The 190,389-nt window shown below is 68.1% G+C and carries 202 protein-coding genes, 2 tRNA genes, 1 pseudogene and 1 riboswitch (1 of these 206 running past the window's edge); of the genes and pseudogenes, 132 read left to right on the top strand and 73 right to left on the bottom strand.

All coding sequences use genetic code 11. From position 1 onward, the window contains the following. Positions 1-243 precede the first annotated feature (243 nt). A complete protein-coding gene (locus HSX43_RS06445; RefSeq protein ID WP_179379257.1) occupies positions 244-2,568 on the top strand; it encodes a YecA family protein in 2,325 nt (774 codons plus the stop codon). Positions 2,569-2,906: 338 nt separating this feature from the next. Further along, on the top strand, positions 2,907-4,004 hold the full coding sequence (locus HSX43_RS06440) for a DUF4123 domain-containing protein (RefSeq protein ID WP_179379256.1): 1,098 nt from the start codon (positions 2,907-2,909) through the stop codon (positions 4,002-4,004). Here the strand turns inward: HSX43_RS06440 and HSX43_RS06435 are convergent. The 5 genes from HSX43_RS06435 to HSX43_RS06415 all read right to left on the bottom strand — a co-directional run bounded on the left by HSX43_RS06435 (position 4,001) and on the right by HSX43_RS06415 (position 8,245). After that, positions 4,001-5,392, bottom strand: a complete 1,392-nt coding sequence (locus HSX43_RS06435; RefSeq protein WP_179379255.1) for a T6SS phospholipase effector Tle1-like catalytic domain-containing protein — start codon at positions 5,390-5,392, stop codon at positions 4,001-4,003. The two genes, HSX43_RS06440 and HSX43_RS06435, sit on opposite strands and share 4 nt — an antisense overlap. A gap of 1 nt (position 5,393) precedes the next feature. Then, positions 5,394-5,975 carry a hypothetical protein gene (locus HSX43_RS06430; RefSeq protein WP_179379254.1) on the bottom strand — a complete coding sequence of 194 codons (582 nt, stop codon included), beginning with the start codon at positions 5,973-5,975 and terminating at the stop codon, positions 5,394-5,396. After that, entirely contained in the window at positions 5,972-6,676 is a 705-nt protein-coding gene (locus HSX43_RS06425) for a GAD-like domain-containing protein (protein ID WP_179379253.1), read from the bottom strand. Before HSX43_RS06425 ends, HSX43_RS06430 begins: the two co-directional genes overlap by 4 nt. A 172-nt stretch (positions 6,677-6,848) precedes the next feature. Next, positions 6,849-7,616, bottom strand: a complete 768-nt coding sequence (locus tag HSX43_RS06420) for an N-acyl homoserine lactonase family protein (RefSeq protein WP_179379252.1) — start codon at positions 7,614-7,616, stop codon at positions 6,849-6,851. 176 nt (positions 7,617-7,792) lie between these two features. Beyond that, the gene (locus HSX43_RS06415) at positions 7,793-8,245 is read right to left on the bottom strand and encodes an SRPBCC family protein (protein ID WP_179379251.1); all 453 of its coding nucleotides are present in this window, start codon (positions 8,243-8,245) and stop codon (positions 7,793-7,795) included. 83 nt (positions 8,246-8,328) lie between these two features. On the opposite strand from HSX43_RS06415, the gene HSX43_RS06410 reads away from it, so the two are divergent. Then, positions 8,329-8,976 carry a TetR/AcrR family transcriptional regulator gene (locus HSX43_RS06410; RefSeq protein ID WP_179379250.1) on the top strand — a complete coding sequence of 216 codons (648 nt, stop codon included), beginning with the start codon at positions 8,329-8,331 and terminating at the stop codon, positions 8,974-8,976. A 501-nt stretch (positions 8,977-9,477) separates the two neighbouring features. Here the strand turns inward: HSX43_RS06410 and HSX43_RS06405 are convergent. After that, positions 9,478-9,554, bottom strand: a tRNA-Arg gene (locus HSX43_RS06405). A 219-nt stretch (positions 9,555-9,773) separates the two neighbouring features. On the opposite strand from HSX43_RS06405, the gene HSX43_RS06400 reads away from it, so the two are divergent. The 4 genes from HSX43_RS06400 (at position 9,774) to HSX43_RS06385 (ending at position 13,104) form a co-directional block, all read left to right on the top strand. Continuing rightward, on the top strand, positions 9,774-10,676 hold the full coding sequence (locus HSX43_RS06400; protein ID WP_179379249.1) for a DUF4123 domain-containing protein: 903 nt from the start codon (positions 9,774-9,776) through the stop codon (positions 10,674-10,676). A gap of 59 nt (positions 10,677-10,735) precedes the next feature. Continuing rightward, on the top strand, positions 10,736-11,443 hold the full coding sequence (locus tag HSX43_RS06395; RefSeq protein ID WP_179379248.1) for a Tox-REase-5 domain-containing protein: 708 nt from the start codon (positions 10,736-10,738) through the stop codon (positions 11,441-11,443). Positions 11,444-11,953: 510 nt separating this feature from the next. Beyond that, positions 11,954-12,247 carry an Imm52 family immunity protein gene (locus HSX43_RS06390; RefSeq protein ID WP_179379247.1) on the top strand — a complete coding sequence of 98 codons (294 nt, stop codon included), beginning with the start codon at positions 11,954-11,956 and terminating at the stop codon, positions 12,245-12,247. A 182-nt stretch (positions 12,248-12,429) separates the two neighbouring features. Beyond that, positions 12,430-13,104 carry an Imm52 family immunity protein gene (locus tag HSX43_RS06385; RefSeq protein WP_179379246.1) on the top strand — a complete coding sequence of 225 codons (675 nt, stop codon included), beginning with the start codon at positions 12,430-12,432 and terminating at the stop codon, positions 13,102-13,104. A gap of 9 nt (positions 13,105-13,113) precedes the next feature. Here HSX43_RS06385 and HSX43_RS06380 read toward each other — a convergent pair whose 3' ends face one another. The 5 genes from HSX43_RS06380 to HSX43_RS06360 form a co-directional block, all read right to left on the bottom strand. Beyond that, complete coding sequence (locus HSX43_RS06380; RefSeq protein ID WP_179379245.1) at positions 13,114-14,502, bottom strand: sensor histidine kinase; 1,389 nt, start codon at positions 14,500-14,502, stop codon at positions 13,114-13,116. 69 nt (positions 14,503-14,571) lie between these two features. Further along, positions 14,572-15,984: a dihydrolipoyl dehydrogenase family protein gene (locus tag HSX43_RS06375; RefSeq protein WP_179379297.1), complete on the bottom strand. Its 1,413-nt coding sequence runs from the start codon at positions 15,982-15,984 to the stop codon at positions 14,572-14,574. Positions 15,985-16,038: 54 nt separating this feature from the next. After that, positions 16,039-16,767 (bottom strand): TVP38/TMEM64 family protein, encoded by a 729-nt coding sequence (locus tag HSX43_RS06370; protein WP_179379244.1) that lies wholly within the window; start codon positions 16,765-16,767, stop codon positions 16,039-16,041. Positions 16,768-17,057: 290 nt separating this feature from the next. Then, positions 17,058-17,771, bottom strand: coding sequence for a DNA helicase (locus tag HSX43_RS06365; RefSeq protein ID WP_179379243.1), 714 nt, complete (start codon positions 17,769-17,771; stop codon positions 17,058-17,060). 226 nt (positions 17,772-17,997) lie between these two features. Beyond that, positions 17,998-18,642, bottom strand: a complete 645-nt coding sequence (locus HSX43_RS06360) for a DUF2268 domain-containing putative Zn-dependent protease (protein ID WP_179379242.1) — start codon at positions 18,640-18,642, stop codon at positions 17,998-18,000. A 189-nt stretch (positions 18,643-18,831) separates the two neighbouring features. Between HSX43_RS06360 and rpmH the strand changes: the two genes are divergently transcribed. The 10 genes from rpmH to argB all read left to right on the top strand — a co-directional run bounded on the left by rpmH (position 18,832) and on the right by argB (position 27,491). Next, positions 18,832-18,966: a 50S ribosomal protein L34 gene (gene rpmH / locus HSX43_RS06355; RefSeq protein ID WP_012177012.1), complete on the top strand. Its 135-nt coding sequence runs from the start codon at positions 18,832-18,834 to the stop codon at positions 18,964-18,966. 5 nt (positions 18,967-18,971) lie between these two features. After that, positions 18,972-19,400: a ribonuclease P protein component gene (rnpA, locus tag HSX43_RS06350; RefSeq protein WP_407929363.1), complete on the top strand. Its 429-nt coding sequence runs from the start codon at positions 18,972-18,974 to the stop codon at positions 19,398-19,400. Beyond that, on the top strand, positions 19,397-19,618 hold the full coding sequence (yidD, locus tag HSX43_RS06345) for a membrane protein insertion efficiency factor YidD (RefSeq protein ID WP_179379240.1): 222 nt from the start codon (positions 19,397-19,399) through the stop codon (positions 19,616-19,618). The genes rnpA and yidD overlap by 4 nt, the downstream gene beginning before the upstream one ends. Positions 19,619-19,928: 310 nt before the next feature. Further along, complete coding sequence (locus tag HSX43_RS06340) at positions 19,929-20,144, top strand: hypothetical protein (RefSeq protein WP_179379239.1); 216 nt, start codon at positions 19,929-19,931, stop codon at positions 20,142-20,144. A 60-nt stretch (positions 20,145-20,204) separates the two neighbouring features. Continuing rightward, complete coding sequence (gene ttcA / locus HSX43_RS06335; protein WP_179379238.1) at positions 20,205-21,095, top strand: tRNA 2-thiocytidine(32) synthetase TtcA; 891 nt, start codon at positions 20,205-20,207, stop codon at positions 21,093-21,095. A gap of 53 nt (positions 21,096-21,148) precedes the next feature. After that, on the top strand, positions 21,149-22,699 hold the full coding sequence (locus tag HSX43_RS06330) for a putative bifunctional diguanylate cyclase/phosphodiesterase (RefSeq protein ID WP_179379237.1): 1,551 nt from the start codon (positions 21,149-21,151) through the stop codon (positions 22,697-22,699). A 614-nt stretch (positions 22,700-23,313) separates the two neighbouring features. Further along, entirely contained in the window at positions 23,314-25,221 is a 1,908-nt protein-coding gene (gene yidC / locus HSX43_RS06325; RefSeq protein WP_179379236.1) for a membrane protein insertase YidC, read from the top strand. Continuing rightward, positions 25,218-25,958, top strand: a complete 741-nt coding sequence (locus tag HSX43_RS06320) for an MOSC domain-containing protein (RefSeq protein ID WP_179379235.1) — start codon at positions 25,218-25,220, stop codon at positions 25,956-25,958. Before yidC ends, HSX43_RS06320 begins: the two co-directional genes overlap by 4 nt. Then, positions 25,955-26,605, top strand: a complete 651-nt coding sequence (yihA, locus tag HSX43_RS06315; RefSeq protein WP_179379234.1) for a ribosome biogenesis GTP-binding protein YihA/YsxC — start codon at positions 25,955-25,957, stop codon at positions 26,603-26,605. The genes HSX43_RS06320 and yihA overlap by 4 nt, the downstream gene beginning before the upstream one ends. A 16-nt stretch (positions 26,606-26,621) precedes the next feature. Then, positions 26,622-27,491: an acetylglutamate kinase gene (gene argB, locus HSX43_RS06310; protein ID WP_179379233.1), complete on the top strand. Its 870-nt coding sequence runs from the start codon at positions 26,622-26,624 to the stop codon at positions 27,489-27,491. Here argB and HSX43_RS06305 read toward each other — a convergent pair. Both HSX43_RS06305 and HSX43_RS06300 read right to left on the bottom strand, forming a co-directional pair. After that, positions 27,488-28,765 carry a DUF3422 family protein gene (locus tag HSX43_RS06305; protein ID WP_179379232.1) on the bottom strand — a complete coding sequence of 426 codons (1,278 nt, stop codon included), beginning with the start codon at positions 28,763-28,765 and terminating at the stop codon, positions 27,488-27,490. The genes argB and HSX43_RS06305 overlap by 4 nt on opposite strands. Positions 28,766-28,879: 114 nt before the next feature. Further along, positions 28,880-29,641: an SDR family NAD(P)-dependent oxidoreductase gene (locus tag HSX43_RS06300; protein ID WP_407929362.1), complete on the bottom strand. Its 762-nt coding sequence runs from the start codon at positions 29,639-29,641 to the stop codon at positions 28,880-28,882. Positions 29,642-29,743: 102 nt separating this feature from the next. Between HSX43_RS06300 and HSX43_RS06295 the strand changes: the two genes are divergently transcribed. From HSX43_RS06295 to HSX43_RS06270, 6 genes are all read left to right on the top strand, one after another. Beyond that, positions 29,744-31,318, top strand: coding sequence for a Re/Si-specific NAD(P)(+) transhydrogenase subunit alpha (locus tag HSX43_RS06295; protein ID WP_179379230.1), 1,575 nt, complete (start codon positions 29,744-29,746; stop codon positions 31,316-31,318). Positions 31,319-31,330: 12 nt separating this feature from the next. Then, positions 31,331-32,848, top strand: a complete 1,518-nt coding sequence (locus HSX43_RS06290; protein ID WP_179379229.1) for an NAD(P)(+) transhydrogenase (Re/Si-specific) subunit beta — start codon at positions 31,331-31,333, stop codon at positions 32,846-32,848. A gap of 115 nt (positions 32,849-32,963) precedes the next feature. Then, the gene (locus HSX43_RS06285) at positions 32,964-33,845 is read left to right on the top strand and encodes a metal ABC transporter substrate-binding protein (protein ID WP_179379228.1); all 882 of its coding nucleotides are present in this window, start codon (positions 32,964-32,966) and stop codon (positions 33,843-33,845) included. Next, positions 33,842-34,726 (top strand): manganese/iron ABC transporter ATP-binding protein, encoded by an 885-nt coding sequence (locus HSX43_RS06280; RefSeq protein WP_179379227.1) that lies wholly within the window; start codon positions 33,842-33,844, stop codon positions 34,724-34,726. Before HSX43_RS06285 ends, HSX43_RS06280 begins: the two co-directional genes overlap by 4 nt. Further along, the gene (locus HSX43_RS06275; RefSeq protein WP_179379226.1) at positions 34,719-35,564 is read left to right on the top strand and encodes a metal ABC transporter permease; all 846 of its coding nucleotides are present in this window, start codon (positions 34,719-34,721) and stop codon (positions 35,562-35,564) included. Before HSX43_RS06280 ends, HSX43_RS06275 begins: the two co-directional genes overlap by 8 nt. Beyond that, positions 35,561-36,388 (top strand): metal ABC transporter permease, encoded by an 828-nt coding sequence (locus HSX43_RS06270; RefSeq protein WP_328795102.1) that lies wholly within the window; start codon positions 35,561-35,563, stop codon positions 36,386-36,388. Before HSX43_RS06275 ends, HSX43_RS06270 begins: the two co-directional genes overlap by 4 nt. Before the next feature lie 47 nt (positions 36,389-36,435). Here the strand turns inward: HSX43_RS06270 and HSX43_RS06265 are convergent, their stop codons facing one another. Beyond that, entirely contained in the window at positions 36,436-36,918 is a 483-nt protein-coding gene (locus HSX43_RS06265; protein ID WP_179379225.1) for a hypothetical protein, read from the bottom strand. A 356-nt stretch (positions 36,919-37,274) separates the two neighbouring features. After that, positions 37,275-38,369, bottom strand: a complete 1,095-nt coding sequence (hppD, locus tag HSX43_RS06260) for a 4-hydroxyphenylpyruvate dioxygenase (RefSeq protein WP_179379224.1) — start codon at positions 38,367-38,369, stop codon at positions 37,275-37,277. 142 nt (positions 38,370-38,511) lie between these two features. On the opposite strand from hppD, the gene HSX43_RS06255 reads away from it, so the two are divergent. Further along, the gene (locus tag HSX43_RS06255) at positions 38,512-38,964 is read left to right on the top strand and encodes an Lrp/AsnC family transcriptional regulator (RefSeq protein WP_179379223.1); all 453 of its coding nucleotides are present in this window, start codon (positions 38,512-38,514) and stop codon (positions 38,962-38,964) included. Positions 38,965-39,014: 50 nt separating this feature from the next. Beyond that, positions 39,015-40,979, top strand: coding sequence for a cation:proton antiporter domain-containing protein (locus HSX43_RS06250; RefSeq protein WP_179379222.1), 1,965 nt, complete (start codon positions 39,015-39,017; stop codon positions 40,977-40,979). Between the two features lie 24 nt (positions 40,980-41,003). Here the strand turns inward: HSX43_RS06250 and HSX43_RS06245 are convergent, their stop codons facing one another. After that, positions 41,004-42,431, bottom strand: coding sequence for a Glu/Leu/Phe/Val family dehydrogenase (locus tag HSX43_RS06245; RefSeq protein ID WP_179379221.1), 1,428 nt, complete (start codon positions 42,429-42,431; stop codon positions 41,004-41,006). 229 nt (positions 42,432-42,660) lie between these two features. On the opposite strand from HSX43_RS06245, the gene HSX43_RS06240 reads away from it, so the two are divergent. The 6 genes from HSX43_RS06240 (at position 42,661) to HSX43_RS06215 (ending at position 50,532) form a co-directional block, all read left to right on the top strand. After that, positions 42,661-44,736: a TadE/TadG family type IV pilus assembly protein gene (locus HSX43_RS06240; protein ID WP_179379220.1), complete on the top strand. Its 2,076-nt coding sequence runs from the start codon at positions 42,661-42,663 to the stop codon at positions 44,734-44,736. Then, complete coding sequence (locus HSX43_RS06235; RefSeq protein ID WP_179379219.1) at positions 44,733-45,350, top strand: TadE/TadG family type IV pilus assembly protein; 618 nt, start codon at positions 44,733-44,735, stop codon at positions 45,348-45,350. The genes HSX43_RS06240 and HSX43_RS06235 overlap by 4 nt, the downstream gene beginning before the upstream one ends. 10 nt (positions 45,351-45,360) lie before the next feature. After that, the gene (locus HSX43_RS06230; RefSeq protein ID WP_179379218.1) at positions 45,361-46,047 is read left to right on the top strand and encodes a TadE/TadG family type IV pilus assembly protein; all 687 of its coding nucleotides are present in this window, start codon (positions 45,361-45,363) and stop codon (positions 46,045-46,047) included. An 87-nt stretch (positions 46,048-46,134) separates the two neighbouring features. Continuing rightward, the gene (gene dnaG, locus HSX43_RS06225) at positions 46,135-48,129 is read left to right on the top strand and encodes a DNA primase (protein ID WP_179379217.1); all 1,995 of its coding nucleotides are present in this window, start codon (positions 46,135-46,137) and stop codon (positions 48,127-48,129) included. Positions 48,130-48,209: 80 nt separating this feature from the next. After that, positions 48,210-50,198 (top strand): RNA polymerase sigma factor RpoD, encoded by a 1,989-nt coding sequence (gene rpoD / locus HSX43_RS06220; protein WP_179379216.1) that lies wholly within the window; start codon positions 48,210-48,212, stop codon positions 50,196-50,198. Between the two features lie 49 nt (positions 50,199-50,247). After that, entirely contained in the window at positions 50,248-50,532 is a 285-nt protein-coding gene (locus tag HSX43_RS06215) for an HlyU family transcriptional regulator (RefSeq protein WP_179379215.1), read from the top strand. A gap of 54 nt (positions 50,533-50,586) precedes the next feature. Here the strand turns inward: HSX43_RS06215 and HSX43_RS06210 are convergent, their stop codons facing one another. Further along, the gene (locus tag HSX43_RS06210; protein ID WP_179379214.1) at positions 50,587-50,742 is read right to left on the bottom strand and encodes a hypothetical protein; all 156 of its coding nucleotides are present in this window, start codon (positions 50,740-50,742) and stop codon (positions 50,587-50,589) included. A 119-nt stretch (positions 50,743-50,861) separates the two neighbouring features. Here HSX43_RS06210 and HSX43_RS06205 point away from each other — a divergent pair, with 119 nt between their 5' ends. The 4 genes from HSX43_RS06205 to ribD all read left to right on the top strand — a co-directional run bounded on the left by HSX43_RS06205 (position 50,862) and on the right by ribD (position 53,396). Further along, on the top strand, positions 50,862-51,314 hold the full coding sequence (locus HSX43_RS06205) for a thiol-disulfide oxidoreductase DCC family protein (RefSeq protein WP_179379213.1): 453 nt from the start codon (positions 50,862-50,864) through the stop codon (positions 51,312-51,314). Further along, positions 51,314-51,727 (top strand): secondary thiamine-phosphate synthase enzyme YjbQ, encoded by a 414-nt coding sequence (locus tag HSX43_RS06200; protein WP_179379212.1) that lies wholly within the window; start codon positions 51,314-51,316, stop codon positions 51,725-51,727. Before HSX43_RS06205 ends, HSX43_RS06200 begins: the two co-directional genes overlap by 1 nt. Positions 51,728-51,852: 125 nt before the next feature. Continuing rightward, positions 51,853-52,317, top strand: coding sequence for a transcriptional regulator NrdR (gene nrdR / locus HSX43_RS06195; RefSeq protein WP_179379211.1), 465 nt, complete (start codon positions 51,853-51,855; stop codon positions 52,315-52,317). Further along, complete coding sequence (ribD, locus tag HSX43_RS06190) at positions 52,314-53,396, top strand: bifunctional diaminohydroxyphosphoribosylaminopyrimidine deaminase/5-amino-6-(5-phosphoribosylamino)uracil reductase RibD (protein ID WP_328795097.1); 1,083 nt, start codon at positions 52,314-52,316, stop codon at positions 53,394-53,396. The genes nrdR and ribD overlap by 4 nt, the downstream gene beginning before the upstream one ends. 64 nt (positions 53,397-53,460) lie before the next feature. Here ribD and metK read toward each other — a convergent pair whose 3' ends face one another. The 10 genes and pseudogenes from metK to miaB all read right to left on the bottom strand — a co-directional run bounded on the left by metK (position 53,461) and on the right by miaB (position 61,807). Further along, positions 53,461-54,645: a methionine adenosyltransferase gene (gene metK / locus HSX43_RS06185; RefSeq protein WP_179379210.1), complete on the bottom strand. Its 1,185-nt coding sequence runs from the start codon at positions 54,643-54,645 to the stop codon at positions 53,461-53,463. A 4-nt stretch (positions 54,646-54,649) separates the two neighbouring features. Next, a riboswitch (SAM-SAH riboswitch) is annotated at positions 54,650-54,698 on the bottom strand. Positions 54,699-54,706: 8 nt separating this feature from the next. Further along, a complete protein-coding gene (gene lnt, locus HSX43_RS06180; protein ID WP_179379209.1) occupies positions 54,707-56,185 on the bottom strand; it encodes an apolipoprotein N-acyltransferase in 1,479 nt (492 codons plus the stop codon). A gap of 8 nt (positions 56,186-56,193) precedes the next feature. Beyond that, the gene (locus HSX43_RS06175) at positions 56,194-57,081 is read right to left on the bottom strand and encodes a hemolysin family protein (RefSeq protein ID WP_407929361.1); all 888 of its coding nucleotides are present in this window, start codon (positions 57,079-57,081) and stop codon (positions 56,194-56,196) included. 48 nt (positions 57,082-57,129) lie between these two features. After that, positions 57,130-57,597, bottom strand: coding sequence for an rRNA maturation RNase YbeY (gene ybeY, locus HSX43_RS06170; protein WP_179379207.1), 468 nt, complete (start codon positions 57,595-57,597; stop codon positions 57,130-57,132). Beyond that, the gene (locus HSX43_RS06165; protein WP_179379206.1) at positions 57,594-57,944 is read right to left on the bottom strand and encodes a ribonuclease E inhibitor RraB; all 351 of its coding nucleotides are present in this window, start codon (positions 57,942-57,944) and stop codon (positions 57,594-57,596) included. The genes ybeY and HSX43_RS06165 overlap by 4 nt, the downstream gene beginning before the upstream one ends. Further along, a complete protein-coding gene (locus tag HSX43_RS06160) occupies positions 57,941-58,891 on the bottom strand; it encodes a PhoH family protein (RefSeq protein ID WP_179379294.1) in 951 nt (316 codons plus the stop codon). The genes HSX43_RS06165 and HSX43_RS06160 overlap by 4 nt, the downstream gene beginning before the upstream one ends. Before the next feature lie 224 nt (positions 58,892-59,115). Further along, complete coding sequence (locus tag HSX43_RS06155; RefSeq protein WP_235962515.1) at positions 59,116-59,427, bottom strand: hypothetical protein; 312 nt, start codon at positions 59,425-59,427, stop codon at positions 59,116-59,118. A gap of 16 nt (positions 59,428-59,443) precedes the next feature. After that, positions 59,444-59,605, bottom strand: a pseudogene (locus HSX43_RS06150) (OmpA family protein); the annotation flags it as partial. A 339-nt stretch (positions 59,606-59,944) separates the two neighbouring features. Continuing rightward, on the bottom strand, positions 59,945-60,277 hold the full coding sequence (locus HSX43_RS06145) for a hypothetical protein (protein ID WP_179379205.1): 333 nt from the start codon (positions 60,275-60,277) through the stop codon (positions 59,945-59,947). A 207-nt stretch (positions 60,278-60,484) separates the two neighbouring features. Continuing rightward, complete coding sequence (gene miaB / locus HSX43_RS06140) at positions 60,485-61,807, bottom strand: tRNA (N6-isopentenyl adenosine(37)-C2)-methylthiotransferase MiaB (RefSeq protein WP_179379204.1); 1,323 nt, start codon at positions 61,805-61,807, stop codon at positions 60,485-60,487. A gap of 123 nt (positions 61,808-61,930) precedes the next feature. Between miaB and HSX43_RS06135 the strand changes: the two genes are divergently transcribed. Further along, positions 61,931-62,791, top strand: coding sequence for a hypothetical protein (locus HSX43_RS06135; protein ID WP_179379203.1), 861 nt, complete (start codon positions 61,931-61,933; stop codon positions 62,789-62,791). 7 nt (positions 62,792-62,798) lie between these two features. On the opposite strand, the gene HSX43_RS06130 is transcribed toward HSX43_RS06135, so the two are convergent. The 4 genes from HSX43_RS06130 to HSX43_RS06115 form a co-directional block, all read right to left on the bottom strand. Next, positions 62,799-63,245: a nuclear transport factor 2 family protein gene (locus tag HSX43_RS06130; RefSeq protein WP_179379202.1), complete on the bottom strand. Its 447-nt coding sequence runs from the start codon at positions 63,243-63,245 to the stop codon at positions 62,799-62,801. Positions 63,246-63,343: 98 nt separating this feature from the next. Then, the gene (locus HSX43_RS06125; RefSeq protein WP_179379201.1) at positions 63,344-63,805 is read right to left on the bottom strand and encodes an Hsp20 family protein; all 462 of its coding nucleotides are present in this window, start codon (positions 63,803-63,805) and stop codon (positions 63,344-63,346) included. 194 nt (positions 63,806-63,999) lie between these two features. Then, on the bottom strand, positions 64,000-65,709 hold the full coding sequence (gene metG / locus HSX43_RS06120; protein ID WP_179379200.1) for a methionine--tRNA ligase: 1,710 nt from the start codon (positions 65,707-65,709) through the stop codon (positions 64,000-64,002). 123 nt (positions 65,710-65,832) lie between these two features. Then, entirely contained in the window at positions 65,833-66,600 is a 768-nt protein-coding gene (locus HSX43_RS06115) for an NAD kinase (RefSeq protein WP_179379199.1), read from the bottom strand. Between the two features lie 148 nt (positions 66,601-66,748). On the opposite strand from HSX43_RS06115, the gene glyA reads away from it, so the two are divergent. The 6 genes from glyA (at position 66,749) to HSX43_RS06085 (ending at position 72,147) form a co-directional block, all read left to right on the top strand. Next, entirely contained in the window at positions 66,749-68,044 is a 1,296-nt protein-coding gene (glyA, locus tag HSX43_RS06110; RefSeq protein WP_179379198.1) for a serine hydroxymethyltransferase, read from the top strand. 97 nt (positions 68,045-68,141) lie between these two features. Beyond that, the gene (locus HSX43_RS06105; protein ID WP_179379197.1) at positions 68,142-69,116 is read left to right on the top strand and encodes a hypothetical protein; all 975 of its coding nucleotides are present in this window, start codon (positions 68,142-68,144) and stop codon (positions 69,114-69,116) included. 56 nt (positions 69,117-69,172) lie between these two features. Further along, a complete protein-coding gene (locus tag HSX43_RS06100; protein ID WP_179379196.1) occupies positions 69,173-69,886 on the top strand; it encodes a CoA transferase subunit A in 714 nt (237 codons plus the stop codon). 160 nt (positions 69,887-70,046) lie between these two features. Further along, on the top strand, positions 70,047-71,153 hold the full coding sequence (locus HSX43_RS06095) for a PAS domain-containing protein (RefSeq protein WP_235962514.1): 1,107 nt from the start codon (positions 70,047-70,049) through the stop codon (positions 71,151-71,153). Positions 71,154-71,216: 63 nt separating this feature from the next. Continuing rightward, positions 71,217-71,846, top strand: coding sequence for a 3-oxoacid CoA-transferase subunit B (locus tag HSX43_RS06090; RefSeq protein WP_179379195.1), 630 nt, complete (start codon positions 71,217-71,219; stop codon positions 71,844-71,846). A gap of 7 nt (positions 71,847-71,853) precedes the next feature. Continuing rightward, positions 71,854-72,147: a GNAT family N-acetyltransferase gene (locus HSX43_RS06085; protein ID WP_179379194.1), complete on the top strand. Its 294-nt coding sequence runs from the start codon at positions 71,854-71,856 to the stop codon at positions 72,145-72,147. A gap of 75 nt (positions 72,148-72,222) precedes the next feature. On the opposite strand, the gene HSX43_RS06080 is transcribed toward HSX43_RS06085, so the two are convergent. After that, a complete protein-coding gene (locus HSX43_RS06080) occupies positions 72,223-73,077 on the bottom strand; it encodes a lytic transglycosylase domain-containing protein (RefSeq protein ID WP_179379193.1) in 855 nt (284 codons plus the stop codon). 748 nt (positions 73,078-73,825) lie between these two features. On the opposite strand from HSX43_RS06080, the gene HSX43_RS06075 reads away from it, so the two are divergent. The 23 genes from HSX43_RS06075 (at position 73,826) to HSX43_RS05965 (ending at position 95,413) form a co-directional block, all read left to right on the top strand. Then, positions 73,826-74,092: a Flp family type IVb pilin gene (locus HSX43_RS06075; protein WP_179378759.1), complete on the top strand. Its 267-nt coding sequence runs from the start codon at positions 73,826-73,828 to the stop codon at positions 74,090-74,092. A gap of 95 nt (positions 74,093-74,187) precedes the next feature. Beyond that, positions 74,188-74,457: a hypothetical protein gene (locus tag HSX43_RS06070; RefSeq protein ID WP_179378758.1), complete on the top strand. Its 270-nt coding sequence runs from the start codon at positions 74,188-74,190 to the stop codon at positions 74,455-74,457. 120 nt (positions 74,458-74,577) lie between these two features. After that, positions 74,578-74,841: a Flp family type IVb pilin gene (locus HSX43_RS06065; RefSeq protein ID WP_179378757.1), complete on the top strand. Its 264-nt coding sequence runs from the start codon at positions 74,578-74,580 to the stop codon at positions 74,839-74,841. A gap of 192 nt (positions 74,842-75,033) precedes the next feature. Then, positions 75,034-75,864 carry a Flp pilus assembly protein CpaB gene (gene cpaB / locus HSX43_RS06060; protein WP_179379192.1) on the top strand — a complete coding sequence of 277 codons (831 nt, stop codon included), beginning with the start codon at positions 75,034-75,036 and terminating at the stop codon, positions 75,862-75,864. A gap of 630 nt (positions 75,865-76,494) precedes the next feature. Then, positions 76,495-77,859 (top strand): type II and III secretion system protein family protein, encoded by a 1,365-nt coding sequence (locus HSX43_RS06055; RefSeq protein ID WP_179379191.1) that lies wholly within the window; start codon positions 76,495-76,497, stop codon positions 77,857-77,859. Position 77,860: 1 nt separating this feature from the next. Further along, complete coding sequence (locus tag HSX43_RS06050) at positions 77,861-78,511, top strand: OmpA family protein (RefSeq protein WP_179379190.1); 651 nt, start codon at positions 77,861-77,863, stop codon at positions 78,509-78,511. 287 nt (positions 78,512-78,798) lie between these two features. Next, on the top strand, positions 78,799-80,169 hold the full coding sequence (locus tag HSX43_RS06045; protein ID WP_179379189.1) for an AAA family ATPase: 1,371 nt from the start codon (positions 78,799-78,801) through the stop codon (positions 80,167-80,169). A 22-nt stretch (positions 80,170-80,191) separates the two neighbouring features. Then, on the top strand, positions 80,192-81,643 hold the full coding sequence (locus HSX43_RS06040; RefSeq protein ID WP_179379188.1) for a CpaF family protein: 1,452 nt from the start codon (positions 80,192-80,194) through the stop codon (positions 81,641-81,643). A gap of 3 nt (positions 81,644-81,646) precedes the next feature. Then, positions 81,647-82,615: a type II secretion system F family protein gene (locus HSX43_RS06035; protein ID WP_179379187.1), complete on the top strand. Its 969-nt coding sequence runs from the start codon at positions 81,647-81,649 to the stop codon at positions 82,613-82,615. An 8-nt stretch (positions 82,616-82,623) separates the two neighbouring features. After that, entirely contained in the window at positions 82,624-83,607 is a 984-nt protein-coding gene (locus HSX43_RS06030; protein WP_179379186.1) for a type II secretion system F family protein, read from the top strand. After that, on the top strand, positions 83,607-84,182 hold the full coding sequence (locus HSX43_RS06025; protein WP_179379185.1) for a tetratricopeptide repeat protein: 576 nt from the start codon (positions 83,607-83,609) through the stop codon (positions 84,180-84,182). Before HSX43_RS06030 ends, HSX43_RS06025 begins: the two co-directional genes overlap by 1 nt. A gap of 33 nt (positions 84,183-84,215) precedes the next feature. Next, positions 84,216-85,058, top strand: a complete 843-nt coding sequence (locus HSX43_RS06020) for a tetratricopeptide repeat protein (protein WP_179379184.1) — start codon at positions 84,216-84,218, stop codon at positions 85,056-85,058. Between the two features lie 10 nt (positions 85,059-85,068). Continuing rightward, positions 85,069-85,587, top strand: coding sequence for an A24 family peptidase (locus HSX43_RS06015; RefSeq protein ID WP_235962512.1), 519 nt, complete (start codon positions 85,069-85,071; stop codon positions 85,585-85,587). A gap of 59 nt (positions 85,588-85,646) precedes the next feature. Continuing rightward, complete coding sequence (locus HSX43_RS06010; protein WP_179379183.1) at positions 85,647-86,966, top strand: ATPase; 1,320 nt, start codon at positions 85,647-85,649, stop codon at positions 86,964-86,966. A 167-nt stretch (positions 86,967-87,133) separates the two neighbouring features. Next, complete coding sequence (locus HSX43_RS06005) at positions 87,134-87,613, top strand: hypothetical protein (protein WP_179379182.1); 480 nt, start codon at positions 87,134-87,136, stop codon at positions 87,611-87,613. A 189-nt stretch (positions 87,614-87,802) separates the two neighbouring features. Beyond that, complete coding sequence (locus HSX43_RS06000) at positions 87,803-88,276, top strand: hypothetical protein (protein WP_179379181.1); 474 nt, start codon at positions 87,803-87,805, stop codon at positions 88,274-88,276. 147 nt (positions 88,277-88,423) lie between these two features. After that, complete coding sequence (locus HSX43_RS05995; RefSeq protein ID WP_179379180.1) at positions 88,424-90,829, top strand: ligase-associated DNA damage response DEXH box helicase; 2,406 nt, start codon at positions 88,424-88,426, stop codon at positions 90,827-90,829. Between the two features lie 47 nt (positions 90,830-90,876). After that, positions 90,877-91,542, top strand: a complete 666-nt coding sequence (pdeM, locus tag HSX43_RS05990; protein ID WP_179379179.1) for a ligase-associated DNA damage response endonuclease PdeM — start codon at positions 90,877-90,879, stop codon at positions 91,540-91,542. Further along, a complete protein-coding gene (locus HSX43_RS05985) occupies positions 91,539-92,066 on the top strand; it encodes a lipocalin family protein (RefSeq protein WP_179379178.1) in 528 nt (175 codons plus the stop codon). Before pdeM ends, HSX43_RS05985 begins: the two co-directional genes overlap by 4 nt. A 122-nt stretch (positions 92,067-92,188) precedes the next feature. Next, positions 92,189-93,238: a Hint domain-containing protein gene (locus HSX43_RS05980; protein WP_179379177.1), complete on the top strand. Its 1,050-nt coding sequence runs from the start codon at positions 92,189-92,191 to the stop codon at positions 93,236-93,238. Between the two features lie 158 nt (positions 93,239-93,396). Beyond that, the gene (gene rpsD, locus HSX43_RS05975; RefSeq protein WP_179379176.1) at positions 93,397-94,017 is read left to right on the top strand and encodes a 30S ribosomal protein S4; all 621 of its coding nucleotides are present in this window, start codon (positions 93,397-93,399) and stop codon (positions 94,015-94,017) included. 166 nt (positions 94,018-94,183) lie between these two features. Next, positions 94,184-94,921: a helix-turn-helix transcriptional regulator gene (locus HSX43_RS05970; protein WP_179379175.1), complete on the top strand. Its 738-nt coding sequence runs from the start codon at positions 94,184-94,186 to the stop codon at positions 94,919-94,921. A 96-nt stretch (positions 94,922-95,017) separates the two neighbouring features. Then, positions 95,018-95,413 carry a hypothetical protein gene (locus HSX43_RS05965; RefSeq protein ID WP_179379174.1) on the top strand — a complete coding sequence of 132 codons (396 nt, stop codon included), beginning with the start codon at positions 95,018-95,020 and terminating at the stop codon, positions 95,411-95,413. 93 nt (positions 95,414-95,506) lie between these two features. Here the strand turns inward: HSX43_RS05965 and HSX43_RS05960 are convergent, their stop codons facing one another. Beyond that, on the bottom strand, positions 95,507-95,950 hold the full coding sequence (locus tag HSX43_RS05960; protein WP_179379173.1) for a DUF4399 domain-containing protein: 444 nt from the start codon (positions 95,948-95,950) through the stop codon (positions 95,507-95,509). Between the two features lie 219 nt (positions 95,951-96,169). Here HSX43_RS05960 and HSX43_RS05955 point away from each other — a divergent pair, with 219 nt between their 5' ends. Genes HSX43_RS05955 through msrA form a run of 5 tightly spaced genes read left to right on the top strand, consistent with a single transcriptional unit; the run spans position 96,170 to position 100,220 of the window. After that, positions 96,170-97,075, top strand: coding sequence for a DUF4123 domain-containing protein (locus HSX43_RS05955; RefSeq protein ID WP_179379172.1), 906 nt, complete (start codon positions 96,170-96,172; stop codon positions 97,073-97,075). After that, a complete protein-coding gene (locus HSX43_RS05950) occupies positions 97,072-97,758 on the top strand; it encodes a hypothetical protein (RefSeq protein WP_179379171.1) in 687 nt (228 codons plus the stop codon). Before HSX43_RS05955 ends, HSX43_RS05950 begins: the two co-directional genes overlap by 4 nt. Further along, the gene (locus HSX43_RS05945) at positions 97,727-98,266 is read left to right on the top strand and encodes a hypothetical protein (RefSeq protein WP_179379170.1); all 540 of its coding nucleotides are present in this window, start codon (positions 97,727-97,729) and stop codon (positions 98,264-98,266) included. Before HSX43_RS05950 ends, HSX43_RS05945 begins: the two co-directional genes overlap by 32 nt. Positions 98,267-98,310: 44 nt before the next feature. Then, entirely contained in the window at positions 98,311-99,537 is a 1,227-nt protein-coding gene (locus tag HSX43_RS05940) for an MFS transporter (RefSeq protein WP_179379169.1), read from the top strand. Between the two features lie 32 nt (positions 99,538-99,569). Next, entirely contained in the window at positions 99,570-100,220 is a 651-nt protein-coding gene (msrA, locus tag HSX43_RS05935; RefSeq protein ID WP_179379168.1) for a peptide-methionine (S)-S-oxide reductase MsrA, read from the top strand. 66 nt (positions 100,221-100,286) lie between these two features. Here the strand turns inward: msrA and HSX43_RS05930 are convergent, their stop codons facing one another. Both HSX43_RS05930 and hemB read right to left on the bottom strand, forming a co-directional pair. Then, positions 100,287-100,493 (bottom strand): cold-shock protein, encoded by a 207-nt coding sequence (locus tag HSX43_RS05930; RefSeq protein ID WP_179379167.1) that lies wholly within the window; start codon positions 100,491-100,493, stop codon positions 100,287-100,289. Positions 100,494-100,630: 137 nt separating this feature from the next. Continuing rightward, the gene (hemB, locus tag HSX43_RS05925) at positions 100,631-101,635 is read right to left on the bottom strand and encodes a porphobilinogen synthase (RefSeq protein WP_179379166.1); all 1,005 of its coding nucleotides are present in this window, start codon (positions 101,633-101,635) and stop codon (positions 100,631-100,633) included. Positions 101,636-101,762: 127 nt separating this feature from the next. Here hemB and HSX43_RS05920 point away from each other — a divergent pair, with 127 nt between their 5' ends. Both HSX43_RS05920 and mfd read left to right on the top strand, forming a co-directional pair. Next, positions 101,763-102,290 carry a component of SufBCD complex gene (locus tag HSX43_RS05920; protein ID WP_179379165.1) on the top strand — a complete coding sequence of 176 codons (528 nt, stop codon included), beginning with the start codon at positions 101,763-101,765 and terminating at the stop codon, positions 102,288-102,290. 97 nt (positions 102,291-102,387) lie between these two features. Next, on the top strand, positions 102,388-105,891 hold the full coding sequence (mfd, locus tag HSX43_RS05915; protein WP_179379164.1) for a transcription-repair coupling factor: 3,504 nt from the start codon (positions 102,388-102,390) through the stop codon (positions 105,889-105,891). 256 nt (positions 105,892-106,147) lie between these two features. Here mfd and HSX43_RS05910 read toward each other — a convergent pair whose 3' ends face one another. The 6 genes from HSX43_RS05910 to ruvC form a co-directional block, all read right to left on the bottom strand. Then, positions 106,148-107,305 (bottom strand): multidrug effflux MFS transporter, encoded by a 1,158-nt coding sequence (locus HSX43_RS05910; RefSeq protein WP_179379290.1) that lies wholly within the window; start codon positions 107,303-107,305, stop codon positions 106,148-106,150. Positions 107,306-107,421: 116 nt separating this feature from the next. Further along, positions 107,422-108,093, bottom strand: a complete 672-nt coding sequence (locus tag HSX43_RS05905) for a DsbA family oxidoreductase (RefSeq protein WP_179379163.1) — start codon at positions 108,091-108,093, stop codon at positions 107,422-107,424. 301 nt (positions 108,094-108,394) lie between these two features. Then, positions 108,395-109,414, bottom strand: a complete 1,020-nt coding sequence (gene ruvB / locus HSX43_RS05900) for a Holliday junction branch migration DNA helicase RuvB (protein ID WP_179379162.1) — start codon at positions 109,412-109,414, stop codon at positions 108,395-108,397. Then, on the bottom strand, positions 109,411-110,325 hold the full coding sequence (locus HSX43_RS05895) for a GIY-YIG nuclease family protein (RefSeq protein ID WP_179379161.1): 915 nt from the start codon (positions 110,323-110,325) through the stop codon (positions 109,411-109,413). The genes ruvB and HSX43_RS05895 overlap by 4 nt, the downstream gene beginning before the upstream one ends. Before the next feature lie 2 nt (positions 110,326-110,327). Beyond that, positions 110,328-110,963, bottom strand: coding sequence for a Holliday junction branch migration protein RuvA (gene ruvA, locus HSX43_RS05890; protein ID WP_179379160.1), 636 nt, complete (start codon positions 110,961-110,963; stop codon positions 110,328-110,330). Between the two features lie 9 nt (positions 110,964-110,972). Then, a complete protein-coding gene (gene ruvC / locus HSX43_RS05885) occupies positions 110,973-111,473 on the bottom strand; it encodes a crossover junction endodeoxyribonuclease RuvC (RefSeq protein ID WP_179379159.1) in 501 nt (166 codons plus the stop codon). 169 nt (positions 111,474-111,642) lie between these two features. Here ruvC and HSX43_RS05880 point away from each other — a divergent pair, with 169 nt between their 5' ends. From HSX43_RS05880 to HSX43_RS05870, 3 genes are all read left to right on the top strand, one after another. After that, the gene (locus HSX43_RS05880; protein ID WP_179379158.1) at positions 111,643-111,852 is read left to right on the top strand and encodes a hypothetical protein; all 210 of its coding nucleotides are present in this window, start codon (positions 111,643-111,645) and stop codon (positions 111,850-111,852) included. A 150-nt stretch (positions 111,853-112,002) separates the two neighbouring features. After that, positions 112,003-112,194, top strand: a complete 192-nt coding sequence (locus tag HSX43_RS05875) for a DUF1127 domain-containing protein (RefSeq protein WP_179379157.1) — start codon at positions 112,003-112,005, stop codon at positions 112,192-112,194. A 358-nt stretch (positions 112,195-112,552) separates the two neighbouring features. Then, complete coding sequence (locus tag HSX43_RS05870) at positions 112,553-113,842, top strand: Hint domain-containing protein (protein WP_179379156.1); 1,290 nt, start codon at positions 112,553-112,555, stop codon at positions 113,840-113,842. 16 nt (positions 113,843-113,858) lie between these two features. On the opposite strand, the gene HSX43_RS05865 is transcribed toward HSX43_RS05870, so the two are convergent. Further along, on the bottom strand, positions 113,859-114,743 hold the full coding sequence (locus HSX43_RS05865) for a 50S ribosomal protein L11 methyltransferase (protein WP_179379155.1): 885 nt from the start codon (positions 114,741-114,743) through the stop codon (positions 113,859-113,861). Positions 114,744-114,916: 173 nt separating this feature from the next. Between HSX43_RS05865 and HSX43_RS05860 the strand changes: the two genes are divergently transcribed. The 16 genes from HSX43_RS05860 to folD all read left to right on the top strand — a co-directional run bounded on the left by HSX43_RS05860 (position 114,917) and on the right by folD (position 130,212). Then, complete coding sequence (locus HSX43_RS05860) at positions 114,917-115,558, top strand: hypothetical protein (protein WP_179379154.1); 642 nt, start codon at positions 114,917-114,919, stop codon at positions 115,556-115,558. Further along, positions 115,555-115,938 (top strand): tol-pal system-associated acyl-CoA thioesterase, encoded by a 384-nt coding sequence (gene ybgC, locus HSX43_RS05855; RefSeq protein WP_179379153.1) that lies wholly within the window; start codon positions 115,555-115,557, stop codon positions 115,936-115,938. The genes HSX43_RS05860 and ybgC overlap by 4 nt, the downstream gene beginning before the upstream one ends. A 53-nt stretch (positions 115,939-115,991) precedes the next feature. Further along, positions 115,992-116,750, top strand: coding sequence for a type VI secretion system-associated protein TagO (locus HSX43_RS05850; RefSeq protein WP_179379152.1), 759 nt, complete (start codon positions 115,992-115,994; stop codon positions 116,748-116,750). A 350-nt stretch (positions 116,751-117,100) separates the two neighbouring features. Continuing rightward, a complete protein-coding gene (gene tolQ, locus HSX43_RS05845; protein ID WP_179379151.1) occupies positions 117,101-117,799 on the top strand; it encodes a protein TolQ in 699 nt (232 codons plus the stop codon). 1 nt (position 117,800) lies between these two features. Continuing rightward, positions 117,801-118,292: a protein TolR gene (gene tolR, locus HSX43_RS05840; protein WP_179379150.1), complete on the top strand. Its 492-nt coding sequence runs from the start codon at positions 117,801-117,803 to the stop codon at positions 118,290-118,292. Next, the gene (locus tag HSX43_RS05835) at positions 118,293-119,486 is read left to right on the top strand and encodes a hypothetical protein (protein ID WP_179379149.1); all 1,194 of its coding nucleotides are present in this window, start codon (positions 118,293-118,295) and stop codon (positions 119,484-119,486) included. Positions 119,487-119,638: 152 nt separating this feature from the next. Continuing rightward, positions 119,639-120,964, top strand: a complete 1,326-nt coding sequence (gene tolB / locus HSX43_RS05830) for a Tol-Pal system beta propeller repeat protein TolB (protein ID WP_179379148.1) — start codon at positions 119,639-119,641, stop codon at positions 120,962-120,964. Between the two features lie 10 nt (positions 120,965-120,974). Beyond that, a complete protein-coding gene (gene pal / locus HSX43_RS05825; protein ID WP_179379147.1) occupies positions 120,975-121,487 on the top strand; it encodes a peptidoglycan-associated lipoprotein Pal in 513 nt (170 codons plus the stop codon). Continuing rightward, positions 121,487-122,347: a tol-pal system protein YbgF gene (ybgF, locus tag HSX43_RS05820; RefSeq protein ID WP_179379146.1), complete on the top strand. Its 861-nt coding sequence runs from the start codon at positions 121,487-121,489 to the stop codon at positions 122,345-122,347. Before pal ends, ybgF begins: the two co-directional genes overlap by 1 nt. Then, positions 122,331-123,578 carry a tRNA lysidine(34) synthetase TilS gene (gene tilS, locus HSX43_RS05815; protein WP_179379145.1) on the top strand — a complete coding sequence of 416 codons (1,248 nt, stop codon included), beginning with the start codon at positions 122,331-122,333 and terminating at the stop codon, positions 123,576-123,578. Before ybgF ends, tilS begins: the two co-directional genes overlap by 17 nt. A 78-nt stretch (positions 123,579-123,656) precedes the next feature. Continuing rightward, positions 123,657-125,573 (top strand): ATP-dependent zinc metalloprotease FtsH, encoded by a 1,917-nt coding sequence (ftsH, locus tag HSX43_RS05810; RefSeq protein ID WP_179379144.1) that lies wholly within the window; start codon positions 123,657-123,659, stop codon positions 125,571-125,573. Positions 125,574-125,653: 80 nt separating this feature from the next. Beyond that, positions 125,654-125,776 (top strand): hypothetical protein, encoded by a 123-nt coding sequence (locus HSX43_RS19780; protein WP_268884024.1) that lies wholly within the window; start codon positions 125,654-125,656, stop codon positions 125,774-125,776. 79 nt (positions 125,777-125,855) lie between these two features. Continuing rightward, positions 125,856-126,485: a hypothetical protein gene (locus HSX43_RS05805; RefSeq protein ID WP_179379143.1), complete on the top strand. Its 630-nt coding sequence runs from the start codon at positions 125,856-125,858 to the stop codon at positions 126,483-126,485. An 11-nt stretch (positions 126,486-126,496) separates the two neighbouring features. Then, complete coding sequence (locus tag HSX43_RS05800; protein ID WP_179379142.1) at positions 126,497-127,078, top strand: MOSC domain-containing protein; 582 nt, start codon at positions 126,497-126,499, stop codon at positions 127,076-127,078. A 436-nt stretch (positions 127,079-127,514) separates the two neighbouring features. Beyond that, complete coding sequence (locus tag HSX43_RS05795; protein WP_179379141.1) at positions 127,515-129,191, top strand: formate--tetrahydrofolate ligase; 1,677 nt, start codon at positions 127,515-127,517, stop codon at positions 129,189-129,191. 115 nt (positions 129,192-129,306) lie between these two features. Then, positions 129,307-130,212: a bifunctional methylenetetrahydrofolate dehydrogenase/methenyltetrahydrofolate cyclohydrolase FolD gene (folD, locus tag HSX43_RS05790; RefSeq protein WP_179379140.1), complete on the top strand. Its 906-nt coding sequence runs from the start codon at positions 129,307-129,309 to the stop codon at positions 130,210-130,212. Here the strand turns inward: folD and HSX43_RS05785 are convergent. Further along, positions 130,209-130,958: an alpha/beta fold hydrolase gene (locus HSX43_RS05785; RefSeq protein ID WP_179379139.1), complete on the bottom strand. Its 750-nt coding sequence runs from the start codon at positions 130,956-130,958 to the stop codon at positions 130,209-130,211. The two genes, folD and HSX43_RS05785, sit on opposite strands and share 4 nt — an antisense overlap. Positions 130,959-131,023: 65 nt before the next feature. On the opposite strand from HSX43_RS05785, the gene HSX43_RS05780 reads away from it, so the two are divergent. Both HSX43_RS05780 and rsgA read left to right on the top strand, forming a co-directional pair. Further along, a complete protein-coding gene (locus tag HSX43_RS05780) occupies positions 131,024-131,392 on the top strand; it encodes a hypothetical protein (protein WP_179379138.1) in 369 nt (122 codons plus the stop codon). 59 nt (positions 131,393-131,451) lie between these two features. Beyond that, a complete protein-coding gene (gene rsgA, locus HSX43_RS05775) occupies positions 131,452-132,465 on the top strand; it encodes a ribosome small subunit-dependent GTPase A (RefSeq protein ID WP_179379137.1) in 1,014 nt (337 codons plus the stop codon). 80 nt (positions 132,466-132,545) lie between these two features. Here rsgA and HSX43_RS05770 read toward each other — a convergent pair whose 3' ends face one another. Beyond that, the gene (locus HSX43_RS05770; protein WP_179379136.1) at positions 132,546-133,457 is read right to left on the bottom strand and encodes a pirin family protein; all 912 of its coding nucleotides are present in this window, start codon (positions 133,455-133,457) and stop codon (positions 132,546-132,548) included. 116 nt (positions 133,458-133,573) lie between these two features. On the opposite strand from HSX43_RS05770, the gene HSX43_RS05765 reads away from it, so the two are divergent. After that, positions 133,574-134,056, top strand: coding sequence for a hypothetical protein (locus HSX43_RS05765; RefSeq protein WP_179379135.1), 483 nt, complete (start codon positions 133,574-133,576; stop codon positions 134,054-134,056). An 8-nt stretch (positions 134,057-134,064) separates the two neighbouring features. Here HSX43_RS05765 and cobT read toward each other — a convergent pair whose 3' ends face one another. Beyond that, complete coding sequence (gene cobT / locus HSX43_RS05760) at positions 134,065-135,075, bottom strand: nicotinate-nucleotide--dimethylbenzimidazole phosphoribosyltransferase (protein ID WP_179379134.1); 1,011 nt, start codon at positions 135,073-135,075, stop codon at positions 134,065-134,067. A gap of 80 nt (positions 135,076-135,155) precedes the next feature. Here cobT and cobS point away from each other — a divergent pair, with 80 nt between their 5' ends. From cobS to HSX43_RS05740, 4 genes are read left to right on the top strand one after another with little or no spacing between them, the layout of a single operon-like run. Next, a complete protein-coding gene (cobS, locus tag HSX43_RS05755) occupies positions 135,156-135,896 on the top strand; it encodes an adenosylcobinamide-GDP ribazoletransferase (RefSeq protein WP_179379133.1) in 741 nt (246 codons plus the stop codon). A gap of 10 nt (positions 135,897-135,906) precedes the next feature. Further along, positions 135,907-136,587 carry a molecular chaperone DjiA gene (locus HSX43_RS05750; RefSeq protein WP_179379132.1) on the top strand — a complete coding sequence of 227 codons (681 nt, stop codon included), beginning with the start codon at positions 135,907-135,909 and terminating at the stop codon, positions 136,585-136,587. Between the two features lie 7 nt (positions 136,588-136,594). Continuing rightward, positions 136,595-137,614: an endonuclease/exonuclease/phosphatase family protein gene (locus HSX43_RS05745; protein ID WP_179379131.1), complete on the top strand. Its 1,020-nt coding sequence runs from the start codon at positions 136,595-136,597 to the stop codon at positions 137,612-137,614. A 3-nt stretch (positions 137,615-137,617) separates the two neighbouring features. Beyond that, positions 137,618-137,962, top strand: a complete 345-nt coding sequence (locus HSX43_RS05740; RefSeq protein ID WP_179379130.1) for a hypothetical protein — start codon at positions 137,618-137,620, stop codon at positions 137,960-137,962. Between the two features lie 2 nt (positions 137,963-137,964). Here the strand turns inward: HSX43_RS05740 and HSX43_RS05735 are convergent, their stop codons facing one another. Together HSX43_RS05735 and HSX43_RS05730 are read right to left on the bottom strand one after the other, a co-directional pair. Continuing rightward, positions 137,965-138,663, bottom strand: coding sequence for a CDP-alcohol phosphatidyltransferase family protein (locus HSX43_RS05735; RefSeq protein WP_179379129.1), 699 nt, complete (start codon positions 138,661-138,663; stop codon positions 137,965-137,967). A gap of 136 nt (positions 138,664-138,799) precedes the next feature. Beyond that, positions 138,800-139,378 (bottom strand): cytochrome P460 family protein, encoded by a 579-nt coding sequence (locus HSX43_RS05730; protein ID WP_179379128.1) that lies wholly within the window; start codon positions 139,376-139,378, stop codon positions 138,800-138,802. A gap of 170 nt (positions 139,379-139,548) precedes the next feature. On the opposite strand from HSX43_RS05730, the gene HSX43_RS05725 reads away from it, so the two are divergent. The 3 genes from HSX43_RS05725 to HSX43_RS05715 all read left to right on the top strand — a co-directional run bounded on the left by HSX43_RS05725 (position 139,549) and on the right by HSX43_RS05715 (position 142,691). Next, a complete protein-coding gene (locus HSX43_RS05725) occupies positions 139,549-140,727 on the top strand; it encodes an aspartate aminotransferase family protein (RefSeq protein ID WP_179379127.1) in 1,179 nt (392 codons plus the stop codon). A gap of 76 nt (positions 140,728-140,803) precedes the next feature. Continuing rightward, positions 140,804-141,730 (top strand): ornithine carbamoyltransferase, encoded by a 927-nt coding sequence (argF, locus tag HSX43_RS05720; protein ID WP_179379126.1) that lies wholly within the window; start codon positions 140,804-140,806, stop codon positions 141,728-141,730. A gap of 82 nt (positions 141,731-141,812) precedes the next feature. After that, positions 141,813-142,691 carry a DMT family transporter gene (locus HSX43_RS05715; protein WP_235962511.1) on the top strand — a complete coding sequence of 293 codons (879 nt, stop codon included), beginning with the start codon at positions 141,813-141,815 and terminating at the stop codon, positions 142,689-142,691. Here HSX43_RS05715 and HSX43_RS05710 read toward each other — a convergent pair. Both HSX43_RS05710 and HSX43_RS05705 read right to left on the bottom strand, forming a co-directional pair. Then, positions 142,600-143,562 carry a serine hydrolase domain-containing protein gene (locus HSX43_RS05710; protein WP_179379124.1) on the bottom strand — a complete coding sequence of 321 codons (963 nt, stop codon included), beginning with the start codon at positions 143,560-143,562 and terminating at the stop codon, positions 142,600-142,602. The two genes, HSX43_RS05715 and HSX43_RS05710, sit on opposite strands and share 92 nt — an antisense overlap. Beyond that, positions 143,559-144,380, bottom strand: a complete 822-nt coding sequence (locus HSX43_RS05705; protein WP_179379123.1) for an ABC transporter permease — start codon at positions 144,378-144,380, stop codon at positions 143,559-143,561. The genes HSX43_RS05710 and HSX43_RS05705 overlap by 4 nt, the downstream gene beginning before the upstream one ends. A 142-nt stretch (positions 144,381-144,522) precedes the next feature. On the opposite strand from HSX43_RS05705, the gene HSX43_RS05700 reads away from it, so the two are divergent. After that, positions 144,523-145,137, top strand: a complete 615-nt coding sequence (locus HSX43_RS05700) for a GcrA family cell cycle regulator (RefSeq protein ID WP_179379122.1) — start codon at positions 144,523-144,525, stop codon at positions 145,135-145,137. Positions 145,138-145,156: 19 nt separating this feature from the next. On the opposite strand, the gene pssA is transcribed toward HSX43_RS05700, so the two are convergent. From pssA to HSX43_RS05685, 3 genes are all read right to left on the bottom strand, one after another. Next, positions 145,157-145,894, bottom strand: coding sequence for a CDP-diacylglycerol--serine O-phosphatidyltransferase (gene pssA, locus HSX43_RS05695; RefSeq protein WP_179379121.1), 738 nt, complete (start codon positions 145,892-145,894; stop codon positions 145,157-145,159). Further along, complete coding sequence (locus HSX43_RS05690) at positions 145,894-146,589, bottom strand: phosphatidylserine decarboxylase (protein WP_179379120.1); 696 nt, start codon at positions 146,587-146,589, stop codon at positions 145,894-145,896. The genes pssA and HSX43_RS05690 overlap by 1 nt, the downstream gene beginning before the upstream one ends. Positions 146,590-146,650: 61 nt before the next feature. Then, on the bottom strand, positions 146,651-148,642 hold the full coding sequence (locus HSX43_RS05685) for an AsmA family protein (protein ID WP_179379119.1): 1,992 nt from the start codon (positions 148,640-148,642) through the stop codon (positions 146,651-146,653). A 90-nt stretch (positions 148,643-148,732) separates the two neighbouring features. On the opposite strand from HSX43_RS05685, the gene rimO reads away from it, so the two are divergent. Both rimO and HSX43_RS05675 read left to right on the top strand, forming a co-directional pair. After that, positions 148,733-150,100, top strand: coding sequence for a 30S ribosomal protein S12 methylthiotransferase RimO (rimO, locus tag HSX43_RS05680; protein ID WP_179379118.1), 1,368 nt, complete (start codon positions 148,733-148,735; stop codon positions 150,098-150,100). Positions 150,101-150,169: 69 nt separating this feature from the next. After that, a complete protein-coding gene (locus HSX43_RS05675) occupies positions 150,170-150,388 on the top strand; it encodes a YrhK family protein (protein ID WP_179379117.1) in 219 nt (72 codons plus the stop codon). Here HSX43_RS05675 and HSX43_RS05670 read toward each other — a convergent pair. From HSX43_RS05670 to HSX43_RS05660, 3 genes are all read right to left on the bottom strand, one after another. Further along, positions 150,385-150,666, bottom strand: a complete 282-nt coding sequence (locus tag HSX43_RS05670; RefSeq protein ID WP_179379116.1) for a DUF6455 family protein — start codon at positions 150,664-150,666, stop codon at positions 150,385-150,387. The genes HSX43_RS05675 and HSX43_RS05670 overlap by 4 nt on opposite strands. Before the next feature lie 74 nt (positions 150,667-150,740). Next, positions 150,741-151,520: an alpha/beta hydrolase family esterase gene (locus tag HSX43_RS05665; RefSeq protein ID WP_179379115.1), complete on the bottom strand. Its 780-nt coding sequence runs from the start codon at positions 151,518-151,520 to the stop codon at positions 150,741-150,743. 48 nt (positions 151,521-151,568) lie between these two features. Beyond that, complete coding sequence (locus tag HSX43_RS05660; protein WP_179379114.1) at positions 151,569-152,279, bottom strand: M48 family metallopeptidase; 711 nt, start codon at positions 152,277-152,279, stop codon at positions 151,569-151,571. Between the two features lie 94 nt (positions 152,280-152,373). On the opposite strand from HSX43_RS05660, the gene HSX43_RS05655 reads away from it, so the two are divergent. Further along, positions 152,374-152,604 (top strand): hypothetical protein, encoded by a 231-nt coding sequence (locus HSX43_RS05655; RefSeq protein ID WP_179379113.1) that lies wholly within the window; start codon positions 152,374-152,376, stop codon positions 152,602-152,604. Next, positions 152,601-153,524: a hypothetical protein gene (locus tag HSX43_RS05650; protein ID WP_179379112.1), complete on the top strand. Its 924-nt coding sequence runs from the start codon at positions 152,601-152,603 to the stop codon at positions 153,522-153,524. The genes HSX43_RS05655 and HSX43_RS05650 overlap by 4 nt, the downstream gene beginning before the upstream one ends. Here the strand turns inward: HSX43_RS05650 and HSX43_RS05645 are convergent. After that, entirely contained in the window at positions 153,504-154,466 is a 963-nt protein-coding gene (locus HSX43_RS05645; protein ID WP_179379111.1) for an acetyl-CoA carboxylase carboxyltransferase subunit alpha, read from the bottom strand. The two genes, HSX43_RS05650 and HSX43_RS05645, sit on opposite strands and share 21 nt — an antisense overlap. A gap of 142 nt (positions 154,467-154,608) precedes the next feature. Here HSX43_RS05645 and HSX43_RS05640 point away from each other — a divergent pair, with 142 nt between their 5' ends. Next, positions 154,609-155,130: a hypothetical protein gene (locus HSX43_RS05640; RefSeq protein WP_179379110.1), complete on the top strand. Its 522-nt coding sequence runs from the start codon at positions 154,609-154,611 to the stop codon at positions 155,128-155,130. 170 nt (positions 155,131-155,300) lie between these two features. Here the strand turns inward: HSX43_RS05640 and HSX43_RS05635 are convergent, their stop codons facing one another. The 4 genes from HSX43_RS05635 to HSX43_RS05620 form a co-directional block, all read right to left on the bottom strand. After that, entirely contained in the window at positions 155,301-156,542 is a 1,242-nt protein-coding gene (locus HSX43_RS05635) for a LytS/YhcK type 5TM receptor domain-containing protein (RefSeq protein ID WP_179379109.1), read from the bottom strand. A gap of 65 nt (positions 156,543-156,607) precedes the next feature. Next, on the bottom strand, positions 156,608-157,570 hold the full coding sequence (locus HSX43_RS05630; RefSeq protein ID WP_179379108.1) for an L-malyl-CoA/beta-methylmalyl-CoA lyase: 963 nt from the start codon (positions 157,568-157,570) through the stop codon (positions 156,608-156,610). 102 nt (positions 157,571-157,672) lie between these two features. After that, positions 157,673-158,581: a calcium/sodium antiporter gene (locus HSX43_RS05625; protein ID WP_179379107.1), complete on the bottom strand. Its 909-nt coding sequence runs from the start codon at positions 158,579-158,581 to the stop codon at positions 157,673-157,675. Positions 158,582-158,748: 167 nt separating this feature from the next. Beyond that, on the bottom strand, positions 158,749-159,294 hold the full coding sequence (locus HSX43_RS05620) for a TlpA family protein disulfide reductase (RefSeq protein WP_328795077.1): 546 nt from the start codon (positions 159,292-159,294) through the stop codon (positions 158,749-158,751). Positions 159,295-159,304: 10 nt separating this feature from the next. Between HSX43_RS05620 and argH the strand changes: the two genes are divergently transcribed. From argH to HSX43_RS05585, 7 genes are all read left to right on the top strand, one after another. Beyond that, the gene (argH, locus tag HSX43_RS05615; RefSeq protein ID WP_179379105.1) at positions 159,305-160,702 is read left to right on the top strand and encodes an argininosuccinate lyase; all 1,398 of its coding nucleotides are present in this window, start codon (positions 159,305-159,307) and stop codon (positions 160,700-160,702) included. Next, complete coding sequence (locus HSX43_RS05610; RefSeq protein WP_179379104.1) at positions 160,699-160,860, top strand: argininosuccinate lyase; 162 nt, start codon at positions 160,699-160,701, stop codon at positions 160,858-160,860. The genes argH and HSX43_RS05610 overlap by 4 nt, the downstream gene beginning before the upstream one ends. A 95-nt stretch (positions 160,861-160,955) precedes the next feature. After that, positions 160,956-161,618 carry an HAD-IA family hydrolase gene (locus tag HSX43_RS05605; protein ID WP_208454489.1) on the top strand — a complete coding sequence of 221 codons (663 nt, stop codon included), beginning with the start codon at positions 160,956-160,958 and terminating at the stop codon, positions 161,616-161,618. Continuing rightward, positions 161,615-162,343: a TauD/TfdA dioxygenase family protein gene (locus HSX43_RS05600; protein ID WP_179379103.1), complete on the top strand. Its 729-nt coding sequence runs from the start codon at positions 161,615-161,617 to the stop codon at positions 162,341-162,343. Before HSX43_RS05605 ends, HSX43_RS05600 begins: the two co-directional genes overlap by 4 nt. Positions 162,344-162,397: 54 nt before the next feature. Beyond that, the gene (locus HSX43_RS05595) at positions 162,398-162,790 is read left to right on the top strand and encodes a DUF1761 domain-containing protein (RefSeq protein ID WP_179379102.1); all 393 of its coding nucleotides are present in this window, start codon (positions 162,398-162,400) and stop codon (positions 162,788-162,790) included. Positions 162,791-162,892: 102 nt separating this feature from the next. Continuing rightward, entirely contained in the window at positions 162,893-163,363 is a 471-nt protein-coding gene (gene greA, locus HSX43_RS05590; protein WP_179379101.1) for a transcription elongation factor GreA, read from the top strand. A gap of 84 nt (positions 163,364-163,447) precedes the next feature. Further along, positions 163,448-164,431, top strand: a complete 984-nt coding sequence (locus HSX43_RS05585) for a hypothetical protein (RefSeq protein ID WP_328795074.1) — start codon at positions 163,448-163,450, stop codon at positions 164,429-164,431. Here the strand turns inward: HSX43_RS05585 and HSX43_RS05580 are convergent. Beyond that, on the bottom strand, positions 164,428-164,709 hold the full coding sequence (locus tag HSX43_RS05580) for a peptidase (protein ID WP_179379100.1): 282 nt from the start codon (positions 164,707-164,709) through the stop codon (positions 164,428-164,430). The genes HSX43_RS05585 and HSX43_RS05580 overlap by 4 nt on opposite strands. Positions 164,710-164,914: 205 nt before the next feature. Between HSX43_RS05580 and HSX43_RS05575 the strand changes: the two genes are divergently transcribed. Further along, entirely contained in the window at positions 164,915-165,904 is a 990-nt protein-coding gene (locus tag HSX43_RS05575; protein WP_179379099.1) for a glutathione S-transferase family protein, read from the top strand. A gap of 10 nt (positions 165,905-165,914) precedes the next feature. On the opposite strand, the gene HSX43_RS05570 is transcribed toward HSX43_RS05575, so the two are convergent. Next, on the bottom strand, positions 165,915-166,208 hold the full coding sequence (locus HSX43_RS05570; RefSeq protein ID WP_179379098.1) for a hypothetical protein: 294 nt from the start codon (positions 166,206-166,208) through the stop codon (positions 165,915-165,917). A 292-nt stretch (positions 166,209-166,500) separates the two neighbouring features. Here HSX43_RS05570 and HSX43_RS05565 point away from each other — a divergent pair, with 292 nt between their 5' ends. From HSX43_RS05565 to HSX43_RS05535, 7 genes are all read left to right on the top strand, one after another. After that, complete coding sequence (locus HSX43_RS05565) at positions 166,501-166,872, top strand: DUF1636 family protein (protein WP_179379097.1); 372 nt, start codon at positions 166,501-166,503, stop codon at positions 166,870-166,872. Next, positions 166,869-167,798, top strand: a complete 930-nt coding sequence (locus HSX43_RS05560; protein WP_179379096.1) for a threonine-phosphate decarboxylase — start codon at positions 166,869-166,871, stop codon at positions 167,796-167,798. Before HSX43_RS05565 ends, HSX43_RS05560 begins: the two co-directional genes overlap by 4 nt. Then, the gene (gene cbiB / locus HSX43_RS05555; RefSeq protein WP_179379095.1) at positions 167,795-168,736 is read left to right on the top strand and encodes an adenosylcobinamide-phosphate synthase CbiB; all 942 of its coding nucleotides are present in this window, start codon (positions 167,795-167,797) and stop codon (positions 168,734-168,736) included. Before HSX43_RS05560 ends, cbiB begins: the two co-directional genes overlap by 4 nt. A gap of 102 nt (positions 168,737-168,838) precedes the next feature. Beyond that, positions 168,839-169,147, top strand: coding sequence for a DUF2834 domain-containing protein (locus HSX43_RS05550; protein ID WP_179379094.1), 309 nt, complete (start codon positions 168,839-168,841; stop codon positions 169,145-169,147). Between the two features lies 1 nt (position 169,148). Beyond that, positions 169,149-170,417: a diaminopimelate decarboxylase gene (gene lysA, locus HSX43_RS05545; protein ID WP_179379093.1), complete on the top strand. Its 1,269-nt coding sequence runs from the start codon at positions 169,149-169,151 to the stop codon at positions 170,415-170,417. A gap of 36 nt (positions 170,418-170,453) precedes the next feature. Further along, positions 170,454-173,078, top strand: a complete 2,625-nt coding sequence (locus HSX43_RS05540; RefSeq protein ID WP_235962509.1) for a DUF4175 domain-containing protein — start codon at positions 170,454-170,456, stop codon at positions 173,076-173,078. Positions 173,079-173,125: 47 nt separating this feature from the next. Next, positions 173,126-174,043 carry a DMT family transporter gene (locus tag HSX43_RS05535; protein ID WP_179379092.1) on the top strand — a complete coding sequence of 306 codons (918 nt, stop codon included), beginning with the start codon at positions 173,126-173,128 and terminating at the stop codon, positions 174,041-174,043. A gap of 4 nt (positions 174,044-174,047) precedes the next feature. Here HSX43_RS05535 and HSX43_RS05530 read toward each other — a convergent pair whose 3' ends face one another. Then, positions 174,048-175,040 carry a zinc-ribbon domain-containing protein gene (locus HSX43_RS05530; protein ID WP_179379091.1) on the bottom strand — a complete coding sequence of 331 codons (993 nt, stop codon included), beginning with the start codon at positions 175,038-175,040 and terminating at the stop codon, positions 174,048-174,050. Between the two features lie 173 nt (positions 175,041-175,213). On the opposite strand from HSX43_RS05530, the gene HSX43_RS05525 reads away from it, so the two are divergent. The 4 genes from HSX43_RS05525 to HSX43_RS05510 all read left to right on the top strand — a co-directional run bounded on the left by HSX43_RS05525 (position 175,214) and on the right by HSX43_RS05510 (position 178,215). Further along, positions 175,214-175,888 (top strand): cell division ATP-binding protein FtsE, encoded by a 675-nt coding sequence (locus HSX43_RS05525; RefSeq protein ID WP_179379286.1) that lies wholly within the window; start codon positions 175,214-175,216, stop codon positions 175,886-175,888. Next, positions 175,885-176,784, top strand: a complete 900-nt coding sequence (locus tag HSX43_RS05520) for a cell division protein FtsX (RefSeq protein WP_179379090.1) — start codon at positions 175,885-175,887, stop codon at positions 176,782-176,784. The genes HSX43_RS05525 and HSX43_RS05520 overlap by 4 nt, the downstream gene beginning before the upstream one ends. A gap of 9 nt (positions 176,785-176,793) precedes the next feature. Beyond that, entirely contained in the window at positions 176,794-177,576 is a 783-nt protein-coding gene (locus HSX43_RS05515; protein WP_179379089.1) for a lysophospholipid acyltransferase family protein, read from the top strand. 303 nt (positions 177,577-177,879) lie between these two features. Then, positions 177,880-178,215 carry a hypothetical protein gene (locus HSX43_RS05510; RefSeq protein WP_179379088.1) on the top strand — a complete coding sequence of 112 codons (336 nt, stop codon included), beginning with the start codon at positions 177,880-177,882 and terminating at the stop codon, positions 178,213-178,215. 57 nt (positions 178,216-178,272) lie between these two features. Here HSX43_RS05510 and HSX43_RS05505 read toward each other — a convergent pair whose 3' ends face one another. Further along, positions 178,273-178,698 (bottom strand): cobalamin biosynthesis protein CobQ, encoded by a 426-nt coding sequence (locus HSX43_RS05505; protein ID WP_328795073.1) that lies wholly within the window; start codon positions 178,696-178,698, stop codon positions 178,273-178,275. Between the two features lie 8 nt (positions 178,699-178,706). Beyond that, positions 178,707-178,841, bottom strand: a complete 135-nt coding sequence (locus HSX43_RS19915) for a hypothetical protein (protein ID WP_328795072.1) — start codon at positions 178,839-178,841, stop codon at positions 178,707-178,709. Positions 178,842-178,868: 27 nt separating this feature from the next. Here HSX43_RS19915 and HSX43_RS05500 point away from each other — a divergent pair, with 27 nt between their 5' ends. Next, on the top strand, positions 178,869-180,323 hold the full coding sequence (locus HSX43_RS05500) for a cobyric acid synthase (RefSeq protein ID WP_179379087.1): 1,455 nt from the start codon (positions 178,869-178,871) through the stop codon (positions 180,321-180,323). A 127-nt stretch (positions 180,324-180,450) separates the two neighbouring features. Beyond that, complete coding sequence (locus HSX43_RS05495; protein WP_179379086.1) at positions 180,451-181,272, top strand: lytic murein transglycosylase; 822 nt, start codon at positions 180,451-180,453, stop codon at positions 181,270-181,272. Between the two features lie 89 nt (positions 181,273-181,361). On the opposite strand, the gene HSX43_RS05490 is transcribed toward HSX43_RS05495, so the two are convergent. From HSX43_RS05490 to HSX43_RS05460, 7 genes are all read right to left on the bottom strand, one after another. Continuing rightward, a tRNA-Leu gene (locus HSX43_RS05490) sits at positions 181,362-181,443 on the bottom strand. A 42-nt stretch (positions 181,444-181,485) separates the two neighbouring features. Continuing rightward, entirely contained in the window at positions 181,486-182,028 is a 543-nt protein-coding gene (locus tag HSX43_RS05485; RefSeq protein WP_179379085.1) for a tetratricopeptide repeat protein, read from the bottom strand. Between the two features lie 49 nt (positions 182,029-182,077). Continuing rightward, positions 182,078-182,878 carry a trypsin-like serine peptidase gene (locus HSX43_RS05480; protein WP_179379084.1) on the bottom strand — a complete coding sequence of 267 codons (801 nt, stop codon included), beginning with the start codon at positions 182,876-182,878 and terminating at the stop codon, positions 182,078-182,080. A 229-nt stretch (positions 182,879-183,107) separates the two neighbouring features. Then, the gene (gene glcF / locus HSX43_RS05475) at positions 183,108-184,508 is read right to left on the bottom strand and encodes a glycolate oxidase subunit GlcF (RefSeq protein ID WP_179379083.1); all 1,401 of its coding nucleotides are present in this window, start codon (positions 184,506-184,508) and stop codon (positions 183,108-183,110) included. Positions 184,509-184,514: 6 nt separating this feature from the next. After that, positions 184,515-184,868, bottom strand: a complete 354-nt coding sequence (locus tag HSX43_RS05470; RefSeq protein WP_179379082.1) for a hypothetical protein — start codon at positions 184,866-184,868, stop codon at positions 184,515-184,517. 31 nt (positions 184,869-184,899) lie between these two features. Then, positions 184,900-185,988 carry an FAD-binding protein gene (locus tag HSX43_RS05465; RefSeq protein WP_179379285.1) on the bottom strand — a complete coding sequence of 363 codons (1,089 nt, stop codon included), beginning with the start codon at positions 185,986-185,988 and terminating at the stop codon, positions 184,900-184,902. A 57-nt stretch (positions 185,989-186,045) separates the two neighbouring features. Next, positions 186,046-187,476 carry an FAD-linked oxidase C-terminal domain-containing protein gene (locus HSX43_RS05460; protein ID WP_179379081.1) on the bottom strand — a complete coding sequence of 477 codons (1,431 nt, stop codon included), beginning with the start codon at positions 187,474-187,476 and terminating at the stop codon, positions 186,046-186,048. Between the two features lie 86 nt (positions 187,477-187,562). Here HSX43_RS05460 and HSX43_RS05455 point away from each other — a divergent pair, with 86 nt between their 5' ends. The 3 genes from HSX43_RS05455 to HSX43_RS19575 all read left to right on the top strand — a co-directional run bounded on the left by HSX43_RS05455 (position 187,563) and on the right by HSX43_RS19575 (position 189,154). Beyond that, positions 187,563-188,252, top strand: coding sequence for a DUF599 domain-containing protein (locus HSX43_RS05455; protein WP_179379080.1), 690 nt, complete (start codon positions 187,563-187,565; stop codon positions 188,250-188,252). Between the two features lie 3 nt (positions 188,253-188,255). Next, positions 188,256-188,603 carry a hypothetical protein gene (locus HSX43_RS05450; RefSeq protein WP_179379079.1) on the top strand — a complete coding sequence of 116 codons (348 nt, stop codon included), beginning with the start codon at positions 188,256-188,258 and terminating at the stop codon, positions 188,601-188,603. A gap of 122 nt (positions 188,604-188,725) precedes the next feature. Continuing rightward, positions 188,726-189,154: a hypothetical protein gene (locus HSX43_RS19575; RefSeq protein WP_235962542.1), complete on the top strand. Its 429-nt coding sequence runs from the start codon at positions 188,726-188,728 to the stop codon at positions 189,152-189,154. A 19-nt stretch (positions 189,155-189,173) separates the two neighbouring features. Here HSX43_RS19575 and trpA read toward each other — a convergent pair whose 3' ends face one another. Beyond that, a complete protein-coding gene (gene trpA, locus HSX43_RS05440) occupies positions 189,174-189,965 on the bottom strand; it encodes a tryptophan synthase subunit alpha (protein ID WP_179379078.1) in 792 nt (263 codons plus the stop codon). A 130-nt stretch (positions 189,966-190,095) separates the two neighbouring features. Here trpA and HSX43_RS05435 point away from each other — a divergent pair, with 130 nt between their 5' ends. After that, positions 190,096-190,389: the beginning of a DUF4336 domain-containing protein gene (locus tag HSX43_RS05435; RefSeq protein WP_179379077.1), read on the top strand. 399 nt of this gene lie beyond the right edge of the window; 294 of the gene's 693 nt are visible here — the first part of the coding sequence; the start codon lies at positions 190,096-190,098; the stop codon falls past the right edge of the window.

Raw genomic sequence — 190,389 nt, 5'->3', positions numbered from 1 at the left:
TTCGCCTTGAACGCGGCCGCGTGCCGCTTCCTCTTCGCCATCTCGTCCGTCTCCTTCTCGAAGACCAAGATGACCTCAGATCGTAGCTCCCGTCAGCGTCCAATTTCCAGGGAGCACCTCAGTCACCTTCGATTAAAGTCGTCGAGCGCGACGTCCCGTGGCGCTCGACGACGTTTCAGACGGGTCTAGCCGAACGTGAAGCTCGGTCCGAAGGGGCGGATGGCAAGGCACAAGAAGACCAGTATGGCGGATAGTGAAGCGGACCAGTTCGGCATGACGCCAGAAGCGCATGCCAAGGCACTTCAGGAGATAGAGGAGCAGTTGACAGCTTTGGGTCTTCGACTGCGTGATCTGATCGTAACCCAACCGCCGCTTGATCTCTTAGGCTGGATCGCTGCGCAGCCACTTCTAACTACTTCCGACGTCCCCGACGAGAAGGGGGACGCACATGCGCAGAAGATCGTAGAACGAAGCCAGTTCCTACTCGAATACGTTCACGCCACTCTCGCCTCCGCGCCGTCAGTGGAGACGGGCTCCTTGGACGAAGCGACCTGCGCCGAGATCACGGAGACTGCCGAGACTCTCCGGATGCAGGCGGCGGTCTACGGGATGATCAAAGCCCGAAGTGCGCCGGACGAGACGTTCGGAGATGCAACAGCCGAAATAATGATGCGAGCGATGACCACGTGGGTCATCATCCGTGGCAATCGTTATCAGCAGTTGGAAGGCGAGTTCTACGGCCACGTCCTAGCGCCACACGACGAGCTGCTACGCGAGACCTACGGGATGGGCGCGGCGGATATTGCTGATGCTATCCAGCGGTTCGCCGACAGCCAAAGAACCGGTCAGATGCGGGCGGCGGAACAACTGCGAGCCGCTTACGAAGCATTCAACGATATTGCAGACGAGAATGGGATAATACAGCCGGACGTGGCTGAAGAATGGCGGCTAAAGCATGCCACGAGTTTCGAAGAAACATTCGTTGATCTGTTTCGAGCCGGATCGCACAACGCATCGCAAAAATCTGGACTGCCGGAAGCGCTTCTAGAAGACCTTTCTTACGGTCGTGGAGAAGACAACGAATTCTTCGCCGACGGATCGTTGCAAGCGACACCGCTTCGGACCCTTCCTGTTCGCAAAAAACCTCTGATTGAGATTGAGGGGCAGCGCTATGCTCTAGACGCTTGTCAGATGCGCGACGCAGGCTACCGCGCCATCCTCTACAATATTCAGGTTCGTAGGCCCGATGCGGCTAAGGCCATCCGTGAGGCTCAGAGCGCAATGTGCGAAAAGGCTTTCCCGGAAGTATTCGGCGATCACCTGAGGGGTGCACGTATTCATCAGTCGGTTTACTATCGCGATCCTGCAACGCGGCAGTGGGTCGAGAACGACTTGCTGATTCTTCTCGATGATGTGCTGATTCAGATCGAGGCCAAATCCGGCGCAGCGGCGACTATCGCGTCTCCTGCCTCCGATTTTGGGCGTCATGCGAGTGCCCTCACCCGCCTGGTACTCGATGCGTATCACCAGTGCTCACGCTTTCTCGCATATCTCTACTCCGCTGAAGAGGTGCCGATCTACGCACGGCAAGGAAAGCGTTATGTCGAGGTCGTCCGCATCCGCCATGCAGATTATCGAATCAAAGTTCCGATTGGCCTCACCGTCGAGACGTTCTCGCCCTTCTCTGCCATGAGCAAGACGCTTCCCGAGATCGTCCCAATCGAGGGACGTCATGCGTTTCTTTCGCTCTCAATCGACGAACTCTTTGTTCTGCGGCGGTTCCTGCCCACCGCGGGAGCGCTCGCGCACTACCTACTCGTTCGCCAAGCCGCGGCGGCAAAACCTGAACTCCATCTTTTCGATGAGCTCGACAACCTCGGCGCCTACATAACGCGTAATCGCTACGACACAGCTTATCATGACGAGCACAGTGCGCAGGATGCTCAAATGATCGTCGTTGATGGAGCGAGCGAGGTGATTGACCTATACTTCAGTGCGCCTGATGCACCTGTCGATCCACCGCAAGGGCAGGCGATGCCCGGCACGTTGATCGATCTACTTGCGTTGATCGACCGTGATCGTCCTGTCGGTTGGCTCGAGCTTGATGCCCATATTCGAGACTATGATGCGGAAACCCGGGATCGTTTGGGCAAGGAACTGGAGACAACATACGAGACGCTGCGGACCCAACAACGTCGACGGATGGTCCTTGGTGGGGAGCGGCCTTTGTTTCTTTGGGCCGAACGGATCGAGGCGACGACTGACGATGCAGAGGTGGGCAGGCGAGCAGCGGCCGCTGCAATCGCGACGCGATCAAACGACCTAATTGCTGCCCGCCTATACGTGGATGCACGAGCTAAGCTTGCGGCCGTCGCGATGGTGCCGGTAGTAGTGCCGCCGCCCGGGACGCGGGATCGCCGTTTGGTCGAAGAGGATGCCCAGGGCCTAATGAATCGATCTCGATCGATGGCCCAGGCCCAGGCTGTACCAAAAGCCCCAACAAAGATTGGTCGGAACCAGCCGTGTTGGTGCGGCAGTGGAAAGAAGTTCAAGAAGTGCCACGGTTAACCCTACGACGATGCCGCCGCAGGGAGCATGTTCCAACGTGCACATCCGGAACGCGCTCGCAGCCTTTCTGGACGGGTCTCATCGGGTGACGCGGCCTGAACCGACCCTTGCGAAACAAATCTCGGCCGTCACGCGAGCATACTTGCGTTACTGTCTCGGTCCGGCACCCGTGCCCGGTCCATCAAGCCGTCCGCTCAGGCCCGCTGCGGTTCAGCCGCCGTTCGCCTAGCGCGTTGCCCTGTTCCGGTAAGTTGCCGTCAGACTGGAGAGCGAAGCCTTGCCGTTCCTCAAGTGAACTTCCAGACTGCCGGGTATTGCTATAGACAAGGATATCCCGCGTGGCCGAAGCCAGGGACGAAGACTTTTGGACAAACCTTACCGGTGACGCGAATGGGTCGGCGGCCGCCTCTGCCCCCGAGCTGACGATCGAGACGCTGGATGGCATCGAGCCCTTGGAGGATCAATTCGGCGCGGCGGAACCTCTCAGCGTGCCGGTTTCGCTACGTGCGGTCCTATTCGGCCAGACCGAACAGGGTGAGATGGATCGAAGCCTTCCGCCGCTGCATACCTATGCCGTTCTCGATTCCGCCAAGGTCCCCGGCCTGCCCGAGATCCTGGAGACATCCGACCTAGACCATGCCTGTCTGTTCCAGGGAGAGGCGGCCCGGGAGCTGCGCGATGTGGCCCCCTGGATCGTGCGACTGCAGGAAGGCCACCGCCTCACGCGCATGCTCTTCTCGGGGGGCATGGGTCCGGGGCGACTTTGGGAGACCGGGCCGGGCATCTATCTGAGATCACGGAAAGGGCTGCGCGACGTCCACGGGCATCTGCGGCACCTTTCGAAGGTGCGGGTAGAAGACGGCGGCTGGCTGTTCTTCCGGTACTGGGACGCCGACGCCATGCAGGCATACCTTGCAGGGCTGACGAACCGGCCGGAGACGTCCCGTCGATGGTTCGGAAGTCGGGACGGTATCGTGATCGAGTCGCTGATCTTGTCCGCGCGGCGCCGGACCTGCACCGTCCAGGTGCAATCGCCGCAAGTTCCCCGCACCTGGCCGACGGGTCCCGTCGTATTCACCGCAACGGATCGGGATGCCGTTGCACGCGCCCGCCGCGACCGGCGCCTGACTGACCTGTCCGACCTCTTGGCACAAAGTTTTCCCGATATCTCCGAGTCGCATACCGAAGCGGACCGCGACCGATTGGTGCGCCGGACCGTCGGCCGAATGCAGGAGTTTGGGCTGCTTCAGATCGATGCGCTGTTTGTTTGCTGCGCGTGGGAGCTCGCCTACGGACCGTCCTTCGAGCGACGCGACGTGACGGGAACGCTGACGGAGATCCTCCTCCGTCCCACGGACGAGACGACGAAGATCCGGGCCCTGCGCGCACGGATGGACGAGCTTGCGGCGAGCGAAATGCGGGAGTCCTCCGCTTAGATCGCTCTGCCGGGCCGGTTCGGGTAGACGCGGCGCGTTCGGTCGTCCTGACCCGACATACCGATCGAGTCCGGATTGGCGGAGACGTGGGTGAAGTTGTTGACGACGAAGCGCGCATCGGCCCCGGTGACATGCTCGCCCGCGATGATGCGCTGAGCGACCGGCTGCAAGGCAGGCGGGATGGCGTACTCGCCCCCGGTCGGCAGATCGAGGAACGGCACGTCCGTCGCGACGGCCTGCCGGTGCATCGCCGCCATTGCGACGCGCGATAGACCGAGCTGGACCCACGGGCGATGCAGGACGCGCGTGATCTCGAAGGAATGCACCTGCGTCGGCATGCCCATGGGGCCGGGCATGCTCCGCGAGATGATCGGTCCCATGCGTCGCTGGAGTGCGTCGGTCTGGTCGGCGCGGATGAAGCCCTCCGCGATCCAGGGCGCGGCCTCGGCGGCGGTCGGCTCGTCACGGCCCACCAGCATGTCGCGATGGGCCTCCGCGTCGGCGCGAAAGAAATGCTCGTAGGTCTGCGATCCGGCCACGGGTACCGTATCGCCCGGATCGCGATAGCCGCCGCCCACGTCACCATGCGCGCCCGGCATCGGCAGACGATCGCCCCCGCCCGGCAGGTTGTCATTCAGACGGAAGTTGATCCGGTACTCGTTGTCGGCCGTGATGTGGAAGATGCGGTCGGCCTGCCGCGTGGCGAGGTGGATGTTCGCGCCATAATTGTATTCGACCATCCCAAGGCCGATCGAGGCGACGGTGTCGAAGATACCGACGAAGCGGATGCGGATGTTGCGATCCTCGGGAACGTAGCCGCGCTGCCGCGTGCCGAAGACCGGATTGTAGTCGATCCATCCCTGGCGGAAGGCGTTCACGAAGTAGCGCGCCGCCGCCGCGCCGCGGCTGAAGCCGAAGACATCCAGGATGATTTCTTCTGGTTCGATTCCAGGGGAAAGCGTGGCAATGATTCGGCCGAGGCGTAGTGCTTCGGTAGCGACGATTGCCTCGACGCCCGTCGCGCCCATCCCAAGGGCGCCACCGATGATGCTGTCATCTCCCCCGTCTGTCGTCCCTATCCCCGGCACGTAACTCGCGAAGAACTTGCGGCAGACGCCCGTGCCGTTCTCGTTGACGATGTCGTGTTCGGCTCCGCTGCGATAGCGATCAGAAAGGAGCGCGACATTACTCTTCGCGTTCGCATAGGAGCCCTCATCGCCGCCGATCCCCGCATTTACAGCATTGTTGAATGTGCCGTCGAAAAACACGCCGATCTCGAGCGCGGTCTTAGGGCATGTCGCCGCCACCGACATGACGTCGCCAGACAAACCGCTTTCTGCAATCGCGGCGTCCGCCCGGGCTGTGATCGGGTCGCGGGCCTCTGCCATGTCAGTTTCCTTCGCCGCAAGGAGGAACTTCGATCGGGTCGGTGGCGAAGGCCAAGGCTTCCCTGAGATTCGCAATCGCATTCACCTCGCCCGTGATGTCACGGTCGAGGTCGGGGCGACGGGTTCCGCAGGTCTCGGCTATGTCGCGGGTCACGACCTCGCGGGATTTGGGGACGGGATCCGATCCGATAACCATCCGTCCTCCAGGCATCAACAGCGCAACGACATCGGCTCCGAGTTGGTCGACTGCTAGCTCAGTGGCGTCCACTGTGATCCGTGCCTCGTAGGCTCGACCGGAGAGTATTTCTATCCAGACGGCCCGCACCTCAAACTGCGCGTCTTGGGTCTTTCTTTGTACCCAGACCGGGCGCGACATCCGCGGGAAGGCGTCGACGCCGCCCTGTTGCACGTTTGGCGTGAGAGGGTACCGGGCGTCGTCAGCGACAAGTTCCAAGAGATAGACGGGCCCGTTCGTGGGAGTTCCCACCCCAAGCTGGATATCCCCCAGGTTCGGCGTCCCCTCGCAGCCATCTCCCACCGAGACCATCGCCGCAATCGCCAGCGCGCGCAGGATCATCATCATCGTCCGCCCTCCCCGATCTCGCGGATATTGAGGCTTTGCCCCTCGTAGTCGTGCAGTATGAGGACCTTCCCCGTCGCGACCGCCCCGAGATAATCCGCGATCTCATCCACTGCGACGTTCTCGACGCCGTAAGAGGTTCCCAGCAACCCCTGCACCGGGTAGAGGGCGTAGACCTGACCGGCGCGCAGTGCACTTAATCTGCCGCGGACACGCTCGAGCATCTGCTCGTTCTCCGAATCGACCTGATCGAAGAAGAACGGGTGCAACTCGCGCAGGTAGCGCAGCAATTCGGCATCGTCGGGAAGGCGCTCTGAGGGCCGGAACAGTCCGGGCACCTGAACCGCGCCGCCCACGGGAACGACCAGCACCGGGCCGTGCCGCATGTTCCAGGCGAGCAGGTTGCCCATCGCGCCATAAGCGACGATCGTCGTGTCGCCACCGAGGTCGGGGTCGCCGTCGAACATCCGCGCCTCGACCCCGTCCAGCGTTCCGGGCATGGCGAACCACAGCCCGCGATCGCGGATCGCTCCGACCCCGTGGGCACGCCACAGGTCGATAAGGAGGTTGGGGACGCGTCCGATCTGGGCCGCGATCCGCTCCTCGGGCACGGATCGCCGCTCCTCCATGGGGCCGTATTCCGCAAGAAGCGTCGCTAGGGCAACCTCACCGGATACGCCGTCGATCTCCGAAAGAAACTCCATACGGAACAGCTAAGGCGCAAACCTCGGGAACGCCAGACGACCGCGGCCTTCACTTCGAAACCAGGCAACTTGCCAAGGCATCATTGCTCGAGGGTGAGGGAACCGACCCTTCCGGAATGTGTACCCATCATCACCGACTATAGACGGTGAGACGTTCCGTCGATCATCCGCCTTAGATGCGGCCGAGAGCCGCATCGTCGTGCGTCGGCAGTATGACGGTTCCGTGCTCGGTCCTCTGGCGACCGAGAGCCGTGAGCGTGTCTCGCGCCGCCGCGCGGTCTGCCACGATCCCCGCCTGCGTGCCGGCTTCGATCTGCGCGAGGTCGAAGGCGGCGTCCCCCGCGATCAGCCACGAGCGGCCATTGGCCTGGACCAGCACGGACTGATGCCCGGGTGTGTGGCCGGGGGTCGGCACGAGCACAATGGCCCCGTCGGAGGTGAGCGCATGGGACGCCGCGAATGCATCCCGGGCCGGCCCGTCATGGCGGACCCCTTCGACGCGCGCCCGGTCGGGGATGCGGCACAGCAGGGCACCCGGATGACCACCGGCGTCGGCAGCCGAGACGAGGAAGCGGGCCTCGGGGAACCAACCCATCCCGCCCATGTGGTCGGAGTGCAGGTGGGTCATCGCGACGGTGAGGACGCGGGCCGGGTCGATCCCCAGGAGTCCGAGCTGTGGCCCGACCTCGTCCTCGGGCCGGACGGCGAAGCGCAGGTTGCTGCCGTAGAACCAGCCGGACGCCGCGTTGCAGGCCGCATAGTCCGAGTCGTTCACTATGCGGGCGGTCTCACCGGTGTCGACCACGATCACCCCCTCGGGATGCTCGATGGCCCAGGCGCGAACCGGCAGCCATTCCGTCCACGACGCGCTCAGGGCGATAGCGGGCAGAGCCAGCGCGTCTGGCCCCGCGAAGGCGCGATGCGGTCGCTTGACCGCCACCCATCCAGTCTGGATCGCGTGAAGTCGGAGTCCAGAAGCCAGGTCGAAGGAGCGCGGTGCCGGGTTGCGTGGCGCCGAGGGTAGGGCCCCGAGAGCCGAACGATGCCGCATCTCGCAGCCTCCGACGCCTGCCATCAGGCCGAGGGCGAGGCCTCCGCCCGTCACCGTCCGTCGCCTCACGTCCTTCCCTCCGGCGCAGCCGCTTCCGCGAGCGCGGCGAGCCGGTCCATCGCCTCGGGGAGCATCACGCGGAACTGGCGCCCGAGGATCGGGGCGAGAAGCACGCCCCCGAAGCCCTCGAAGCGGACGTCGTGCCGGAACCCGGTCGGATCGGTCGCGGTGATCGTGCGCTCCACCACGAGTCGGCCTCCGAGCGGAAGGGGGTTCGCGATGGCGTAGGACCAGCCCTCCTCGAACCGAACGATCTCGAACGGCACCACCCGGCCGGAGCGATCCGTGATCGTGCTCCGGGCACCGAGGTGAAGAGGCGTCTCGGCCCGCGCGTCACGAAGGCCCACATCCCAGGCCTTCCAATTCGGGACGTCCATCCACGCCGACCAGATTGCGGCGATGGCCGCATTCGTCGTCCTGACATCGCGGAACGATCGTTTCGTGCCTTCGGTTCCCATCGCGCCCTCATAATGAATATCATTCACTAAAGACCTACGCCGACGTCTTGCTTCGTCAACGGTATTGAACGAAATTCACTTTCGTGACGCGCGAGCAACCCCAGACCAAACCTTCCGCACAGTTCGGCGACGACGCGTCCGGACCGAAGCGGGCATCGCCCCAACGGCGCACACGCGATCCCGACGCCAAGCGCGCGGCCTTGCACAGCGCTGCCATGCGCTGCTTCGCGGCCGATGGCTTCGAGGCCGTTTCCATCGCTGGCATCGCGCGCGAGGCCGGGATCGCGGTCGGCACGGTCTATCGCTTCTATCCGAACAAGATCGCGCTCCTGCGCGCCATGCACGACGCGCTGGAGGTCGAGTTCGTCGCGTGCATCGAACGAGCTTGGATTAGCGAGGCGCCCCACGCCGACCGGCTGGATGCCGTCTGCGCCGCGCTCTTCGAACTGATGGACGCGCGGCGCGCCGAGCTGCACGTGCTCTCCATGACGACGGACGTCGTCCATAAGGACGGACGCCTGCCCGGCGACAGGGTCCGCGCCGGGATCGCCGTCAACATTGCGGAAGCGCAGGCTGCCGGAGCGTTCCGCGACGGCGATCCCAATCTCCTTGCCGCCATGGCCCACGGCACCGTCGAGGGCGCCATGCGCCACTGGCTCCGGACCGGTGCCGACCACGAGGCAATGTTGCGAGAGACGGCAGCGATGTTGAGGGGCGGCGTGGTGCTATAGGGTGCAGCCATCGAGAACGTTCCCGGATAGCATCTGAAACGTCCTTCAGAAGTCGATCCGGGTTTTTGGAACGCTCGGCGGACCAGATCTAGGTTCATCTGAAACACATCATCCAGTCTGACGTGGCGGGCCATCGGCCCGCCGCTGTCGTTTCTGGGGCCAGGGGGATTCGGGCAAGCCGAACGCCCCTGGCCGTAGGGGGAGGACGCTGCCCTCCCCCTCGGGCAACCCCATTAGACAGGGCCGTGTCCTCGGCTGCGCCTGCGGGCCGCACCACCCCTGTCGAATAGGGTGGCCTCGCCCCCTCCCGCGTTCGCCACGTGGCAGATTTGCAGGAACGGGCGCCTACGGCGTCCGCCCTCCAAATCGCCCCTGACTATCCCTCGGGACCGTCAGGACAAACCACAACGAAACGCCCGGAGATCGGCATGAGGCTGTGGAGGAATGGCAAGGGTCACGACGCAAATGGCAGAACTATGCGTCGCGTCAGATTTTGACGGATGGCGCGCTGGGGAGGATTCGAACCCCCGACCCCTTGATTCGTAGTCAAGTACTCTATCCAACTGAGCTACCAGCGCACTACGGAGGGCGGAATAGACCCGAGGCGCGGAGGGCGCAAGGGGGAAGTTGGGAAATCTTCGGCCCGCGGTCCGGACGGGCGTTTTGAACGTTTTGTACAAACCTCGAACGCGGAACTGGACGTTTTGTACAAAGGTCCGGATGCGCGATCCCGCCGCCGCCCCGCCCCCGGAGAGGCGTGCTGGACAGACGATCGGCCGTTTGCGTAGCCTCGGTGCATGGAGTATGCGCCGACCCTGACCGGGCTGAGCCCGCTCGACCATGACAGGCTTCTCGATCTTCTGTTCGACGACGGGCGCAAGGTCTATCTGATGCTGGATGCCGCGCGCGTGGTGGGCCTTGCGGAGCGGCTCGATCACGACGGGGCCGAAGCCGTCTGCCTGCTGCGCGAACGCGACGCGGTCGACCTCGGCGACCATCTGCCCTGGATCGCCCATGTCACCCGCGACGACCGATTGCTCCTCGACACGATGTCGGACGTGCGGCCCCGGGGCCTGTGGAACGTGGACCCCGGTCTCTTCCTGCTGACCGACTGGGATCTGTCGACCCTGACGCGGCATCTTCGCAAGTTTCACCGCCCGACGGTCACGCCGACGGGGGAACGGCTATTCCTTCGCTTCTGGGACATGGATCTGATCCTCGGAATGCTGAACGCGGGCGTTCGGCACATGAGCGCTCTCGTCGGGCCCGAACTCTCCCTGGTCGGCCGGGTGGATGGCGACGTCTATGTCCTGCACGCCACTGAGGCGGCGCGGGACCGCCCGGGGACGCTGACCGAGGAGGACCGCAGGACGATCGGGTCGATCCTGACGACGCAGCGGCGCGCCCTCCTGGCCGATCGCATTGCCGAAACCTTCCCGGATCACGTCTCCCATCTCTCCCGACGGGCGCTGGAGCGGGAGGTTCATGACGCCTGGTCGATGGCGAACGCGTTCCGTCTGCGCAACGGACAGGTGCGGGCGAAATTCATCATCACCTCGGTCGCCCTCGCACCGGGGCTGCATCGTCAGGATGTCGTGCGGCGGCTGTTCGAGGGCTCGGATGACCCGGATCAATCCTTCCGCGACCTCGATACCGTTCTGAACCGGCGTTTCGACGCCATGGCCGAAAGGATGACGTGATGGCACTTCCAGCCGTCGTTTGGGGCGGGATATGGGTGGCTGGAGCCATCGGAGCCCGCATGGCTGCGCGACAGGCCCTGCGGGCCGTCATGCGCCGCGCCGCGCAACAGGCCGCGAGCCAGGCCGCCCGGACGGCCTATCAGGCGGCCGTGGCGGCAGGGACGCTGGCACCGGAAGACTACACCGACGTCGGCAACGAGCACGCGGATGCGCAGGCCCGCGCCAATGCCCTCGCCCGCGAGATGGAAGCCGCCTGCGCCGCCGATCCCGCCCGCTGCGAGGCCTGCGAGGCCAATCGCGGCAGCCCGGTTGCGGCCAACTGGAACATGTCGGCCCGCGCCGCGGCCTATCAGCAGTTCATCACCGGTTTCCCGCGCGGCGTGGAATACGCCTACAACGGGGTGACGTTCGACGGCTTCTGGCGGTCGGTCTGCACGCTGGTCGAGGCAAAAGATAACTACAGTCATCTTCTTAACGTTGAAACTTCCGATGGAGGATTGTTTTCCGATCCCGAGATCAAGTCAGTAGACTGGAGTGGCTGGGTCCTACGGCAACCTATTCCCGCCGGAGAAGTCATCAAGAATGAGTTCGATCGACAAAATGCGGCGGCGCGGCCTCGGCCCCCTGTGCAGTTACAGTGGCACTGTGCACAGATTTCGCTCGTCATTGTTCTGTCGCAAGAGCTAGAACAGACTGCCCCTCCCGCATCTGTCATTTATACTCCAAACCCGATCCATCCTGACCCTCATGCGGGCTTCATAAAATAGAGATGTTCGATGTATGACATTAGTGGAAAAACGAACCGCGATTTGACAGGGCAGGACTCCGAAAACCCGCTACGACTCGAATTTGAGAGATGCATTAAATTGGTCGAGAAATTGCGACACCTACATGAATTGTTCGATACCATTAGCATTCTTTCCGAAAGAACAAGCGCAGAAATCGGCAAAATAATACCAGAATCAGTCGATTGGGAGAACTTCGACCCGACCGACGAAGAAATTGCAGAACTCGACCGACTGGCGCTTGAGGGAGACAGGACATATCTATCGACGGATCCGGAGGCCATATTTTCACTGCTTGAAAGGCAGAACGGAGCTGTTCGCACATCACCGGAGTCTCACTGGTTCATCGAACTCCGATCCCAGGGGCGCACTCCGTGCAAGATTGAAAGACGGATCATTCCAAACACTCACCTCGATAGATTTCGGATGACCTTGCCGATGCAGAACGAGAACGACTTCTGGTTTCAAGATGCCCGGACCATGCGTGGTATCATGGAAACTGTCATGGACATCTGGAACTTCGACTGGATCGTGGCACAGCCGACAATGTACATCGGCCTAAGTCGGCAGCTCTTCCCCGACCGGCGATCCTTCGGCTGGATGGGCTGGATGCCGGAGCATCTGGCGGAGACCGGTGACGCGTTGGCCGCCGTGGAGTCCATGCGGGGCGGGACATTCATGCTGCTGCAGGAGCGGATGATGAACCTGAAGAAACCGGATATCGAGGCCTGCAACCGCGCCGAGGCGCATCTGCTCGACCACGGGGTTCTGAAGATGCTCGGCTGAGGGTCTGGGCGGTTGGGGCCGATATTCTGCCCTCAGCTTGCGTGGCGGCCTATCGAGAGGTGAGCATGTACATCATAAACGGCATCACTGGGAGCACCCCGCCGAAAGATACGTCAAACGGCGTTCGGGACGAATTCGGGCGAATGATGCGTTTGGCGAGATACCTACGACCTTTGCATCCGATGTTCTCGAGGTTCGGTGCGATGGACGAGGAGGCCGTCGCGCAAGGCGAGGCCTTAACGGAGAGGCTGCTTCTGCAAGACGAGGAGTCGGCGGAAGACTTGGCCGAAATCGAGCGCCTCTCGTCACTCCCGTACACACGGTTTCTTTTCGACGACCCCGAGAGCTTCCTCGCGGACATGATCGAGGCGGATCGGCGCTGGCGCGCCGAATACGCTGGCGCGCTTCTCTCCATGTCGTTTCGCACCGACGGCCGACGTTCCGGCACGATCGAGCGCGTCGTCGATCGAAGCAGTCGAAGCTTTGGGAGTGTCATACTCCATATGCCGATGCGCGACCAAGAGGACTTCTGGTATCAGGACGCCCGGATCATGAAGGACATGATGTTCGCCATGATGGACATCTGGGACTTCGACTGGATCGTCGCGCAGCCGCAGGTCTATGTCGGGCTGCAGCGCAACCTCTTTCCCGACCGCCGCTCCTTCGGCTGGATGGGCTGGATGCCGGAGCTTCTGGCAGAGACAGGCGACGCGCTGGCCGCCGTCGAGCCCGTGCGGGGCGGGACGTTCATGCTGCTGCAGGAGCGGATGATGACGCTCAAGAAACCGGACATCGAGGCCTGCAACCGCGCCGAAGCGCATCTGCTCGATCACGGGGTTCTCAAGACGCTCGGCTGAGGGCTGTTCTCAGACCTCGCCCATCTCCTGGGGCAGTTCGATCAGGAAGGTCGTGCCCGTCTCGCCCGTCATCTCGAGCGTGAGCGTGCCGCCGTGGCCGCGGACGAGTTCGGAGGCGATGGCGAGGCCGAGGCCCGTGCCGCCCTTGCGGACGTTGCCCTGGAAGGCCTGGAAGAGGTTTTCCTGCGCCTTGGGCGGCAGGCCGGGGCCGGTGTCGCTCACGCGGATCTGCCAGCTGTCGCCCGCGTCGGTCGCGGCGACGGTGATCTCGCCTCCCTGCCCCGTGGCCTGCACGGCCTGGCGCGCGTTGCGGATGAGGTTGCCGATGACGCGGTGCATCTGTTCGGGGTCGACGCGGAGCATGAAGCCCGGCGGCACCGAATGGTGGATGCGGATCTCCCCGGGATCGACGGCGAGTTGCTCGCCCTCGCAGATCTCCTCGAAGAAGGGGCAGGCGTCGATGAGCTGCAGCGCGGGTGGGCTCTCCTCGGCCTTGCCGAAGGCCAGCGTGCCCTCGGTCAGCGTCACGGCGCGGGTGAGCGAGCGGACGATCTTCGGGGCGACGCGCTTGACGGTCGGATCCTCGACCTTCTCGAGCCGGTCGCCGAGGAGCGTGGCGGTCGTCAGGATGTTGCGCAGGTCGTGGCTGATCTTGGCGACGGCGGAGCCGAGCTGGGCGAGGCGCTGCTTCTGGCGCAGGGATTGCGACAGCTGGGTTTCGAGATCGAAGAGCGCGGTCTCGGCCTCGCGCAGCTCGCGCACCTCGCTCGACGGCTCGATGATGCGGCGCGCGTCCTCGGGGGCGGAGGCGAAGCTCATCATCTCGCGCGCCAGTTTCTTGACCGGCATGACCATGAGCCGGCGCACGGCGAGGAAGAGGAAGACGGAGGTGATGACCGAGATGACGAGCGAGAGCCACAGAATGGTGATGCCGTAGTCGATCATCGCCCTGTGCAGGTCGCCCGTGTCGATGGCCGCCTCGATCTGGACGCCGCCACCGCGCGCGGGTTCGGCGATCACGCGGATCACCTCGGGCGCGGGCATGGCGAAGCGGCGCATGGCGTCGCCGATGAGCGCGAGCGGCGAGGGGTCGCGCAGATCGACGGTGCGGACGACCGGCCCGGGCAGATCCGACGACAGGACGAGCTGCCGCAGGGCGTCGCGGCGCAGGACGACGTTGAGGACGCCCGCGTTGTCGAGGAGTTCGGCCTCCACGTCGTCGTCGATCATGTCGCCGGTGCCGAGGAGGGCGAGCGAGGCGATCTGCGCCCGCTCCATCCGGTCGGTCAGGTAGTCGAGGCGGAAGCGCGCGATCGAGGGCACGAAGATCAGGACTTCGGCCAGCATCACGAAGATGACCGTCAGGATCAGGAAGCGGCCGGAGAGGGACTTGAACATGTGCGGTCCGGTCGGTGGGCGTTGCGTCACTATGGCCCCTGCCCCCCGCGGGGGGCAGGGGCAAGCCCGTCAGGGCAGGTATTTCTGCACGAGGCGGACGACCTTCTTGACGGTGCCGCTCTCGAAGAGGCGGGGGACGTAGTACTGCCCCGCCGCGCGCTTGGAGATCTCGCCCAGCGTCGGATAGGGCGCGACCATGGCGGCGACGGCCCCGATCTTGAGCTTGTTGGCGATGACGAGGGCCCAGAGGCCGATGAGCTCGCCCGCTTGCGCCCCGACGATGGAGGCGCCGACGGGGCGGCCCTTGACGACCATGACCTTGATGAGGCCCTCGGTCTTGCCTTCGGCGATGGCGCGGTCGTTCTCGTCGTATTCGAACCGCAGCACCTCGAGGGCGCTCCCGTGCTTCTCGCGCGCCTGCGCCTCGGTCAGGCCGACCTGTGCCAATTCCGGGTCGGTGTAGGTGGCCCAGGGGATGTGGTCGGTGCGCGCCTTGGCCGGCAGGCCGAAGAGGATCGGGCGGATCACCGTGGCCCCGTGGTAGCCGGCGACATGGGTGAACTGCAGCCCGCCGGCGACGTCGCCGATGGCATAGACCTTGCGGTTCGTGGTGCGCAGGTCGGAGCCGACCTTGATGGCGCGGTCATGCTCGATCCCGGCCTTGTCGAGGTCGAGCCGCTCGATGTTGGCCTTGCGGCCGACCGCCATCAGGAGGTGCGAGCCGCTGAAGTCGCCGTTGTCGGTATGCACGGTGATCGCGCCGGCCTTGCCCGAGATACGCTCGGCCTTGGCCCCCTCGACGATCTCCACGCCCTCGGCCCGGAGGCGGTCGAGGACGATCGCGGCCATCTCCGGGTCGTCCTTGCCCATGGCCTTTGCGCCTTCGATCACGGTGACCTTGGAGCCGAGCCGGATGTGGGCCTGCGCCATCTCCATGCCGATGGGGCCGCCGCCGATCACGATCAGGTGCCTGGGCTGCTCCATCAGGTCGAAGATGTTCTCGTTGGTGTAGTGCGGCACACTGTCTAGGCCGGGGATCGGCGGCACGAAGGGCGAGGAGCCGGTGGCGATGACGATCCGCCGCGCCTTGATGCGGTAGTTGCCCGCGACGACGGTGTCCTTGTCGGTGAAGACGCCGTATTCGCGGATGACGCGGACACCGAAGCCCTCGAACCGCTCCTGGCTGTCGACGGGGGCGATCGTGTCGATGACCTTGTGGACGTGGCCCTTGGCGGCGGCGTAGTCGACCTTGGGCGCGACGGGTTTCACGCCGTATTTCTCGCCCGTCTTCATGGCCTGCGCCTGCTTGGCGGCGGCGATGAGCGCCTTGGAAGGCACGCAGCCGAAGTTGAGGCAGTCGCCGCCCATCTTGTGGCCTTCGAGCAGGGTCACGTCGGCGCCCATCTGGCTTGCGCCGGCGGCGAAGCTGAGCCCGCCGGAGCCGGCTCCGATGACCAGCACGTCGGTCTTGATCTCTTCCATGGCGGGCTCCTTCGTGGCCAGCATGTCGTCGGGGGTGTTCAGCGCGTTCATGGCTCAGGCCCCCTTCTGCTTGCGGAATTTCTTGAGGATGATCGGCAGCAGCGCCAGCGCCACGAGTCCGAGGATGGGCCCGAGGATCTGCGGCTCGAAGATGATGCCGAAGTTGGGCGTCTCGCCGCGGGCGAAGACTTCGCCGAGGCCGGCCCCGACCCAGGTGTAGACGACGCTGCCCGGCAGGATGCCGAAGAAGGTGGTGAAGACGAACTTCTTGAGGCTGACACCCACGAAGGCGGGCACGAGGTTCGCGACGAAGAAGGGCACCGCCGGGACGAGGCGCATGATGAAGAGGTAGGAGGTCTCGTCCTCGCGGATGCCGTCCTTGATCTTCTTCACCGCGCCGCCCGAGGCGTCCATCTTGGCGGCGAGCCTGTCGCCCAGGCCGTATTTCGCGGCGAGGAAGATGCCCGTCGCGCCGATGGTCGCGGCGACGGCGTTGAAAAGCGCGCCCGGGAAGAGCCCGAAGAGGAAGCCGCCCGTCAGCGTGGCGATGGCCGCACCCGGCAGGGAGAAGCCGACGATGGCGATGTAGACCGCCATGAAGACGACCACGGTCAGGATGTAGTTGGCATCGCGGAAGGCGATCAGCGCCTCGCGGTTGTCGGCGAGCGTCTGGAAGCTGAGGTAGTCGCGCAGGAAGAAGGCGCCGAAGGCCGCGACCACGAGGATCGTGGCGAGAGGAAGGTAGCGGGCGATCTTGCCGCGCGGCTTGTCGGGGTCTGTCATGGTTCCATCGGTCATTGTTCGATCCAGTCTGTAAAGGGTGCGGATCGGGGTCGGGGGTGCGATCCGCGGTTGGATCAGGGAATGAACGTTGCGGGGAGACCATCATATCCCCCCTCACGGGCACTTGAGGGCGCGTGTGCGCCGGGCGGCCCATGGCGGGCGAATGTTTCAGGTTGGCGCGGCAAGCGGTGGCGGATGTTACCGAGATGGACTTGGCTTGATCGCGCTCTGCGATGTTCCGGCCCGCTCCCGCGGACGACGTCCTTGCGATCCGCGGGAGCGGCGCGTGCCTATGTGGCCCGCTCCATCCGGATCCGTCCGTCGTGCAGGAAGATCGCCTTGTCGAAGGCCGACAGGTCGAGCGGATTGGGCAGGCGGACATCGGAAAGATCCGGCATCGCTTTGTCGCTCAGCTCGAAAAACCGGTCGATCTGCGAGATCACGGCACAGATCGCGCCGGAGGCGGTGACGTAGCGCCGAAGGGCCGCGATCTGGTCGCCGAGACCCGGGTTGGTCCGGTTCTGGTCGAGAAGCTGCAAATAGTCAATCACGACGACGGCGGGGCACCTCTCGCGCTCCAGATGCCCGATGACGTAGCCGGCCGAGACCTCGTCGGAGGTATCGACACGGACGGAGCGGCCCGCAGTCGCCAGATCGAACCCGAGGGCGGACGACCGCTCGGCGACATCGCGTTCGTGGTAGTCCAGGGTGAAGAAATACCCCTTCCGGTCGAGACGGCCGGCCCGCAGCGCCAGTTCGAGACCGAACCGCGTCTTGCCGTGGCCGGGCCGCGCCGCCAGAAGAACGAGGTCACCGGCGCTCAATCGCGACAGGACCGACAGCGCAGGACTTTCGGACGCGGCTGACGACGCGAGGTGGCTCCAGCTTTGGAAGCCTTCCCCGGCGGCTATGCGGTCGAGGGCCTGGTGCAGCGGGCATCCGGTGTCCCGCGACAGCAGCCGGGCCCGTCTTTTCAAGCGGTGGATTGGGGCGGAAAAATGCATTCGGTTCCTCCTCCTTCAAGCCGCATCTGCAATCCCTCCTCATGCACAGGCTCGAACGAGACAGATCCACGATCATTTGCTCGGCATTCGAATGCTTCCCGGATGGAGGGCGGAGGCCCGAGCAAGGCCCGGGGTCGATCGTGCGTCAAACCGGCCGGGGGCGCAATACTGGCCCGAGGAGCGATCGCGGAGGCTACGACTGCCTGAGCCTCTCCGACATCCGGCATCATGCCCCGTCGCGGAGAAGCGCGTCGCGAAAGGTCATGTGGGGAGCGTGCGCGAGGCTGAGCGCGGTTTCGCCCGGATGGCGGTCGAAGTGACGCCCGACGAGATCGTAGCCGAGCGAATACCCCAGCCAGTTCGGCAGATCGCCCTGCCCGAAGAACCACCGGGCATGGCCGTGACCGGTGCGGTCGAAGAGATCGAAGGCCGTCTGCCGCCAGGGGTCGAGCGCCTCGCCCGTGAGCGCGGCCTCCCAGGGTTCGGGCGGAGAGCCGTGGAGTTGCCGGACGAAGTGACCGGCGAGGCCCTCGGCCACGAGGGCGGAGCCCAGTTTCGCGCCGTATCCGGGGGCCTGCGCCCGGAGCGCGTGGTGGTATTCGTGCGCGATGACCCGCTCCAGCGTCGCGCCGAGGTTGGCGACCATGTTGGGGTTCGCCGGGTCGAAGGACAGCCGGATGAGGTCCGGGTCGCCGCAGTAGCCGCCGAAGCCGTGCATCGGCAACGCCCGGGTCCGGTCGGCCTTGAGCGCGAAGCGGATGGGGCATGGGTCGGTGAGGCGGGCAACGCGCTCTCGGGTCGCGTCGATCGCGCGCCGGATGGCATCGGCGTGCGGCCGGACGGTGGGCGAGATGCTGTCGATGGTCCACATGGGCGGCTGTCCTCGGCGGTGTGACGAAGATAGGCGATCTGTGCCGCGCCGACCATGGCACGCAGGCGTCGGGAAATCCCCGGACGGGGCGTTGACAGCCCATGCCAGCCCGTCTAGGGAGCGGCTTCCAGTTTACCCCCGCCGTCGATTCAAGCCCGAATCCGGCCCAAACCTGTCGGAGCGAACGCGATGAAGCGCACCTTCCAGCCCTCGAACCTCGTCCGCAAGCGGCGGCACGGCTTCCGCGCGCGCATGGCCACCAAGGCCGGCCGCAAGATCCTGAACGCCCGCCGCGCCCGCGGCCGGAAGTCCCTGTCGGCGTAAACCGCTTGACCGGACGCGATGTTTCGACGCCGGAGGGGCCTGCCTCTTCGGCGTCTTTGCGTGTCCTGAAGGTGCGGTCGCAGTTCCTCGCCATGAACCGCGCACTGCGGGTGCCGGCGGGGTCTTTCCTTCTGCAGGCGCGCGACCGCGGCGACGGCGACCCGGGCGTGGGCGTCGGCTTCACCTGTTCGAAAAAGGTCGGCAACGCCGTGGCGCGCAACCGCGCGAAGCGCCGCCTGCGCGAGATCGCACGGCTCGACCTGCCCGCCCTCGCCCGGCCCGGCTGGGACTACGTCCTGATCGGCCGGGCGGGCACGACGGCGGCGCGTGACTTCGCCGAGTTGCGCGCCGATCTGCGCCGCGCGCTCGACCGCGCCCACTCCGGCAGGGCAGAGACTGGACGACCGCCACGTCCGAAGGGCAAGCGCCGGTGACGCCGCTGGCGCGCATCCTGTCCTGGCCCGTCCATGCCTACCGCGCGATCTTCTCGCCGCATGTGGGTCACAACTGCCGGTTTCACCCGACCTGTTCCGCCTATGCGCTCGAAGCGCTCGAGAAGCATGGCGGACTCAAGGGCGGCTGGCTCGCCCTGCGCCGCATCCTGCGCTGCAACCCCTGGGGCGGGTCGGGCATCGACAACGTGCCGGACTAGGGCGCGGCCCATCGGCCACGCATCCCGGCGGATCTTCGCCTGAGGCAAACGAATCCTTTCCTCGCACAACCTGAGCGGGTTACCCAGCGGCAGCGCCGGCATTCGAGAAGGAGGGCGATATGAATCACGTAGCTGCCCACCTCCGAGCCCGCGCCACCGGAGCCTGGATGTCCGCCGCCAGCTGACGGCCGCACCAGCCTCCTTCCCTCCGGATCGGATTGTCTGAAAGCACCGCCCGCGGTGCGTGACGCGCCGGTCCTTCTTCCGACCATCTCCAACCAGAGGCCCCGTTCCATACGGGGGAAACCACATGACCGCAGTCCGTCTGCGCGCGCCCGTCGCGCATCCGTCCATCGACGACATCATCGCCCGGCACGGGCCCCGCCGCGTCCTCCTGGCCGCGCTGCGGGCACTGCTGCGCCCCAGAGCGCGGCCGCCCGACGTGAGGTATCTGTCCAACCACGTCCGGCGCGACATCGGGCTCGACCCGCTCGAGCCACGCCAGAGCCCCCGCTACCTGCCCTGACCGGTGGCGGCCCGGCCCCCGTTCCGCTATGGGGGCCGGGCAAGTCCCGAGGCCAGAGCCATGCCCGACACATTCCACGACGCGCCCGAGAGCGACGACATCCACGCGCTCTTCCACGGCGCGCCGAAGACGACCGAGTTCCGCAAGCTGCGCAAGCGCCTCGTGCGCGAAACCCGGGAGGCGATCGACCGCTACGGCATGGTCGACCGCACGAGCGACGCGCCGCGGGCGAAGTGGCTCGTCTGCCTCTCGGGGGGCAAGGACAGCTATACGCTCCTCGCCGTGCTGACCGAGTTGCAGTGGCGCGGGCTCCTGCCCGTGGACCTGCTGGCCTGCAACCTCGACCAGGGGCAGCCGGGCTTTCCGGCGACCGTCCTGCCGGAATTTCTCGACCGGATGGGCGTGCCGCATCGGATCGAATACCGCGATACCTATTCCGTCGTGAAGGACAAGGTGCCCGAGGGCCGGACCTATTGCGCGCTCTGCTCTCGGCTTCGGCGGGCGAACCTCTACCGGATCGCACGCGAGGAAGGCTGCACCTCGGTCGTGCTCGGCCACCACCGCGACGACATCCTGGAGACGTTCTTCCTCAACCTCTTCCACGGCGGCAAGATCGCCACCATGCCGCCGAAGCTCCTGAACGACGAGGGGGATCTGACGCTCCTGCGCCCCCTCGCCCATATCGCCGAGGCCGATTGTGACGCCTTCGCCCGGGCGATGGGATATCCGATCATCCCCTGCGATCTCTGCGGGTCGCAGGACGGGCTGCAGCGGCAGGTGATCAAGCGGATGCTAGACGACTGGGAGGCACGCGTGCCGGGCCGGCGGGCCAAGATGTTCTCGGCGCTCACGCAGGTGCGGCCGTCGCACATGCTCGACCCCGCGCTCTTCGACTTCGCGGGCCTCGGCGGAGATCATGACAATTCGAGCGATATTCCGAGGCTGCGTTAAGGAACGCTTGACCCCGACCGTCGTAGCAGAAGGCGACGACACCCGGAGGTTTCATGCCGCACAGCATTCCGCCCCGCGACGCGCGCGTTGCCCGGCTCCGGGCGCGAATGGAACGTGTCGACTGGATGATGCTCTTTCCGGTGGCGGCGGCCGTGGCATGGTGGCTCGGCGAGGACGCCCTCGCCGCGGTTCTGGTCGTCGTCCTGCCGCTCTGCCTCGCGTTCGACATCCGCGGCCGCGACCGTCACGGGGCGGATAAGGGCCCCCGCATCGACAGCGACCGTCCGATGGCCCGTGCCGCCGTGCACGCGGCGGTCGACGGGGTGCTGGAGGAATGTGCCCGCCGCGCCCGCACGACCGCCGTCCTGTTGCTGGAGGTCGACGGGCTCCACATCGCCGACACCGGCTGGGGGGCCGAGGCCGGGGATCGGATCATGGACCGCCTGACCCAGCGTGTCGGCACGGCGCTGCGCGGGCACGATGCGGTATTCCGCCTCGGCGAGGAGGGGATGGTCATCCTGCTCGCGCCGACCCGGCGGGCCGATCTCGACGTGCTGATGGCCATCGTCGACCGGGTGCAGTCGGCGATCGCCGAGCCGATCCTGATCGACGGACGGGCCGTGCGCGTCCATTGCACGATCGGCATCTGTTCGGAGGCCATGGCCCCGGTCCGCAGCGGCGCGGCGATGCTCGCCGCAGCCGATTGCGCGCTTCGGATCGCCCGGCGGCAGGGCGGTGACGCAGTGCGCGCCTTCAACGCCGATATCCAGACCCAGGTGGAAACCGACAAGACCCTCGCCGCCCAGGTCGAAACGGCGTTGCAGAACGGCGAGATCCGACCCTGGTTCCAGCCCCAGGTCGACACCCGCAGCGGCCGCATCGCCGGCTTCGAGGCCCTGGCCCGCTGGAACCATCCGGATCTGGGCGTGCTGACGCCCGACCGCTTCCTCGAAACGGTGGCCTCGGCCGGCCGCTCCGCCGACCTCGGCCATGCGATCCTGAAGGGCAGCCTCCTCGCCCTTGTGGAATGGGACCGCGCCGGCCTCGCCGTGCCCTGCGTCGGCGTCAACGTCTCGCTCGATCAGCTGACCGACCCGCGCCTTGCCGAGCAGATCGCCTGGCAGGTCGACCGCTACGGTATCGCGCCCGCGCGCATCGCGATCGAGATCCTCGAGACGGTGACGCTGCGCGACGGCGACGAGACGATCGTGCGCAACATCAAGGCCCTGCGGGACGCGGGCTTCCGCCTCGACCTCGACGACTTCGGTACCGGTGCGGCCTCGATCGCCCATATCGCGCGCTTCGGCGTCCACCGCATCAAGATCGACCGCAGCTTCATCCAGGGCATCGACGCCGACCCGAAGAAGAAGGAGGTGGTCGCCGCGATCCTCGGGCTGGCCGACCGCCTCTCCATCGACACCCTGGCCGAAGGAGTCGAGACGGCGGCGGAGCACGCGACGCTCGCGGAAATGGGCTGCCCCCACGTGCAGGGCTTCGGCATCGCCCGCCCGATGCCCTTCGACGACACGATGCCGTGGTCGCGCAAGCATCAGGCCACCTCCGTCGAGGGGCTGCAGGACATGCGTCCGCATGGCACGGCCTAGGATTCGGATCGGGGCCGCCGTCCCGCGTCCCGCGTCTCGGCCCGGTTGCCGACAAGTCGGCCGGCCGGCGCACGGAGGCCGATCGAGGACCGGGCCGAGGCACGGACGGCACATCGCCGGGGACATCATCCCAACCGACCGCGCAGACAGGTCGCTTTCGGCACGAGACGCCGGATCCCGCCGGGCGATCGCGTCTACTCCACGTTGATGCAGGGTTCAGACAGGCCATCGGAACAAGTGTCTCGCAACGCCGACACACGGTCAAAGCGCTTCGCCGCGCCTCCGGTAAGGTGCGCGGCATCCAACGTTCAGACCGGACCCGGCCCCTTAGCCGAGAGGCCGACGTAGATCTCGGAACGCTTTGGCACCCTCCGGCACGAATGGTCGCATCCCGCGCGATCGGAACGTCGCACCGTTGCCTCGCTGCCACGTGGCTGCCGACAGGTGCGGGTTCCGCGACTGATGGAACCTGCGCCGCAGAGCCGGCGCTTTCCGGCATCCGCGGATCGACGCACGGCCCGCAGCCCGGCCCGGCACCCGGAATCGCCTTGACCTCGGCCCCCGCGGTCTGTTGAACGGCGCGCAACCTCCCCCTCCGGCGTGACAGGTCTCCAATGGACGATCAGAACAAGAACCTCATCCTTGCCACCGGGCTCAGCGCGGCGGTGCTCCTGATCTGGTTCCTGATCTTCCCGCCGGAGCAGCAGGTGGCCGACAACGTGCCGACGTCCGACGGCGTCTCGGCTCCGGACACCGCCGTCGCGCCGACCGCGCCCGGCGGCACCGCCGACCCCCCCGCGACCGTCGCCGCCGACCCCACCGCAACCCGCGCGGGCGCCATCGCCGGCACGACGCGCATTCCCGTCGAGACCCCGCGGATGACGGGTTCCATCTCTCTCACGGGGGGGCGGATCGACGATCTGGCCCTCAAGGGCTACCGGGAGACGCTCGACGACGATGCGCCGATCGTGACGCTTCTGTCGCCGGCGAATGCACCCAACGCCTACTACGCGCTGCACGGCTGGGTGCCCGGCGGCGACCTCGCGGGCGATGCGGTGCCGACCGCACAAACCGTCTGGACGGCCCCAGAGGGCGCGGAACTGACGCCCGAGACGCCGCTGGAGCTGACGTGGGACAACGGCGCGGGCCTCCTCTTCCGCAAGACGATCGCGGTCGACGAGGACTTCATGTTCACCGTCACGCAGGGCGTCGAGAACACCACCGACGCCGCGATCCGCCTCTTCCCATACGGCCAGATCGCGCGCCACGGCGAGCCGGACGTGGAGAACTTCTTCATCAGCCACGAGGGCGTCGTCGCCCATGCCGACGGCATCGTGGAGCGGGTGGAATACGGCGACATGCCCGACCTCGACGCGAACCCCGCCGAAGGCAATGCCCCGATGGAGCGCTACGAGATCACCGAGGCCGGCTGGATCGGCTTTGCCGACAAATACTGGATGACGACGCTCATCCCCGCCGCCGGCACCCCGGCCTCGACGGTCGTGAAATACGTGCCCGGGGCCAACATCTACCAGACCGAGACGCGGCTGCCGACCGTCGACGTCGCGCCGGGTGCGACGGCCACCTCCGAAAGCCGGGTCTTCGCGGGCGCGAAGGAATGGGAGGAGCTGCGCCACTACCAGAACGACGACGGCGTGCCGGGCTTCATCGACGCGATCGACTGGGGCTGGTTCTTCTTCCTGACGAAGCCGATCTTCGCGGGGCTGCATTTCCTCAACGCGATCATCGGCAACATGGGCATCGCGATCATCGTGCTGACCCTCGGGATCAAGGCGATCCTGCTGCCGCTGGCCTACAAGTCCTACGTCTCGATGGCGCGGATGAAGGAATTGCAGCCCGAGATGGAGAAGCTGAAGGAGCGGGCCGGCGACGACCGCCAGAAGCTCCAGCAGGGGATGATGGAGCTCTACAAGAAGAACAAGGTGAACCCGGCCGCGGGCTGTTTGCCGATCCTTCTGCAGATCCCGATCTTCTTCAGTCTCTACAAGGTGATCTTCGTCACCATCGAGCTGCGCCATGCGGCTTTCTTCGGCCCCTTCCAGGATCTGAGCGCGCCCGATCCGACCTCGATCCTGAACGTGTTCGGCCTGTTGCCCTTCGCGGCCCCCGATCCGGGCACGCTCCTGTCGCTCGTCTTCATCGGGATCCTGCCGATCCTGCTCGGCGTGTCGATGTGGTTGCAGCAGAAGCTGAACCCGGCCCCGACCGACCCGACGCAGGCGATGATCTTCGCCTGGCTGCCCTGGGTCTTCATGTTCATGCTGGGCAGCTTCGCCTCGGGCCTCGTCGTCTACTGGATCGCGAACAACACGATCACCTTCATCCAGCAGTACCTCATCATGCGCAGCCATGGCTCGAAGCCGGATCTCTTCGGCAACATCAAGTCGAGCTTCCAGAAGAAGCGGACGGAGCCGGGGGTCGGCCCTGACAAGGGGCCGGTGAAAGCGGATGCGGAGAACACCGCCAAGGGCGGCGGCGCGAAGGGCAAGGGCAAGTCGTGACCGCGACCCTGGCCGAGATCTGGCGGCACCCGGTCAAGGCGATCGGGCGCGAGCCGCTGGACACGGTCGCGCTCGCGCCCGGGCGCACGCTGCCCCACGACCGCCGCTGGGCCGTGACCCACGAGAAGGCGAAGCCGGTCGAGGGCGGCTGGGCCAAGAAGGTGAACTTCCTGCGCGGAGTCAGTGGGCCGGGTCTGATGGCGGTGACGGCGACACTCGACACGGCGGCGGGCACGGTGACGCTCTCCCATCCCGAGCGCCCCGACCTGACGGTTGACCCTGCCACGCAGGCCGAGGCGCTCGTGGACTGGCTCGGGCCGATCTGGCCCGATGACCTGCCGCGCCCGACGGGTGTGGTGGCGAGCGAGACGGGCTTCACAGACGTGCCGGACGCCTGGGTGTCGGTGCACGGGTTCGCCACCCATCGCACGGTCGAGCAGAAGCTCGGGCGGGCTCTGTCGATCCACCGCTGGCGCGGCAACCTCTGGCTGGAGGGCCTCGCCCCCTGGGAGGAGTTCGACCTCGTCGGACGCCGGTTCCGCATCGGCGACGCCGTGCTCGAGGGGCGCGCGCGGATCACCCGCTGCCGCGCGACCGAGGCCAACCCCGAAACCGGGCGGCGCGACGCGGATACGCTGGGCGTCCTGCGCAGCTGGGACCATCAGGACTTCGGGATCTACGCGGAGGTCGTCGAGGGCGGCGAGATCGCGCGCGGCGCGGCCGTGGTGGCGTCGTGAGCCTGCCGTTCCCCCTGGCCGAGGCCCCCTCGCCCGCCGCCGAGGAAGCGGGGCGGAAGCTCTTCGCGACGGGTGGCGACTTCCTGAAGGGCGTCGTCGCGATGTCGGGGATGCCCCCGGCCGACCGTCTGGAGGTCTGCTTCGCGGGCCGTTCCAACGTCGGCAAATCGAGCCTCATCAACGCGCTGACGGGCCGCCGGTCGCTCGCGCGGGCGTCGAACACGCCGGGCCGGACGCAGGAGATCAACTTCTTCACCCTGGAGGAGAGCCACTACCTCGTGGACCTGCCGGGCTATGGCTTCGCCAATGCGCCGGTCGCCGTCGTGGCCAAGTGGCAGGCCCTGTTGAAGGCCTATCTCTCGGGGCGGCCGTCCTTGCGCCGGGCCTTCGTGCTGATCGACAGCCGGCACGGGGTCAAGGCGGTGGACGCGGAGATCATGGGGTTGCTCGACCGCTCCGCCGTGCCCTTTCAGACGGTCCTGACCAAGGCCGACAAGGTGAAGGACGCCGAGCGCGAGAAGGTTCTGGATCAGGTGCGCGGCGCGCTCGCGAAGCACCCGGCCGCCTTCCCCGAGCTGATCGTGACCAGCAGTGAAAAGGGCTGGGGCATCCCGACGCTGCGTGCGACCATCGCCACGATGGAGTGACGCGAGGCCCCGGACGATGAGGAAACAGGACGCCATGACCACCCGCGACAACGCCGCCATCGCCCGCACCCTGAACGAGGCGCTGCCCTACCTGACGCGCTACGACGACGCGGTCGTGGTGATCAAGCTGGGCGGGCACGCCATGGGCTCGGACGAGGGCATGGCGAGTTTCGCGCGCGACGTGGTGCTGATGCGGACGGTGGGGATCAATCCGGTCATCGTCCATGGCGGCGGGCCGATGATCAACGCGATGCTGGACCGGCTGGGCGTGAAATCGGAGTTCGTGCGCGGCAAGCGCGTGACCGACGCCGAGACGCTGCAGGTCGTGGAGATGGTGCTGGCGGGCGAGATCAACAAGCGGATCGTGCAGGCGATCAACACCGCCGGCGGGCGGGCCGTGGGGCTGACGGGCAAGGACGCGGACATGATCACCTGCGTGCAGACCGACCCGGAGCTCGGCTTCGTCGGAACACCCTCGGCGGTCGATCCTCGGCTGCTGCATTCGCTCTTTCGCGACGAGATGATCCCGGTCATCGCACCGATCGGCACGGGGGCGGACGACGAAACGTTCAACATCAACGGCGACACGGCGGCGGGGGCGCTTGCCGGGGCGCTGAAGGCCGATCGCCTGCTTCTCCTGACGGATGTCGCGGGGGTGAAGGATGCCTCGGGCGACGTGGTGACCGAGCTGACGGCGGCGCGGGTGCGGGCGCTGACGGCCGAGGGTGTGATCGCGGGCGGGATGATCCCCAAGACGGAGACGGCGCTCGACGCGCTCGATCAGGGCACGCGGGCCGTCGTCATCCTCGACGGCCGGGTGCCGAACGCCGTCCTGCTGGAGCTGTTCACCAGCCACGGCGCGGGCAGCATGATCCGCCTCGACTAGGAGCCGCCGCCCGCTCGCTTGCGGATGCGGCGCACGACCCACCAGACGCCCGCGACCACCGGCACGACGGCAAGCGCCGAGATCATCTCCTTCGAGAGTCCCGCCGCGGCCCCCACCGGGTAGGCGAGGTAGGTCACGAGGTTGACGGCGTAGTAGCCGATGGCCACCACCGAAAGCCCCTCGACCGTGCGCTGAAGCCGCAGCTGCAGCGCGGCGCGGCGGTCCATCGACATCAACAGTTCGCGGTTCTGGTCGGCGCGCTCGACGTTGACGCGGGTCGAGAGCAGATCGCCCGCGCGGCGGGCGCGTTCGGCGAGCGTGCCCATGCGCTTCTCGACCGAGCGACAGGTGCGCATGGCCGGATCGAAGCGCCGCATCATGAATTCCGCGAAGGTCTGGCGACCGTCGAGACGCTCCTCGCGCAGGACCTCGATGCGCTGCTCGACGAGCGCGGTATAGGCCCCCATCGCACCGAAGCGGAAGGCCGAGCGGGCCAGCATCGTCTCGAGTTCGGAGCCTATGGAGAGAAGCTCGGCCAGCGTGGCCTCGGCATCGCAATCGGCCTCGCGCAGGCGACCGACGAGGTCCGACAGGCGGGAGTCGAGCTCGGACAGGCGCGCCCCCAACTCGCGCGCACGGGGCAGCGCGAGCATGGACATGGTCTTGTAGGTCTCGATCTCGCAGAGCCGCTGGATGATCCGGCCCACGCGCCGCTCTCCGGTTCCGGCCTCGGGGAAGAGAGCGAAGCGCAGGTGCCCGGTCTCGTCGATGCGGAAGTCGCCCGCGATCACCGCGCAGCGGTCGAGAACGGCGGAGGCGGCGAGGCTCTCGGGCACGAACCACTCGGCCAGTCGTTCGGGGATGGCATCGTCCGCCGCCTCGACCCGGATCAGGATCGACGTGAGCCGCGCGCCCGGGGCCTCGGCCAGCCAGTCGGCCGGAAAACCGCGGAAGATCTCGCCGTCGAAGGGCTTGGCGGCGAGGCGGTCGGTGAAGAGCGTGTAGGTGACGAACTCGGTGTGGCTCTCCCACTTCAGGCGGTAGCGCCCGATCTGGCCGAAATAATGCGTCGCGCCGGGTTTCGGGTGGTCTGCCCCGAAGCGGTCGAGTAGGGCGAGCAGATGCGCGCGGTCGGCCCCGCGGTCGCGGTTGGCAGCATCATCCGGGCGCTTGACGGCGAGGAAGGCCGCTTCGCCCCCGATCTGCATCGCCGGGAAAGGGCGGGCATGGAGTTCGTTGGAGAGCTCGTAGCGCTGCGGGTAGTCTTTGAGCATAAGGTCTCCTCGGGGCGATGCGTCGCGCGATAGGAGCGGCCCCCACCCGGATTGTAAGCCGGGCGCGGCGGTATTCCATCGCATGGCGGCTTTCGGGTCACGCCCCGGGTCGGCTCAGAATTCCCCACCGGCGATCTGGAGTGCCTGGCCGTTGACGCTGCGCGCCGCGTCCGAGCAGAGCCAGAGCGCGGCACCCGCCACCTCCTCCACCTCGATCAGGCGACGGTGCGGGTTCTGGCCGACCATGATGTCGCGGGCGTCCGCCTCGGACATGCCGGTGCGGTCCATGATGCGGGTGGTGTTGTCGGTCACGATGTCGGTGTCGACGTAGGCCGGACAGAGCGCGTTGAACGTCACGCCGCGCCCGAGGTGATCGGCGGCCAGCCCCCGGATCAGGCCGATCATCCCGTGTTTCGACGCGGTATAGGCCGGCGCACCCTTGAGCCCCTTGAGGCCGGCGATGGAACTGACGGCGATGACGCGGCCCCAGCCGTCGTCGGCCCCCGTCATGTCGGGCAGGCAGGCGCGGATCGTGCGGTAGGCCCCGTCGAGGTTGGTGGCCATGATTCGCCGCCACATCTCCTCCTCGGTGCGCTGCAGGCTCGCGCCCTCGGCGATGCCTGCGTTGGCGACGCAAATCCGCACAGGTCCCTGTTCGGCCCGCGCCGCGGCGACGCCCTCAGCCACCGAGGCAGGGTCGGTCACGTCCATGGCGACGGCGAAGGTGCCCGCGACCTCCTGCAACCTGTCGCGCCGCCGCCCGGTCACGGTGACCCTTGCCCCGTTGTCGCGCAGCGCCTCGGCGATGGCGCGGCCGATGCCGCTGCCGCCGCCGGTGACGAGCGCGTGCCGTCCCTCAAGATTACCCAACGTCAATATCCTCCTCGAAATAAAGTGTCGCTACGACGCCTGTTGCCTTGAGGCTACGCTGCACCGCAGATAGAAGGCGAAAGGTCACCACCACGGGGAAAGACTGCAATGAAGATCGGCGCACCGAAAGAGGTACACGAGGGCGAAGCCCGCGTGGCCATCACACCCGAGAGCGCGGGGCATCTGCAGAAACTGGGCCACGAGGTCTTCGTTGAGGCGGGGGCCGGCCTGGCCGCGGGCTTCACCGACGAGGCCTACAAGGCCGCGGGCGTCGAAGTGATGAAGACGCCGGCCGCGCTCTTCAAGATGGTCGACATCGTCGCCAAGGTCCGTCCCCCGACCGAGACCGAGGCCAAGCGCCTGGTGAAGGGCCAGACGCTCATTTCGTTCTTCTATCCGTCTTCGAACGAGGCGCTGATGGAGCTCGTGAAGTCCAAAGGCGCGACGGCCATCGCGATGGACATGGTGCCCCGCATCAGCCGCGCGCAGAAGATGGACGCGCTCTCGTCGATGGCGAACATCGCCGGGTATCGCGCGGTGATCGAGGCGGGCAACAACTTCGGCCGCTTCTTCACCGGTCAGGTGACGGCGGCCGGCAAGGTCGCGCCCGCAAAGGTGCTCGTCGTGGGCGCGGGCGTCGCCGGTCTCGCCGCCATCGGGACGTCGACGTCGCTCGGGGCGATCACCTACGCCTTCGACGTGCGCCCAGAAGTGGCCGAGCAGATCGAGTCGATGGGGGCCGAGTTCGTCTTCCTCGAGTTCGAGGACAGCGAATTGCCCGACGGGGCCGAGACCGGGGGATACGCGCCCCCGTCCTCGCCAGAGTTCCAGGCCAAGCAGCTCGAGAAGTTCCGGGAGCTGGCCCCCGACATCGACATCGTGATCTGTACCGCGCTCATCCCCAACCGGCCGGCCCCGGTCCTCTGGACGAAGGACATGGTCGAGGCGATGAAGCCCGGCTCCGTCATCGTCGACCTCGCCGCCGAGCGCGGCGGCAACTGCGAGCTGACGAAGCCCGAAGAGAAGGTCGTGACCGACAACAACGTCACGATCATCGGCTACACCGACTTCCCGAGCCGGATGTCGACGCAATCCTCCACACTCTACGGCAACAACATCCGTCACATGATGGCGGACCTGACGCCCGAGAAGGACGGCGTCGTCGTACACGACATGGAAGACGATGTGATCCGGGGCGCCACGATCACCCACGAGGGCGAGATCACCTGGCCGCCCCCGCCGCCGAAAGTGGCCGCGATCGCGACGCAGAAGAAGGAGAAGCCGAAGGAGCTGACGCCGGAGGAGAAGCGCGCGCAGGAAGTCGCGGCCTTCCAGGCCGAGACGAAGTTCCAGGTGGGGCTTCTGGCCGTGGGCGGCGCGCTGCTGCTTCTGGCCGGGCTCTTTACCCCGGCGAGCTTCATGCAGCATTTCATCGTCTTCACCCTGGCCTGTTTCGTCGGCTTCCAGGTGATTTGGGGCGTCGCGCATTCGCTGCACACGCCGCTCATGGCGGTCACGAACGCGATCTCGTCGATCATCATCCTCGGCGCGCTCCTGCAGATCGGATCCGGCTCCTGGCTGGTGATCCTGCTGGCGGCGCTCTCGGTTTTCATGGCCGGGGTCAATATTTTCGGGGGCTTCCTCGTGACACGGCGGATGCTCGCCATGTTCCAGAAGTCGTAAGGGGGCCGCACCATGGAACTCGGATTCACCAATGCGGCCTACGTGGTCGCGGGCGTCCTCTTCATCCTGTCGCTCGGCGGGCTGTCGAGCCAGGAGAGCGCTAAGCGCGCGATCTGGTACGGCATCGTCGGCATGGCGATTGCGGTTGTCGCCACGCTCGTCGGGCCGGGCGCGGGGCTCTGGCCCCTGTCGGTCATCCTCATCGGGATGGGCGGCGCGATCGGCTACGTCCTCGCCACCCGCGTGCAGATGACGCAGATGCCGGAGCTCGTGGCCGCGATGCACTCGCTTGTGGGCTTGGCCGCGGTCTTCGTCGGCATCAACGCCCATGTGGAGATCGGCCGCGTCGCCGCCGCCTTCGCGGAGGCCGGCCTGCCGTTTCCGCGCGCCTATGACGAGGCCCCGGAGGTCGCCACGGCCGCCGCGGCCGTCGTGGAGCAATTCCGCGGCTTCGGCACGGTGGTCGCCAAGAAGATCCCGGTCGAAATCACGATCCTGCAGATCGAGCTTTCGCTCGGTATCTGGATCGGCGCGATCACCTTCACCGGCTCGGTCGTGGCCTATGGCAAGCTGTCGGGCAATTCGAGCCTCCTGCCCTTCAAGATCGACACCGCGGCAAAGAAACTGCCCGGCGGGCACGTGCTCAACGCGGGTGCCGCGGCGATCTCCGCGCTCTGCCTCTTCTGGTACCTCGGCTCCGGCAGTGCGCTGGCGCTCGCCATCCTGACGGTCGCGGCGCTCTTCATCGGCTACCACCTCATCATGGGAATCGGTGGGGCAGACATGCCTGTCGTCGTCTCGATGCTGAACTCCTACTCGGGCTGGGCCGCCGCGGCGATCGGCTTCTCGCTCGGCAACGACCTGCTGATCGTGGTCGGCGCGCTGGTGGGCTCCTCGGGTGCGATCCTCAGCTACATCATGTGCAAGGCCATGAACCGCTCCTTCGTGTCGGTGATCCTGGGCGGCTTCGGCGGCCCGGTGGGCGAGCAGATGGCCGTCGAGGGCGAGCAGGTGGCGATCGACGCCGACGGCGTGGCCAACGCGCTCAATGAGGCGGACTCGGTCGTCATCGTTCCGGGCTACGGCATGGCCGTCGCGCAGGCGCAGGGGGCCGTCGCGGACCTCACGAAGAAGCTGCGCGCGAAGGGCAAGGAGGTGCGTTTCGCCATCCACCCGGTCGCCGGTCGCCTGCCCGGTCACATGAACGTGCTGCTGGCCGAGGCGAAGGTGCCCTACGACATCGTGCTCGAGATGGACGAGATCAACGACGACTTCCCGGACACGGACGTCGTGATCGTCATCGGCTCCAACGACATCGTGAACCCGGCAGCGCAGGACGACCCGAACTCCCCCATCGCGGGGATGCCGGTGCTGGAGGTCTGGAAGGCCAAGCAGGTCTTCGTGTCGAAGCGCGGTCAGGGCACAGGTTACTCGGGCATCGAGAACCCGCTCTTCTTCAAGGACAACACGCGGATGTTCTACGGCGACGCCAAAGCCTCGCTCGACACGCTCCTGCCGAAGATCGACTGATCAGCGCTACATTTCTGCAAAAGGGCCGTCCGCAGGGGTGGCCCTTTTCATTTTCGACCCTTGCGGAATACTTGCGAACGATTATCACTCTCATCTACCAATCCGGAGATCCGCCATGTTTCGCCCCCTTCTCTTCGCCACCTTCCTCGCCGCCGGCCCTGCCCTGGCCGAAGACCGCCTGAAGGTCGTGACGACCTTCACGGTGATCGCCGACATGGCCGCGAACGTCGCCGGGGATGCGGCCGAGGTCGTCTCGGTGACGAAGCCGGGCGCGGAGATCCACGGCTACGCCCCGACCCCGCGCGATCTCGTGGCCGCCTCCGATGCCGATCTCATCCTCTGGAACGGGCTGAACCTCGAGCTGTGGTTCGAGCAGTTCCTCGCCAACCTGGGTGACATTCCCTCGGCCACCGTGAGCGAGGGGATCGAGCCCATCGCCATCGCCGAAGGGGCCTACGAGGGAAAGGCAAACCCCCATGCCTGGATCGGGGCGGACGCTGCGATGATCTACGTCGACAACATCCGCGACGCCCTGTCGGAGGCCGACCCCGCGAACGCCGAGACCTATGCCGCCAATGCGGAACGCTACAAGGCGGAGATCGCCGCCGTGCTGGAGCCCCTGCGCGCGCGGCTCGCCGACATCCCAGAGGACAAGCGCTGGCTCGTCACCTGCGAGGGGGCTTTCAGCTATCTCGCCCGCGACTTCGGCCTGCGCGAGATGTATCTCTGGCCGATGAACGCCGATGCCGTCGGCACGCCGCAGCAGGTGCGCCGGGTGATCGATGGCGTGCGCGAGAACGAGATCCCGGCCGTCTTCTGCGAAAGCACGGTCAATACCGACCCGGCGCGTCAGGTCGCACGCGAGACGGGTGCACGGTACGGCGGAGAGCTCTATGTCGACAGTCTGTCGGCGGCGGATGGTCCGGTGCCGACCTATCTGGACCTGCTGCGCGTCACATCGGAGACCGTGGCCAACGGGCTGACAGGAACCGAATGATAAACGACGCGACGGATGGTGGCGGGATCGACGCGACGGGCGTGACCGTCACCTATCGCAACGGGCATACCGCCCTGCATGACGCGACCTTCCACATCCCGCGTGGCACCGTGACGGCGCTCGTGGGCGTCAACGGGGCCGGCAAATCGACGCTCTTCAAGGCGATCATGGGCTTCGTGCCCGCGCGGCGGGGCGAGATCCGGCTGCTCGGGCAAAGCGTGCGCGCCGCGCTCAAGGCCAACATCGTCGCCTACGTGCCGCAGGCCGAGGAGGTCGACTGGGCCTTTCCCGTTCTCGTGGAGGACGTGGTGATGATGGGCCGCTACGGCCACATGGGGTTCCTGCGCCGCCCGCGCGCAGCCGACCATGCCGCCGTGGCGGAGGCCCTGGCGCGAGTGGGCATGAGCGACTACCGCCGCCGCCAGATCGGCGAGCTCTCGGGCGGGCAGCGCAAGCGCGTCTTCCTCGCACGCGCCCTTGCGCAGGACGGGCGCGTGATCCTGCTCGACGAGCCCTTCACCGGCGTCGACGTGCAGACGGAGGAGCAGATCATCGCCCTTCTGAGGGAGATGCGCGACGAGGGGCGCGTGATGCTCGTGTCGACGCACAACCTCGGCTCGGTGCCCGAGTTCTGCGACCATACGATCCTCGTGAAGGGGACGGTCATGGCCTATGGGCGGACCGAGGAAATCTACACCCGCGAGAACCTGGAGGCGGCCTTCGGTGGGGTGCTGCGGCATTTCACGCTCGGCGGGACGGACCTGCACGACGACGAGGACACGCGGGAGCTGCGCATCATCACCGACGACGAACGGCCCTTCGTCCTCTACGGCGAGAAGCGCGAGGACGACGACGCGCCCGAGGACGAGCGCGATGCTTGAGCCCTTCGCCTACGGCTACATGGTCAACGCGATGTGGGTCTCGGCCCTCGTCGGCGGGGTCTGCGCCTTCCTCAGTTGCTATTTGATGCTCAAGGGCTGGTCGCTCATCGGCGACGCGCTGTCGCATTCCGTTGTGCCGGGTGTGGCAGGGGCCTATCTGCTTGGCCTGCCGTTTGCCTTCGGAGCGTTCCTCGCGGGCGGGCTGGCCGCGGCGACGATGCTCTTCCTGTCGGACCGGTCGGGGCTGAAGCCCGACGTCATCATCGGAATCATCTTCACGTCCTTCTTCGGCCTCGGCCTCTTCATGGTGTCGCTCAACCCGATCTCGGTCTCGGTGCAGACGATCACCATGGGCAACATCCTCGCCATCACGCCCGAGGACACGCTGCAACTCGTGCTGATCGGCGCGGTCTCGGCCGTCGTGCTGACGCTGAAATGGAAGGACCTGCTCGTCACCTTCTTCGACGAGAGCCACGCGCGGTCGATCGGGCTGCGCCCCACCCTGCTGAAGGGCATCTTCTTCACCCTGCTCGCGGCGAGCGTCGTGGCCGCGATGCAGACGGTCGGGGCCTTCCTCGTCGTGGCGATGGTGGTGACGCCCGGGGCCACGGCCTACCTGCTGACCGACCGCTTCCCGCGGCTTCTGCTGATCGCGGTGGCGATCGGGGCGGGCTGCTCCTTCGTCGGGGCCTACCTCAGCTTCTTCCTCGACGGGGCGACGGGCGGCATCATCGTGGCGCTGCAGACGTTGGTGTTCCTCCTCGCCTTCGTCTTCGCTCCGGTCCACGGGTTGCGCGCGGCACGGACCCGGGCGGCGACGGCGGAGGGCGCGCCGTGATCGAGACGCTGCTGCTGCCGTTCCAGTTCCCCTTCATGCAGAATGGCTTCCTGATCTCGTTGATCGTGGCCCCGGCGGCGGCGCTCCTGTCGTGCTTCCTCGTGCTCAAGGGCTGGGCGCTTATGGGCGACGCGGTGAGCCACGCGATCCTGCCGGGCGTGGTGCTGGCCTATCTGCTGGGCCTGCCGCTCATCCTCGGGGCCTTCGTGGCGGGCATGGGATGTTCATTGCTAACGGGCTATCTGGCCGAGAACAGCCGGGTGAAGCGGGATACGGTGATGGGCGTCGTCTTTTCAGGGATGTTCGCCGTCGGCCTCATCCTCTTCGTGGCCTTCCCGACGGATGCGCATCTCGATCACATCCTCTTCGGCAACATGCTCGGGGTCGGGACTGCCGACCTCAAGGCCGGCGCGGCGATCGCCTTGCCGGTGGCCGCGATCTTCGCGCTCAAGTGGCGCGACTTCCTGCTCCACGCCTTCGATCCGGCGCAGGCGCAGACGGCGGGGCTCGACGCACGGCTCCTGCACTACGGGTTGCTGACGATCCTGTCGCTGGTGGTGGTCGCGGTCCTGAACGCCGTGGGCCTGATCCTCGCGGTGGCGCTTCTTGTGACGCCCGGGGCAATCGCCTTCCTCGTCACGCGCAGCTTCGGCTGGATGCTCGTCGCTTCAGTGTTCATCTGCGCGGGCTCGATGCTCGCCGGCGTCTACCTTAGCTTCTTCCTCGACAGCGCGCCGGCACCGACCATCGTGATGGTGCTGACGGTGCTCTTCGTGGCGGCTTTCCTGCGGCAACGCCTTTTGATGCGGTACAGGAGAACATGAAAAAGGGCGGCCCACCGGGGCCGCCCCTGTCGTTCAATGGCTACAGGTTAGCCGTTGTTGATGATCGTCTCGATCTCGGACTTCTGCATTTCCATTTCGCTCTCCGAGGTGGTGAGGAAGTAGAGTTCCGCAACTTGTGCGTCGGTCAGCGCCGTAACGTCGACGTCATAACCCAGCGAGTCGAGCGAGGCCTGTACGGCTTCCTCAACCGAGGTGTCGGCATCGCGCTCGGCTTGGATGCGGGCGGCTTCCTCGGGCGTCACGAGAATGACTTCGGCGTCCGGATCCACGACTTCCGAGAGGATCGCGTCAATGCGGCCCTGCTTCTCGTTCTCGGTGTCGGTCGAGGTCGAGGCGAGATAGAGTTCGGTCACCTGATCGTCGGAGAACTGCTCGATCTTGTATTGCTCGTAGCCTTCCTTCTCCAGCAGCGACTCGACCTCAGCGAGGATCGTCGGCGAAACGCCGGTGTAGGCGGCGGCGGACGTCGCGGTGAGGGCGGCGGCGGCGAAGATTGCGAAGCGGGTCATAGTACATCCTTTCCAGTATTGAGCGCGGCTGTGCGCCGTTCTGCCTCCTCAACACCGTCTTTCGCCGGAAGGTTTCCAAGAAAATCGCCGTTTATTTTCGGAACCTTAGCGACAGGATCGGCGTTTGCGGCACCGCTTCGGCCCGGCGGGGCCCCAAATACGAACACCCCGGCCCTGAAAAGGAACCGGGGTGTCGCTCAACAATCGCCTCCCGCACCGCACAACCACCGGAAGACGACCGGAGCCCGTGTATTCTGGAATTCGAATGGCGGCTGCCATCAGGTGCAGGTTGCAGAACCAACGGCGCGCGGGCGCTCTGGTTCCGCTAAAAGATGTGGGGATGCGCGCGGCGTGGATCAACCGGTCTCGAGCACCCCTCGCGCGATCTGATCCGCCTCGATCGACTCGAAAAGCGCCTTGAAGTTTCCCTCGCCGAAGCCGTCGTCGCCCTTGCGCTGGATGAACTCGAAAAAGATCGGGCCGATGCAGGTTTTCGAGAAGATCTGCAGCAGGATCCGCGTCTCGCCGCCGCCGACGACCCCCTCGCCGTCGATCAGGATGCCGTGCTTCTCCATCCGGTCGAGCGGCTCTTCGTGGTCCGCGACCCTCTCGCGGCTCATCTCGTAATACGTCTGCGGCGGCTTCGGCATGAAACGTACGCCGTTCTCGGCGATCGCATCCACGGCGTCGTAGATCTCGCGCGCGCCCACCGCGATATGCTGGATGCCCTCGCCGTTGTACCGTTCGAGATACTCGACGATCTGCCCGGTCTCGCCCCGATCCTCGTTGATCGGGATGCGGATGCGGCCGCAGGGCGAGGTCAGGGCGCGGCTCAGAAGGCCCGTATACTTCCCCTTGATGTCGAAGAAACGGATCTCGCGGAAATTGAACAGCTCGCCGTAGAACCGGAACCAGGTGTCCATGTTCCCCTTGTGAACGTTGTGGGTCAGGTGGTCGAGGTAGTGAAACCCGACACCGGCCGGATGTGCACGCGCAACCCAGTCGAACTCGGCGTTGAAGGGCGAGGCGTCGCGGTACTGGTCGATGAAGTAGATAAGACTGCCGCCGATGCCGACGATGGCGGGCACGTCCATCGCCTTGCCCGGCCCCTCGTAGGGCGTGGCCCCCTTCGCGACCGCGTGGTCGAAGGCGTGCTGCGCGTCGGCGACGCGCCAGCCCATGCCCGGCGCGCAGGGACCGTGCTCGGCCACGAAGTCCATCGCATGGCTGCCCGGCGTCGCGTCGATAAGATAGCTGATGTCGCCCTGCTGCCAGACCTCGACGGGCTTGGTCTTGTGCGTGGCGACGTGCGTGTAGCCCTGCCGGGTGAAGATGTCGCGCAAGACCTGCGGATCCTCGTGGGCAAAGGCGACGAAGGCGAAACCGTCGGTTCCTGCGGGGTTGTCGGCGGTGATCTCGGCGTAGGGGGCATCGTGAGGGAACGGACCCATCTGGCAAACTCCTGTCTGTTTGTCGCGACGCTATCGCACACACGCGACCGGGAGCGCGCGTTCGCGGGTCCAATCCACGCTTCCTATGCGCACTTCATGCGGAGATCTTTTCAAATCCGCGTGGATCCAGCATATTTGCTCCATGGACGAGACCGATCGCGAGATCCTCCGCCTGCTTCAGCGGGATGCGGGCCAGACCGCCGAGGCCCTGGGGCGGGCGCTCAACCTGTCGGCCTCGCAGGCCGGGCGGCGGCGGGCCCGGCTCGAGGCCAGCGGCTATATCCGCGCGACCGTCGCGCGGGTCGACCCGGTGCGCGTCGGTCTTTCGGTGCAGGCCTTCGTGCAGGTCCAGATGGCGAGCCACGCGCCCGAGGGCGCACGCGCCTTCCTGCGCCTGCTCGAGGCCGAGCCGCGCGTCGCCTCCGTCTGGACGCTGACGGGCGAGGCCGACTATCTCCTCCGGGTCTGGTGCGGCGATCTCGCCGCGCTCAACACGCTGGTCCATCAGGTCCTGCTGCCGCATCCGGCCGTCGCACGCGTCCAGAGCCAGATCGTCATGGATCAGCCGAAGCGCGATTCTCCCCTGCCCCTTTGAGCCACCAACCCGCGATTGTGAGGCGCGGCCGACTGGCCTAGACCTTTCCCATGGAAACGTTTCTCTTGCAGGCGGCGATCTATCTCGGGGCCGCCACGCTCTGTGTTCCCCTCGCCGTGCGCTTCGGTCTCGGCTCGGTCTTGGGCTATCTTGTCGCGGGTATCCTGATCGGTCCCGTCACCGGCCTCGTCGGGTCGGAGACCGAGCAGCTTCAGCACTTCGCCGAATTCGGCGTGGTGATGATGCTCTTCATCATCGGGCTGGAGCTCGAGCCGCGCACGCTCTGGGATATGCGGGCCCGGCTTCTGGGCCTCGGCCTCGGGCAGATCGTGCTGACGTTTCTAGCGGTCACGGGTGGCGCCATGCTCTTCGGGCTCTCGTTGCAGATGGCGGCGGCGGTGGGGATGATCCTGGCGCTGTCCTCGACGGCGATCGTGATGCAGACCCTTAACGAGAAGGATCTGACCTCCACGCGTGGGGGCCGCTCCGCCTTCTCGGTGCTTCTGGCGCAGGACATCGTGGTTATTCCCATGCTCGCGATCATGCCGCTCCTGTCGATCGGGGCCGAAGTCGACCGCGGCGAGGCCGGGGGCGGGCACGGCGGCGGCCACGGCGACGCCGCGATGGGCGACGGAGAGAGCGCGACGATCATGGCCGACGTCGGCCATTGGGTCGACACGCTGCCGGCCTGGGGCCTGACCCTGCTGACCGTCGGCGCGGTGACGGCCGTGATCCTCGGCGGCATCTTTCTCACGCGCCCCGTGTTCCACTTCGCCGGGCGCGCGCGCCTGCGGGAGATGCATACCGTCGTCTCGCTCCTCTTCGTGATCGGGGTCGCGGTGCTGATGTCGGCGGTGGGCCTCTCGCCCGCGCTCGGGGCCTTCCTTGCCGGCGTCGTGCTCGCCAATTCAGAGTTCCGGCACGAGCTCGAAGCCGACATCGAACCCTTCAAGGGCATCCTCCTCGGCCTCTTCTTCATCACCGTGGGGGCCGGCATCGACTTCGGCACCTTCACCTCCGCGCCCTTCGTCGTGCTGGGCGCGGTTCTGGCACTGATGCTCGTGAAGGGGGCGATCCTCTATCTGCTGGCCCTGTCGTTCCGCATGAAGGGGCGCGACCGGATCCTCTTTACGCTCTCGCTCGCGCAGGCGGGCGAGTTCGGCTTCGTGCTCGTCTCGGTCGCTTTCGGGGACGGCGTGATCGGATCGCAGGAACGCGACATCCTGCTTCTGGTGATCGCGCTCTCGATGCTGCTGACGCCGCTTCTGTTCATCGCCTACGAACGGCTCGCCGCGCGCCAGCCCGAGGGCGAGGCCATGCCCGACGACGAGATCGACGAGGCGGCGGAGGTCATCATCGCCGGCGTCGGTCGCTTCGGTCAGGTCGTCCACCGGATGCTGCAGGGGACCGGCGTGCAGACCGTCGTCCTCGACCGCGACATCAAGACGATCCGGCTTTTGCGGAAGTTCGGCATCAAGACCTATATGGGCGACCCGACACGGCCCGAACTCCTGGAGGCGGCGGGGCTTGAGACCGCGAAGATCCTGATCGTGGCGCTCGACGACCGGGAGGATGCGGTCCGGCTCGTGCGACTGGCCAAGCGCGCGCATCGCGACATCCACATCATCGCGCGCGCCTACGACCGGGTGCATACCTACGAGCTCTACAACGCCGGGGCCGATCAGATCGTGCGCGAGATGTTCGACAGCTCGCTCCGGGTCGGCCGCTACGCGCTCGAGACGCTCGGCTGGTCCGACAGCGAGGCGCACGAAGCGCGCGAGGCCTTCTTCAAGCACGACCGCGAGGCGATGCTGGCGCTCGCCAAGGTCTGGAAACCCGGCGTGGCGATCGAGAAGAACCCGGAGTACGCGGAGCTCGCCCGCGAGTTCAACAAGGGGCTCGAGAATGCGCTGCTGACGCGCTTCGGCGTCGACGAGACCCCCGAGGCCGCCGCCGAGAACGAGGGCGAGGATTCGGACGACACCGCAGCGGAGGCGGAGCGGCGCGAGGGCTAGGCCACCTCCCCCGCGCCCCGGGCGTCAGAGCCCCTTGGCCTGGTAGCTGGCGGCGATCCGGCTGATCGAGACGATGAAGCCCGCGGTCCGCAGATCCGGCACGTCGTTCCGCCCGTGCCAGACCTCGCGCATCGCGCCGTAGGCCCCGCGCATCGTGTCGTCGAGCCCCGAGCGCACAAGCTCCAGCTCTCCCGCGCCGCGCAGGTAGTTGCGCTTGAAGTCCTCCGAGAGCGTCCAGGCCACGTTCTTGTTCTTCGACAGCCGCTCGAGCTCGTTGACGAGGACATGGTGACGGGCCTCCTCCGCGCGGCGCTGCATCCGGCCGAAGCGGATGTGACTGAGGTTCTTGACCCATTCGAAATAGCTGACGGTGACCCCGCCCGCGTTGGCGTAGAGGTCGGGGATGATGACGCACCCGCGGTCGAGCAGGATCTCGTTCGCCTCGGCGGTGACCGGCCCGTTCGCCGCCTCGATGATGAGCGGTGCCTTCACGCGGGCGGCGTTGTCCTTGTGGATGACGCCCTCGAGCGCGGCGGGGATGAGGATGTCGCAGTCCATCTCGAGGACGGAGGAGCCATCCTCGACGTAGTGCCCGCCGGCGAAGTTGCGCACGCCACCCGTGCGGCGGATATGGGCCTGGAGCCCCTCCACGTCGAGACCGGCCTCGTTGGTGACGGCCCCGTCGCGCTCGATCACCGCGGTGATCCTGGCCCCGTCCTCCGCGGCAAGGAAGCTGGCGGCATGGAATCCGACGTTGCCGAGCCCCTGTACGATGACGCGCTTGCCGTCGAGCGTGCCGGCAAGGCCCGCGGCGGCCTTGTCCTCCTCGTGGCGGAAGAACTCCTGCAGGGCGTATTGCACGCCGCGCCCCGTCGCCTCGACCCGGCCGGCGATACCACCCGCATGGGGCGGCTTGCCGGTGACGCAGGCCCGGCCGTTGATGTCGGTGGTATGCATTCGCTGGTACTGGTCGCTGATCCAGGCCATCTCCCGCTCGCCGGTGCCCATGTCGGGGGCGGGCACGTTCTGCGCCGGGTTGATCAGGTCGCGCTTGATGAGCTCGTAGGCGAAGCGGCGGGTAATGAGCTCGAGCTCGTGCGCCTCCCATTGGGTCGGATCGATGCAGAGCCCCCCCTTGGAGCCGCCGAAGGGCGTTTCCACCAGAGCGCACTTGTAGGTCATCAGCGACGCCAGCGCCTCCACCTCGTCCTGGTTGACGGCGAGCGCGTAGCGGATGCCGCCCTTCACGGGTTCCATGTGCTCGGAATGCACGGACCGGTAGCCGGTGAAGGTGTGGATCGCGCCGCGCAGTCGGACGCCGAAGCGCACGGTGTAGGTGGCGTTGCAGACGCGGATCTTCTCGGCGAGCCCCGGGCTGAGATCCATCAGCCCGACCGCGCGGTCGTACATCGCATCCACCGAGGCGCTGAAGCCTCCTGCCTTGTTGCTCATCTTCGTCCTCCCTGGCCGTCGCGGCCTATCCTCCGATGATCCCGCGAGCCTAGACGCTTCCCCTGGAAACGACAGGGAGAATGTCGGCCAGATGTCTAAAATCGAAGGACAATGACACGATTTGACCCCAATCGCGCCCGGCAGTGACCGTCTTCCATTTGGATAAAAAGCGATGCGACTCGGACTCCCCTGAGTCGCTCGTAGTGTTTACAACCGCGTGGTATCTGCCGTGACTTGCAAGCTTGATCTCTCGAAGGACCGCCTGTTCACCCGGGCCGCGTCCGACTTCGGACAGCGTGAAGATGGAAGCTTGACCATCTTCGGGCTGCTGGTTTTCGTCCTGATGATGACGGCCGGGGGCATCGCCCTCGACATCATGCGATCGGAAGTACAGCGGACCGAGCTGCAATACGCCGTCGACCGTGCGTCCCTCGCCGCAGCCGGCCTGAACCAGACGCGCGACGCCGAACAGATCGTCAAGGACTACGTCCGCGCCGCAGGCCTCGACGAGGACAGCGTGCAGGTGACATCCGTTCAGAACGGTGCGGATCGCCGCGTCACCGTCAGCAGCGAAGCGAACACGGAAAGCCTCTTTCTCGATCTACTCGGCGTCGAAAGGCTGGTGCAGCCCGTATCCTCCGAGGCGCGGGAAGTCCGCACCGAACTCGAACTGTCGCTCGTGGTCGATATCTCAGGCTCCATGGGCGGCGCGAAGATCGAGACGCTGCGCACCGCCGCCTCGGACTTCGTGGCCGAACTGCTGCGCAACCGCGAGGAGCTCACCTCCATCTCGCTCGTGCCCTACAACGACCGAGTGAACGCGGGCTCGCTCATCAACAGCGTCTTCGACATCAGCGACGAGCATCCCTTCTCGAACTGCGTGGTCTTCTCGGATGCGGAGTATCAGCGGCTCGGCATGAACTCGGGCGAAGAACTGCAGCGCATGGGACACTTCGACTTCCGGACGGGCAACTCCAACGTCGCGGGTCTCGTGAAGAACCCCAACTGCCGGACAGACAACTACGCCGAGATCCTGCCCTGGTCGAACAACGTGTCCGAACTGCAGAAGCGTATCCAGCAACTGCAGGCGAACCACTGGACGGCAATGGACCAGGGTGTGAAATGGGGCAGCCTGCTGCTCGACCCCTCCTCGCGCGACGAGCTTGCCGAAATGATCACCATGACCGGTCTGCCGAGCGGCGAGCAGGTGGATGCCGGCTTTGTCGGCCGCCCCGTCGATTACAACACCGATGGAACCCACAAGGTACTGGTGGTGATGACAGACGGCGTGAACACCCAGCAGTGGGATCTCAAGAGCGCCCGCAAGTCCGGCGCATCGGGCATCTATGTCTATCGCGAAGCGCTCGAAGACGTGTGCGAAGACTACGATCACGACGAAGAGCCTCGCTGGGGCAGCTACTACGACTACTACGGGAACTACCGCACCTATCGCCGCAGCCGCTACGACGGCATCGCCCTCGAGGACGAGGACGCCTGCGCCGACTGGCATGACGCCGGTCAGCCGTCGCCCGGGTCCGACCCGACCGATGCGCCGCTTCTGGATATCGGTCTCGGACTGCTCGGCAGCGACGATGATGACGACGACGACGATGATGATGACGGTGATGACGACGACGGTGACGATGACGATGACGACAGCAGCAACACGGCCAACTGCGGCAACGGCGACAATGCCGGAAACAACGGCAACTGCCGTGGCATCAACATCGACCTGCTGGGCGACACGGTGAACCTGAACCTCTTCGGATCGAACGGGGCGGGGTGCCAACTGGGAACCACTACGCAGCGCGCGCTGTGCCGGGTGCAGTTCGACAACGACGAGAACCATACCTACATCACCCGCTATTCGGTCTGGTCGAGCCACGCGGGGGCCTACTGGGTCGATCATCGCAACCAGTATTGGTCCAACCCCTACGGCGGTTCGAACGCGACGCGGCTCGACTGGTCGGAGGTCTTCGCGGCCCTGTCGATGAGCTACATCGCCAACGACCTGCTGAGCGGCGCGAACTGGGACACCCGGGTCGACTACTTCTACTCCTGGGAAACGACCCACAGACAGGCCCGCGCGGACACGAACCTGTCCAACATCTGCGCGCAGGCCCGTCAGAACGGGGTGGTGATCTACACAATCGCCTTCCAGGCTCCCGACGATGGCGAAGCGGCCATGCTCGACTGTGCCGGCACCGGCAACGAAGCGCGCTACTTCGATGTCGAGAACCTCGATATCGCGGCCGCGTTCGACGACGTGCTCGCCTCGGTCAGCCGTCTGCGACTGGTTCAATGAGCGGGCCGGCGTTCATATCCCGGATGGGGCGGCTGTGGTGCCGCCTCTCCGACCGGCTGCTCGCACCGCTCGACCGCCTTGCCCGCGTTCCCCTTGCGGCGCGCGAGGCGGGCGGGGCCTCGGTCGAGTTCGTGCTGCTGGTGCCGGCCTTCCTGATGGTCTTCATCTCCTCCTTCGAGGCCTCGCTCATGCTGACGCGTCAGGTCATGCTGGAGCGCGCAATGGACATTGCCGTCCGCGACATCCGCCTCGATACCGGCAGTACCGTGACCCAGAACCAGGTGCGCAACGCGGTTTGCGACCGGGCCCGGATCCTGCCGGATTGCCGCGAGAACATGCTGATCGAGCTGACGCTCATCACCCGGACGAGCTATGCGACCCCGGACGCGGACGCGCCCTGCGTGAACCAGCTGACGTCGATCGTCCCGAGGTCGATCTTCGCGGGCGGACGCGCGGGACAGATGGTGCTCGCACGGGCCTGCTATTCGGTCCGCCCCTCGCTGCCGCTCGCGGTTCTCGCCGGAAACCGAACGCTCGGCTCCTATCTCATCGACGACACCGACGGCACGTTCCGCATCGTCACCGCGACGGCCTTCGTGGTCGAACAGAACTGAGGAGGTCGCGATGACATTCCCGATCCCGTCCCGACTGTCCGCGCCCCTCGCCCGCTTCGCACGCGAGGAACGGGCTGCACTCTCCATCGAGGCGGCAATCATGCTGCCGGTGCTGACGCTGATCTTCGTGATGGGCTATCAGTATTTCGATCAATATCGCCGCGAGGCGCATATGACGAAGGCCAGCTATGCCGTGGCCGACATGCTGTCGCGGCGCCTGTCGATCGTGACCCCGCACGACCTGAACGGTTTGGAGAGTGTCTACGAGACGCTGACCTACTCCGAAAACCTCAGCTACATGCGCTTCACCGAGGTACGCCGTCGCAACGACAACCTGGAGGTCATCTGGTCCTTCGCGACCGACGGGCAGCCGGCGATGACCGACGCGATCCTCCAGGGCTTCCTGAATCAGGTTCCGCGGCTCGACGAAAACGAGCGCGTCACGCTGGTCGAATCCTACACATTCGATCGGCCGTACTTCAACGTGGGGCTCGGCGACCGGATCATCCCGAACTTCGTTCCGATCTCGCAGCGGTATGCCGCACGCCTTGCCTTCGCTCCCGAACAGATCGTTGCCGACGACAACATCAGCATCATCGCCAACGACACCGATTGCGGCGATGACGTCGTTCTCGTGAACGGTCTGCCGCTTATCGGGGCGGGCAACTGCACCGCGGACGAAGAAGCCGGCGGCTGACGCATCGGCCACCGGAAACGCGCGGGCCGTTCGGCATTTCGCCGGGCGGCCCTCGACTCTGCCCGGAGCCGACCCGATATTGAGGCCATGCGCCTGCCCGACAGCTTCCTCGACGATCTCCGCAACCGGCTGAGCCTCTCGGCCGTCGTCGGGCGCAAGGTCACCTGGGACATGAAGAAGACGAACCAGGCCAAGGGCGACTGGTGGGCCCCCTGCCCCTTCCATCAGGAGAAGTCGGCCAGCTTCCACGTCGATGACCGCAAGGGCTTCTATTACTGCTTCGGCTGCCAGGCGAAGGGCAACGTCTTCGGCTTCGTGCAGGAGAGCGAGAACGTGGGCTTCATGGAAGCCGTGGAGATCCTCGCGGCGGAGGCCGGGATGGAAATGCCCGCCCGCGACCCGAAAGCGGCCGAGAAGGCGGACCTGCGCACCCGCCTCGCCGAGGTGACGGAGACCGCGGTGAAGTGGTTCCGCCTGCAACTGTCCACGCAGGCCGCCGCGGAGGCCCGCGCCTACCTCGACCGCCGGGGCCTTGCGAAGGCGACGCTCGACCGCTTCGAGATCGGCTTTGCGCCGGGCACGGCGGACGGGCTCATCCGCGCGCTCGAGGGCAAGGGCATCGCCTGGGATCTGATCGAGGGCGCGGGCCTTGGCGTGGCCGAGGACGACGGTCGCCGCCGCGACCGCTTCATCAACCGCATCATCTTCCCGATCCGCGACGCGCGCGGACGCTGCATCGGCTTCGGCGGACGGGCGATGAACCCAAACTCGCCGGCGAAATACCTGAACTCGCCCGAGACGGCGCTCTTCGACAAGGGCGCGAACCTCTACAACCTGCGGGACGCGCGCGCCGCCGTCGGCAAGGGCCAGCCCCTCGTCGTGGCAGAGGGATACATGGACGTCATCGCGCTCGCGCAGGCCGGGTTCGAGGCGGCGGTCGCGCCCCTCGGGACGGCCGTGACGGAGCGGCAGCTGCAGATGCTCTGGCGGGTCTCGCCCGAGCCGCTCATCGCGCTCGACGGGGATGCCGCCGGTCAGCGCGCGGGGCTGCGCGTGGCCGATCTCGCGCTGCCGCTGATCGAGGCGGGGCAGAGCCTTCGCTTCGCAATCTTGCCCGAAGGCCAGGACCCGGACGATCTGATCCGAGCGGAAGGTGCCCCGGCGATGCGTCGGATTCTGGACGCGGCGAAGCCGATGCTGACGCTCCTCTGGACGCGGGAAATCGAGGGTAAGGATTTCGACAGCCCGGAACGCCGCGCGATGCTCGACCGCGCTCTGCGCGCGGTGGTGCGAAGGATCAAGGATCCGAGCCTGCGGCGTCACTACGGCGAAGAAATCGCGCGCCTGCGCGCCGAGCTCTTCGGACTGAGCCCCGGCCAGACGGTTGTCTTCGATGCGCCCCCGCCCCCTGCGCCGCCGCCGTCCGGTCGCGACTTTGTGCCGAACCCTGCCTATCGCCGCGACCGGAAGAACTGGAAGGGTGGCCGCGCCCTGCCGGCACAACCGCAGACCGCGACACGGGCCTCCGCGCTCGCATCCGGGGCGATGACCCCGGAAATCCTGCTCGAGCAGGTCGTGCTGGCCGGCCTCGTCCGGCATCCGACGCTGATCGCGGAATTCACCGACGCACTCGAGGCCGAGACCTGGAGCCGCGACATGCACGGCGCGATCGCCCAGGCGCTTCTGACCCTCGATCCGGAGGCCGTGCCAGAGGAGGCGGGCGAGACGCTCGAAGCCCGGATCGGCCCCGAGACCCTTGAAACGCTTCTCGCTCAGCGCCATGTCCGCATCTCACCGGTGATGCGTGGCGATGGCGGCGGCGCGCGCCAGTGCATCCGCGACGCGCTCAAGCGGCTCGGGGCCCAACGCGGGGCCGACCGCGAAAGGCGCGAGGCAATGGAAGACTTCGAGGAGGGAGCCGACGAGGCCATGACCTGGCGGCTCGCGCAGGCGGGAAAGCGCAAATCGGCCGCTTTGCGCAGCCGGGAGGAAGAGCGCGTGGGCGACGGCGAGACCTCCTTCGCGGACTACTACGACAGCCTTCTGGCAACGCCAGCGGGCAAAACGAAACGGGAAAAGTGATTCGGGGTGCGGAGCCGGCCGATTCGGGGTAGTGATTCGGCTAGCGACCCACAAAGACTCACTCCTCAACGGAGCGCGGCATGGCCAAGGACACGGACGACGACAAGCAGCGGGACCCCGAGGGCGATCACTCGCTCGACATGAGCCAGGCTGCCGTCAAACGCATGATCGCCGAGGCGCGGACGCGCGGCTACATCACCTACGACCAGCTCAACCAGGTGCTGCCGCCCGAACAGGTCTCCTCCGAGCAGATCGAGGACGTCATGTCGATGCTCTCGGAGATGGGCATCAACATCGTCGAGGCCGAGGAAGCCGAGGACGACGACGAGGAGAAGCCGCAGGGCTCCACCGCCGTCGTCGACGCCTCGAAGAAGGGCGGCGACGTCGCCACGACGGACGCGAGCGAAACCAAGCTCGACCGCACCGACGACCCGGTGCGCATGTACCTGCGCGAGATGGGCTCGGTCGAGCTTCTGAGCCGCGAGGGCGAGATCGCCATCGCCAAGCGCATCGAAGCCGGGCGCAACACGATGATCCTGGGCCTCTGCGAGAGCCCGCTGACCTTCCAGGCGATCACGATCTGGCGCGACGAGCTTCTGTCGGAGGACATCCTCCTGCGCGACGTGATCGACCTCGAGACGACGTTCGGCAACCAGATGGAGGAGGAGGCCGACACACCCGTCGCCGGTGCCGCCGCCCCCGCCGCTGGTGGCAAGAGCGAGGCGAAGCAGGAACTCGACGCCGACGGCAATCCGATCTCGAACGATGATGACGACGACGACGAGGACGAAGGCGCCAACCTATCGCTCGCCGCGATGGAGGCCGCGCTGAAGCCGCGCGTGCTGGAAACGCTCGACGTCATCGCCGACGACTATGCCAAGCTTGCCGAGATGCAGGACCTGCGGATCTCCGCCACGCTGAACGAGGACGACAGTTTCTCGCAGACGGAGGAGGACGCCTACCAGAAGCTGCGGTCCGAGATCGTGGAGCTGGTGAATGGACTGCATCTGCACAACAACCGCATCGAGGCGCTGATCGACCAGCTCTACGGCATCAACCGCCGGATCATGTCGATCGACTCGGGCATGGTGAAGCTCGCCGACCAGGCGCGCATCAACCGCCGCGAGTTCATCGAGGAATACCGCGGCCACGAGCTCGATCCCGGCTGGGTCGACCGCATGACCGAGAAAACGGGGCGCGGCTGGCAGGCGCTCTTCGAGCGCTCCCGCGAGAAGGTCGAGGAGCTGCGCGGCGACATGGCGCAGGTCGGCCAGTACGTCGGCGTCGACATCAACGAATTCCGCCGCATCGTGAACCAGGTCCAGAAGGGCGAGAAGGAGGCCCGTCAGGCCAAGAAGGAAATGGTCGAGGCCAACCTCCGCCTCGTGATCTCGATCGCGAAGAAATACACGAACCGCGGCCTGCAGTTCCTGGACCTGATCCAGGAGGGGAACATCGGCTTGATGAAGGCCGTCGACAAGTTCGAGTACCGCCGCGGTTACAAGTTCTCGACCTACGCGACCTGGTGGATCCGGCAGGCGATCACCCGCTCGATCGCGGACCAGGCCCGCACGATCCGCATCCCGGTCCATATGATCGAGACGATCAACAAGCTGGTGCGCACCGGCCGCCAGATGCTCCATGAGATCGGGCGGGAGCCGACGCCCGAGGAGCTGGCCGCGAAGCTGCAGATGCCGCTCGAGAAGGTTCGCAAGGTGATGAAGATCGCCAAGGAGCCGATCAGCCTCGAGACGCCCATCGGCGACGAGGAGGATAGCCAGCTCGGCGACTTCATCGAAGACAAGAACGCCGTGCTGCCGCTCGATAGCGCCATTCAGGAGAACCTGAAGGAGACGACAACGCGCGTTCTCGCCTCGCTCACCCCGCGCGAAGAGCGGGTGCTGCGGATGCGTTTCGGCATCGGAATGAACACCGATCACACCCTCGAGGAGGTGGGCCAGCAGTTCTCCGTCACGCGCGAGCGGATCCGCCAGATCGAGGCGAAGGCGCTGCGCAAGCTCAAGCACCCGAGCCGGTCGCGCAAGCTGCGGTCGTTCCTCGACCAGTGACCCCGTGGGGGCCGTCGGCGGCCCCCGCGCCCCAAGCGGAGCGTTCGATATGTCCCTCCTCTCGCGTCTTTTCGGTGGTGGCGGCGGCGACAAGACTGCCCCGGCTCCGGCCGACCCCGTCGTATACAACGGCTATCGCATTTTCCCCGAGCCGATGAAGGACGGCGCGCATTGGCGCATCGCCGCCCGGATCGAAGCGGACGTCGACGGTGAAACGAGGACCCATCAACTTATCCGGGCCGACACGCTCAACTCCGAGGATGCGGCCAAGGAGGCATCAGTCGCCAAGGCCAGGGTGATGATCGACCAGCAGGGCCACGGCATCTTCCGCTGAGCGCCTTGTCCCCGATTTGGAAAGGCCCCGGAGCGCTCCGGGGCCTTCGTCGTGTCAATCCCGCTCACCCTTGGGAGGATAGACGTCGCGCGTCGGCTCTTCGGGCGTGCCGGTTGTCACGGAGTTGGGGTCATGCGTCGTGCCCTCCGCCGGTGTCGGGGCCGGGCGCGCGCCTTCCGGCGTTCGGGTCTCTTTCGGTTGCGTTTCCATGGCATGCCTCCTGCTTTGTTTCGCCACTCAACACACCGGCAAGGCCGTGCGTTCCCCGCCTCGCCCGTGGCCAAGCGTCACCTTTGACCTGCCCGGAAGGCGGTCTAGGCTTCGACACGATGACCGAGACAACTACCCTTTCCCCGCGGACGCGCGCCCTGATCGGCAGACACGACCTCATCGTCTTCGACGGTGTCTGCGTCCTCTGCTCGGGCTTTTTCCGCCTGATGACCCGGATCGATCGCAGCGGTCGCTTCCGTTTCGCCACGGCACAATCCGACCTCGGGCAAGCGCTCTATCGCGACCTCGGCCTGCCAACCGACGATTTCGAAACGAACCTCGTCATCGTAGACGGGGTGATCCATCAGCGGCTCGACGCTTTCGCGGCCGCGATGCGGGCCGTCGGCTGGCCCTGGCGCGCGCTCGCTGTGGCATCGTGGCTGCCCGCGATGCTGAAAGATCCGCTCTATCACGCGATCGCGCGCAACCGATACCGCCTCTTCGGACGCAGGGACCACTGCATGGTCCCCTCCCCCGAACTCGCCGCGCGTTTCCTCGACCGGGCCGCCTGATGCACGGCAGCTTCACCGTCGAGACGCGCGGCCCCGGCACCGTCGAGATCACCCGCGAGGTAGCGGCGTGGCTCCCGGACCGCTCTGGCCTGCTCACGCTCTTTATCCGCCATACGTCGGCCAGCCTCATCATCCAGGAGAATGCCGACCCGGAAGTCCAGACCGACCTCGTCGCCTGGCTCTCCCGCGCGGTGCCGCCGACGACCGACCCGTCGATGGCCTATCTCACGCACACCTACGAAGGGCCCGATGATATGCCGGGACATATCAAGTCGATGCTCCTGCCGGTCAGCCTCACGATCCCGGTGCTGGAGGGGCATATGGTACTGGGCACCTGGCAGGGCATCTACGTGGTCGAACATCGCGACCGCCCGCAGACGCGTCACGTCGCCGCGCATTTCCGCAGCGACTGACCCCGATATCCCTCTCTTCCTGCGAAGGCTTGCCACACCAGCATTGGGGGGGCAGAGTGACGGCGCATCAAGACATGGTCCCGCGCGCCACATCTGGCGGGGCCACCCGGATCCGGAGACCACCCATGCGCTGCCCCTTCTGCGGAAATGTCGATACCCAGGTGAAGGACTCGCGCCCCGCCGAGGATCATGTCGCCATCCGCCGGCGCCGGTTCTGCCCCTCCTGCGGCGGGCGGTTCACGACCTACGAACGGGTGCAACTGCGCGACCTCGTCGTCATCAAGTCGAACGGAAAGCGCGAGGAATTCGATCGCGACAAGCTGGAGCGCTCGATCCGCATCTCGATGCAGAAGCGTCCGATCGAACCCGAGCGGATCGACCAGATGATCTCTGGCATCGTGCGGCGGCTCGAGTCGATGGGCGACACCGACATCCCGTCGAAGCAGATCGGCGAGATCGTGATGGAGAGCCTGGCGCGGATCGACACCGTCGCCTACGTCCGCTTCGCGAGCGTCTACAAGAATTTCCAGGCGGCCGACGATTTCGAGGATTTCGTCCACGAGCTGCGCCCCCCCGCTCTCGACACGTGAGCGACGCGCGCTTCATGGCCCATGCGCTGGCTCTGGCGGCGCGCGGTCTCGGGCGTGTCTGGCCGAACCCGGCCGTCGGATGCGTCGTCGTGAAGGATGGTGTGGTCATCGGGCGCGGGCGCACCGCCGACGGGGGCCGCCCCCACGCCGAGACGCAGGCGCTGGCCCAAGCGGGCCCGGCCGCGCGTGGGGCGACAGCCTATGTCACGCTGGAGCCCTGTGCCCACCACGGAGCGACGCCGCCCTGCGCCGAAGCCTTCATCGGCGCGGGCATCGCGCGGGTCGTCACCGCGCAACGCGACCCGGATCCCCGCGTCGACGGGGGCGGGTTCGAAATGCTGCGCGCGGCGGGGATCGAGGTCGTCGAGGGCGTGATGGAGGCCGAGGCCCGGGCGCTCCAGGCCGGGTTCCTGAGCCGCGTTACCCGAGGCCGCCCGCTCGTCACGCTCAAGCTCGCGCTCACGCTCGACGGCCGCATCGCCACGGCGAGCGGCGAGAGCAAGTGGATCACCGGCCCCGCCGCCCGCACCCACGTCCATGCCGAGCGGGCGCGTCATGACGCGGTGATGGTCGGGGCCGGCACGGCGCGCGCCGATGACCCGCAGCTCACGGTCCGCGGCATGGGCGACGTGCCGCAGCCGGTTCGCGTGGTCCTGTCGCGCCGCCTGAAGCTGCCGGAGGAGAGCGCGATGCTCCGCGGCGCGGCTCCGGTCTGGCTCGTGCATGGGGATGCGCCGCCCGAGCGCTGCGCGGCCTTCACCGCCCGCAGCGCGACGCTCCTGCCCTGCCCCGCCGGTGCGGGCGGCCACGTCGACCTGGGCGCGGCGCTGCGCCTGCTCGGCGCGCGCGGCCTCACCCGGGTCTATTGCGAGGGCGGTGGCACGCTCGCCGCCGCGCTTCTGTCGCAGGGGCTCGTCGATCGGCTCGACTGCTACACCGCCGGCAAGGCGATCGGGGCCGAGGGCACGCCCGGCCTCGGCGCGATGGGCCTCGCTGCACTGTCGGAGGCCCCGCGACTGCGCCTTACCGAAACCCGAATCCTCGGACCGGACCTCCTGCACCGCTGGACGGCCGGCTAGCCCGTCTCCGTTCGGGACATGCTCCCGGGGAGGCCAGGCCAGGCCGGGACGGGTGCAGCGCCCCTCAGACTGCGTTCGCCAGCGCCTCGGCCAGGTCCGTGCGCTCCCAGGAGAAGCCGCCATCGGCCTCGGGCGCGCGGCCAAAATGGCCGTAGGCCGCCGTGCGCTGGTAGATCGGCCGGTTCAGCCCCAGGTGCGTGCGGATCCCCCGCGGCGTCAGGTCCATGGTCGTCCGGATGGCTGCCTCGACGGCGGCCGGGTCGACATCGCCCGTGCCATGCAGATCGGCATAGATCGAGAGCGGCTCCGACACGCCGATCGCGTAGGAAAGCTGCAGGGTGCAGCGGCTGGCGAGCCCCGCCGCCACGACGTTCTTCGCCAGGTAGCGCGCCGCATAGGCAGCGGAGCGGTCCACCTTGGTCGGATCCTTGCCAGAGAAGGCCCCGCCCCCGTGCGGCGCGGCCCCGCCGTAGGTGTCGACGATGATCTTGCGGCCCGTCAGCCCGGCGTCACCGTCGGGACCGCCGATCACGAACTTGCCGGTCGGGTTCACATGCCAGACGGTCTCCGCCCCGATCCAGCCGTCGGGCAGAACCTCCCGGACATAGGGCTCCACCACCGCGCGCACGTCGGCGCTGGTCATCGCCTCGTCGAGATGCTGCGTCGAGAGCACGATGGAAGAGACACCGACCGGCGTGCCGTTCTCGTAGCGCACGGTCAGCTGTGACTTGGCATCCGGGCCGAGCGTCGGCTCGGTCCCATCCTTGCGCACCTCCGCGAGCCGCCGCAGGATCGCGTGGGCAAACTGGATCGGCGCGGGCATGAGGGCCTCGGTCTCGGAGCAGGCGTAGCCAAACATGATCCCCTGATCGCCGGCCCCCTCGTCCTTGTTGCCGGCGGCATCGACGCCCTGTGCGATATGGGCCGATTGCTCGTGCAGCAGGTTCGTGACCTCGACCGTCTCGTGGTGGAACTTGTCCTGTTCGTAGCCGATATCGCGGATGCAGGCGCGGGCGATATCCTCGATGCGGCCCATGTAGTCGGCGAGTTTCGCCTGATCGCTCAGCCCAACCTCGCCGCCTATGACGACACGGTCGGTGGTGGCAAAGGTCTCGCAGGCGACGCGCGCCTCGGGTTCCTCGGCGATCAGCGCATCGAGGACGGCGTCGGAGATCCGGTCGCAGACTTTGTCTGGATGGCCCTCGGATACGGATTCCGAGGTGAAGGAATAGGTCGCGCGACTTGTCATGGGATGCTCCGATACGTTTCTCGCACCCCGTCAGGAAGCCGTTGGGGCGGTTCATTCATGGCTAGGGCCCTTCGCGCGCGGGGGCAACCGGAATCGCACGGCCGCGCCGCCACGACACCGCGAGGAGAAGGACAAGGAAGGCGAGAACCGACCAATCGCCCGTCCGCCAGTAGGGCGTCGGAGGCAGCGCGGGCGGCACCGCCGCGTCGAGATGCCCCGCCTGCCCGAGCCCGAGCGCAGCGCGCACGCCCCCCCGCGCGTCGATCACCGCCGAGACGCCCGTGTTGGCCGCCCTGAGGAGAGGCAGGCCCGACTCCGCGGCGCGCAGACGGGCGAGCGCGAGGTGCTGCTGTGGGCCGGCGAAGGTGCCGAACCAGGCGTCGTTGGTCAGGTGCAGGATCGCGCGGGGCCGGGCCAGCCGGCGCAGCTCCTGCGGAAAGATCGCCTCGTAGCAGATGAGCGGCAGCACAGGCCCGACGCCCGGCAGGTCGATCAGGACGGGGCCGTCGCCAGGCTGATAGCCACCGGCGAGTTGCGCGGCGAGCGCCCCGACCCCGACGGCCTCGAACAGGGGCTCGAAGGGGAGGTATTCCCCGAAGGGGACGAGGCGGTACTTGTCGTGCACCCGCGCGATCTCGCCCGCCTCCCCGGTCAGCACGACGAGTGAATTGCGCGGCCGCCGGTCCTCGCCGTAGCGCTGCGCGCCGAGGACGACGGGTGTGCCGCCCGAGGCGGCGGAGATCATCGGGCGCACGTCGTCCGAATGGCGCAGGATCTCGGGCAGCGACGTCTCGGGCCAGACGACGGCATCGGGGTCGCGACCCTCTGGCGCTGCCGCCGTGGCTTCGAGCCCGCGGCGGAAGAAGACGTAGATGAAATCCGGATCCCATTTCTGGTGTTGCGGCGCGTTCGGTTGGACCAGCCGGACGACGGGCGCGTCGGGGCCCGGAGCAACGGCGGACGGCAACACCATCCCGACCGCGAAGGGCAAGGCCCAGACCGCAGCGCCGACGCCCCGTCGGACCGGGCCGGACGAAACGAGGAAGGCCGCGCCGAGGAGAACGGCGAGGCCCAGACCGTGCGCGCCGGCCACCGTCGCCGCCGGCAGCGCGGGGGCGCCGATAAGGACATGGCCGGGCAAGGCCCAGGGAAATCCCGTCAGGAGGTAGGACCGCAGAAGCTCGACCGCCACGAGCATCAGCGCGACCGGCACCGGCCCCGGGGCCACGCGGCGGGCCAGCGCGGCGGCGATGCCCCAGAAGAGGCCGAAGCCCAAGGCCACCAGAACGAGCGCGACGGGCGCAAGCCAGCCGGTCGCAGCCGCGTCCACGAGGAAGGGCTCCACGATCCAGTGCAGGGCAATCGCGAAATGCGCCGTGCCGAAGCCGAGGCCGGTCAGGAAGGGCCGCCGCGACCGCGCGATCAGCCCGATGCCGAGCGCATAGCCCGGGAGCGCGACGAACCACATGTCCCACGGGGCCTGGCCAAGCGCGGCGGCGAGACCGGCCAGCACCGGCAGGAGCATTGCAAGATGGCGCATCCCCCGGATCAGGCCGCGTCGGGCACCCGCAGGCGCAGGCGCTTGATGCGCCGGGGGTCGGCATCGACTACCTCGATCTCGGCACCGCTCGGGTGCGGGATCACCTCGCCGCGTTCGGGCACGCGACCCGCCAGCATGAAGACGAGGCCACCGAGCGTGTCGATCTCCTCTTCGTCCTCCGCGTCGACGAGTTTCAGGCCGACCTCTTCCTCGAAATCCTCGATCGGCGTGCGGGCGAGCGCGAGGTAGCAGCCGCTCTTCTCCTGCCGCCAGAACTTGCCCTCTTCCTGATCGTGCTCATCCTCGATCTCGCCGATGACCTGCTCGATGAGGTCTTCGAGCGTAACGAGGCCGTCGACGCCGCCGTATTCGTCGATGACGAGCGCCATATGGACGCGCTGCGTCTGCATCTTGGTCAGGAGCACGCCGATGGGCATCGACGGCGGCGCATAGATCAGGCCGCGCAGAAGCGGCTTGAGCGCGAAGGGCTTGTCGCGATCGCCATTGAAGCCGTGGTTGAGCGCCAGGTCCTTCAGGTGGATCATACCGAGCGGCTCGTCGAGCGTGGTGTCGAAGACCGGAAGGCGGGTCATCCCGCTCTCGCGGAACTTGGCCACGAGATCCGGCAGCGAGATGTCGTGCGGTACGGCCACGACCTCCGCACGCGGGATGAGCACGTCGTCGAGCCGTTTGAGGCGCAGGTTCAGAAGGCCGGGCATCACCCCGGCCGGGGTCGCCTCTTCGGTTTCGGGCTCGGGTTCCGGCTCGCCCAGAAGGCCGCCGAAGACGCGGCTCATGAAACCGGGGCGCGCACCGATGGTGCCGCCGTTCGAGAGGTGTGAGGTGGTGTCGTCCCGCGCGCCCTGCGCGGCCCTAGACGATCCGTCGTTGTCCATCGGACCCAATGGCCCCTTTCTCTTGAGGCGGAAATACGTTCCGCGTCTTCAACCCATACCAGAGGCATAGGGATCGGGGAAACCCAATCCAGCGAGGATTTGAACCTCCAGCGCTTCCATGCGCTCGGCCTCGTCGGTCTCGATGTGATCGTGACCCAGAAGGTGCAACGTGGCATGGACGAGAAGGTGCATGACATGCGCCTCGAAGGGCTTTCCCTGCTCGGCGGCTTCCCGCGCGCAGGTCTCGAAGGCGATGGCGATGTCGCCAAGCTCCGGGTCGGTGATCGGCCCGCCGGGCACGCGATCCTCCGAGGGCCACGACAGCACGTTCGTCGCCGTCGGCTTGGCCCGGAAGTCGCCGTTGAGCGCCGCGATGCGTGCGTCGTCGCACCCGAGGATCGCCACCGTGAACGGCCCGTCGAGACCCGCGAGCGCGGCGGGCACGGCGACCTGCGCAAGCCGGTCGAGGTCGGACCAGCGGTCGTCTTCGACAAGGACGTCGATCTCGTGGTTCACGTTCCCATGAACCCCCAGCCGTCGGGGTGGTAGCCGAAGCGCAGCGCGGCCTCGGTCGTGCGCCGCTCCTCCGCGTGGATACTCTCGGCCGAGAGCGCCATCACCTCCGTCTGCACCTCGATCACGTCGAGCGCATCCTCGGGATCGCCGCTCTCGCGGTCGGGTGCGTAGTGCTCCACGTCGTAGCCCCGGTCTTCGAGCCATCCCATGAACTCGACGGCATCGGCCTCCGGCCCGCCGAGAAACCGCAGGTCGAGCAAGCCCTCGGACGGCGCGCCCGGCCCCTCGGCGATCTCTCTCCAGCGGCGTTCGGTCTCGGACTTCTGGACGTCGTAGTCGACGCTCATTCCCGCTCGGCCCGCCGGGCCTCCCGTCGCGTGTCCTCGGCGTCGTAGGCGGTGATGATCTTGGCGACGAGCGGATGGCGCACCACGTCGGTCGCATCGAAGTAGTTGAAGCTGATGCCCTCGACTCCGGCCAGGATCTGCTCCGCGTCGCGCAGGCCCGACTGCACGCCGCGCGGCAGGTCGACCTGACTGCGGTCGCCGGTGATGGCCATGCGGCTCCCCTGCCCCAGACGGGTCAGGAACATCTTCATCTGCATCGTCGTCGCGTTCTGTGCCTCGTCGAGGATGACGAAAGCATTCGACAGCGTCCGCCCGCGCATGAAGGCGAGCGGCGCGATCTCGACGCGCTTCTCCTCGCGCAGCTTGGCAAGCTGCTTGCCCGGCAGGAAGTCGTTCAGCGCATCGTAGAGCGGCTGCATGTAGGGATCAACCTTCTCGTCCTGCGTGCCGGGCAGGAAGCCCAGCTTTTCGCCGGCCTCCACCGCCGGGCGGGTCAGGATGATCCGGTCGACCTCGCCGGTGATGAACTTCGACACCGCGACGGCGACGGCGACATAGGTCTTGCCCGTGCCGGCCGGGCCGATCCCGAAGGTCAGCTCGTTGTCGAGAAGCGCCTGCGTATAGGCCTTCTGCGCCTCGGTGCGAGGCTCCATCGTCTTCTTGCGGGTGCGGATCTCGAGCGCGGGGCCGGGGAACATCTCCTTCTGGTCGCCGTCGCGCGCGCCGTCCTCGGATCCGGAGCGCAGGCGGATCAGCCCGTCGATCACGCCCATGGTCACGTCCTTGCCCGCTTCGAGCCGCGCATAGAGCGCGCCGAGAACCCGCTCCGCTTCGCCGGCCGCCTCGCCATGGACGACGAGCGCGTTGCCGCGGTGGACGATCTGAACGCCCATGAGCTGCTCGATCTGGGCGAGATGGGCTCCGTTCGGGCCGACCATGTCGATCATCAGGCGGTTGTCGGGGAAATCCAGTTGGACGGCGATCTTCTCTTCCGGGTCAAGCAGGGTGGGCAAGAAGGTTTCCTTTGCACTCGGTCTCGTCAAATCGTGCCCCGGTCGGGGCCGGGTCACAAGGTCAGGTGGGGACGATCAGCGGGAATTCACCCCCAGAACGAAACGGGGCCGTGACGTTTCCGCCACGGCCCCGCCCCTTTATTCGTCGGTCCGGCGCATCATACCGGATCGTTGACGTCGGCACCGGCGCGGAACGGACCGGTCACATATTCGGGCGGCGCGGTGCTGCGGCCGCAGACATGCTTGCCGGTCCGCGGGTCGTAGCGCGCCGAGAGATAACCCTCGACGCCGTCGTCGATCAGCCAGTGCTCGCAGCCGCGCGGGTCGACCCAGATGCCGGGCGTCAGCTCCTGCAGGGAGGAGCGGCCGACGAGCTGTCCGTCGACCGTCTTGTCGCGGGAGTTGTCGGTGTCGCAGGCCACGAGCGCGGCCAGGCAGGAGGCGGCGGTGGAAAAGCGCAGGATCGTCATGTCAGTGTCCTCCCGGGCGGTTGCAGACCGGGCGGCCATGGGCCGTCACATGCGGCGTCATGAAGCCCTCGGCCCCGTCGTCCATGACCCAATGCTCGCAACCGTCGGGGTCGGTCCAGATGGTCGGGGTGTAGCGTTCCGCGAGGATCGTGCGCTCGCGCGTCGGTCCGGTCAGCACGCGGCCCGGCGTCCAGACGCCACGGCCCTGCGCGTCGCGTGTGAAAGTATAGACGTTGCCGCGCGAGTCCTCGCCCACGTCGCCCACGTTCTGCGCCGCGACCGGCAGCGCGACCATGGCAGAGGCCGCCGCAAAGACCGCGGCTTTCATTGCAATCCGAGACACCTTTCAGCCTCCCCCTTTTCGTCCGAGACAGTCAGAGCGGGGCTCGCCCGACATCGGCAGGCGATGGGCAAACGGTCGAACCTCACGTGACGGAAGACTACCAGACCTGTGGCGTCTGCAAAGGCCAAAGAACCATATCTTGGGTCATTTTTCGCAAACGCCACAAGCGGGCATTCAGCGACGGCCCCGCGGCGGGTTCTGGCGGAGGATATTGCGCATCGTCTGGCCCATGACGGCGGTGTTGCCGACGCCGGCCTCGTCGCGGCAGACGCGGCTCCCGATGGCATCCGCTTCCTCGAAGGAATAGCCCGCGGCCCTCAGGTCATCGAGGAACTCGGGCATCGCCCTGTCCCAGATGACGCCGCGGCTGAGATAGCGCGCGCATTTCACGGTGATCTGGATCGGTTGGGCCTGAAGATGGTGGTCGGCCGCGGCAGGCGCGGCGAGGAGACCCGCCCCGACGCATCCGAAAGCGACGGCGGCAAGGGCGGCAGACTTCATGAACATGGAAACTTCCCTGATTGACGGCAGGCCGCCCGCGGCCCCCACCGCCGGCACCTGCAATTACGCAACGGCACCGAGTATCGGCACCGCGCGCGAGGGTGTGAAGGGAAAGTGGCGAACTCGGTTAAAATTGTCGGACAATCCCATGCGATTGGCATGTTTTGGTGCCACAAGGGCGACAATCACCGGGGCGAGCGCCGATTGCAGCGCTCAGATCAACACCGCTTCGAGCGAATTCGTCTTCGCCGCGACGATTCGCACGCGTGCAACCTCGCCCAGAAGCGCCTCGGGTGCCTCCGCATGGACGGCCTGCAGATGCTCCGACTTGCCGACGAGCTGGCCCGGCTTGCGCCCCGCCTTCTCGAATAGGACGGTCGTCTCGCGCCCCACCATCGCGTCCTGCGCGGCCCGCTGCTGATCGGTGATGAGCGCCTGAAGCCGGTGCAGCCGCTCGACGGCGACGTCCATCGGCACATCGGGCTTCTCGGCGGCGGGCGTGCCGGGCCGCGCGGAGTAGCGGAAGGAATAGGCGGCGGCGTAGCCGACACGCCGCACGAGCGCCATGGTCGCCTCGAAATCCTCCTCCATCTCGCCCGGGAAGCCGACGATGAAATCGCCCGACAGAGCCAAATCCGGGCGCAGGGCGCGCAGCCGGTCGATGATCGCGACGTAGTCCTCGGCGGTGTGCTTGCGGTTCATCGCCTTCAGGATGCGGTCGCTCCCGGATTGGACCGGCAGGTGCAGGTAGGGCATGAGCTTCGCGCAGGTGCCGTGGGCCTCGATCAGGTCGTCGGTCATGTCGTTCGGATGCGAGGTGGTGAAGCGGATCCGCTCCAGCCCCTCGATCCCGTCGAGCGCCCAGATCAGATCGGCAAGCGACCAGGTGCGCCCGTCGGGCCCCTCCCCGTGGTAGCCGTTCACGTTCTGCCCGAGCAGCGTGATCTCCTTGACGCCACGGGCCACCAGATCGCGCGCCTCGCGCAAGAGCCGCTCGACCGGCCGGCTCACCTCCGCACCGCGGGTATAGGGCACTACGCAGAAGGCGCAGAACTTGTCGCACCCCTCTTGCACCGTCAGGAAGGCCGTCGGCCGGGCCGTGGGCGTCCGCAGTTTCGGCAGGTGATCGAACTTGTCCTCTTCCGGCATGTCGGTGTCGAGCGCCTTCTCACCGGCCTCCACCCGCTCCATCATCGCCGGCAGGCGGTGATAGGTCTGCGGCCCGACCACGAGGTCGACCATGGGTTGCCGCGCCATGATCTCCGCGCCCTCGGCCTGCGCCACGCAGCCCGCGACCCCGATCTTGAGATCCGGCTTCGCCTCCCGCAGGGGCTTCAGACGGCCCAGGTCGGAATAGACCTTCTCGGCCGCCTTCTCCCGGATGTGGCAAGTATTGAGGAGGATCATGTCCGCCTCTTCCGGACAGTCCGTCATCTCGTACCCCTGCCCGCCCATGGCCTCGGCCATGCGCTCGCTGTCGTAGACATTCATCTGACAGCCATAGGTCTTTATATGCAGCTTCTTCGGCGCAGGCATGACGGATCCCCGGTCTCAATGCGTGGCGGCAATACCGCAGGCCCGCCGCCGCCGCAACGCGCCGCCGGTTGCGGGGCGCGCGACTTTGCGGGACAGTGCCGCCAAACGGCAGGCAGGCACCCGATGGACTTCTCATCCCTGGAGGATCTTCGCGCCAGGGCCGGCACCCTCGGCAAGGGGCCGGCGCTGATGATCCTCTGCGAGGACGGAACCGAGATCGAAAGCACGATCGCGCACCATCGCGACGCGGGTTTCGGCCAGATCGTTCTCGCGGTCGCGCCCGGCATCGCGCTGCCCTCAGATCTGCCCGAGGGCGTGCATCGCCTGAGCCTCGACCGGCGGCCCGACGACCTCGCCTCGACCTGTGTCAACGCCCTGATCGACGGGCGCCCCGCCGGAGCCTGGACCGGCTACGTCTACAACGCCGAATACCTCTACCATCCCTTCGCCGAAAGCCGCCGCATCGGCGAGGCGCTGCACTTCTGCACCGAGGAGCGCCGCGACGCCGTGCTGACCTTCGTGGTCGACCTCTATGCCCGCACGCTCGCTAAGGGCTGCAACGCCGTCGACACCAATGATGCCTGGATGGACGAGGCCGGCTACTTCGCGCTCGCCCGCTGGGGCACGGATGGCCCGGCCGAGCGGCAGCTCGACTTCTTCGGCGGCCTGCGCTGGCGCTTCGAGGAGCACATCCCCTGGGAACGGCGGCGCATCGACCGCGTGGCTCTCTTCCGCGTGCGCAGAGACTTGCGGCTCCTGCCCGATCACCGTCTCTCGATCGAGGAGATGAACACCTACGCCTGCCCCTGGCACCATTCCATGACTGCGGCCATCGCGTCCTTCCGGGCGGCCAAGGCGCTTGCCACGAACCCCGGCTCGCGCGCGGCGATCGACAGCCTCCACTGGGACGGCTCGATCCCCTTCGAATGGCGCGCGCAGCAGTTGATGGACCTCGGGCTGATGGAGCCGGGGCAGTGGTTCTAGGCCGCGATCAGACCCCGACGCGCGCGCCGAGCAGCACGGCGTTCAGACCGGCTTTGCCGGGCGCGGCATACTGGCTCGACACGATACGCCATCCGGCGTCCGTCTTCCTGAGGATGGAAAGCACCGGGTAGGCCTCCTGCACCAGGAGCGGCCCGCTGAGCAGGCGACTGACGTGGGTCGACTGGATGGTCCTGTCGTCGACGAAGATCGCATCGGCGCAGTGCCGCGCCATGTCCGTCACGTTGAGGCGCTTGTAGTGCGCGCGCACCGCCTCGAAGGTGTCGCGCAGCTCCGTCCGAGTGGTCAGGACCCGGCTGCCGTCGAAGGTGCCGATCCGCTGCGGCAATGCGAAATAGGCGGCGAACTCGTCGAAATCGCCGCGCAGCATAGCGTCCCCCGTCGCCGACAGGAGGCGTTCGGAAATCCGTCTCGCGGAGGGCGCGGGTTCGGTCATGGGTCGAGCGTATGGCACCGCGCACTTCGGTCAGGCAAGCGAAACGCGCGCCCCGTGTCGGGCGCGCGCCGCTCCGTCACCGGAAGCCCGGTCTCGGGTCAGGCCTCGACGGCATCCGGAGTTCCCGTCAGCGCCGGACGCGCCGTCGCGATCTCGATGCGACGGGGCTTGAGCGCCTCGGGAACCTGCCGCTGCAATTCGATGTGCAGCATGCCGTCCGCATGGGTCGCGCCGGTCACATGGACATGGTCGGCCAGCTGGAACGACTTCTCGAAGGCGCGGGTCGCGATACCGCGATGCAGGTAGGTCGGGGTCTCGTCGCTCTCGGCCTTGCGCGCGGTCACGACAAGCTGGTTCTCACGCGCCTCGATCGACAGTTCGGCCTCGGTGAAGCCGGCGACGGCGATGGAGATGCGATAGTCGTTCTCGCCCAGCTTCTCGATGTTGTAGGGCGGATAGCCAGTCGCCGTATCGGCGGCCATCGCGCGGTCGAGAAGGTTGGCCATCCGGTCGAAGCCGACGGTGGCGCGGTAGAGCGGGGTGAAATCATAGGTACGCATGGTGCATCCTTTTCAAAGCGATACGATTTTGCTGTCGCCCCGTCCGACGCCGGACCGGGGCCATCTTCCCGTCGAACCCGACTGCGGCGTCCGACACACTAGACGTGGGAAGTCATCGCATCCCTTTCAAGGGGGATACGATCGACGCGTAAGCATCGGATTCGAAATGAAAACCTAGATTCGGCGCTTGGCCATCACTCCCGCTTTCCGGCGAAGCGCGTCGCCCATTCCTCGCGCTGCGCGTCGGTGATCTTAGAAAAGAGCACCTCTGGCACCTCGAAGGCGTGACCGGGGGCGAGGACAGCCAGAGCCGCGCTCACGTCGTCGGGCCAGCCGTCATCCTCCGTGCCCATGGCGCGCAGCATCGCGGCCGCCGCATCGGGGATGAACGGTCGGGAGAGCACCGCATAGAGCCGGATGAGGTTCAGCGCGAGGCGGATCTGCATCGCCGCGTGCTCCGGCTCCGTCTTGAAGGTCGACCAGGGGGCCGCGTCCTGCAGGTATTCGTTCCCCGCGACCCAGAGCGCCCGAAGCGCACCCGCCGCCTTGCGGATCTCGATCGCGTCCATGTGGCGCTCGTAAGTCGCAAGCCCCTCGGAGAGCCGCGCGATCAGCGCCGCCTCCGGCGCACCCGGCGTCCCGCCCTCGGGCACGGTCTCGCCGAACTTCGAGCGGCAGAACTTCGTCACACGGCTCACGAAATTGCCCAGCACATCGGCCAGATCCTTGTTCACGTCGGTCTGGAAGGCCTCCCAGGTGAACTCCGTATCGCTGCTCTCTGGGGCCCGGCTCAGAAGCCACCAGCGCCAGTAATCCGACGGCAGCACGTCGAGCGCCTGGTCCATGAAGACGCCCCGCCCGCGCGAGGTGGAAAACTGGCCACCGTCGTAGTTCAGATAGTTGAGCGACTTCAGGTAGTCGACCGTCTTCCAGGGCTCGCCCGACCCGAGGAGCGTCGCCGGAAAGCTCAGCGTATGGAAGGGCACGTTGTCCTTGCCCATAAACTGCACGTAGCGCACGTCGTCCGCGCCCTTGTCGGTGCGCCACCAGCGCTCCCAGTCGCCGCCCGTCGCATCGGCCCATTCGGCCGTGCCGGCGATGTACTCGATGGGCGCGTCGAACCAGACGTAGAAGACCTTGCCCTCCATCCCGGGCCACGGCGCGTCGCCCTTCCTCACCGGAATGCCCCAGTCGAGGTCGCGAGTGATGCCCCGGTCCTGCAGCCCGTCGCCGTCGTGCAGCCACTTCTTGGCGATCGACGTCGTCAGGACGGGCCAGCCCTCCTGGCTGTCGATCCACTGGTCAAGCCGGTCCTTCAGTTGCGACTGCCGCAGGAAGAGGTGCTTCGTCTCACGCACTTCGAGGTCGGTCGCGCCCGAGACGGTCGAGCGCGGCTCGATGAGATCGGTCGGGTCGAGGAGCTTGCCGCAGTTGTCGCATTGATCGCCCCGCGCGTCCTCGAAGCCGCAATTCGGGCAGGTGCCCTCGATGTAGCGGTCCGGCAGGAAGCGTCCGTCGGCAACCGAGTAGACCTGCTCGGAGGTGCGCTCGTCGATGAGCCCCGCCGCGTCCAGCCTGCCCGCGAAATGCTGCGTCAGCCGATGGTTCTGCGGCGAGGAGGAGCGGCCGAAATGATCGAACGACAAACGGAAGCCGTCGGCGAGATCCTTCTGCACCTGCCACATCTCGGCGCAATACTCCGCCACCGGCTTGCCCGCCTTCGCCGCCGCCAGTTCCGCCGGCGTCCCATGCTCGTCGGTCGCGCAGATGAACATCACCTCATGGCCCCGCGCCCGGCAGTAGCGCGCATAGAGATCCGCCGGCAGCTGGCTGCCGACGAGGTTCCCGAGGTGCTTGATCCCGTTGATGTAGGGAATGGCCGAAGTGATGAGCGTGCGGGGCATGGGTGTCTCCAGAGGTCGACGCGTTCTAGGCCCCCGCCCCCGCCCCCGCAAGCCGCGCTGGCCCCATCTTCCTGCCGCAAATACTCCGGGGAGCGCGAGGGGCAGCGCCCCCCGTCCGTCGCCTCAGGTGAACTGCTCGCGCAGCAGCCGCTCCTCGAGCCCGTGGCCCGGATCGAAGAGCAGTCGGTGCGCGATGCTCGCGTCGCTCTCGATCTCGACGGCGACCACGTCGCGCACCGAGTTGCCGTCGGCCTCCGCCATCATCGGCCGCTTCTCGGGGTGCAGCACGTCGAAGCGCACGCGCGCCGCCCTAGGCAGGATCGCCCCGCGCCAGCGCCGTGGCCGGAAGGCGGACATCGCGGTCAAGGCAAGGACGCCGGAGCCGATCGGCAGAATGGGCCCGTGCGCCGAGTAGTTGTAGGCGGTCGACCCGGCGGGCGTGGCCAGGAGCGCGCCGTCGCAGACGAGCTCCTCCATCCGCACCTTGTCGTCGACCGAGATGCGCAGGCGCGCGGCTTGCGGTCCGGCGCGCAGGAGCGAGACCTCGTTGATGGCGAGCGCCTCGACCACCTCGCCGTTGGCGCGCGTCGCCGCCATCCGCAGGGGGTTCGTCACCGCCTCCTCGGCCCTGGCGAGCCGCGCCGTCAGACCGGTCTCGCGATAGTCGTTCATCAGGAAGCCGACGGTGCCCCGGTTCATCCCGTAGACCGGCGCGTCGATCGCCATGGTCGCGTGCAGCGTCTCGAGCATGAAGCCATCGCCTCCGAGCGCGACGATCACCTCCGCCGCCTCGACGGGCGTCTGCCCATACCGCTCGGTCAGCCGCGCGAGCGCGTCGCGGGCCTCGGGCGTGTCGGAGGCGACGAAGGCGATGGGTCTGGCGCGCGGCATGGGCTCCCCGGGGTTTGGAACAGGGTTGGCGCGCGCCGATCGGAAACACAAGGTCGCGCCTGCACGACGCTGCGCCGTTTTGGTCGCTTTCAAACCGGGCTCCATCGGCGTATGAGGCCGCGACGGATCCCAGATCGGAGTGCCAGCCATGAACGCCCCCCACCGCGACCCGAACTTCTTCTCCGCCACGCTCGGCGACACCGACCCCGAGATCGCCGAGGCCACCCGGCTCGAGCTCGGCCGGCAGCGCGACGAGATCGAACTCATCGCCTCGGAAAACATCGTCAGCCGCGCCGTCATGGAGGCGCAGGGCGGCGTGATGACCAACAAATATGCCGAGGGCTACCCGGGCCGGCGCTACTACGGCGGCTGTCAATATGTTGATATCGCGGAAAACCTCGCCATCGACCGCGCGAAGCAGCTGTTCGGCTGCGGCTTTGCCAACGTGCAGCCGAACTCCGGCTCCCAGGCCAACCAGGGCGTCTTTACCGCACTCCTGCAGCCCGGCGACACGATCCTCGGCATGTCGCTCGACGCAGGCGGCCACCTGACCCATGGTGCCCGGCCGAACCAGTCGGGGAAGTGGTTCAACGCGATCCAATACGGCGTGCGCAAGCAGGACCTGACGCTCGACTACGACGCCGTGCAGGAGCTGGCGACCGAGCATCAGCCGAAGATGATCATCGCCGGCGGCTCGGCGATCCCTCGGGTCATCGACTTCGCCAGGATGCGCGAGATCGCGGACAGTGTTGGTGCCTATCTCCTTGTGGACATGGCACATTTCGCCGGCCTCGTGGCCTCGGGCCACTACCCGTCGCCCTTCCCGCACGCCCATGTCGCCACGACGACTACGCACAAGACGTTGCGCGGGCCGCGGGGCGGGATGATCCTGACCGATGACGAAGCGATCGCGAAGAAGGTCAACTCGGCGATCTTCCCCGGCATTCAGGGCGGGCCTCTGATGCATGTGATCGCCGCGAAGGCCGTGGCCTTCGGCGAGGCGCTGCGGCCCGGCTTCAAGGATTATCAAGCGCAAGTCATTGAAAATGCGAAAGCCCTTGCCGACCAGCTGATTAAGGGCGGGCTCGATATCGTGACCGGTGGGACGGACACGCATCTGATGCTCGTGGATCTGCGTCCCAAGGGTGTGAAGGGCAATGCGACCGAGGACGCCCTGGGGCGCGCGCATATCACCTGCAACAAGAACGGCATTCCCTTCGACGACGAAAAACCCACCATCACCAGTGGGATACGCCTGGGCACGCCGGCGGGCACGACGCGGGGGTTCGCCGAGCCGGAGTTCCGCGCGATCGCGGATCTGATCGTGGAAGTCGTTGACGGGCTTGCGGAAAACGGGGCCGAGGGCAATTCCGAGGTGGAGGCCGCGGTGCGCACGAAGGTGAAGGATCTCTGCGACCGCTTCCCGATCTATCCCGACCTCTGATCCGGGGGCGGAGCGGCGGATTTGGACGTTTTGTACAAACCCGCAGGGCGCGATTGAACGTTTTGTACAGACCCGCGGGCGACGCTAGGCTCCGGCGATGGACCGGATCGCCCCCGCCCTTCTGACCCGCGCCGCGGCGATCCTCTCGCTCGGCGCGGTCCTCGTGGTGCCGTCGGAGGTCTGGTTCTACCCCGTCCACCTCGGACCCGATTTCGCGATGGCGGTCGTGCTCTACGGGCTGCTCGGCTGGACGATGGTGGCGCTCCTGTCGGTGACGGGTCGCCGGGACGCGGGCGGCTGGTGGATCGGCGCGGGCATCTTCGGATTGCTGGCCGAGGGCCTCGTCGTCGGGGAGCTCTATACCGCGCTCCCGATCTCGATCCTCTGGACGCCGCTGGCCTGGCACATGCTGGTCACGGTCGGTCTCTGCCTCGGCGCACTCCGGTGGGCCATGGCGCGGGGAGCCGGCGCGACGCTGCTGCTCTCGGCCGCATTCGGGCTCGGGTTCGGTCTCTGGAACGGCTGGATGTGGTCGGTGCGCGAGACGGAGACGGGCGCGATGGCGTTCGACTGGGCCACAGTCGCTCCCTTCGCGGTGCAATGCGCCGTCGGCTGGGTTCTCTTCGCGGCGGGACACCGGGGCTGGGACCGCCTTGCAGGGCGGGTTGCGGCGCTCGACCTGCGCGTCGATCTCGCCATTCTCCTCGGCCTTGCAACGCTGCTCTGGGCGACGACCTGGGCGGTCGCGGCCTTTCCGGCCGCGCTGGTGCTGCCCTGTCTCGTCGGCGCGAGTCTGCTGGCGCTGCGGGGCACGCCGGCCGGCGCGCCGCGGCGGATGGAAGCGGTGCCGGGGCGGCGCATCCTTCTGACCTCGGCCCTTCCGCTGCTGGCGGTCGCGGGCTTCGCCGTCTTCACGCAGGCCCGCATCCCGCTGGAAATCAACGCGCTTGCCATCTTCACGCTCGGCCCCACAGCGCTGTGGCTTTGGGGACGGGCCATGCTGCACGGTCTGATCCACCGGCAACCGGCGGAGCGCCGTCAGTCCAAACCCTTGGAGCGAAACGGAGATTGAAAGCCCGTCGGGTTCCGCGTAGCCTTCCCGCGACACAGCGACATCCGGGGGATTGCATGAAGAAGGTTTACGGATCGGCGGCCGAGGCGCTCGACGGTCTCCTGCAGGACGGAATGCTCATCGCGGCCGGCGGCTTCGGCCTCTGCGGGATCCCGGAATTGCTGCTCGAGGCGATCAAGGAGGCCGGGACGAAGGATCTCACCTTCGCGTCGAATAACGCCGGCGTGGACGACTTCGGTATCGGCATCCTGCTTCAGACGCGGCAGGTGAGGAAGATGATCTCCTCCTACGTCGGCGAGAACGCGGAGTTCATGCGCCAGTATCTCTCGGGCGAGCTGGAGCTGGAGTTCAACCCGCAGGGCACGCTCGCGGAGCGGATGCGCGCCGGCGGCTGCGGCATCCCCGGCTTCTATACCAAGACGGGCGTGGGCACCGTCATCGCCGAGGGCAAGGAACACAAGGATTTTCCCACCGGCCCGGACGGCGCGGAGGAGACCTACATCATGGAGGCGGGCATCTTCGCCGACCTGTCGATCGTCAAGGCCTGGAAGGCGGACGAGACCGGCAATCTCGTCTTCCGCAAGACCGCGCGCAACTTCAACCCGCCGGCGGCGATGTGCGGCAAGGTCTGCGTGGCCGAAGTGGAGGAGATCGTGCCGACCGGATCGCTCGATCCGGATGGCATTCACCTGCCGGGGATCTATGTTCATCGGTTGATCCAGGGAGAGCACGAGAAACGGATCGAACAGCGGACGGTGCGCGCCGCCTGATATGCGCCCCCGACCGCACGCTTGAACCCGGTCCGGCCGCGCGCCGGGACGGGTCGCGCTAGGCCAGAGACGTCGGCACCGGGATCGGGACCCGGAGGACCGGCCCGGCCGCGCCGCGCTGACGAGTAGTCTGCATGTCCCGCGGTCCGGGGAGGGCGACATGACGAACGACCACGACGACAAACTGCCGGAAACGAACCCCCTGCCAGGGGATGCCGGGCGACCCGCCGTGCGCGGCCCCACGGAGGGGGTAAAGCGCAAGCTGGCGGCCGTGATGGGCGAGGAGGATGCGATCGCGGGCTTCAGCCGCGTAAAGGTGGCGATGGTGCTGACCGACCCACGGGCCGAGGACAACCCGATCGTCTACGTCAATTCCGCCTTCGAGCGGACAACGGGCTATGCCCGTTCCGCGGTGATCGGGCGCAACTGCCGCTTCCTGCAGGGCGAGGACACGCGCAAGGCCGACGTCGACGACATCCGCGCCGCCATCGAGGCGGGGCGCGACATCAGCGTCGACATCCGCAACTACCGCGCCGACGGGCGTCCCTTCACCAACCGGCTCATCATCGCGCCCATCACCGACGGCGACGGCGAGGTGATGTATTTCCTCGGCATCCAGAAGGAACTCTACGAAAGCGAACGCGAGGAGGCCTCGGTCAACGCGCTTCTGGGTGCGATCCGCTCGCGGGTGCAGGAGGATCTTTCGATGGTCCTCAAGAGCATCAGCGAAGGCAGCGCCGACGGCGAGCCGCTGGCCTTCGAGGCGATGTCGCGGCGGCTCGAATGCCTGCAGCTCGTCTACGAGGCGATGCAGCTGTCGGAGGCGCAGGGATCGCTCCGGGGCGGCATCGACCTCGGGGCGCTCATCAGCCGGGTCGCGGCGGGTATCGCCCACGAGGAGGGCCGGCCCGGCATCCGCTACCAGCAGTCGATCGAGGGGGCCGAGGTCAACCTCGAGGCGGCGGTGCGGGTGTCTCTGCTGCTATCGGAACTGCTCTTCAACGCCTTCCACCATGCCTTCGACCGTCTGGAGGAGGGGTTGATCGAACTTCGGGTGACGCGGCTCGCGGCCGGCGGGCTGCGCCTCGTGGTGACCGACGACGGGGTCGGAATGCTCCCGAACGCGCCCTTCCCCGACCTGGCCACGATGGGCGGGCGGCTCATCTCCACGCTGGCCGACGGGCTCGACGCGACCATCACGCCGGTGCGCGGCGCGGCCGGGACCGTGGTGATGCTCGACGTGCCCGCGGGGATCGCCGACGCCTGACTTTACGTCCGGCGCAAAGTGGCGCAGGACTCGGGCCGAGATTTGAGACAGCGAGGACGAGACATGCCCTGGGACCGCAATCAGATGGCCGCGCGCGCCGCGCAAGAGCTGCAGGACGGCTGGTACGTGAACCTCGGCATCGGGATCCCGACGCTGGTGTCGAACCACATCCCCGAGGGCATCGAGGTGACGCTGCAATCCGAGAACGGGATGCTCGGCATGGGCCCCTTCCCGATCGAGGGCGAAGAGGACGCGGATCTCATCAACGCGGGCAAGCAGACGATCACCGAGCTGCCGAAGACCGCCTATTTCGACAGCGCGCAGAGCTTCGGCATGATCCGCGGCGGCAAGATCGCCATGGCGATCCTGGGCGCGATGGAAGTGGCCGAGAACGGCGACCTGGCGAACTGGATGATCCCCGGCAAGCTGGTCAAGGGGATGGGCGGCGCGATGGACCTGGTGGCCGGCGTGGGCCGTGTGGTGGTGGTGATGGATCATGCCAACAAGCACGGGCAGTCGAAGGTTCTGAAGGAATGCACGCTGCCGCTGACGGGTCAGGGCGTGGTCGACCGGATCATCACGAACCTCGGCGTGCTCGACGTGGTCGAGGGCGGCCTGAGGATCGTGGAACTGGCCGAGGGCGTGAGCGAGGCGGAGCTGCGGGATCTGACCGAGGCCACGCTGGTCGCGTGAGCACCGCATGAGCGACCTGCCGGGCGAGATCGCCCGCGAGGACGGCGGGAGCGGGGGCCGCTGGATCTACCGCGAGGGCGGTGTGGAGGCGGAGATGACCTATTCCCGCCTCGGCGCGACGCAGATCATCGTGGACCACACCGGCGTGCCCGACGCCTTCCGCGGACGGGGCGTGGGCCTGGCCCTCGCCGAGCGGATGGTGGCGGACATGCGGGCCGAGGGGACGCGCGTCGTCGCCCTCTGCCCCTTCGTGAAGGCCCAGGCGCGGCGTCACCCCGCGTGGGCGGACGTCATCGCCTGACCGACGCCCTGCGCCGCCGGGGGTTTCGCACCCCCGGATCCCCGTGGCGTGTTTCGCGCCGGAGGAATGGCGGGATCAGGAATCTGTCAAGGTCGGATTGAAGACGCAGCCGTCGCCCGGCAACACCGGCGGCGTGAGGCACATCTGGCGCGCGACGTTCCAGGCGGCGAGAACCTTCGGCACGTAGGCCCGCGTTTCGGCATAGGGCGGAACGCCGCCGTTGCGCCGCACGGCCCCTTCGCCCGCGTTGTAGCCTGCGAGAGCCAGCACGGGATCGTTGCCGAACTCGCCCATCAGCCAGTCGAGATAGGCGATGCCGCCCTGGATGTTCTGCGCCGGATCGTTTGCGTCGGAGACGCCGAACCGCTCTGCGGTGGCGGGGATGAGCTGCATCAGCCCCTGCGCGCCCTTGTTCGACACCGCGGTGACGCGCCCGCCCGACTCGACCGAGATGAGCGCGAGGACCAGCGCGGGCGAGACCCGCGTACCGACGGAACGCGCGAGGATCTCGGGGCCGTGGAGCTTGGCGATGGCCTGGAGCTGAGCGAGCGAGGGCGCGCGCACGCCACTGCCCTCGGGCGGACGGGCCGCGACCTGCGCGGCCTTGGTGAAACGACCCGGCGTCGCCTCGATACTGGGCGAGACGGCGGACCAGAACCAGGCCTGATGGTTGCTGCGCCCACCGCGCGGCTCCGACGGCGCGGTACGGGCGCTGGCGAGCTGCGGGGCCTCGGGAGCGGCGGGCCGCGGCGCGCGCGACGGCGATTGCTGCTCCTCGAAATCCTCGGGCGTGATCTGGACGGTGATCCGGCTCGCCGTGCCGCTCGCGGGCGGGCGCACGCGCTTGAAGGTGAACTCCGCGCTGGCCGGTGCGACCGGCAGCGTGAGCGAGAGCGCGATGGCGACCGCGGGGATGAGAAAGGCTTTCATGTCTGACTGCTCTGCCGTTTCGGCCTGGTTTTGCCCGAAGATGCCATATGGCCCTCCACCTGTCATGGCGGGCCCGCGCGGAAGTGGCCCGGCTGTGACATATGCCACGCGTCGGCCCCTGTTCGGCCCCCTTGCGCCGTCGCGATGCCCTCGCCCGGCCGGCTTCGTGTTGCCAAAGACGCGTTAATTTCCTGTGAAATCGGGATTGTCCGCAATTTGAACCAAATGCGACACGATCTTGCCGCAATTGCCCCGCATACCCGTCTCATCCGCTGAACGGGCGATGGCAGACCGCCCGGACGACGGATCAAAAAGAAGCACCGGGACACTCGGGCAGGAAACGTGACGATCGAGCAGCCCCACCCTCCGTTGGCAGGCGGAGCGGACAAGAGGAAAACGTCACCAAGCTTCCATCGGATCTTCCGAGGGACAGAGGGTCGTGCTGGCAGGCGCGGCCCTCGCTTCTTTCAGGCGACGGGGTTCAGAGGCGATCAAAGGCGAGTCGGTCAGGGCACGCTCTATGGGGCCGGATCCTCGGCATTTGACTCGAAATCTTCCGATCACGCGCCGGATCGCGTTTTAAATCAGTGCCTTGGGGAAAAATCACCTTTCTTTGACCCGCGTATTTCCCCTGACTCGTCCCCAACGCGTCTCATTCCCGCCCCGTTTGCCCGTCAGAACGGCTTCATCGAAAGGGCGAGACGGCCTGACGAGACAACTGAACGTGAACTTACCAAGGACTGAACCAATGCTGAACTCCATCAACACCTTCATCAACGACGAATCCGGTGCCGTGACGGTCGACTGGGTTGTCCTGACCGCCGCGCTCGTGGGCCTCGGCCTCGCCGTCATGTCGGTCGTTTCCGGCGGCATCCAGAACCTCTCGGGCGACATCGGCCAGACGCTGGCCAACCAGGCCCCGGGTGCAGACGCCTTCAACGGCAACGCGACGTTCACTGCGAACAGCTCGACCTATACGGTCGGCACCGCCCCCTCGCACGGCTCCAACAACTAAGTCGGCGCTCCCCATATCAATCGGCCCGTGCTCCGGCACGGGTCGAGCAAACCCTTCGGCCGCGCAGTCAACGGCCCAGTTCAAGGAAGAAGACCATGATCATCAACAACATCAACGCCTTCATCAACGACGAATCCGGTGCCGTGACGGTCGACTGGGTGGTCCTGACCGCCGCCCTCGTGGGCCTCGGCCTCGCCGTCATGTCGGTCGTCTCGGGTGGTATCCAGAACCTTTCAGGCGACATCGGCCAGACCCTCGCCAACCAGGCCCCGGGTGCGGATGTCTTCAACGGCAACGCGACGTTTACCGCGAACAGCTCGACCTATACGGTCGGCACCGCCCCCTCGCACGGCTCCAACAACTAAGTCCGCAACGCGGATATCTGATCCGGGGCCCCCGCGTCCTGCGCGGGGGCCCGCCAATCCCGATACCGTAATAGGTCAGCCTGGATCCGACGGATCCACCTTTAACGAGGAACTCCTCCCATGCTGCGCACCATCAACGCCTTCATCAACGACGAATCCGGTGCCGTGACGGTCGACTGGGTCGTCCTGACCGCCGCTCTCGTAGGCCTCGGCCTCGCCGTCATGTCGGTCGTCTCGGGCGGCATCCAGAACCTCTCTGGCGACGTCGGCCAAACTCTCGCCAACCAGGATCCGGTCGCGAGTCCTTTCCCGTCGAGCGCCACCTTTACCGCGAACAGCTCGACCTACACCGAGGGCACCGCCGCGACCGGCGTCAACCGCTGATCCGACAGCGATCCACGCTTCAAGCGCCCAGGTCCCGGACCGGGCGCTTTTTGCGTTTCGAGCACGGCTTAACCCATCGTTAGGACAGCCATGGGATAACCCATGCCGGTCCATGGAATTGCCGCAATCGGGCGTCAGACCGGAAACGATCGCCCGTGCGACGCGGGCCGTGGTTTAACAAGGAAGAAACAGATGCGCCTCATCTTCGGCCTCTTGCTTCTGGTCGGCCTGGGCCTGGCCGGATTCGCCGTCAACACCGCCAAGGGGCGGTTCGACCAGTACCAGAACGCTCTCGCCCGCACCCAGGAAGCCGTCGTTCCCGTGCGCGACGTCTTCGTCGTAAAGCGCCCGATGCGCTACGGTGATGTGTTGACGCCCGACGACGTCCGCGCCGTGGCCTGGCCTGCCGACGCGGTGCCGGCCGGTGCCTTCGACACGCTCGACGCGATCTTTCCGTCCGAGGAGGAAGGAAACCGCACCGTGCTGCGCGCGATGGAGCGCGACGAACCCGTACTGCTCGTCAAGGTGACCCGCCCCGGACAGGAAGCCGGTATCGCGGCTGCGCTGACGCCGGGGATGCGGGCGTTCACGCTGCAGGTCAATGTGAATTCCGGCGTGTCGGGGTTCCTTCGTCCGGGCGACCGTGTCGACGTCTACTGGACCGGCGGTGGTGGCCAGGGCGGGGTGACCCGTCTGATCCATGCGAATCTTCCGCTGATCGCGATCGACCAGCAGACCGATACGGAACGCAATGCCCCGACGATCGCGCGCAACATCACCGTGGAAGTGACGCCGGCCGTGGTCGCGAAACTCGCACAGGCACAGGCGACGGGCAGATTGACGCTGGCCCTTGTCGGTGTGCGGGACGAGTCCGAGTCGGAGGCCGTCGAGGCGACGCTGGCAGAGATTCTCGGTCCGCAGGAGGAAGCGCCGGTCGTCGAGCAGGAGCGTACCTGCTCCGTGCGCACCCGCCGTGGTGCCGAAGTGGTCCGGATGCCGGTTCCCTGCCCCGAGCAGGGCTGAACTCCATCGCGCCGCCGGCCGCGCGGCTCTGGATGTCGCGATGCCACGCTTGACCTCGATCAACAATGTGCGCCTTCACCGCGAAGGCGCGCATTGCCGTTTCCGGTAGGTGATGGATCGCTGGTTAGTCTCGTCGCGTCCCTCTGGAACACACTTGCTTGGCGGGCAGCTGGCTACATCTCGCGAGCATCTTCGCGACGGTGACAAGAGACGGGACATCCGCGCTCGAACTGGACACTGTTCTCCAAGATGCCGCATGAGGTCGTGCCGTCGCCGGCCGATCGGGCTGCGCACCGCGCTCGGAACCGGCGGCCGGGCGCGCTCCGATGGATGATCCAAACGATCCCAAGTTGAATGTCGCGCGACGTACGTGGGTGCGGTCACTTCTGCGGATCAATCGCCCGATCCGGGCCAGGGAAGAGGATCGCAACCACCTCGAAACAGCGTTTGAGATCCCATTCCGAACACAGCCGAATGTGTCCCAAAAGGGGCAAACTGTGTCAAAACTGCCGGTTATCTGCGTCATCGGAGGGGGATTCGTTGCAAAAAACGGCGTCTGTGCAATCATGATCGCGATGCGGGCAGAAGATCCGCCGTTTGTTGAGCAGAGTGATCAGAGAGGCAGGTCACATGAAAATTCGCACGATCCTTCGGGCTGCGTTGCTCGGGTTTCTGATTTCCGGAACGCCCGCCGCTGACGCCTACGCCCAGACCCTGCGCCTGAGCGAGGGCCGGACCCAGGGGGCCCTGCGCGTGCCCCTCAACCGGGCCATCGTCCTTGAGTCGGACGTCCCCTTCGCCGAGCTATCGGTCGCCAACCCGCAAATCGCGGACATCGCCACGCTGTCGGAGCGCACCGTCTACGTGCTGGGCAAGCTGCCCGGGCGCACGACGCTGACGCTTCTGGGCCCCGACGGCCGGCTCATCACCAACGTCGAGGTGCAGGTGACCCCCGATGTCGCCGAGTTCAAGGAGCGTCTGAACGAGCTCCTGCCCGGCGAGCACATCGAAGTCCGCACCGCGAACGACGGCATCGTCCTGTCGGGCATCGTCTCCTCGGTCCAGAAACTGGACCAGGCGCTCGAGATCGCCGAACGCTACGCACCGGAGCGGGTGCTGAACCTGATGGTCGTCGGCGGCACCCAGCAGGTGCAGCTCAAGGTGCGCTTCGCCGAGATGTCGCGTACTGTGTCCAAGCAGCTCGGCGCATCGCTGAGCGGCAACGCCACCGATGGCAGCTTCACCGGCACGACCGGGACGGTCGCCAACAGCACCGGACAGCTCGACGTCAGCTTCGGCGTGGGCTCGGTCAACTTCGACCTCATGCTTCAGGCCCTCGAGGAGCGTGGAGTCGTCCGCACGCTCTCCGAGCCGAACCTCACCGCCCTGTCGGGCCAGGTCGCGGGCTTCCTCGCCGGCAGCGAGATCCCGATCCCCGTCATCGACGACGAAGGCAACGTGGGCGTCGACTTCCGCGAGATCGGCGTGGTGCTGAACTTCACGCCGACGGTCGTGGACGACGACATCATCAACCTCGTTCTCGAGAGCCAGGTCTCCTCGATCGACACGGGCGCGGACGCGACCGACATCGGGGGCGCGCTTGTCCCCGCGATCAACACGCGCCGCGCCGCCACGACGGTGGAACTGCGCGACGGGCAGAGCTTCGCGATCGCCGGCATCCTGCAGGACGACTTCTCGGACAACATCAATCAGGTTCCCCTCCTCGGCGATCTGCCCGTGCTCGGCGCGCTCTTCCGGTCCGCCGGCTACCAGCGGCGGCAGACGGAGCTCGTCATCATCGTGACGGCGCATCTGGTGCAGCCGACATCGGGCACGCTCTCGGTTCCGACCGACCGCATCCGCCCGCCGAGCGAGAACGAGCTCTTCCTCTACGGCCGCAACGTCGGCAGCGCGACGAGCACCCGCGCCTCCTCTCGCGGGGGCGATGCCGCCGCGCAGGATTTCTCGGGCAATTATGGTTACGTGCTGGAGTGATATGATGAAGACGAACGCTATCACCCGCCGCCTGATGCTGACCGGCCTCGCCGCCGGTGGACTGACGGCCTGCACCGGGGCCCGCTTCAACCGCGAGGCCGGGGCCGGCATCGACGAGGGCGGCTTCGGCGACCCGACCATGCGCAACATGCTGGTGATGAACGGCGAGGCCCCGGCCCTGTCGCATCTGGGCGCACGGTTCGCGGCCGAGGTGCCGACGACGATCAACTTCGCCTTCAACAGCGACCGCCTCGACGCCACGGCGCGCGCCGTGCTCGACCAGCAGGCCGAGTTCATGCGTGCCTTCCCCGAGGTCCGCTTCAGCGTCTTCGGCCATACCGACAAGGTCGGCTCGAACGCCTACAACCAGTCGCTCGGTCGCCGGCGCGCCCGCGCCGCGGTCGCCTATCTCGGACAGCGCGGCGTCTCGCGCGGCCGGCTCGATGCCCTTGTCAGCTTCGGCGAGACGCGCCCCCTCGTGCCGACGCAGTCGCGCGAACGCGCGAACCGTCGCACCGTGACCGAGGTTTCGGGTTTCGTCGCCGACAACCCGCTGGTTCTGGACGGAAAATACGGCCAGATCATCTACCGCAACTACACGTCGAGCGGCAGCACACGACTGACCATCGGAACGGAGGGCGGGGGCGGCTGAACCGCGCCGGAGCCGGTATTCGGAGGGCCCTGCGGCGAACGCGGGGCCCTTTTTCGTTGCGCGGGGCCCGCGGCTCGAATCCGCGTGCGCATCGTCGGTCGGGTCGAGTTGAGACAAGTTTTGGTGCCGATGTTTCCAATAATTTCATCTTTCCGGTCCAATTGTTGCCTGAATTCCCCGGCACAACGGTGGGGACGCGGGTGGCATCTTGTCCCCGCAGCGGCCCGTTCCGGTGCCTGGTAACGATGGCCCCCGGTCGGGTCATAGATAATGTGTGGTGATGTCCTATGGCGAGTAACCTGGCCCTTCTCCCCGAGCCCGAACCGCTCCGCGCGGTCACGGTCTCGCGTGACGTGCAGGAATTCGACCTGCTGATCGAGGACATGGAAACCGAACTCGGCGAGGCCTGGGGCGACCTCGACTTTGCCGAAGCCACCGCCTTCCTGCGCCAGGACGAGGCCGAGGCGCTGGAATTCATCGTCATCGCCGTCGATGGCGAAGACGAGCCCCGGCTTCAGGTCATCTCTGACGTCATCCGCCAGGCCAAACGCGCCGGGCTCAAGGTGATCCTGGTGGCCGACGGCCTCGGCCCCATGCCGCTGCACGAGCTGCTGCGTGCCGGGGCCGACGATTTCGCGCCCTATCCCCTGCCCGAAGCCGCCCTCTCCGAGGCCGTGGCCCGCATCCGCACGACGGGCGGGGCGGACGGTGCCGACATGATGAAGCGCGCGGGCACCGACATCGTGGACGCGGTGCAGGACGCCCCGGAGGAGGCGGCCCCGCTCCCCGTACCGGCCACGCCGACCGGCGGCGGCCGCAGCGACGGCAAGGGTGCGATCTTCGCCGTGCAATCCGCCGCGGGCGGCGACGGCTCGACCACCCTGACGGTCAATCTCGCCTGGGAGCTGGCGAATGCCTCGAAGCACGATGCCCCGCGCGTCTGCGTGATCGACTTCGGGCTGCAGTTCGGCTCGGTGGCGACGTATCTCGATCTGGCGCGCAAGCCGATGATCCTAGAGATCCTCTCGGATGTCGCGTCGATGGACGAGCAGGCCTTTCGCCAGGCGCTGCGCAGCTACAAGGAGAAGATCAGCGTCTTCACCTCGCCGCCCGAGATCCTGCCGCTCGACCTGATCGGACCGGAGGACGTGACCGGGCTTCTGTCGCTCGCCCGCGATTGCTTCGATATCGTCATCGTCGACATGCCGAACACGATCACCGGTTGGACGGACACCGTGCTGAGCGAGAGCGACCTCTACTTCGTCGTCTGCGGGCTGGAGGTACGGTCGGCGCAGAATGCGATGCGTTTCCAGAAGCTTCTGCAATCGGAGGGCCTGCCCGTCGAGCGGATGGCCTTCGTGCTCAACCGCGGCCCCGGCAAGATGGACATGACCGGCAAGTCGCGCGTGGAGAAGATGGCCGAGAGCCTCGACGTGAAGTTCCACGCCGTGCTGCCCGACGGCGGCAAGCAGGTGACCGAGATCAACGATCAGGCGGCCCCGCTGAGCACGCTCGCGCCGCGCAACCCGCTCGCCAAGGAAATCCAGAAGCTGGCCGGCAGCCTGCTCGACGCGCGCGAGGCGATCGCGACGGGCACGGCGCTCGAGTCGAAGAAGAAACCCGCCAAGAAGGCGATCTTCGGCCTGAAGTTCGGCTGAACGACCGCGAGGAACCGAGCAAATGTTCTCACGCTACAAGAAGCCGCAGATCGACGGGGCGAAACCGATCGGCGCACCGCAGGCCGCGCCGACCGAGGCCCAGGCCGCACCGGCCGCCGCGGCCCCGGCCTCCGCCCCTGCCCCGAAGCCGAAGCCGGCACCGAAGCCCGCCGCGCCCGAGGCCTCCGACAAGGATCTCAAGCGCCGAGAGCGCATCGAGGAGCTGAAGACCGAGATGCACCATCGGTTGCTCGACAACCTCAATCTCTCGGCGATCGAGAAGGCCGATCCGACCGCCTTGCGCAGCGAGATCGTGTCGATCACCTCCGAGGAGCTTTCGGAACTGGGCGTCGTCCTCGGCCGCGAGGACCGCGACACGCTGAACTCCGAACTCTTCGACGAGGTGATGGGCCTCGGCCCCCTGGAACCGCTCCTGAAGGACGAGAGCGTCAACGACATCCTCGTCAACGGCCCCCATTCGATCTTCATCGAACGGGCGGGCAAGCTGCAGAAGTCCGAGATCCGCTTCAAGGACGAGAAGCATCTGATGCGGATCATCGACAAGATCGTCTCGGCCGTGGGCCGGCGCGTCGATGAATCGAACCCCTACGTCGACGCCCGCCTGAAGGACGGCTCGCGCTTCAACGCCATGGTCCCCCCGGTCGCCGTCGACGGCTCGCTCGTCTCGATCCGCAAGTTCAAGAAGGAGAAGCTCTCGGTCGACGACCTCGTGAACTTCGGGGCCTTCACCGAGGAGATGGCGACCTATCTTCAGGCCGCCGTCGCCTGCCGCCTGAACGTCATCGTCTCGGGCGGAACGGGTTCGGGCAAGACGACGACGCTCAACGCCCTGTCGTCCTTCATCGGCAACGCCGAGCGCGTGCTGACGATCGAGGATACCGCCGAACTCCAGCTCCAGCAGGATCACGTGGGCCGGATGGAAAGCCGCCCGCCCAACGTGGAAGGCAAGGGGGCCGTCACCCAGCGCGACTGTCTGAGGAACGCGCTGCGGATGCGTCCCGACCGCATCATCGTGGGCGAGACGCGCGGGGAGGAAGTCATCGACATGCTCCAGGCCATGAACACCGGCCACGACGGTTCGATGACGACGATTCACGCCAACAACGCCCGCGACGGCATCTCGCGCCTCGAGAACATGGTCGCCATGGCCGGCATCGAGATGCCGCTGAAGGCCGTGCGGGCCCAGATCTCCTCGGCCGTGAACCTCATCGTGCAGGCGTCGCGTCTTCAGGACGGCTCGCGTCGCATGGTTTCGATCACCGAGGTCACGGGGATGGAGGGCGAGGTCATCACCCTGCAGGAAATCTTCCGCTACGAGCGTCTCGGCCTCGAACAGGACGGCAAGATCATCGGTCGTTTCACCGGCACCGGCATCCGCAGCCATTATTCCGACCGCTTCAAGGCCTGGGGCTACGACCTGCCGGCCTCGATCTACGAACCCGCGGGAGTCTGACGCATGGAACTCTCAATCGAGCCGTTGATCTACCTCGCCATCTTCGGCGCGGTGTTCTTCTCGATCGGCGGCATCTACATGCTGATCTTCGGAAAGTCGATCAAGCTCAACAACCGGGTCAACCGCCGGCTCGAGATGCTCGAAAAGGGCCAGACCCGCGACGAGGTCATGGCCCAGCTGCGCAAGGAGATGTCGCAGCACGACGGGGCCAGGTCGATCCCGCTCTACTCCCTCCTTGCCGAGAAGGCGCAGAAGGCGAACCTCGCCTTCACCCCGGGCATGCTGATCGGCGTGATGATCCTGATGGTCTTTATGTCCTTCTTCCTGATGACCTTCCTGACGCAGGCCGCGCTGCTGATCCGGCTGCCGCTGTCGCTCTTCATCGGCATCGGAGGCGTCTACTTCTGGGTCAACGGACAGGCGAAGAAGCGCCTCGCGCTGATGGAGGAGCAATTGCCCGACGCGATCGAACTGATCGTGCGGTCGCTTCGCGTGGGCCACCCGCTCAACTCCGCGATCGGCATCGTCGCCAAGGAGATCGCCGATCCGCTGGGATCCGAGATGGGCTTCATCGCCGACGAGGCCGCCTACGGCCGGGACGTGCCCGAGGCGCTGCGTGCCCTGGCCGAGCGCGTCGAGTTGCAGGACCTGCGCTTCCTTGCCGTGGCGGTCGCCATCCAGCAGAAATCGGGCGGCAACCTCGCGGAGATCCTCGAGGGCCTCGCCAACGTCGTGCGCGCGCGCTTCAAGCTCTTCCGCAAGGTCAAGGCGATCACGGCGGAGGCCCGGTGGTCGGGCATGTTCCTTTCGGCCTTCCCCATCCTCGCCGCGGTCGGCATCAATGTGATGAAGCCGGACTACTACACCGAGGTCTCCGAGACCGCCTACTTCATTCCGGCCGCGGCCGTGGTGATCGTGTTCCTGATCGTGAACGTGATCTTCATGCGCATGATGGTCAACATCAAGGTCTGAGGCCGCCCATGATGGATACGCTGAACGAAATCCTCGCCGCGATGCTCGGCCCCGACGGCTGGATCTATATCGCCGGGGGCGCGGGCCTCCTGCTCGTGCTGCTGATGCTGCCGCTTGTGATGCGCAAGAAGGTCGAGCCGATGGATCGGATCGCCCGGGAGCGCAAGGGCATCATCCTCGACGAGGACGCGGCCGAGACCCAGCTGTCGCGCCACGGCCAGCGCAACGAGCATCTCGCCAAATACGCGCAATACCTCGACCCCGCCGACGAGGAGCAGGCCTCGGCGACGCGCACGATGCTCATCCGCGCGGGCTACCCGCACAAGGATGCGGTGCGCACGCTGACGGCGGCCCAGTTCCTGCTCGGCATCGGGCTCATGGTGCTCGGCGCGATCTACATGCTCTTCCTCGCGGGCGACGAGACCCCGGCGCACATGAAGCTGCTCTACGTGCTCGGGCCCGGCCTCGTCGGCTACTACGCCCCGCGCTACTGGGTGCAGAAGCGGGTGGGCAAACGTCAGGAAGAGATCCAGGAGGGCTTCCCCGACGCGCTCGACCTGCTGCTCGTCTGCGTCGAGGCGGGCCAGTCGCTGGACCAGTCGATCATCCGCATGGCGACCGAGATCGAGCCCTCCTACCCCGCGCTCGCGGGCGAGTTCCTGATGGTCGCGCAGGAGATGAAGGCCGGCAAGGACAAGCCCGCGGTCCTGCGTTCCATGGCCGAGCGCTGCGACATCAACGACATCACGAGCTTCGTGACCGTGCTCATCCAGTCCCAGAGCTTCGGCACCTCGATCGCGGACGCCCTGCGCGTCTATGCCTCCGAGATGCGCGACAAGCGGGTGATGCGCGCCGAGGAGAAGGCCAACGTGCTGCCGACGAAGCTGACCGTGGGCACCATGATGTTCTGCGTGCCGCCGCTCCTCATCATCCTCATCGGCCCGTCGCTGCACGGAATCGCCGACGCGCTCTCCGGGAACGCGGCGTTCTGATGGGCCGGCGCGTCCTTCTCCTCCTCGCCGCGGCCGCGCTCTCGGCCTGCCAGTCCGGTGTGACCGCGCGGGGCGCGCTGGCCGAGGATCCGCTGACCGCGCCGGGCTTCGCGCGAGGCGACGACGTGGTCGACCCCCTCATCGTCGGCGACCGGCTTCTTGCGGCGGGCGAGCCGGACCTCGCCCTCGACAGCTACCTGCGCGCCGCCGCGGGACCGGAAGGGCTCACGCCCGAGGTCAAGGCGGCGATCGCGGGCGCGAACATCCGTCTCGGCCGTCTCGGGCAGGCCGAACGCCTCCTGCGGGAGGTGGTCGAGGCCGAGCCACGCAACGGGCCGGCGTGGAACGACCTCGGGGTCGCGCTCCTCGAGCAGGGCAAGACCGGCGAGGCCTTGCGCGTCTTCGAGACTGCGTTCGCTTTGCAACCCTCGCCGGAAATCCTGCGCAACCTGCGCGTTGCGAGTGCAAAAATCGAAAATGGCGGCTACGCTGTCGCCCAAGATGAAGCCTTCACGCTGGCGCGGCGGGGCACCGGGGTCTACGATCTTCGGTCACCGGACGGCCAGTTCCCATAAGAACCGAAGGCATCGAGCAGAAAAGGACGCAAAATGCGCCATCCTGGTTTTCTCGCCCTTCTCCTCGGAGGGAGCCTCGCCCTGTCGGCCTGCGGCCAACTCGGGCAGACCGACGTGACCCGCGCCGTCAACGGGGCCGCCCGCGCCGAAGCCGACAGCATCCGCGACATCATGCTCACCGTGGCCGACCCGCGCGAGGCCGTGGCCTACTTCCAGCGCCAGGTCGCCGACGATCCCGACGACATCGGCAAACAGCGCGACCTGGCCGGCGCGCTTATCAAGGCGGGCCGCAACACCGAAGGCAAACGCGCCTGGCAGGAGATCGTCGACCACGAGGAATCGAACAACGAGGATCTCGTCTTTCTCGCCGACGCGATGATCCGAAATTCCGACTGGGCCGCGGCCAAGGTCGTGCTCGACACGATCCCGCCCACCCACGAGACCTTCGCCCGCTACCGGCTCGAGGCCATGGTCGCCGACAGCAACCAGCAATGGGACCGCGCCGACAGCTTCTACGAAACGGCCGTCGGCCTGACGACGACGCCCGCGGGGGTGATGAACAACTGGGGCTATTCGAAGCTCACGCGCGGCGACAGCGAGGCCGCCGAGCGGCTCTTTACCGAGGCGATCACCTACGACGAGACGCTCTTCACCGCGAAGAACAACCTCGTGCTCGCCCGCGCGGCGCGGCGCACCTACACGCTGCCGGCCGTCCCGATGTCGCAGGAGGAACGCGCGCAGCTTCTGCACACCGCGGGCCTCGCCGCTGTCAAGCAGGGCGACGTCGACATCGGGCGCAACCTCCTGCAGGACGCCATCGACACCCATCCCCGCCACTTCGAGGCCGCGCAGCGCGCGCTTCAGGCCCTCGGCTGAGGCGAACCCGATGGAGATGCTCTCGACGCTGGCGATCACGCCGATGCAGGCGACCGTCTTCGGCCTGCTGACCCTGCCGGTCACGCTCTGGGTGATCTGGACGGATCTGCTGACCATGAAGATCAGGAACGGCGCGGTCCTCGCCATGCTGGCGATCTTCGTGGTGGCCGGTCTCTTCGTGATGCCGCTCTCCGACTATGCATGGCGCTACCTGCATTTCGTCGTGATGCTCGTCATCTGCTTCGGCCTGACGATGACGATCGGCATGGGGGCGGGCGACGCCAAGTACATCGCCGCCGTCGCGCCCTTCGTGGCGCTGCCGGATGTGAGCGCGGTGGCGCTCCTCTACGCGGTCTGGTCGGTGATCCTGCTTCTGGGCATGTTCGTCGCCCGGCGCAGCGGTGCCTTGCGGCGGGCGAAGCCCGACTGGATCTGGTTCGCCGAGGACCGCAAGGGCTACGTGCCCTTCGGTCTGGCCCTCGCGCCCACGGTCAGCAGCTACTTTGCCTTCGGCGCGCTCGCCGGATGACCGCGATCTTCAGGAAACCGTAACCCCCCTGCCCTAGGAAGGCCCCGGAGGAGAAGCCCATGAACATGCGCCCCGACCCCGCCGCACTGGGCGTGCCCGCGCCCGAGCAGCCCCGCACCCTCGTCGACACAGGCCTGACCGGCACGATGCTGCGCGATATCCTCCTCAAGACGGTGTTCCGCAAATCGGTCGAGACGACGCGCGAGATCTCCGAGGCGATCTGCCTGACGACGGGTCTCACGCAGGAACTCATCGACCAGGCGCGCGATGCCGGGCTCATGCAGGCGACCGGTACTCTGCACGCCGGCTCCTCGGGCGAGATGGGGTTCCAGCTGACCGACGCGGGCAAGGCCCGGGCGGGCGATGCGCTGGCGCAGTCGGAATACTACGGGCCGATGCCCGTCCCGCTGGAACGCTACAAGGCGCAGGTGCGCGCGCAGTCGGTCAAGAACATCCAGATCACGCGTCAGCTTCTCCTGAAGTCGATGGGTCATCTCATCCTGCCCGACAACCTGCTCGATCAGCTGGGTCCGGCGGTCGGCTCCGGCCGCTCGGTGCTGATGTACGGGCCGCCGGGCAACGGCAAATCCTCCATCGCCGAAGGCATCCGCGCGGCGCTTGGCGACAACATCTGGATCCCGCACGCGATCGAATACGCGGGCCAGGTCATCACGCTCTACGACCCGATCGTGCACACTGCCGTCGCGCAGGAGGAGAACGTCAGCGAGCTGCGCAAGGTGAACCGGCGGGTCGACCGCCGTTACCTCCTCTGCCAACGGCCGACGGTGATGACGGGGGGCGAATTGTCGCTCGACATGCTCGACCTCAACTACAACGCGGTCGCACGCACCTATCAGGCGTCGCTGCAGCTGAAGTCCTCGGGCGGCGTCTTCATCGTGGACGACCTCGGCCGTCAGGCGGAGCCGCCGCAGAAGATCATCAACCGGTGGATCGTCCCGATGGAGATGGGCTACGACATCCTCGCCCTGCAATCGGGCGAGAAGTTCGAGGTGCCCTTCGACACGCTCGTCGTCTTCTCCACGAACTTCCACCCCAACAAGATCTTCGATCAGGCGGCGCTGCGCCGGATCTTCTTCAAGGTGCTGATCGACGGGCCGACGCAGGCGGAGTTCCTCAAGATCTTCGCCATGGTCGCCAAGAAGAAGAAGTTCGAGCTCGACGAGGCCGCGCTCGTGCACCTGCTCAAGAAGCGCTATCCCGAGATCAACAATGTCTACGCCAACTTCCACGGCGTCTTCCTGATCGACCAGATGATCGCCGCCTGCGACTTCGAGGGCCTGCCCTACCGGATGACGCCCGAACTGGTGGATCGCGCCTGGGCCAACCTCTTCGTCGAGGAAGTCGAGATCGTCCACTGAGGGCGTCAGGCCCTCCCTCGCACAGACACGAGAAAGATCGCTGCATGGATGTATTCCTGCAGCGGCGCTTTCGCAAAACGCGGGCGATATCGCCCCGGTTTGGGCCAATTGCCCCGGCATCCTCCCGGTATCCCGCTCCAGAACGGAGCCTACCAACGGAGGACACCATGGTCGACGATACGACCCCCGGCACCAGTCCAGACCCCACGTCACGCCCGCTCACACGGATCGGCCGCTTCGTCATCCCCGCCGTCGTCGCGGCAGTGACGACCGCGACAACGGTCGCCGCCCTCGACCAGAGGCCCGATGAGACCGCGGCACGGGAAACGCGCATCGAGGGCGTGACCGCAATCGAGTTCACGACCTTCACAGAAGCCGAAGTCACGGCCGCGATCGCCGACGCCTGCGTTCTCGCGGGATGCGATACCATCGCGCTACATCCTATGATCACGGCCTACGCCGGGCAGATGGACGCCGAGCAATTGCGTGCCGCCCGCTGGGCGCAGATGCGCCTTCTGGCACGGGGGCAGCGCAGCTACGACGCCGCGGCACCCGGTTCGAACGCGGCCGACCTGGCCTTCCTGGAACTCGCCTCCGCCGCGCGGATCGCCCACCACTACACGCAACAGCTCGCCTCCAGGCGCTAAGCCGTTCCGGTGCCTGCTGTTTCGGCTCCGTTCCCCGTGCCTGTCCGTCGGCGGCCGGGGACGCCCCTCCCCGTTCCCAATGTCATGGCCGTGGCCGGACCGCCGCAGGTTGCCCGATTTTCGCCTTGTTTCGTCCGTAGCTGTTTCCCAACGCGCATCAAAAGCGCGCCCGAGCAGAAGGGTTCCGAGATGAGCAAACTCGACGACGCGCCGCGGCGGCTGCGGTTTTCCATGTTCCTCATGCCGGTGACCGCCATCGTCACCTCGCTCGCGGCGGCGATGGTCATCGTCAACGACCTCGACGGCGGCCCCGCGCGCTATACCGCCTTCACCGACAGCGATATCGAAGACATCGAGTTCGTCGCCCGCACCCGTGACATCGAGGCGGAGATCGCGGCACTCGGCGGCGCGCTCGAAAGGGCCTGCGCCGACATCGGCTGCGACGCCGGGACGCTGCATCCGATGATCGTCGCCTCGGTCGAGAAGATGACGGAGGACGAATTGCAGGCCGCCATCGCCGCGCAGTCGCGCATCCTGGCCGAAAGTCAGGCCGTCCGGCAGCGCTCCCTGCCCGGGACGGAAGCCGCGCGCCTCGCCGAAATGGAGATCCTCGCCGCAGAGCGGATCGCGGCGCTCTACGACATCGAACTCGCCCGTCGCTGACGTCCTCCGAAGCCCGGCTCCCAAGGCCGGCACGCCTCCCGCCGGCTCATTCATCCCATCCCAAGGCTGACCCACCGGCGGGTCATCTGGGGCAGGCCCTCCGGCCTGCCCCTTTCCCCGTGAGGCAGGGAGCTTAGGTTCGAACCGATGGATCTGCCTGCCCCCCTCGCCCGCTATTTCGCCGACCGCGGCTGGTCGCTGCATCCCCATCAGGCGGAGATGCTCGCCCGCGCGAATGAGCCGTCGCTCCTGCTGATCGCGCCGACGGGCGGAGGCAAGACGATGGCGGGCTTCCTGCCGACGCTTACCGAGCTGGCGGACGGCACGCACACGGGGCTGCACACGCTCTACGTCAGCCCGCTGAAGGCCCTCGCGAACGACATCAAGCGCAACCTCGCGATGCCGATCGAGGAGGCGGGCCTGCCGATCCGGGTGGAGGATCGCACCGGCGACACCAGCCAGACGCAGCGCAAGCGGCAACGCGCGGACCCGCCGCATATCCTGCTGACGACGCCCGAGAGCCTGGCGCTGATGATCTCCTACCCCGATGCAGCGCGCACCTTCGCGGGGCTCAAACGCATCGTGGTCGACGAAATCCACGCGCTGGCCGAAGGCAAGCGGGGCGATCAACTGATGCTCTGCCTCAGCCGGCTGCAGACGCTTGCCCCGGGGCTCCGGCGCGTGGGGCTCTCGGCCACCGTGGACGAACCCGCCGTCATCGCCCACTACCTCGCCCGTCACCCCGATCCCTGTCCGATCCTGCGCGCCGATCCGGGCCCCGCGCCCGACATCGCAATGCTGGAGACGCGCGACGCGCCGCCCTGGGCCGGTGCCGGCGGGCGCTATGCGATCCCGGACGTGCTGGAGGCGGTGAAGCGGCACAAGACGACGCTCATCTTCCACAACACCCGCGCGCAGGCGGAGGTCTTCTTCCACCACCTCTGGCTCGCCAACGAAGAGGCCCTGCCGATCGGTATCCATCACGGCGCATTGGCCCGCGAGGCGCGGCTGCGGGTCGAGGCGGCGATGGTTGCGGGCGAGTTGCGGGCGATCGTGGCAACCGGCTCGCTCGATCTCGGGATCGACTGGGGCGACGTGGACCTCGTGATCCAGATCGGGGCCCCGAAGAAGGTCAAGAGCCTGGTGCAGCGCATCGGGCGCGCGAACCACCGTTACAACGCGCCGTCGAAGGCGCGGCTCGTGCCCGCCAACCGCTTCGAGGTGGTGGAATGCGTCGCCGCGCTCGACGCGGTGCGCGACGGCACGCTCGACGGCGACCTGCGCCTCGATGGACCGCGCGACGTCCTCTGCCAGCACATCGCATGCGTCGCCTGCGCCGGGGATTTCGACGCGACCACGCTCTTCGAGGAGGTGCGCAGCGTCGGCCCCTATTCCACGCTGAGCCGCGCCGCCTTCGACGATTGCCTCGATTTCGTGGCCACTGGCGGCTACGCGCTTAGGGCCTACGACCGCTACCAGCGCCTGAAGCAGCGCGCGGACGGCACATGGGGCCTGCGCGATCCGCGGGCGGCGAGGCTCATCCGCATGAACCTCGGCACGATCATCGACACCGATACGCTCAAGGTGCGCTTCCGGGGCCGCGGCGGCCTGCCGCTGGGGGAGGTCGAGGAGGGTTTCGCGGCCACGCTCTCGAAGGGCGATACCTTCCTCATGGGCGGGCAGGTCGTGCGCTTCGAGGGGCTGCGCGAACTGATCGTCGAGGTCAGCCCGAACCCGTCGAAGGAGCCCAAGGTCGCGACCTTCATGGGATACAAGTGGTCCACCTCGGTTCAGCTTGCCGACCGCATCCAGGAGATCCTGCACGCCGGCGACTTCCGCGCCTTCCCCGACCACACGCGCGAGTGGCTCGATCTGCAGCTGACGCGGTCGCGGATGCCGGAGCCGGGCCGCCTTCTGGCCGAGACCTTCCCGCGCGACGGGCGCGAGCACCTCTGCCTCTACGGCTTCTGCGGGCGCAACGCGATGCAGACGCTCGGCCTTCTGGTGACCCGGCGGATGGAGGAGGCGGGCCTCGATCCGCTCGGCTTCGTGGCGACGGATTACGCGGTGCTCGTCTGGGGGCTGCGGCCGGTGACCGAGGTCGCGCCGCTCATGGCGAACGACGGCATCCGCGCGGCGCTCGACGGCTGGCTGCAGGGCAACGCGGTGATGAAGCGCACCTTCCGCAACGCGGCGATCATCGCCGGCCTGATCGACCGGAACTTTCCCGGCAAGCGGTCGTCGGGCAAGCAGGCGACGTTCTCGTCCGACATCCTCTACGACACGCTGCACCGCTACGACCCCGAGCACCTGATGCTGCGGATCACCGAGGAAGAGGCGATGCGGGGGCACATCGACTTCGGGCGCGTCGAACTCCTGCTCGATACGGTCGAAGACCGGATCGACCACGTGGCGCTCGACCGGGTCTCCCCCCTCGCCGCGCCGCTCTTCCTCGAGATGGGGCGCGTGCCGATCAAGGGGAAGGCCGAGGGCCGCATGATGGCCGAGGAGGCCGCGCGGCTCATGGCCGAGGCGGGGCTACCGCCCGACTGAGCCCTCGCACCCTTGAACCCGGCACCGGCCCGTGATTCATCTGTTCCATGCGGGACGATCACGCTTTCACCTTCGCCGGCCATGCCATGGTCGCGCGCGCCTCCGGGGCGCTTCACTGGCCCTCCGAGGGCCTTCTGGTCGTGAGCGATTTGCACCTCGGCAAATCCGACCGTGTTGCCCGCGATGGGGGCGCGCTCCTGCCGCCCTACGAGGTGCGCGACACGCTCGCCCGGCTGGCCGCCGACGTGGCCGAGACGGCCCCGCGCGCGGTCGTCAGCCTGGGCGATACCTTCGACGACATGGCCGCCGCGGCCACGCTCGCCCCCGCCGACCGGGATGCGCTGACCGTACTGGCACGCGGGCGCGAGTGGATCTGGGTGACGGGCAACCACGACCCGGCCCCGACCGGCCTCCCGGGCACCGCGGCCGAGGCGGTGACCTGCGCCGATGTCACCTTCCGCCACATCGCGGGCGACGGGCCTGGGCCGGAGGTCTCGGGGCACTACCACCCGAAGGCGCGGATGCGGCTGCGCGGGCGGGCCGTATCCCGGCCGTGTTTCCTGCGCGACGATGCGCGGATGATCCTGCCGGCCTACGGCACCTATACCGGCGGGCTGCGGAGCGAGGACCCGGCGCTCGCCGCCCTCATGGCCCCGAACGCCCGGGCGATCCTGGCCGGTTCGCCCATGGTCGAGATCCCGATGCCGCGATGAAAACCGCGCGCGCCGTCCTGCCCCTTCTGGTTCTGCTGACCGCCTGCGGGACCGCGTCGATCACCACGCGGCCGACTTGGCGCGATCCGCGCGTGCCGATCGCCTCGAAGGCCGATTTCGACGCCCGCGCCTTCGCCGGCAGCTGGCACGAGGTCGCGCGCCTTCCGGGGACGCCCGGCTGCGCCGGCGCGCGCCTCACCGTCGCGGCGGAGGGCACCGGGCTCGCCCGCCGGACGGCCTGCCCGACGGGCGCGGCGACGACCGACCGTCTCGATGTCGCCCCGCTCGGGCGCCTTGAGGGCCCCGACGGGCCGCTCTGGGTGCTCTGGACGGACACGGGCTATCGCACGGCGATCGTGGTCGCCCCCGACGGCACCGCCGGGCAGATCCTCGACCGCTCGCCCATGCTACCGGCCGACCGGCGACGCGCGGCGCTCGAAGTGCTCGATTTCAACGGCTTCGATACCGCCGCCCTGATCTATTCGCAGCCGAATTCGCAAGCGCTTTCGACTCGATTCGAATAAAATTCGAATCAGGAACGAAACAATGTTTGACGCGCGAATCACCGATGCGTTAAGACTTTTGTATTGGCCGGGCAGTGGCCGCAAAAACGACAATAAAAACAGTCGGTAAAATTGGGGTGGGCATGTTGGGGACATGTGCGGGGGCACAAGTCATTTCCACGGTTCAGGCGCGGGTGGATGGGGCGTTCTCATCCGCCCGCACGCCCTTTGCGATCGGCGCGACCTTCCGCTGGTTCGGCGCACCCGTTCGCCTTGACGGCGCGCGCGCCGCGCTCCTGCTGAACGGGGCCGAGGGTCAGGCCGAGCTGCGCGCCCGCGTGCCCCGCACCGTTGCCAAGCTGGGCCGGGGCCGGGGCACCGCCGCCCTGCCGCTTGCGCAGGTGGAGCCGGCCGAGAACCCCGACGCGCTCGTCCTGACCGACGGCACCACCCGCTGGGCCGCCGAACTCGTGCCGCTTGCCCACGACGAGGCGCTTCTCGTTTTCGACGCCGATCTTCCGCCGCCCAACACCGATCTGGAAATCGCGCAGGCCCCGCACCTGCCCGAGCCGCGGCCCGGCAAAAAGACGCTCTGCTTCACCGCGGGGACCCTGATCGACACGCCCGAGGGCCCGCGCGAGGTCGAGGATCTCTATCCCGGCGACCATGTCCTCACCCGCGACAATGGCCCGCAAGAGGTGATCTGGATGGGCCTGCGCCGGGTGTCGGGCGCGCGGATGTATGCCATGCCCGAGTTGCGCCCCGTGCGCCTGCGCGCCGGCAGCTTCGGCGACCACGGCGCGATCACGCTGTCGCCGGGGCACCAGGTGCTGCTGTCGGGCGCGGCCCCGCGCGCGCTCTGGAACACGCCCGAGGTGCTCGTCGCCGCGCAGGACCTGATCGACGATCGCCACGTCACCGTCGACCACGGCGCGACCGAGGCGATCTACATGCACGTCCTGACACGCCGGCACGAGGTTCTCCGCGCGAACGGCCTCTGGGTCGAGAGCTTCCACCCCGGCGACGCGGACCTCGGGCACGTCGACCCGGCCGATCTCGACGACCTCACCGCCCAGGTGCCCGGCATCGACCACGACGATACCGTCTACGGCCCGCACGCGCGCCGCTGCCTGTCGTCGGCCGAACTCGCGATCCAGCGCCACGCCGGCGCGCCGCGCTACCTCGCCCCCTGAACCGCCGCCGTGTTGACACCCCGCGCACCCCGGTCTAAGGGCGCGCTTCATTGGTGTTGGTGGGCCCCGCAAGGGGACTCCTGTCAGGGCGCAGATCGCCCAGAGGACAACGCCCTTCAAAGCGTACCGAAGGTGCGCGTCACAGAAGGAGATCAGCCGTGACCAAACGCACGTCTGCCAAGTACAAGATCGACCGCCGTATGGGCGAGAACATCTGGGGCCGCGCCAAGAGCCCCGTCAACCGCCGCGAATATGGCCCCGGCCAGCACGGCCAGCGCCGCAAGGGCAAGCTGTCGGACTTCGGCCTTCAGCTGCGCGCCAAGCAGAAGCTCAAGGGCTACTACGGCGACCTGACCGAGAAGCAGTTCAAGCGCATCTTCGCCGAGGCCGCCCGCGTCAAGGGCGACACCGGTGAGAACCTGATAGGCCTGCTGGAGCGCCGCCTCGACGCCGTCGTCTACCGCGCCAAGTTCGTGCCGACGATCTTCGCCGCGCGTCAGTTCGTGAACCACGGCCACGTCACGGTGAACGGCAAGAAGGTGAACATCGCCTCCTACCGCGTGAAGGAAGGCGACGTGATCGCCGTTCGCGACAAGTCGAAGCAGCTCGCCTTGGTTCTCGAAGCCACCCAGATGGCCGAGCGCGACGTGCCCGATTACGTCGAGGCCGACCACTCCAAGCTGACGGCGACCTTCGTGCGCACCCCGGGCCTGACGGACGTGCCCTACGCCGCCGTCATGGAGCCGAACCTCGTCATCGAATACTACGCCCAGAACTAAAGGCGCAGCGGGTCCGCCCGCCTTCGACACGAGCAGGGGCCGCGCCTTCGGGAGCGGCCCTTTTTCGTTTCCGGATCGCAGCGGGTCTTCCGCGGCGCATGGGCAAGGGTGACAGGGTGGCGCACCTTCCCTAGGGTCAGGTCATCGACCGCTGAAAAGACCCCGAATGCCGGCACCCGATCTGAACGCAATCGTCGATGTGGTCGATTCCCTTTCGGGGGCCACATCAGACGACGAGGCCTGGCTGAAAGCCGATACCTTCGTTCGGGCCAAAGGTGCGAATGCCCTCAACGTCGCCGAAGTCGACCGTGTGTCGGGACTGCCCTGGTGGTTCCGCAGCTCCATGCAGGTCGATTGGCTTCAGGACTATCTCGCGCAGGACTTCGTGCAGCTCGACGGCCTCCTGCTTGCCGCGCGGGCGGGGCAGACGGTCAGCCGGATGACGGACGGATATATCTCTGGCTTCGGATCCGATGGCGAGCGGGCGCGGTCGCTGAGAGATCAATTGGTAAGCTGGGACTACCGGACCCTCGACTCCTACGCGATGACCCGACCCCGCAGCCCGAGCGTGATCTGCGTGACCCTCTCGCGTCCCCATGACGCACCTCCGCCGACCCGGTCGGACAAGATCCTCGCCGCCATCCTTGGCAATTCGATACGGCCGCCCCACACGTCCCGCAGCCCGGGTGCCACCCCCTTTCAATTCACGGACCTCTCGGTGCGCGAACGCGACATCCTCTCGTTCCTTGCGGCGGGCCTGCGCAATGAGATGATCGCGTGGAAACTCGGCATCGCGGAGGTCACCGTGCGCGTCCATGTCGCCTCCGCCCGGCGCAAACTCCGCGCCGCCACGCGCGAACAGGCCATCGCGATCGCCCTTCGCGCGGGCCTTCTCAACCTCTGACGGTATCGGTTTCGATAAGTTGGCGTGACCCCGTCCGAAAGTGAAGGTCCGGCTGACCGGCGACCACGCCGGCACCAACGAAAAGGGGACACATCCATGAAACTCACACCTTCCATCGCGATGATCGCGGCCATCGGCATCGCCGGCTGCGTCGAAACGACATCCGCGGGAGACGCGCCCTTCGTCCGCGTTACCGACGGGGCCGCCTTCTCCGCGGCAACGGTTGGCCGCAAGATCGTGAACGTGAGCGACGGCGACGCGCGCTTCTTCCGCCTCAACGCCGACGGCACGATGGGCGGCACCTATGGAAACGGACCGCTTGCAGGGACGTGGTCGTTCGACGGCGGCTACTGGTGCCGCACCTGGACGGCCGGTCTGAAGCCCGAAAGCCTCAACAGGCGCGACTGCCAGCTTGCGGAGCTGCGCCCCGGACAGGTCCGGCTGACACGGGATCGCGGAAACGGCAATTCCGGGACCTTCAACCTGCGCTGACGACACGGGCCATGGGACAGGCCGTTTCGCCTGGCAGTGAGACATCGAACGCCGCCCGCTACAGGGCGGCGTCTTTATCAAGAGAATGGCGGACTACTCGGCGACGGTGACCGTGATCTGCTCGCTCATGATCGGGTCGGCATGGGCGACGTGGTTGAGGTCGCCCAGGACAAGCTGCAGCGTGTGCTCGCCCGGCGGCAGCTCCAGCACGTATTCGGTCTGCCCGCCGCCGAAGTGGATGTGGTTGTCGTCGGCCGGGATGCCGTATTCCAGCTCATCCTCCTCGCCCTCGCCGAAAGGCGCGCGATTGATCAGGAGGTGGTGGTGACCGGTGTTCTCCGCCTCGGTGCCGGCGGGGGCGACCCCCATGCCGCTCAGGCCGAAACGCACGGTCACCGGGCTTTCGATGGTGTCACCGTCGGCCAGACCGATGAAATAGACCGACGTGCCCTCGGCGGACGGGGTCTTGTGACCGTCGGCCAGCGCCGGTGTCACCGCTGCCAGGGACAGGGCGGCGAATAGGGTGAGAATTTTCATGCTTGGCTCCCTTCATGAGTAGTCGACAGGCCCTCCTCCGGGGCCGATCGGGAGGATAACACGCCGGGCCGCGATCCTATTCATTCGATGCCCGAGGCCGCCCCTCGGAGAGCGTTTCCACGGCGGCTGACCGCTTCCCCTGACTTGCCGCTCGTCCTGCGGTTGACCGTCCGCACGCGCTCCGCCACGCCTCGAAACACGACGCCGCGACGAGCCGACATGCGACACCTCGATCTCGTTCTCCATCCCGGACTGCGCCCCTTCGCCGCCGACAACGCGATGGGAGACCGCCTGACGGTGCCCCCGACCATGCGTCCCCTTCTCTTCGGGAAGACGCGCGGCACGACATTCGCCGTTCTCGACGGATCACTGATCGACGGCCTGTCCGAAGGGCTCGCAGCATCGGGCCTGAGCCACAGCTGCCTGTTCCAGGGCGATGCACGGGACGAATGGGGCGACAAGGCCCCCTGGCTCGTGCAGCTCGATGCGGGCTCCGATCTGACGCGCGGGCTCCTGACGGACGACGACACACACTGGACATGGTGGGGACCGCAAACCGGGCTGATCCTGCGCTGCGCCCTCCCTCTCGACGATCTGAAGCGCCACCTGCGCCGATATCTGCGCCTGCAGGACGCCGCGGGCAACTGGGGGTTCTGGCGGTTCTGGGACGGCATCGTCTGGCGCGCGATCGCCGGTCTCGACGACGGGCCATGGATCGACGGCTGGCCGATCAACCTTCTCCAGCCGGTCGATACGGCCTTCTTCGTGGCCGACGGCCAGCTCCACCAGTTGACCCTGAAGGAGCCGTCCGCCCGCGCGGGTCCGCCGATCCTCCCGTTTGGCCTGCGGGACCTGACGCGATCCGTCGCCGCCCGCCCCCGCGTCGCGCCCGCCCTTCGGCACATGGTGGGAGATCATTGGCTCCTGCCGCTCCTCGGGGCGACCGCGCTCAACCCGCATCTGAGCGACGGGACGCTCGAGCGGCTCATCGACCTGCCCCCCGAGAGTGACGCCTGCCGGCTCTGTCGGAGCGTCGCCGCCGATCGCGCGCTCACGCCTTTCATACGCGCGACGACGCTGCGATACCTTGCCCGTATGATCGACAGACAGGAGGCATGGAGATGAGCTGCAAGCCCGACATCTGCATCATCTGCATCTGGCCTTTCTACCCGATCGAGGTCGGCGGCGGCGCACGAACCGAGGGGACGCTCGCCCGCGAGGGGCAGACCTCGCCGACGGGCTGGGGTCTGGACAAGTTCGACGACGACGGGGATCTCTACGTCCCCGCCGGTCATGCCGGTGTCCTGATCATCAAGGGCGGCACCGGCCCGACGGCGGCGCACTACTACGAGTACGGGCGCTATCATGTCGAGGGCGGGAACCCGACGGCGCAGGGAAACGTGCGGGACTACCCGATCTTAGGCCTTGTTCTGGAAGAGAACGGGTGGCCGACGGAAGAAAACCTGCATGTTGCCATTCGGGAAATCACCCGAAGATCAGGCAGAGGCACATACTGTCACGGCAACGTCGACCACACATGCGGGCGCGACTCATACGTGAAAGCGACCGATTTTGTAGATAATTTCAGAAACGATCCCAACCAGCACTACAGTCTGAGCACCAACAGTTGTCTCTACTTCTCCTACAAGGTGAACGTCGCCGGCGAATGGAGCTGGTTCGGGCCGGTCCCCTACCTCGACATGCTCCCGGCGGCGAACATCGACTACCGGCCATTCCAGAACACCATGAGCTACAACCCAGACGGAGACCATTTCGATGAGGACATATGGCAGATCCCCGGCAGCTAGGCTTCTTCTGGCGCTCGCCCTCGTGACCTTCGGACAGCCCTCTCCCGCCGAGGGCGTGCCGTCCTTCGAGGGGCTGAACCCGATGGAAGGCGTGCCCGTCCCCGACCATGCCCACTACTTCGGCAACGAATACGGCGGCGAGTTCGTGATTCTCGAACGCAACGATATCGAGGTCGACGGGGAAATCCTGCCCGCGTTCAATATGGCACTCTACGGTGCCTACTTCGACGACGAGGCCGGTACCGAAGGCTACGGCATCGCCCGCTTCGGCAGCCCGCAGACCTCCGGCCTCGCACTCTGGATCCCGCCCCTGTCGGAACGCGCCGCGACGAGTCCCTACGGTCCGCCCAGCATCGACTACATCTACGGCCGGACCGACGGCCGCCCGAACGCCTGGAGCAACTCCGGCTATCTCCACGTCCGCCTGAAGCCCGCCGCCGAGGATCCGAGCAACCGCCATGTCGGCTACATCGTGCCCGTCCTGCTGGAAGACGCCCCGCCCGAGTAGCGCCCGCCGTGGACAAGACAGGGCCATCGGCGTAGGCCGGAGCCATGCGCATCCTCCCCCTCTCCCGCGCCGAGGAGTTGCCACGCTGGCGCAGGCCCGAGGCGCTCCTGATGCTCTTCGCCTTCATCATGCCGGTGGCCTTCGCCACATGGTCGGCGCTCCTCAACAACTTCGTGGTCGAGGTCGCGGCGTTCGACGGGGCCGACATCGGCCTTCTGCATACCGTGCGGGAGATCCCGGGCTTCCTGGCCGTCGGTGTCATCCTCGTCATCATGGTGATGCGCGAACAGGTGGTCGCCACCACGTCGCTCGCCCTCCTCGGCGTCGCCACGGCGCTCACGGCGGCCTTCCCCTCGCTCGGCGGGCTTCTCCTCGTGACGCTCCTGTCGTCCATCGGCTTCCACTACTACGAGACGGTGAACCAGTCGCTGCAGCTCCAGTGGCTCCCGAAGGACCGCGCGCCCGCGATGCTCGGCACGCTCCTGGCCGTGGGCTCCGGCGCGACCTTCCTCGCCTATGGCGCGATCGTCCTGACGTGGGAGACCTTCGATCTCTCCTACGGCCTCGTCTACGGGCTCGCCGGGGGCTTCACCGCCCTCGCCGCGCTGGTCGCGCATCTCGCCTTCCCGCAGTTCGAGGCACCGCACCCGCAGCTCAAGAAGATGATCCTGCGGCGGCGCTACTGGCTCTACTACTGCCTGCAGTTCATGTCGGGTGCCCGGCGGCAGATCTTCGTCGTCTTCGCGGGCTTCATGATGGTCGAGCGCTATGGCCTGCCCGTCCATCAGGTCACGCTCCTCTACATGGTGACGCTTGCCATCAACATGGTCAGCGCGCCGCTCGTGGGGCGTGCCGTGGGCCGCTTCGGAGAACGGGCGGCGCTGCTGGTGGAATACGGCGGCCTCACCACCGTCTTCGTGCTCTACGCCGGGCTCTACCTCTTCGACTGGGGCGTCTGGACGGCCGCCGGTCTCTTCGTGGTGAACAACGTGTTCTTCGCCCTGGCGCTCGCCATCAAGACCTACTTCCAGAAGATCGCGGCCCCGGGCGACATCGCCCCGACCGCCGCCGTCGCCTTCACCATCAACCACATAGCGGCCGTCTTCCTGCCCGCGCTCCTCGGGCTTCTGTGGCTGGCCTCGCCCGTGGCCGTCTTCGCCGTGGCCGCGGGGCTGGCAGGCACCTCGTTCGGCCTGTCGCTCCTCGTGCCCCGGCATCCGCGCGAGGGTCAGGAGACGGTCCTGTCGCGCCCCCTCGCCATCGCCGAGTAGCGACCCCATATCAAAGCGAAAGGAGACCCGAGATGATGTTCTTCCAGCGCAAGAAAGCCGAAATGGTCGCCGAGGCCGAAGCCCTGCCCGGCCGATCCACCCCGATTCCCACCGCCGGGACGCATCATGTCTTCGACACGCCGCTCTCGAACGCGGTGCCCGAGGGCATGGAGGAGGCGATGTTCGGCATGGGCTGCTTCTGGGGCGTGGAGCGGATGTTCTGGCAGTTGCCGGGCGTCCACATGACGCTCGTGGGCTACGCGGGCGGCTACACGCCGAACGCGACCTACGACGAGGTCTGCTCGGGCCGCACGGGCCACAACGAGGTCGTCCGGGTGATCTACGATCCGGCGAAGATCGGCTACGACGATCTGCTCAAGGTCTTCTGGGAAGGCCACGACCCGACCCAGGGCATGCGGCAGGGCAACGACCTGGGCACGCAATACCGGTCGGGCATCTACACCTATTCGGACGCGCAGGCCGAGGCGGCCCGGACGTCACGCGACGTCTTCGCGGAGCGTCTGCGGGCGGCCGGATACGGCAGCGTGACGACCGAAATCCTCCCTGCCCCGCCCTTCTACGCGGCCGAGGATTACCACCAGCAGTATCTGTCGAAGAACCCGGCCGGCTACTGCGGCATCGGCGGAACCGGCATCACATGCCCGATCGGTGTAGGGGTCTAGGCACGGGCAAAAGTCTTCAGGGAAGACTTTTTCGAAGACCTTTCGACGAAAGGTCTTCGTCCCTCCTCAGGCCAGCGCGATGTTGACCGCCATCTCCCGTCCGTCGCGGCCCGGCTCGATGTCGAAGGTCACCTTCTGGTTCTCGGCGAGGCCCGTGAGCCCCGATCGCTCGACGGCCGAGATATGGACGAAGACGTCCTTCGTCGCACCCTCGGGCGCGATGAAGCCGTAGCCTTTCGTTTCGTTGAACCATTTGACGGTTCCGGTGGGCATGGTCGTTCTCCTGTCAGGTTGCCCGCGGGATGCGGCAGGTCGCACGCCACACGGCACCGCAAGGGCCCTTGGACGCGTCTGACGACATAGATGGGGCGTCTTGCCGCAACGGCAAGACATGCGCGGCCTGGCCTTCGTCAGCCGGCCCGGAGGCGACGGGCGGCATCGGGCGCGAAGTAGGTCAGCACCCCGTCGCAGCCCGCGCGGCGGAAGGCCATCAGGCTTTCCATCATCACAGCCTCGCCGTCGATCCAGCCGTTCGCGGCTGCGGCCCGGATCATCGCGTATTCGCCGGACACCTGGTAGGCGAAGGTCGGCACGGCAAAGGCATCCTTCACGCGGCGACAGAGGTCGAGGTAGGGCAGACCGGGCTTCACCATCACCATGTCCGCGCCCTCGGCGAGGTCGCGCGCGACGCAGCGCAGCCCTTCGTCGCCGTTCAGGGGGTCGATCTGATAGGTCTTCTTGTCCCCCGTCAGCGCGCCCGAGGCCCCGACCGCGTCGCGGAAGGGCCCGTAGAAGGCGGAGGCGTATTTCGCCGCGTAGGACATGATCGTGACGCCCGTATGCCCCGCGTCTTCCAGCGCCGCGCGCATCGCGCCGATGCGTCCGTCCATCATGTCGGAGGGACCGAGGATGTCCGCCCCCGCCTCCGCCTGCGCAAGCGCCATCTTGACGAGCGCCGCGACGCTCTCGTCGTTCACGATCTCGCCGTCGCGGACGATCCCGTCGTGGCCCTGCGCGTTGTAGGGGTCGAGCGCGACGTCGGTCATCACCGCGATGTCGGGCACCGCCGCCTTCACGGCGCGGATCGCCCGGTTCGACAGGTTGTCGGGGTTCCACGCCTCCTCGCAGCCGTCGGTCTTCAGCGCGCGGTCGGTGTAGGGAAAGAGGCAGATCGCCGGAATGCCGAGGCCCGCCGCCTCCTCCGCCGCCTCGACGATGAGGTCGACCGACCGCCGGATCACGCCGGGCATCGAGGCCACCTCCTGCGTTACGCCCGCGCCGTCGCAGACGAAGAGCGGCCAGATCAGGTCGTCGACCGAGAGCCGGTCCTCGCGGACGAGGTCCCGCAGGGCGGGCGTACGGCGCAGCCGGCGCGGGCGTGACAGCGGGAAGGGAGCGGGCGGGAGAACGGGCATGATGCACCTTTGCGACACTTGCCCTTCGGTCGCACGGACGCGGCCGGCGATCAACCGCTCCCCGCCTTGCCATTCGGCGGCCGCCACGCGACACCGGGGCACCTGCCGAACCAAAGACCGGACGCCCTTGGACCTCTACTTCCTCACCGTGGTCACCGAAGCCATCGACATGCGGTCGTTCTCGAACCTTTGGTTCTGGATCGTGCTGGCGGTGCTGTGGTCGACGACCTCGCACTGGGTGATCGGGGTGCCCTTCGACATGGTCCGCCGCGCGGCCCGCGGGCACGAGCCGTCGCTCCACGATATGCACGTCCTCGCCAATATCCAGGCCCGGCGGCTCCTCTACATTGCCGATGCCACGGGGCTCATCACCACGGCCTTCACCTTCTTCCTGGTGACCGTGCTGGCGCTCCTCGGGTTCCTCTACGAAGTCGAGTTCGCCCAGGCGATCCTGCTTCTGGTGCTGCCGATGTCGATCGTCGGCTGGATCACGCTGCGCGCGGCCCGGCAGGTCGACGGCCTCGACGCGCCGGACCTCGGCAACCTCCTCTTCCGCACCCGCCGCTGGATCCAGATGGTCGGGATCGTGTCGATCTTCGTCACCTCGATGTGGGGCATGTGGGTCAACCTGAACTCGAGCGTCCTGCACGGGTAGGCGGCGCATCCCCGGCTCTCGCCCCGCGCATCCGTCATCCGTCCCGCACCCGCCCCGCACGGTTGACACGCGCCCGCCCGTCGTTACCTGACGCCCCATGCCCGACAGTGCCGACGCCCCCGCCCCGCTCGCTCCCTCCGCCCTGCCCGCGGGACACATCCGTGCGGGCGGCGCGCCCGAGGGGTTCGATGCGCGCGTCCTCCTGCGGGAGCTGGAGCGTGGCCAGCCGGTCGTCCACGTCGCCCGCGACGACAAGCGGGCCGAGGCCATGGCCGCCGCGCTCCGCGCCCATCGGGGCGGCGTCACCGTGCTACGCTTCCCCGCATGGGACTGCCTGCCCTACGACCGCCTGTCGCCCGCGGCCGAGGTCTCGGCCACGCGCATGGCGTCGCTCACCGCCCTCGCCCACGGGTTCACCGGGAAGTTCATCCTGCTCACCACGCTCTCGGCGCTGACGCAGAAGCTGCCGCCGCGCGAGGTGCTCAAGGGCGCGGGCTTCTCGGCCCGGCTGAACCAGCGGATCGACGAGGATGCGCTGCGCGGCTTCCTCGTGCGCATGGGCTTCACGCAGACGCCGACCGTGATGGAGCCGGGCGACTGGTCGCCGCGCGGCGGCATCATCGACATCTGGCCGCCGGGGCAGACAGCCCCCGTCCGGCTCGACCTCTTCGGCGATACGCTCGACGGCCTGCGCCGCTTCGACCCCGTCAGCCAGCGCACCACCGATCAGCTCGAGATGATCGAGCTCGCGCCCGTCTCCGAGGTCATCCTCGACGGCCCGGCGATCACCCGCTTCCGACAGACCTATCGCATCGAATTCGGGGCCGCGGGCACCGACGATCCGCTCTACGAGGCGATCAGCGCGGGCCGCAAGGCGCAGGGGGCGGAGCATTGGCTGCCGTTCTTCTACGACGAGCTCGAGACGTTGCCCGACTACCTGCCGGAGGCGTCCTTCGTGCTCGACGACGGCACCCTCGGTCACCACGCGGAGCGCTGGACCCAGATCGCCGACATGTACGACAACCGCGCCGAGGCGATGAGGGCGAAGGGCCGGGTGGATTCCGTCTACAAGCCGGCCCGGCCCGAGACGCTCTACGTGCACCCCGAGGAGCTGGAGGGCGTCCTCTCCACGACGCGGACCCTGCACCTCTCGCCCCTGCCGGCGGCCCCCGGCCCGAACGTGATCGACGCAGGCGGACGCATCGGGCGCAGCTTCGCCCCCGAGCGGCAGATGGAGGACGTGAGCCTCTTCGCCACCCTCGCCGACCATATCGTCGACAAGCGAACGGACGGCGGTGTCGTCATCGCCAGCTATTCCGGCGGCGCGCGCGAACGATTGCAGGGTCTGCTGGAAGATCAGGGCGTGACCGGCCTCAAGGCCATCCGCCGCCTCGAAGAGGTTTCGAAGGGCGACGTCGGCCTGGCCGTCTGGGCGCTCGACCGGGGCTGGGAGGGGCCGGTCGGTGCGTCGCGGCTTACGGTGATTTCCGAACAGGATGTGCTGGGCGAACGCCTGATCCGGGGCAAGAAGAAGAAGCGCCGGGCCGAGAACTTCCTGACCGAGGCGCAGGCGCTCTCGGCCGGCGATCTCGTCGTCCACGTCGACCACGGCGTCGGACGTTTCATCGGGCTCGAGACGGTCACGGCGGCCGGGGCCCCGCACGAATGCCTCGCGCTCGAATACGCCGGCGGCGACCGGCTGTTCCTGCCGGTGGAGAACATCGAACTCCTCAGCCGCTACGGGCAGGAGGAGGGCCTTCTCGACAAGCTGGGCGGCGGAGCCTGGCAGGCGCGCAAGGCCCGTCTGAAGGAACGCATCCGCCAGATCGCCGAGCGGCTCATGCGCATCGCCGCCGAGCGCGCCCTGCGTCAGGCCCCGCGGCTCGCCCCGCCCGCCGACATGTACGAGGGCTTCGCCGCGCGCTTCCCCTACGAGGAGACCGACGATCAGCTGCAGGCCATCGAGGACGTCGCCTCCGACCTCGCTTCCGGTCAGCCCATGGACCGGCTCATCGTGGGCGACGTGGGCTTCGGCAAGACCGAGGTCGCCATGCGCGCCGCCTTCATCGCCGCCACGGCGGGCAAGCAGGTGGCCGTCATCGCGCCGACGACGCTGCTGGCGCGCCAGCACGCCAAGAGCTTCGAGGATCGCTTCCGCGGCCTTCCGATCACCGTGCGGCAACTGAGCCGGTTCGTCTCCACGAAGCAGACCAACGAGACACGCGCCGGCATCGCCGACGGCAGCGTCGACATCGCCATCGGCACCCACGCCCTGCTGGCCAAGCAGGTGAAGTTCAACGATCTCGGCCTCCTCGTGATCGACGAGGAGCAGCATTTCGGCGTCGCCCACAAGGAGCGCCTGAAGGAGATGCGCACCGACGTCCACGTCCTGACGCTCTCGGCCACGCCGATCCCGCGTACGCTGCAGATGTCGCTGACCGGCGTGCGCGACCTCTCGATCATCGGCACGCCGCCCGTCGATCGCCTCGCGATCCGCACCTACGTGAGCGAATTCGACACCGTACAGGTGCGCGAGGCGCTTCTGCGGGAACACTACCGCGGCGGGCAGAGCTTCGTTGTCGTCCCCCGCATCTCGGACCTGAGCGAGATGGAGGCCTTCCTGCGCGAGCAGCTGCCGGAGCTCAGCTACGTCATCGCCCACGGCCAGCTGGCGGCGGGCGATCTCGACGACCGGATGAACGCCTTCTACGACGGCAAATACGACGTGCTCCTGTCGACGACCATCATCGAGAGCGGCATCGACATCCCCACCGCGAACACGATGGTCGTCTGGCGCGCCGACATGTTCGGGCTCAGCCAGCTCTACCAGATCCGAGGCCGCGTGGGCCGCTCCAAGACCCGCGCCTATGCCTTCCTGACGACGAAACCCCGCGCGAAGCTCACGCCCGCCGCCGAACGAAGGCTTAAGGCGCTCGGCTCCATCGACGCGCTCGGCGCAGGCTTCAACATCGCCAGCCAGGATCTCGACCTGCGCGGCGGCGGCAACATCATCGGCGAGGAGCAGTCGGGCCAGATGAAGGAGGTCGGGCTCGAACTCTACCAGTCCATGCTGCAGGAGACGATCGACAAGCTGAAGGCGGGCAAGGCGGACCTGCCCGACGCCCTGTCCGACGACTGGTCGCCGCAGATCAACCTCGGCGTTCCCGTCCTCATCCCCGAGGACTACGTCTCCGACCTCGACACGCGCCTCGGCCTCTACCGCCGCCTTTCGGGGCTCGACCGCAAGGTCGAGCTCGAGGGCTTCGCCGCTGAGCTCATCGACCGCTTCGGCCCCCTCCCGCGCGAGGTGAACGTGCTCCTGCGGATCGTGCGCATCAAGGCACTCTGCAAGGCGGCCGGCATCGAGAAACTGAACGTCGGCGCGAAGGGCGCGACGGTCGAGTTCTTCGCCAACCGCTTCGCCCGGCCTGAAGGCCTCGTCGACTTCATCAAGGCGCAGAAGGGCGCAGCCAAGATCAAGGGCGACAAGCTCGTCCTGATCCGCGACTTCCCGAAGGAGGCCGATCGCATCAAGGGGGCGTTCGGCCTCGCCCGCGATCTCGCCGTCCACGCCGGGGCCGCGAAGATCAAGGGAGACTGACCCCGGACGATGGACCTTTCCGCGCTGCGCCGCGTTGACTTCCACAGGCGCGACCCCTCGTGCCGTCAGATCGGTTCCCGGCGGGGCGAAACGCCGGGAACCGCCCCCCCTCGGAACCGGGACGACGCAGTCGACATAAGGTACATCGCGACGGAAACCCTCGATCCGAGGATGCGCAATTCCCCGCTTCGAGCGCGGCGAAGACTGTTCGCTGAACAGTCTTGCAAAAAGTCTTCCGCGAAGACTTTTGCCTCGCCTAGCCCATCTCCCGGAGCTTCCGTGCCAGAAAGAGGCCGAGCCCCGCCGCAAGCGCCACACCGGCAAAGAGCGGGACCGGCGTGCCGTCGAAGGCGAGCCCGATCGGGGCCGCGACCGTCACGGCGAGCACGGTGGACACCGCCGAAATGATCGAGGAGGCCATACCCGCGATATGCCCCATCGGCTGCATGGCCAGCGCGTTCAGGTTGCCGATGCAGAAGCCCGCCATCGCGAAGACGCTTACCTGCCAGACGACGAACGTGGCAAAGGCCCAGATCCCCGGCAAGAGCCCCGTGAGCCAGGCGAGCGCCAGCACCACCGACAGCGCCATGTGCCACGCGAGCGCGCCGCGGATGAGCACCGGCATCCCGAGCCGGGTGACGATCGAAGCGTTCAGGAGCGAGGCGATCCCCGAGAGGAGCGCGACGACGCCGAACCAGAGCGGGAAGCTCTCGGCGCGCCCGAAGGTCTCGGCGTAGATCTGCTGTACGCTGATGATCGTCGCGAAGAGCGTGCCGAACACCAGCGTCTGCACCAGGATCGCCCGCAGGACGTTGCCGTGGCTCAGCACTTCGACGACCGCCGCCCGGAGCTTCGCGACTTCAAGCGGGCGACGGGCTTCGATCGGCAACGTCTCGGGCTGGCGTAGCATCAGCCAGGCGGAGGAGATCGCCGAGAAGACGACGAAGGCCCAGAACACCCCACGCCAGCCGAAGCCCGCGACGATGAAGGCCCCGATGAGCGGCGCGATCGCGGGGACGAGGACGAAGACCATCATTATGAAGCTCGCCACCTGCGCCATGCCGCGCCCGGCATAGAGATCGCGCACCATCGCCTGCGCCACGACCCGCGGCCCCGAGGCGCCGATCCCCTGCAGCACCCGGAGCGCCAGCAGCATCTCGAGGCTCTGCGCCACGGTACAGAGTGCTGCGGCGAGCGAGTAGACCACCGCACCGCCGATCATCACCCGCTTCCGCCCGAGCGCGTCCGAGAGCGGCCCGGCCACGAAGGTGCCGATCCCCATACCGAGCGCGAAGGCCACGATGACGAGCTGCGCCGCGTTCTGTGCCTCGGGCGAGAGCGCGGCCCCGATGGCCGGCAGCGCCGGCAGCATCGCGTCGATGGAAAAGGCGATCGTGGCCGAGGTCATCGCCATCAGCGCCACGAACTCGGGCTTCGAGAGCGCGCGATCCACCCGGGGCTCCGATCGGGGCGGAGCCGGCGGCGGCGGGGCCTCGGGCCGGGGCGGTGGCGCGCTCTCGGGGTCGCGCGTCACGCTTCGGGCGTCTCCACGGGGGCATCCTTCGCCGCCTCGATCTGCTCCAGCAGCTCCTCGATGACCTGCCCCCAGAGCTCGGGCGGCTGCGCGCCGCGCAGGACGTGCTGGTTCGCCAGGATGAAGGTCGGCACGCCGGTGACGCCGCGCGCACGGGCATGGGCGTCGCGCGCTGCGATGTCGTCGCGGTCCGCGTCGCCCGCGAAGAGCCGCTCCAGCATCTCCGCGTCCATTCCGGTGCCGGTGCCGATCTCGACGAGCGTCGGGATGTCACCGATGTCGCGGCCCTTTTCGAAGTAGGCCTCGAAGAGCGCCTGCACCACATGGGTCTGCTTCTGCTCGAGTCCCGCCCAATGGATCAACCGGTGTGCATCGAGCGTGCTGGGCGTGCGCGCGATGCCCTCGAAATTGATCTCGAGCCCGGCATCGGCCGCCGCCTCGACGATCGGCGCATAGGCCCGCACGGCCCCCTCCTTGCCGCCGAACTTCGCTTCGAGATAGGCGCGCCGCTCCATGCCGCCCGCCGGCATGTCGGGGTTGAGCTGGAACGGATGCCATTCGATCACGAAGGGGTGGTCGGGCCGCTTCTGCAGCGCCCGGAAGAGATGCGCCTTGCCGATGTGGCACCAGGGGCAGATGGGGTCGGACAGGATGTCGAGCTTGATCATGGGGCCTCGCCTTCTCTCCGCGGACCCTAGGCAGGAGGGGGTCGGGAGGAAAGCCCAACCGCGCGTTGTGCCGAATAACGTGGGATCACGTCCTCGGGGAACACCGCACTTGCGATGCCTTCCGCGTCGAGGCCAGTCGTCCGGCCGCGATGCGGTGTCGCAGAGCTGTCGCCGCCAATCCTCTATAGTGACCGTCGAACGACGCTCCCACGAGAGGCGGCTGCCCCCGGCCCGGCGAATTGCTCGCGCAATCCGCGTTCGCCGCTGAGAAAGGTCCACCGGACCTTTCTCCGGGCGCGGCTCACCCGAAAAGATCGTCGCGGCGCGGGGCTTCGAGCCCCAGATGCGTCCAGCCCTTCTGCGCGAGCACCCGCCCGCGCGGCGTCCGCGCGATCAGGCCCTGCTGCAGAAGGTAGGGCTCGATCACCTCCTCGAGCGCATCTCGACTCTCGGACAGCGCGGCCGCCATCGTCTCGATGCCCACCGGGCCGCCGCCGTAGTTCTCCGCCACGAGGCGCAGATACCGCCGGTCGGCCCCGTCGAGCCCCATGTGATCGACGCCGAGCCGCGTGAGCGCACGGTCCGCGATCCCGGCGGTGACGGTCCCGTCGCCCTCCACCACCGCGAAATCCACCACCCGCCGCAGAAGACGCCCCGCGATTCGGGGCGTCCCCCGTGCGCGCCGCGCGATCTCCTGCGCGCCGTCCTCGGTCGCGGGCGCCCCCATCATCCGCGCCCCGCGCGTCACGATCTGGTGCAACTCCGGCACGGTATAAAACTCCAATCGCGTCGGAATGCCGAAGCGGTCGCGCAGGGGCGTCGTCAGAAGACCCAGCCGCGTCGTCGCGCCCACGAGGGTAAAGGGCTGCAGGTCGATGCGCACCGTCCGCGCCGCCGGCCCCTCCCCGATCACGAGGTCGAGCGCGAAATCCTCCATCGCAGGATAGAGCACCTCTTCCACGACGGGCGAGAGCCGGTGGATCTCGTCGATGAAGAGAACATCGCGCGCCTCGAGGTTGGTCAGGATCGCGGCCAGATCGCCCGCCTTGGCCAGCACCGGGCCGGAGGTCATGCGAAAGCCCACGCCCAGCTCCCGCGCCATGATCTGCGCGAGCGTCGTCTTGCCGAGGCCGGGGGGCCCGTGGAACAGCACGTGATCCATCGCCTCGCCCCGCCGCCGGGCGCTCTCGATGAACACGCCGAGGTTTGCCCGCGCCTCCGCCTGCCCGATGAACTCGGAGAGGCTCTGCGGCCTGAGCGCCCGGTCGTCGGGCACCTCGTCGGGAACGCTGGCATCGAGCATCGGGTCGCGGTCGATCATGGCACGGCCTCCGGGCGCGGGCGGTTGAGGCCGAAACGGACCGTCTCCAGCCGATCCATCCACGTCTGCTCCCGCCGCGACACCTCGCCCGGAGTGGCGTCCGGCGACATCCGTTCGAGGATCGAAAAGCGGAACCGGCGCGGGTCGCGGTCGCGCAATCCGACGGTCACGCCAATCTCTCCGGTGACATGTTGCCGCCAGCGCCCGAGCAGGTTCTCCTCGCCGGCGGCCGAGCCGACGTAGCGCTTTCCATCTGCCGTATCGACGATCAGATAGACACCGCGCCACTCCGCCAGCCTGCGCGCCCAGCTCTCGGGCAACGCCCCCAGCATCCCCGCCGTCGGCCGCATCTCGCGCCAGTCGGGCGGCGCAGCGTCGAAGGCGCTCTCGGCATGGATCGCCGTGACCGGTGCCCTGAGTTTTTCTGCGAGACGGACATAATTGGGGGTCAGGCGCACGTCGATCACGAGCCGCCCCTGCATCTCGGCCATGAAGTCCGTCAGGCGCAGGTCGAACCAGGGCCAGTGTGTCCACTCCATATCGTCCAACTCCGCATAACTGCCGAAGGTCTCGTAGAGCCAGCGGACCTCGTCGTTCCCCGCGATCTCGGCACGGGTGGCCTGTCGCGGCCCGGGGTTCGCGTAGAGCCCGGCGAAAAGCATGGCCGAACGCCCCTGCACCTGCCCCAGCCCAGTCTTGACGAAGGACGCCACGTAAGGCCGCCCCCGCGACAGGGCGCGCGTCGCGTTGGTCCCATGCGTGGCCTGATAGGTCTCCATCGCGACCCGTCGGGTCCGGACGAGGCCGGGCAGCATCGCCTGCAGATCGCCGTCGCGCGGCGAGTGCAGCATCACGTTCACGTTCCCCGGCGCGATCCCCGCCCGCTCCAGAACGTCGGTCAGCTCGAACATGGTCACTCCTTCGGCGCGAGCAACTTCAGCGCCGCACGGATCAGCTCGCCCGTGTCGCCCGCGCCGTCCGCCTCGGCCACCGCGCGCGCGGCGTCCTGCGGGGCGTAGCCCAGGTTGGCGAGCGCCGAGAGCGCCTCGGCCTGCGCGGCCCCCGCCCGCGGCTTCGGCGCAGCGATCTCCACCGCCGCCGCCGTCTCCACGATCGGGTCGCCCCCGCCCGCCTCCATCAGCATCATCGCCGGGGCCTTGCCCTTGAGTTCGTTCACCACCCGTTGCGCGATCTTCGGGCCGACGCCCGGCGCGGCCTTCACCGCTGCCGCGTCCCCCAGCGCGATCGCCCGGGCTACGCCCTCGGCCCCGAGCGTGCCGAGGATGGCGAGCGATCCCTTCGCCCCGATGCCCTGCACGGAGGTCAGCAGGCGATGCCACTCCCGCTCCTGCACCGTCAGGAAGCCGAAGAGCTGCAACAGGTCCTCGCGCACCAGAAGTTCCGTCCAGAGCGCGACGGGCGACTTCACCGGCGGCAGCGCGGCGAGCGTCCGGTCCGAGCAATGGACGACGTAGCCCACGCCCTGCACGTCGAGCAGCACGTGGTCGGCCCCCTTGTGGTCGAGCCGTCCGGTCAGCCGCCCGATCATGCGCCGGCCTCAGGCACGGGCCACCGCCGCGGCGAGCCGTCCGTTCGTCTGCAAATGCACCGCGTGGCAGAGCGCGATGGCGAGCGCATCGGCCGCATCCGCCGAATGGAAGTCGACCCCCGGGAGCTGCATCCGGACCATGTGCTGCACCTGCCCCTTGTCGGCGTGGCCCACCCCCACCACCGTCTTCTTGACGGCGTTCGGCGCGTATTCCCCGACCACGATCCCGGCCTGCGCGGGCACGAGCATCACGACGCCCCGGGCCTGCCCCAGCTTCAGCGTACCGGCCCCGTCGCGGTTCACGAAGGTCTGCTCGACGGCGCAGGCATCGGGGGCGAAGCGGGCCAGCACCTCCGTCAGCAGCCCATGCAGCGACAGGAGTCGGTCGGCCATCGCCCGACCTTCGGGGCGCACCGTGCCGTTGCCCACATGACGCTGACGCGGGCCGTCGACGTCGATGACGCCCCAGCCGCAGTTGACCAGCCCCGGATCGATTCCCATCACGCGCATCTGCTCACCTCTGCCCCGGATGTTCTTGTTTTATCCTTCGCTAGCACGCGGCACACGCCCGCGCCAGCACCATGATGATCCGTGCAAAACCGCCTGCGCGTCGCCCTCGCTCACCCGCCGGCCCCGGCCATGGTACCCTTAAGCTCTGCCCAACGCATCGGAGACCGCCATGTTCGCGCCGTTCAAGCCCTTCGACCTGCCCCACCTCACCGGCCCCGCCTTCGACACGCCCGCCATGCTCGGCACGCGCCGCCTGCCCGGCTCCGCCGCGCTCGCGGTGCTCGACGACCGGCTTTTGTCGGACATCGGCCTCGCTGCGGACACACCGCTGGAGCCCGCCCCCGTCTGGGCCCCGGTCGCCGCGACACGGCACGACTGACACGGTTCGCATTCTGCTATGCAGAAAGCACATGGCAGGCATTCCTGCTTGATATTTGTGCGGTTTGAAAACTCATCCTAAATGCCAGTCATCCGAGGCAGCCACGAGGGCTGCGCCCCTTTTTGACAACTCAGATGACAGGACCGCCCGATGGCCACGTTCGACGCATTCACCCCCGCCCGTCCCGCCCCCTCCATGGGCGCTTTCTCCAACCTGCTCGGTCGCGTCATCGCGTGGAACGACCGTCGCGTGACCGTCAAGATGCTCAAGGGCCTCACCGATCGCGAGCTGGCCGACATCGGCCTCGAGCGCGGCGAGATCCACAGCTGGGCCAACCGCTGAACCGACCGGCCGATGGCCGACAGATGATCGACGGGCCGTCCCACGGGGCGGCCCGTTTCGCGTTCCGGGCCCGCGATTCGGACAGGGCCGCCGGAGCACCCGCGCCGGCGGCCCGGAGCCCAAACGCGCGGCACATCGCACGCAGCGCTTCCCGGGCCGGGCACAATGTCGGCACGGGACACCGATTGTTTCCCGGAGCTGCGCGGGCTTCCGCCCGATTGCCACGACCCTGCCGCACTCCCTTGCCGCAGCCGCAATGCGCGCGTTGCGATCGGGGCACGACAGTCAGCACTGCCCCGATTTGCCGACCCCTCGCGGCCTGCCCGCCGCACGCGGTCCCGTATCGAAAGCGCCTGCCATGACCCCTGCCTTCCTGACGCTCACCGACGCCGACCTCGAAAACGAGAGCCTGTTCGACACCGTCGACCTCGGCCCCGACAGCACCATCGACCTCACGCAGCTGCGCGAGACAATAGAGGTCACGCTGACCGGCACGTCGATCACGTTCCGCGACACCGCGACCCCCGACACACCGCCCCTCACCTTTACCGACGGCGACCTGCAGAGCGGGAGTTTCTCCAACATCGTGCAGTTCCTCGGCAACGACGGCGGCAGCACCGTCAGCGGGGCGTCCGGCCTCGACGGGCAGGGCTATGTCGGCGGGGACGGCGACGACACCTTTACCGACGACGGCACGATCGGCGGGCAGCTCCGGGGCGGCGGCGGCAACGACCGGATCACCGGCGGCACCGGCAGCAACGAGATCGACGGCGGCGACGGCGATGACACGCTCTCGGGCAACGCGGGCAACAACAACCTGACCGGAGGCGACGGCGACGATGTCCTCTTCGGCGACACCGGGAGCGGCAATCTGCTCGGTGGCGACGGCGACGACATCATCGTCGCCTCCCGCAACACGTCATTCATCGACGGCGGCAGCGGCACGAACACGCTCTTCCTGCCCGAGGACGCCGTGGTCACCCCCTTTTCACCCACGGGCGGCACCGTCAGCATTCCGGGCGGCAGCACCTTCACGTACCTCAACATCGGCACGGTCACGACCGCGCCGCCGCCATGCTTCACGGCCGGCACGCTGATCCGCACGCCGTCGGGCGAGGTGCCGGTCGAAAACCTGCGTCCGGGCGATCTGGTCGAGACGCTCGACCGCGGGGCCCGTCCCCTGCGGTGGGTCGGCGGCCGCAGCGTGCCGGGGCGCGGGCGGCTGGCACCGATCGTCTTCGCCGCCGGCGCGCTCGGCAACCGGCGTCGCCTGCGCGTCTCGCCCCAGCACCGAATGCTGCTGCGCGGCTGGCGGGCGGAGTTGCATTTCGGGACTGACGAAGTGCTGGCCGCGGCCGCCCATCTCGTCAACGGCGACACCATCGCCCGCACCCCCGTCGCGGAGGTCGCCTACGTCCACCTGATGTTCGACGACCACGAGATCGTCGCCGCGGAGGGCTGCTGGAGCGAGAGCTTCCATCCCGGCCGCCTGTCGCTCGACGGTCTGGCTATGGCCGCGCGGGACGAGCTTCTGAGCCTCTTCCCGGAGTTGTGCGACCCCGCCATCCTCGACCGCCGGCCCGCCGCCCGCCCCTGCCTCAAACGGCGCGAGGCACGGCTCTTCGCCGACCGAGGCCCCAGCGTCTGAGCGGGAAGGCTCCGGCCTAGCGACGGCGCAACGTGAGCGTCGTCCAGTCCCCGATCTCGGCCCGGCGCACCAGGTCCCATCCTGCCGCGTCGTAGGCCGCAACCACGTCGTCGCCCTGCGGGTTCAGGATACCCGACAGGATCGCATGACCGCCCGGGGCCGCATGGGCGGCGAGGTCGGGCGCGAGATCGACGAGGGGACCCTTCAGGATATTGGCGAAGATCACGTCATAGGGCCCGGCCTCCGCCAGCCGCGGATGGTCGAACCCCGCCGCCTCGAGGCATTCGATCCGACCGGCCAGCCCGTTCACCCGCACATTCGCCTCGGCCACCTCGACGGCGACCGCGTCGATGTCGGACGCGAGGATCGGCACGCCCTCCCAGACCTTCGCCGCCGCCATCGCCAGCACCGCCGTCCCCGCGCCCACATCCACCACCGGACCGGGCGCGAGCCCCGCGTCGAGCAGCGCCTCGAAGGCCATCAGGCATCCCAGCGTCGTGCCGTGGTGGCCCGTGCCGAAGGCCATCGCCGCCTCGATCAGCAGGCCGACGCGCCCCGCGGGCAGGCGCTCGGCATCGTGGCTGCCGTAGACGAAGAAGCGCCCCGCCTCGACGGGCTGCAACTCGCGACGGACATGGGCGACCCAATCCGTCGGCGGCACCTCGGAGACGACGAAGGGCTTCGCGTCGAAGGCCGCCGCGAGCAGGGCGAGCTGCGTCTCGTCCGGAGCTTCGGCGAAATAGGCGCCGACCTCCCAAAGACCCGAGCCGTCCTCCATCTCGAAGACACCGACGCCGTCGGGCTCGATCGTCTCCTCGAGCGCGGTGCCCAGCCCCTCGGCCTGCGCCTTCGTCTGAAGCGTGGTCAGCGCGGTCCAGCTCGCGGGGGTGATCTCGGACATCGGCTCTCTCCTTCGGGATGGCCGCTCCTTGGCCGGGGCAAGGTGGAAAGGTCAAGCGCAAGTCCGCCACGCGGTTTTGTACAAAACGTCAAAACGCGGGGGCGAGATCTGTACAAAACGCACAAAGCCGCCCCGGGCTGGAAACCCATGCGGCCCCATGGCATCCCCGGCCCATGACCGATCTGCCCACCCTGTCGCCCGAGGCCATCGAGGCGCTCTTCACCCGCGCCGACGGCCAGTTCCTCTTCGCCCGCTGGGGCCGCCCGATCGCACCCGTCCTCTTCGGCGTGACCGACGAGACCATCGGCATCTTCAAGGGCGCGATCGAGGCGCTCTGCGTGCTCACCGGGCACAAGATGGCCGAGACCGACCCGGAGCTCGGGGCCAACATGATGGTCTTCTTCGTGCGCGACTGGTCCGAGCTGACCGAGACGCCGAACCTCGACCGCCTGATCCCCGATCTCGGCCCGCTGACGGCCCGGCTCCAGGCCGCGGATGCCAATCAATACAGGATCTTCCGTTTCGACGAGGCCGGCGCGATCAAGGCCTGTTTCGCCTTCATCCGCATGGACGCGCAGCTTGCCGACGTGCCCGCCGAGACGCTCGCGCTCAACCAGATGGTGCAGGCGCTGCTCCTGTGGTCGGACACCGCGTTCACCGGGGCTTCGCCGCTCGCCATGGTCGGCGACCGTGCGGTGCTGCGCCCGGACATCGCGGACCTGATGCGCGCCGCCTACGACCCCGTGCTGCCCGCCATGGCGCAGGATGCGAGCCACGCGCTACGGCTCTTCGCGCGTACGGGCCGACTGCAATGACCCACCGCTGGCCGATCCGCGTCTACTACGAAGACGTCGACCTCGCGGGCATCGTCTACTACGCCAACTATCTCCGCTTCATCGAACGCGCCCGCTCCGAGATGGTCCGCGCGGCGGGCATCGACCAGGCGGCCCTGCGCGAGGCCGGCCGCGTCTTTGCCGTCTCCCGGGTCGAGGCCGACTACCTCGCGCCCGCGCGCTACGACGACGACCTCGTGGTCGAGACCGCGCTCACACGCGTCACCGGCGCGCGCTTCGAAATGGCGCAGACGGTGTTTCGCGGCGAAACCGCGCTCTTCCGGGCGCAGGTCACCATCGTCTTCATGGACCTCGATGGCCGCCCGAAACGGCTGCCGCCCGAAGTCGCGGCGATGGGGTAACCGTTTCTTAGCGGGATCGTGGGAGAAGGTGGGGCCACAACCCGAGTGCCCGGATGCCCGCCTTTCGTCGAATCGCCGCCGTTCTGCTTGCCGCCCTTTCGGGTGGGGCGATCGGCTACGACGCGGTCGACCGCCTTGGCGCATCGGAGTCCGCGCCGGGCGGGACAGGCGGACTTGCCGCAAGAAGCCTCGATCCCGCCGCCGGACCACCGCGAATCTTCGTACCCGACGATACGCTGGCCTTCGCCGTGGCGCGCCCCGGCATCGTCGGTGCGGAGCGCCCCGCGAGGCCCCGGTCCGCCTGGACGTTGCGCAGCGAGCCCTCGGGTTTCGCCGACGTCCTGAACGTCTACCTGTCGGTCCCGAGCGACGCGCCGCTCGCCTGCGGCGCACGGCGGCGCGCGTCGCTCATGCTGCGCTGCCTGGAGGACCGCACGGCGATCTACATCGCCCACGATTGCGCCACCCCGGCGATCGACCCGGACGGCTGGCAGGTGGATCTGCGCCTCGACGACGGCGCGGCCGAGACCCGCTGGATGCAGGTCGACAGCCGCGGCGAGGCCTTCGGCCACTGGGACTATCGCGACGCGCGAACGCTGATGGAGACGCTTCTGGAGGGCGAGACCCTGCATGTCCGCTTCGACGACATCGAAGGGCGGAGGAGCGCGATGCGGTTTCCCCTCGACGGCCTCGACGCGGCCCTGCCCGACCTGACGCGGGCCTGTCACTGGTCTGACGTACCGCCCTGGCAGGACGCGACCGAGGTGAGCGTGAACGGCAGCGGGCCGGAAAGCGGGCCCGGGGACGGCTGAGGGACAGCCCGCCTTCGTCGGGAAGATACCGGCCGGGCAACGGAACAACACCCGAAGCCGGCGCGTGCGGTCACTCCGAAACTGTCCCACGGCCGCACAGGAATGACACGCACGGCAGGAGCAGGAAACGCCCGCGGACGAGCGGTTTGACCGCCGGGAGCACCGGTCGGCCCGCGGTCCGGCGAAGGTCGATGAAGGGGCCGCGACGGTGCGCGCAGACGTCGCACCGACCCACGCGACAATCCGCCTACACGCGGATGTGGCTACACAGGGGCCTTCCGTTCTGCTAAGGCTTCGCCAATCAACGGCGGTCGACAAAAGACCCGAGCAACCAAGGACGGGCAGTCCGTATGGAAACCGAAGTACTGGCAGCCGCCAGCGAGATCGACTTCTCGCTCTGGGCGCTGTTCCTCCGCGCGACCTTCACGGTGAAGGTGGTGATGATCATGCTGTTTGCGGCCTCGATCTGGGTCTGGGCGATCCTCGTGCAGAAGGTCGTGCAGTTCCGCCGCGCCCGCGCCCGCGCCGCGGCCTTCGACCGCGCCTTCTGGTCGGGTGAGCCACTCGACGAGCTCTATGAGCAGATCGGCGACCGCCCGCGCTCCGCCTCCGAACGCATCTTCGCGGCGGCGATGCAGGAATGGTCGCGCAGCCATCGCGACGACGGCGGGCTGATCGCCGGCACGCAGTCGCGCATCGACCGCACGATGGACGTCGCCATCTCGAAGGAGCGCGACCGGCTCACCTCGGGCCTGACGTTCCTGGCCACGATCGGCTCGACGGCCCCCTTCATCGGTCTCTTCGGGACGGTCTGGGGCATCAAGCACGCCTTCGAACAGATCGCGATCAGCCAGAACACGAACCTCGCCGTCGTGGCACCCGGCATCGCCGAGGCGCTTCTGGCGACGGGCATCGGCCTCGTCGCGGCGATCCCGGCGGTCGTGTTCTACAACAAGCTCAGCCGCGATTCCGAGCGCATCCTGTCGAGCTACGAATCCTTCGCGGACGAGTTCGCCACGATCCTCTCGCGCCAGCTGGACGCCACCTGAGATGGGCGCGGGCACCATACAGCCCGGAGGCGGCGCGAACACCGGTCGCAGGCGGCGGCGCGGCGGCGGCGGATCGCGGCCCATGTCCGAAATCAACGTGACGCCCTTCGTCGACGTGATGCTGGTGCTGCTCATCATCTTCATGGTCGCGGCCCCCCTTCTGACGGCCGGCGTGCCGATCGAATTGCCGGAGACGGCGGCCGCGCCCCTCCCGCAGGAGGACGAGGAGCCGCTCGCGGTGACCGTGGCCTCCGACGGGCGCGTGCTGATCGGCTCGACCGAGGTGCCGCGCGAGGAGCTGCTGACGCGGCTGCGCGGGATCGCCGAGGAACGGACGTCGAACAAGGTGTACCTGCGCGGTGACGGGGAGGTGCCATACGGCGAGATCATGGTCGTGATGGGCGCGCTCAACGCCGGCGGGTTCCGCGACATCGGGCTCGTGACCGACGCGGGCGGGCCGACGCTCGACACCGACGGGACGCAGGGCAACTAGATGGAGATGCGCACGGCGCTCGCCCTCTCGGGCACGGCCCACGCCGGGCTGCTGATCTGGGCGTTGATCGCCGGGCTGTTCGACCCCGTGCCCGACGACGAGAGCCTCGAGATCGCCTCGGTCGGCATCGTCTCCTCGGCGGAGTTCGACGCGCTGGTGTCACGCACGCCCGGGCCGGCCGCGCCTGCGCCCGAAGCTCCCGCCGCGCCCGAAGCCCCCGAGACTCCCGAGACGAGCGCGCCGACCGAGGAGGCCCCGCCGCCCGCGCCCACGCCGCGACCCGAGACGCCCACGCCGCCGCCGGCGGAGACGACGCCCGACGTCGCTCAGATCGTCGCGCCGCCCACGACCGAAGCCGTGACGGAGACGCCCGAGGCCCCGCCCGCGCCCGCCGCCGCCGAGGACGCGCCCCCCGCGCCGCGTCCGCGCCCGCGACCCGCCGACAGGGTCGCCCAGATCCCGACGCCGGCCCCGCCCCCCCTCGTGGAGACCGCACCGACCGTCGAAGCCCCGGCCGAGCCGAGCGAAGAACCGGCCGAAGAGGTGGTCGAGGAGCCGCAGGAGCAAGCCGCCCCGGAAGAGACGACGACGGCGGAAGTGACCGAGGCCGACGAGCCGGCGGCAGCCGAGTTGCCGACCGCCTCGACCTCGCTCGCCCCCGAAGCCTCGCCCCGCCCGGGTCGCCGCCCCGACCGCCCCGCCCCGACGCAGACGGCCGCCGCCGAGACGGAGAGCCCGGCCGAGGAGCCGCAGCCCGCCGAAGACGCCGGGACGCCCGCGGAGACCGAAACGCCGGCCGAGCCGCGCGAGGTCGACACCAGTTCCGCATTGGCCGAGGCGCTCGCCGGCGGCGGAAGCGCCGCGCAGGAGGGCCCGCAGCTGACCGATGGGCAGCGCGAGGGGTTCCGCCTTGCCGTGCAGGCGTGCTGGGATCTCGGCGCGGTGTCGACCGACGTGCTGCGCACGGTCGTCGAGGTGCGCTTCGACATGCGGGAGGACGGCTTCCCCGTCTCCTCCTCCATCCGGCTCGAAAGCGCGCGCGGCGGCACCGATGCCTCGGCCCAGATCGCGCTGGAGCGCGCGCGGCAGGCCATTCTCGGCTGCGCCCGGCAGAACGGCGGCTACGACCTGCCGGCCGAGAGCTACGCCGACTGGCGCGACATCATCATCACGTTCGACCCGACGCAGCGGTGACCGATGAGATCCGTCCACACGCAATCACTCGCTTTTCAACGCCGGACCCCGGCTGAACGGTTGAGAAACGGCCCCACTCCGGCGATACGGGGAATAGGTGCCGACCGAGAAACAACAAGGTGCAGGTGACAGGTATGGTCCTAGGCCCATTGATGAAACGGCTGGCGACGGCGGCGGTTCTGGCCGCGTCCGTGCTCGCGGGCCCGTTGGGGAGCCCGGCTGCGGCACAGCTTCGGATCACGATCACCGATCCCACGCTCTCGCCCATGCCCTTCGCGGTGCCGACCTTCGTGGCACGCAACGCCGAAGCGGGCGAGTTGGCGCAGGACATCACGCGCGTCATCGCCGCGGACCTCGCCAACACCGGCCTCTTCCGCGAGATCCCGCGCGAGAACCACGTCGGCCGCATCACGAGTTTCGAGGCCCCGATCCAGTTCTCCGACTGGAAGGCGATCAACACGCAGGCGCTCATCACCGGCTCCGTCCTCGTGGAGGGCGACGGGCGCATCGTCGTGCAGTTCCGCCTCTTCGACGTCGTCTCCGAGCAGCCGCTGGGCGAGGGCCTGCAGTTCGTGGGCACGCAGGACGGCTGGCGGCGCATGGCGCACAAGGTGGCCGATGCCGCCTATTCCCGGATCACCGGCGAAGGCCCCTATTTCGACAGCCGGGTCGTCTTCGTCTCCGAGCAGGGACCGAAGGACGCGCGGCAGAAGCGCCTCGGCGTGATGGACTACGACGGGGCCAACGTGCAGTACCTCACGTCCTCGGACGCGATCGTGCTGGCCCCGCGCTTCAGCCCGAACGGCGACAAGATCATCTATACCGGCTACGAGAGCGGTTTCCCGAAGGTCACGCTGATCGACGTGGCCAGCCTGCAGAAGCAGACCGTGGGCGGCGTCGACCAGAACATGAGCTTCGCACCGCGCTTCAGCCCCGATGGCGGGCGGGTCGTCTACTCGGCCGAGGTCGCGGGCAATACCGACCTCTATCTCCTCGACATCGCGAGCGGCGCGACGACACGCCTGACGACCGCACCCTCGATCGAGACCGCGCCCAGCTTCTCGCCCGACGGCAGCCAACTCGTCTTCGAGAGCGACCGCTCGGGCGCGCCGCAGCTCTACGTGATGCCCGCGGGCGGCGGAGAGGGCACGCGGATCAGCTTCGGCGAGGGCCGCTACGGCACGCCGGTCTGGTCGCCGCGCAACGACTACATCGCCTTTACCAAGCAGAACGCGGGCCGCTTCCACATCGGCGTCATGCGCACCGACGGCAGCGAGGAACGCCTGCTGACCGGGGCCTTCCTCGACGAAGGGCCGACCTGGGCCCCGAACGGCCGCGTGGTGATGTTCACCCGCGAGACGGCCGGGGCCGCCGGGGCCCCCGCGCTCTATACGGTCGACATCACCGGCCGGAACCTGCAACGCGCCGCGACCCCCGCGGCGGCATCGGACCCGTCCTGGGGTCCGCTTCTTCCCTGAGGTATCTCCAATGAAAACCACAGCACTTCTCCTGATCGCCGCGCTGACGCTCACCGCCTGTGGCAACCGCCTGGGCGGGGCCGGCGACGGTGCGGTCGACCTGAACGCGGGGGCGGGCGCGGGCGGCGTCGTCCCGGGCAGCGCCAACGACCCGACCTCCGTCGCCTACTTCCAGCAGACCGTGGGCGACCGCGTGCTCTTCGCCGTCGACCAGTCGACGCTCACGCCCGAGGGACAAGCGACGCTGGCCGCACAGGCTCAGTGGCTGACGGCCAATCCGGGCTTCACGGCCCTCGTCGAGGGCCACGCCGACGAACAGGGCACGCGGGAATACAACCTCGCCCTCGGCGGCCGTCGCGCCAACGCGGCGCGCGACTACCTCATCAGCCAGGGCGTCGCCGCGAACCGCCTGCGCACCATCTCCTACGGCAAGGAGCGCCCGCTCCAGGTCTGCTCCACCGAAGCCTGCTACAGCCAGAACCGCCGCGCCGTCACGGTGCTTGCCGCCGGGGCCGGCGTCTGATGCTGCGCGCCGCCTCCGTCGCGCTGGCCCTCGTTTTCACGCCACTGGCGGCGACGGCACAGCAGGACCAGACCCTGGCCGACATCCGCCAGCAGCTGAGCGTGCTCCAGGTGGAAATGCAGACGCTCACGAACGAGCTGAACACGACGGGCGCGCCGGGCACCAATACCGGTGGCTCGACCGTGCTCGAGCGGGTCAATGCGATCGAGAGCGAGCTACAGCGCCTGACGCAGCAGACCGAGCGCCTGTCGTTCCGTGTCGAGAGCGTGGCGCGCGACGGCTCCGCCCGGATCGAGGACCTGCGGTTCCAGCTTTGCGAGCTGACGCCGGAGTGCGATCTCGGGTCGCTGCCGAACCCCGGCCCCCTCGGGGCCGAGGGCGCGGGCGACGGCGGCGGCACGGCCCCGGCGACGGGTGGCGGCACCGCGCCGGCCCCGGTCGAGGAAGGCAGCGACAGCGGCGGGCCCCAGCTGGCCGTCGGCGAGCAGGCCGATTTTGACCGCGCCCGCGCGGCCCTCGATGCGGGGAACAACGCCGAGGCCGCGCGGCTCTTCGGTCAGTTCGTCACGGCCTATCCCACCGGCCCCCTCTCGACGGACGCGCAGTTCTTCCGCGGTCAGGCCCTCGCCCGCGACAGCCAGAACGCCGAGGCCGCGCGGGCCTATCTCGAAGCCTTCTCGGGGACGCCGGAAGGGCCGCGCGCGGCCGCATCCCTGGTCGGTCTCGGCACGACGCTCGGGGCGCTCGGACAAACGGACGAGGCGTGCCTGACACTGTCGGAAGTGGCAATCCGCTTTCCCGACTCGCCCGCAGTCTCCGAGGCCAATTCGGCGCGCGCCGGTCTTGGCTGCGCCGGATGAACCGGAGCCGGTCGAGGCGATCGACCGGCTTCTGCGCGGGGCCTGCGACCGCCGGCCGGAAACGGTTGGCGTCGCCGTTTCCGGCGGCGGCGACTCCGTTGCGCTGCTCCTTGCCGTCCTCGACTGGGCCAGACCTCTGGACATCGTGGTCAGGGCCGCGACCGTGGATCACGGACTGCGCCCGGAGGCCGCGACCGAAGCGGCGTGGGTCGCCGACCTTTGCGCCGCGCGCGGCATCGCGCACCACACACTGACGATCGACGGGCTGACGCCCGGTCCCGGCGTGCAGGCGCGGGCACGGGAGGTCCGCTACGCCGCACTCGCCGACTGGGCAAAGGAGCAACGCCTCGGCATCGTTCTTCTGGGCCATACTGGCGACGACGTGGCCGAGACGCTGCTCATGCGGCTGAAGCGGGGAACGGGGCTCGACGGGCTGGCGCGGATGCCGGTGTGGCGGCGGGTCGGGCATGTCGATTTTGGTCGCCCGTTTCTAGAGGTATCGCGCAGCAGCCTGCGGGCCGGTCTCGCGCAGGCGGGGGTGACACCGCTGGAGGATCCGTCGAACACCGACGGGCGGTTCGAGCGCGCTCGGCTGCGGGAAGCCATGGCCGCGCTCGACCTCGATGCCCGCGCCCTCGCACGCAGTGCCGCTCAGCTGGACACGGCCCGACATGCGCTCGATGCGCTGACCGCGACATCGCTGCGCGATCTTTTCCTCCGGGATGCAGGCGACCTGATCCTCGACCTCTCCGCGGCCCGTGCCGCGCCGCGCGAGATCCTGCGCCGCGCACTCCTGACCGCGCTCGGATGGATCGCCGGCGGGGCCGCGCCGCGCCGAGCGGAACAGGACCACCTGATCGCCACGCTCCTCGGCACGCCGCAGCCCCTCACGCTTGCCGGATGCCGGATCGCGCCCGAGGGCGGCGGCGCGCGCCTCATGCGGGAGGCCGCCCGCGCCGCGCCGCCCGAGGCTTTCACGCCCTCCGGCACGCTCTGGGACGGCCGCTGGCATGTCACGGGTCCGGCCGCGCCCGGTGCGACGGTCGGCGCACTCGGCCCGGACGTGGTCGCGACAGACTGGCGCGCCACCGGCCTGCCCCGCCCGTCCCTCATGGCCAGCCCCGCCATCCGTGACGCGGAGGGGGCGCTCCTTGCCGCTCCGCTCGCTGATCCGGGGGCCGCGGGTCAATTCACCGCGACACTCCGCCCCCCGCACGCGCTCTTCGATTGAACCCCTGCGCCCCGCACCCTATGTTGTTGAGCAAAGACACGGGCCGGGCCTGACCCCGCCTCAGATCGGAGAAAATCCTTGGGTAACGCGCGCAACATCGCCTTCTGGGTGCTGCTCTTCGTCCTCGTCATGGCCCTGTTCCAGGTCTTCTCGGGCGGCAGCTCGAGCGTTTCGGGGCGCGAAGTGCCCTATTCGGACTTCATCAACCAGGTCGAGAACGGCACCGTCTCGGAGGTCACGCTCGACGGCGAGCAGATCATCTTCCGCGGCTCGGGCGGCACCGAACAGGTGACGATCAAGCCGTCCGAAGTCGACGTGACCGACACGCTCCTGGAAAACGACGTACGCATCATCGCCGAAAGCCAGCAGCAATCGGGCTTCCTCTCGGCGCTTGGCCTGTGGCTGCCGTTCCTCGTGCTGATCGGTGTCTGGATCTTCTTCATGAACCGGATGCAGGGCGGCGGCAAAGGCGGGGCGATGGGCTTCGGCAAGTCCAAGGCCAAGCTCCTGACCGAAAAGCAGGGTCGCGTGACCTTCGACGACGTCGCCGGCATCGACGAGGCCAAGGATGACCTCGAGGAGATCGTGGAATTCCTGCGCAACCCGCAGAAGTTCTCGCGCCTCGGCGGCAAGATCCCCAAGGGCGCGCTTCTGGTCGGCCCCCCGGGCACCGGCAAGACGCTTCTGGCGCGGGCCGTGGCCGGCGAGGCCGGTGTTCCGTTCTTCACCATCTCGGGCTCCGACTTCGTCGAGATGTTCGTCGGCGTGGGCGCATCCCGCGTGCGCGACATGTTCGAGCAGGCCAAGAAGAATGCGCCCTGCATCGTCTTCATCGACGAGATCGACGCCGTGGGCCGGTCGCGTGGCGTGGGCTACGGCGGTGGCAACGACGAGCGCGAGCAGACGCTGAACCAGCTTCTTGTGGAGATGGACGGCTTTGAGGCCAACGAGGGCATCATCATCGTCGCAGCGACCAACCGCCCCGACGTGCTGGACCCCGCGCTCCTGCGCCCGGGCCGCTTCGACCGTCAGGTCCAAGTGCCGAACCCCGACATCAAGGGCCGCGAGAAGATCCTCGGCGTGCACGCCAAGAAGGTGCCGCTGGGTGCCGACGTCGACCTGCGCATCATCGCGCGCGGCACGCCGGGCTTCTCGGGAGCGGACCTCGCGAACCTCGTGAACGAATCCGCCCTGATGGCTGCGCGCATCGGGCGCCGGGTCGTCACGATGGAGGATTTCGAACAGGCCAAGGACAAGGTCATGATGGGGGCCGAGCGCCGCTCCATGGTGATGACCGAGGACGAGAAGAAGCTGACCGCCTACCACGAGGCCGGTCACGCCGTCGTCGGCCTGAACGTCCCGCAGCACGACCCGATCCACAAGGCCACGATCATCCCGCGCGGCCGGGCGCTCGGCCTCGTGCTGTCGCTGCCCGAGCGGGACCGCATCTCGGCCAGCTACCAGTGGTTCACCTCGCGCATCGCCATGGCGATGGGCGGGCGCGTGGCCGAGGAGCTGATCTTCGGCAAGGAAAACATCACCTCGGGTGCCAGCCAGGATATCAAGCAGGCCACCCAGATGGCCCGCGCGATGGTCACGCAATACGGCTACGCCCACGAGGAGCTGGGCTTCGTCGACTACGCCAACGAGCAGCAGAGCTATCTCGGGGCCTACGGCGGCGGCACGACCCATTCGTCGGAAACGCAGCGCAAGATCGACGAGAAGGTCAAGGAGATCATCAACGATGGCTACGAGACCGCGAAGCGGATCCTGACCGAGAAGTCCGACGCGCTCGAAAACCTGGCGCAGGGGCTTCTGGAGTACGAGACGCTGACGGGGCCGGAGATCATGAAGGTCATCAACGGCGAGGCGCTGACGCGCGGCGACGACGATGACGACGCCGATACGACCAGCGGTGGAAGCAGCCTGACGGCGATCCCGAAGACGAAGCCGAAGCCCAAGGGCCCGGATCTGTCGCCCGAGCCCTCGACTTGAGGCACAGGCGCACAGAATGACGTTCGATGGCCGGGGTCCACGCCCCGGCCATTTTCATTCAACGGGCAGGAGGGGGCGAGATGGTCGGGTCGAGCCCGACGATGACATCGCACCACGGCGATGCCCTTCTTCGCGTCATGGTCGGGCTCGACCCGACCATCTCTCGCCCGGCGGTGGCGACGATGATGCGCCAAACCGCGTGACGATGCTCACCGGATCATTCCCGCTTTCGGTCGCGCCGTCCCTTGGCTAGACATCGGCAGACCCCGGACCGGAGAGAAGATGCCTGCTCCCGATGCACCTGCCCTGCGCACGCCCTTCCTGATCTGCGCAGCGCTCATCACCCTGGCTTTCGGGCTCGGCTGGCTGATCGCCGGACCGATCAAGGAAAACGGAGCCTTCGAGCTCGCTACGGTCGTGACCCTCGCCCTCGTCGCTGCGACTTTCGTCCTGCGTCTTCCGAGCCTGGCTTTCGGTGCGAAATGGCACCTGCCGATGCTGGCCGTCCTGCTGGCCCTGCGGGAGCTCGACTTCGACAAGCGCTTCATGGAGACCGGAATCCTGAAGCTCCGGCTCTATACCGGGGACGGACCGCTCCTGCCGAAGCTGATCGGCGGGGTCGTCGTGATCCTCGTGCTGGTCTGCCTGTGGCGTGTGCTGCGGCGGGACGGGCCGATCTGGTTCGCGGCCCTGCGTCGGCGTGAGGGCTGGGCGATCGCGCTGCCGCTCGGCGTGCTGGGTGTCGTCATCGCCAAGAGCGTCGACGGACTGGGCCGGAAACTCGAGCCTTTCGGGATCGCGCTCTCGGACGCGCAGGACGTCTTCGCCGTCACTGCCGAGGAAGGGCTGGAGTTCGGCTTCGCGCTCGCGCTCCTCCTGTCGCTCTTTCTCTGGATCCGCCGCTACGCCTGAGAGGAGATGCCATGCCCGCACTGAAACCCGCCGGCGTGACCGGTCAGGTCACCTGGCTCGGCGTGGTGCCCGCCCGCGATCTGGCCCTGTCGTCCGCCCCGCGTGCGAGCCTGACACTGACCTTCGCCGGGCCCGAAGGGGAAGACCATGGCGGCCTCACCCGACCGTCCTGCAGCCGAGTGGCGGCGCAATATCGACCCGGAACGGAGATCCGCAATACCCGGCAACTCTCGATCGTGTCGGCTGAGGAACTGGAGCTGATCCGGGCGGGGATCGGTTTCGAGAGCTTCGACCCGACCTGGATCGGGGCCACCATGGTCGTCTCCGGCATACCGGATTTCACGCATGTGCCGCCATCGTCGCGGCTGCAATTCGGGGGCGGGGCGACCGTGACGATCGACATGGAAAACCGGCCCTGCACCCTGCCCGCGCCGGTGATCGAGGCCGCGGCGCCGGGGCACGGCCGTGCGTTCAAGGGCGCGGCGAAGGGGTTGCGGGGCGTGACCGCCTGGGTCGAGCGGGAGGGCGTGGTGCGGCAGGGCGATCCGGTGACGTTGCATGTCCCGGACCAGCGCGCCTGGCAGGGCGCATGACAAAGCCGGGCACAACGGCCCGGCGTTCGTCAAGATATTCTGTTCCGAAGTCGTTCGCGGCCGTCAGGCCAGTGCGAGACCCGTAACGAGGGCAAGGCCGAGACCGGTCACGAAACCGGCGTGGATGAAAAGGCTGGTGGCAGTCATGTCGTTTCTCCGCTCAAAATGCGTTCGGCAGGTTCCTGCCGATACGCTATCCTCATCTTGCGATCCCAACACTTAACAAAAGCTTTCGGTTCCGTGAGTCGCGGTGTCATTTTCGTGAGCCGCGCCGCCGCGATCACGTTTCCCCTTCCGCGACAGGCGTTTCCGATCCGCCCCGCGCGTTTCGGGAGCGACGTGGGAACGACCTGGAATGTCGGTTTTCGCCGCCCCTCCCCCCTGCCCTTCCCCCTAGGGCTTATGGCAAGCCGGGCGCGAACGAGGAGATGCTGCCATGACCCACAAGACCGACATCGAGATCGCTCGCGAAGCGAAGAAGCGCCCGATCATGGAGATCGGCGAGAAACTGGGTATCGGCGCGGACGACCTGCTGCCCTACGGCCATGACAAGGCGAAGGTCAGCCAGAAATTCATCGAAGCGACCCGCGACAAGCCGAACGGCAAGCTGATCCTCGTGACCGCGATCAACCCGACGCCCGCGGGCGAGGGCAAGACGACGACGACCGTGGGTCTGGGTGACGGGCTGAACGCGATCGGCAAGAAGGCGATGGTCTGCATCCGCGAGGCCTCGCTCGGGCCGAACTTCGGGATGAAGGGCGGTGCCGCCGGAGGCGGCTATGCGCAGGTCGTGCCGATGGAGGAGATGAACCTCCACTTCACCGGCGACTTCCACGCGATCACCTCGGCCCACTCGCTGCTGTCGGCGATGATCGACAACCACATCTACTGGGGCAACGAGCAGGAGATCGACATCCGCCGCGTCGTCTGGCGCCGGGTCGTCGACATGAACGACCGCGCCCTGCGCCAGATCACCGCGTCGCTCGGCGGCGTGGCCAACGGCTTCCCGCGCGAGGCGGGCTTCGACATCACCGTGGCCTCCGAGGTCATGGCCTGCCTGTGCCTTGCCACAGACCTCAAGGACCTGGAGCGCCGTCTGGGCGACATGATCGTGGCGTACCGCCGCGACAAGTCCCCGGTCTTCGCCCGTGACATCAAGGCCGACGGCGCGATGACGGTGCTCCTGAAGGACGCGATGCAGCCCAACCTCGTGCAGACGCTGGAAAACAACCCGGCCTTCGTGCATGGCGGTCCCTTCGCCAACATCGCCCACGGCTGCAACTCGGTCATCGCAACGACGACGGCGCTGAAGCTCGCCGACTACGTGGTCACCGAAGCGGGCTTCGGGGCGGACCTCGGTGCCGAGAAGTTCATGAACATCAAATGCCGCAAGGCCGGCCTCGCGCCCGACTGCGTCGTGCTGGTCGCCACGGTGCGGGCGATGAAGATGAACGGCGGCGTCGCCAAGGCCGACCTCGGGGCCGAGAACGTGGAGGCCGTCGAGGCGGGCTGCGCCAACCTCGGCCGTCACATCGGCAACGTGAAGAGCTTCGGCGTGCCGGTCGTCGTCGCCATCAACCACTTCACCGGCGACACCGACGCCGAGGTGCAGGCCGTGAAGGACTACGTGGCCTCGCAAGGCTCCGAGGCGATCGTCTCCAAGCACTGGGCCGACGGCTCGGCCGGGTCGGCGGATCTGGCGAAGCGGGTGGCCGAGGTGGCCGACGCAGGCATGGCGAACTTCGCGCCGCTCTACCCCGACGAGATGGGCCTCTTCCAGAAGATGGAGACCATCGCCAAGCGGATCTACCACGCCGACGAGGTGCTGGCCGACAAGAAGATCCGCGATCAGCTGAAGGCCTGGGAGGAGCAGGGCTACGGCAACCTGCCGGTCTGCATGGCGAAGACGCAGTACTCCTTCTCGACCGACCCGAACCTGCGCGGTGCACCCACGGGCCATTCGGTGCCGGTGCGCGAGGTGCGGCTCTCGGCGGGTGCGGGCTTCATCGTGGCGGTCTGCGGGGACATCATGACGATGCCCGGCCTGCCCCGGAAACCTTCGGCCGAAAGCATCCGCCTCAATGACGCGGGCGACGTCGAAGGCCTGTTCTGACCGGGGAACGTGAGGGGCCAGCCCCTCGCACAGCCCGGAGTATTTAGGAAGCAGAGAAGGGCGCGGGCGGTCTGCCCGGGCCCTTCGCCGAACCGGCACTTGGAAGGACCACGCGATGACCGCAACTTTGATCGACGGGAAGGCCTTCGCGGCCAAGGTGCGCGCCAAGGTCGCCGAGGAAGTGACCCGCGTGAAGGCCGCGGGCGTGACCCCCGGCCTTGCGGTCGTGCTCGTGGGTGAGGATCCGGCCAGCGCGGTCTACGTACGCAACAAGGGCAAGCAGACCGTCGAAGTCGGCATGGAGAGCTTCGAGCACAAGCTGCCTGCCGAGACATCCGAGGCCGATCTGCTGGCGCTCATCGCCAAGCTGAACGCCGATCCGGCGGTCCACGGCATCCTGTGCCAGCTGCCGGTGCCCGACCACATCGACGCCGATAAGGTGCTCGACGCCATCGATCCGGCCAAGGACGTGGACGGCTTCCACATCTCGAATGTCGGCCTCTTGGGGACCGGGCAGAAGGCCATGGTGCCCTGCACGCCGCTTGGCTGCCTGATGATGCTCCGCGTCCATCATGGCTCGCTCTCGGGGCTCAATGCAGTGGTCGTGGGCCGCTCCAACATCGTGGGCAAGCCGATGGCGCAACTGCTGCTGCGCGACAGCGCGACGGTGACGATTGCCCATTCGCGGACGAAGGAGATCGAGGCGCTTTGCCGGACGGCCGACATCGTGGTCGCCGCCGTGGGCCGCCCCGAGATGGTGACGGGCGACTGGATCAAACCCGGAGCCACGGTAATCGACGTGGGCATCAACCGCATCGACGCGGGCGTGAAGGACGACGGCTCCCCGCGCACGAAGCTGGTCGGCGATTGCCATTTCGACAGCTGCGCCGAGGTGGCGGGCGCGATCACGCCCGTGCCGGGCGGCGTCGGGCCGATGACCATCGCCTGCCTGCTGGCCAACACGCTGACGGCCTGCTGCCGTGCGAACGGCCTGGACGAGCCCGAAGGCCTGACCGCCTAGGCGTCGAGGAACGCCCGGCAGGCGGCCTCGAACTCGCGCGGTTTCTCGGCGTGCAGCCAGTGGTGCGCGCCGGGGATCTTGGCGAAGCGGGCCTCGGGGAAGAACGCCTTGATCGTGTCGCGATGCTCGGGGCGCACGTAGTCGCTCTCGCCCCCCGACAGAAAGAAGGCGGGCACGTCGACCGGGCCCGTCACATCGGGGAAGCCGATGATCTTCGGCATCTCCGCCTCTAATACATCGAGATTCAGCGTCCAGCGCTTCTCCGCCACGTCGAGTGATTGCAGCAGGAAGGCCCGCGTGCCGTCGTCGGGCACCTCCGAGAGCTGCTCCGCCGCCTCCGACCGTCGCGTCACCGACGACAGGTCCACCGCGCGCATCGCGGCGATCAGATGCGCCTGCGTGTGACCATAGGCGACCGGCGCGATGTCGGCCACGATCAGGCGGCGCACGGCCTCGGGCCGGGTCAGCGCAAGCACCATCGCCGCCTTGCCCCCCATCGAATGGCCGAGCACGTCCATTTGCCCGCGCCCGATCACCTCGGCCAGGTCATCGGCCATGTCCGCGTAGGACTGTGTCTCGACGCGCGGGCTGTTGCCGTGGTTGCGCATGTCGACGGCCAAAACCTCCCTGTCCGACGACAGGCGCTTGGCGATGACGCCCCAGTTGCGCGCCGATCCGAAGAGCCCATGCGCGATCAGGAGCGGCGGGTGGTCGGTCGGAGTGCCGTGGCGGATCGTGTTCAACATGGAAACGGACTATCTCGCCTCCGGACGGATTGCCAGATCGCCGCTCCCGCGCCTATCCCGAAGGCATGCACGGCGACCTTCTCCAGCGGATCGCGAATGTCGAGGCCCTGATGGCGGAGCGGCTCTACCTCGGCCGGGGCCGGCTCGACCGGCAGTTGCGCGCGGCCCGCGGCCGCCTTCCGCGTCGGGTGCTGCGCCAGGCGCGGGAACTGGTCGAGGCGCGGGAGATGCTGGCCAACCCGGCGACGGCGCGGACTGTGAAGGCGAACCGCATCGCAGCCACCTGCGACCTGATGGAACGCGCGCTCCATGCGGTGCCCGAGGGCAAGTACCGCCGCCGCTACTGGTCGGCGCGGGCGGGCATGGCCGCGCTCAACGTGCTCGCCGTGATCGCGCTCCTCGCGGTCGTGCTCTGGTGGCGCGGCCACGCCTGACGCTTGCTCCGCCCCGCGCCCCGTGCGAGGTCTGCAGCGACCCGCCGGAGGCCCGTTCCATGCCCGATACGCCTGCCCTCGCCGCGCTCGGCTGGCGGCCGTTCTTCGCGGAGCAGATAACCGAGACCGAACGCACGCCGGCGCGCGTGACCGAGGTGCATCGCAACGGCGCGGAGGCGGAAGGGGCCGAGGGCGCGCTTTCACTGCCACCGACACTCGGCGCGACGGTGGGCGACTGGGTCGTCACCGGGGCCGAAGGGGCCCCACGCCGGCTCGACCGGCAAAGCCTTCTGAAGCGGCGTGCGCCCGGGCGCGGCTACGAGATGCAGGCCATCGCCGCGAATGTCGACACCGTCTTCGCCGTCACCTCCTGCACCCGCGATTTCAGCGTCGCCCGGCTGGAGCGCTATGTCGCGCTGACCTTCGAGGCAGGGGCTGCGGCGGTCATCGTGCTGACGAAGCCCGATCTTTGCGACGATGTTGCCGAGTTCGAGGCCGCGGCGCGGGCCATCTCTATGGACGTACCAATAATCACGCTCGACGCCCGCACCGACGCACCGCGACAGGCCCTCGCCCCATGGGTCGAACCGGGACGGACAATCGCGCTTCTCGGCTCCTCGGGCGTGGGGAAATCGACGCTCGTCAACGCACTTTCGGACGGAGCGACGGTCGCGACGCAGCCCGCCCGCGCCGCCGACCAGCGGGGTCGCCACACCACCACGCGCCGACAGATGCATCGCCTATCGGGCGGGGCCCTCGTTGTCGACACGCCGGGGATGCGCGAGGTTCAGCTGGCCGATGCGGATGCCGGCCTCGCCCGGCTCTTCGCTGATCTCGAAGCGCGGGCCGCCACCTGCCGCTTCCGCGACTGTGCCCATGGCGAGGAACCGGGCTGCGCGATCAAGGCTGCGCTGGCCGCAGGCGTGATCGACCATGCTCGGGTCGAGCGTTGGCAGGTTCTGAAAGCCGAAAACGCCTTCAACACCGAGAGCCTCGCCGGCCGCCGGTGGGACGAGAAAGAGCGTGCCGAGGGCATCCGCGACCGCCGCGCACGACTTGGCAAGGGGGGATAGGCGAAGGGGCGACCGAAGCCGCCCCCTCTTCCTGCCGGAAGTACTCCGGGGGTCCGGGGGCTGGCCCCCGGCCCGTCGGATCAATGCGCCGGCTGGATGAACGTCCCGTTGCGCAGATCGCGCATCGCCTGATGCAGCTCCTCCTGCGTGTTCATCACGATCGGTCCGTGCCAGGCCACCGGCTCCCGGATCGGCGCGCCGGAGACGAGGAGGAAACGCACGCCCTCCTCCCCCGCCTGCACGGTGATCTCCTCGCCGGTACCGAAGCGCACGAGCGTTCGGTTGCCCGAGAGATCGCGGATATTGACCTCCTGACCCTGCCAGTCCTTCTCGATCAGCACGCCCTCGGGCGCACTAGCATCCGAAAAGGCCCCCGCGCCCGCGAAGACGTAGGCGAAGGTCTGGCGATAGGTGTCGACCTTGAAGGTCTTCCGGACGCCCGGCGGGACCGAGATATCAAGATACTGCGGGTCGGCCGCGATCCCGTCGACGGGGCCGGTCTGCCCCCACATCTTGCCCATGATGACCTTGATGCGCGTCCCGTCGTCGTCGACGACCTCTGGGATGTCGCTGCCCTGGATATCCTGGTAGCGCGGGGCCGTCATCTTGAGGCTCGACGGCAGGTTCGCCCAGAGCTGGAAGCCGTGCATCTGACCGGCTGCGTTGCCGCGCGGCATCTCCTGGTGCAGGATGCCCGACCCGGCGGTCATCCATTGGACGGAGCCGGCCCCGAGAACCCCGCTGTTGCCCAGAGAGTCGCCATGCTCGACCTCTCCCTCGAGGACGTAGGTTATGGTTTCGATGCCGCGATGCGGATGCCACGGGAAGCCCTTGGCGTACATGTCGGGATGATCGCCGCGGAAGTCGTCGAAGAGCAGGAACGGATCCTGCTCCGAGGGGTCGCCGAAGCCGAAGGCGCGGTGGAGGTGGACGCCGGCCCCTTCGATGTGTGGCTGGGCGCGGCGGGTTTCGAGAACGGGACGCAGGGACATGGCCTGTCCTTTCCTGATGTGCTGTTGCACCGAAGATGGGCGCGACGACCTGACGGGACAACGCGCACCCGCGAACCGGCGTTGTGCAACCCCGCGCGGGAGGCTACGCAAGCGCCATGAGCGACACCCTTCATATCCTGCGCCCCTCCGCGCCCCGTCGCGCCATGGGCTTCGCGATCCAGCTGGCCCTGGGGCTCATGCTCCTGTGGCTCGCGGCCGTTCATCCGCCGGAAAACCCGCTCTGGCTCGCCTTCCTCGTCGTCCTCGGCGTTGCCGCGCTGGTGCTGGCGCACCGCGGCTGGCGCGGCTCGGCCCAGGGGATCGTGCTGACGGAAGACGGGCTCTTCTCGGAAGACGGCACGGCCATCGCGCCGCTTGCGCAGATCGCTTCGGTCGATCGCGCGCTCTTCAGTTTCAAGCCGTCGAATGGCTTTCTCGTGCGTCTGACCGACCCGCTTGGCCGCGCCTGGGTGCCCGGCATGTGGTGGCGGCTCGGACGGCGCGTCGGCATCGGCGGCGTCACCGGCGGCGCGGAGACGAAGATCATGGCCGACGCGTTGAGCTTCATGGTCGCGCAACGCGACGGCGACGCCGGCTGAGCGCGGCCCTACCCGCCCGAGACGCCGGCCTCCGCGAAAGTCGCCATCCCCGAGTGACAGGCGAGTGCCCCTTTCAGAACCTGGATCGCCAAGGCGGCCCCCGACCCTTCGCCGAGACGCAACCGGAGTGACAGGAGCGGCTCCATCCCGAGGGCGTCGAGCATCCGCGCGTGCGCGCCCTCGGCCGAGAGGTGACCGGCGACGCAATGGTCGAGCGCGCCCGCGTCCTCGGACCAGAGCGTCAGCGCGGCGGCGGTGCAGATGAACCCGTCGAGGAGGACGGGAACGCGATGCGCCCGCGCGCCGGCGATCGCCCCGGCCATCGCCGCCAATTCCCGACCGCCAAGCGCCATGAGAACGCCAAGACCGCTGCGGTCCGGGTTCGCGGCGAGGCCCGCGGCCACTGCGGCCTCCTTCCGTGAGAGACCCGCGTCGTCGACACCCGTGCCCCGCCCGGCCCAGCCGTCGCCCCCGAGGAGCGCGGTGGCGATGGCGGCGGCGGAGGTCGTGTTGCCGATGCCCATCTCGCCCGTCACCAGAAGATCCGCAGACGGATCGACCGCACTCCAGCCGGTGGCGAAGGCGGCGCAGACCTCGGCCTCGGTCATCGCGGGGCCCTTGGTGAAGTCGGCCGTCGGCCGGTCAAGATCGAGCGCGTGGACGCCGAGGCATGCCCCCGCGAACTCCGACAACTGGTTGATGGCCGCCCCACCGGCTTCGAAATTCGCGACCATCTGCACCGTGACCTCGGGCGGGAAGGCGCTGACGCCCTGCGCCGCGACGCCATGGTTGCCCGCGAAGATCAGAACTTGGGGCGTTTCGATGCGAGGCCGCGCGTCGCCGCGCCAGCCCGCGTACCAGAGCGCGAGATCCTCCAGCCGGCCAAGCGCACCGGGCGGCTTGGTCAACTGTCCGTTGCGCTCCATGGCCCCGGCGCGGGCCGCTTCATCGGGGCCGGGGGCGGCTGCGAGGGCCGTGCGGATCGCTGTCAGGGTGCTGAGGTCTGGGGTGTCGGTCATCTGTCCCTCGGGTCGTGTCTTGTCCGGCGTTGCCCCGAGCGATAAGCGAGCGGTGCCCCGACCGCCAGTGCAGGAACGACATGCCCCGCCGCACCCGCGTCCTTCCGGACCTGACGTCCGCCTTCATGTTGCTGACGCGTCTGCCCCTGCGCGGCACGCCGACGCCCGTGGCTGCCGACGCGGCCTGGGCCTGGCCGATCGTCGGGGCCGTGGTGGCGCTGATCGCGACGGGCCTCGGGGGCACCGCGCTCTGGCTGGGCGCGACGCCGGCGGTGGCGGCGATGCTCGTGCTGGCCACGCAGATCATGCTGACGGGCGCGCTGCACGAGGACGGGCTGGCCGACGTGGCCGACGGCTTCTGGGGCGGCTTCACGCCCGAACGGCGGCGCGAGATCATGCGCGACAGCCGTATCGGGGCCTATGGCGTGATCGCCCTCGTCCTGACGCTCACGATCCGCTGGTCGCTGATCGCGACCGCGCTGATACAGCTCAATCCGCTCGCCATCGTCATCGCCGCAACCGTCAGCCGCGCCCCGATGGCCGTTCTGATGCGCTGGCTGCCGCCCGCGCGCCCCGACGGGCTCTCGCGCGACTCCGGCGTGCCGGCGGCCGGGGTTACGCTCATCGCGGTCGCGCTGGCGGCGCTCGCACTCCTCGGCGCGGGTTGGTCCGGGTTTCTCGCGGCGGCGCTGGTCACCGGTGTCCTCCTCGGCACCGGCCTCCTCGCGCGGCGGAAGATCGGGGGGCAGACCGGCGACGTGCTCGGGGCGGTCCAGCAGATGTCGGAAATCGCGGTTCTGGTCGCGTTGACTTCGGGTTAGGCTCCGCCATATGTCGCTCTGGTCCCGCATCCTCGAAGTCCTGGCCAGCCTCGCCCCGGGCGAGGCGCTTTCGGGCCTCTTCGAGCGTCTGCGCAGCCCGCCGGAGCGCTCGGTCGCCTTCACCATCGCGGTCATCGCGCTCTCGGCGAAGATGGCCAAGGCCGACGGCCGCGTCACCCGCGACGAGGTCACGGCCTTCCGTGAGGTCTTCACCATCCCGCCCGCGGAACTCGACAACGCCGCGCGCGTCTTCGATCTCGCACGGACCGACGTCGCCGGGTTCGAGCACTACGCCGGCCGCATCCGCGCGATGTTCGACGGCGACAGCCAGATCCTGCGCGACCTCATGGAGGGGCTCTTCCACATCGCCATGGCCGACGGCACCTACCACCCGGCCGAAGACGACTTTCTCGCCCGGGTCGCCCAGATCTTCCGCCTGCCCGAGCGGGAGTTCCGCTCGCTCCGCACGCGCTTCGTGCCCGGGGCGGAGCCCGACTGCTACGAGGTGCTGGGCGTGATGCCCGACACACCGATGGAGGAGATCCGACAGGCCTGGCGCGCCGCCGTCCGAGAGAGCCACCCCGACCGGCTGATGGCACGGGGCCTGCCCGAAGAAGCGGTGAAGCTGGCCGAGAAGCGCCTCGTCGCGGTCAACCGCGCCTGGGAGAAGATCCAGGGCGGCGGCGCGTGAGAGCGGCGTGACCAAAACCTCCTTCCGCTTCGCCACCTGGAACGTGGAGTGGTTCAACCGGCTGTTCCACGAAAACGACAGCCTGAACCCCGATCCCGAGGAGACGAGCCGTTTCGGTGTGACCAACGCCCGGCAGCTCGATGCGGTGGCCCATGTGATGGGCACGATTGATGCCGATGCGCTTCTGGTGATCGAGGCTCCGGACGACGGGCCGCGGCGCTCGACGCGGGTGGCGCTCGAGGGCTTTGCGGTCTGGGCCGGCCTGCGCGCGACGCGCGTGGCGATGGGGTTTGCGAACGACACGCGGCAGGAGATCGCGCTCCTCTACGATCCCGCCCGCGTCACGCCCCGACACGCGCCGGGCGAAGCCCCGGACGCGCCGCGCTTCGATCGCACGCTGGGCATGGACCTCGATACCGACCTGCGCGCCGAACAACTCGTGTGGTCGAAACCGCCGCTGGAGCTGGATCTGGAGACCTCCGCTGGCGCGCTGCATCTGATCGGGGTGCACGCGAAGTCGAAGGCCGCGCACGGGGCCGCCAATGCGCAGGAGGCCCTGCGGATCGGTATCCTCAACCGACGCAAGCAGCTGGGACAATGTATCTGGCTGCGGCGGCGGGTCGACGCGCGGCTCGCGGAGGGGCGGGCGCTGATCGTCGCGGGCGATTTCAACGACGGCCCGGGCCTCGACGAGTTCGAGACGCTCTTCGGTCGCTCCGGCGTCGAGATCGTGCTGGGCGACGGAGCCGACGCGCTCCACGACCCATCCGCTCGCCCCGCGCGCATCGGGGCCGCGCTCCCCGCGACGGCGCGGTTCTGGGACAAGGACCGCAAGCGATATATGAATGCGCTTCTCGACTTCGCCATGGTCAGCCAAAACTTACGAGACAGGGCCGAGTGGCGCATCCTTCACCCCTTCGACGACCCCGAGGTCGCGCGGGACGACGACCTGCGCCAAGCCTTGCTCGACGCCTCCGATCACTTTCCGGTTATCCTTGACCTCGCGCCACCACCGCCCCACGTTTGAGCCATGCGCCACCTGCTGACCCCTCTCGCCCTCGTCCTTGGGATCGCCCTGCCCGCCGCCGCGCAGGAGCAGGAAGAAAGCCTCATGGAACAGGGGCTGCGCCTCTTCATGGAAGGGCTCATGGAGGAGGTGGAGCCTGCCCTGCGCGACTTCGGGGAACTGGCAGAAGACGCCGGACCCTTCCTACGCGAGATGCAGCGGTCGCTTGGTGAAGTGGTCGAGGATTTCGACGCCTACGAGGCCCCCGAGATCCTGCCGAACGGCGACATCATCATTCGTCGGAAAGAGTCGCTCGATCCGCCGCTCCCCGGTCTCGAGCCGGATGCCGAGAGCGCGATCGACCTCTGAGGTCAAGCCGTTCTGGTGCGCGCCAGCGCCTGCTGCAGAAGCCCCGCAAAGAGCAGATAGGTCGTCGCCGCGGCGAAGACCCATCCGAGCGTCTGTCCCAGGCCGAACTCGCCCCAGGCCGCCGTCAGTGCCAGCGCCATCCAGAGCGTCGTGACCGCAAGCGTCAACGGCCGCCATTGCTGCGTGCGCACCGGATGGACGAAGCGCAGCGGCAGGAACATCGCCGCCGAAAGGAGCACCGAGGCGATGAGCGTGAGCCAGGGGTTCGGCTCCAGGATGAAGACGGCGAGGGCCACCATGTTCCAGCAGCCGGGAAATCCCTCGAAACTCGCGTCCTCGGTCTTCATCTGCACGTCGCAGAAGTAGAGCGCCGAGGCGAAGGGTACCACGATCAGGATGCCCCAACCGGCCCAGCCGGGCACGAGGCCGCTGGCATAGAGGGCGTAGACCGGAATGAAGACGTAGGTGAGATAGTCGATGATCAGGTCGAGGAGCACGCCGTCGAAGCGTGCCGCGTGGAGCGTCACCTCGTACTTGCGGGCGAGCGGCCCGTCGATGCCATCGACGATGAGCGCCGCGAGCAGCCACAGGAACATCCACGACCAGGCGGTCTCGACCGCCGCGAGCAGCGCGAACATCGCGAAGACCGCCCCGGTGGCGGTCAGCAGATGAACGGAGAGGGCGCGGGTTCGGGGCCACATGTCCCCTACCTGCCTGCGACAATCGGACTTGTCGAGCCACGCAGGCCCTTCGTTCGGAGCATCTGTGTCGTCGGATCGCCCACGCGAACGGGCGGCCCCGCCCGGAGCCGCCCGTCCGTATGCCCTGCAGGGCCGATCAGTTCGCCGTCAGGCGCACTTCCTCGACCGGGTAACCCATGCTGTCCTGAAAATCGAAACCGCCGTGGCAGTCGTGGCAGAATTTCTGGCTGATCTTCAGTTCCTTGCCGTTCGGCTGCACACCGGAATAGAACCAGTTCCCGAACTCCGGCGCATCGTCGACCTTCTCCATGATGAAGAGCGGGCCGACTCGCGCCTCGCCGTCGCGGCCGCCGATCGACTCCTTCGCGAGAATCGTGCCGACCGGCATCTCGATGTCTTCCTCGAACTTGAGGTACTGCTCCGCGCCGATCTCGTTCACGAAGGTCAGCAGGAAGCGGTTCTGGTGCGGCCCGGCGACCGCAGCGCGCGTCGCGGTGACCTGCCAGTCGCGGTACTCACCCGCGATTTCGTTGCCTTCCTTGGTGTATCCCTCGAACATCCGGTCCGACATGCAGTCGTAGAGCGCGGTGACGGCGGCCTCGTCCATCTCGAAACGGTCCTCGGCGATCTCGCAGGTGTCCTGCGCGGCGGCGGGCGTGGCGAGGGCCAGCGCGGAGGCAAGAGGTAAGGCAACGGCCAGCGTGAAACGGAACATCGAGGGTCTCCCTTGTCATTTTGTCGCAGCCTTTGAAGCACCGGCCACGGGCTCCGTCATCTGACAACGGCGTGAGGATTCCGTTATCGCCCCGCTCTCACGGCGAATTGACAGCCCACCGGAATTGCGTCACGCGAGAGGTTCCCGAAACCCGACCCAAGGAAAAGGCCATGATCCCCGCCGTCCTTCCCGTCTACAACCGCGCCCCCATGAGCTTCGTCTCGGGCGAAGGCTCCTGGCTTGTGGAAGCGGACGGGCGACGTTTCCTCGACCTCGGGGGCGGCATCGCGGTCAACGTGCTGGGCCACGCGCATCCCGCGCTGACGGCGGCGCTGACAGCGCAGGCCGGGGCGCTCTGGCACACGTCGAACCTCTACCACGTGCCCCAGCAGGAGGCGCTGGCCGAAAAGCTGGTGGAGGCGACCTTCGCCGACACGGTGTTCTTCGCCAACTCCGGCACCGAGACCTGCGAGCTGGCCGTCAAGATGGCGCGCAAGTACTGGCACGAGAAGGGGCAGCCCGAACGGCATGTGATCCTCGCCTTCACCGGGTCGTTCCACGGCCGCTCCTCGGCCGGCATCGCGGCCGCCGGGTCCGAGAAGATGGTCGGCGGCTTCGGCCCCGTGCTGCCCGGTTTCCGCCACCTACCCTTCGGCGACCACGACGCGCTGAGCGAAGCGATGAAGGCCTCGGACGTGGCGGCCGTCATCCTCGAGCCGGTGCAGGGCGAAGGCGGCATCGTGCCGGTGCCAGACCAATGCCTGAAGGGCCTGCGCGACCTCTGCGACGAGACCGGCGCGCTGATGATCCTCGACGAGGTGCAATGCGGTGTTGGCCGAACGGGCAAGCTCTTCGCCCATGAATGGGCCGGGATCCACCCAGATATCATGATGGTCGCCAAGGGCATCGGCGGAGGCTTTCCGCTTGGTGCGCTCCTGGCGACCGAGGCGGCGGCGAGCGGTATGAAGCCCGGCAACCACGGCTCGACCTACGGGGGCAACCCGCTCGGCTGCGCGGTGGGCAACGCGGTGATGGACATCGTCGCGACCGACGACTTCCTCGCCGACGTGAACCGCAAGGCGGGCCTCTTCCGTCAGGGACTGGAGGGCCTCGTGGCGGCGCACCCCGACGTCTTCGAGACGGTCCGGGGCTCCGGCCTGATGCTGGGCCTCAAGTGCAAGGTGCCGGTCGCGGACGTCGTGCAGGCAGCCTACGGCCAGGAGACCTGTGTCGTTCCCGCAGCCGACAACACCGCCCGTCTTCTGCCCGCGCTCAACATCACCGACGAAGATATCCGGGAGGCACTCGCACGCCTCGACCGCGCGGCGGCGAACCTCGTGCCAGCCTGATCTTCTTCGCTTTGAAAATACTCTCGGGGGTCCGGGGGCAGACAGCCCCCGGCGCTCTCCGCTCCGGAGCCGTCACATGACCAACTTCCTCGACATCCACACGACACCGACAGACGAGTTGCGCGCGATCCTAGATCAGGCGAACGCGATGAAGGCGGCGCGCGGCATGCGCCCCAAGGGCACGCCCGACGACGAGCTGCCGCTTCAGGGCCGGGTCGTCGCGCTCATCTTCGAGAAGCCTTCCACCCGCACGCGTGTCAGCTTCGACGTGGGCGTGCGGCAAATGGGTGGCACCTCCATGGTGCTCTCGGGCGCGGAGATGCAACTTGGCCACGGCGAGACCATCGCCGACACGGCCCGCGTGCTCAGCCGATACGTCGACCTCATCATGATCCGCACCTTCGGCGAGGACATCCTTCAGGAGATGGCCGAACATGCCTCCGTGCCGGTCATCAACGGCCTGACCGACAGCAGCCACCCCTGCCAGATCATGGCCGACGTGATGACCTTCGAGGAGCATCGCGGTCCGATCAGGGGCAAGCGCATCGCCTGGATGGGCGACGGCAACAACGTCGCGCAGAGCTTCCTGCACGCGGCGGCAAGCTTCGGGTTCCATTTCACCTTCTCCGGGCCCGAGGCGCTCGACCCCGATCCCCGGCTCGTCGGCGCGGCGCGCAAGGCCGGCAGCGAGGTGCGGATAGAACGCGACCCCGAGGCCGCGGTGCGCGACGCCGACCTCGTGGTGACGGACACCTGGGTTTCCATGGGAGACGCCGAAAGCTCGCGCCAGCGCCGGCACAACCTGCTCCGCCCCTACCAGCTCAACGAGCGGCTGATGGGCCATGCGCCGAAGGACGCCCTCGTCATGCATTGCCTGCCCGCGCACCGCGGCGAAGAGATCACCGACGCCGTGCTTGACGGACCGCAATCCGTGATCTTCGACGAGGCCGAAAACCGGCTGCATGCGCAGAAGGCGATCATGCGCTGGTGCCTGGGTGTCTGAGAGGCGAAATTTTTCCGAAAATTTCTCGGCAAGCCAAAATCTTCGTGAAGATTTTGGCACCCCGCTCCGGGCCGTGGCCTTCATGGTCACGGCGACACTCTTCATCGCGGCGACAATGCTTCTGGCCAAGGCCCTGGGCACGGCCTCGCTCGGGCCAGCCCTGCCGCCATTCATGGTCACCTTCGGGCGGTTTCTCTTCGCATGGATCACGATTGTGCTCTGCCTCGCGGTCCTGCGGCCCCGCTTCACCCGTCCCGACGTTCGCACGCACGCGCTGCGTTCGGCCTTCGGCTTCGCCGGCGTCACCTTCATGTTCGCGGCGGCGGCGGCCATTCCGCTGAGCGACGCGACGGCGATCAGTTTCCTCAACCCCATCTTCGCCATGATGCTCGCCATCCCGCTTCTGGGTGAACGGGTCGGTCCGTGGCGCTGGCTTGCCGCGCTGATCGCGCTTGCAGGGGCGATCGTGCTGACACGGCCGGGCGGCGGCGCGATCGAGATCGGGGCACTTCTGGCGATGGGGGCGGCGCTGGCCTACGGGGTCGAGGTGATCCTCATCAAGCGGCTCTCGGGCGGCGAGAAGCCCCTTCAGGTCCTCTTCGTGAACAACTGCTTCGGCCTCGCCTTCGCCGCCACGGCCGCCGCCCTGACATGGCAGACCCCGACACCGGCGCAATGGTCCGCGATGGCGGCGCTCGGCACGCTCATGGCCTGCGCGCAATTCTGTTTCGTGAGCGCCATGGCCCGCGCCGACGCGAGCTTCGTGTCGCCCTTCGTCTACCTCACGCTCGTCTTCGCGGGTCTCTACGACGCGGTGATCTACGGCGTGATCCCCGATGCGGTCGGCTGGGCCGGTGCGGGCCTGATCCTCACGGGCGCGGCGCTTCTGGCCTGGCGGGAGGCCCGCCTGAAAGGAGGCGCAGCGTCTCCGCCGCCACGTATGCCTCCGCGCGGGGGGTAAAGGCGTTCACCGCGACGAAGACCGCCGTGTCCCCCTCGATCGCCACCTGCGCGAGCCACATCGTGTTCGACCCGGCATGGAACAGCACACCGTCGCGCACGCCCCACCCGAGCGCGTAATCCTCGATCGGCGTGTGGAGGCGCTCCCAGGCGGCGGGGGGCAGAAACGCGGGATCGCGACGCGCATGGGCGGCCAGGTAGGTCAGGATCGCGGCGGGCGGGCCATGCGCCGTGCCGGCGGGACCCATCGCCGGCAGGTTGTCGGCCCGCGGGCCCGGGGGAACGGCCCGGCCCCGATGGCCCCAGATGCCGTCCGGCGCGCCGAACCCCATCCCCTCCATGCCGAGTGGTGCGAAGACCTCCCGCGCCATCAGCGCCTCCCACGGGGCACCGCCGGCGACCTCCAGCATCGCCCCGGCCAGCGTGTATCCGGCATTCGAGTAGAGATAGTTGCCGCGCTCGCCCTCCGGATCGCGGTTCAGCATGGCCGCGACGTAGGCGGGCCGGTCCGGGCGCAGGACCGTGCGCCAGAGCGGCAGGTTTGCCTCCATGCCGGATCGGTGCGTCAGCAGATCGACAAGCGTCACATCCCGCCAGGGCTTGGGCGCATCGAGGACGTCGCCCAGCGTCGCGTCCCACTCGATGCGTCCCTGCTCCACGAGCCGTGCGGCAAGCGTCGCGGTCATCGACTTCGTGATCGACCCGATGTGCCAGGCGTCCGCCGCGGCCACCGGGCGACCGCCTTCGTGGGTCATGCCGTCAGCCGCGATCTCGGTCTCCCCGTCCTGCCAGACGGCCGAAACGCTTGCCGTCCACTCGTCGCCCGCCGCAGCGCCGGCAAGACCGAACCAGAGGGCAAGGGCGCGGATCACGATTTGAGCCGGTATCCGGTGCGGAACATCCACCAGGCGATTGCACAGACGAAAGCCGTCGACGCCGAGACGACGGCGAAGCCGAGCCAGGGCGAGCTGTCGGAGACCCCGAGGACCGCCGAGCGCAGACCGTCGATGAGGTAGAACACCGGGTTGGCGTGGCTCAGCGCCTGCATCAGCGGCGGCAGCCCCTCGATCGAGTAGAAAGTTCCGGAGAGGAAGCTGAGCGGGGTCACGATGAAATTGGTGATTGCCGCCATCTGGTCGAACTTGTTGGCGAAGACCCCGGCGATGATACCGAGCGCCCCGAGGAAGGCCCCGCCGAGCGCGACCCAGACGAGCGCCATGAGGGGGTTCGCCACGCCGAGACCGATGAACGGAAACATCAGCACCGAGATCGCGACGGCAACCATAACCCCGCGCAGGATGCCACCGGCGAGATAGCCCACCAAGAGCTCGGTAGCCGAGAGCGGGGGCATCAGCGTGTCGACGATGTTGCCCTGCACCTTCGAGATGACGATCGAGGAGGAGACGTTGGCGAAGCTGTTCTGGATGACCGTCATCATCAGGATGCCGGGAGCCAGGAAATGGATGAACGGCAGGCCCATGACGTCGCCGCGGTTGGTGCCCACGGCCAGCGTGAACACCAGCAGGAAGAGTCCCGCCGTGACCAGCGGGGCGAGGAGCGTCTGCGTCCAGACGGCGGCGAAGCGGCGGGTTTCGCGCAGCGCAAGCGTCCACATGCCGAGCCAGTTGACCGCGCCGAAGCGGCGCACGCCCTGTTCCGTCTCTGCCCTCGGATCCGCCGTGTGTGTCATCTCTGCCCTTCCGTCCTGCCGGCCGCTTGTGACGGCCGCGTGGGATGCTTACAATAGCACTTCCTCCGGGATCGCCACCCTCCGGGTCGTGCGTATCCGAACAACGCCGACGGGGGACACGAGCAGTTATTAGGAGACTTCCATGGCCTGGACCGACGATCGCGTCGAGACGCTCAAGCGGATGTGGGGCGAAGGGGCCTCGGCGTCGCAGATCGCCAAGGAACTGGGCGGCGTGACCCGCAACGCGGTCATCGGCAAGGTTCATCGCCTGGGCCTGTCGAACCGCAATTCCGACGACAAGTCCGCCCCCGAGGCGAAGCCTGCCGCCAAGGCCGCGAAACCGAAGGCCAAGCCGGAGCCCAAGGCCAAGCCCGCCGAGGACGCGACCGAGGCCGAAGCCCCCGCCGAGGAAGAAGACGACGACGAGCCGCGCACCATGGCCGCCGTGCCGCAGCGCACGGGCAACGTCACCCCCCTGCGCAAGCCGCTGATGGCCGGTCAGCCCCTGCCGCCGCAGCCCTCGGCCAACGAGATCTCGCCCGAGGCGCTCGCCAAGGTGAACGCGGTCGAGAAGACGGCCAAGAAGATCTCGCTCATGGAGCTGACCGAGCGCACCTGCAAATGGCCGATCGGCGACCCGGCGACCGAGAAGTTCTGGTTCTGCGGCCTGCCCGTCCAAGCGGGCAAACCCTACTGCGAGGCCCATGTCTCGGTGGCGTTCCAGCCCATGTCCTCCCGCCGCGACCGCAAGCGATGACCGCACGCGCGCGACGGGCTCAGCCCCGGCGCGCGCGCGCCACGCCCCATCCGAGAAGCGCGAGGTAGAGCACCGTCGCGCCCACATGGAAAGTCCAGATCCGCGTCAGCATCAGGCCGATCACGACCGCCATCGCCAGGAGCACGTAGACCGCGTTGTCGCGGCTCACCCGCATGGCCTTGAGCGAGATGGTCTTGAACCGAGCGATCATCATGCCGCCGACGGCCAGCATCCAGAGGGCGATCAGGATCTCCGCCTCGCGCAGGTCGAAGATGTCGGCGAGGTAGAGCGTGACCGGAAAGATGCCGAGCATCGCTCCCGCGGGGGCCGGGACGCCGGTGAAGCTCTTGAGGTCGGCGGAGGTCTCGCCCTTTGCAGCGACGTTGAAGCGCGCCAGCCGAAGGCAGCAGCAGATCGTGAAGAAGAGCGCCGAAAGCCAGCCCATCCCGGCGAGCCCTTCGAGCCCGAAGTTGTAGACCAGAAGCGCGGGGGCCACCCCGAAACAGACGAAATCCGACAGCGAGTCGAGCTCCGCCCCGAAGGGCGAAGCCGCGTTCAGCCGCCGCGCCAGCATCCCGTCGAGCCCGTCGATGAGCGCCGCGAGGATGAGCATCCCCGCGGCGAGGTGGAATTGTTCGGCGAAGGTGAAGCGGATCGAGGTCAGCCCGAAGCAGAGCCCGAGGATCGTCACCACGTTCGGCACGAGCGACAGGACGGGCAACCGCCCATGGCCGGTTTCGCGACGCAGACGCGGCACTATTCGGCCCGCGCGATCGCCGGCCGGGCATCACCCAGCCGTGCGATCACGCTCTCGCCCGAGATCATCGTCTGGCCCACGCTCACCCGCGGGGCCGTGCCCTCGGGCAGGTAGATGTCGAGCCGGGAGCCGAAGCGGATGAGGCCGAACCGGTCCCCGCGCTCCAGCATGGCCCCCTGATCGACTTCACAGAGGATGCGCCGCGCCACGAGGCCCGCGATCTGCACTACACCGAGGCGCGTGCCGTCCTCCATCGTCAGGACGATACCGTTGCGCTCGTTCTCCTCGGACGCCTTGTCGAGTTCAGCCGACAGGAACTTCCCCGGCCGATAGGCTACCGCCGTCACCTCGCCGGCGACGGGCGCGCGATTCACGTGGCAATCGAAGACCGACATGAAGACCGAAACGCGCATCAGAGGCTCGGCCCCGAGGTCGAGCTCGGAGGGCGGCACCGCCGGCCCGATGAGCGAGACGACCCCGTCGGCCGGCGAGACGATCTGCCCCTCCTCCATCGGGACCATGCGCGCAGGGTCCCGGAAGAAGTAGTAGCACCAGACCGTGAGTCCCGTCCCGATCACGCCGAGCGGTTCCCAGAGGAACCACAGCACAAGCGTGACGGCCGCGAAGATCGCGATGAACTTTCGGCCCTCGGGGTGGATCGGCTTGACGATGGTTCCGACGAGACTGACGCTCATGGGGCACTCCTCTGTTGGCCCGGCAGATAGCGCGGCCCGCGGGGAGCGTCCAGCGATGGGCCTAGCGACCCAGAAGCAGATCGAGCAGTTCTTCCTCGACGCGCTCCTTGATGGCGTCCTCCACGGCCCCGCGGCTGTCGAGCGTCTCCGCCTCGACGTCGAGTTCCTCGGCGAGCTTCTGGCGCGCGGCGGCCTCGGCCCGGTCGCGCGCTTCCTCCGCCTCCGCCCGGGCCCGGGCCTCCAGCTCCTCGCGCTCGGCCTCGGCCCGCTGGCGGGCGATGTATTCCAGGTCGGGCCGGATCCGCGGATCGGCCCAGGGCCCCTCGATGAGGATGGGCACGGTGATCCCCGAGCCATCCTCCCCCCGACGCAGGGTCGGCAGGAGCCGATAGCGGATCGTCTGCGCCCCGAGCGAGACACGCCCCGCGCCGCGCACCGTCAGATACTCCGCCGTCAGCGACAGATCCTCGCCCCGCGCGATCCCCTCCTCGATCTCGAAGCTGCCGGAGACGCCGTCGAAGATCGTCTTCTGCCCCTCGCCGCGATAGCCGAGGTCCAGCGTGCGGACCATACCGCCGATGTCGAGCCCCAGCATCTCGCCCCGGCCCAGCCGGAAGGAGGCGGTGCCGTCGAGGCTCTCCACGAGGGCCTGCATCGTCTCGCCCACGCCCAGCACGTTGATCGCCATGTCCGCCTGCCCGACGATCCGGTCGAAATCGGCGAAGGCGGTCAGGAAGGGCTGCATCTGCAACCCCGAAAGCTGCAGGTCGACCCGTGACGACAGCCCGCCGCGCCCGTTCAGGATGATATCCCCCGTCACCGTGCCGCCGTAGGCCAGCAACGGCTGCAGCGTGGCCACCATGCGGCCGCGGTCCACGGTGATCCGTGCGCGCAACTCGTCGAGTGTCACGTCTCCCATGATGATCGGCCCCGAGGAGAACGTCAGTTCCCCGTCGGCAGCGAAGAGACCCGAGACGTCGATCGTCTCCCGGCCCCAGCCCGTCTCGGAGACGAGGACGGTCTCGCCCCCCTGTTCGCGCCGGCTGAGCCCGTCGAGTTCAAGCGTCTCGGCCGCGAGCGTGCCGACGATGCGCGGCCGCTCTACGGTCGGGTCGATGTCGAGCGCACCGGTCATGCGGTTGCGGTCGAGCTCCACCACCATGTCGCGCAGGTGCAGCGTGCCGCCGGGCGCGAGCGTGATCGCGGACTTCAGCGCCACGATCTCCCGGCCGAGCCCCTGCGGCAGCTCCGGCACCTCCACATCGAACAGCCGCGCGATACGGAAGCGGTCGGACGACGTGGCCTCGATGCGTCCTTCGAAGGACGGCGGATCGAGGTCGACGCGCCCGTCGAGACGCAGCGCCGTCTCCCCCGACCGCAGGGTCATCGCCACGGGTGTGAGCGCCCCGTCGAGGAGCGGGCGTGCGGCCTCGGCCGAGACCTCCATGCTGATCGCCTGCCCCTCCAGCAGGGCGGAGCCGGTCGCGCGCACGGGGCTGTCGAGGTCCCGCAGCGCCGTCTCCAGGTCGACCGCGCGCAGGCGCACCCGCGCCTCCGCGCCATGGTCGATCCAGGTGATATCGGCCCCGGTGAGCACGGCACTCTCGATCGAGACGCCCCGCGATGTGTCCGGCTCGGGCTGCCCGGTGGCTCGATTGACGCCGGTGCGGGCCGCGAACTCCCAATTGGCCCGCCCGTCGGCCAGACGCTCCAGCACGAGTTTCGCCCCGTCGACCGTCAGGCTCTTGATCTGGACGTCGCCCCCGAAGAGCGACCCGAGCGCGATGCCGACCTCCAGCGTCTCGGCCGTCAGCATCGGCCCCTCGTTCGACCACTCCGCGTTGGCGACCTCGACGGCCTCGGCCCGGACGCCGAGGCGCGGCCAGAGCGTCGCCTTGACGGGTCCGCCGAACGTCAGGTTGCGCCCCGTCGTCTCGGCGAAACGGTCAGCGGCCAGCTGCGCCACACGCTCCGTCGGCACGAGCAAGAGCACGAGGATCGCCAGCGCGATCAGCGCGATCAGCGTCAAGACACTGCGAACCAGCCACTTCATGCGAAGACTCCCTGCCGCGGGCAGGATGAATCGCGCCCGCCGGCATCGCAAGGGGTTCCCCGGTCGCATCATGCGGCTTATGTGGCGCCCATGTCCCAGAACCCGCCGAACCTGCGCCCCGACCTCGCCCCCCGTGCCACGCTGCCGGGCGACGACCGCCCCGGTCAGCCGCGGATCGGGATGGTCTCCCTCGGCTGTCCGAAGGCCCTCGTCGACAGCGAGCGCATCCTGACGCGCCTGCGGGCCGAAGGGTATGCCATCAGCCCCGACTACGCGGGGGCCGAGGCAGTGATCGTGAACACCTGCGGCTTCCTCGACTCAGCCAAGGCCGAGAGCCTCGACGCGATCGGCGAGGCGCTGCGGGAGAACGGCAAGGTCATCGTCACCGGATGCCTCGGCGCGGAGCCCGAGTACATCACCGGCGCGCACCCGAAGGTCATGGCCGTCACCGGACCGCAGCAATACGAGCAGGTGCTCGATGCCGTCCACGGCGTCGTTCCGCCCGCGCCCGATCCCTTCATCGACCTGCTGCCCGCCTCGGGCGTGAGCCTCACGCCGCGGCACTTCAGCTATCTGAAGATCTCCGAGGGCTGCAATCACAAGTGCAGGTTCTGCATCATCCCCGACATGCGCGGGCGTCTGGCCTCGCGCCCCGCGAAGGCCGTGCTGCGCGAGGCCGAAAAGCTGGTCGAGGCGGGCGTGAAGGAGCTTCTGGTCATCAGCCAGGATACCTCCGCCTATGGCACCGACTGGAAGGACCGTGCGGGGGCGGGCAGCCACATCGTGAACCTCGCCCGCGATCTGGGGTCGCTCGGGGCTTGGGTCCGGCTGCATTACGTCTACCCCTACCCCTTCGTGCGCGACCTCGTGCCGCTGATGGCCGAGGGCACGATCCTGCCCTATCTCGACGTACCGTTCCAACACGCCCATCCCGACACGCTGCGCCGCATGGCCCGGCCTGCCCATGCCGAGAAGACGCTCGACCGGATCGCGGAATGGCGCGGCATCTGCCCCGACATCACCCTGCGGTCGACCTTCATCGTCGGTTACCCTGGGGAGACCGAGGCCGAGTTCCAGACGCTCCTCGACTGGCTCGACGAGGCACAACTCGACCGCGTGGGGGCCTTCCAGTACGAGAACGTGGCGGGCGCGCGGTCGAACGCCCTGCCCAACCATGTGCCGGACGATGTCAAGCAGGATCGGTTCGAGTGCTTCATGGAAAAGGCGCAGGCCATTTCGGCGGCGAAGCTCGAAGCCAAGGTCGGGAGCCGGGTTGAGGCGATCGTCGACGCGGTCGACGCGGAAGGCGCGACCTGCCGGACAAAAGCCGACGCGCCCGAGATCGACGGCAACCTCTTCATCGACGAGGGCTTCGAGGGCCTCGCCCCCGGCGACATCCTGACGGTCGAGGTGGACGAAGCCTCCGAATACGACCTCTGGGGCCGGCCGGTCGCATGAGCCTCTTCCGGCACGAAGAACCGGCAGCGCAGCGAGGCCAGCAAGCGGACCTACGCGCTCTTCGAACTGATGCGCACGGCGGTCGACTTCGCCGCCGCGCTTCTCTTCCTCATCGGCTCCATCCTGTTCTTCTGGAAGAGCCTCGAGACCGTCGCGATCTGGTTCTTCGTCGCGGGGTCGTTCTTCTTCGCCGCGAAACCAACGCTGAAGCTCTATCGCGAGATCAGGTTGGCCCGCGCCGGCGACTACGAGGATCTGGCCGCCCGGGAGCGCGCCCCGGAAGACTAGCGCGTCACCTGTCCCATCTGCAGGGCGGAGAACGCATCGTGGTTCGGGCAGGCCGCCGGAATGGGTTGCGGCCAGGGCAGCGGCGCGGCGAGCCAGGACTTGCAGCTTTCGGCCGAGGGGCAGCCGCGACAGCGGGTGAGCATCTCGCACCAGTCGGCATGGCTCAGTCGACCCTCGGCAAAGGCCGCCTCGGTGTCGGTCCCGGTCGCGGCGGCCATGCCGCGCATGAGGTTGAGATGACGGCGGACGTCGCCGAGCGGGCGAAGACAGTCAGGCATGATGAACCTCCGTTTCCGATGCGTCCAAGCCTATCGGACGGGCCGGTCCTCCGCCTTGATCCAGCGCAAACGACTCAGCCCGGGGTGTCCAGAATCTCATCGAGGTGCCGCGCCACCCAGTTGCGCGGAATGAGATGGCTGGCCGAATGGATGTCCATGGTCAGCAGCCCGGCCTCGCAATCCCACTCCCGCCTGTCCTGCGTGAGCCAGGCCACGCCTTCCCATTCGAACCGACGCGCCTGCGCTCCGCAGCCGAGCTGCGCCTTCCAGATCGCCACCGCCTGCGTCGGGTCGCCGTCCGGTCCGTACGGGAAGTCGAGGACCGTATCGGTCGTGCCGTGGACATGGCTCACGCGCGCGGGCCGGCCGACGCAGTCGATGCCAGGCTGGAACGCACCCGCGATCAGGAGAAGGGCGTCGATCTCCGCCCCGCCATCGCAGGCGAAACGCGCCGCCATGAGCGCGCCCCAGCTGTATCCCGACACGATGAGCGGCTGGCCCTCGATCGGATACCGCCTGGCGACATCGGCAAGCACCGCCTGCGCGAAGGGCGTGTCGCTGGAGCCCGCCCGCCGGAAGTCCCACGTCCGCCCCAGCCCGTCGGGGGCCACGAAGAGCACACCGGCCGTATCCGCCGCACCACCCGTCCGCGGGCTCTGAACGGGGACCTGCCCCTGCCGGCCCCAGCCGTGAAAATGCAGCATGACCGGCAGGGGGCTTACCCCGTCCCATCCGGCCGGTTCGCGAACGTGATAGCCGCGATCCCACAAGGTGCACTCCTCGGTGCCGGTGCAGGCAGCCGCCGGGACGGTAAAGGCAAGAACAAAAACGGCGAAACAGAGAACGACCTTCATGCCCCGATGCCTGCCAAACCCCGCCGCCCGCGGCCAGTCACAACCGCGTCAAAGGCCCGCCGCCGTGCGCCGCACGATGTCGATCCGCGCTGCGTTGGGCGGATGCGTTCCGAGGAAGCGGTCGCCCGGGTCCGGGATCCGCGTGAAGAAGGCCGCGCCGCGCACCGGGTCATACCCCGCGCGCGCCGTGATGATCGTGCCGAGCGCGTCGGCTTCCAGCTCGTGATCCTTGGAGAAGCGGCGCGCGCCTACGCCCGCCGAAATACGGCTGATTTCCTGCGCGGTGGACTGGTTCGCGCCCGCCACGCTCGCGATCAGCCCCCCGACCAGCGCACCGGTCGTCGCCGCCTGCCGCTGCCGCGCGATATGCTGCTCGATATGATGCGCGCTCTCGTGGCCGATGACGAAGGCGATCTCGTCGGCGTTGCGCGCATCCGCGATCAGCGCCTGCGTGAAGGTCAGGATCGGGCGGCCGGACCGGTCGAGCGACTGGAAGGCATTCGGCGGCGCATTGCGGTTGGGGTCGACCTGGATCTTGAAATCGCAGTTCACATTCGGCGCCCGCTGCCGGCAGATCCGCTCCGCGACCGGCTCGACCCGGTTCACGGCGGTACGGAAGTTGGCCTGCGCGGTCGAGCCGGAGACCCGTGACGGAGCCTCCGTGGAGCCGCGCGCCGGAGTGGAGGTTTGCGTGGATTCGACGGCAACGCAGGCCGACACGAGCGCCGCCAAGGCCAGCGCGGGAAAGGTCAATCGCATGGAAATCCCCTGATCCTTCTATACTCTGGTCGAACTATAGCTCACTGGTCCGGGTTGTCAGCGCCCCGGTCCGCCTCTTGCGGAGACTCGCCCGATGTTCTCGATCGAACACGATTTCGACGCCACGGTCATCACCCTCGTCGACGAAGGGGAGGCCGATCGCCCCCCGGCCGAAGACGTGGTCGTCGCCGCCTTCGAGGATTGCGTGACCCTGACGCAACCCGACCCGCGCGATGGCACACCCGTCAGCGTGACGCTGACCATGGGGCAGCTGCGCGACCTGGCGACGGCGCTCAACCTGCCCGAAGGTGTGTATCGCCGGTGACCCTCGCTTGGCTCCATCCGCGCCCGACCGATCCGCCCGACGTCGAGACGTGTTTCGACGCGCTGCGCGCCGCCGTGTCGGCCTGTGCGGGGCCAAGTCATGTCTGCAGCCAATGCTACGGCGACGACATGGCCGCGCGGCTCGTCACCGCCGCGCGCGTCGCCGAGTCCGGAGAGGAGCCGGCCCCGCGGGACTATGCCCAGATCTGCTTCGAGCACCCCGAATGCTCGGGTGGCATCGAGACGATCCAGCTCTTCACGCCGCATGCCCTCCGCCGGTTCTTCTACGGCGTGCCCTTCGAGGGCTTTCCGCATTTTCCCGATATCCACGAAACCATGACACTGTCCGGCCGCTGGTTCTGGCCGGCGCCGATGCAGGACGCGCTGCGCCAGTTGGCCGGACGGCTTCTGATCGACCGCTTTCGCCACGATCTTCAGCCCGTTCCACTGTCCGGTACCGGCGCGCTCGACGCCGACGCCATCGACGACGACATCCTTCAGTTCGCCCATTCCGCCCTGATCGACCCGCGTGCGACATTGCACTGGCTTGCCACGCTCGGGACGGCGGCCGCCGACCGGGCCCTTGAACTCGGCATCGACAATGCCGGCCCGGGCGCGCCAAGCTATTGCGCCCTCGACCGCGGCGGACTCGACGCCCCGCGTCCCTACCTCGAGGCGACGGAGGCGATCACCGCGACCCTTTCGGCCCGCGCGGCCCGCGCCACGCTGGAAATCGTCACCGAGGACTGGCTGGAGGCGGCCTTCTTCCGCAACGAGACGCGTGATCCGGCACTGGCCCAATCCCTCTCGGATACCCAACGCTATTTCGGGGTCAGGACGATCCGGACGCGGGAGTACGCCGCGTTGCCGCAGCGGACCGAGTGGCCGGCCCCCGGTGGATCAGGCGACGAGACCCGTTGATCCCATGCCGAGGAACTTGGTGCGGCGGGCCGCGCGAATGTCCTCCGCGGGGCGGCCGTCGAACTCCGCCAGCATCCCCTCGATCGCCTCGCCGACGGCGCGGACCGTTTCCGCACGATTGCGATGGGCCCCGCCGAGCGGCTCCGGCACGACCCGGTCGATCACCGAGAGCTTCAGCAGATCCTGCGCCGTCAGCCGCAGGGCCTCGGCCGCCTCGCGCATCTTCTCGGCATCTTTCCAGAGGATCGAGGCGCAGCCTTCGGGCGAGATGACGGAGTAGATCGAGTGCTCCAGCATCGCCACGCGGTTGGCCGTGGCGAAGGCCACCGCACCGCCAGAACCGCCCTCGCCGATGATGACGCTGACGAGTGGCACGCCGAGGCGCAGGCAGGCCTGCGTCGACCGCGCGATCGCCTCGGACTGGCCTCGCTCCTCCGCGCCCTTGCCCGGATAGGCCCCGGGCGTGTCGATCAGCGAGACGACGGGCAGGCCGAAACGGTCGGCCATCTCCATCAGTCGGATCGCCTTGCGGTAGCCTTCGGGGCGAGCCATGCCGAAGTTGCGTTCGATGCGTGTGCGCGTGTCGTGGCCCTTCTCGTGGCCGATCACCACGACCGCCCGCCCCTCGAGGCGGGCGAGACCCCCCATGACGGCATGGTCGTCGGCGAAGTTGCGATCCCCGGCCAGCGGCGTCCAGTCGGTGAAGAGCGTCTCGATGTAATCCTTGCAATGGGGCCGATCGGCGTGACGCGCGACCTGCGCCTTCTGCCACGGGCTCAGGCCGCCATAGAGACTGGTCAGCAGATCCCGCGCCTTCGCGTCGAGCAGGGCGGCCTCGCGCTCCACGTCGACCGTCTCGTCGGCCCGGGCCATCGCGCGCAGCTCCTCGGCCTTGCCTTCGATCTCCGAAAGCGGCTTCTCGAAATCCAGATACTGCGTCATGCGTCGCGTCCCCCGCCGTTTGCCCCGATATGGCGGCACCCGTGCGACGATGCAACATCGGCCGAACGACAGGTGCCGCCGCTTGTCGGTCGGCCCTGGGCACGGCTAACCTGGAGACATGTGATTTGAGCGGAGCGTTTCCATGGCCGTCGTCATTGCAATCCTCGCCGCCATCGGCGGAGCCCTTTTCTTCTGGGCACGAAGTAATCCCGGCGACGCCATCGACGTCGCGAGCGATGTGGCCCAGACCGCCCGCAACGCGCCGCGGCGCTTCGCCTTCCGCCGGCAGACCAAGGCCCATCCGGTGCAGGGCATCGACGACCCGGTGCTCGCGATCGCGACGATCGGGGCCGGCTTCGTCGCGCTCGATGGTGCGCCGCGGCAGGACGACTTCGATCACCTCACCGTCGCGCTGCGCAAGACCTGGCGGATGAGCGAGGAGGAGGCGTCGGAGCTTCTGTCGCTCGCGCGGTGGCTCGTCGATCAATGCGGCGGCGGCAGCGAGGCGGTCGACCGCACCGCCCGCCGGCTCTACCGGCTCGATGAGGGCGCGAGCTGGCCCCAGCTGGAAGGCGTGCTGACGGCCCTCGGCGACCCCGATCTCTCGGAGGGACAACAGGAAACTCTCGCCGCCCTGCGCCGAACACTGACGCGGCCCCGCTGAAGCGCAGCGCGCCGCGTGACGGTCTACCGCAGGTCGGGATCCGCCGTGCGGCGCGGCTTCGTACGACGGGCAGAAGGCGGAACGTCTTCGTGGATTGAACGGAAGGCATCGTCCTGACCGCACGTCGCGTCGAAGCCGACGTCGGACGGATCGAGCCGGGTCCGGGGCGACTAGACGGCGCGGTCGGCGATCATCCGATCGAATGTCGAGAAAAGTGCGTTCGACGAAAGCCTCCGATCCTCCGGGACGGTCCGCTGTCGCGCCAGACGAATCGGACCGGTCCTTTCATGCGCGGCAACGTCGACATCCGCTGGCTCGGTTCCGCCGACCGAAACCGGCAGATCAAGGCCATCGCGCCGACGGTCGGACACCGTGACGTCGCCGACGATGCGTCCCAGCGCGGGCAGGGCGTCGTAATGAGTCACATCCTGGTCGAGGACCAGACGGAACGGACGGCAACCGGGAAGCGCGATCGCCTCGCCCGAGACATCGCGCCGGATCCGCGTGAGCAGCAGGCGCGACATTTCCGCATCCATGCGCGGCACCACCATCAGCACGAGGTCCTCCGCTCCCCGACCGATCACGCCACCGGGCGGCATCACCGCCTCGAGGCGCGCACGGAAGGTCTTCATCGCGCGATAATCCTCCCCCTCGCCCCACAGCCGCTGGAGCGCACCCGCGAAGCGGATACGGATGGCCACGACGGAGGCCCCCTCGGCCAATGGCCCCGCGCTCGCAGCCTGGCGGAGCGCCCAGTCGAGTGCCTTCCGGCCCATAAGACCGTCGCCCTCCATGAAGTTCACGTCACGCCGCAGATCGGCCTCCTGCCGCATCTGCCAGCGCTCCCGTTCCATCAGGCCCGCGAGCAGCGGGATCGTGACCACGTAAAGCAGGGCGAGCGGCACCATCGCCGTGGAAAGGAACCAGATCGCGATATCGGTGGGCAGCAAGACGACCGAGATCAGGTTGATCGGGGTGGCGAGCCCGAGGAACGCCAACATCTGCCAGTTGCGCCGAACCTGCGGTGCATAGGCATGCCAGGCCACGCCGATCGCCCCGGAAATGCCGATTGCCAGGAGACCCGCCGGAGCCCCGACACCGCCGATCTGCAGCCGGACGAGGGCCGCGATGAGCAGACAGGGCAACAGACCGCGCAGGCCGAGAAACGCCCCGGCCAGCACGACTGGGGTGTTGCGCATGTCGACGATCAGCCCCTCCATCAGTGTGACCGGGCTGTGCATCTGCACCATGGCGACGAGACCGAAGAGCCCGCCGAGCACCAGATCGGCGCGTTGCCTGTCCTGCATCAGCCGGTGCAGTGCGCCGTAAGCGGCCGCCAGCACCGCAAGAATGGCGACCGACCCCATGAGGTCGATCAGCATCGGGACATTCAGCACGAGACAGCCCTCCACGTGATTGTCGGCACAATCTGTGGCGGAAATCCTAACGGAGAGTTACCCGCGCCCTGCGAAACGATTCAATTGCCCGCGATCATCTCCGCCTGACGCACGATCACCTCGGCCTGCTTGATGGAGGCGATATCCACGAGCCGCCCCTTGTAGACGGTCGCCCCGGCACCCGACGCCTTGGCCTCCTCCATCGCGGCGAGGATCTCGCGCGCCTCGCCGACCTTCTCCTCCGAGGGAGTGAAGACCTCGTTGGCGAGCGCGATCTGCTTGGGGTGGATCGCCCATTTGCCGACCATGCCCAGCACCGCCGACCGCCGCGCCTGCGCCCGGTAGCCCTCGTCGTCCGAGAAGTCGCCGAAGGGCCCGTCGACCGGCAGAACGCCATGGGTCCGACAGGCCGCGACGATGGCAGCCTGCGCCCAGTGCCAGGGGTCGGACCAGTGCCGCTCGCCCGCGCCGGTCAGCATGTAGTAGTCCTCCTGCGTGCCGCCGATCCCCGTCGTCTGCATCCCCATCGACGCCGCGAAGTCAGCCGCACCGAGCGACATGGCGACGAGCCGGGGCGAGGCCGCCGCGATCTCCTCGAGGTGGGCGAGGCCGGCCGCGCTCTCGATGATGACCTCGAAGGTGATCTTCTTCGCGCGCCCCTTCGCCGCCTCGATCGCGCTCACCAGCGCGTCGACGGCATAGATGTCGGCGGCGCAGCCGACCTTCGGGATCATGATCTGGTCGAGCCGGTCGCCGGCCTGTTCCATGAGGTCGACGACGTCGCGGTACCAATAGGGCGTGTCGAGCCCGTTGATCCGCACCGAGAGCACCTTGGTGCCCCAGTCGACCGCACCGATGGCTTCGGTGACGTTCGCCCGCGCCGCGTCCTTGTCGGAGGGCGCGACCGAATCCTCCAGATCGAGGTTGATCACATCCGCCGCCGAGGCCGCCATCTTCTCGAAGAGCTTGGTGTTCGATCCGGGTCCGAAGAGCTGGCACCGGTTCGGGCGGGCGACAGGGGCGGGTTGCAGGCGGAAGCTCATTGCGGTCTCCAGAGACATAAAGTTGCGCGATCAGATTGTCGAACCGCTACATTGTGTCTTCTGCGACTGCAAGCGCCGCGGTGCGGCATCGCTGATGTCGCGTCAGAGACCCAAGGCAAGATAGGCGGCATAGGCCGCGAACAGGGTCGCCCCGCCCAGCCGGCCGATCGTGGAACGCCAGCTGACCAGCAGAAACAGGACGACCGCCCCGACCATCACCGGTAGATCGACCGTCGCGAAGCGCGGCCCGACCTCCATCGGGGCGACCAACCCGGTGACACCGAGGATGGCCAGCAGGTTGAAGACGTTGGAGCCGAGCACATTGCCGAGTGCGACATCGCCGCGCCCCTTCCAGGCCGCGACGGCGGAGGTGGCAAGCTCCGGCAGGGAGGTGCCGACCGCGACGATGGTGAGGCCGATCACCGCTTCGGATACACCCCATCCGCGTGCGAGCCCAGTCGCCCCGCGCACCAGCGCCTCAGCCCCGGCAAGCACGCCGAGAAAGCCCAACGCAAGGAGGAGCGCGGCTCGCAGAGGGGCCACCGCCTCGACCGCCTCGGCTGCATCGACCTGCCCAGTCCGCAGTTGCCAGAGTAGCCAGAGCCCGAACACCACGAGAAACGCAATCGCGCCCGGCCGGCCAAGCCCGACCGACACTGCGATGACCACCGCCGCGACAACGGTTAGCACCAGAAGCGAGACCCCGTCGCGCCACCATGTTGCCGACGCGACCGGGACCGGCCGCAGGAGCGCGGCGATACCGAGGATCAGCAGGATGTTGGCGATGTTGGAGCCGACGACGTTGCCCATGGCCAGGCCCGGTGCGCCGCCGGTCGCCGCGCGCAACGAGGTCAGAAGCTCCGGCAGGGACGTTCCCATGCCGACGAGCGTGACGCCGATCACGAGGGGCGACAGCCCCCAACGCTGCGCCAATGCGACCGCACCCGATACGAGCGCCCCGCCGCCCGCGACCAGAGCGGCAAGGCCGAAGCCAACAAACAGAAGGTCCATCCGGTCCATCCCGTGCCCGATGCCAACGGCTCCGGTCGGGCTGATCTCCGGAACCGCCCGGACGTCACCATGCCGAGGCCCGCATTCAAGACCCCGCGGCGTCCTCCGGCGAAAAATACACACCGGCCGCGCGCGCGGGCCGGAGCAGAAGAACTGGCGTCAGCCCGTCATTCGGCCAGATAGGCGTCCATCAGCGCGAGGGTTTCCGGGGCTGCCCAGTCGGCAGTGCCGATAAGTTGCGCGACGACCCGGCCCTCGCGGTCGAGCACGAGCGTATGCGGCAGGCCCCGAACGCCCATGGCGCGCGCCATCTCGGAGCGGGGATCGAGGTGCAGGGGCAGGCTGGTCACGCCGGTATCGGCCCAGAATTTCTCCATCGCCATCGGGTTGTGCCGTCCGAAGGCCATGGTGACGACTTCCAGGTCGCCCGCACCCATCTCGTCCTGCAAGGCCTGAAGCGAGGGCATCTCCTCCCGGCAGGGCGCGCACCACGTCGCCCAGAAGTTCAGCACGACGACCTCGCCGCGATACATCGACAGGTCGGCGACCTCGCCCTCGGGGTCGAGGAAGGTGGTGATTGCCGGCGCATGGGGCTCCAACGCCTCCATCTTCGCCATGTCACCCGTGAAAAGGCCCGCGTCGACCTCGGCCCCGGCGGGGGTGGCGAGGGCGAGGGTCAGGCCGTATAGCGGCACGAGAATTCTACGCAGCACGAGGCACTCCATGGCGACGTCCGACAAAAGCTCGAACAAGATGTGGGGCGGCCGTTTCGCCGAGGGCCCGGATGCGATCATGGAGGCGATCAACGCCTCGATCGGATTCGACCGTCGCATGGCCCGTCAGGACATCGAGGGCAGCCGGGCCCACGCCGCGATGCTGGCCGCGCAGGGTATCGTCTCGGATAAAGACGCCGAGGCGATCCGGGAAGGGCTTCTCACGGTCTTGTCAGAGATCGAGGCGGGGACGTTCGCCTTTTCGACCGCGCTCGAGGACATCCACATGAACGTCGAGGCGCGCCTGACCGAGATCGTGGGCCCCGCCGCCGGCCGGCTGCACACGGCGCGGTCGCGCAACGATCAGGTCGCGCTCGATTTCCGCATGTGGGTCCGCGATCAGGCCGACGCCGCCATCGACGCGCTGCCCCGGCTGATGTCCGCCCTCGTCGCGCAGGCCGAGACGGGGGCCGATTGGGTTATGCCCGGCTTCACCCACCTGCAGACGGCGCAGCCCGTCACCTGGGGCCATCACATGCTGGCCTACGTCGAGATGTTCGCCCGCGATCTCTCGCGCTTCGAGGACGCCCGCAAGCGCATGAACGAATGTCCTCTTGGCACCGCGGCGCTCGCCGGCACGGGATTCCCCATCGACCGGGACATGACGGCCACGGCGCTCGGCTTCGACCGGCCCGCGGCCAACTCTCTCGACGCGGTCTCCGACAGGGATTTCGCGCTGGAATTCCTCTCCGCCGCCTCGATCTGCGCGATGCACCTCTCGCGTCTGGCCGAAGAGCTGGTCATCTGGTCTTCGGCGCAGTTCCGCTTCGTGCGCCTCTCGGATCGCTGGTCCACCGGCTCCTCGATCATGCCGCAGAAGCGTAACCCCGACGCTGCCGAGCTGCTGCGGGCCAAGATCGGGCGCATCTTCGGGGCACAGACGGCGCTTCTGATGGTGATGAAGGGACTGCCGCTGACTTATTCCAAGGACATGCAGGAGGACAAGGAACAGGTCTTCGACGCCGCCGATTCGCTGATGCTGGCGCTCGCCGCGATGACGGGGATGGTCGGCGACATGGCCGGGCAGAAGGACAACCTCGAAGCGGCGGCCTCCTCCGGTTTCTCCACCGCGACCGACCTTGCGGACTGGCTGGTGCGCGAGGCCGGGCTGCCCTTCCGGGAGGCGCATCACGTCACCGGCGCGCTCGTGAAGATGGCCGAGGATGCGGGCCACGACCTGCCCGATCTCACGCTCGAACAGATGCAGTCGGTGCATGGCGACATCACGGAGGGTGTTTTCGAGGTGCTGGGCGTGCATAATTCTGTTGCCTCGCGCACGTCCTATGGCGGCACCGCCCCCGAAAACGTCCGCGCGCAGGCCGCCCGCTGGAAGGAGATCCTCGCATGACCCGCGCCCTGACCGCCCTCGTCCTGACCGCCCTGCTCGCCGCCTGCGGCGTCGACGGGGAACCTGTACCACCGTCGGAGGCCGCGGCCGAGCAGACGTCCGGGCCGGGCCTGACCATTTCCGGCAGTGCCGAAGTCGGGATCCGCCGCACCTTCTGACGCCCGGCTTGACCCGCGCGGTCCCGCCCTAGCTTTCAGGTCGAACGACGCTCACCCGCGCCGCCCGAGGCGCAACCTGCAAAGCGAGATCGATCATGCAAGCACTTCTTCTGGGCTCCATCGGTGTGCTCTCCGACACCTCCGAGTTGCAACGCGAGGCCTTCAATACGGCCTTCGAGCGGCACGGCCTCGACTGGTCCTGGGACCGGGACGCCTACCGCGAGATGCTGACCGCCTCGGGCGGCACCGCCCGTATCGCGGTGCAGGCGACCGAGGCGGGTGTCGAGATCGACGCCGCCGCCGTGCACGCCACCAAGTCCGCGCTCTTCCAGGAAATGCTTGCACAGGGCCGCGCGACGCTTCGGCCCGGCGTGCGGGCGGCGATGGACCTCGCCCGCGGCAAAGGGGCGAGGCTTGGCTTCGTCACCACGACCGGCCGGGATAATGTCGACGCCCTCCTTGCCGCGCTCGACATTCCTCCGGCCGAGTTCGATCTCATCACGAGCCGCGACGACGTGACCGAGGGCAAGCCCGCTCCCGAAGTCTATCATCTCGCCTGCGAGCGGCTGGACGTCTCGCGCACCGCCTGCGTCGCGGTCGAGGACAACGTCGACGGAGCCCGCGCGGCCAATGCCGCCGGGATCCCCTGTCTCGTCTGGCCCAATGCCAACACCGCCGGTCACGACTTCGGCGACTTGCCGAGGGTCGGCGACAGCCTGCTCGACGCCCTCCCCGGGGCACCGGTGGCCGCGCAATGACCTGGCAGGCGGCGCGCGGCGCGCTCGACCCCGAGGCCGTGCGCACGGCCCTGGGCGAGGGCGGTGTCGTCGTGATCGAGGGTGCGGGTGTGGACGACGACAGCTTCGTCGCCTTCCTCGAAGCCCTCGGGCCGCTCGCGTTCACCGAGGGCGAGACGCCGCTGGAGGGGCAGCCGAAGCTCAATTTCGTCACCAACGTCGGCCGGATGCGCCCGCCGCGGAGCGTCTTCCACACCGATACGAGCTACGTCAGCGCGCCGCCCGCCTTCACCGCGCTCAAGGCGGAGCGGATCCCCGACGCGGGCGGCGAGACCGTCTTCACCAACCAGTTCGACGCCTTCGATCGCCTGTCGCCGGATCTGAAGCTGCGGCTGCGCGGCGCGCAGGTCCTGCACAAGGCGACCGGTGTCCCCGACCCGACCGAGACCTGGCATCCGCTCTTCCGCCGCCATCCCGTCTCGGGCCGAACGGCGCTCTTCCTGTCGACACCGGAGCGCTGCGTCGACCTCGAACTGGCCGATGGCACCCGTCAGGCCGCGCTCATCGAGGCGCTCTACGCCCATTCCACCGACCCCGCGCACGAGTGGCGCCACCGCTGGTCCGAAGGGGACATCGTGATCTGGGACAACCGCTGCACGCTCCATAAGGCCGATCACTCGGCGGTCGTGGGCGACCGGGTGCTCCACCGTGGCATGGTGGCCGGCGAGGTGCCCGTCGCGGCTTGATCGACGCACCTCCTGCGCCCATGATCGGGGCGAAGACCACGTCAGGGGGCCGCCATGTCCATCCTCTTCCTCGTCCTTGCCGCGCTCGCCGGATTCGCCTTCGGGGCAATCTGGTACACGGCGCTCGCAAAGCCCTGGATGCGCCTCTCGGGCGTTCCGCTCGAAGGCGACGCGCCCGCCAACCGTTCCGACCCGGTGCCCTATGTCTCGGGCCTCGTCGCCGCGCTCGTGACCGCAGTGATGATGAACCAGCTTTTCGCCGCGGCGGGCATCGACAGCGCCGGCGCGGGCCTTCTCTGGGGGCTCGGTCTCGGGGCATTCGTCGCCGCGCCATGGCTCGTCACCTGCTACGGTTTCGCCGCCCGTCCGCGGGGCCTTATGCTGATCGACGCGGGCTATGCGACCGGCGGCAGCGGCGCGATCGGGCTTGTCCTCGGCCTGACCTGACGCGTTTTCGTTGCGCCCGCAGGCGTCGCTGATAGAGTTGCCTGAAACCAGCGGGTCGGCCACGGCCCCGGCACCAAGACACAGCTATCCGACGAGAGACCGATGGAAAAATTCCCGATGACGCCGCGCGGCCACGCGGCGCTGCAGACCGAGTTGAAACATCTCAAGTCCGAGGAACGGCCCGCGATCATCCGTGCCATCGCCGAGGCGCGGGAGCACGGCGACCTGTCGGAGAACGCCGAGTACCACTCCGCGCGCGAGAAGCAGTCCTTCATCGAGGGCCGCATCAAGGAGGTGGAGGGGCTCATCTCGCTTGCCGAGGTCATCGACCCCTCGAAGATGTCCGGTTCCATCAAGTTCGGGGCGACCGTCAGCCTGATCGACGAGGACACCGAGGAGGAGAAGACCTACCAGATCGTGGGCGAGGCCGAGGCCGACATCGAGAACGGCCTGCTCAACATCAAGTCGCCGCTCGCCCGCGCCCTCATCGGCAAGGAGGAGGGCGACTCGGTCGAGGTGCGCACGCCGGGCGGGACGCGCGACTACGAGGTCGCCAAGGTCGAATACAAGTGAGCCGTGGCCCGAGCCGCCCCTCCCCGCGCGCCTGACGCGCCCACAGACACGCCGGCCCCGGCGCGCGCGCGTCTGCATCTCAGGGTGCCGCGCCGCAGAGCCTCGCAGCAAACCGCGCGGGGTCTGACGCCGGTGGAAATCGCCGCGCTCGTCTTTACGCTCCTCTGGCTCGGCCTCGTCGGCTGGTTCTTCCTGACGCTGCCCGAAGACGCGGCGCGGCTGACGCGGGGCGACCCGCTGCGCTTCATGACGACGCTTCTCGGCGTCGCCCTGCCCGTCGCTCTGATCTGGGTCGCCACCTCCACCGCGCGCACCGCACAGACCATGCGCGAGGAGAGCGCCCGGCTGCGCGCCGCCATGGAGACGATGCGCGAGAGCTACGACGCCAGCCAGACGCGCGCCGCCGAAGAGCTGCGGGGTGCGCTCGACGCCCGGATCGAGGAGATGAATCAGGCCCAGGCCGTCCTCGGGGCCGAACTCGCCGCGCTCCAGAACCCGAAGGCCGCCGTTCTCACCGCGCCCGTCCGGCCCGATCCGCCCGCCGGACGCCCCGTCGCGCAGGGCGCGCTCGCGCTCGAGACCGAACCGGAGGCCGAGCCGCTTCCGCCCGAGGATTTCATCCGCGCGCTCAACTTCCCCGAGACCGACCGCGATGCCGAGGGCTTCCGCGTGCTCCGCCGTGCGCTCGAACATCACGGCACGGGCCAGCTCGTCACCGCCTCGCAGGACATCCTGACGCTCCTCGCGCAGGACGGCATCTACATGGACGACCTTACCGTCCACCGTGCCGATGCCGTGCTCTGGCGGGCTTTCGCCGAGGGCAACCACGGATCGGACGTCGCCGCGCTCGGCGGCATCCGCGACCGCTCGTCGCTTGCGCTGACGGCCGCCCGCATGAAGGAGGACACGGTCTTCCGCGACGCGGCCCATCACTTCCTGCGCACCTTCGACCGGGTCTTCGCCGACTTCGCTCCCCGTGCCACCGACGGCGAGATCACGGCCTTCGCCAACACCCGCACGGCCCGCGCCTTCATGCTCTGCGCCCGGGTCGCCGGCACCTTCGATTAGGGGAGGTCCGCGAATCCCCATCGCAGGAGGCCGTAGATGTAGAGCGCGGTGAAGAGAAGGTTGATCCATTTCAACTGCCGCTCCCCGTGGAGCCAGGCACAGCCGATCCAGATCAGGCAGAACGGCAGACCGAAGACCATCGGCCAGGGATCGAGATCCTGCACGATGGCGATTGTGCTGGCGACCCCCAGCACCAGGGCGAGCCATTTCAGGCGTCGCTCCTGACGGGCGAGGCCGGCTTCGAGCAGCAGGGCAAACGGACGACGGACCGGAGACATGGCACTCCTTCGCGCGAAGTAGACGACGATGTATGGAGACCGTAGGGCATCCACCGGCCGGTCATGCGCTGCTTACCTCAAGCCGCCCACTCCCGACAATCCCTGCGCGCCACCGCGCATCGCCTGCGCGCGACGTCCTGTTTATGCAGATGCCCGTCCCGCTATCGTTCTGTCTTGCACAATGGACACACGAAGCGGAGGCTCCATGGGACAGCTCTTCGACGGCACCTGGCACGACACCTGGTACGACACCAAGTCCACCGGCGGAAAGTTCGTGCGCTCCACCGCCGGGTTTCGCAACTGGGTGACGGCCGACGGCAGCGCGGGCCCGTCTGGGGACGCCGGCTTCGAGGCCGCAGCCGGGCGCTACCACCTCTATGTCTCGCTTGCCTGCCCTTGGGCGCACCGCGCGCTCGTCTTCCGCAAGCTCAAGGGCCTCGAAGACCTGATCGACGTGTCGGTCGTGCATCCCGACATGCTCTCCGACGGCTGGACCTTCGAGACCGACGCCGACGGGGCCACCGGCGACCGGCTCTTCGACCTGCCCTTCCTGCGCGACATCTACACCCGCGCCAAACCCGACGTGTCGGGCCGGGTGACCGTGCCCGTGCTCTGGGACAAGGAGAGAGGCACCATCGTCTCGAACGAATCCTCCGAGATCATCCGGATGTTCAACTCGGCCTTCGACGGGCTGACGGGCAACCGGCTCGACTTCTATCCCGAGGCACTGCGCCCCGAGATCGACCGGATCAACGCGCGCGTCTATTCCGACGTCAACAACGGCGTCTACAAGTCCGGCTTCGCCACCACCCAGTCAGCCTATGACGACGCCGTCACCACGCTCTTCGACGCGCTCGACTGGCTGGAGGAGCTGCTCGGTCAGCGTCGCTACCTCGCGGGCGAGCGCCTGACCGAAGCCGACTGGCGGCTCTTCACCACGATGGTCCGCTTCGACCCGGTCTACCACCTGCATTTCAAGTGCAACCGCCGGCGGCTCATCGACTATCCGAACCTCTGGGGGCACACGCGCGAACTCTATCAGGTGCCGGGCGTCGCGGGGACGGTCGGAATGGCGCATATCGTGCGGCACTACCACTACAGCCACGAATCGATAAATCCGCATCGGATCATACCGATCAATCCGGTGATCGACTGGGCCGCGCCCCACGGGCGCGACCATCTCGCCGCCGCCTGACGACGCGCCGTCAGGCGGCCACGTGGTCCGCGCGCTCCTTCGCCTGAAAGGCCAGGATCGATGCGAGGTCGGTCGGGTCGACCGGTCCGCTCAGGAGCACGGCGGCATTGCCGACGTGCCCGAAGAGGGATCCGTCCGCCATCAGGCCACCGCCGCCCAAAAGGACGATGCGCGCCTCGGGGCGCCGGTAGCTGCAGAAATCCGCCACCGCCAGCGGGCTGCCCCGCGTCAGAGCGAGATCGATCAGGACGACGGCCGGATCACGCTCGCAGACCCAGAGGGCCGCCTCGTGCTGGCTCGTCACCCGACAAAGCCCGACTCCTTCCGCGCGCAGGCGCTGACGCGTCCTTGCTTCCGCGTCATCGTTCTCAAAGCACTGGCCGACAGCCAGCACCACAATGCCCGGTCTCATCATGTCAAAACCTTTCGCGGACTAGCCGCAGGCCCCTCGCCCTGACCCGACTCTCTGCTTCGAATCCTAACGAAGTGTTAATTCGCGCCGGTGCGGAAATGCGGAAGCGGTTTTGTGCCGATTGCCCCGCGCCGCGCCCCGGTCTATCGCTGGCGGGCGACCCCGAACCGCTGCGGAGCTTTCGATGCCGACGACGATAACCATCTGCGACACCTGCAAACGGGAGGGTTGGGACGCGACCTCCGGCACGACCGACGGCGAAGCCCTCGCCGCCCTCGTCGAGGCCGCCGCCGCGACGGCCGAGGGCGTCGTCACGCGCCGCCATTCCTGCCTCATGGGCTGCAGCGGGGCGTGCAACGTGACCGTCCAGGCACCGGGCAAGATGGCCTATACCCTCGGCCGCTTCGACCCCACCGAGGAGGCGGCACAGGGCATCGTCGACTACGCGGCACGCCATTCCGCCGCCGAGACCGGCGTCGTCCCCTTTCGGGAGTGGCCGCTGCCGATCAAGGGCCATTTCGTCACCCGTCATCCGCCGCTTGCGGACGAGGGGTGACCGGGCGCGATCACGGCGGCGGACTCGATGCGGCCCGCGCCAACTGGGGCGGAGCCGCGGCCGACTGGCTCGATCTCTCGACGGGTATAAATCCGGTGCCCTACCCGCTGCCCGACATCCCGGCCGCCGACTGGACGGCCCTGCCGGACACCGGCGCGCAGGAGGCCCTCGTCGCGGCCGCACGGGCGTTCTGGCAGGTGCCCGAGACAGCGGCGATCCTGCCTGCGCCCGGGGCCTCGGCCCTGATCGCGCGGATGCCGATGCTGGCGCGGCCCGGCCCGGTCGACATCCCCGGCCCCACCTACAACGAACACGCCGCCGCCTTCGCCGCGGCGGGCCACACGATCGGACCGTCCGACACCACCCGCGTCCTCGTCCACCCCAACAACCCCGACGGCCGCCTCTGGTCGCGTGCCGACACCGACGCGGGCCTTTGCATCGTCGACGAGAGCTTCTGCGACGTCACGCCCTTCGAAACCTTCGCGGACATGGCGCAGCACGACAACATCGTCCTGCTGAAATCCTTCGGGAAGTTCTGGGGCCTCGCCGGTCTGCGGCTCGGCTTCGCCATCGGCCAACCCGCGACCATCGCGCCACTGGCCGACGCGCTCGGCCCCTGGCCGGTTTCGGGGCCCGCACTCCGCATCGGCACGGCCGCGCTGCGCGACACCGCCTGGGCCGAGGAGACCCGCGCCCGCCTCGCCACGGAGGCCGCGCGTCTCGACCGGCTGATGGCACGGCACGGTAGCCGCGTCGGCGGAACCGATCTCTTCCGCCTCTACGACGTCGGCGACGCCTCCGCGCTTCAGGCCCGGCTGGCACGCGCCCACGTCTGGTCGCGGGTCTTCCCCTATTCCGACGGCTGGGTCCGGCTGGGCCTGCCGCAGGCCGACCGCTGGCCGCAGCTCGAGGCGGCGCTCGCATGATCCTTGCGCTCGCCATGGTGCTCGACGCCGCCCTCGGCGAACCGGAGTGGCTCTGGTCGCGCATCAAACACCCCGCGGTCCTCCTCGGTCAGGCGGTCGATGCGCTCGACACGCGACTGAACGACGGATCGACCCGCCGCGCCAAGGGCATCGCCACGACACTTCTGCTGGCCGGCGGCGCGTGGTGCCTCGGCTGGCTGATCGCGGTCATTCCCGATTACGGCCTCCTGGAAATGCTCGGAGCCGCGATCCTGCTCGCGCAACGCAGCCTCGTCGACCACGTCCGCGCCGTCGCAGACGCCCTGCGCGAGAACCTGCCCGCCGGCCGCCGCGCGGTGGCGCGCATCGTGGGGCGCGACACCGCAGAGATGACCGAGGCCGAGGTCGCCCGCGCCGCCATCGAGAGCGGAGCCGAGAACCTGTCGGACGGCGTCATCGCCCCAGCCTTCTGGTTCGTCCTTGGCGGGTTGCCGGCGATGCTGGCCTACAAGGCCGTCAGCACGGCGGACAGCATGATCGGCTACCGCACCGAGCGCCACGCAGAATTCGGCTGGGCCGCCGCGCGGCTCGACGACGTCCTGAACTGGGTGCCCGCTAGGCTCACAGCCCTCCTTATGCTCACCGTCCACGGGGCGCTGCGCCACTGGCACCGCGTCCCGAACGACGCGCGACAGCACCGTTCGCCCAACGCCGGATGGCCCGAGGCCGCCATCGCGCCGCTCCTCGGCGTGGCCCTCGCCGGGCCGCGCAGCTACGAGGGCACGGTGACCGATTTCCCCTGGGTGAACCCGACCGGCCGCCGCGACGCAGGCGCAGGCGACATCGAGGCGGCCTGCGGCATTCTCTGGGCGACCTGGGCCGGGGCGCTCGCGCTCGTGATGCTCGCCGCCGCCCTGCCGACCCTCCTCTGGTTCGCCGCGGCCAGCCTCGCGCTCTGAAGTCACATCTTCCTGCCGGAAATACTCCCGCCGGAGGCCACCGCCCGTTTCCACCCGCGCCCGCGCTCTATATGAGGGCGCGAGACCACCAAGGGGCCCCACATGACACCGATCCGCATCCTCTGGCTTCTGCTCTGCGTCGCGGGGGTGATCCTGCCGATGCGCTACTTCATCCCGTGGCTGCAGGCGAACGACTGGGACATCATGGCGATGGTCGACGCGTGGCACGTCAACGATGCCACCTCGGGCCTCGTGTGGGATCTGACGGTCGCGGCGCTCACGCTCACCGTCTGGGTCGTGTGGGAGTCGGTGCAGCGTCGCAACTGGGTCGGCCTCCTCGCCATTCCCGCCACCTATTTCGTGGGCGTCTCGCTCGGCCTGCCCCTCTACCTCTTCCTGCGGAGCCGCTGACATGGATCACTTCCTCTACCAGGGCGGCGTCCTCCACGCCGAGGACATCCCCCTGCCCGAGATCGCGGCCTCCGTCGGCACGCCCGCCTACGTCTATTCCGCGGCGACGCTCCTGCGGCACTACACGCTCTTCGACGAGGCGCTGGCCTGGGGCCCGCATCTCGTCTGCTACGCGGTCAAGGCGGCGTCCAACGTCGCCATCCTGAAGCTTCTGGGCGATGCCGGGGCCGGGATGGATGTCGTCTCGGAGGGTGAATACCGCCGTGCCCGCGCCGCGGGCGTGCCGGGCGAACGCATCGTCTTCTCGGGCGTTGGCAAGACCGAGGGCGAGATGCGGCACGTGCTGGAGAACGGCATCCGCCAGATCAACCTCGAGTCCGAACCCGAATACCGGATGCTCTCGCGCATCGCCTCCGAGATGGGCATCGAGGTGCCCGTGACGGTGCGCGTGAACCCGGACGTGGACGCGAAGACCCACGAGAAGATCGCCACCGGAAAGTCCGACAACAAGTTCGGCATCCCGATCGCCCGCGCCCGCGAGGTCTATGCCGAGATCGCGTCACTGCCCGGCCTCAAGATCACCGGCATCGACGTCCACATCGGCTCGCAACTGACAGACCTGGAGCCTTTCCGCGCGGCCTATCGCAAGGTGGCCGATCTAACCGAGACGCTCCGCGCCGACGGGCACGCGATCGACCGTCTCGACCTCGGCGGCGGGCTCGGAATCCCCTACGCCCGCTCCAACCTCGCGCCGCCGGTCCCGCTCGAATACGGGCAGGTCATCCGCGACGAGGTCGGGCACCTCGGCTGCGAAATCGAGATCGAACCGGGCCGCCTCATCGCCGGGAACGCGGGTATTCTCATGGCCTCCACCATCTTCGTGAAGGAAGGGGAGGGCCGGGACTTCCTGATCTTGGACGCGGCGATGAACGACCTGATCCGCCCGGCGATGTACGGCGCGCATCACGACATCATCCCCGTAGTCGAACCGGCACCGGGCGTCGAAACCCGCCCCTTCGACATCGTCGGCCCCGTCTGCGAAAGCGGCGACACCTTCGCCAAGGGCCGCGAGATGTCGCCGGTCGACCCGGGTGACCTCATCGCCTTCCGCTCGGCGGGAGCCTATGGCGCGGTCATGTCGAGTGAGTACAACTCCCGCCCGCTCATCCCCGAGGTGCTCGTGCAGGGCGATCAATACGCGGTGATCCGCCCGCGCCCCACCTATGAGGAGATGATTTCGCGCGATAGTGTTCCCCATTGGCTGGATTGACCCTACCTTAGGGCCATCGACCACGGGGAGGGTCTTTTGACCGACCAAAAGCCACCCGCGAAACGCTCCATCGCCGGAGCCCTGCGCCTGACGCAGCTCGGTCTCTGGGCCGAGCGGATCACCCATGCGTTCTGGCCGGCCTGGACGGCGGCCTTCGTCGGTGTCGCGCTCTGGGCGTCGGGTCTCGTGCCGCCGCTGTGGGAGCTGTCGGCCATCGGGGCCGCGGCCCTCGTGGCGCTCGGCCTCTTCGTGGCGGGTCTCTGGAACTTCCGCGCGCCCACGCGCGCCGACACCTTCGCCCGCGTCGACGCCACGCTGCCCGGCCGCCCCATTGCCACGCTCAACGACGACATCGCCATCGGCGGCGACGATCCGGCCGCCGCCGCCGTCTGGGCCGCGCACCGCCGCCGCATGGCCGAACGCCTCGCCGCCGCACGCGCCGTTCCGGGCGATCTGCGCGTCTCGCGCCGCGACCCCTATGCGCTGCGCTACATGGCCGTGCTCCTCGCCGCGCTCGGGCTCCTCTTCGGGACGCTCCTGCGCGTGCCCGAAGCGCCGGCCCTGCCGGGTGTCGGCCAGCAGGTCGCCACCGGCCCCGCCTGGGAGGGCTGGCTCGAGCCGCCGCGGCACACGGGCCTGCCGACGCTTTACCTCGCCGACATCGAGCCCGGCGCAGTGGAGGTGCCCGAGGGCACGCGCGTCACACTTCGGCTCTATGGTGAGGTCGGCGCGCTCGCAGTCTCCGAAACCGTGTCGGGCCGGTCCGAAACCGACCCCTCCGCGCCCCTGCAGGACTTCGAAGTCACGCAGTCCGGCACCCTTGCCATCGACGGGGCCGACGGTGCGCCGCTCTGGACGCTGACCGCGACGCCGGACACCGCCCCCGAGGTCGACGTCGCCGGCGATCCGGCCTTCGCCTTCCCCGACCAGGTGACGTTGCCCTGGACGGCGCGCGACGACTACGGCGTGACCGCAGCCGAGATCACCATCGCGCTCGACGCCGAGGGCACCGACCGGCGCCACGGCCTCGCCATCGAGCCCGAGCCGCGCGAGCCGCTGACGCTCGACATGGCCCTGCCGATCACCGGCGACCGGGCAGAGATCGCCGAGACGTTCCGAGCGGAGCTGACCGAGCATCCGCTTGCGGGCATGCCCGTGACGCTCCGCCTGCGGGCGACCGACGCCGCCGGGCAGACGGGCGAGACCACGGCGCGCGTCGTGCTGCCAGGTCGCTCCTTCTACGATCCGATCGCCTCGGCCCTCATCGAGCAGCGGCGCGACCTCAACTGGTCCCGCGCCAACCGGGAGCGGGTCTCGCGCCTTTTGAAGGCTGTCACCTGGCAGGCGGACGGCACCTGGAACGCCCCGACCGCGTATCTCATCACCCGCATGGCCATCCGCCGCCTCGATGCCGGGCCGCTGACGCTGGAGAGCCGTGACGAGATTGCCGACATGCTCTGGCAGGCCGCCACGCGGATCGAGGACGGCTCCCTCGACAGCGCGCTCGCACGGCTCCGCGAGGCGCAGGAGCGGCTGGCCGAAGCCATCCGGCAGGGCGCATCGCCGGAGGAGATCGACCGTCTCATGGCCGAGATGCGCGAGGCGATGGACGACTATACCCGCCAGCTCGCGCAGCAGCAGGGACAGGAGGGCCAGCAGCAACAGCAGGCCCAGGGCGAGATGCAGGAGATCACGCCCGACATGCTCGACGAGATGATGCAGCGCATCGAGGAACTCATGCAGCAGGGCCGCACAGCCGAGGCGCAGGAGCTTCTGCGCCAGCTGCAGGAGATGATGGAAAACATGCAGGTCACGCAAGGCCCGGGCGGCGGCGGTGAGGGTCAGCAGGGCGAAGGTCAGCAGGCCATGGACGAGTTGCGCGACCAGCTTCGCGAGCAGCAGGGCCTCTCGGACGAGGCCTTCCGGCAGCTGCAGGAGCAGTTCAATCCGAACGCTCAGGCCGGCGAAAGCCAGCAGAACCAGGGCGCGAACGGCGGCGGTCAGGGCCAGAGCGAGCAGCATTCTCCCGGTGGCGGCCAGCAGGGTCAGGGTCAACCGGGGCAAGAGGGCCAGGGCCAGCAATCGGCCGAGCCGGGCCAGGGCGGCGGCGAGAGCCGGCCGGGCACCGACCCGTCGCAGGGCGGCGGCGGCACGCCCGAGGACCTGGCCCGCCGGCAACAGGCCCTGCGCCAGGGGCTCGAGACGCTCCGGAACAACCTGCCCGGTGCCGGCAGCGAGGCCGGAGAGGCTGCGCGCGAAGCCCTCGGCCGCGCCGAGGAGGCGATGGAGGATGCCGAGCAGGACCTCGCCGACGGCAACCTCGGTGGCGCGCTCGACGATCAGGCGCGCGCCATGGACGCGCTGCGCGACGGGATGCAGCAACTGGGCCGCGCGCTCGCCGGTGACCGGCCGCCCGCGGGCGAACAGCGCGCCAACCCCGGCCAGCAGGGCAACCGGACGGGCCGCGCGATGGACCGCGACCCCCTCGGCCGGCAATCGGGCGAGGGCGGCCAGATCGGCAGCACCGAGTCGCTCGGCGAAGGCCCCGAGGCGCAGCGCCGCGCCCGCGACCTGATGGACGAGATCCGCCGCCGCTCGGGCGAGCGCGACCGTCCCCAGATCGAGCTCGACTACCTGCGCCGCCTGCTCGACCGTTTCTGACGCCGCTACGCGTTCCCCTCGGTGCGCCGCCCGGCTAGGGTCCGCCCATGGCCAAACCCCTCGACCCGCCCCGCCGCGACAATATCCCGCTCGGCGTCTCCACCATCGTCGGGACGGTTCTGGCCCTTTCGCTCGGGGATGCGCTCATAAAGGCGCTCGGCGGCGGAGGCGGCATGGGTCTCTGGCAGCTCTTCGCCACGCGTTCCCTCGTCGCCTTTCCCGTCCTCCTCATCGGTGCGCTCCTCCTTTTCGGGGTCGCGCGCCTCAGGCCCCGCGCCTGGGGCTGGATCGGTCTTCGCTCCGCGCTGCTGACGATCATGTGGATCGCCTATTACCTCTCGCTGCCGCTCCTGCCGCTCGCCGTCGCCGCGGCGGCCTACTACACGCTGCCGCTTTTCATCGTCGCCTTCGCCGCCCTCTTCGGAGGGGAACGCGTGGGACGGACGCAATGGGCGGGCGTGACGATCGGCTTCATCGGCATCCTCCTCGTCCTGCGCCCCGGAGGCGAGGCCTTCGCCTGGGCAGCGCTCCTGCCGATCCTGTCGGCCATGCTCTATGCCGCCGCGATGATCCTGACGCGGACGAAGTGCCAGGCCGAGCACCCGGCGACGCTGGCGCTCGGCCTGAATGCCACGTTCATCCTGACCGGTCTGGCCGGGCTCCTGCTGGGCCGTATCCTCGCGCTCGACCCGCCGGGCTTCCTCTCGACCGGATGGACGGCGATGGACGCGGAGGCCTGGCGCACGACGCTGATCCTCGCCGCGCTCATCCTCGTGGCGTCGGTCGGCACCGCGGTCGCCTATCAGGCGGCTCCGGCCGCGACGATCGGCACCTTCGACTTCGCCTATATCGGCTTCGCGCTCGTCTGGGGCGCGCTCTTCTTCGAAGAGACGCCGGAGCCCGCCGCGCTGGCCGGCATCGCGCTCATCGTCGCGGCCGGCATTCTGGCCGTCCGCCGTCCATGACGCCTCAGGTGTCGGGCGCGATCTTCTCGGTGAGCGCCTCGGCGGCGGCGGCGAGGGCCACGCGCTGCGCATCGACCCAGTCGGAGTAGCCGTCGAGCAGGCCGGCGACGGCCGGCACCGCCGTCGCGATCGCCTCGGCGAAGACATAGGCCCCCACCGCCAGCAAGACCGCGGCGCAGACGACGAGGAAACCGATCCGGAACCCGCTGCTGCGCTTGGCGATCTGCGGGGCCACGGCCTCGGCGGCGGCCTCCGCCTCGGCTTCCGCCTGACGCTCGTCGGGCCGGAGCGAAGAGTTGATCTCCTCGATGTCGGGCAAAAGTTCCCGCCGGGTGGAGCGCACGGCTCCGGTCGCGGCGGCGGCCCGGACGGCGCGTTCCTCGGGTGTCAACTCTTCCGCGGGCCTGTCATCGTCCCCGGTCCTGGCGTCGTCGGGGTCAGACGCATCGCGCAAGGTCGCGGCGATGGCCTCGGACATCTCCAGGTCGTCGTCCTCGGTCCGGGGAACGGCCGCCTTCTGCGACCGGCGGCCACGTTGCGCCGCCTCGGCCATGCGCGCGCGCTCGGCGGCGGCGCGGGCCCGGCGCTCGGCGACGGGATCGGCCGGAGCCTCCTCCGGGGTCTCGTCCTCGGGGGCTTCGGTCGCGGGGGCAACCGCGATCTCCTCTTCGTCGGGCGCGGGCTCCTCCGACTCCTCGTCGCCGGCCCTGAGCCGGTCTTCCCGCGCGCGCTCCTCGCGCAGGATGTCGAGCGTCTCCTGATCCGGCTCCCGCCGGCGATAGACCGGGGCCGGTTCGTCCTCGGCCTCCTCCGGCTCCGGCACCTCCCGCGTCGGCCGACGCACGGCGCGCTCCTCGACCGCGGTCACGTCCCGTGCGCGCCCCTCCTGAAACCACGTCGTCCCGCAGTTCGAGCATTGCACGTCCCGCCCGTCCGCAGGGATCAGCTCGTCGCCCACCTCGTATTGGGCGTTGCAGTTCGGACAGGTGATGCGCATGGGTGACTATGCGTCCTTCATCGACAATTCGTCACACCGCGCCCGATTGACCCCGCCCTGTCAAGCCTGCGCCCCCGGGATGCGCGGGCGTTTGTGGCCCCGCAGGCACCCCGGGCGGAGATTGCGTCAAAATCATGGCTGGGGCAGAAGGGCACGAAACAGGGACGGCAGGCGTGATCGAGCTTCAGAACGCGGGATATTCCTACGGCCACGGCAGCCTGCTGTCGGAGCTGTCGCTCGCTTTGCCGTCGGGGTCGTTCCACTTCCTCGTTGGGCCGTCGGGCGCGGGCAAGACGACCCTGCTCAAGCTCTGCTACGGCGACCTGAAACCCACGTCCGGGGCAGTGATGCTCGACGGCCGCGACACGCGCGGAATGGGCCGCGACGGGTTGGCGCAGATGCGGCGGCGCATCGGCGTCGTCCATCAGGACTGCCAGTTCATCGACCACCTCACCATCCGCGAGAACGTCGCGCTGCCGCTCATGGTCTCGGGCCGGGACTTGGCCGCAGAGGCGGGCAACCTCGATCAGCTTCTGGGCTGGGTCGGCCTTGCCCCCCGTGCCGCCGCGCGCCCGCCCGAGCTGTCCGGTGGCGAGCGCCAGCGTGCCGCCCTCGCCCGCGCCATCATCATGGACCCGGAGGTCATCATCGCGGACGAGCCCACCGGCAACATCGACTGGGAGATGTCACAGCGCCTGTTGTCGCTCCTCGCCGAGCTCAACCGGCTGGGCAAGACGGTGCTCGTCGCCACGCACGATCTCGCGCTCATCCGCGCGGCCAAGGCACAGGTCTCGGCGCGCGTGCTGCGTCTCGCAGGTGGGGTGCTGCAGGCGGGAGCGGAGCTATGAACCGCTTGCGCGCCCTCCTCGACGCCGCGCTCGGCGACCGGCAGGCCGACCGCGTCGTCCCGCCCGCCGGGCACACCGTCTGGCTCACGGTGCTGACGGCGGCGGCCATGGCCTTCCTTGCCGTCTTCGCGCTGGCCCTCTCGCTCGCCACGGGCCGTCTCGCCGACCGCTGGGCCGACAGCCTGGCGCAGGCCGCGACGATCCGCGTCTCCGCGCCCCCGGAGCAGGCCGACGCCCAGGTCGCTGCAGTTGCCGCCATACTCGCCGCCACCCCCGGTGTCGCCGACGCGCGTCCCCTGGAGGAGACCGAGCAGGCCGCTCTGCTGGAGCCCTGGCTCGGCCCCGACCTGCCGCTCGACACGCTGCCCCTGCCCCGGCTGATCGAGGTGACGGGCACCGAGGATCTCGACGTCGAGGGCCTGCGCCAGCGCCTTGCCGCAGAGGTGCCGGGGGCGACCTACGATGACCACACCCGCTGGCGCGCGCCGCTGGTGCAGGCCGCCGACAGGCTCCGCACCCTAGGCCTCCTCGCGCTCTCGCTCATCGCCGGCACGCTTGCTGCCATGGTTACCCTTGCCGCGCAGGCCGCACTCGCCGCGAACCGCCCCGTCATCCGCGTCCTGCGGCTCGTCGGGGCGCGCGACGCCTATGTCGCCCGGGCCTTCACCCGGCGCTACACCCTGCGGGCCGCCGCGGGGGCTGCCCTCGGCACGGTCCTCGGCGGGATCGCGACGGCCTTCCTGCCCGAGGCCAGCGCCGCCGGCGGCTTCCTCACCGGTCTGGGTTTCACCGGCGCAGCGTGGCTCCTCCTGCCGCTCGTCCCGCTCTTCGCCGGCCTCGTCGCCTTCCTCGCCACCCGCCGCGCGGCCCTGTCGGCGCTGGCCCGCTTCGAATAAGGTCGCGCCATGCAATTGTTCCGTTCCGCGCTCTTCAACGCGCTCATGTACCTCTGGATGGCTGTCCTCGGCATCGCCTGCGTCCCGCTCCTGATCGCCTCACCCGAGGGGGCGCGCTGGACCTGCAGCTTCTATGCCCGCACCACGCTCTGGATGCTCGAGAAGATCGTCGGGCTGCGCACCGAGGTCCGGGGCACGCCCCCGACCGGCGGTGTGCTCCTCGCCGCGAAGCACCAGAGCTTCCTCGACATCATCATCATCTGGTCGGCCCTGGAGCGGCCCTTCTTCATCATGAAGTCGATCCTGAAATACGCGCCCTTCCTCGGGCAATACGCCTACCGGCTGGGCTGCATCCCGGTCGCGCGGGGCAGGCGGGCGGAGGCGATCAAGCAGATGCTGGCCGAAGTCCGGTCCGGCCGCCGGGCGGGGGGGCAGCTGATGATCTACCCGCAAGGCACCCGCGTCGCGCCCGGGGCCCATGTGCCCTACAAGGTCGGCACCTTCGCGCTCTACGAGCAGCTCGGGCAGCCCTGCGTGCCGGTGGCCACAAACGTCGGTCTCTTCTGGCCGAAGCGCGGCCTGTTGCGGCGGCAGGGCCTCGGGGTCGTCGAGTTCCTCGAGCCGATCCCGCCGGGCCTCGACCGGGCGACCTTCATGGCAACGATGGAGGAGCGGATCGAGAGCGCGTCGAACCGGCTGATGGAGGAGGCGGGCTTTCCCGTCTCTCTCGAGACGCAGGACATGGGCGATGCGGTCGCCCGCGCAGCGCGGGACGTGGCACGCGACTCCTGACCATCCGCGTCCTTTCGTGGCGTCGCACCCGAGTATTTGGAAAGCGGAGAGGGGCGGATTGTTTCAAATCGTCCGGGGTTTTCACGCCGGCGGGAGAATGGGGGCACCGTCTGTGAGGGCGGTGCGGGGTGGCGGGCCAACTGTGCATGAACGCACTTATTTCGCGTGATCCTCGCGCGTCCGTTCATTGAAGGTGATGAACCCTGCCCGTAAATCTCTTCCATCAGCAGGGCACACCGCCCCGCACCCCCCAACCGGACCCGCCGCAACCACAGGGTCCACCGCTTCAAAAGGACCAAGACTATGAAAACCCTCATCGCTTCCGCCCTCCTCGCCACCGCCGCCCTCGCCGCCCCGGCCGCGGCCCAGGTCGCCTCCGGCTCCGCCGCCGCGATCGCCCATTTCAACGCCGACTTCGACACGCAGGACGGCGTCCGCGTGCTCAAGGCGGGCGGCAATGGCGTCACCGTCTCGACCCGCTCGGGCGGCACGGGCGTGGCCTTCGGCCACTTCAACGGCCAGGCCGACAGCCAGGACGGTATCCGCGGCCTCAACGGCGCGACGGCCTATTCGGGCGCGCCCAGCGTCGGCGGCGACATCTTCGACCGCATCCGCGCCGAGAGCGCCGAAGGCGAGTAAGCCGCGCTCAAGACTTGAACGGCCCCGCCCCGGCGGGGTCGTTCGCATTTCGAGGGGTCAAGCGAAGACCGTGGCCCAGACGCCTCCGACCGACAGTTCCAGCGCGACAAGGCCGAGCACAAGGGCCCGCATCCCGAGGTGCCGGAACCGCGTCAGGAGCCAGGCCGCAAGTCCGACGGAGATCAGGATCTCCGCCGCGCCCACGACCCCGCCATGATGCGCGCTGTCCCAGTAGCTCAGCGGGCTGTCGAAGACCCAATCGCTCAACGGCCAAAAATGCGGCCGCCCGTCGCCCGCGTGCAGCGGGAAATCGAGCGCGAGGTGCAAAAGCCCGGCCCCGGCCAGCGCAACGATCCACCCCCGTTGAAGCCAGAGACCAAGCGCTAGCAGCGCGCCCCAGACGAAGACGGAGTTGTCGACGGCAAAAACCGTCTGCCAGGCGTCGGAGAAATAGAGCGTTCCGAAGACCCGCTCCGCCGGCACGCCGAGCGTCAGCGCCCCCCGGCCATCAGATAGAGCGACAGATCCGGCAACAGCGCGCCGCAGAGCGCCGCCGCGGTCACGCGCGGACGTCCGGGCTTGCCGAAGGCGGCCAGACCGATAATGAGATGGGCGGGCGTATTCATCGGCCCACCCTAGCAGGAGAGCGCCGGATGGCACGGGCGATCATGATCCAGGGCGCGGGCTCCAACGTCGGCAAGTCGATGCTCGTCGCCGGCCTCTGCCGATACTTCGCACGGTCGGGCCTGCGGGTCCGCCCCTTCAAGCCGCAGAACATGTCGAACAACGCCGCCGTTACCGAGGACGGGGGCGAGATCGGGCGCGCGCAGGCGTTGCAGGCCCGCGCCTGCGGGGTCGCGCCGCGCATCGACATGAACCCGGTCCTGCTGAAGCCCGAGACGGACACCGGCGCACAAGTCGTCTTGCAGGGCAAGCGCCGCGCCACCGTGCGGGCCCGCGACTATGCACGGCTGAAGCCCGAATTGCTCTCCGCCTGCCTCGAGAGCTTCCGTCGTCTCGCTACGGAGGCCGACCTGATCGTGGTCGAGGGCGCGGGATCGCCGGCGGAAATCAACCTGCGCCAGGGCGACATCGCGAACATGGGCTTCGCCGAGGCCGCCGACATCCCCGTCGTCCTGGCCGGCGACATCGACCGGGGCGGCGTCATCGCGCAGCTCGTCGGCACGAAGGCCGTGCTCGACCCCGCCGACGCGGCGCGGATCAAGGGCTTCCTCGTCAACAAGTTCCGCGGTGACGTCACGCTCTTCGACGAAGGTACGCGCCAGATCGCCGCGCGCACCGGCTGGACGGCGCTCGGCACCGTCCCGTGGTTCGCCGACGCCTGGCGGCTGCCGGCCGAGGACATCCTCGACATCCGCTCCTCCGCCCGTGCGGGGGCGTTTCGCATCGCCGTGCCGCGACTGAACCGGATCGCCAACTTCGACGATCTCGACCCGCTCTCCGCCGACCCCGCGCTTTCGGTCGAGGTGATCGAGCCGGGCCGCCCCCTGCCCGTCTGCGACCTCGTGCTGATCCCGGGCTCCAAGGCGACGATCGCCGATCTTGCCCATTTCCGCGCGCAGGAATGGGACGTGGACCTCGCCGGGCATGTGCGCCGCGGCGGGCACGTGCTGGGCATCTGCGGCGGCTATCAGATGCTCGGCCGGACCATCGCCGACCCGAAGGGGCTGGAGGGCGCGCCGGCGACGGTGCCGGGGCTCGGGCATCTCGACATCCACACTACCATGCGGCCCCGGAAGCACCTCGCGCGCGTCACCGCCACCGACGTCGAGAGCGGGGACGAGGTCACGGGATACGAGATTCACCTGGGCGAGACCGAGGGCCCGGACACCGCGCGCGGCTGGCTGCGGCGCGACGGCGAGATCGTGGGCGCCGCCGATCCGACGGGGCGGATCCGGGGGTGCTATCTGCACGGGCTCTTCGCGGGCGATGCATTCCGTGCCGCAGCACTAGCCCGCCTCGGCGCGGCACCGACCGGGCTCGACTACGATGCGAGTGTCGAGGCGACGCTCGGCGCGTTGGCCGACCATCTGGCGGCGGCGCTCGACCTGGACGCGCTCGCGGGTCTGGCGACCGTCGTGCGGTGACGGCTCTCGGCGACGCGACGCGCAAGGCCCCCGAAACCGCCGATATTCGATAACCCCCGGCAAGTGATTGCCGACTGCCGCCCCCATGCTAAAGTCCGCGCCAGCCACATTCCTCCAGGAGATTCCCATGCCCCGCACATCCCTGTTCCGCGCAGTCTTCGCGGTCGCGGCCCTCGCCGCCACGCCCGCATTGGCGGCCCAGTGCATCACCAGCCAGGGCCAGTTCGGGGCCTACAAGCAGACGCTCGGCCAACAGGCGGCCGCCGCCGGCGTGGGCCAGCGCGGCATCCAGGCGCTGAACGCGGCGAGCCTTTCGGGGATCACCTGGCGCTTCGAGTCGAACCCGGCCAGCCAGTCCGGCGTGAGCCAGGGCGACCCGGCCCAGTTCCTCGCCAAGCGCTCGGGCTCCTCGGCGCAGGCCTTCATCAATGCGGCCCAGTCGCGAAAGGACCGCAACGCCAACCTCTTCGCCGCGCTCGAGCGGCAGTACGGCGTGCCGGGCTCCATCCTCGTGACGATCTGGGGGCTCGAGACCTCCTGGGGCGGCTACACCGGCCAGACACCCGTGGTCGACGGGGCGATCACGCTCGCCAGCTATTGCCGCCGCCATCCCCGCTTCGAGCCCCATGCCGTCGCGGCGCTGCGCCTCGTCGATCAGGGGGCGATCACGTCTGGCACGCGCGGTGGCCCCTCGGGCGAGCTCGGGCACATGCAGTTCCTTGCCGGAAACTGGGAGCGCTTCGGCGTCGACGCCAACGGCGACGGCCGGCGCGATCCCTACAATGCGACCGATGCGCTGGCGACGGCCGCCAACATGCTGCGTCAGAACGGCTGGCGCGCGGGTCAGCCCTTCGGCCAGGGCACGTCGAACTTCCGCGTCCTCTCGGCGTGGAACGACAGCGGCAACTACCAGCGTGCCATAGCCTACGCCGCCGAGCGGATCCGGTAAGCCGGGACTGACCCTCAAGTCTGTACAAAACGTCGAATGGGGCATCGAAAGGTGCCCCATTTCGTACGTTTCAGGAAGACCTTCGATTGTACGGGCGGCGGGACTCGAACCCGCACGGGCGAAGCCCTTCAGATTTTAAGTCTGATGTGTCTACCATTCCACCACACCCGCATAGGTCGGGATTAGGCGGGTTTGCCCCGAAAAGACAAGCGCTCAGAGATCCTGGCTCTCGGGTTCCAGATCGAGCAGCCGCCGTTCCGCGAGCCAGGGATTGAGCGCCACCGCGCGCCGGATCTCGGCCTGACCGGCCCGGATGCGGCCCATCTGGATCAGCGTCAGGCCCTTGCCCGCCATCGCCGGAATATGCCGTGGCTGCAGCGCGATGGCGCGGTCGAGATCGGGCAGGGCCGCCTCGAAGTCCTGCCGCAGGAAGTTGGCGAAGGCGCGCTGGTTGTAGCCCTCGGCGAAGTCGGGACAGTACGCCACGAGCGCGTCGAAGGCGGTCACCGCGCCGGCGAGGTCGAAGGCCGCGCGCCGCGACATGCCCTCGTCCAGAAGCTCCTGCGCGCGGGGGTCGGGGGCCTTGGCCCAGAACGTCCACATCTCGTCCGAGACCCGCCGCCCCTCGGCTTCGGTCGGCGCGGCCTGAACCTTCGCGATCAGCCCGTCGATGTCGGCTGCAATGTCGGGTGCGGCCGGGCACTCCGCCAGAAGCGGCGTCGCGGTCAGGACAAGGGCGGTCAGGCTGCGCAGCATGACCTGAGGGTGGCGCGCACGCCCCCCACGTCAAGCCGGGCCTCGGGTCTCAGCGGGTCGCGACCATCGAGACCGAGCCGTCGACCGCGACGCGCTTGCCGACCGCGTTGATCGCCGGCGTCCGCGCGAAGGCTCCGACCAGGGTGTCGAGTTCCCCCTCCATCACCGCGGCGAGGGAGACGTCCTGACCCTCCCATCGGGCTTTGGCGGAAACGACGGAGATGATCCGCATCTCTCCCTGATAGACGGCGAAGATCGGCGCGCCGGAGGAGCCGAAGTCCACTTCGCAGGAGAGAACGAGGATTTCGTCGTCGCGGGCGAGGATCTCGCAGTCTTCCTCGTGCGAAGGCGCGTCGGCCCGGTCCTTGCCATAGCTGACGACCTGAACCGTCTGCCCGGCCTCGACGCGCACCTGTGTCCGGAACGGCCGGACGTGGCCGAGGCGCACCGGCTGATCGAGTTCGAGCAGTGCGAGGTCGGTGCCCACGCGGCTGAGCCGCTCCATGTCGGAGAAGTCGTAGTCCGGGTGGATCACGACCCGCCGCACGCCGCGGTAGGCATCGGCGCGCCCCATCCGCAGACCGGCCTGAAACTCGATTTCCGTCGGATCGACCCGCTCCCCGGTCGCCGGATCGAAGAGGCAGTGCGCCGCGGTCAGCACGACATCGGAGGTCAGAAGCGCGGCGGTGCAGAACCCGTCCGGCCCGAAGTTCAGCCGGCCCACCGCCTCCCAACCGCGATTTTCATCGGCAGTCTGCAAGCTCTGGATCGACGGCTCGGCCTGACCGGCGAAGGCGGTCGAAAGGGCCAGGGCGAGCGTGGTGACGAAGGTGTGGACAGGGCGAAACATGTGACCTCGCTTGGACTTTCCGTCGATCTAGCGAAGGAAAGCGGTCACTCTTGGTCCGGTTTGGTGCCGGTTTCGGACCCTTTGCGGGCAGATCGCCCGGATTGTGTCGCCGGTCTGACAAATCGCGCCAATCGTGGCGGCTTCGCCATGGTTCGCCCGCCACTGACGTCGCACAGCACGGGGCGGGCGAGATCGCCGGGTCGCGCCCGGCGATGACGTGCGCGCCGGATCAGCGCAGGCGCGGCGGGGCGTCGGACGGCGCACCGTCCTCCCACCCGTCGATCGCGGGCGGCACGGGTCCGCCGGTCGCCCAGTCGAGCAGTTCGACCGTGTGCACGACGGGCACCGAAGCCGCCGAGCCGATCTGCATCATGCAGCCGATGTTACCCGCCGCGATCACGTCCGGCCGCCGCGCTTCCAGGGTGGCGACCTTGCGGTGTTTCAGCTCCTGACTGATCTCGGGTTGCATCAGATTGTACGTCCCCGCGCTCCCGCAGCAGAGATGCGCGTCCTTCGGCTCGAGCACGGTGAAGCCCGCGCGCTTCAGAAGCTCCTTCGGTGCCCCCTTGATCTGTTGCCCGTGCTGGAGCGAGCAGGCCGCGTGATACGCGACCTGCATCGGGCCCTCGCCTGCCGCGTCCGGAACCCGCCCGGTCGGCACGCCGCCGACGCCGTCGCGCGCCGGCCGGAGCGGTGTCGTGAAGGCGTGGTCTTTCGGCAGAAGCTCCAGCAGCACCTCCGAGACGTCCTTGGCAAGCCCGCTCACCCGCGCGGCCTTCTCGGCCAGCGGGCCGTTGCGGAACATGTGGCCGTAGTCCTTCACCGTCGTGCCGCAGCCCGAGGTGTTGATGACGATCGCGTCGAGCCCCGCGCCGTCGGCCTCCCTCACCCAGGCCTCGATGTTGCGGGCCGCGAAGGCGTGGCTCTCGTCGGTCTTGCCCATGTGGTGCGTCAGCGCCCCGCAGCAGCCCGCCCCCTCGGCCACGACGACCTCGGCCCCGAGGCGCGTCAGCAACCGGATGGTCGCGTCGTTGATATCGGTGTTGAGCGCCTTCTGCGCGCAGCCCGTCATCAGCGCGACGCGCATCTTCTTCTGCGTGGCCGGAAAGACCTGCGGATCGTCGTTGCGGCTGACGGGCGGGATGGTCTTCGGGGCCATCTCCAGCATCGCGCGCAGCCGCGCGTCGGGCATTAGCCGCGCGAAGGGCCGGCCGAACTTCGCACCCAGCAGAGCAAGGCGGAACCGCGTCGGATAGGGCAGCACCTGCCCCAGCACCCAGCGCAGCGCCCGGTCCATGAACGGTCGCTTGTAGGTCCGCTCGATATGCGCCCGCGCGTGATCGACGAGGTGCATGTAATGCACGCCCGAGGGGCAGGTCGTCATGCAGGCGAGGCAGGAGAGGCAGCGGTCGATGTGCTTGACGGTCTTCTCGTCGGCATCACGGCCCGATTCCAGCATGTCCTTGATGAGGTAGATGCGACCGCGCGGGCTGTCGAGTTCGTCGCCGAGAACCTGATACGTCGGGCAGGTCGCAGTGCAGAACCCGCAATGCACGCAGGCCCGCAGGATCTCGTTCGAGCGCGCCGTCGCAGGATCGGCCAGCTGTTCGGGGGTGAAGGTGGTCTGCATTGGCGATCAGATCCCTGGAAAGGCGAAGGAGAAGGTCAGAAACCCGGCAGCAGCGCCGAGACACAACGCGAGCACCAGGTAGGGCAGACGCGTTCCGGTCCGTCGCTCCGCCTGGGGAACACGCGCCAAGAACAGGATCGCGACGATGGGGGCGGTTGCAAAGAAAACGCCAGTGGCGGTACCCGCTTCGCGCGCGATGTCGAAATGCGTCCGGGAGGGGACGTGCTGGGCCGCTGTCACGACAAGTGCCACGCACCCCCCCAGAAGAACCAGCGCCGTTACCACACCGATGGACCGGGGCATTATCGTCGGCACCCAGAACCCTAGCAGGTAGAAAGCAAGCCCCACCACGACTACCATGCGCGTGCTCCGCGATAATCGGGAGGCAGGCTCATGCGTTTTCCCCGAGCGCCGGGGAGAACAGCCCACGCGGGTCGAACCTTTCGCGCAGACCACGGGTCAGGGCCGCCAGGACCGGGGCCTCGGGCGGCACGTCCGCAGCCCCGCGCACGCGGGTCGCGTGGCCACCGAAACCGCCCAGGCGCGCGCGCAGGTCGGTGCCTTCGGGCAGCCGCAGCCAGATCAGCCCCCCGCCCCAGTCGAGGAGCGCCGCCTCCGCCCCGGCGCGCGCCACGAGGTCGGGCGCATGGGAGGGCCGGACCGAAAGCCGCCACACGTCGCCGTCGCCCGCCATGGCCCGCGCGTCGCGAATGTCGGTCCAGAGCGCGGTGGACGTCTCCGGCTCCAGCATCTCGGCCGTGCCGAAAGGGGCGAGCACGCGCGTCAGTTCCCCGGCGCGGTAGGCGACGGACCCCGCGAGCCCCTCGATCCGCAGCGACGTCTCGCCCGTCGCCGGATCATGCGCCGCCGCGGTCACCTCGAAGGGCGAGGAGAGACCGGCCGCCATCGCCTTCACCGCCTCGGCCACATCGAGACCGGAGAGCCGCAACGTCGCCTCGGTCGCCGCCGCCGGCAGCACCTTGAAGCTGACCTCCGACAGGATACCCAAGGTGCCGCGCGCGCCCGCCATCAGCTTCACGAGATCGTAGCCCGTGACGTTCTTCATCACCCGACCGCCGTTCTTGACGAGGGTGCCCTCCCCGTCGACGAAGCGCACGCCGATCAGGCTGTCGCGACAGGCCCCGGCCTGCACGCGGCGCGGGCCCGAGACGTTCAGGGCCACCGCGCCGCCGATCGTCGGCTCTCCGGTGGTGCCCAGAAGCGGGCGATGGTCCATCGGCTCGAACGGCAGGCGTTGGCCTTCCGCCGCGAGCGCGGCCTCGACCTCGGCCATCGGCGTGCCCGCCCGCGCCACCAGCGTTAGCGCGCCGGGCTCGTAGAGGGTGATACCGGTCAGGCCCGCGGTCGTCAGCGCCTCGCCCGGACCGGGCCGATGCCGCGTCGCCCCTCCGCGCACCGACAGGGGGCCGTTCGCCCCGCGCACGATCTCGGCCAGATGTTCCTCAGTCTCGGGTCGCAGCACCGCGGCCTCCGTCATTGTTGAGATTTGCCCGCCGGAAGCACCGGCCCTCCGCCGTCAGGCCCGCCGGTCGGCCGTGACGTCGAGCGGGAACACCTTGGCGGGGTTGAGTAGCCACTTCGGGTCGAACACATCCTTCACGCGCATCTGCGCCTCCATGTCGGCGGGCGTGAACTGATGCCCCATGAGATCGCGCTTCTCGACGCCGACGCCGTGCTCGCCCGTCAGACAACCGCCGACCTCGACGCAGAGCTTCAGGATCTCGGCCCCCATCTCCTCGCAGATTTCGAGATCGCCGGGCTTGTTGGCGTCGTACATGATGAGCGGGTGCATGTTGCCGTCGCCCGCGTGGAATACGTTGCCGACGGAGAGGCCGTATTTCTCGGAAAGCGTCGTGATGCCCGCAAGAACGCGGGGCAGCTCGCTCACCGGGATCGTTCCGTCGAGGCACATGTAGTCAGAGATGCGGCCCGTCGCGCCGAAGGCCGACTTGCGGCCGAGCCAGATCTTGGCGCTCTCGTCCTCGCCCTGGCTGCGGCGCAACTCGACCGGATCGTGGCGCTGCGCGATCTTCTCGATCAGGCTCAGTTGTTCCTCGATTTCGTCCTCCGACCCCTCGACCTCCACGATCAGGAGCGCCTCGCAATCGGGGTAGCCCGCCTTCGCGTAATCCTCCACGATGCGGATGATGATGCGGTCCATGAACTCGATCGCGACCGGCAGGACGCCCGCCTTGATGATATCGGCCACGCAGGCCCCCGCTACTTCGAGGCTGTCGAAGCCGATCAGAACCGGGCGCGCGCCCTCGGGCTTCGGCAGGATGCGCAGGGTGGCCTCGGTCACGAGGCCAAGCTGACCCTCGGAACCGCAGACAACGCCCAGCAGGTCAAGACCGCCCGCGTCCATATGCGCGCCGCCGATTTCGACGACCGTGCCGTCCATCTGCACGAGCGTCACGCCCAGAAGGTTGTTGGTCGTCACGCCGTACTTCAGGCAATGCGCCCCGCCGGAGTTCATCGCGATATTGCCGGCGATGGCACAGGCCAGCTGCGACGAGGGGTCGGGCGCATAGAAGAAGCCGTCGGCCTCGACGTGGCCGGTGACGCTGAGGTTGGTGCGGCCCGTCTGAAGCCGGATGATGCGGTCGTCGTAATCGACCTCCAGCACATCGGTCAGCCGGGCGACGCCAAGGATGACCGAATCCGCCGTCGGAAGCGCCCCGCCCGCGAGCGAGGTGCCCGCGCCACGCGGCACGACGGGGATCTCGAGCTCGTGACAGATCCGCAGGACCGCGCTCACCTGCTCGGTCGAGCGTGGCAGCACGGCGGCGAGTGGCGGGCACCGGTAGGCGGTGAGCGCGTCGCACTCGTAGGCGCGCGTCTCCTCGAGGTCGTGGATGATCGCGTCCTGCGGCAGAACCCGCGAGAGCCGTTCGACCAGCGTTTCCTTCTTGGCCAGGGTGAAGGGGTCGATCTTGGGCATTTCCATCGGGCGCACCTCCGCGTCTGAATTGGTCAGATAATATAACCAATTTCCCGGAAGGCAAGCCGGATGAGGTTTGCTAGGGGTGCGCCATGGTGACGCTTCTGACGACAACCTTCACCCCGCTCGACTTCCTGGCGGTCATCCTTCTGGGTCTCGCCTGGGCCTTGTCGTCCTGGGTCATCGAGCATCCGCCGAAGGGTCGTGCGTCGGTCACGATCCTGATGCGCCGCTACCGCCATGACTGGATGGCGGAGATGCTGACGCGGCAGCCCCGCATCTTCGATTCCACCATACTGTCCAGCCTCAGGCAGGGCACGACCTTCATGACCTCCGCCTCGATGATCGCGGTGGGCGGCGTCCTGGCGATCGCGGGTAACGCCGAACGCCTCGACAGCATCGTCATGGGCGTGGGGATCGAGGGACATCCCGTCGCCTTCTGGCAGCTGAAGCTGAGTGTAGTGGCGCTCTTGCTGACCCACGCTGTCTTCAAGTTCATCTGGTCGAACCGGCTGTTCGGCTATTGCGCGGTGGTGATGGCATCGGTCCCGAACGACCCCGACCACCCCGACGCCGCTCCGCGGGCACAGCAAGCGGCGGAGTTGAACATTCGGGCGGCGATGAACTTCAACCGCGGCCTGCGCTCGGTCTACTTCGCCTTCGCCGGCCTTGGCTGGATCGTCGGCCCTGTCGGCCTGATCCTGGCCGTGGTGGTGACGACGCGCGCGGTCCTGTCACGCGAATTTGCCTCGACATCCCGGGGCGTCCTGCTGGAGGATTGAACCATGAAACGCCTTCTGATCCCCCTCGCCCTCGTCGCGAGCCCCGCCTTCGCCGACCTGCCCACCGTCGAGGCGGTGGAGGCCCGACCCTCTGATGCCGGCTGGACGTTCTCCGTCACGGTGCGCCACGCCGATACCGGGTGGGAGCACTACGCCGACGCATGGAAGGTCTTCGCGCCCGACGGCACGGAGCTGGGGTATCGCCCCCTTGCACACCCCCATGTCGAGGAGCAGCCCTTCACCCGCTCGCAGTCGGGCATCGTCATCCCCGAGGGCGTGACCGAGGTGATCGTGCGCGCGCATGACAACGTCGACGGCTGGGGCCCCGATTTCGTCTTCGAGCTGCCCTAGCAGCTCAAGCCTCCGGCAAATCGAGCCAGAGTGCGCCGGCGCGGTAGCCGCCCCGGACTAGGTGACCCTTGCGCCTCACCTCGGGGAAGGTATAGGCCCAGTCCCGGAATCGGTCGTTTGTGATGACGATTGCGCCCATGTCGCGGGCCGCCGTCAGGATCAGCGGATCCGCGGCTCTCCTCTCCCTTGTTGACGACCATCACCTTGTCTCGCGGCAAGCCCAACGTCTTCGCCAACGCGCCGTCATGCCGGTATTGCCCCGCGAGCTTATATCCAGCGTTCGCGTCGAAGACGACGCCAGCCGTGTATCCCTCCACCTCGAGACGGGCGAGCACGTCACGGACAGGAGCGAGGCTCGCCGTGTTCGCCTGCCAGTGCATGACATTGGAGCCATCGAGGATCGCATGGCGCTCCGCGCCCCGCGCACGCCGGCGGAACAGGAGCCACAACGCAACGGCAAAACCGACGGCATCGGCAGCGACGAGAGGAGCAGGTTCATCAACGATCAGCGCCGCCACGACAAACGCAGCCGCACCGACGAGTATCAGTAGTGCAAGCGCAAGCCGCATCTCAGCCCCGATGCGCCCCGTCCGCGAGGGAGGCGACGTAGGTCAGGACGTCTTCGGCGCTGTGGCCCTTGGCGATCCGGTCGACGATCGCGGAGCCGACGACGCAGCCATCGGCGACGGCGGCGATGCCCTCGGCGGCCTCGGGCGTCTTGATCCCGAAGCCCACGATGATCGGCAGATCGGTCGACTGCTTGATTCGGGCCACCTCGGGGCCGACCTTGGCCGCGTCCGCCGCGCCCGAACCGGTGATCCCGGTGATCGAGACGTAGTAGACGAAGCCGGAGGTGTTCTGCAGGACCTTGGGCAGGCGCTTGTCGTCCGACGTGGGCGTCGCGAGGCGGATGAAGTTCAGCCCCGCCGCCTGCGCCGGGATGCAGAGCTCGACGTCCTCCTCGGGCGGCAGATCCACCACGATGAGCCCATCGACGCCCGCCGCCTTCGCATCCTCGAGGAAACGATCGACGCCGTGGGAATAGATCGGGTTGTAGTAGCCCATCAGCACGATCGGCGTGGCATCGTCGGCCGTGCGGAAGTCGCGCACGAGATCGAGCGTTCCTTTCAGCGTCATGCCCCCCTCGAGCGCGCGCTGACCGGCAAGCTGGATCGTGGGGCCGTCGGCCATCGGGTCGGTGAAGGGAAGGCCCAGTTCGATGATGTCCACGCCCGCCCCCGGAAGCCCCGCCAGGATCTCGGCGGTCTTCCCCGCGTCCGGGTCGCCGGCCATGATGTAGGTCACGAAGGCCTTGCGGTTCTCGGCGCGAAGCCGGGCGAAGGTATCGTCGATGCGCGTCATGTCCCATGTCCCCGTCGTTGCGCGTCCGGGCTTGCGACAGTCGCGCCACGAGGTCAATGCGCCCATCCGCCTGACGGTGGCGGATTTCGATGTATGTTGCCTTGAAAGGGGTCCGGCAGCGGAGGGGAGGATGCTGACATCGTTTGGCCCGGAAATCTGGATCGCGGATGGGCCGGTAGTGACCGGTGCAGCCGGCTTCCGGTTTCCGACGCGGATGGCGGCGATGCGCCTTGCCTCAGGCGGGCTCTTCATCTGGTCCCCGGTCGCGCTGACACCGCCGCTCCGGCAGGCGCTCTCGGCGCTTGGCCCCGTCGAGGCAGTGATCGCCCCGAACGGCCTGCACGACGGCTTCGTGGCGGAATGGGCGGCGGCCTATCCGAAGGCGCTGCTCCATGGCGCGCCGGGTCTTGCGGCAGCGCACCCC

This window comes from Jannaschia marina, from assembly GCF_013404595.1.
Taxonomy (GTDB): Bacteria; Pseudomonadota; Alphaproteobacteria; order Rhodobacterales; family Rhodobacteraceae; genus Jannaschia; species Jannaschia marina.
Note: the sequence above shows the minus strand (reverse complement) of the source record. Positions and strands in the feature narration are given on the sequence as shown.

Excerpts from the sequence above, each read along its gene's own strand:
- dnaG (WP_179379217.1), top strand. The coding sequence starts at position 46,135 with ATGCGCCTGCCCGACAGCTTCCTCGACGATCTCCGCAACCGGCTGAGC.
- cbiB (WP_179379095.1), top strand. The coding sequence starts at position 167,795 with ATGATCCTTGCGCTCGCCATGGTGCTCGACGCCGCCCTCGGCGAACCG.
- HSX43_RS05940 (WP_179379169.1), top strand. The coding sequence starts at position 98,311 with ATGCGCATCCTCCCCCTCTCCCGCGCCGAGGAGTTGCCACGCTGGCGC.
- argF (WP_179379126.1), top strand. The coding sequence starts at position 140,804 with ATGACCAACTTCCTCGACATCCACACGACACCGACAGACGAGTTGCGC.
- HSX43_RS05575 (WP_179379099.1), top strand. The coding sequence starts at position 164,915 with ATGGGACAGCTCTTCGACGGCACCTGGCACGACACCTGGTACGACACC.
- HSX43_RS05605 (WP_208454489.1), top strand. The coding sequence starts at position 160,956 with ATGCAAGCACTTCTTCTGGGCTCCATCGGTGTGCTCTCCGACACCTCC.
- HSX43_RS06435 (WP_179379255.1), bottom strand. The coding sequence starts at position 5,392 with ATGGCAGAGGCCCGCGACCCGATCACAGCCCGGGCGGACGCCGCGATT.
- HSX43_RS06380 (WP_179379245.1), bottom strand. The coding sequence starts at position 14,502 with ATGTTCAAGTCCCTCTCCGGCCGCTTCCTGATCCTGACGGTCATCTTC.
- HSX43_RS06245 (WP_179379221.1), bottom strand. The coding sequence starts at position 42,431 with ATGAGCAACAAGGCAGGAGGCTTCAGCGCCTCGGTGGATGCGATGTAC.
- HSX43_RS05835 (WP_179379149.1), top strand. The coding sequence starts at position 118,293 with ATGGAGATGCGCACGGCGCTCGCCCTCTCGGGCACGGCCCACGCCGGG.
- HSX43_RS05850 (WP_179379152.1), top strand. The coding sequence starts at position 115,992 with ATGCCCGCCTTTCGTCGAATCGCCGCCGTTCTGCTTGCCGCCCTTTCG.
- folD (WP_179379140.1), top strand. The coding sequence starts at position 129,307 with ATGACCGCAACTTTGATCGACGGGAAGGCCTTCGCGGCCAAGGTGCGC.
- ttcA (WP_179379238.1), top strand. The coding sequence starts at position 20,205 with ATGCCCGACACATTCCACGACGCGCCCGAGAGCGACGACATCCACGCG.
- HSX43_RS06275 (WP_179379226.1), top strand. The coding sequence starts at position 34,719 with ATGCTTGAGCCCTTCGCCTACGGCTACATGGTCAACGCGATGTGGGTC.
- pdeM (WP_179379179.1), top strand. The coding sequence starts at position 90,877 with ATGCGGGACGATCACGCTTTCACCTTCGCCGGCCATGCCATGGTCGCG.
- HSX43_RS19915 (WP_328795072.1), bottom strand. The coding sequence starts at position 178,841 with ATGAATACGCCCGCCCATCTCATTATCGGTCTGGCCGCCTTCGGCAAG.
- HSX43_RS05550 (WP_179379094.1), top strand. The coding sequence starts at position 168,839 with ATGACACCGATCCGCATCCTCTGGCTTCTGCTCTGCGTCGCGGGGGTG.
- HSX43_RS05580 (WP_179379100.1), bottom strand. The coding sequence starts at position 164,709 with ATGTCTCCGGTCCGTCGTCCGTTTGCCCTGCTGCTCGAAGCCGGCCTC.
- HSX43_RS05565 (WP_179379097.1), top strand. The coding sequence starts at position 166,501 with ATGCCGACGACGATAACCATCTGCGACACCTGCAAACGGGAGGGTTGG.
- HSX43_RS05705 (WP_179379123.1), bottom strand. The coding sequence starts at position 144,380 with ATGACACACACGGCGGATCCGAGGGCAGAGACGGAACAGGGCGTGCGC.
- greA (WP_179379101.1), top strand. The coding sequence starts at position 162,893 with ATGGAAAAATTCCCGATGACGCCGCGCGGCCACGCGGCGCTGCAGACC.
- lysA (WP_179379093.1), top strand. The coding sequence starts at position 169,149 with ATGGATCACTTCCTCTACCAGGGCGGCGTCCTCCACGCCGAGGACATC.
- HSX43_RS06215 (WP_179379215.1), top strand. The coding sequence starts at position 50,248 with ATGTCCCTCCTCTCGCGTCTTTTCGGTGGTGGCGGCGGCGACAAGACT.
- HSX43_RS19780 (WP_268884024.1), top strand. The coding sequence starts at position 125,654 with ATGGTCGGGTCGAGCCCGACGATGACATCGCACCACGGCGATGCCCTT.
- HSX43_RS05480 (WP_179379084.1), bottom strand. The coding sequence starts at position 182,878 with ATGTTTCGCCCTGTCCACACCTTCGTCACCACGCTCGCCCTGGCCCTT.
- HSX43_RS05735 (WP_179379129.1), bottom strand. The coding sequence starts at position 138,663 with ATGTGGCCCCGAACCCGCGCCCTCTCCGTTCATCTGCTGACCGCCACC.
- trpA (WP_179379078.1), bottom strand. The coding sequence starts at position 189,965 with ATGACGCGCATCGACGATACCTTCGCCCGGCTTCGCGCCGAGAACCGC.
- HSX43_RS05665 (WP_179379115.1), bottom strand. The coding sequence starts at position 151,520 with ATGAAGGTCGTTCTCTGTTTCGCCGTTTTTGTTCTTGCCTTTACCGTC.
- HSX43_RS05765 (WP_179379135.1), top strand. The coding sequence starts at position 133,574 with ATGAGCGACACCCTTCATATCCTGCGCCCCTCCGCGCCCCGTCGCGCC.
- HSX43_RS05865 (WP_179379155.1), bottom strand. The coding sequence starts at position 114,743 with ATGTCCGAGATCACCCCCGCGAGCTGGACCGCGCTGACCACGCTTCAG.
- HSX43_RS05515 (WP_179379089.1), top strand. The coding sequence starts at position 176,794 with ATGCAATTGTTCCGTTCCGCGCTCTTCAACGCGCTCATGTACCTCTGG.
- argH (WP_179379105.1), top strand. The coding sequence starts at position 159,305 with ATGGCGACGTCCGACAAAAGCTCGAACAAGATGTGGGGCGGCCGTTTC.
- HSX43_RS06065 (WP_179378757.1), top strand. The coding sequence starts at position 74,578 with ATGCTGCGCACCATCAACGCCTTCATCAACGACGAATCCGGTGCCGTG.
- pal (WP_179379147.1), top strand. The coding sequence starts at position 120,975 with ATGAAAACCACAGCACTTCTCCTGATCGCCGCGCTGACGCTCACCGCC.
- HSX43_RS06360 (WP_179379242.1), bottom strand. The coding sequence starts at position 18,642 with ATGTGGACCATCGACAGCATCTCGCCCACCGTCCGGCCGCACGCCGAT.
- HSX43_RS06135 (WP_179379203.1), top strand. The coding sequence starts at position 61,931 with ATGGACTTCTCATCCCTGGAGGATCTTCGCGCCAGGGCCGGCACCCTC.
- HSX43_RS05645 (WP_179379111.1), bottom strand. The coding sequence starts at position 154,466 with ATGACGCAGTATCTGGATTTCGAGAAGCCGCTTTCGGAGATCGAAGGC.
- tolR (WP_179379150.1), top strand. The coding sequence starts at position 117,801 with ATGGGCGCGGGCACCATACAGCCCGGAGGCGGCGCGAACACCGGTCGC.
- HSX43_RS05875 (WP_179379157.1), top strand. The coding sequence starts at position 112,003 with ATGGCCACGTTCGACGCATTCACCCCCGCCCGTCCCGCCCCCTCCATG.
- glyA (WP_179379198.1), top strand. The coding sequence starts at position 66,749 with ATGAACGCCCCCCACCGCGACCCGAACTTCTTCTCCGCCACGCTCGGC.
- HSX43_RS06295 (WP_179379230.1), top strand. The coding sequence starts at position 29,744 with ATGAAGATCGGCGCACCGAAAGAGGTACACGAGGGCGAAGCCCGCGTG.
- HSX43_RS06340 (WP_179379239.1), top strand. The coding sequence starts at position 19,929 with ATGACCGCAGTCCGTCTGCGCGCGCCCGTCGCGCATCCGTCCATCGAC.
- tolB (WP_179379148.1), top strand. The coding sequence starts at position 119,639 with ATGAAACGGCTGGCGACGGCGGCGGTTCTGGCCGCGTCCGTGCTCGCG.
- HSX43_RS06000 (WP_179379181.1), top strand. The coding sequence starts at position 87,803 with ATGAGCAAACTCGACGACGCGCCGCGGCGGCTGCGGTTTTCCATGTTC.
- HSX43_RS05785 (WP_179379139.1), bottom strand. The coding sequence starts at position 130,958 with ATGTTGAACACGATCCGCCACGGCACTCCGACCGACCACCCGCCGCTC.
- nrdR (WP_179379211.1), top strand. The coding sequence starts at position 51,853 with ATGCGCTGCCCCTTCTGCGGAAATGTCGATACCCAGGTGAAGGACTCG.
- HSX43_RS05905 (WP_179379163.1), bottom strand. The coding sequence starts at position 108,093 with ATGATCAAGCTCGACATCCTGTCCGACCCCATCTGCCCCTGGTGCCAC.
- HSX43_RS05700 (WP_179379122.1), top strand. The coding sequence starts at position 144,523 with ATGGCCTGGACCGACGATCGCGTCGAGACGCTCAAGCGGATGTGGGGC.
- hemB (WP_179379166.1), bottom strand. The coding sequence starts at position 101,635 with ATGCCCGTTCTCCCGCCCGCTCCCTTCCCGCTGTCACGCCCGCGCCGG.
- HSX43_RS05725 (WP_179379127.1), top strand. The coding sequence starts at position 139,549 with ATGATCCCCGCCGTCCTTCCCGTCTACAACCGCGCCCCCATGAGCTTC.
- HSX43_RS06425 (WP_179379253.1), bottom strand. The coding sequence starts at position 6,676 with ATGGAGTTTCTTTCGGAGATCGACGGCGTATCCGGTGAGGTTGCCCTA.
- HSX43_RS05930 (WP_179379167.1), bottom strand. The coding sequence starts at position 100,493 with ATGCCCACCGGAACCGTCAAATGGTTCAACGAAACGAAAGGCTACGGC.
- HSX43_RS06165 (WP_179379206.1), bottom strand. The coding sequence starts at position 57,944 with ATGAGCGTCGACTACGACGTCCAGAAGTCCGAGACCGAACGCCGCTGG.
- HSX43_RS06255 (WP_179379223.1), top strand. The coding sequence starts at position 38,512 with ATGGACGAGACCGATCGCGAGATCCTCCGCCTGCTTCAGCGGGATGCG.
- HSX43_RS06025 (WP_179379185.1), top strand. The coding sequence starts at position 83,607 with ATGGGCCGGCGCGTCCTTCTCCTCCTCGCCGCGGCCGCGCTCTCGGCC.
- HSX43_RS05470 (WP_179379082.1), bottom strand. The coding sequence starts at position 184,868 with ATGGTAGTCGTGGTGGGGCTTGCTTTCTACCTGCTAGGGTTCTGGGTG.
- ruvB (WP_179379162.1), bottom strand. The coding sequence starts at position 109,414 with ATGATCGACCGCGACCCGATGCTCGATGCCAGCGTTCCCGACGAGGTG.
- HSX43_RS05955 (WP_179379172.1), top strand. The coding sequence starts at position 96,170 with ATGCGACACCTCGATCTCGTTCTCCATCCCGGACTGCGCCCCTTCGCC.
- HSX43_RS05870 (WP_179379156.1), top strand. The coding sequence starts at position 112,553 with ATGACCCCTGCCTTCCTGACGCTCACCGACGCCGACCTCGAAAACGAG.
- HSX43_RS05690 (WP_179379120.1), bottom strand. The coding sequence starts at position 146,589 with ATGAGCGTCAGTCTCGTCGGAACCATCGTCAAGCCGATCCACCCCGAG.
- glcF (WP_179379083.1), bottom strand. The coding sequence starts at position 184,508 with ATGCAGACCACCTTCACCCCCGAACAGCTGGCCGATCCTGCGACGGCG.
- HSX43_RS06030 (WP_179379186.1), top strand. The coding sequence starts at position 82,624 with ATGATGGATACGCTGAACGAAATCCTCGCCGCGATGCTCGGCCCCGAC.
- HSX43_RS06070 (WP_179378758.1), top strand. The coding sequence starts at position 74,188 with ATGATCATCAACAACATCAACGCCTTCATCAACGACGAATCCGGTGCC.
- lnt (WP_179379209.1), bottom strand. The coding sequence starts at position 56,185 with ATGCGCCATCTTGCAATGCTCCTGCCGGTGCTGGCCGGTCTCGCCGCC.
- rimO (WP_179379118.1), top strand. The coding sequence starts at position 148,733 with ATGTCCCAGAACCCGCCGAACCTGCGCCCCGACCTCGCCCCCCGTGCC.
- HSX43_RS06250 (WP_179379222.1), top strand. The coding sequence starts at position 39,015 with ATGGAAACGTTTCTCTTGCAGGCGGCGATCTATCTCGGGGCCGCCACG.
- HSX43_RS05960 (WP_179379173.1), bottom strand. The coding sequence starts at position 95,950 with ATGAAAATTCTCACCCTATTCGCCGCCCTGTCCCTGGCAGCGGTGACA.
- ybgC (WP_179379153.1), top strand. The coding sequence starts at position 115,555 with ATGACCCACCGCTGGCCGATCCGCGTCTACTACGAAGACGTCGACCTC.
- HSX43_RS06005 (WP_179379182.1), top strand. The coding sequence starts at position 87,134 with ATGGTCGACGATACGACCCCCGGCACCAGTCCAGACCCCACGTCACGC.
- HSX43_RS06040 (WP_179379188.1), top strand. The coding sequence starts at position 80,192 with ATGTTCTCACGCTACAAGAAGCCGCAGATCGACGGGGCGAAACCGATC.
- HSX43_RS05740 (WP_179379130.1), top strand. The coding sequence starts at position 137,618 with ATGCGCCACCTGCTGACCCCTCTCGCCCTCGTCCTTGGGATCGCCCTG.
- HSX43_RS06370 (WP_179379244.1), bottom strand. The coding sequence starts at position 16,767 with ATGACAGACCCCGACAAGCCGCGCGGCAAGATCGCCCGCTACCTTCCT.
- HSX43_RS06375 (WP_179379297.1), bottom strand. The coding sequence starts at position 15,984 with ATGGAAGAGATCAAGACCGACGTGCTGGTCATCGGAGCCGGCTCCGGC.
- HSX43_RS05655 (WP_179379113.1), top strand. The coding sequence starts at position 152,374 with ATGTTCTCGATCGAACACGATTTCGACGCCACGGTCATCACCCTCGTC.
- HSX43_RS05520 (WP_179379090.1), top strand. The coding sequence starts at position 175,885 with ATGAACCGCTTGCGCGCCCTCCTCGACGCCGCGCTCGGCGACCGGCAG.
- HSX43_RS06145 (WP_179379205.1), bottom strand. The coding sequence starts at position 60,277 with ATGTTCATGAAGTCTGCCGCCCTTGCCGCCGTCGCTTTCGGATGCGTC.
- HSX43_RS19575 (WP_235962542.1), top strand. The coding sequence starts at position 188,726 with ATGACGATTGCGCCCATGTCGCGGGCCGCCGTCAGGATCAGCGGATCC.
- HSX43_RS05970 (WP_179379175.1), top strand. The coding sequence starts at position 94,184 with ATGCCGGCACCCGATCTGAACGCAATCGTCGATGTGGTCGATTCCCTT.
- HSX43_RS05860 (WP_179379154.1), top strand. The coding sequence starts at position 114,917 with ATGACCGATCTGCCCACCCTGTCGCCCGAGGCCATCGAGGCGCTCTTC.
- HSX43_RS05500 (WP_179379087.1), top strand. The coding sequence starts at position 178,869 with ATGGCACGGGCGATCATGATCCAGGGCGCGGGCTCCAACGTCGGCAAG.
- HSX43_RS05685 (WP_179379119.1), bottom strand. The coding sequence starts at position 148,642 with ATGAAGTGGCTGGTTCGCAGTGTCTTGACGCTGATCGCGCTGATCGCG.
- HSX43_RS06055 (WP_179379191.1), top strand. The coding sequence starts at position 76,495 with ATGAAAATTCGCACGATCCTTCGGGCTGCGTTGCTCGGGTTTCTGATT.
- HSX43_RS05950 (WP_179379171.1), top strand. The coding sequence starts at position 97,072 with ATGAGCTGCAAGCCCGACATCTGCATCATCTGCATCTGGCCTTTCTAC.
- HSX43_RS05945 (WP_179379170.1), top strand. The coding sequence starts at position 97,727 with ATGAGGACATATGGCAGATCCCCGGCAGCTAGGCTTCTTCTGGCGCTC.
- HSX43_RS06280 (WP_179379227.1), top strand. The coding sequence starts at position 33,842 with ATGATAAACGACGCGACGGATGGTGGCGGGATCGACGCGACGGGCGTG.
- cobT (WP_179379134.1), bottom strand. The coding sequence starts at position 135,075 with ATGACCGACACCCCAGACCTCAGCACCCTGACAGCGATCCGCACGGCC.
- hppD (WP_179379224.1), bottom strand. The coding sequence starts at position 38,369 with ATGGGTCCGTTCCCTCACGATGCCCCCTACGCCGAGATCACCGCCGAC.
- HSX43_RS05770 (WP_179379136.1), bottom strand. The coding sequence starts at position 133,457 with ATGTCCCTGCGTCCCGTTCTCGAAACCCGCCGCGCCCAGCCACACATC.
- HSX43_RS05495 (WP_179379086.1), top strand. The coding sequence starts at position 180,451 with ATGCCCCGCACATCCCTGTTCCGCGCAGTCTTCGCGGTCGCGGCCCTC.
- HSX43_RS06445 (WP_179379257.1), top strand. The coding sequence starts at position 244 with ATGGCGGATAGTGAAGCGGACCAGTTCGGCATGACGCCAGAAGCGCAT.
- HSX43_RS06010 (WP_179379183.1), top strand. The coding sequence starts at position 85,647 with ATGAACATGCGCCCCGACCCCGCCGCACTGGGCGTGCCCGCGCCCGAG.
- HSX43_RS06385 (WP_179379246.1), top strand. The coding sequence starts at position 12,430 with ATGTTCTCGAGGTTCGGTGCGATGGACGAGGAGGCCGTCGCGCAAGGC.
- HSX43_RS05995 (WP_179379180.1), top strand. The coding sequence starts at position 88,424 with ATGGATCTGCCTGCCCCCCTCGCCCGCTATTTCGCCGACCGCGGCTGG.
- HSX43_RS05600 (WP_179379103.1), top strand. The coding sequence starts at position 161,615 with ATGACCTGGCAGGCGGCGCGCGGCGCGCTCGACCCCGAGGCCGTGCGC.
- HSX43_RS05985 (WP_179379178.1), top strand. The coding sequence starts at position 91,539 with ATGAAAACCGCGCGCGCCGTCCTGCCCCTTCTGGTTCTGCTGACCGCC.
- HSX43_RS05980 (WP_179379177.1), top strand. The coding sequence starts at position 92,189 with ATGTTGGGGACATGTGCGGGGGCACAAGTCATTTCCACGGTTCAGGCG.
- mfd (WP_179379164.1), top strand. The coding sequence starts at position 102,388 with ATGCCCGACAGTGCCGACGCCCCCGCCCCGCTCGCTCCCTCCGCCCTG.
- HSX43_RS05800 (WP_179379142.1), top strand. The coding sequence starts at position 126,497 with ATGCCCGCACTGAAACCCGCCGGCGTGACCGGTCAGGTCACCTGGCTC.
- argB (WP_179379233.1), top strand. The coding sequence starts at position 26,622 with ATGAGGAAACAGGACGCCATGACCACCCGCGACAACGCCGCCATCGCC.
- HSX43_RS05610 (WP_179379104.1), top strand. The coding sequence starts at position 160,699 with ATGACCCGCGCCCTGACCGCCCTCGTCCTGACCGCCCTGCTCGCCGCC.
- HSX43_RS06080 (WP_179379193.1), bottom strand. The coding sequence starts at position 73,077 with ATGAAAGCCTTTCTCATCCCCGCGGTCGCCATCGCGCTCTCGCTCACG.
- HSX43_RS06125 (WP_179379201.1), bottom strand. The coding sequence starts at position 63,805 with ATGCGTACCTATGATTTCACCCCGCTCTACCGCGCCACCGTCGGCTTC.
- HSX43_RS06175 (WP_407929361.1), bottom strand. The coding sequence starts at position 57,081 with ATGGACAACGACGGATCGTCTAGGGCCGCGCAGGGCGCGCGGGACGAC.
- HSX43_RS05750 (WP_179379132.1), top strand. The coding sequence starts at position 135,907 with ATGTCGCTCTGGTCCCGCATCCTCGAAGTCCTGGCCAGCCTCGCCCCG.
- HSX43_RS06155 (WP_235962515.1), bottom strand. The coding sequence starts at position 59,427 with ATGACGATCCTGCGCTTTTCCACCGCCGCCTCCTGCCTGGCCGCGCTC.
- HSX43_RS06395 (WP_179379248.1), top strand. The coding sequence starts at position 10,736 with ATGGCTGCGCGACAGGCCCTGCGGGCCGTCATGCGCCGCGCCGCGCAA.
- HSX43_RS05460 (WP_179379081.1), bottom strand. The coding sequence starts at position 187,476 with ATGGAAATGCCCAAGATCGACCCCTTCACCCTGGCCAAGAAGGAAACG.
- HSX43_RS06365 (WP_179379243.1), bottom strand. The coding sequence starts at position 17,771 with ATGCATTTTTCCGCCCCAATCCACCGCTTGAAAAGACGGGCCCGGCTG.
- HSX43_RS06035 (WP_179379187.1), top strand. The coding sequence starts at position 81,647 with ATGGAACTCTCAATCGAGCCGTTGATCTACCTCGCCATCTTCGGCGCG.
- HSX43_RS05660 (WP_179379114.1), bottom strand. The coding sequence starts at position 152,279 with ATGCGATTGACCTTTCCCGCGCTGGCCTTGGCGGCGCTCGTGTCGGCC.
- ruvA (WP_179379160.1), bottom strand. The coding sequence starts at position 110,963 with ATGATCGGGCGGCTGACCGGACGGCTCGACCACAAGGGGGCCGACCAC.
- yidC (WP_179379236.1), top strand. The coding sequence starts at position 23,314 with ATGGACGATCAGAACAAGAACCTCATCCTTGCCACCGGGCTCAGCGCG.
- miaB (WP_179379204.1), bottom strand. The coding sequence starts at position 61,807 with ATGCCTGCGCCGAAGAAGCTGCATATAAAGACCTATGGCTGTCAGATG.
- rpoD (WP_179379216.1), top strand. The coding sequence starts at position 48,210 with ATGGCCAAGGACACGGACGACGACAAGCAGCGGGACCCCGAGGGCGAT.
- HSX43_RS05880 (WP_179379158.1), top strand. The coding sequence starts at position 111,643 with ATGTTCGCGCCGTTCAAGCCCTTCGACCTGCCCCACCTCACCGGCCCC.
- HSX43_RS05630 (WP_179379108.1), bottom strand. The coding sequence starts at position 157,570 with ATGAGCTTCCGCCTGCAACCCGCCCCTGTCGCCCGCCCGAACCGGTGC.
- ruvC (WP_179379159.1), bottom strand. The coding sequence starts at position 111,473 with ATGCGCGTGATGGGAATCGATCCGGGGCTGGTCAACTGCGGCTGGGGC.
- HSX43_RS05530 (WP_179379091.1), bottom strand. The coding sequence starts at position 175,040 with ATGCGCATCACCTGTCCGAACTGCAACGCCCAATACGAGGTGGGCGAC.
- HSX43_RS06130 (WP_179379202.1), bottom strand. The coding sequence starts at position 63,245 with ATGACCGAACCCGCGCCCTCCGCGAGACGGATTTCCGAACGCCTCCTG.
- HSX43_RS06285 (WP_179379228.1), top strand. The coding sequence starts at position 32,964 with ATGTTTCGCCCCCTTCTCTTCGCCACCTTCCTCGCCGCCGGCCCTGCC.
- HSX43_RS06095 (WP_235962514.1), top strand. The coding sequence starts at position 70,047 with ATGACGAACGACCACGACGACAAACTGCCGGAAACGAACCCCCTGCCA.
- HSX43_RS05730 (WP_179379128.1), bottom strand. The coding sequence starts at position 139,378 with ATGTTCCGTTTCACGCTGGCCGTTGCCTTACCTCTTGCCTCCGCGCTG.
- HSX43_RS06205 (WP_179379213.1), top strand. The coding sequence starts at position 50,862 with ATGACCGAGACAACTACCCTTTCCCCGCGGACGCGCGCCCTGATCGGC.
- HSX43_RS05795 (WP_179379141.1), top strand. The coding sequence starts at position 127,515 with ATGACCCACAAGACCGACATCGAGATCGCTCGCGAAGCGAAGAAGCGC.
- HSX43_RS06090 (WP_179379195.1), top strand. The coding sequence starts at position 71,217 with ATGCCCTGGGACCGCAATCAGATGGCCGCGCGCGCCGCGCAAGAGCTG.
- HSX43_RS06045 (WP_179379189.1), top strand. The coding sequence starts at position 78,799 with ATGGCGAGTAACCTGGCCCTTCTCCCCGAGCCCGAACCGCTCCGCGCG.
- HSX43_RS06115 (WP_179379199.1), bottom strand. The coding sequence starts at position 66,600 with ATGCCGCGCGCCAGACCCATCGCCTTCGTCGCCTCCGACACGCCCGAG.
- metK (WP_179379210.1), bottom strand. The coding sequence starts at position 54,645 with ATGACAAGTCGCGCGACCTATTCCTTCACCTCGGAATCCGTATCCGAG.
- HSX43_RS06305 (WP_179379232.1), bottom strand. The coding sequence starts at position 28,765 with ATGCTCAAAGACTACCCGCAGCGCTACGAGCTCTCCAACGAACTCCAT.
- HSX43_RS05510 (WP_179379088.1), top strand. The coding sequence starts at position 177,880 with ATGAAAACCCTCATCGCTTCCGCCCTCCTCGCCACCGCCGCCCTCGCC.
- HSX43_RS06230 (WP_179379218.1), top strand. The coding sequence starts at position 45,361 with ATGACATTCCCGATCCCGTCCCGACTGTCCGCGCCCCTCGCCCGCTTC.
- msrA (WP_179379168.1), top strand. The coding sequence starts at position 99,570 with ATGATGTTCTTCCAGCGCAAGAAAGCCGAAATGGTCGCCGAGGCCGAA.
- HSX43_RS05625 (WP_179379107.1), bottom strand. The coding sequence starts at position 158,581 with ATGGACCTTCTGTTTGTTGGCTTCGGCCTTGCCGCTCTGGTCGCGGGC.
- cobS (WP_179379133.1), top strand. The coding sequence starts at position 135,156 with ATGCCCCGCCGCACCCGCGTCCTTCCGGACCTGACGTCCGCCTTCATG.
- HSX43_RS05485 (WP_179379085.1), bottom strand. The coding sequence starts at position 182,028 with ATGCTGCGCAGCCTGACCGCCCTTGTCCTGACCGCGACGCCGCTTCTG.
- HSX43_RS05455 (WP_179379080.1), top strand. The coding sequence starts at position 187,563 with ATGGTGACGCTTCTGACGACAACCTTCACCCCGCTCGACTTCCTGGCG.
- HSX43_RS05715 (WP_235962511.1), top strand. The coding sequence starts at position 141,813 with ATGGTCACGGCGACACTCTTCATCGCGGCGACAATGCTTCTGGCCAAG.
- HSX43_RS06050 (WP_179379190.1), top strand. The coding sequence starts at position 77,861 with ATGATGAAGACGAACGCTATCACCCGCCGCCTGATGCTGACCGGCCTC.
- HSX43_RS06430 (WP_179379254.1), bottom strand. The coding sequence starts at position 5,975 with ATGATGATGATCCTGCGCGCGCTGGCGATTGCGGCGATGGTCTCGGTG.
- HSX43_RS05595 (WP_179379102.1), top strand. The coding sequence starts at position 162,398 with ATGTCCATCCTCTTCCTCGTCCTTGCCGCGCTCGCCGGATTCGCCTTC.
- HSX43_RS06200 (WP_179379212.1), top strand. The coding sequence starts at position 51,314 with ATGCACGGCAGCTTCACCGTCGAGACGCGCGGCCCCGGCACCGTCGAG.
- HSX43_RS06265 (WP_179379225.1), bottom strand. The coding sequence starts at position 36,918 with ATGACCCGCTTCGCAATCTTCGCCGCCGCCGCCCTCACCGCGACGTCC.
- ybgF (WP_179379146.1), top strand. The coding sequence starts at position 121,487 with ATGCTGCGCGCCGCCTCCGTCGCGCTGGCCCTCGTTTTCACGCCACTG.
- HSX43_RS06100 (WP_179379196.1), top strand. The coding sequence starts at position 69,173 with ATGAAGAAGGTTTACGGATCGGCGGCCGAGGCGCTCGACGGTCTCCTG.
- HSX43_RS06400 (WP_179379249.1), top strand. The coding sequence starts at position 9,774 with ATGGAGTATGCGCCGACCCTGACCGGGCTGAGCCCGCTCGACCATGAC.
- HSX43_RS06290 (WP_179379229.1), top strand. The coding sequence starts at position 31,331 with ATGGAACTCGGATTCACCAATGCGGCCTACGTGGTCGCGGGCGTCCTC.
- HSX43_RS05965 (WP_179379174.1), top strand. The coding sequence starts at position 95,018 with ATGAAACTCACACCTTCCATCGCGATGATCGCGGCCATCGGCATCGCC.
- HSX43_RS05910 (WP_179379290.1), bottom strand. The coding sequence starts at position 107,305 with ATGGCGATGACCTCGGCCACGATCGCCTTTTCCATCGACGCGATGCTG.
- HSX43_RS06160 (WP_179379294.1), bottom strand. The coding sequence starts at position 58,891 with ATGATCGACATGGTCGGCCCGAACGGAGCCCATCTCGCCCAGATCGAG.
- tolQ (WP_179379151.1), top strand. The coding sequence starts at position 117,101 with ATGGAAACCGAAGTACTGGCAGCCGCCAGCGAGATCGACTTCTCGCTC.
- HSX43_RS05670 (WP_179379116.1), bottom strand. The coding sequence starts at position 150,666 with ATGCCTGACTGTCTTCGCCCGCTCGGCGACGTCCGCCGTCATCTCAAC.
- HSX43_RS05450 (WP_179379079.1), top strand. The coding sequence starts at position 188,256 with ATGAAACGCCTTCTGATCCCCCTCGCCCTCGTCGCGAGCCCCGCCTTC.
- HSX43_RS05535 (WP_179379092.1), top strand. The coding sequence starts at position 173,126 with ATGGCCAAACCCCTCGACCCGCCCCGCCGCGACAATATCCCGCTCGGC.
- HSX43_RS06330 (WP_179379237.1), top strand. The coding sequence starts at position 21,149 with ATGCCGCACAGCATTCCGCCCCGCGACGCGCGCGTTGCCCGGCTCCGG.
- HSX43_RS05895 (WP_179379161.1), bottom strand. The coding sequence starts at position 110,325 with ATGTTCGAGCTGACCGACGTTCTGGAGCGGGCGGGGATCGCGCCGGGG.
- HSX43_RS06235 (WP_179379219.1), top strand. The coding sequence starts at position 44,733 with ATGAGCGGGCCGGCGTTCATATCCCGGATGGGGCGGCTGTGGTGCCGC.
- HSX43_RS06015 (WP_235962512.1), top strand. The coding sequence starts at position 85,069 with ATGGAGATGCTCTCGACGCTGGCGATCACGCCGATGCAGGCGACCGTC.
- HSX43_RS06105 (WP_179379197.1), top strand. The coding sequence starts at position 68,142 with ATGGACCGGATCGCCCCCGCCCTTCTGACCCGCGCCGCGGCGATCCTC.
- rsgA (WP_179379137.1), top strand. The coding sequence starts at position 131,452 with ATGCCCGATACGCCTGCCCTCGCCGCGCTCGGCTGGCGGCCGTTCTTC.
- HSX43_RS05805 (WP_179379143.1), top strand. The coding sequence starts at position 125,856 with ATGCCTGCTCCCGATGCACCTGCCCTGCGCACGCCCTTCCTGATCTGC.
- HSX43_RS06075 (WP_179378759.1), top strand. The coding sequence starts at position 73,826 with ATGCTGAACTCCATCAACACCTTCATCAACGACGAATCCGGTGCCGTG.
- HSX43_RS05675 (WP_179379117.1), top strand. The coding sequence starts at position 150,170 with ATGCGCACGGCGGTCGACTTCGCCGCCGCGCTTCTCTTCCTCATCGGC.
- rpmH (WP_012177012.1), top strand. The coding sequence starts at position 18,832 with ATGAAGCGCACCTTCCAGCCCTCGAACCTCGTCCGCAAGCGGCGGCAC.
- HSX43_RS06085 (WP_179379194.1), top strand. The coding sequence starts at position 71,854 with ATGAGCGACCTGCCGGGCGAGATCGCCCGCGAGGACGGCGGGAGCGGG.
- HSX43_RS06415 (WP_179379251.1), bottom strand. The coding sequence starts at position 8,245 with ATGGGAACCGAAGGCACGAAACGATCGTTCCGCGATGTCAGGACGACG.
- HSX43_RS06390 (WP_179379247.1), top strand. The coding sequence starts at position 11,954 with ATGGAAACTGTCATGGACATCTGGAACTTCGACTGGATCGTGGCACAG.
- HSX43_RS05780 (WP_179379138.1), top strand. The coding sequence starts at position 131,024 with ATGCACGGCGACCTTCTCCAGCGGATCGCGAATGTCGAGGCCCTGATG.
- HSX43_RS06020 (WP_179379184.1), top strand. The coding sequence starts at position 84,216 with ATGCGCCATCCTGGTTTTCTCGCCCTTCTCCTCGGAGGGAGCCTCGCC.
- HSX43_RS05640 (WP_179379110.1), top strand. The coding sequence starts at position 154,609 with ATGGCCGTCGTCATTGCAATCCTCGCCGCCATCGGCGGAGCCCTTTTC.
- HSX43_RS06210 (WP_179379214.1), bottom strand. The coding sequence starts at position 50,742 with ATGGAAACGCAACCGAAAGAGACCCGAACGCCGGAAGGCGCGCGCCCG.
- metG (WP_179379200.1), bottom strand. The coding sequence starts at position 65,709 with ATGCCCCGCACGCTCATCACTTCGGCCATTCCCTACATCAACGGGATC.
- cpaB (WP_179379192.1), top strand. The coding sequence starts at position 75,034 with ATGCGCCTCATCTTCGGCCTCTTGCTTCTGGTCGGCCTGGGCCTGGCC.